This window comes from Bradyrhizobium diazoefficiens, assembly GCF_016612535.1.
GTDB classification, from domain to species: domain Bacteria; phylum Pseudomonadota; class Alphaproteobacteria; order Rhizobiales; family Xanthobacteraceae; genus Bradyrhizobium; species Bradyrhizobium diazoefficiens_C.
Genome location: NZ_JAENXS010000003.1, coordinates 342122 through 563383, shown reverse-complemented (window position 1 = coordinate 563383; position 221262 = coordinate 342122). Strand labels below are relative to the sequence as shown.

Sequence of the window (221262 nt, the reverse complement as noted above, 5' to 3'; positions counted from 1 at the left end):
AGCCGCTTTCCGGCCAAGGGCACGTGCCTGTCGATCTACTCGCGCTGCGTCAACGCCGAGATGGAGATCGAGAAGGTGTTGGGGGCGCACTATCCGTGGTGCACGGGGTGGGCCGCCGAGCTGAAGGGGTTGTTCGCGGCCTATGTCGAGGCCAAGCAGGCCCAGCACGTGCTCGATTACGATGACCTGCTGCTCTACTGGTCGCAGATGATGAGCGATGCGCTGATCGCCGATGAAATCGGCGGCCGCTTCGATCACGTCCTGGTCGACGAATATCAGGACACCAACGGCCTGCAATCCTCGATCCTCTTGGCGCTGAAGCCCGACGGACGCGGCCTCACCGTCGTCGGCGACGACGCGCAGTCGATCTATTCGTTTCGTGCCGCCACCGTCCGCAACATCCTGGATTTTCCGCAGAGCTTCTCGCCCCGCGCGGAGATGATCACGCTCGACCGCAATTACCGCTCGACGCAACCCGTGCTGGCCGCGGCGAACGGCGTCATTGGGCTTGCGCGCGAGCGCTTCACGAAAAACCTCTGGACCGACCGCACCGCCTCCCAGAAGCCGCAGCTCGTCACCGTGCATGACGAGGCCGACCAGGCCCGCTACATCGTCGAGCAGGTGCTGGCCAATCGCGAGCAAGGCACGCTGCTCAAGCATCAGGCGGTGCTGTTCCGCACGTCCTCGCATTCGGGCCCGCTGGAGATCGAGCTCACCCGCCGCAACATCCCCTTCGTGAAATTCGGCGGGCTGAAATTCCTCGACGCCGCGCACGTCAAGGACGTGCTGGCGCTCTTACGTTTCGCTGAAAATCCGCGCGACCGCGTCGCCGGCTTTCGCATCCTGCACCTGTTGCCGGGCATCGGCCCCGCCACCGCGCAACGCGTGCTGGACCAGATGGCAGAGAGCCCCGATCCGCTCGTCGCACTCGGCCAGATTCCAGTGCCGCCGCGCACTAGCGCGGACTGGACCGACTTCGTCCGCACCGTCGAAAACCTGCGCTACTCGGAATGGCCCGTCGATCTCGAACGCGTGCGGCTGTGGTACGAACCGCATCTCGATCGCCTGCACGAGGACTCCGAGACGCGCCGCGCCGATCTGATGCAGCTCGAGCAGATCGCGAGCGGTTATTCCTCGCGCGAAAAATTCCTGACCGAGCTGACGCTCGATCCGCCGGATGCGACCAGCGACAAATCCGGCCCGCCCTTGCGGGACGAAGATTATCTGATCCTCTCCACCATCCATTCCGCCAAGGGCCAGGAGTGGAAGTCGGTGTTCGTGCTCAACGTCGTCGACGGCTGCATGCCCTCCGATCTCGGCGCCGGCACCAGCGCCGAATTAGAAGAGGAGCGCCGCCTGCTCTATGTCGCGATGACGCGCGCCAAGGACGATCTCCACCTCGTCGTTCCCCAGCGCTTCTTCGTCCACGGCCAGGCCGCCAAGGGCGATCGCCACGTCTACGCCTCGCGCACCCGCTTCATCCCGGAGCAGCTGATCTATCTGTTCGAGCGCACCGCCTGGCCGAAAGCCGGCGCCGGCCAGGCGCGGACGGCGGCGCAAGGCCCGAAGGTCGACATCGGCGCACGAATGCGCGGGATGTGGCGGTAGGTCGACCAAACGGAAACCGAGCATTTCCGAAAGCCGCCTTGTGGCTTGGCGGCCATCCCTTAAGTCTGGCCGATCCTCCCACAGAGACCTGATCGATGACCGCACCGCTCGAATTCGGACTGGATACCTTTGGCGACGTCACCAGGGACGCCACAGGCCACATGCTTCCGCATGCGCAGGTGATCCGCAACGTCGTCGACGAGGCGGTGCTGGCCGACCAGCTCGGCCTCGACTTCATCGGGCTCGGCGAGCACCACCGCGCCGATTTCGCGATCTCTTCGCCTGAAACAGTGCTCGCGGCCATCGCGGCGCGCACCGAGCGCATCCATCTCGGCTCGGCCGTGACGGTGCTGAGCTCGGACGATCCGATCCGCGTGTTTCAGCGCTTTGCCACGCTCGATGCGCTCTCCAACGGACGCGCCGAGGTGATCCTCGGCCGCGGCTCGTTCACGGAATCCTTTCCGCTGTTCGGTTTCGACCTGCGCAAATACGAGGAGCTGTTCGAGGAGAAGCTCGATCTGTTCGCCGCGTTGCTGTCGCAGAAGCCGGTGACATGGCAGGGCAAGCTACGCCCGCCACTGAGGGATCAGCTGGTCTATCCCCCTGTCGAGAACGGCCAGCTCAAGACCTGGATCGGTGTCGGCGGCAGCCCGCAATCGGTGGTGCGCGCCGCACATTACGATTTACCCCTAATGCTCGCCATCATTGGCGGCGATCCCGCGCGGTTTGCGCCCTACGTCGATCTCTATCACCGCGCCTTCAAGGAATTCGGACGGCCGGCAAAGCCGATCGGCGTGCACTCGCCCGGCTATGTCGCCGAGACCGACGAACAAGCGCGCGAAGAGCTGTGGCCCGACTACAAGGCCATGCGCGACCGCATCGGCCGTGAGCGCGGCTGGCCGCCCATGGGCCGCGACGAGTTCATCAATGAGGCCGAGCACGGCTCGCTCTATGTCGGCTCGCCGGACACGGTGGCGCGCAAGATCGCCAAGACCGCCAAGGCGCTTGGCGTCTCGCGGTTTCAGCTGAAATATTCGGCGGGGCCGTTGCCGCACGAGAAACTGATGAAGAGCATCGAGCTCTATGGGCGGAAGGTGGCGCCGATGGTGCGGGAGATGGTGGGCTAGGGCGAATTCTTCAAAGCCGCTTCTTGGCGAATGCGCGGCCGGAAGGTGACTTCAAATATTTCTCAAATGCGATGGCCTGCTGCTCGTTCGAGAACGCGACATAGGTCTTGAGTTCCCATGGCATGAACTTTGACGTGTGAGAGACCTCGCCAGCGTTATGCCTTTTAAAGGCGTGCGCGAAGGTCGGACGTGAGGCCGACATAGTAGCGATCGGGATCGCTCGTACTCCTGAGAATGTACACATAGAACATGCGCGCATGCTCCCGCGATCGCTCGATGCACCGCCTCTGATGGAGGACAATAAACGCATCCCGATCGGGACAACAGCCCGCCTACGCCCCTACGGGCTACGGCGCGGCAGCCGTCGCTCGCTTCGCGCCACTGACGTTCTAATGCTGGCTTGCCGAGCCGTAGCTCGCGAAGCGAGCGAAGGCTGGTGGGGGAGGCAGGACTCGAACCTGCGAAGCCATAAGGCGGCTGATTTACAGTCAGCTCCCTTTGCCACTCGGGACACTCCCCCGCTCGACGGCAGCACAATCGGGCCGGACCTTGCCGGCGACCGAAGACGGCCATGGAACGTGAAGGCCGCGACAGCCCGGATGGGGGCGCGACCGGGCGCGTTTATGGGCGATGGGGTGGGGCAAAGTCAACCGAGGCGAACAGCTAAAATCGCCCCCGAAGCCACCCAAATTGCCATATTCCGGGACCCATGACACAAGCGAGCCCATGAAGGATCGAAAATTCACCCCCAAGGGGCCCCGGAGCGGATCTAAGCCCTTCAACAGGCCCGGGAAATCGGCCGGCCGGCCGGCCTGGCGCGAGCGCGATTCGGGACCCGACGGTCCCGTCATCCTCTATGGCTGGCACACCGTCACCATGGCGCTGCAAAATCCGCAGCGCCAGATCCGCAAGCTGACGCTGACCGAGAACGCCGCAAAGCGGCTGGCGGACGAGAACATCGAAACCCGCATCGCGCCCGAGATCGTGCGGCCCCAGGAGATCGACCGCCTGCTGTCGCCCGACGCGGTGCATCAGGGCCTGCTGGCCGAGGCCGAGCCCCTGCCCTCGCCTGACATCGAGACGTTGGCACAGGACGGCATGGTGCTGGTGCTCGACCAGATCACCGATCCGCACAATGTCGGCGCGATCCTGCGCTCGGCCGCGGCGTTCGCGGTGAAGGCGATCGTCACAACCGCACATCACAGCCCGGAGGCGACCGGCGTGCTGGCCAAGGCCGCGTCCGGCGCGCTGGAGCTGGTGCCGATGGTCACCGTGACAAACCTCGCGCGCGCGCTGACCACGCTGAACGACATCGGCTTCCAGACCGTCGGGCTGGACAGCGAAGGCAGCGAGGACCTCAGTCACGTCGCGCTGCGCGCGCCGCTCGCGCTGGTGCTCGGCGCGGAAGGAAAAGGCCTGCGGCGGTTGACGCGCGACACCTGCAGCTTCGTGGCGCGGCTCGACATGCCCGGCGAGATCAAGAGCCTCAACGTCTCGAATGCCGCCGTGCTCTCGCTCTATGTCGGGGCGAGCCGGCTTGGGCTGATGAAGCCCTAACAAAGCAAAATGCCCGTCCGCATTGTGCGGACGGGCGTTTCGTTGGCTCGACCGATCAGGGATCAGTAATAGCGGCGCAGCACGCGATGGCCGCCATAATACGGCGCCGGCGCGTAGCGATGGGCGTAGCCATAGCGCGGGCCGTAGCCGTAATGCGTGCGCGGCAGATAGCCGTAGCGCGGGCCATAGCCGTAGTGATACGGGCGATAGTGCGGGCGGTGATAGTAGGGATAAGCGGCCGGCGCTTCCACGGCAGCTGCGCCATAGCCGTAGCCATGTCCATAGCCGTGGCTGTAACCATAGCCATGGCCGTAGCCGTAGTTGGCGGGCGCGACGACGGCGTCCTCTTGATAGGTCGGGTACGGCGCGAAGGCGCCCGGACCGGTATAGGTCGGGCCCTGGTTGACGTAGTAATATTGCGTGGTCGGCTCGGCGAGACGCTCATAGCCGTAGCCATAACCGGCGCCATAACCGCCACAGCCGGTGTTACAGCCGGAGAAGACGGGCGCAACCGGCTGGCACGGGTTGAAGCCGCAGGCCATGGCGGGCGCAGCGCCCATAAACATCACGGCAGCTGCCGCGACCAGTCCCGAAATCATCTGACGCATTACTCTCTCCTGTTGATTTCCGTTTTTGTTGGATTTTGACGTTTCTTAACCCGGCGGCTTGCCGGGCATTGCTGCATGCGGCCGTGGTCGAGGGCGCCGCGGACGGTCGTTGATCTCAGGCGCGAGGATCACCGGCGACGGATTAACCGGCACATCCATTTGCGGCGGCAGCGGCGCGGATGAGGCGCCCCAGCTCTGGTGATAGCTCTCCGCCGGCTTCGGCAATTTGCGGCTCGCTGGCGGCTCGACCTCGAGACGGCCATAGCCGGGCTGAAGGCCCATGCTCGGATAATAATGGCCGACATCGGTCGGCTGCCGCTCCGTCACGTAACGCCCGCCATAGATCGTAGGCTGCACCTGGACGCCCTTGCCCAGGCCCCAGACACCTTCGACGACGGTGTAGGACGCATCGATGTTGTTGATGATGATGGGCACACCAGGACGGCCGGGAATGACGATATCGAAACCGCCGCCGGCAAAGGCCGTCGCGGGCAGTCCGATCAGAATGGCTGCAAGCGCGGATGCGCGCATGGAAGGATCCCGGTTATCCGGCTCACAACCTATCCGATCACGACGGACAGAGGGTTAAGGCTCCCTCACCAAATGCCGGTAAGCCTAACACACAAGGGGCGATAGCGGCTCAAATGCTGCCGGGCGCACTAGCGAAACGTTAACGGCACGCAAACCCCTCGCACCGGTGCGGATGCGCCAGGTTGCGTGGCAAAAGCCGCACATCCTGTGCGGGCTCACGTCGATGTGACCCCGCATGCGAGAAACCGCGGAACGACTGCCAGACGGCGCACTTAGCACAGGTCTCAACAACATGGAGAGAATGCCATGACGAGCCTGAAGCTTCTGGGCTTGGCCGCGATCGTCGCGACCACGCTGGCAACACCGGTCTTCGCGCAAGCCACGGCCGACAATTCGGCGCGCTGCACGGGACCCTTCAAGGATCCCAATTGCCAGAATCTTGGCGCCGGCAATCCGACCAATGATCGCGCCTATCGCCGTCGGCACATGGCCCACCGGCAAGTGAATGATCAGACACAGTCGGGATTCTGGCCGCTCGATACGGCAGGCGCGGTCGCCGGCGCTGCCGTCGGCACGGCGGGCGCAATCGCAACCGCTCCGTTCCGCGCTATGGACAACAGCTACGCCTATGACAATCGCGGTTGGGACCACCGCAGCTACGCCCAGCGCAACGGCTTCGTTTGCACGCCCGGCACCTGGTTCAAGGGCGAAGACGGCCGCCGGCACCTCTGCCAGTAGGTTCGCAGTCAGGCAATTGGTTCAGGCGGCCCCGAGGGCCGCCTGTTTCATGCCGGCAGAACGCTGCAGCCAAGTTCTGGCACTTCCAAGTTCTGGCACTTCCCGGACAAGTCTGGTATTGCGACCGCGCACAAGCGGACGCGCCGGCGCAAGCCGGTAACCCCGCGGTTCCCAGCAAGTGGCCGGCTTAGCTCAGCGGTAGAGCAGCGGTTTTGTAAAACGAAAAATAGCTTCTTCAGCGTGCGCCACCATACTCCACCGTGCGTCCAAGCCTTTAAAAATATTTGCCTTTTCTTCTCCAAGGCGCAACACTCCGAAGCACCGCACCCAACATCTGGGAGTGCCTAGGACGTGCCTAGCAATCTCACCGACGCCACGATCCGATCGCTGCCCATCCCAAAAAAGGGACAGCGGGATTTTTGGGACAGCACGATCCCGTCCTTCGGCATTCGAGTGAGCTGTGGTGGTTCCCGGACCTTCATCTTGAAGCTCCACAACAGCCGCCGCGCTCTCGGCAGGTACGGCATTGTGACCCTCTCAGAAGCTCGCACACAGGCCAGACGCATCCTTGCAGAGCGAGCGCTCGGCAAAACCCTTCCCGTCACCATCAGCTTCGAGACAGCCAAGGAACGCTTCTTGGCCGAGAAGCGGAAGAACCGGAAACAGAGCACGGTCGAGGACCTCGAAGACCGTCTCGATCGTCACTACCCTTTCCAAGGGAAGCTCGGTGAAGTCTCCCATGGCGAAATCCTGCGACGCATAAATGCGATCAAAACCAACCCAGAACGCAACGCTTCGATCAGAGTCGGTCGGACGTTTTTCAATTGGTGCAAACGTCGTCGGTACATTTCGGAAAATCCTATGGACGGGATCGAAGGTACGAAACCAACATCCCGCGCTCGCATCCTTTCCGATGACGAGTTAAAATGTATCTGGCGAGCTTGTGAGATTGGGGCGTCGTCTAATGGCAGGACAACGGGTTTTGGACCCGCGAACGGTGGTTCGAGTCCATCCGCCCCAGCATTGCCCGCACACTTCGCAACAATCGTAAAACTTTTAATCCTTACAGGTCTGCGCCGAGGAGAATGTGCAGCACTACGAAGCGAGTACTACTCGCATAATCAACAAACCTTATGTCTGCCAGCAGAGATCACAAAGAATGGCAGGGAGCTTCTGATCCCGATTTCTGCCCGCACTGCCGACGTCTTGGCCTCAGCCGTGGACGCTACTCAGAGCAAGAACTCGCTGATTTTTCCCGCACGAAGGACGAAATCAGAAAAGTCGTTCAATGGATGGTCGAAGAGCAAGAAGCTGCTCGATAAACTCTCTGGCGTGACCGGCTGGACCCTGCACGACATCCGCCGCACCTATCGCACCAACCTATCCCGCCTCAAAGTGCCACCGCACATAGCGGAGATGCTCCTCAACCACATCTCTGCTCGTGGACCGCTGCAGGTAATTTATGACAGGTACGCTTACCTAGATGAAAAGCGACACGCAGTAGAGGCTTACGAATCTCTCTTGCAGCACATCCTCCGATTGTCATAGCTTTGGACGTCGGCGACTGAACCCGCCGTCCATGGACGGCTCCTTTCAAATGGAGCTGAGCATGGATGACGAAGCAGTAGTTGACTGGAAAGGTCTGAAAGAGAAATTCAACCTTCCCTGGTCTCGTTCTACGATTTGGCGTTGGATGAAGCGCGGCGCTTTTCCAGGGATTATCAATCCCGGTAAGCACCGCTCGACCCACCCGATCTGGCGGCGCCGGGACATAGTTGAGTGGCTCAATCAGCCCTGCCGCACTTAGTCACGTGAACGGCTCTCGCAAGGGAGCTAGGGCTGGGGCAGGTGCACACTGCTCCAGCCCATTTGACTTCGGGGGGCTGCGGTGGACGTGCGCATCGAGCAGGTAACTGATCAGGTCACCGAAATCGGCATCGTCGAAACTGGAATCTTTCGCCGCCGCGAGCGCGAAGTGCCAGTCACCCGCGAACAATTCATCGTCCAGCTATTCATAGAACTGACGGAAGTCGAAAGGCTCGTCTACGAGCACAATCATCTCGACCTCGTCACTGTCGAACCCTCTTCACAGACAACCATGGGTGATTACATGCTCAACCCCATGGAGCGCGCTTTCGATAGCCCACATGCTGCCTACAGATACGTACTCGAGTTACGGCAAAAGTACCTCCCTTCTTTCAAGGCCACACTAAAATACTACGAGGCTGCGCTCTCGTCGCAATCCATTGAACTGAAGTATTGATGTCCGACATCCTCAACATCCTCGCCATCATATTTCTTCTGCCAATTGCTCTCATACGCGCCATCTTCAAAGCAGTCGTCCTACTGTACGACTTCGTTCTTGATATCTATCACTCCTCAGTCGGACACTCAGAAGTACGCCCCAACCATTTAGCTGAAGCTGAGAAGCGCACCAAAGAATTACAGGCGCTCACAGCGGCTTCGGCAGCCACAGCAAGCATACCGACGAGCGACGAAGCTATCAGTCTCTGGATCGATCGCTTCCATCAGCGCTTTCACAGCGCCATGGGAAGGTATCCGCCCGGCCCACTTGCGACCGAGATCGGAGCTACGTTCGTCAACTACTATCGGGACGAAGGGTTTGATTCTCTTCCAGAGTTCAATCCGGCGTGGAGTCCGCTCGAGCAAGCGAGATACAGAGACCGGTTGATTGCTTTCCAGAAAAAACTCGCGAATCCCCAATTGGTCCTCGACGCTATATGCACGTCCGTCATCAATTCCGCGCTCATTTTTTGTATGGAATTGGGCAAACAGTATCTGGTGAACGAGAATACCACGCGCTCGCCACCATCCCCCTTTTCAGTGCGCGCTATCGATGTGCTGCGCAATCCGAGCAAGGTCATGAGCCTTGTCGCCTCTCCGGTTGTTGCCCCCGAACTCATTGAGCTCGACGCGATGCAAACCGTGCGCGCGCAGGTGCTGGCAAATCAAGCCGCAAAGGAAGACATTACCAAGCACACCTTGTACGATCGGTGGTTTCACGTCGATTTCCCGTTCTACCTGTTCGACACCCCCCGTTTCTCCGGCACCTGGATAGTCGCACCGCAAGGACGCGGTAAGACGACATTGCTTCACGCGCTCATCGACCAGGATTTGCAAAAAGACGCATGTGTTATCCTCATGGATAGCAAGGGGGACCTCATCGAGCCATTCTATGATCGGCCAGAATTGCGAGGCCGCACCATTGTTATCGACCCGAAATACCCAATTGGCATCAACCCGCTCGATATTCCGAAGACCGATATCAATAAGACCGTGGAACTGCTCGAGTACATTTTCGAGGGTTTGCTTCAGTTCAAATTCACCCCCACGCAACAGTATCTGTTCCGCCGCGTCATACGTGCTGTCATTACCGTCTTTCCCAATCCCACCCTGGATACAGTGCGAAATATCCTCATGTGGGATTCAAAGCACTTCGCCGACTACATCGAGAAGATGGAGCCAGATCTTCAAGACTTCTTCAGGAAGGACTACGAGAGCGAGAACATCCGTGGGCGCCGCAGAGAAGTCATCCAGCGCATCTCGCTTTTGCTCGAAGATGATGCGATGCGCGCGATGCTCACCGCAACGAAGACAGATTTTCAGATCGATAAGGCCATGGACTCGCGCACGCTGGTCCTTATCAAGAACACCAAAGACATCCTCGGCGACAAGGGCGCCGAATTCTTCGGCCGGTTTTTTGTGGCACAGGTACTAGCCGGTGCCCAGCGGCGCAGCGGCAGGAAACGTCAGCAGAAGAATCCGGTATTCTTCTACATCGACGAGTGTCAGTCCGTCATTTCAGAAGACGAGAAGGTCCCCACCATCATCCAGGAATGCCGGTCTCAGAACATCGCTCTCACGTTGGCGCATCAGAATACGACCCAAATCCAGTCCGAACGGGTCCTTGCGGCTCTCCAGAATTGCGCAATCAGAATTGCCAATTCTGACCAGGAAGCGAAAGCACTCGCGCCGTCCCTTCGAACCACCCCCGAGGAGATGCACGCGCTGCGCCGCGGCGAATTCATCATGTACGTTCGTGACGTGGTGAAGAGCGGCATCAAGGTCCGGGTAACCATGGCTGATCTCGATAAGTACGGCGAACCCGATTCTTTCGAACCGCCTCCATCAGACGACGAGCCTATTGTGAAGCTGAATCCTCGCCCTGAAGAGATGGAAGCGTGGCGGCTGGATTCAGCAGACAAGCGACCTGAGGACGACGAACGTCACTGGTGACGTGATAAACTGAGTGTGAGGCTTGTGCACCGTGCGTCACCTACGAGGTAGCGCATCTTCCGGTGCACGCCGGGAATACCCACACATTCGGTATGGAAACCCTGATCCGCGACAGATACACAAAGCCCCTCAAACGGGATGGCTTTCAATTCCGTGACTCTGACTTAGAGATTTGCAAACTCTTTGCCCCTGGTTCTAAGTATCGACAGCCCTGGGGGTACCGCTATCTCCCAACCAGCTACATCTTTCGGCTTCTTGGCCGCGGCACTCATCCACGCACATCTCGGGAGCGGCTCGAAGACCTCCGCGCCTACGACTACATAGATCTTCCGGAAGCGTTTGTTTTCGGAGAACCACTCTCAAGACAGTTCGTCTGGGAGCTAGGTCGCGAAGGCATTGCAGAGCTGGAGCTAGATGGGTTTCCCGTCCGCCTCAGCCGGGATTCCGAGCCACATAAATTGCTCGAGTCCATCACGTTCGCTTCCATCGAAATGGCTTCGTCTGAATTCAACGAGCCGATTGTCGTCCCTACGCAACCTGATGTTCCTTTCCGTCCCGACGGTCCATTCTTCCGCATGTTTGGCTACTTCGCCGCCGTCGAGATCGATATGGGCACGGAGCAGCAGGACCGGAAGATTTACGAGAAAATATGCAACTTCCTGAAGCTCATCCATACCGGCCAGTTCAAAGACCTGATGGTTGTTTTCATTCTGAGCAGACCAGGCCGCTACCTAGAAGCCAGCAAGCAACTGAAGATAGCTATCGACAACAACAACTATCCACATCGCTACGCGAAGCAATTTGGCTTCCTGAAATATGAGTGGAAGACGAAGAAGGGCGCTGTCCGGCACTTCACGCGTCACGTCACGCATATCCCGCCGCTCACGAGCTGGTTCGCGACATCGCAGTACCTACGCGTCGGGAATATTCCGCCGTTTACATTCAGAGGAGGAGAACGTGGAAGAGAAGCTGAAGCGCATCAAGGAACTGAGAGTACAGCGCACCCAAATTGACGCGGAGATCAAGACCCTCTCCGCTGAAGTCGAGAGCGAGGTGAAGGTCATGCTCCACGGCCAGCGCAAGCCGCGCAAGCCGAAACAGAAGTGAGAGACACATGCCCCTCATTCGATTCACTTGCTGCAACTCTGTATGGGACGAGGACAAGTGGTTTAGCAAACTCTCGAGCTGCGAGAAATGCGGTTGCTCTGTCGTTGGCGAGCGTGCACCACAACCAACGCAATTCGAGATCGACTACTACCAGTCCAAGGGCGTGAATACAGAGCGGGAGAAGCACATCGGTTTCGATGACGATCCTGATCCCGACAATGATCTTGGTCCGGTCGATCCCGATCACCACCCCGGCAACGATGCTGACATGTAGCGTGGTACAATTCGGCTAGCCAAGAGAGGAGGATTCATCATGGCTGACGAGAAAGTGACACCAGTCAAGAAGTTTCAGATCGGCTTCGTGAAAGCGGCCATCTGGCGCAACAACGGCTACTACAACACCGTCGTTGCCAAGAGCTACAAGAAGGATGACGGTACGTACGACGATACTCCGCAGCTCGGCCACGCCGACATCCACAACGCCATTCAAGTGCTTCAACGCGCTGAGGCTTGGATCGCCGAGCAACAGTGACGCTGACCGTGCCCCCAAGGATGACGAGTATTTCCCTCCCACTCGTTATTCTCGGAGCCCCCGTGACGCAAATGTCCGGGGGTTTTTATTCGGGTTACAATGAGAAGCGGACAGATTTTTGAGAGAGGAGAATCAGATGTCCGCTGATCAAATAAATTTCAAGGAGCTGAAAGAGCACGTATCACTGCACCAAGCAAAAGACTTCCTGGGCCTCAGCTGGACCCAGAAGGGCGGGGAATTTCGCACGAAGTGCCCCGCATGCAACCGAGGTGATGACCGTTGTTTGGTCGTGACCGTCAGCGGCGAGAAGACCGGCTTTTCATGCTGGGCAAGCACCCACAAGGGGGTCGATGGCAAACTGAAGCCCGAACACTCCGGCGACCAGCTCGCACTTGTCGCACACGTGAAGCAGGTCACCGTACGTCGCGCCGCCGAGATGCTCGTCGACCATTTCGGCAATCCTAAGAAACTTGAACGCGCGGTCAATCAGGCGCTCAAGGACCGTGGTATCGCAGCCCTGGACCACCTTGAGTTTGACCATAAAGTACTCGGATTGGCGGGAATGCCCGCTGACGTCTGCACGGCCCTCGGTCTTGGTTACTCGAAACGTGGTCCTATGGCTGGACGTGTTTGTGTCCCTATCCGCATGGATGATGGCACGCTCGTCGGCTACTGCGGCCTCGCAATCAGCCCGGATGAAGATGTACCTTTCATCTTCCACAAGAGCGTCATCGAGCAGGTGCAAGCAATACTCAGCAGTCCAAAGAAGGACGAGATCGCAACACCTGAAGCGAAACGCGCAATGTTCAAAGTAGTCTAGTGCACAGCCCGATCCGAAATGGTCGGGCTTCCTCTTGGTACAATTTAGGGAGTGAAAGGAGGCTCCCATGCGTTTTTTCCGACATTTCCCCGTTCGCTATTCTTGCAATAGCTGCCGCACTACCGCATTCGGGTTGATCAGCTACCGGCGCCGGCACCACAGCCAGACCCTGCGGTTCTGCTCCGCCTACTGCCTCTCGATCTTCGAGTGCACCGACGTCGATCCCGCCGCGTACATGCGGTGGATCAATAGACAAAAGCGCGTCGCTTGAGCTAGACTCAGCCCCTCACACGTAGGGGCTGTTCTATGAAACTCATTTTAGCGGTCTTCATTACTTTATTCAGTACGGTAGCTCAGGCGCAGCAGGGCTGCGTTCAGACCTTCGATCAAAACGGTTGGTCTGTCACCAAATGCCCACCTCGAGGCGGCTTCTCACGTCAGATGGACGGCGGGGGACAAGAATACATTCCCGTCTGCAATCCCGGTTACGCTTTTAATCGCGAGAGCCAGAGCTGCATCCCTGCAACCCAACAGGGCGGGGTTATTCCATGTTCGCAAGACGACGTGATCATGACCCCCCGAGGTCCGATGCCGCGATGCAGGAACGTGCGGTGACGTGTTAGAATTGAGCACGGCAGAAGCGCCCACTAAATCGATCAACTTGCTCTCTCGTCGCGCTTAAACAAACTCATCGCTGCCCACTCATGAGGTGCAGCACGGATACGACCCGTTGCATCGGACGCGCCGTGCTCTCGGGCCACCGGACATGCAAGTCCCAACGCGAACGCCTCACACATTTCTGTGAGGCTTCTTCTTGGTTCGTCATGTTTCTCCACTCTCTCGGCCAGCAGACTCCACTCTGGAATGTCATGATGGTAGTTAGACATCACTCGGAAACGGAGGAGCCACATGACCAATCTGACCACCTACAAGAGCGGACTGCGGTACTACTTCTCGACCGGCATGGTTCTCATCTTCATCGGCATCGCGTTCACCATGGGCTTCCTGGTCGGGAAGCTACGGGCGAACACCTACCAGTACGGCACCGAGTACACCTACTCGGATTATCCGGTGGTGCTCGAGATCTAAGAGCCAGCAGCGCACTGGCTAAACTGACCCGCTGATGTGGCGAGAGCCTTTCCAGCGGGTCTTTTTTTGCGTGCTATACTGATCCGAGTTCCCTTACATTCCGCCCGATCGTAAGATCGGTGGTCTATTTCTCCGCCAGACGCACAAAGGTCATTCGCACGCGACCCTCACTATTGCGTCGGGCGGAATGCAAAGGAGTAGAGAGAGCGAAATCCAAGCAGCAATCTGCGACTACCTTGCACTCAAGGGCTATTTGTTTTCGCGCACCAATAACACGCCGGTTTTCGACAAGGCACGCGGCATCCATCGCTCGCTCCCGAAATACACCAGGCGCGGATGGCCCGATATCTGCCTAATCCGGAACGGCCAGTTCATCGGGATTGAAGTCAAGGCGGAAAAGGGCAAACTATCTGACGATCAAAAAGAGCTTGGCAGAGAAATCGAGACGCATGGCGGCCGATATGTCGTTGCACGCTCGATAGACGATCTGATTCAGGTAGGCTTATAGTCTCGTGGAGCATGCGAATGTGCTGGATCTGCCTTGCTGGCGTCGCCATCTTCGGGCCATCAGCCGGAGTCATCGCCCAGTTCGTAGAACAGAACTCGCCACCAGACTCACTTGAGCTTCTACAGACCGCACAGGTCTACGCGATTATTGGTATGGTCTTCCTTGCGGTCTTCATGGTGCTAATCATGGTATGATTAGGACATAGCAGATAGCCCGTTCTTGTTGCGGCATTGATGGCTATCGGTGCCGCAGTAAGAGCGTAATCCGTATGGAAGAATGGAGGTGGATCGAAGGGTATGAAGGTCTTTATCAGATAAGCGATCAAGGACGGTTGCGGTCATATAAACCGTCTCGAAAGCGTCCGCATACACCACATTTTCTGCAATCCCGCCCTGATCACAAGGGCTACCTGATTGCATTTCTTTACAAGGACGGCAAGTTTCGCAGTCGTAAGATTCATCGGCTCGTCGCAGAGACATTCGTCCCGCGAACCGATCTTACTTTGCATGTGAATCACATTGATGGCGTAAAAACCAACAACGGGTCAGCAAATCTCGAATGGGTAACGCAAGCCGAAAACTCGAAACTAGCGTGGGAAATGGGTCTCATTAAACCACCACCACGAAGAAGTGGAAAAGGAGCACTCACCCCGGAACTGTTGAGTGCGATGAGGGGGCTCTTCGCAAGAGGCGCTACTAGAAAAGATATCGCTCTTGCCTACGGGTTCAGTATCAGGACTGTTCAAGATGCTTTGAAGGGAGAACTGGCAGAGATGGTATGATTGGTTGAGCGCTCTTTCACACAAAGGAGGACGAAATGACGCTCAATCTCCACTCGGGCGGTGAGCTTGTCACCTACGATCAGCTCCGCGCCGTGCCTGTACCAGCCGCCACTGATACTCATCTTCCGCTTCCTCACCATGAGCTGGTGGAAATGGTTCGATTCACGTTGAACTATCACGGCCATGAAATCATCGAGGAACACCATGCAATCGATCACGAGGGGATGCGGTACTTCGGACTCATGACCCTTCGAAGCTCATATGGAGATTACGCGGACACCTTAGGCTTGCGAAATTCGAACGATCGCAGTTTCCCAATCGGCGTTGCGTTCGGCTCGAAAGTCTTCGTCTGCTCGAATCTATCTTTCATGGGCACGCATGTCATCAAGAGGAAACACACAGCAAGGGCAAAAAGAGAGCTCCCCGCACTTCTTGGCGATATTATCGCCCCTCTCCAGGCCGAGCGAATTGCCCAAAATCAGAAACTTCTAACCTACCAACAGACCCCATTGACCGACATGGCGGCGGACCATGCAATTCTCGATATGTATCGTCGCGACATTATCGGAGTACAACGGATCGGTGACGTTGTTCGTGAATGGGAGACGCCAAGTCACGACTACGGGGCTAAAACAGCATGGAGACTCCTGAATGCGGCAACCTTCGCCCTCTCCGGCAAAGTGGCAGAGCGCCCGGATCTCACCAGAGACCTTCACCAGGTTATCGATGGTGTTTGTCATCGGGTTCACTGACTACCGTAGAAGCCCTGTATTCGTGCAGGGCTTCCTTTTTGCTATCTATGGCGTGCCGGTGGGATTTTGGGTGAATAGCCAATAGCCCAGGATGTCTCCTCCTCTCTCCTCTCAAGGCGACAGCCCTTGCAGGTCCCACCGGCTCCTTTTCTACTTCGTTGCTTTGCCGAAGTAGAAGCCGAGGATCGTGGTCCACCCGGCTATAATTCCCGTGGCATGTCCCCGAACGATCTCGACACCACCATAAACATCAGCACCACAGTCACGATGAGCCCAATTATCCCCGACACATCCCAGGTGATGTCGTGACTTACCTTGGTCCAAAACCCTACACCCGATGGCCTTCCGACCGGACTCGGTGTCGGTGACGGCGCACCAAGCCTCACCATTTGCTCCACCAACTCAGTTAGATTTGTATTCGGATCTCTCATTCGATCCTGCACAGCGGGGTTGTTCAACAGCTCCGAAATAAGTTTGTGCCTATCTTCTTCGTCATATGGCTGCCTCTTGAGCACTATCGTCGCCATCGCGAGCACTGGCATCATTACAATCGTTAGAGCCATGAGGATGTATTCTGGCTTCGTCTGCAGGATTGTAGCGATAACACTGTTTAAGGATGACGGGTCCATAGCTTCCCCCTACCAATTGAAATGATGAAAAATCGCGGCATTTTCTTACGGTGTCAATCAGGGGTTGCCACGTTCTTTTAACTACTTTCCCCAACGGCGGGGGTATCGCCTCAGGGATCACAAGTTGGGTGTATAATCGGGATATATGGCGAATGCGAAGAGGACCGGAGGCAGACCCTCTGTCTACACGAAAGCCCTCGGCGACAGGATCTGTAAGCGTATTGCAGAAGGTGAAAGTGTCAGAACGATAGTCAAAGACGAGAAGATGCCATCAGCATCGACTATCTTTCGTTGGTTACTTGACGAAAGACGCAAACCGTTTTGGGAGCAGTACGAGAAAGCCAGAAATATCCAAGCCGAACTTATGTTTGAGGAGTTGCTGGAGATCGCAGATGATTCGTCGCAAGATTACAAACAAGTGACCGTGGCGCGATCCGGCAGCATAGATGATGAGGACGGCGATGTTGCGACTTTGACCATCACGCGACCCAATCCTGAATATGTTCAGCGCTCGCGTCTCAGGGTAGATACTCGCAAGTGGTATCTCTCAAAAGTCCTTCCCAAGAAATTCGGCGACAGCACGACCCTCAAAGGCGATCCAGACGCGCCGCTCATTCCCTTAGCTTTATTGGCACGCCGTGCCGAACAACAAGAGGATGCAAGCGCGGGATGAGGATCTGCGGACTTACCGGCAAATGCGGGCGTCGCCGCTCTACTGGGTGCGCGTTGTTTTCCATCTCACGCCGCAGCGTCTCCGACCGAAGTTTCAAGCGCAATTCGAACTCGGGCTGCTCCTTCAGGACAAAGCGTGGGATGAATTCTGCAAGTCTGTACGCCCATTCTGGTTTGAGCCCTTCCGCAAAGGCCACGAGGTCACGTGGCAGCAGTACCTTCTTTTCCTCACCATTGAGAAAGCGTTGAGAGGGGAAGTCCCGCGACGCATTAGTATCGTTTCTGGGCGCGGCACCGGCAAGAGCTCCGGCATCTCGATCCTTATTCTCTGGTTTCTGTTCTGCTACGAATCCCTCATCACCGCGACTGGCCCGACTGAAAAGAACTTGATGTCGGTGCTTTGGCCTGAGATGTCGCGCTGGATTCAGAAGATGCCTTCGGAGATCGGGCAGCTCTACGATTGGCAGGCGACTTACATACGCATGAAAGCGTCGCCTGAGACGTGGTTTGCTCGAGCCATCACCGCCTCCAAGGAATCCCCGGAAACATTGAGCGGAGCACACCACCAAAATCAGATGCTCATTGCTGATGAGGCCTCGGGCATTGAAAGCAACGCCATTTTCGACGCAGCCTCTGGCTCCCTCACGAACAACAATTACCTTTTCATCATGATTTCCCAAGGCATCCGTTCCTTGGGTTACTTCTATGACTCGCACCGAAGCGGCATGAGCGCCCTATGGGTCAATCTCACGTTCAACTCTGAGGAATCCCCGATTGTCGACCAGGAATTCCTGCGGTCCGTCGAGGTGACGTACGGCAAGGATTCGCCTCAGTACCGCGTCCAGGTGCTTGGTGGCTTCCCAGACGAGGGGACGCTCGACGACAAGGGTTACGTTCAGCTCTTCAATGAGCGCGACCTGCACATTGTCCCGTTTGATCAACAGTGGAAGCCAGTTGGGAAAGTAAAAGGTGCATTAGACGCCTCTGGCGAGGGTCAAGACACAAGTGAGTGGGCGATCAAAGACCGCATGCGCGCGGCTATCGTCGCCACGGAGCAAATATCTACACCCGCGTCGATGGCAGTCCGCACACTCACCGTTTGCGATAAGTATCAGATCGATCCCTATGACTTTGTGATCGACAACCTCGGGAGCGGTGCGAACGTCGGGCAAGAAATCGCTTTAATGACCGCAAAGCAGCAGCGGCCCTGGCGCGTGTTTCCTATCAACGTAGGGGAGCCATGTGAGGACGACGAGGATAAAGAGCAGTTCCTGAACATCCGCGCGATGCTCTACTACCGCCTCATGCAATGGTGCCGAGCTGGTGGCGAGATCATGGACAGTCCGGGCCTCAAAGAAGAATTGATGAGCATCCGTTTTCGTCGCACGAATACAGGACGGATTCAGATCATGAGCAAGGTCGATATGCTCAAGCTTGGCTTCAAATCTCCGAACAAGGCCGATGCATTATCGATGTTGTTCTACCGCCGCGATACGACGCAGAGCGGAACGCAGGGGAGCATTCAACCCAAGCAATTCGATCCACACAGCCCGGTCGGTTGACAAAATAAACTCATGCTATCATGAGCCTATTAATCTACCCTCTCTATGCCCAACCGCACTGATACTTCGATCGTTTTAGCTCCAGTCGTTGGTAGCCAGACGCTCCACATCAACGAGCAGAGCGGAGACACGCCGAAGCCAGAATATTCCAAAGCGATGATCGAGTACCAGCAGATGCGCCGCTTACGGTTCATCTCCGCACGCGACACCCGGGACGCGCCGCACCCCGAGTTTGACGATATGTCGTTCCTCAAATGGTACGACCAGATGCTGAACATGGACAATCAGTACGTCGCTCCCCGCAAAAATGCCCAAGACACCTCCATCAACACCGGAACTGTCCGCGACAAGGACACCTCAATGGTCGCATTTGCCAAAAAGTACGACTTCGTACCGATGGCAGAAGCCTACGAGGAAGACAACGACCAGCCGAGCGAGGATTTGGCCGAGCTTGCCGAAGATTTGGTGACAAAATCATTCCAGATCGAGCAGATGGAGGAAAAAGACACACTGATCTATCGCTCAACGGTCACATTTGGCACTGCGCTCGTCGAAGACAGTGTCCTCGAGCGCTGGGAAGTCATCAAAGAGTGCGGCAAGGACTTCAAGATAGGCAGCTCCAAAGCAACTTGGACTGAAAAGCGTGTTAAAGGCAGTGTGGAGTGCCAGGCAAAGCTCTGGGACTTACGTAAGTGCTATTTCGGTGACATCCGGAAGTACTTTATGAACGGACCACAAGGCCAGCCGTACTTCTTCACCGCTGAGTACGAGCCTTATGAGAAGGCAAAGGAGCTTTTCGGCGACTTCGACATGTGGAAATACGTCCCGAAAACCGTTCAGTTCAGCCAAGAAATCACGCAAGGCACATTCAGCGCTGCCTGGACCCTCAGGCCGCTCTCAATGAACTACTGCGAGATCATCCGTTACTACGACCCGGTAGCGAACGAGTTTGCTCTCACCATCAACGGCATCGACATGCTGCCGATCATGGAAAAGGACATCACCCTACCAAACGGTGAAACAAAGACACTCATTTCAGGTTTTCCGCTCACCGAGGTCTCACCGAGCGGAGCCATCCCGTTCGCTAAGTTCGACTTCGAACCGATGCATGATTTTGCATATTCGAAACCGCAGCCGGCCAAGATGCGTGTCATGGCTGATGTCGAAAACATGATCATCAAGACCTTCATTTGGATGTTCAAGCAGAAGGCACGTCCGACAGTCGGGAACAAAAGCGGGCAGATGTTCGGCGACGAGATTTACGACTCCGGTACCATCATTTCTCAGATCCGCGAAGGTGATATCTTCCCCGTCCTGCCCAACTACACAGGCGCGACGCCGGCAGACTTCCAAATGTACGAGCTGTTCAAGAAAGAATTGGACAAAAACTCGGTGGAGCGCACCTCCCAGGGGATGGAAAACCCACAGCAATTCGATGAATCGGCAACAGCCGCACTCAACGGCATGAAATCACAATCCCTCAAGCTCATGGGAATGCTCACTGGGATTATGTCCGGCAAGAACCAGCTCAACTGGCTTCGCTTCTACAATATCTCGAGGAACTGGACCAAAGCGATCGACACCCGTGTCGACGCCGAGCAAAACGGCATCACCGAGCTCTACCGCACCATTCACCTTCAGAGCGACAACGCGAGTGGCGAGCCCATGACCAAGCGCATCGCCTTCACTAAAGACACCACCATGTCCTCGATGGACGTTCTCCAAGAGCAGATGGACTATGAGAAGGAAAACGGCGGCAAAAAGATCGACATTAAGTATGTCCACCCGGAAATGCTCGCCACCGCCCGCTTGCGCATCCGCTTTACGAGCACACCGGTTCCCAACGATTCAGACCCGATATCGTATATGATGTTCGCCAAGCAGCTCACCGATGCCCAGACCATGTTCGGCGCCGACTCGCTACAGGTGAAAAAGCTCAAGCGCCTCTTCGTCAAAAAGACCGGCAACGACTTCGACACCTGGTTCAAATCAGAGGACGAACTGCAGCAGGACCAGCAAAAGGCCCAGCAAGCCGCCCAAGCCGGACAGCCTAGTACGCCAGCCCAACTCGAACAAACGCCTGCAACGCCTCCACAGCCCGTTCCTATGGGGCGCAACCCGAAACAGACCATAGCAAACGCCGCCCGAGGTGCGATGCCGCAGGTTGCTGCGGTCATGAAGTGACATGCTAAGAGATTTTCGCTACCGAATCGCGCAGCTTCTGTCACCTGATCGAGATCGGGAGCTAACGAAGCTAGAAAAATTGGTGAAATTCAGAGCCGATCGATATGAACGGCTTCTGGCCTCAATGCCTGAGGAAGTCGACAGGCGCGTTGCGTGTATCATCGCGCAGCAGGACCCGCTCGAACCCCTCCTCCGCAACTTCAATGGCGTATTCGACGAACGACGCGAGCAGCCCGAAGATGGATTGAGCGAGCCCGATCGCATCCAAATGGAGATGTTCGGCCACCGCAACCACAAAGACCCGCACTTCCACTACCTCATGGACTGGATCGTCAACACCAACGCGTCTGCTATGCTGAAAAAGCCAATGGGCAGCCAGGAGCAAATTGTTCTTGGACACATGTACGCCCGTGCCCTCATTGCCGTTTCTTCGCTCTTAAAAGAGAAGGTAGGTCGATTATCATCTCTCTACGAGAGGAGAACGCAGCTGGGAGGCGGTTTTGATCCGCATCTCAGCGTGGAGTGATTTTACAAACTAACAACATCAACTATGACAATGGAGATTAAAGGAGAGAATGGAGAAAAGATTGTCGTTTATACAGCCGAGGAAGTCGCAGCACGTGAGACAGCAGCTAAGGATGCCATAAGCACCGAGCTGAATCCAAAACTTGCGGCTGCCGAGGCCGAGAAGATGCGCCTGGAAGGGCTTTTAACTGAGAGATCCGGTGAATTCGGCCGCTTCCGCAAGCTCACCGAGGAACAGGAAGCCAAGCTCTCGACCTCAGAACGAGAAAAGTACGAGATTCAAAAGCAGCTCAACGAAGCGAACGAGAATATCGCGGCGCTTAAGAACGAGCAGCAGCAATCAAAGATCGACGCTGTAATCAGTGCGCAATGCGGAGGCGATGCTGCGCTCATTGAAAAGACGAAAGCGATGTACGCTAAGATCGATCTGCCGGCCACGACGCCGGAAGAGATCGCGGCTCGCGTTCGTGCAGCTTTCGGAGCAATCGCACCGTCAGAGCCGAGCGTCGCATCCTTCCTCGCATCGTCGGGAGGGAATGGTTCTTATCAGCCGCCGCAACCCCAAAACGCGGCAGACAAGCCGTCCGAGCGCATCGAACGTGGTGCCAAGGAATTGGGGCTTAAAATCTAACTTTTATGGCAGACGAAACAACGAAAAAGGACAAAAAGACAGTCGAAGTACCACAAGCGCAGCTCACCGAGATCATGGAGAAACTCTCCAGTCTCGAAATCGCGAATGCAGATAAGGACGCAAAGATCGCAGGCCTAATGGCAGCAACGGAGACAGCTGCTCCTGTTGGTGAAACCCCGTTGCGTCAGAAGAAGACATTCGAGCCAGCATTCCGCGTCGTGCGTCTCAAGAAGATTCCGTTCAATGGCGACCCTGAAGACAAGCGCATCGTGGTCGGGTGGACCAAGCGCGGCTCGTACCAGAAAGTTGACCGCTCAGGTGTTGCGCCGGAGCTCGTCGACTACATGCAGGTTATTTTCCTTGGGCATGAAAAGGATGCCGACGGCAACATGCAGGCATTCGAGGTGCGCACACTCGACCTGTACAACGCGGAGTCCGTCGTGTGTAAGATCGAAAAAGAAAGCATCAACAGACACAAGGAACCTACCGGAGAGGTGATCCCCGTCGTTATCTATGATCCGAAGCATGGCAACGTGCTCACTGGTGAACACGTCGATGGTTGGACGGAGGAATTCGACAACACGCTCGCCATCAGCATCCCAGGCGTGAAGGACCCGGTAGTCATTAGTTCGAAGTTCGCTAACATCTGCGGTTAATATGGACAATGAAACAGCATACAAAGTGCTCAAGGATTGGGGCGATCACAAAGCCGGTGAAATATTTTCGTCTGCTGAGCTTGCAGAAGCAGATGCTATCGAAGGCCTCATCGCCGATGGCACCATTGAAGTCGTGGAACCGGTAGCGCCGGAAGCAAAGCCTGATCAGGCAGCAACAGACGCCCAAGCGGCAGCAGGCGCCGCAGCAACGAACGTTCCCGCAGAACCAGCACCAGCACCAGCACCAAAGACCACGCCAGAAGCAGGTCCGGCCGCACCTGATCTCGCCAAACAGCAGACCGACAAGGTTCAGCCGGTCGCCCAAGGTATCCTCGAGGACATGACAACCATGCTCATTCCCGAGGATGGTGTCTCGTTCAACATGGACGCCCTCGAACTCGCTACAATCAAGCGCTTCTTGGACGCAGATCTCAATATCACAACAGACGTCCCGCTGGCATTCCAATACGTGGTCTCAGGCCTTACGGGGCTTTCCCAGGTGCTTGCGCATTGCGCTTACCCGGAACCTCACACCCAGGTCGACTATGCAGAGGCCGCCCGCGCTGTCCTTGCGATCATCGCCAAGGCCAATGCGGAGCTTGGGGACACTGCGACAGCCGCGCAGAGCCTCCAAGCTGCCAAGGCTGATCTCGAAGCACTCTTCGCCGATAAGAACATGTCGGCGATCGACGTGCGCTACATCGTCAATTCCATCATGCAGTCGTTCCAGTCACTACAACTTGGAACGGAGAAAAGCATCGAGGAGAGCATGTCTCGCGCCCAGGCCAAAGCCTTCGGCGTTGGCGATGTCATCGATGTTACAATGGGCAAGTTGGATGCGTTCTTGAACGCATAGCAATCTTCCGCGGTAAAGCTATTGAGCCCCTCGCCGGGGCTCTCTAGTTTTCCACAGGTGCTCGATTAGGATTGCGTGAAATGTGCCTCATACTGACGGTACAGTTCTCAAAAATCAGTCGCATGGCACGATAGCGCCGCGCGAGCCTCGCAAGAGGATAGCTATCAAGTCTTCAACATCGCAGAAGCCCACCTGCGCGACAAATCGGGAGAAGACACGCCGCAAGGCGCGTCTTTTTGTTTTAAAAAGTTTTAATCTTACCAAATATATGTCAGCAATCCGCAAAAGCGGTCAGTCGAACCTCACCAAAGCTCCCAAGAAGGCGTCCACTGCCTTTCCTGTCGGCTCTTTTGTAACATTCGACGCCGCAACGGGCTTTATCAAGCCTCTCGTCGCCACAGACCCGAGCGTTTTCGGCGTCTGTCAGGAGACTATCCAATCGACCGACGGTGATTACGCTTCCAACCGTCCAATCCTCGTCGACCAGGGCGCACTCGACCAGGTATGGGAAATCGACGTATCAAACGGTGGTTCGACGGCATTCGCCGCGACCGACGTTGGTGAATTCTTCAAGATGGGCGGCAATGCTTCTCTCATCGATTGCAACACGCGATCGAGCACCGCAGGTGCGGGCTTCACTGCCCAAGGCCTCGTGTTCCTCTGTGTTGGATTCATCTCAGCAACGACCACGACATCTGACGCATCGACCGGCACTGGCAAAGGTCTGTTCAAGATCATGTCAATGAGTCAAGCTCGACCGTCCAGTACATAGTCGTCTATCAGCTCTTAATAGCTATCTAACAGTTACAATATGACCGACGTAATTCCAGCATTCAACGTAGAGAACCAGGGGACATTCCTCAACACTGCTACGTTCCAGGAATTGACCGACATCACGACCCGCCACTTCATCGCGGTTGGTGGTTTCATCGTTCCGCAAGCTCAGCAGCTCTTTATCACAGAAAACCCGGGTGGCGCCCAAGGTGAATATTATGTCGCACAGGAGTACGACATCGACACCTACGCATCGGCGAAATACCAAGGAGTCGATGCGGCTAAGGCCAAGTTTGGAATTGGGTACTTCAAGTCCATCAAGGCGAACCGTATTGGCAAAGAAGCGGAAATCACCTGGGACATGCGCTACTACAACAAGCGCACAGAAGTCATGACGGCGATCACTTCGCTGCCGAACTACTGCCCTCAGCGCGTCGAGCTCGACCTTACCCACCGCTTCACGTTCTGCACCTCGTCTTCGTACGTCAATCGTGACGGCGACACGGTCGACGTGACCACGGGAACCGGCAACCCGCTCGCATATGCGACGAACCCGCTCAAGTTCTCCTCGAGCACCTACAGCTCTCGTCTCTCCGGCGATCCTTTGTTCTCCAAAGGAGCATTGGAGCTCGCGCAGACAATGATGACCACGGAGATCATGAACAACTTCGGCGAAAAGCGCGTGATGCAGTTCAACACAATCGTCACTGGTCCTAATGCAACAGTCGTGAACGCAGTACGTCAGCTTATCCGCTCTATGTCTGATAACACGCAGACGAACTCTGGCGTTCAGAACACGCACCAGAACGAGTACCGCCACGTCATCTTGCAGAATCTCGCGACCACCGCTTTCGGTGCACCGGATTCGACCAAGAAAAACTGGTGGTTCGTCGTGGCGGCGAACGCCGGCTTGCTCGGCTGGCAGGGCTACTTCATCAACTTCGAAGGTGTGAACCTCACTCCGTCGACCGTGGGTAACGGCATCGATGTCCACAAGGACATTTGGTACTACAACGTCCGCCAGTCCTACGGCATTGGCGTTGTAACACCTCGCGGCTTGCTCGCATCCTGCCCCGTTTCCTAACATTATTAATGTGGGGGCTGGCGCGGGCTGGCCCCCATAAACCTCACATCTATGTATCCAACACCACAACAGAGCCCTCATGGAGAAGCGCTCTTCCAAAACCTCTTGGGTAACGTGACGTTCAATAACCCGATGACGGGGCGCATCTTCTTGGTCGCGAAATCGGGCATTACGAACGAGAGCGAGATTAAAGCTTCGTACGCAAGCGTTTCGTACCCAGATGGTACGCCGATGCTCTACACCACACTGAAACTCGCCTTGGCATCCTGTGTAGCCAGTCGCGGTGACACAATCGTCCTCGCGCCAGGCCACACAGAAACGATCACTGCCGCGGCGGGATCGGGTGTCACGGTCGCAGGCGTTCGCGTCGTTGGTCTTGGCTCTGGTACTCTCGTGCCGACCTTCACCTTCACGACTGCTGTCGGAGCAAGCTTCGACGTCACTGCAGCAAACGTGTGGATCGAAAACGTAAACTTCGTTTGCGGCATCGACAACCAGACCGCTATGGTCAACGTCACTGCAAGCGACGTGAAGTTCCAAAACTGCGTCTTTACGACCAACACCGCCACAATCGGTGCTGCGCTCGGCATCTTGACCGCAGCTACGTCTGACCGCTTGGTAGTCAACCAGTGCCGCTTCCTCGGCACGGCAACCAACTCAGGTACGACAACGACTGCACAAGTCCAGTACGAAGGCGCTGTCGATATCGTCATTCAGAACAATTACTTCGCGGGCAAGATGACTCAATCCATCTTGAACACAGCAACTGTCTTGCGTGGCTTAATATTCAACAACAACTTCGTCATCGCAACAGGCACGAAGGCCATCGCCGTTGCGGCAGCAAGCACTCCGTTCATCTCGAGTAACAACATCAACGTACCTTCAGGTACTGCTCCTGTTGTTGCCGCTGCAGGTTTTGTTGCAAACAACAAATACTCAGCAGCTGCAGGTGTCACCGCCGGAGCTGCGAGCACCTTCTAGGTTTCTTGGTTCTCTCTCCCGGCTCACGAATCGACCCGCGAGCCGGACAGGGGGAATCAATTACAAACTTCAACACAACGAGATATGTCAAGGGAATACACAGGTCAAACAATAGCGTTCAGCGCACAGGCAGCAAACGGCGCTTGTACGCCAGTCAACATGGAGAGTTTTCGAAACGTTGAGATCGAGGTCGCTCAGTCGGCATTCTCTGGCACGATCCAATTCGTCGTTTCGAATGCGGACACGGCTCCCAACTTCGCTAATGCAGCTTCTGCAACGAATCCGTGGAGCTACGTCCAGGTTGTTGACCAGATCGACGGCTCGTCGATCGCTGGCGGAACCGGGATCATTTCGACTACTGTTACCTCAGTTAGAAATCTCGAGTTGAATACAAACGCATTCAAATGGGTCGGTGCAGTTGTTTCGAACTACTCTGCAGGATCTGTGAACGTGAAGTTTAAGGGCGTAGCCAACACGTAGTATGCAAATAACCCGACAGCACATCCAAGGATTCGCAGTCGGCATCGCAGCAGTCGTGGCGATCCCTGTTCTCGCTTTTGCCGCTCGCACTGCAACGCCACTGGTGTCGAACCTTTTTCCAAATAGTCAACTCTACGTAAACCTCCCCGCCCCGGTCCTTTCGCTTCCGACAGCACCGGGTTCCGGTTCAATCACCGCAGGTGGAACACTCTATTTCGAAGTAACTGCACTTGACGGCCAGGGTGAAACAATCGGCGGCAATCAGCTCGGCACAACTACAATCGGCAGTTCTGCACTTCAGCTTACGTGGGGCGCTGTGCAGGGAGCAACGGGATATCGCGTCTACTTCTCGACCTCAACACCACAAGCGTTTTTGCAGTACTTCGCAGCGACGTCGACGAGCGGCGCGCCAAATGCGTACTACACGTTCACATCCACGACGACCCCGACATACGTATCTGGCTTGCCAGCCTCTAATACCGCGTACTCATTTAATGCGAACCAATCGACGGGGGCAGGATGGTTTATGGGCAAATTTGGATTAGGCACTAGCTCGCCAGCTGTTGCTCTTGATGTCGCATCAGGAACACTGCGCGCATACAGCGTATCGACCACAACCTGCAACGCTGTAATCGACGGAGCCATCTTCTACAACGCGACAGACAAGCACCTATACGTCTGTGAGGCCACTATTTGGCAGATAATCAAGTAATTCTATGCCTGCTACACAAGAACAGATCGCGGCGATACAAAGTCAGCTCGCGGCGGTAAATAAGCAGGTCAACGACGGCAATGATGCGTTGAATCTGATCAGGTTAAATCAGGAACACGAACAGACGATCCTTGATACTCTAACAACGCAGGTAGCCGATACCCAGACCAAACTCACACAGACGCAAGCTGAGCTTGATGCCGCTACCGTGGCAAAGGCAAGTTGTACCGGCGAACTCGCCGACTTACAGATGAGAGTTGGTGCCGCACAGGCCGATCTCCAAACGGCGCTTACAGCCGTCAATAAAGCGAAAGCTGACGGCGAAGCTGCTGTGCAAGCGGCGCAGGATTCGCAGGCACAGGCGCTACAGGACGCCCAGACAAGAGTTGATTCACTCATACGCCAGGCTACCGATCTCGAGAAGCAGATCGACCCTATCGCGCAGCAAGTCGCGAGACTTCAGCAGCAGGTTGCCGACCTAAATACACAGATCGCGGGCCTTACCACCCAACGCGATAGCTTGAGCGCGCAACTCGCGGAAACGAATACAACACTCGATGAACGGAAAATGACTCTCAGTGACCTGCAAGCACAAAGTGACGCGCTTACGGACGAGATTTATACGAAGCAGGCGCAATCCACCCAACTCGACATCGATATTGCCGCCAAGAATTCGACAGTCGCCGATGCAACGAAGGCACTTTCCGATCTCAACGCTGCAATTGCTGCAAATTCGACAATTAACGATGATTTTTTGAAGGAACGGGCATCGGTACAGACTGATAAAGAGAACTACGCCCGGCTCCTTGACTCACTCAGGAACAAATACGACGCGCTCGGGGAAGCGTGGCCGATGTAAGGATATGATCAAGCGCCTCCTCACATGCAGTGCTCTCGGTATCGCGCTCATGTTTCCAGTCGTTGCTTCCGCTGCGCGAACAAATATCGACTGGGTGAATTTTAGCGGGACAAGCTACATCCAACCGAACAACCCAGGTGGTTGGGACATTCTCCTTCAAGGAACCAATCACTACATAAACTTCAACGTTCTTTCCGGATCGAGTGGGTACGGCTTCCGCGACAACGGCGGATCTATAGAATTTAAGAACGCTGGCGGAGCCTGGACAGGAATTGGGACAGGTGGTGGTAGTGGTGGTTCAGGAAATGTCTCCACGTCCACAGCAGAAAGCCCCGGCTACCTTGCGTACTGGACATCGAACGGAGCTACACCCGCTCTACTCGGCAAAGTCGCAACCACGACAGCGTCGTGCTCGGGGAACACGTCGTGCTCATCGTTCACTATCATCGGGTCTTCTCCCGTCACGATTTCTTCTGCTGGCGGTGGTACTGGCCTCTCCACTTCGACGCCGCTCTCAAACAGCAACCTGCTTGTCTACTCAACGTCTCTCGGGGGTTACGCGTATGGAGTCGCAACCTCAACACTCACGGCCGGTTCTGGGCTTTCCGGCAGTTTTACGCAGGTCGGAAGCGGTGGATCTGTTTCATGTGCAACTGCCAGCGGATCGATTTTCGGATGTCTCACTGCCGCAGACTGGACGACCTTCAATAATAAGCAAGCAACCATCTCTGCCACGTGGCCTATTCTCTTTTCCGCAAACACAGTGAGTTGGGGTGGTCTCGCAACGACATCTCCTTTTTCGGCGAGCCAGATTGTTCTCACAGACGGGGCGAGCAAGCTCTACACCGTCGCCTCTTCCTCGCTCAATCTTCCCAATACGGCACTTCAAAATTCAACGATCTCGGGCGTCGCTCTTGGAGGCAGTCTGAATTCCCTCTCACATGACTCGACATTGTCAGGAACTTCCTACAACGGCAGCGCATCGGTAAGTAACTGGGGCATTAATCTAGCGACCGCGAACACCTGGACTGGCTTGCAGTCGTTCGCAAATGCGTCGTCAACATTCCTTTCAGTATTCACCAAAGCCTATTTTGGCGGCACAGCGACCACCACAATCGACAGCTCGGGCAACGTCACTATCCCCTCGGGATCGAATCTCACCATCACGGGAAAGTCGGATGGATGCGCCACGTTTGCTACTGGGCAGCTCAATTCAACAGGCGTAGCGTGCGGTTCCGGCGGGGGATCTGGGTACCCATTCCCTTTGAGCGGGAACGCAACATCGACGCTCACACAGTTTAATGGCGGCCTTACAGGGTATGCCTCTTCAACGATTGGTGGTGGCTCGACCACTACAGGTCTTACGATCAGTGGAGGAGCTACGACTACATCGCTTGTAGTTTCCGGGAACGGTACGACCACCAGTATCACGGGCAACGTGACCATCGGCGGCAACCTGCAAGTCGCCGGAAACATCTTCGACAATAGCGGTAACGACTATTTCACCTACGCGGCGCTCCTGGTCGCACTCGCTTCGGCGGTGATGACCTTCACCAACAAGCGGATCACCAAGCGCGTAACGACGGCGACCAACGCGACCTCAATCACTCCAAATTCCGACAACTGCGATGTGCTGTATCAGTTGAACACGCAGGTAGCAGGCACGCTCACCATCAACGCAGACACCGGAACGCCAACAAACGGGCAGTCACTGCTCTTCAAGTTGAAGTGCACCAACGCACAGACGCTTGCGTGGAACGCTCAATTTGTCGCTGGCGCAACAGGTTCGTTACCAAACGGAACTATTGGGGGCGGAAAGATCGAGTACTTCCCATTCATGTACGACACGGTGAACAACAAGTGGCATTACACGCTAAGCATTAGCGGCGGCTTCTGATGTATGGCCTACACTGAATTCTTTTGTGTCTCGGGCGGCAGCAACATGAATGGTGGACACATCAACGCCAACACCGAGCCGTCTACCACTCCCGTCTACTCTGCCACCAACGGTGCATGGAGTACGGTCACTAACAAATTTACGCCAACTAGTGGCAACCCGTCCCTTACCGTTAAGGTAGGCGACTTCGCACATGTGTTTGCCGACGGCAGCACCACGCCGACGTACATTGGTCGCGTGACTGCTGTCTCCGCCACTGACATTACAATAAGTAGCACCCTAAAGGCGGGCACTGCGCCTACCACGGCAGCTACAGGTATCTCTATCAACGTGGGTGGTGCGTGGGCTGGCCCAAGTGGTTCGGTTGCCTTTCCTTTTGCGTTTGCAACTGCCACCCTTCAAGATGGTAGTAACAACCGTCCGCGCATCAACTTTAAGAACAACCAGACATACTCCATCACAGCGGCTATTACCCACAACGTAGCGGGGCCTATTAAATGGCAGGGCTACACGACCACGGCAGGAGATGGCGGCCAGGCTACCATTGACGGCGGAACGTTGGGCGCGAGCTATGTATTGCTGTCGATTTCCAACGTCGCGCAAAACTACATTGAAGATTTCATATTCCAGAACAATGGCGCAACCGGCTCGGCAAGCCTCTTTGCAACCACAGTCGGAGGCAACTCCTTTGCCACATACCGCAGACTGGTGTTTGCACATAGTCGCGGACACGGCATGGACTTGAGCGGAGGCGGCGGTGCCGCGTGCCGCGTGATTGAGTGTGAGGCTTACGACTGCAACCAGAGCAACACGGCAAATCTTGCAGGCTTTGCCTCAACCGCAGGTGCAACCGTCTTTGTGCGCTGCATATCCCACGACAATACGGGCGGTGCAAACGCACATGGTTGGGTTTCGCGTGGTGCGGTTCTTTACCACTGTATTTCAGAAAGCAACACCGGGGCGGGATTAAAATGCACGAGTAACGGCGCTATCGAAATACTCGTAAACTGCGATTTCTATAACAACACATTGGATGGATACCTTGTCGCCTCTGGCGGTGGTGTTACCAGTGTCTATGCCGAGAATTGCAACTTTGTAAAGAATGGCGGGTACGGGCTGAATCTAGTGGACCCCAGTATCGGTTTCTATCAACTCATCAACAACGGCTTTGGTGCAGGCACGCAGGTAAACACCAACGGTCAAACCAACATCACCACAGGCACCGACGTTGCCGAAGTTATCGGTTCAGTGACCTATGCGAACGATGTGACCCCATGGGTTGATCCTGCAAACGGTGACTTCCGTATCAACCTCGCGGCTGCAAAGGCAGCAGGCCGTGGTGCATTCACACAAACAGCGGCAAGTTATACAGGAGCGCTCGCCTACCTCGATATTGGTTCCAACCAGCACCAAGACACTGGTGGGGGAAGCACCGGATTTTTCATTCAATGAGTATGCCGTTAGAAGAGCAAACATACCGCGATGGTGTCCAAAAGACTCTCGACCGGATTGAGACGAAGGTCGACGGAGTCGATACGAAGATCACCTACACGAATGGAAAAGTGCGCAAACTCATCATCGCGCTCGTACTGGTCTTCGGTATCCTCATCGGTCAAAACTTCTCAAACGCGCATGATATAATTCAGTTACTCGTTAGTGCTCTATGAAGACTTCGCTCACTTTCTAATATGCTCTCAATCACACTTTCACAGCTCAAGCAGGACATCACCCCCAAGCTCAAAGGTACGAGCTTGAACGAAATCTCCGACTTCTATGGTATTGCTGGGTCGGCCGCCAACCGCATGCTCTCCCGCATCGACCCGGCCGAGACCGTTCGCATTGCGACACTCACCACCCCTTTCTACGACAATGTGCAAACCTACGCCGCTCCTACCGACTACAAGCTTCCGATCGATCTTCGCCCCCAGGCTGGACGCCAGAACCTGGTAGGCAATTCGGAATTTAGCGCGGTTACCGGAAGCCAATTCATGCAACATCTCGATTCCAACACCATTTCGCTGGGTTGGAACAATGGTGTACGGACCCTGCGTGCGCAGCGGTTGCCGCTCGGCAATGTCCTCATTATGGATACTTTCGAAGGCTCGACCGCGAATGGTTCGTGGGCAGCAGAGGGAGATGCGAACACCCTCTACACAGAGGAATTGAACTTCGTTCAGGGGTCCAGCGCTCTCGGAATGACACTCTCAGGCTCAACTGGAGCCGGCGACATTGTGAACACCACAGCATCCATCACGGACCTCTCAGCCTATCGCTACAACGACGCCTCTATGCTCTATGTCTACCTTCCTGTGGGGACTTCGAGCAGATTTATAAGTTTCGAGCTCCGCCGAGGGTCGGATGCATCGAATTACATCAAACAGACCGTCACGACGAAGGCAGACGGAACGGCCTTCACAGACGGATGGAACCTCCTGCTATTCAACTGGCAGACCAAGACGACTGTAGGCTCTCCTGACGACACTAAGAACACCTACCGACGGCTCGGGGTAAGCTACAGCACAGGCTCAGCCATCACCGGCTTTATCGTTGACAGCTGGGCCGATTCGCTCGGCCAGCTTTACGAACTCGAATACTACTCCGAATGCCTCTTCAGAACTGCGGCAGGAGCATGGGAGTATACGCCGGTCGATGACACGGACATCGTGTGTGTCGGCCCTGCTACCTACGAGATTCTAAAAGCGGAGATGATGATCGACATCACTCAGGACATCCGCGAAGGGCTAACCCGCGATCGAGAGCTCAACGACTGGCGCATCATGCTCAATGGAGCGAATCCCAACCGCTACATCCGCGATCCGAAAGACCAGGGGCTCTATTCCCAATACCTCCAAGACTTTCCCTCAAATTCGATCCCGACCATTAGCAGAACCTATACCTGGGACGTATGAATCGCCAATGGCTGGCCGCGCCAATGGCCGATGTCCAGGACGATTACACGACCACGCAAGGCTTTGCTGGCTATGTCAGTAAGCCGGAAATAACCCAGCTCTCGCCGAACTACCTGGTCAAAGGCTCCCGTGATGTCCTTGTCGACTACGCCAATCGCGTAATTTCCAGGAACGGATACACGCTCTACAACCAGGCCAATACAAATGCTGGCGGAATCAAAGGTTCGTTTGAGTGGGAGACCTCGACGGGAACGTTTCTGAGCTTCCGCTCCTTCGACCACACGCTCCAATTCGATTGGAATGGCACCTACAATTCGTTGCTCACCAATCTCAGATCGCCCTACGTCGAGTTTGTCCGCGTACTCGACTTTACGGAGCAAACGGACGTTCTATTGTTCGTGAATGGAGATGGAGCGCAGATGCACCGCTGGAGCGGCGGCGTCTCAAAGGTTCGCTCGTCAACGAGCACCACTGTCACTAAGCAAGGCGTTCTAACCGCTGTTACGACAATCGCCTTCAACGCCGGAGATGGCGTGTCTGTCGCCCCGACAATCACCAACTCGTCAAATTCATTCGTCTCAGCAGGCTTCGCGGCTGGGGACATCCTTCATGTCGCCGGGTCCGCAAGCAACAACAGCAATTTCACCATTGCCTCTGTGGCAGCTGGAATGATCACCTTAGTTATGTCGGACGTGCTCGTTAGTGAGGCAGCCGGAGCTACGGTCACCCTATACAACCAGACGGGGCCGACTTGGAAATCTGCCCGCTTCTTCAGCTCAGTCAGCGGCCGCGCAATCGTCTACAACGGCGTTTCTTACACGTACACGGGAGGCGAAACTACTGACACGCTTACCGGCCTTACCTCATTCCCAACCGTGACAGCCGGCGATTCGGTTTGGCAGGCATCCGATACGATCGCTCTTCCAAGTGCCATTACATCAGCCGACGGTTCGTTCTATCCTGACCTCATCGGGACGCAGCTCAACATCGTTTATCTCGGAAGCACCAAGAGTGCCCTCATTTTCGGCTCCAAAGCGAACGACTATACGAATTTCACGCTGACCAGCCCGCGAGCACAGGGCGATCCAATCCTTCAACCTCTTACGAGTGGTCCGTGCACCTGCATCATCCCAGTAGACACTGATAGGCAGATCCTAAACATCCAGAATACGCTTGTTTTTGGCTCTGGTTCGGACTCCTTCGATCAGATTGACTTTCATATGTCTGCCGACAACACCACTGAACTTTGTCGCATCATCCGCTACAAGACGGCCAAAACGGACGGAGTGTATTCCAAAAACGGAATCTGTCCCATCAAGAACAACACGCTCTACATCTCAAATGAGCCCGCGCTCGTGCCACTGTCACAAGCAACTCTTGAAAACTCGAATGACCGGAGAAACGTCCCGCTTTCTGACCCGATCAAAGACGATTTCGATGCATATGACTTTACTGATTCACACGTTGTGTACTGGAAGCGCGCGGTCTACATCACTGTCCCGTCGCAGGGCATTCTCCTCATCTACGATATGATGCGAAATCTATGGCAACCGCCGCAGTACATTCCTGTTTCGCGCTTAGCTGTTATCGACGGCTGGCTGTACGGCCATTGCTCGACTACCAACGAGACGTACAAGCTTTTCGTCGGCACTAACGATAACGGCTCGCAAATAAAGCAGCGAGCACGTTTTGCCTACAACAATGGAGGGAGCCGCACACGAGTCAAATCGATGTCTCAATACTGGACCGACGGTTATATAACGCCGAACGCGACGATCACGATGTACCAGTACTTTGGCTACAATGGCTACCTTGGCGTCAAATCCCTCACGATCACGGGCTCCGATGAGAGCATTGCCGTTCTCCCCGAAGCAAGCCCATTGGGAACAGACGTCTTCGGGGTTGATCCCCTCGGCGGCGCCTCATTAAGCGCCATACCAGGTCTCCCTTATTCCGGATCGATCCTCGCGCGCTTCTATCAGATTGACACCATGGCTCGAAAGCAGTTCGTCGAGTCCTACGTCGAATACGCGACAGACGATCTTGATGCTCAGTTCGCTATCCTTGCGCATGGGTCGAATATGCAGGATAGCGGCACCGCACACATCTCGCACAAAAAGTGAGATTTATTCATTGCTATAATACTCATATGAATCACACACTCAAATTTGTTCTCGGACTAGCCTTAGCAGCAAGCCTTTTACAAACCGCGCCGATCGCGTTCGCTGCCATTACCCAGAAATTCGTAGAGACGCCGACCATAACCTTGTATGGATCGATCTCCTCGTCTGCCACTTCAATGCGCGTTGTCCCTTACCCGAAAGACCTGAGCGGAAACAAGCTCACAATGAGCGACTTTGGCAGCAGCCCAACTGTCACGATCGATCCAAAAGTGAAAGGGGTCGAAGAAATCGTCTCGTTCACTGGCATCACTGACAACGGCGACAACACTGCCACGCTCACGGGTCTCACCCGAGGATTGCTGTCGAAGTACCCATATACGACTGGGGGAACCGCCTACGCCCACGCTGCTTCAGCAATCGTTGTGTTTTCAAACAACCCTCAGCTCTATGCGCGCCTCTGGTCGCCTGAAAACGATGCGACCTCAACCGGTACGCTCGCGTTTTCCTCAACCACGATACCCCACCTCGATGCGGAGCCAGCATCATGGTCGACGGTCAACCCGGAAGCTTTCGTCACCTACGCTAAGCTTGCTGCCGTCTCGATTGCAGGTGCGGTCAACTCTTCCGAGACAGTAAACGGTATTTCACAACTTGCCACCGCCACGCAAGCAGCCTCCAGCACTTCGGCTGGCTCCACAGCCGCCCGGCTTGTGCTCCCCGCTTCACTTGCGACCTCATCAAACGATGTGGCGGGCTTGCATGTCGTCGTCACGCAAAACAGCGGTAAGATAAATTGGAATCTAGTCGATCTCGGTACCGCTTTCACCGTCACAGCCCTCGCGACATTCAATACAGGGGGCTTCATTGACAACGCTTCGAGTACGTTCACTTCCACTGCGAATCTCAACGGAAGCTCGAACTTCAATGGAACGGCCACCTTCAACCAAGGGGTGACGTTCAACAGTGCAATCGCTGGGGCACACATCACCATGGCGAGCACCACGTCAATGTCTGGAGTTGCTACATCCTCATCAATCACAATTGCTGCCGGCACACTCACTGCAAGTTCTACAATCGACGTTTATGGAGATTTCCAGTGCGCGAACGGTGGAGCGACAAATTCGTGCACTCTCAACTTTCGAGACACGAACTACAACAACTACGCGACCATCACTACAACTTCTCCCTGGGCCAACTCAACCACGCTCGATTGTGGCTTCCATATGCAGATTCTATTTAGCAATTCACTCTCCGCAGAAATCACTCTGACGCAGACGAGCGGCTCGGTACAACCAACCTCAGCAGTGGTATCGTGGGTTTGTCCGGCCAATCTCTCTACAACGAAGTCGGTGAACTTCGCGAATGCACAGACTCTCGAATTTTCGGAAACTGGTAGTGGCACCCCGACGCTCAACAACTTCTCGATCGTTGTAAGCAAATGATATGGCAGACGCAGCCGCGCCACTTTCAGCACCAACAGCTCCCGGCATCCCCGGAGCAGCGCCTATAACAACAGCTGCAAACAATGGCGGCACGCCATCCAAATCAACGCCCTCGAGCAGTACGAGCTCTCCATCCCTTCTCGTCTCGTCGACACAGGCGCAAGGGCAATACAATAACGCCGTCGCCGGCATGCAGAAGGCTCAGGCGAACACACAGCCAGTGGTCTCTACGCCAAAGCCGGTAGACACGAACCTGTACGTCCTTCCAGGTGAAAGCTATTCAGCCTACGCAGCCAGGGTCGGATCGTATCAAGCGGGTCAAAATAGCACTGACACGAGCGGGACAAGCGGAAATGGCCAAACGAGTACACCAGCCCCAAATAGCTCATCTGGAGCGAATGCAGGCGCACCAACCACGACAGCGGATACAAGCGGCACCAACCCGGCCACGGACGCCGCAAGTGTTCATACAAGTCCGCTCGACCCTCAACTCACAGCTGCTTACAACGCGTCGATCGACGCCATGACTCAGCAGATGAACGACGTGCAATCGACCCTTGACGCAGCAAGAGCCACCGCTGCGAACGATCCTGCGCTCCAGGCTGCACTTGATGCGATTTCCAACAAATACAGCGCTCTCATCGCAGACACGCAGAACAAGAATAAGATTCTTCTCGGAAACGCGAATACATCAATGGCGGCATTCGGCGGACTCGGCCCCATGAGCCAGAGCTTCTTGAGTGACCAGGTCACCGCAGCCGATAAACGCGTCTCCGCTCTCCAGACCGAGGAAGACAACCTCAAGCTTCAGACCCAAATTGCGTACCAGACAAAGAATGCCAAAGCTGTCTCTGACCTTCAGACCGAGTACGACAAGCTGAACGTCGATAAGATGAACTCCATCAAAGATCTGCTCGCTGCGGTCACCAAGCAACAGCAGGATACTGCCAAGGTGCAATACGACACTATTACAAAGCCTATTCAGGACATTGCGGCACAAGCCGCGAAAAATGGCGCCTCCTCAGATATAATTGCTAAAATCGGATCGGCGACAACTGTGAGCCAAGCCATTCAACTCGCCGGCAGTTCTATTCAAACCTCGACCAGCCCCGATATTGCGTCTTATCTGTTCTACAAGCAGCAGGCCACAAACTCGGGCATCGAGCCGCAACCATTCGATCAATGGAAGCAGGCTCACGATGCTGCCACCGCTGCAACGAAGCAAGCGGAGGCCTTCGCGACGGCGAAAGGCACTGCGATGGGTAAGGCTGCTGGAGAGGCAGGATCAACTCCGCCGCCGCCGACGGAGCCTCCCGTCGGCTTAGGAAGCGACTCGAAGGGTGGGAGCATCCTTCAGCAAACGGGCCTATCAATAGGCGCCTACAACTACCTCACCCAGGGCACTGCCTCTATGTCGCGCATGCCAGTCGCTCAGCGCACTCAGATCATGAACGAGGCGCAGGCTTGGCTGAATAAGAATGGCGTCGATATCTCTACGTTCCAGTCGCAGTACAAGGCGTACAACGAGGTTGTGCAAAACAACATCGCGCGTGCGAACAACACCACCATCGCAGCACAGGAAGTGAGCGGGACCGCCGATCAATTCATCGCAGACCTCGGAAATGACATTACGTCACTCAAGCCGACCAATGTAGCTACTCTGTTCGCAACTGGGCAGGTGAACGATCCGACGACGCAGAAATATGCCTTTGACCTGCACACGATGCAAAACGACCTCGCATCCTATTTCGCCGCTTCCCGGTCAGTAGGGGCCGGCGGCACAGTTCCGACTCCCACTGAAACTGACAAGGCCGATGCTGCAGCCGTGATCGTCAACGGCCTGAACAAAGGCGGGGCGCAAGCTTTCAAACAATCCATCAATGCAAACGAAGCCAAAGTCACGAATGTTGTGAACACCGCCGTCACTTCAGCTCAAAAGCAAGTTTGGAATCTGTTCGGCGTTGGGGAAAAGTTCTCGCCCGGAAAAAACAGCACTTCAGACTCCTTACTCTTACAACAGCAAGGCGACCCGGCGAACATTTCAACTTTCCTCGGCTCACAGGTTACCAATCCTAATGATCCGGCTGGTCTTTTCTAATGTATGCAACCCACAGCCCAACAACCCAATGCAGCCGCGCCAGCACCACATTCGCCAATTGATTTTAGCGCCATAAAAATGGGCGGATCTGTCAGCCAACCTTCGCAGCAACCACCTAATCAAGGCCCGAAGTATACGACGCAGCAAATGGCGGCGGCTATCCGTCAGAAATACCCCGGCGCATACGACAAGAAGAGTGACACTGAACTTGTGAACGCCTTTGTAGCGAAGTATCCCGTTTACAAAGACCAGCTCGCCACCGCCTCGCCTGGTTCTACGCTCCCCGAGACGGGGTATGTTCCAGAAGTAGTGAACAATCTCAAAGATACCTTCAATCAAGGGGGTCAGAAGGTCCTGAATGACCTTCAGAACGAGCCAAATGTCGCTAAGGAAGCGGGCGGCAGCCCTGTTGCAGATGCCGCAGCTATTGCGGCAGGCACCGGCCATGTAGTCGGTGATATCGCTTCTACAGCGGGTGGCATTATCGGCTCAGCCATCACTCCGCTGCTTCCCGAATCTGCAAAATCCAAACTCGACGAAATAACCAAAGCGATCGTCGACAAAGTCAACGCAATACCCGGTATGACGCCAGAGATAGCAAAGTCGCTTGGCGACGTCTTCAACACAGGAAGCCTTCTAGGTGGAGAGGAAGCAGCCCCAGGGGCAAGAAGTGCTGTTCAGGATGTGGCGGACGGCGCGAAAACCGCGGCTGGGGCTCTCTCTGATGTAGCGAGCACGGCACGGAGCGCCGCTTCTGATGCTGCCAATGCAGTAAAGGAGAAGCTGCTCCCTACACCAACAATTGATGAGCTTGTCGGGCGAGTCGCCCAAGGGAAACCGGAAGATATTCCGAGTTTCGGACGCGGGCTTTCCAATCTCGATACGAGCAAGATTTCGACTTACAAGGATCTAAATAAGTCTGCTTCAAAGGCCATTGGTGATCTATCGAAACAACAAGACGTTCTCCTTGGCCAGGACACAACGCCCAGGAAAATTCAACAACTTGCCACCCCAGTGAAGGTCGGCGACACCGCGATCCATCATAACTTCGTGCGGGATGCGATCGATCAGCTCAAAACCTACTACACGAAGACGAATGACGTAGCGAATCTCGAAAAAATCAAAGCGTACGACGCGAAGCTCCACCCAACAAAGGGACCTGGTCTCACCCTGAAAGACGTCAACGATATTGCGCGCATGCACGGTAGCGATCTAAACGCTTATAACGCGAATGGTGAACTCGCTTCCGGGCTTACCAAGCAAGCCGCTGAGAATACGCGTATGGGTCTGAAGCAGACCGTTCGCAATCTGATGCCAGGTGATGAAAGCAAGGCGCTCGACGCAAAAATTACCGATCTTTATACCGTACGCGATCTTTCGAAGACGATGCAGAAGAAGGTCAACACGTTCACACAGCGTTTGCAGCAGCCAAACGTACTACAAAAACTGGGTGGTCTTGTAGGAAAGGGCTTGAAAGTCACTGGCGTTGGGGATCTGGCGTCCAAACTATTAGGCATCGATAAAGTGCCAGGCGCGCAGACCTTGAGCCCTGCCGAGCTAGAGGCCAAGCTCGCGAAGAATCTGAAAAAGATAGATGCTGCAATGAAGAAAGGAGACAGCGGATTCGTCCAGGATATCCACGATCTCCTTCAGTCTGACGACACAGCTCCAATTATCCCGAACAACACCAATAGCAAGAGGACGATCATAGACCCACAATAGCATGGTATAGTTTAAGTACTGACGATTCTGTATGAAACCCATTCTCGCGTATCCAGTTACTCCGGTTCACGTGAAACAAGGCTTTGGATCAAACCCCGCCTACTACGCACGCTTCCTCGATAAGTTCGGAAACCCTCAGAAGGGCCATATGGGGGTCGACTTCCAGGCCTCACACGGCCAGCCTGTACACGCCGCTCACGACGGAATCGCGATGTACATAAAGGACGCGCACGGCGGCGAAGGTGTCTATGTGCTCAATAAGGAGCTCGGCTACCAGACAATCTACTGGCATCTGATCGGGAACACGGACCAGAATTATGGACTACCCCTTCCCTTCGACAACGGTTGGCACGACGTCAAAACAGGCGATCTGATCGGTTACGCCGACAACACAGGCGCCCCGTTTGAATCATTGGGGGATCACTGCCATTTTGGCATGCAATTCGTGGATCAGAACGGCAATCCACTGAACCAGGACAACGGCTTTAACGGCTGTGTCGACCCCACACCATTCCTGCCTTTAGCGACCACTGAAACTCAGGTACAGCAGGTCGCAACGGCCATACAAAATGTTGACCCTCAGTCGCCGACAACTCCGCAACAGCTGAGCTTGTTGAGCCAGGTCGTTGAGGGGATAAAGGAGCAGCTAAAACTCATCTTCAATCTATGAACACCGTAAATACTCGCGGCCTCATCCACATTGTGGCTGGACTCGTCGCACCAGCGGCCTTCTTTTCTACCCTTCCACACCCGTGGAATCTGATAGTCGGCGCCCTAGTAGCTGGAATCATTGCAGCAGCCGCATTTCTCGATCAGTCGCTCTCACAGTAGTTCTTCGATCAGCTGCCTTCTGGTGCATGAGGAGGCAGCCCATGGCAGGATTACTGTCGCTCATATGCAAACATCCTCGTACATCGATTTCGTACGGAAAATACGCGGGACTCGCACACCCCGCGATCTATTGAAAAAACAATTCCTTCGCCAGGTAGACCGCTCTGACTACTCCCGCCGCGACTTATGTTTGCTGCTCGATCACGTGTCAAGAATAGCATTTTCTTGATGGCTCTGTTGAACCATCTATTGGCGGCAACTTCGTGAAATTTGGCCTACAAGCGGCGAAAATAAAAAAGGCGATACAAGTATCACCTCACGGACATTTCGGAAGCTGGAGATCGCGTGGACTGAAAAGGAGAGTTCAAATGAATGGGTTCTATTTGTATTGAGCCACGCAGGAGCGTAGGTGTTTGAAACCCGTTCCAGCCTCCGAAGTATCAATGACCTTCTACAGCAACTGTACCACCACTTTACCGTGCCTATGGATGAGACGGAGCCATAGCCTGTTAGATCAGACCTTGGGAATTGCGCATTTTCGCTTTATTTGCGCGCGCATCGTTCTCGTTTGTAGATCGCTTTCGCGACCCCTAGTGTTCGTCACACCTGTTTTTTTCGTTGGAGCCCGACAACCAAACTATAGCTCCAGTTTTGACAGTACCGTTCCGTGCCCACGGAGCCGACGTATGCCATCCCAGGGATGATTTTGGTCACGCAGTTACCCCAGGTTCGCCTGTCACTGCGGAGATTGGCTGGGTGCAGCGTCCCGGACATTATGCGGTTATTCCGGGCGGCCTATTATATGACCAGTGGTGATTTGCACCGCCGCAATACTTCGGCCTTTTCACTGCACCAAACCAACCTCGAAGAACAACGCAAAAGCCGCCCATTTCTGGACGGCTTAAGCTGCATGGTCAGATGCTATGTAGGCGCGATTTTCAGCTTGACGCTGAACGGGGCTTTCGCCCATCACGCACACTAAGCATCTTACATCTGACCATTGCATGCGCAAAGTATCGCATGTGGATACTATGAAGCGGCACGCTCCTCTGTGGACAACTTGTGTGGGCATCCACCTAGGCGCCAACTAGTGCAGTTGCAATTATAGCAGAGCACCTGAAATCCTTGAGGGAAGTTATTTTTTATCAGCCACTCGTAGATACGTCCTGTACCCATCGTCTTACGATGTTGGGTGCCACCTCCATCAATGTGGTCAATAGTCAAGAACTCGAAAATATCTTCCCCGCAACACGCACATCGCGCGGGCGCACCACCATAGAACTCTATGCACTTGCGCTTGTTATTCTGTCGAACAACCCTCAAGTATTCCCGATGATTCCTTCGCATTGCTTCCCGCTGCTCAGGTGACATCTTTGCCTGGTATCTCCTCACTCGTTCGAGATCTTTATATCTCAACCACTCCTTCGGAAGTCCCATTCACATACTTTAGCACTTCATGAGACCCACATGTGAGGGGTGTGGATAGCCTAGTTCTTGTAGAACCAGCGAAGATCGAAGCATCCCTGCGGAAACCACCACGGGCATGGCTGCTCGACACCATTCGCCAACACTACCGAGCTCCCGCTCGGGATCAGGTACTTTTGTGAGTCCTGGTACGTGAGTCCCCACGGCTCCATCAAGAGCGCCGGGTTGCCGTTCCCTACGGGGCAACTATTCGTCACTGAGCAATCGTCTGCTAATACCAAACCAGGTGCAAACATGAGTGCGATCGTGACCGCACTCGCAATTTTGTTTTTCATATACCGTATGTTTCTTTTACGGCTAATAATATCAATTCATTCACGGACACGTTTCGCTTCAGCTTCTCGCTTTCTTCAGCGGCGAGCTTTCGCAAACTTGTCTTTGTGGCTCCCGACATCCAGCCATGGTACCGAACCATTCCTGAATGCCTTTTCTCTTTCGCCATACATTGATGTAATTGGCTATCGACCTTTACCCCTGCATTGTACGCATATGCACAAATGCGTCAAATAGGTGGGTGTGCACAACAGGAAAGGTGCCTACTCGGCCCCGTAACTAACCCTTCGACAACCGCCTCTACTGTGGAGGGCCTTTACCAACCCTGCTGGCTCTACAATCGCCAGCAATATCAACGATTCCGCACAGTCCGTCTTGGCTTACTCAGCCTCGACTCTTTGTTTCCTGGGTTTACTGTTTTAACTACCGTACCCCGCTGGGGCTTGGCTTCTATCTCTTCCTACCCACCTCGCGCAGCACAGCTGTTGCTCCGCAACCCTATCGGGCGTTGCTTCGCAACCCTTCGGGCTCGGTGCCTATTTCGATATTGTGCTGACTGAATACACATGCTCCCATGAAACAAAGAGTCGAGGCTGCGCCTACGACGGACATGTGCGGACAGTATCTACGACAACAACCAACTCAGGCTCACGGAACATCCTTGCGGGCTATTGAACACCGTCGCTATCGCTCCGGCGTCACAATAGTCCTCGGCTGTCCGTGAGCCTGTCCGTTATACGTGTCCGTGACGAGGTCTGTCTTGCACTTGAGACACCATAAGTACTCACGCGACACTTCCACACCGTACGACTCACACTGTCTGTTTGGGCAGGCGTGCTTCATATGCACTCAGATTACCACACCTCACCGCGCCTACCGGACACAGGCTCCAACCCCGACGTTGCTGCATCGATAAACCGATTGTACGGATTGTCTTCCCGATGCGGATCATTCCTCAGGCCGTTCAACTTGGCTATCAGTTCCGCATCCACGGTCGACGCCCCCTGCAACTCCTTATCCTCGATACTCAGCAGCGCCGCCTTCAGCTTCGGTGGAACCTCATCGAGATAGTCCAAGCCCGCGATAAGCCGATCTTGCCGAATAAGATTTCTATGCAGGTCGCGGCCGTAAAAGCCGAGGTCCGGAACGACGATCTGTCCGGCAAACTGGTGCATCAACAAAACACCAAGCACGAACGCATCCTGCTCCCCGAGCTCCGCTCGGTTCACTCGCGCAAAGATCACTGAATTTGGGTTGAATGAGAATTGCTCTTTGTTGGAGCACAACACCTTCCGCATAATCGGCGTGAAGAAGATATCGGCCATCAACTCCCGCACCTCTTCCGGTCCCCGGACCTCATCTAACCGTTTTGCGGTTGCCAGCTCCTCAGCCAGCCGACGCCGCCCGTTTCTCACGGTCAGTGTGTTCTCACCCTGCGGGAATGGTGAATACAAAAGCGCTGCTAATTCGCGTGCCCTTCGTTTGTCTATGTTCTGAAGTGGATTGAAATGGTGTTCATTGGGGTCAAAGACCTGCGCATACGGTATTGGTTCGGGCTCGTCGTCGAGCAGCATAAAATCAGCCCCTGGGCGCTGCACCACTCGCTCGAAACCGAGATATAGCTTTTTCATATCATGGGCGGGTGCCTCAACGCGTAGAGCCTCGTGCCGCGTGCTACAAGGATGCTCGTCAGCTTCCCCGCCGCGAAAGAGAACTGCCCACCAATATTATGACACGCCTCGGTTCATCCTTGGGGGCATTGTAGCCCCGCGCAGCGGCACCGAGTTATACACATCGACAATCTGCGAGCGTTTGGTAGAATTCACTACATGAACGACCTATTTCGGAGACTTCGATTTTTACTTACAGGCGATTGCGGGAACGGATGCGGTTTTGACAAGAGATTTGGTTGCTTTGTTCCAGAAGCAGGTTGTCCCATTCACGACTATTCTCCTTTTATATGAACCCAGCCTCAGAACTCGGGAAGCTCTCTGCTAAAAAACGCTTCAAGGGAAGAACCAAGAAGCAAATCAGAAATCATATGCGCAACCTCGCATTGATACGACACGGCAAGCTTGACAAGATGCCTCAATAGTCGTCCGACCGTTCGCATGTGGACAACTTTCTTGCGTACGTTCGCATGAGAGTTACAATGTACGCAGATGGATACGGAGTGGTTGGTGACGCCGCCATTCAGCGGAGATGAGGCAACTCTGCTCACTTCCATCCATCCAAGCTCTTTGAAAACTCTTTAGCCCGACACGATTAACCGCTCACACCTCCTGCCCCTCCGCCGTCCTCACTTGTGAGCGTCGGCGGCGGAGCAAGGGGTAATTACCTAAACTATGGAAACATACATCTTAGACCTACGAGCTAAGCCTGACGCTCGCTCGCACATGTTCGATTACATAATCAGTTTCATCGCAATCACGTTTGCATTTCTCTTCTTCGCAATTGCACTCCCGACAATTCTGACTCCGATGCAATGCGATGTTATCAATCATCACTCGCAGCAAGTCGTATGCCGGTAGAACAAAACAATGGTTTGGCCTACTCACTCGAAACAGTCGTGTGTGTCCGGCAAGACGGACAACTCGTCGCCATCGAGCTTCAGAACGGGCACATCACACGTTATATGACCAAGGAAGCGAGCCGACAAGATTCACTCCACTTGTTCGGCCTCGATAAAGTTCAGTAGCCATGTCTCGGGAATGGCAGGAGGAAGCACAGCTAGAAAATCAATTAGCAAACAAGTGAGAATAAGCATCAAGCAACATTATGACTAAAGAAATCACCATTCGCGAGGGAGGCTACGAGCTTACTCAGCCCCGCCAGATGGTGGACCTCGCAACAGTGCTCAAGAAGCACATCGTCGATAACAGGCTCTACACCACAATCACGGGGAAGAACTACGCCCATGTCGAAGGCTGGCAGTTTGCCGGCGGCATGCTGGGCATGTTCCCGCGCGTCACTGGCGTTGAGAATCTATCAACGGATCACGAGACCAAGTGGAAAGCCGACGTGGAAGTAGTCGATCTCCGCACGGGAGCTATCATCAGCCGCGGATTCGCTATCTGCTCTAATAAGGAGAGCAAGAAGAAGACTTTCGACGAATATGCGGTCCTTTCCATGGCACAGACGCGCGCCATCGGTAAAGCGTACCGCAACGTCATCGGTTGGGTTATGAAGCTCGCAGGATACGAACCGACCGCATCAGAGGAAATGACGCGTGCCGGCGAAACAGCCGCTGCCGCACAACCGGAGGGAAAATCCGACAAATCTGCCGAGCAGGTAGTGGAACATGTCTGCCACGGACTCACGAAATCAGGCTGCGGCGAAGAGCTCACGGAGCAGGAGTTCGATTATTCGAAGAAAATGTACGGCAAGCCCCTGTGTCGCAAGCATCAAAAAGAGGCGAAGCCCTTGAAGAAGTAGTATGAGCGAAGCAATCGAATTCTCGCTCTACAAGGGGAAAGTTAAGGGCAAATTCTATCCCGACAGTCACCGCTACTACGTGAATGGCAAGTCCAAGACCGGTGTAACGACGTACATCGGCATAGTGGACAAGAGCCGTGCGCTCATTATTTGGGCTACCGAGCTCTACCGCGACTTTCTCCTTTCCATCAATGGAGAGGTTACACCCGAGCACATTTTCCAAGGATGTTCACTTCACGAAGAACGAAAGCAGGAAGCGGCTGCAATCGGCGATGAGGTGCACGGCTGGATCGAGCAATATGTCCTCGGCAATACGCCTACAATGCCCGAAACAAGGGAAGCGCAGATCGGCGTCACAGCATTCCTGGAGTGGGTCGACGCTCACCATGTTGAGTTCATCTCATCCGAGCGCGTGGTGTACTCGAAAAAACACGACTACATCGGGAAACTCGACATCGAAGCAAGAGTGAATGACCAGCTCTGCCTGGTGGACATTAAAACTTCGAATGGCATCTACAACACCTACAATCTGCAAACGGCGGCATACGTACGGGCTGACGAGGAGGAGAGCGGCAAGAAGTACCATGGGCGCTGGATCATCCGCGTCGCAAAGGAAACCGAGGCAGAATACCTCGAGCGCATGGCCAAGAAGAACGCAAACCGGCAGCGCAAGGGCCAAGCACCGATCGATGTGCAGCCATATCAGGTTTTCGAGGCGAAATTTCTCGAGGAAAACGAAGATATACCCGGACGCAATATGGATCGCGACTTCAATGCGTTCCTCGCAGCCAAAGATCTTTACGAGTGGAATAAGGCTACGGACACGTTCCGGAAAGCCGCCTGAGTATGGAATTCGAATGCCGCGGCACGCCTCAAGGCACATTGCACTTCAATAGGTTCGAGAAGCAGAAGTTCATAGAATTTCTGAAAGAGAATCCAGGCGTTCGCTTGAAGATCACCCCGGAGCTTCCCGAAAGCGGGCGGCTCCGGCGGTACTTCGAGGGGGCTATCGTCCCTCTCATCGCCTTTTATCAGCAAGGCATGGACCACCACAGCAGCGAGGATCGACGAAGAATCCGCGAATGGCTCAAGGAAGAGTTCAATGGCGAGATGATCGACATCGGGGGTAAGATCCACACCGTACCAAAAAGCACTAAAGGGCGCGCTGTTCTGACCCCATTCGTCGAGCGCGTCCTCGATTGGATGAACGAGAATTACGCTCCGCCATCCGAAGCCTTAGACCCGGAACGGTTCAAATATTGGCGCGATACGGTCTTCCCTCACGGCGGCCCAGACAACTTCATCGATTACAATGTGGAGACCGGCATCCTCCGTGTATGAAGCCCATCGGAAAGCTCATTCAGGCACCTGTCAAAACACCAAAGCGCGTTACAGAGCGCGGCGAGCTATTCGACAAAATCTTAATTCGGTTGAATGTTGCTCGCATCAAAGCAGGATACAAGCCGATCACGCACAAGCGGTTCGGGTACATGCTCACGAAAATCCCGACCAAAGATTTATACGCCTTGATTTCTCGCTGTGATGATGCGGAACGTCGCGGTTATCCATGGAGCGCGATCTTCTACAAAGAAATCAAACCAACAAAAACACAATGAAACACGAACTCAGTCAGAACGAACGGGTGCGCCGCAAGCTCGCTCGCGACGGATCGATCTCGCGCAACCAGTGTCTACGCCAGATCCCGGCAATAACGCGATTGGCAGCACGCATCGATGACTTGGAACACGAGGGCTACCGCTTCAAAGAAGATAAGCGCGGCAACGACTACGTCTACACGGTTATAGGATGGCCGGACGGCGTGAGACCAGAGACGAAGCTCGACTACATCGCGGATGCCAAGCGAAAGGTCGCATTATTCGATTCAGGCGCCTCGATGGACGAGGTATTCGCGGTATGAACTTCACACAACAGACGAACGGAAAGTACACGGTCCAGGACTTCAGCGCGACCGACCTGCCGAAGCTAGTCCGCATGGTGCGCATCATCGAGGAAGCCAAGAAGACAGGGGCTGAAACGGCGATTGCGGCGGCCGAAGACACTGCGAAGTTAGCTGAAGGATTACAAGATCAGAAGCAAGACCACTAATGTATGAACAATCCATACTTGGATAAGTTACGCGCCGATCACCGTAGAAAATACGGAATCGATGAAAACCCGCTTCCTCTTCCAAAGCATCACTGGAAAGAGAATTGTCCGCGATGCGTCTGTAACTACCGTTGGTGTAACTGTTGTTAAATCTATGGAAAGAAAAGAACGAGAAGAGCTGCGGCAGCTGGTATCGCAGCTAGTAGCGGCCGGAGGATGCTCCTGTTGCCGCGATGATGATGCCTACTTCGACGCCCGAGAGAAACTCGGCAAAATCCTCAAAGTGTCGAAGTATAGCGACGGGACCGGCTACAACTTTTATAAGTACGCCCGAGCCGTTGTATGAACCTCGAGCAACGGGTATGAGAGTAGCATTCGATATTGACGACACCATCCTTATACCGAGCGTTGTGTCGGGCTTCGGAAACGACACACCGAACTACGATACCATTACCGTGCTTCGCTGGTTTCAGGCGCAAGGCCACACCATCATTCTCTGGTCTGGAAGCGGTATCGATTGGGCACGTACCTGGGGTGAGAAATTTGGTCTACAGCCGTTCGAAGTTATCCCGAAAGACGCGCGGGGAGCTATAGACATCGCCTTCGATGATTGTGACGTGGCGCTTGGTACGGTGAATGTGAAGGTGAAGCGCATCAAAAACGGCATCAGCCGCAAGGAATTGAATGAGACGAAGCGGCCTCCGCAGACGCCATAACGTCGCGCAATGTTATATTGTCCGCAAACGAAAGAGGGCGCCGATCAGGGCGCCCTTTTTCGTTTTCACTCTTTTTCTTTGATGACTTTGACCGGCCTGCCAGTATCATCGAGCTTGGCGCCCGTGTCGTCCGAGTTTCCCGTTAACGTGTCGAGCAAGCCTGCCTGCTCGGTCGTTACTTCTTTCTCTTTAGGCTCTTTGTCCTCGTCGGCCATCTTGGCCTCCTTGATTTTGCGAAAGAGAGCCAACAATCCTGGGCGCGTGTTCGTTCCACGCGCAGAAGCGATTTTTTACGTTAGTCCCCCCGAGAAGCACTTCAAATCTGCCACTCCTTCACGCGAGTTTCGAATCTCTCCCTGGTGTTCGCAGGAAGCCCTTGTAGAAGATTATCTAAGCCGCGAATGAGGATGTAAATTGCGCCAAAGGTCTGTATCAGAACAACTGATATCTGGAAGGTATCGAACCCTGAGCTGAAACCGGAGCTAAAACTTCCTCGACCTTTGCCGGCTGCGTCCCACAAGACGTACAAGCCAAACACAACTTCAATAGCCCCATACACAACTCGGAAACGGAGACGCAATAGGAATAGCGAAAGAGCAACAAATATCCCAGCTGCTATGATCACCGGTTTTTGTCGAGACTCAGTCAAGATCGCCACCGCAAGACCGGTCATGGACGAGAGTAATGAGGCGAACAAAGCTTCTCGCTGTGCTGCGCTTAGGTATCCAGAAAAGACTTTCTTCATTCCACCGCCTATCGCTTCTGCAGATTCATGGCTGTAGGGCGGTTAAGCCAGGTATATGTTCCCGTCTGTAAGCAGGTTGACTGACGGCCAAGACAATCGCTCGTACAGGTTTCGCCTCGACCGCTATCCTTACAAAATTTCAGGCATATCCGGTTCTGTTGGGTGCAAGTGCCAGGGCCGGCTGCATACACGGCTCCCGCACTCAGTGCGAGCATAAGGATGACAAGAACAGGCTTCATGTAACCCTCCAATGAACATTTCTGAAATGCGACCCTTATAGCACCGCGGTACAATGACGTCAGGCCCTCCTCTTCCGACCTGGACGCACGACACGTCGCGCGCCCACAACCGCGAGAGGAGGTAGAGATGCAGACGTTACCCGCCTTCCCGAACCGCTCACTACTGAGCCGCAGACAGCTCGAGGTCACAGGTTGCCTGGTCCACGGCCTCACCAACAAGGAGATTGCACGTAAGATGGAGATCTCCCCGAGGACGGTCGAAGATTACAGATTCCAGGTTCTCAGGAAGCTCGGAGTGCGGAATACAATCGAGTTGACACGCTTTGTGTACCAGCTCAATTGAGTAGAGCCGCCCGGCAGATGTCGGGCGGTTTTGTTTAGATCGACTCTGTGGTTTAATCGTCCTACTGGATGTGCCTGCCAAGTGCCTAGGGAATTATTCTCCCTCTGATAAGTACTTGATTATGTAGGACATTGCCGGCTTAGCTCAGCGGTAGAGCAGCGGTTTTGTAAACCGAAGGTCGGGGGTTCAATCCCCTCAGCCGGCACCAGACATCATGATTTCAATCACTTAGATGTACGCAGGAAGAGACGAAATAGCCAATTACCCCGCGCATCTATTTTCATTCTGAGGTTGTGTTTGTAAAGGAGGCTTGGAGACATTCTTCTGCTCCAACTTGTTTTGCGGCTTTTTTCATGTCCAAGTAACTCGTTTCGCGAGTATCAGGATTTTCCAGTCGCCCGACTTTCACCGTTCTCCCCGCGCATTTCGTCCTTCACGAGAGAATGGCGATCAATATGCGCTTGAGTTGTATCGAGCGATCTACGTGGCCGCTTCGGAACAGCCCGGAACCGAAAGTTGCGTGTTGTGCACGATTGCATTCCGCCTGATCCTGTTGCAAACGGTCTCAGCGAAATTGCAATTACAAGGAAGAAGATGTCGGAGTTTAAGCCAACCCTGACCGAGGAGGAGAAGGCATACGCACGCGCGCTGATGTTAGCGCTGGAGCCTTTCCGCGCCATCCGGCCGACCATGCCCCTGCAGTACGTCTACACGTTTCTGATGGTCGCTACCAACGAAGGAAAAGGCGTTGTGGGGTACGCCAAAGATGCCGGGGTGTCCCCGACTGTCATGACACGCCATTTGCTCGATATTGGTGACCGCAACCGTGAACGCGAGCAGGGCTTCGGTCTCGTAACGCAGGAGCGTGACGTCCAGGACTTGCGCCGGCACCACGCTAGGATCACACCGCGCGGCAAGGCGCTGATGCACAAGATCATCACAGCGCTCAAAACTACCCCCACAGCCAGAAGTTAGAATAGTTACCGTTTGGGCAGTTTTTTTGAAGGTGAAGAGGAATGCGAAGCGAAATATGCCAATTCTATAGGGAGCGAAATTAGTTTTACAAGTAGCAATTATGTACAACTCGGATTTGTAAACTGAAGGTCGGGGGTTCAATCCCCTCAGCCGGCACCAGCGCTTGATGCGCGTTCAGCTCGAACTCTTCCGCATGCTGCCCTGTTGAAGGTGCTCGACGCCGGCAACCTCGATCTCGATCCACGCATGTTTCGACTGCTCGAACACCGATCTGATCGGCGCCGGGAAATTCGGGTCCGCGATGGCACCAACGGCAACGCCGATCATCGCCGGCAGGTTGTCGGCCTTCCAATAAACCGTCGAGCCGCACTCGGGACAGAAATAGGAGCGGACCTTGCCCCCGCTGTCGGCTGCACGGACGTACTCCTTCGGCGCCCCAGAGATCGTGACGACTTCTGCCGGGTAGAATGCGCCGACACCGAACGGAGCCCCGGTGCGCCGCTGGCAGTCGATGCAGTGACAGGCCGCGACCATTTTGATGGGCCCCGGAAGCGAAAGTGCGACGGCGCCGCAACGGCATCTGGCATCGATCATTGAGCACCTCCTTGAGTCTGTTGCTTCGATGTCCGGCGGTTTCATTCCGGTGAATTTTGCAGGCCGCCGTCAGGCAACTCATCGAGCCGCCAGAGCCCGATACTCTTGTCGCGCCAGCCGCCACCTCCCTCCTCGCAGCGCTCGTTGATCAAGTCGCGCGGGGACGGGCAGTTGAACGGCGCCTTCGTCATGTTGAGCGCGCGCCAGTCGCCGTCCTCGCAATCGCGATTGTCCTCCCACTCCGGAAACGTCGTGACCAGCAGGAATTGCGCGCCCGTCGCGCGAAAGCGAGCAAGGGCACGCGCGATGTTCTGGAAGCTCAGATGCACGAGGCAGTCTCGGCAGAGGATCGCGTCGCTACGTGGCAGCACATCGCGCGTGATGTCCGCGACGAGGAAGCGGCCGCGCACCTCGCCGCGTGCCACACGCGCGGTGTTGGCTGCGATCAACGACGGCACGATATCGATGCCGATATAGTCGAGCTCGAGCGTGATGCTGCCGATCCAGCCCGCATCGCCGCAGGGTGCATCAAGCAGCGAACGCACGCCAAGCCGCTGCAACAGGCCGGGCAGCGCCTCGCGGATCCCTACAGTGGCGAGATCTTCCGAGCCGAGACCCGAGACCGAGGTCGCAGCCCCCCACAGGTTGGTCCGCTGGATCCGCTCGAATCGCGCGGCGAGGTCGAGGCCGGCAAAATTCTGGCGGTCGGCAACGAACCGCTCATGGGCGAGCACGGAGGGACGATGGGCGATCATCGGGATGGGACTCGCGTGATGGGACTCGCGTCAAGATTCCGTCGCAAGCGCAATATACACCCCACACATCGCGTCCGAAACGTCTCTCCAGCGAGCCCCCCGATGATCAGCCGACGCGCGGCTCTGGCCGCCATCGCCGCACTGCTGTCCCCCGCCGTCGCACACGGCGCGCCGGGCGAACAGTTCAACGTCACGAGCGGCCATGACAGCCTGCCGGTGTCGCGCTATGCGGCTGCAGCCGACGGAAAACGTCCTGCAGTCATCGTCCTGCACGGCTCCCGCGGCATCGAGCTCAGGGCCCGCGCCTATGAGCGATACGCCGATGCGCTGACGGCGCGGGGCATCGACACCTATTTGCTCCGCTACATGACGCCGGCCGATATGGCTGCGTTGACGTCCGCCACGCATGAGGGCCGCGAGGCCTATGAGACAACGCGGTTCGACGGCTGGGCCGATACGGTCGCCGCCACCGTGACGACCGTGCTCGGCCGATCTGACAGTTCGGGACGCGTCGGCCTGCTCGGCTTCTCGCTGGGCAGCTACATCGCCGCCGAGGCCGCCGCGCGCGACAGGCGCATCGCAGCTCTCGCCGTGCTCTATGGCGGCATGCCCCAAGCCATGGCTGCCAAGGTCAAGCACCTGCCGCCGCTGATCGCATCGCATGGCGAGGCCGACAGGAATGTGCCGATCAGCGAGGGGCGGCAACTGGTCGCGCTCGGCAAGTCGGTCGGTGCCGAGACCGAATTCGTACCCTACCCGGGCAAGGCGCACGGCTTTGACTTCTCCGACACCGATCCAATGACACCGGATGCGATCGATCGGGTCACACGGTTCTTCCAAGCTAGGCTCGCCGCCTGACGCGCCGCTTCACGCCGGCTTCTGCCACTCCATGATGTGGAAGTACGGCACGCGGCGATGGCGGGCGATCGCCTCGGGCGCGCCGCCTTTGGGCTCCGGCTCGACGAACAGGCGCAACAGCAGCCCGTGATCAAGTAGCAGCGTCATATAGGTGCTGAGCGGACGGTGCCAGTTCTGGATCCGGATGCCGCGCCAGCTCAGCCAGATCGACCGCTCGTCCATGTAGTGGTCGATCGCGAAACGCGCGCCACCCTCTCCGTCCCACGTCCAGCCGTCGGGCTGGCCGGCGGTGTTGAAGCTGGTCAGATTGGCGATCAGCAGCGTGCCGCCCGGCCGCAGTGCCGCCACCATCTTCGCGATCGCCACGGCGAGATCGGGCATATCGATCAGGCTGAGATAACTGACGACCAGATCATAGGACGCATCGGCATCCATTGTCTCGGCCCGGCCGAGCCGATAGTCGCCATTCGGGTCCAATTCCCGGGCGCGTGCGAGCAGTGCCTCGGTCGGATCGATGCCGGTGGTTCGGATGCCGGCGCGCTGCATGATGCGGCAAAAGCGGCCCTCGCCGCAGCCGACATCCAGCGCATTGCGAAAGCCGCGACCTTCGACGCGCGTCCGCATCGGCGCGTCCAGCACGAAGCGGCGGCCATAGTCGCCCTCCTCACCCTGCTCGACGATCCAGGCGGGCGCCGACGCGGCCCAGCCCTGGCTGACGTCCTCGTTCATGGGGCGACCTTTGGAATTGGATAAGCGTTGCGCGGGGACGGCTACTGACCACAGATTGGATCAGAGTTCAACATGAGGTAGCATACGCGCCGCATGCCTCCCCGCACCAGCCGAGAAAGCGCCAAGATCATCGCCGGAGCGGTCGCGTCCGTCGTCGCGACGGTCTTCCTTTTCGCGATTGCGATGGCGTTCTTGCTGCCGCAATAGGATCTGCGGCGCGCCGGCGGCGTAAAGCGCCGCCGGATCTTGGACGTCGCCCGGCTTAGGCCGCGCGCACCGTCCGGAGGAATTTTCCGACTTCGTCCTTCAACTGGTTGCTGTCCGTCGCCAGCATCTTCGCGGTCGAGAGCACCAGCGAGGAAGCCGATGCCCCACGTCAATTCGCGCCAGCGTTAGCGATCAGGCAGGGGCGATCTCCTGGCCGTCATCAGGACGGCCTTGGGCGCGCACCAATTCCTCGACGAACGCGATCACCTCCGCCCGCTTCTCGGGCGGTAGCAACAGGAACGCGCGGACGAGCCTCAGGCCCTCCGCTTCGTCCGACTGGTCCGTCTTGGCATCCATGCCCCACACTGTCGAGCGTCCGGGAAAAATATGCAATCCCTTGCGCACAGCCTTCTTGATTCGGCGCCCCGGCTTTGCTGGAATAGTCCCAACAGGGTGGTGGATCATGAAGTGGATCAGGGAGCGCGACGCACTGATCGCGCAGACACTGGCCTTCGTCCAATCAGTCTCCGGCAAGAAGGACGAGGTCCGTCAGCCGGATACCGTTGCGGCTGCGCCGGTCCTCGCAGCGGAGATCGTCTCCGTTCGGACCGTGACCGTCGCGTTCGAACCGCCCTACGCCGATCCGCTGCCGCAGGCCGTCCCGCCGCCCCATCCCTTGCCTGTCCCCCCGCCACGGGCGGGCAGTGATTTCCGGAGCGAGATGCAGGCTCGCATCGCCAATTTCAGAAAGCACCAGGAGCGCTTCGAGCGCGAACGCGAGGAATATTGCGCGGCGACGCTGACCAAGCTACGGGCCGCCATCCGCGATACCGCCCCGCCTCCGCCGGCCCAGAAATAAGGCCGGCCCGCCTACAACCAAGACCACACCAGCCAGAGATTGGCTGCGCAGGCACTGAACAGTGCCAGCGTCAACGGCAGGAGCATGTGCCCGCAGGAGGTTTTCAGGTCGGTCGTCATGGCCGAAAACATCCGCTGATTCCGGCCGAGGAGTCCCAGGGATTCTTTTTTTAGGGATTCAGGACTCGTTAAGGACTCAAGGCCGGCCCCCGTGATCACGGGCCCGTGATCACGCCGCCGTGCCGGAAACCCTCCCCGGGGCAAGCCGTTAATGCGGTTTGTGGGAGCGGGAAGCATGCCCTACGCCCTGTTCTGCAACGACAGCCAGATCAGCAAAGCCTATCCGAGCGAAGCCGACGTCTGGCAGCTTGCGCAACGGAGCGGCCTGGTCGTGGACATCGGTACTGACGAGGAGCGGCACGGTCCGCGGCGGGTGCTCGACAACGATTACGAGATCAAATCGTGCCGGGTCGCCCAAGGCGAAGACCCCGCCAAGAACAAAGCGGATGCCGAACGGGAATCCCGGATGGAGCTTCAGTTGAACTCGTGAGATCCGGCCGAGAGCCGACGCCTCAGGGCGTCGCGGTCGCCAGCGAGGCCTGCTCACCAGCGAGCGCCACGCAGGCTCTGCGGCGGTGCAGCCCACGGATTGCCCCGGTGACCTTCAGCACCTTGCCGGACGGACAGGAGGCGTCGTTGACGAATGCGACCTCATAAGGTGCCAACATCAGAGGCTCGGATTTAAGGATCGTTTGGGCAGAGCACGGCAGGGCGACGAAGCACGAGACCACCACAACCGACGCCAAGATACGCATGTTCGTTGTCCCACCAACCCGGCAATTAAGCAATAACGCTTTCCGGAGCGCGAGTTCCGTAAGTCGCAAAAATTATTTTTGCTTTACCCGATGCCCGTGACACGCGTGAGAAGACGCGCGCAGGACTGTTTGCTTGCAAATGACGCGCCAGATGGTTCACACAAAGCAAACAAAAGGCCGGCGGGAAGCCGGCCTTTGTCAGATCTTGGTTCGTGCTCGCGCTCGGCGGATCAGTAGCGCGAGGCTGCCGGACCGCCCCAGCCGAAGCGATAGTTCACGCCGACCTTGACGGTATGCTCGTCATCCCGGCCGCGGACGCCGATGACGTCGGCCGGACCGGACGTGATCGTGGTGCTGCCGAAATTGTAATACTGGTACTCGGCCTTGGCCGACCAGTTTGGCGCGAACATGTATTCGAGGCCGGCGCCGACGGTGTAACCGTCCTTGTTGTTGCCGGTAGCCGTGAAGGCCTGTGGCACGCCGGCGATGTTGACGCCAAGGCCGCCATTGCGCCAGGCGTAGCCGCCCTTGGCGTAGAGCAGCGTCGGTCCCCAGGTGTAACCGATGCGGCCGGTCACCGAGCCGAGCTGGTCGGTGTTGGATGTCACCTGCGTCCCCAGCGGGAACGTGACACCGTTGTTGTTGGTCGGCAGCCAGGAATACTGGGCCTCGACACCCACCACCCAATTGGGCGCGAACTGGTAATCGAAGCCACCCTGCACGCCGCCAAGGAAGCGGGCGTCGCTCGACTGGAAGCTGCTGTCGCCGGCGAAGGCACCGCCGACGTGGCCGCCGATGTAGAAACCGGTCCAGTTATAGATCACCTGCGGCGGTGTGTAGGCCGGAGCCTTGGTGTAGGTGCGCGGCTGCATGTCGGCCGCGGCCGCCGGTGCGGCCAGCGCAAGCAGAGCTGCTGCACCGAGCAAAATCGTCTTCATGGTCATCCCCGTTCTTTCAAATCGACCCTCAGGAAACAACGTGGCGTGAATTTGGTTGCTTCGCGGCGATGCCGGAACGTTGATCGTTCGTAACTGTGGCGGGGCGGCAACAACGGCATTTTGTTCCGTCACGCGTGCTTGCGCGACCGAATTCGTCGTTCGCATGAGGTCCGCCGTAACGATTTGTCGCACGGCAAAACCGCCCCGTTCAAAGCTCGCCGAAATGTGATCCAGCGGCTCCTTCTAGCACCGCGCGATGAAGGCGGGCTTTGCGCTATCGCGCCATCTTTTCCAGTTCCGGAAAGGGTGCGTAAACCGCTCCCGCACAGAGCTCGTTGGCACGATCGACGACCCGGTCGGCCCGGCCGTTGACGTAGACGATGGCGCGTTCGCGCATGACCTTGTAGCTGCCGTCGGTTTCGCGCGGCGTGAAGTGCAGGCAGCCGACATAGAACTGCCGGCCGCCAACCTCCCGCAGCACCGGATCAGCCATGCTGGCGTCGCGCACGCCGACCGGATTGTTGAGATATGTACGCATCAGCGCCAGGGCGTCGCCGCGAAAATTGTCGGGAAACGCCTGAGGCCCTCCGGCCTGGGTCCCCTCCATCAGGGATGGACGGTCGCCATCGCTGCCGAAGCAGGCCGCGAGCGCCAGGGGCAAAACCAGGATCGCCGCACGTTTCGCCAATCGCCCCACAGGTCACGCTCGCCGCTCAATCAGACCCGGAGAAGCTTAGCCCCGAGGTTGCGATCACGCATCTCTAGAGCTGTTTTGCCCGACGAGTCAAACGGATTCGTAAAATCCGCAGAGCGGCTGGCGTCAAATCATTGATATGTCTGTCGCCGGCTACTGTGCATGGGGTTGTTTTCGATATTTGATCTTGGTCGCGTATTAAGGGAATGCGCCTGCGGCGTCCGGGCATCGGCGCATCGGCCCGCCGTCGGCGGACTGCGCTTTCGCGTAGGACGCCGAGACGACGGGCCGGGCCTGAATTCCGCACGCGGCGGCGGGGCAATGCCAGGGATACCGCCGCGCCGGATCAGTCGTTAGCTGCGCTTCTCGGTGGTCGCCGGCTTGGTGACGCCGGGCTGCGTCTTCAGCGACTTCCGGGCCGACAGATGCTTGTGGTGATGGCGATGCGCCCGCACGGTCTTGTGCTCGTCGGGCGTGATCGCGGCGTTGGCGTTCATGGCCTTCGACTTGGTATCCACCTTGGCACCCGCCTTGACGTCGGCGGTCTTGGCGTCGGGTTTCGCGGCTGTGTTCGACACCTTGGTCTGGGTCTGGTCCGCCTTGATCACCGGCGTGGTCGTGGTGGTCTTGCCGGCTTCTGCGGCGAAAGCCGGAGCTGCGATCACGGAGGCTGCAAGCAAGGCTGCGGAAATGGTCTTCAACATGGTTGGTCTCCTCTTGGAAGGATCTCGAGGCGGCGCCCTCTCGCCCACCCTTCGATCGTAGGTGTGAGCCTAGGGGGAGCGCACTGAACCCAGTCTGAAGCGGGCTGCCAGCTTCCATTCATCTGGATGACAAGTTTGTTATCTTGTCGTCGGAGGGTCAAACCGCCGGGAACGGTCGGGAATGTTTCTGCCTGCCGGGTGTTCCGGTCTTTGGGCAATCGTGTAGGATCGCCACGTTCCATACGGGAGAACTTAGATGCGCAGACTCTCAATGCTTCTTGTGCCGGGACTTGTCGCCCTGTCGCTGGCGGCCGCACCGGCGCTGACCAGCGCCTATGCCGCAGGTAGTGACGAGCCTTCATCGCCGCCGAAGTCGGACACCACGACCAAGAAGGGGAAGAAGAAGAGCTCTTCCGTCAGCGATCCCAAATTCCTCGCGGCCTATCGCACCGCCTACACCACGATCTACGACAATCACGACTACACGAGCGCGATTGGCCAGCTGAAGCAGCTCAAGCGTGACGACGTCGCCGACGTCGCCAATCTGATCGGCTACTCCTATCGCAAGCTCGGTGACTACCGTTCGTCGAAGGCCTACTACGAGATCGCGCTGAAGGACGATCCGAACCACGTCCGCACCTGGCAGTATTTCGGCCTCTGGCAGCTCGAGCAGGGCAACCGCGAACAGGCGCAGTACCACCTGAACAAGATCGCCTCGCTCGCCGGTACCGACAGTTCCGAGTATCGCTCGCTTGCCGCCGCGCTCGACAAGCCGACCGGTGCGACGCTGGTCTACTGAGACTTCGCATCTTCGCATGAAGCGAACGGGCACAACCTTACGGGTTGTGCCCGTTCTGCTTTCTCGGATAGCTTCTCGCACCGATCTCCCCTCGCAAATGGTGCGCAATGGACACGTGGCTGCGATCCGCGATCGACTACATCGGCTCCTGGATCGAATTCCAACACATGACGATCCAACAGCCGGGCGTCATCGTCGCATTCGTCCATCGCGGCGAGGTCGTCGCCGAGCATGCATTCGGTCTCGCCAATCTCGACACCGGCGAAAAGCTCACCCCGCGCCACCGTTTCCGCATCGCATCGCACTCGAAGAGTTTTACCTCGGCCGGCATCATGAAGCTGCGCGAGCAGCGCAAAATCCGGCTCGACGATCCCATCGGCCAGTATGTCGGCGGCCTGCATCCCCGTGTTGCCGAGACGACGATTGCGCAGGTGCTCTCGCACAGCGCCGGACTGACGCGTGACGGCGCCGATTCCGGCCAGTTCATCGAAAGCCGCCCCTATCTCAACGCCAAGGAGCTGCTCGCCGAGCTGAAGGGGCCTACCGCGATCGAGCCCGGCACGCGCTTCAAATACTCCAATCACGGCTTTGGCCTGATGGGCCTCGTCATCGAAGCGGTGACGAACGAGCCCTACTCCGCCTGGATCAAGCGCGAGATCATCGAGCCCGCAGGCCTTGGCGAGACCGAGCCGAATGCGCAGCTTCCCAAGGGCGCACTGTTTGCGCGCGGTCACACGCGAAAGCTGCCGCTGGGCGAGCGCTGCGTGATCCCCGGCGACAATCCCGCCCACGCGATGGCATCGGCCGCGGGCTTCGTCGCGACCGCAGCCGACACCGCGCGCTTTTTCGCCCAGCTTGCGCCCAACGCCAGGAAGAGCGTGCTGTCTGTCGCAAGCCGCCGCGAAATGACGCGGCCTCGGCGTCAACGCCGGCAAGACCGACGGCTGGGACTGGTTCGGCCATGGCGGCGGCTTCCAGGGCTACATCTCCCGGACATGCTCCATCCCCGGCTGCGAACTCGCCATCAGCATCCTCAGCAACTCCATCGATGGCGCAGCGCCGTTCTGGATGGACGGCGCGATGCAGATCCTGCGCGTCTTCAAGACCCGCGGCGCGCCCGACCGGCGCGTGCGCGACTGGGCCGGCCGCTGGTGGACGATCTGGGGTGCGACCGATCTCGTGCCCGCGGGCAACCGCGTCCTCGTCGCCAATCCGCAATTCAACAATCCGTTTATGGACGCAGCCGAGATCGAGGTCACCGGGCGCGACACCGGCAAGCTCGCCTGGGCCGCCGGCTATTCCAGCCACGGCGAGCCGGTGCGCCGCATCCGCGACAAGCGCGGCAAGATCAGCGACATCTGGCTTGCAGGCGCCAACATCAAGCCGGCGAGCGTCGTGGCACGCGAGATTGCGCGGCGGTATCCGCCGCGCAAGCGGCGGCCTACTCCCTGATCAGCGCCTCGACCTCGCTCCGAAACGCCTGCCGCGAGCCGTCGCGCGAATAGAACATGTGGCCGCCGGGATAGGCCACGAATTTCACCCGCTGGGTCGCAAAAGCCGGCAACTGGTCGAGCGCCTGCTTCGTTCCGAAATAGGGCGTGGCGAGATCGAACAGGCCGTGCGCAACCAGCACGTTCAGCTTCGCATCGGTGGCGAGGATCTGGCGCAGCTCCGACAAAGATTGCGGCGGGTTGATGCCGCCGCCAAAGTCCCAGTGGCGCTCGACGGCACCGTTGAGAACTTCATAAGAGCCATCCGGCCGCCAGTTGAGTTTTCGTGTGAGAACATCGACCGCGGCACTCGTCAGCGGCGCCTGAAGCGCATCGCCTGAGGGGTCCCCGAAGCGCGAACTGCTCGAATCCGGATAGGGATCGAAGCCGCGCACGGAGGCGTCGTAACGCCCGGTCACCATGCCGTTCTTGCGGTCGAGTTCGCGGCGGAATTCGCTGACGTCGAAGCGGCCGGCGAGCTTGCGGCTCACCGCCGGGTCGAGGCCGGTCAGCTCGGCGACCTTGTCGGCCAGGCGATTGGTGGCTTCCTTGTCCGCCTCACCCTTGACGAGATCGGCCAGGAATTCGCCGCGCGCATAGGCCTCGACGTCGGCGAGATCAGTGCGCTTGACCGGCCCCTTGGCTTCGCGCGCCACCGCCACATAGCTCGGCAAGGTCGCGACATATTGCAGGAGGCTCGTGCCCGCGAACTCGCGGAAATCCAAGAGCGGCGACACCAGGATCAACCCTTTGACACCGACGCCGTGCTGAATCTGCAACTGGCGCACGACCTTCGGCCCGCGAATGCCGCCATAGCTCTCGCCCGCGACGAATTTCGGCGAGGTCAGCCGGTTGTGCTTCTCGAGCCAGCGGCGGATCACGAGCGCAATCGAATTGACATCGCCGTCGACCGAATAGAACCGCTTTCGCGCGTCTTCGCCACTCGCGATGACGCGGCTGTAGCCGGTGCCGACGGGATCGATGAAGACGAGATCGGTAAAGTCGAGCCATGTCTCTGCGTTGGGCTTCACCTCGGGCGAGGCCGACGGCGACAGCCCCTCGCCGTCGAGCGGCAGCCGCCATGGTCCAACCGCGCCGAACTGAAGCCACGCCGACGAGGCGCCGGGCCCGCCGTTGAACAGGAATGTCACCGGGCGCGTGGCACGGTCGACACCGTCGAGTTCGTAGGACGTGGTGGCGATATCGGCGAGCGGCTCGCCCTTGTCGTCGAACACACGGATCGAGCCGGCGGTCGCAGCGAAGTTGAGCGTTCGGCCCGGCAGGTCGAGGGTCTGTTTGGTGGTCGAGTCTCCCGGCAGACGGTGCTGTTCGGCAGCCGATGGTGAGGCCTGCGCTGCGTTGCCGCCACGCCCGCCCTTCTGTCCCGCGGGCGCCGCTGCCTCGTTGCGCGGCTGCGGCGGATCGTCCGCGCGCGCGAGACCTGCGAACGCCAGGCCTGCAAACGCCAAGCCTGCGAACGCGAAAGCAGACACCGCCAGCGCCAGCCCGGCACGACGCAGCGTCGGCAAGCTCATGACCATGATTGTTCTCCCCGCTCGCCCACAGTTCGTTGGTCACAGCTTTAACTGGCAATTGCGACGGTTTGGGGGATCGGGACCGTGGGTTGACTTTCTGGGCTCGCTTTCCGGCCGATCAGCCCGGCTTTTGCCCTCAAACAGGGTGCTTGGCCAACCCTCGTGTTTGCCTTGCCGGGCGGTCATCCTCGACAATAGAGGCCAAGGTCGTATAGACGACCTCGGCGGAACTTTCTCGAGCCAGCGACAACTGCCTGGAAGCCATGACCAAGCCAACGCGATACGACCGGATCGCCTTCGTCGCCAGCCCGAGCAGCGAGGCAGAGGCAGCGCTCCACCAGCTCACCACGCAATATGGCAATTGCGATCCGAGCGAGGCCGACGTCGTGGTCGCGCTCGGCGGCGACGGGCTGATGCTCCAGACGCTGCACCAGCACATGCGCTCGGGAAAGCCGATCTACGGCATGCACCGCGGCACGGTCGGCTTCCTGATGAACGAATACTCGACGCACGATCTGCGCGCACGGCTCGAGGCGGCGCATGAATCCGAGATCAACCCGCTGCTGATGCGCGCGACTGACCTCAACGACCGCGTCCACCTGCATCACGCCATCAACGAGGTCTACCTGTTCCGGCAGACCTCCCAGGCGGCGCGCCTGCGGATCCTGATCGACGAGCGCGAGCGCATGCCAGAGCTGATCGCCGACGGTATCATCGTGGCGACGCCGGCCGGCTCGACCGCCTACAATCTGTCGGCCCAGGGGCCGATCCTGCCGATCAATGCGGCGCTGCTGGCACTGACGCCGATCAGCGCCTTCCGGCCGCGGCGCTGGCGCGGCGCGCTGTTGCCCAACACCGCCTACGTCGTGATCGAGGTTCTGGAAGACGACAAGCGCCCCGTCGCGGCGGTCGCCGACCACGAGGAGGTGCGCAGGGTCCGGCGCGTCGAGGTTTTGTCTGACAAGACCATCTCGATGCGGATGCTGTTCGACCCCGGCCACAGCCTGGAGGAGCGGATCTTGCGGGAGCAGTTCGGCTCCTAATACACCTGCCCGGCAGCCTGCCGGACGCCCGATCGCAACGCTTCGTTAACCGTCGGCACGATATGGTTAATGAAAGTTGACCGCTTTGGCCCGGGCGTCATGTTCCGCATAGACTTCAACAAGCTGCGTTTCCTCATTTGCGACGACAATCCGCACATGCGCCGCATCCTGCGGACGCTGCTGCATTCGTTCGGCGCACGCGAGGTCTACGAAGCCGAGGACGGCGCGACCGCGTTGGAAATGTACAGCCACTACGTGCCCGACATCGTCATTGCCGACTGGGCGATGCCGATCTTCGACGGGCTCGAGCTCGCGCAGATGATCCGGCAGCCGGACTCCAAGGGCAATCCCTACGCGCCGATCATCATGCTGACCGGACATTCCGAGAAGCGCCGCGTCACGGTTGCACGCGATGCCGGCGTCACCGAATTCCTGGCCAAGCCCATCTCGGCCAAGGGTCTCTACCAGCGCATCCTCAACGTGGTCGCCAGTCCCAGGCCCTTCATCAAGACCAAGACTTACTTCGGTCCGGACCGGCGCCGCAATACCAACTCCGCCTATATGGGCCCGGAGCGCCGCGTCGGCGAAAAGCACGAGGTGCTCCAGCAGCCCTCGCTGCTCGACAAGGCCCGCTCCTCCATCTAGCGCAACGTCTCACCTGGCGAGGCAGGAATCATGGCGAAGAACAGCGCAAAGGACATCGAGGTCACGGCCTTCGCCACGCATCATGTCATCACGCAGCCCAATCCGCTGCGCAAGGTGCTGCGCCGGGTCGAGGAAAAGGACATGGACGATCCAGTCGGACGCGCCGAGCAGGCGCTTGCCGGCCTTGCAAGCGAGTTCAAGGACTGGATGGCGACCGAGGTCAGCCGTCTCTCGGCCGCCTACGTCGCCATCCGCAACGACGGCTTCACCAAGGAGCGCCGCGACGAGCTGTTCCACGCGGCGCACGACATCAAGGGCGATGCCGCCACGTTCGGTTTTCCGGCCGCAGCGAGCGTGGCCGAGAGCCTGTGTCGCGTCATCGAGCACGCGCCGGATCTCGAGAGGGTGCCGGCCGAGCTGTTCACGCACCACATCAACGCCATCCTCGCCATCGTGCACGAGAACACCAAGCTCGACAGCATCAGCGTCTCCGCCGAGCTCAGCCGCCGTCTGCGCAAGGTCGCCGACGACTATCTCGCCGACGTCAACCGCGACCGCCCCGAGCATCTCGAAGTGATCCTCGCGCCGAGCATCGTGCCGGCGGAGTAGCTCTCCGCTCCCTCCGCTCGTCATTGCGAGGAGCACTTGCGACGAAGCAATCCAGAATCTTTCCGCGGAAGGAAGGACTCTGGATTGCTTCACTACGCTCGCAATGACGGAGTTTGTGTCTTCCGGTCTGTCCTATCGGAGGCTTAAAACTACGCCGCGATCAGCTCGTCGTACACCGGATCGATTGTGTCTTCCGCAACTAGCTCGTCGCAGAACAACCTTGCCTCTTCGCGCGCGGACTCCGTGGCGAAGCGGCGCAGCAGCACCATCAGCGGCTCGGTGGCGCCGCGGTCGGTCTCGCAATGGGTGAGCACGCGCTCGACCATACGCCGGCGCAGCCGGGCCGCGGTGTCGTCGGTATCGACAAAGCCCTGCTCGTGGCAGGCATCGAGCGCGACCTGGAACGCCGCGAACGTCGCCTCGGGCAATCCGGCGCGGCGGAGCAGCGCGGGCAGGCTGTTGCCGCCGCGGTCGTGCAGCAATGCGGAGACGCGCGCGAGCGGCAGATCGGCGAGTTCGGCGAGCGCAGCGTCGAACAGTTCGAGATTGCTCGACAACAGCGCGCGCAAGATCAGGCCCGCCGTGAGCTGGCCGGTGATACGCAGATGCTTCACCAGGCCCTGCATGTCGTCACCGCGCGAGCGCGCTGCGATGTTGATGGTGGAGCGATCACGCGCCTCTGTCGTCATGCGTTCGGCACGGTCGGCGCTCAGCCAGTTCCGCGCCACGACGAATTGCGCCAGCGTCTCGGAGAGCTTTGCCACCAACGCGGCGCGCGTTGCCGCCGGAATGTCGTCCAGCACCAGCATCGCCTCGCGGATCGCGGCGAGATGGCCGTGACGCTCGACGATGCGATTCCAGGAGAACGGTGCCAGCTCGGCCTGGGGATTTTCGATCAGCTCCAGTGCTGCAGCCGCACAGCCGACCTCGGCGATGGCGGCGCAGACCGAGACCGGCAGCGCGATGCGGCGGGCGACCGCGCATTGCACCTCGTCATTGCCAGTCGCGACGATGTCGACGAGATCGGCGTCGATCAGCAGCGGCGAATGTTCGAGCACGGGCAGCGCCACGGTCGGCTGGTCCGCCGACAGCGCCCGCACGATTGATGCCGGAGCGTCCGTGCTGCGCGCAAAAGCCTCGGCCATCGCCTGCCGCACCAGCGGCGACGGGTCGTCGAGCAGCATCAGCAGCGCGCCTTCAGCGGCGACGCGGTCGTCGTGGGAAAGGTCTGAGATCAGCCAGGCCCGGGCCAATGCCCGCGTGGCCTCCGCCCGCTCGCCGGCGGGCGCGGTCCTGATCCAATTGATGAACTGCCGAACAATCATGGTGCTTCCGGCTTACGCAACGAAAAACGAAGCGGTGACGGCTTGTCACCCGCAACACAAAATAAACCACGACGCTTAACAAAGCGTTCACCATAACTGACTGGTATCGTTGACGTTTTGTTAAGGGCTGGAAGCGATCCAGCCGCGCGGAAGCGCGCTAGCTCGAGAAGGTGCCGCTGCGATCGCTGAAGAGATCGAGTGGCTGCGGCGGCCGCACGTCGGGCGTCGCCGTGGCAGCGGATGTGAGCGAGGCGTTGTTGCCCCACAATTTCTGCACCGTCGTTGAGACGGGCTGCGTTGCATCGCCTGGCTGGTAGATCGAACGAAACGCAGGCGCAGTCGGCGTGTTGTCAGCCAGCGTTGTCGACGACATCGCAGCTACGGGTGTCACCGAACGTGGGTCCGGGAAGGTCTGGAGATAGGCGCCGCCGTTGATCATCGGCGCGGTGGGCTGCACGCCATTGGCGCTGGCGACCTGCGTGGTCGACGGCGTGTCGCCATACATCGCCATCGCGCTGCGCGTCGATTTCGCATTCGCGGCACTGGCGTAGCGGGCGTTCAGCACCGAGTAAACCTCGGAGACGCTGCGCGCGCGGCCATCCTTGGCGTAGAAGATCGAGCGGTTGGCGGATGCGGCATTGGGAAATAGCCGCGCGCCAACCGCTTGCGGATTGTCCTCGGCATTGGCGATCAGTTTTGCCGCGCCGCCGACGCCCATGAAATGCGCCATGTAGAGTTCGCTGTCGGACGGCCTGCGGCCGAGCAGACCGGTGAGCTTGAAACTGTTGGACTGCGTCAGTGCTGCCGCCATGCTCGATGCGGCCTCCGGATCGTCGCGCAGCTTCATGATCGAGCGCTTCATGAAGGGATCGTCGACGGTGTAGCTGCCTGACGATGTCTTGCTGATCGCGTCGGCATAGTTGCCATAGCCGAGCTGGGTGCCCGCCTCCTTCACCGTCCCGAGCCAAGTCTGGTCGATGAACTGAAAGAGACCGTGGGCGGACGAAGTGGAGGCGCCGGCCGACGGATCGAAATCCGATTCCATCTTGGCGGTGGTCAGCATGTATTCGAAGCTGACGCCGGTCCGGCTCGAAGCCTGCTTGATCGCGCCCGCAACACGCCGCGACGAGTCTGTTGCGGCCGTCTGCGAGGCATTGGAATTGTCGACCGACATAATGGTGTGACCGGCCCGCGCGGCGTTTATGCGGCGCCGGCAATTCGGACGCCTGATCCTTCCACCGTGGGACAATCATGGTTAACGCGGGGTTAATTTGGCGGTTGCCGTCATTCCGGGGGCTCCCGCTATGCGCGGCGTGGAATGACAGGGAGCTACTTCTTATAAACGTCGTTCGGATCGAACAGCCGCTCCGCATCGACAAAGACGAGCTTCGCCCCGCCGCCCTCGGCCTCAACCTTGCGGTAGAAGCAGGTCCGGCGGCCGGTGTGGCAGGCCGCGCCGATCTGCTCGACGCGCATCCAGACCGCGTCCTGGTCGCAATCAGTGCGGATCTCGACCACGCGCTGGGTCTGACCCGAAGTCTCACCTTTTCGCCACAAGGCATTGCGCGAGCGGCTGAAGTACCAGGCTTCGCCGGTGGCAATGGTCTTGCGCAGCGCCTCGTCGTTCATGTGGGCGACCATCAGCACGTCACCGGTGGCGACGTCGGTCGCCACGCAGGTCACGAGGCCGCTCGCATCAAAGCGCGGCTGGAAGGAAAGACCTTCCTCGATCTCACGGGAGTGAGCGGACACAGAAACCTCGCCAGTTGATTTGCGAGGTCAGCGCATGCCTCGCACCAAGGACAGGAAACGGGCCTGCTCCGCCGGATTGTCGCGGAACATGCCGGTGAAGCGGCTGGTGAAGGTGGACGCGCCGTGCTTGGCGACGCCGCGCACCGACATGCAGGTATGCTCGGCCTCGATCAGGACGGCAACGCCACGGGGCTTCAGGACCTCGTCGATTGCGGCTGCGATCTGCGCCGTCAGATGCTCCTGGGTCTGGAGCCGGCGGGCGAAGATGTCGGTCAGGCGCGCGAGCTTCGACAGGCCGACGACGCGTTCCACCGGCGTATAGGCGATGTGCGCCTTGCCGTAGAACGGCATCATGTGATGCTCGCATTGCGAGGTGAATTCGATGTCGCGCACCAGCACGAAGTCATCATAGCCGGCGGTCTCGCCAAAAGTGCGGTCGAGCACCTCGGCCGGGCACTGGTGGTAGCCCTGATAGAGCTCGTCGAAGGCCTCGACCACGCGGCGCGGCGTGTCGAGCAGACCCTCGCGCTCGGTGTTCTCGCCGATATAGGCGAGCAGCGTCTTCACGGCCGCTTCCGCCTCTGCGCGCGCGGGGCGCGGCTGGTCCGCGCGGACGGCGGCCGCAAGGAATTCGGAAGGATCAAGCTCGGCCGGGCGGCTCTCGGGCTGCCGGTCGGAGGGCTTGCCGGGGCGGATGGATTTGATTGCAGCGTCCATATCTTCTCCGTTCGACGGCCTTGCGGCCGGAGTGTCACCGGCAGACGGGACGGCAAACCGCCGGACGCCTGAGCAGAACAATTCTGGCGAAAAACGTCTTCGGCTCTCGCGTCGGTCGCATGGTTCTGGCCCATCGCCGCCGGACTGTTTTTCCACCTGTTCCGACCCTATATAGGACCGTGGACGGCGCCCGCCAAGGCCGATCCGGTGCGGAAGTGTTGGACCCCATCACATGCTGAACGACATCTATAACAAGCGGATCATCGAACTGGCCGGGAATATTCCGCGCCTCGGGCGGTTGTCGGACCCCGATGCCACCGCCACTGCCCACTCCAAGCTGTGCGGCTCGACCGTCAAGATCGACCTCAAGATGGAGGGCGAGACCGTCACCGACTTTGCGCATGACGTGAAGGCCTGTGCACTGGGACAGGCCTCTTCATCCATCATGGCAAGTCACGTGGTCGGCTCGACTGCGAGCGAACTCCGTGAGTTACGCGAAACCGTTCGCAAGATGCTGAAGGAGAACGGCGCGCCTCCTGAAGGCAAGTGGGAAGAGATCAAGTTCCTCGAGCCGGTCCGCGACTACAAGGCGCGCCACGCCTCGACGCTCCTGACCTTCGATGCCGTGGTCGATGCGATCGGTCAGATCGAAGCCAAGGTCAAGCAGCCGGCCCCTGCGCAAGGCTAAAGCCGAAGCTCTTACTTCTGCGGCGCCGCAGCCGGTACTGCCAGCCCCCCGGTCGGAACCACGGCTTCGGCCGTCTTGGTCGACTTGGCAGGCTGGGGCTGCGGTTCCTCACCGAACCTTGCCTGTGTTTTCGGCGCAAGCTCCGCCATCGCCGGCGCGGAGACGTCCACATGCGGCAACACATCGGCCACCAGATCGGTCGTCACGAGATTGGTGAGCTTCAGCTCGGCGGCGTCGAGCTCGTGCAGATCTTCCCAGGGCGGCACGTTGAGCGCGAGCGACAGGAGATCCCCCGCCCCGCCCATGTCAAAGGTGTATTTGGCGAGCCGGCCGATGTCGCGTTCCACGATCATCAGGTCCTGCGCGCTGTAGCTCGCCGCCTTGGCGTCGTCGGCGCGGTCGCCCATCCAGATCTGATGGACGCGGACGTGGGCCGCTTCCGGCACGTAGCGCTTCTTGCCGGCCAGCAGCAGGAACACGCACATCGATTCGCAATAGGCTTCCGAGGCGACCGTCGGACGGGCGCTCTGCCCGCCGCCATGCTGCTGCGTCATACCGACGGTGGTCAGAAGGCCGAGATTGCGGAAGCGCCGGCCGAGGGTGATCGCGTCGTTGACCGAGCCGCCGCTGGAATCGAGCACGACGGTGGCGCCGCCGAGCTGGCGCCCGCGGGCGAAGTCGTCGAAATCCTTCGGTGTGTCAGCGGTGATGATGCCGACAGCGCTGACCCAGCCGCGGCAATTGGGTTCGCATGCGATCCAGCCGAACTTCATCGGCAGCTTGCGTTCTTCGAGGGAGGCGCCGGCCCGGGCCGGCGAGCCGAAGGTCGCGACGGCGCCAGCCAACATGACCCCACAAGCGGCGGTTCCCACCAGCAACCAGCCACGAAGGTTGAGCGACTTCAGAACTTTCAAACTGGTCCCTTCCCCAAGCCCCAAGGCGATTCAGGCAAGCCCCGTTTCGGCGGCCCGATGAGTCTACACATGGACGTCACAAAAATGGTATCCGGGGGAATACAGCTCGTCCATACAGACTTGCTGCACTGCTCCCAAAAAGCACGTAAAATATGGCGCGAAAACAACACGTTGCTGTTCCCTGCGTCGGAACCGCGCAATATCGCGCCCACGATTGCGGCAAAGCGCACATGAAGCATTCAGCCTGCGAGCATTGTTCCGCGTCCCTCGAAGACGCGCTTCGCCTCCCGAGCCGATTCGGCCGCGCACTGATCTGGCTCTACCGGCACACGCTGTCGCCGTTGGTCGGTTACAACTGCCGCCATCTACCGACCTGCTCCGTGTACGGCGACGAGGCGATCGAGCGGTTCGGACTCTGGGCCGGCGGCTGGATGACGCTCGCGCGCCTGTTGCGCTGCAATCCCTTCGGCACCTCAGGCATCGACAACGTACCTCTCGCCGCGCCAAGGGATGCGCGCTGGTACCTGCCCTGGCGCTACGGCCGCTGGCGCGGCGTCAACGCTTCGTAAGCATGGCTGCGGTACTTTGCACATCGCTGCTCTCAGCGGAACCGGACCTGTGCCCTCGCGTTGTTGTGATGCTCCCACGGGAGGAAACAACAATGCGCTGGAAAATCAGCCCTCATTTTCACTTCAGGCCTGGTTCACATCTTGGCTTTGATCCGCGGGATCGCGATCCCCGCACCATCGATATGCTCGCGATCATCGCGCTGCTCGTCCTCGTCATCGGCTCCGGCTGGTATCTGGCGACAAGCCTTGCAACGCCGCCGAGCACGACAGCTTTCATCGTGCCAAGCCAGAGCGTGCACTGGTAGCTAACGGAACCAGAAGAAGCGTCCGGGCGGCGGCGGGACCGGCTCGGGTGGACGCGGCCGCTTCGGCCGCGGTCTCAGCGGCGGCTCTGCGGATGACGTGGTCTCCACGGCCGGCGTGGCCTCAGTCCCCGGGATCTTCACTGCCAGCAGCAGATTCGACTCGTGCATGCGCCAGCGATAGCCGACGCCGAAATCGATCGGCTGAGCGCGGGTGAACAATTCCGCGTAGCGCTCCTGATAGCGGCCGGGGAATTCGCCGATCGGCCCGAGATAGCGGCCGAACGGGAAGAAGCGCCATTGCCGCGCATTGTAATTGGCAAGCGGAATGCCGGAATCGTCCTGGATGATGGTCGCGCTGTTGGCGAGCAGCCAGTCGCGCGCGACGGTGAAATTGCCGGCATGCAAGAGATACGACGCGCTCTTGATCAGGCTGTTGCCGGGCCCGAGCGTCTCGCAAAACTTCAGGAAGCCGGCCGCGCGTACGCCTGGGTTGGAGAGATCGGTCGAGAAATAATACAACGTGCGCGCTTCCCCATCGCTGCCTGCAAAGGTGATGCGCACGCCGCGCGTCGCGTTCGGTCCCGGATTGTCCTTGCCCGCATGCACCCCGCCCTTGTCATCGAGCGCGACCATCTCGACGTTGCGGATGGTCTTTCCCGAGCGCGCCAGGAAGACATAGAGGATCGGCAGGGTGCCGTTGACCTGGTTGGCGTGCAGGTCGACCTTCATCTGTTTGGTGATGAAAAAGGAAAAGCTCAGGATCGAACCGAGCGAGCGCTCGACATTGTAGAGCGCCGCACTGATCGAGCCGCGCGGCAGCCTCGACAGGTCGGGCACCGCACTGGCCGGCTCCAGCGCCCCCAGCACATAGGTGCTGGCCTTGGAATAGAAGGCGTTGGCGTAGAGAAAATCCGGGCCGCTGAACAAATAGAACATGGTCGGCCGCGGCGCGGCGAGATTGACGTCGGACCAGCTCCTGATCTTCGACAATTGCCGCTGCTCGAGCTGGGCGAAGGCGCTGTCGAAGAATTTTGCGTGATGCTGCCAGGACGGGTCCTTGGTGAGCGCAACCAGCGGCGAATCTGCCGAAGGCTGCATGCCCGCAAGGAAGCGCGCAGTGTCGTCGAAGGTGACCTCGGCCGCGCGCGCGGACGAGATGGCCGCAGCCAGCAAGGCAAAAGCGACGGCCGCAATTCTCATGGGTCGAAACATGTCTATTCGCGATTGTGTGACGTGGCAGCGGCGACCGGCCGCCTGCGGAAAACAGCATAAATCAACAGGCCCGAGAGCATGACGAGCATCCCCGACAGCGACTGCACGGGCCGCTCAGTCAAGAGGTAGTACATCATGGACGCGGTCACGAGCAGGAAAATCAGAGGCGTGAACGGGTATCCCCAGGCACGATAGGGCCGCGGCAGGTCGGGATCGGTGATGCGGAGCTTGATGACGCCCGCGACGGTAAAGAACGAGCAGAACAGCAGCGAGAACTGGATGAAGTCGAGCACCGCCTCGAAGCTGCGCGTGAACAGCAGCAGGTTGGCGATCACAAGCTGAAACAGGATGGCATAGGCCGGTGCGCCGCTCGTCGATTTGCGCGAGAACACGCGCAGCGCCAGGATATCCTCCCCCATCGTCATCATCACGCGCGGACCGATCCACATCATCGCGCTGATCGAGGAGATCAGGCCGACGCAGATCATCGCACCGACGATCCGGCCGCCGAGAGTACCGAAGATGGCGCTGCCGGCCACGCTTGCCACATCGAGCTGGCCGGCGAGCGCACTGACCGGCGTGGAGTAGAGAAACACGGCGTTGAGGGCGACGTAGAGGACGAGCACGATCAGCGTACCCACGAGCAGCGCGCGCGGCAGGTTCCGCTGTGGCATCTTCATCTCGCCGATGATGTAGGTCGCGGCATTCCAGCCGGAGAACGAGTACATGACGAAGACAAGCCCGATCGCGAAGGGCGCGCTCACGATATGGGCGAGATCGCCGGCCTGCGGTGCAAAGGAGATCGGCTGCGGTGTGCCGATGACGAAGCCGGCGACGAGGAAAGCGACGATCAGCACGACCTTGAGGACGGTCGAGATCAGCTGGAAGGTCGAGGAGTGCCTGACACCGGTCAATTGCACGAGCGAGACCAGCCACACCACGCCGATCGCGAGCGGGATCGGCGGCAGGCCCGGCATGACGGACTTGGCGTACTCACCGAAAGCCATGGCCGCGAGCGCCACCGGCGCCGCGAAGCCGACGGTCGCCGAGACCCAGCCGGCGAGAAAGCCGAAGGCCGGATGATAGGCGCGGCCGAGGAAATTGTACTCGCCGCTCGAGCGCGGAAACATCGCCCCCAGCTCGCTGTAGGAGAACACGCCGCACAGCGCGACGATGCCTCCGACTGTCCACAGCGCGAGGATCGCAAAACCGGACGGTATATCCTTGACCTGGAAGCCGAGGCTGGTGAAGACGCCGACCCCGATCATGTCGGCAACGACGATAGCGGTTGCGACCAGAACGGAAACCCCGGAGCCGCCTCCAGTGAGCCGCCCAGTCCAGGCGGTTCCCGCATCTGATGCCGTCATCTGGGTCCTTAGCCTCAGGCGTCGCGCCTCATAGAAGGCATCGTGCAGATTGGTCCAGTCAATTCAAGCAGGGTTAACAAGGGCTAAATGAGGCGGCCAGAATAGGTAATTGGGCACCGTATATGCACGCTTTGGGCAACAAACCCGTAGTCGGCTACGGAAATCTGCATTCTCCCCCCACAATCGCGACACGATTGCGTGGTCTTTTTTGATCGCTCCGGATGTGGGGAAAGTTTCTCCGGACGCTTAACGTCGCCTAAACGCCAGTCGGCTCAATTGTCTTAATCGTCGCTGCTGGACTTAGGTTCATGGCTTGGGTTTGTTCCTTGGGGTCATGGGTGGATGGTCGGGGCCGTTCCGAAATTGAGAGCAGGCATTCGTGCTGACCGGACCAAGGCGTCCGGCGCGCGCGGTCGTGCGCTCCGGATCGTCCTGACCTCAGCCTTGGTGCCGATGTCGCTGACGCTGGTTCAATGCGGCCAGGCGCCCAATCCGGGAGCGCTCGCGGCGAACTCGCAGGCCAATGTCCAGGTCGTCAACCAGACCGTCGCCAAGACCAATCCGCAAGTCTCCAATCAACAAGTCGCAAGCGGCGACACTTTCGAGGATCGCTTCCCCGCCCCGCAGTTCAGGGAGCGCTTCCCCTCGGCGAGCGAGAGTTTTCTGCAACGGCAGATGTCGGACTTCTCGCCCAAGCGCGCCGTCCAGCAACAATCCCCGGAGCAAGCGCCCTACAAGGTCGCATCGCTTGCGCCGCAGGTCCCGTATCAGCGTCCGCCGCGTGAGGACCTGACGACGCTCGTCAGCATGAAGTCCTCGGCCTTCCCCTATTTCGGCAACAACCCGGCCTCGGATGCACCCTTCCTCAATATCTCCAAGGGCGACCGTCGCGGCCACCGCAGCTACTCGGGGCGCGTGTTCTGGCAGGACGAGACCTACAACGACAGCCGCGTGCTGGTGCACGTCCCCGAACATTTCGACGTGCGCAAGCCTGGCGTGATCGTGGTGTTCTTCCACGGCAACGGCGCAACGCTTGAGCGCGACGTGCGCGACCGCCAGCTGGTGCCGCAACAGATCACCGATTCCGGCGCCAACGCCGTGCTCCTTGCGCCGCAGATGGCCGTCGATGCCGCCGATTCCAGCGCGGGAAAGTTCTGGCAGCCCGGCGGCCTCAAGCGATTCATGGAGGAGTCCGCAAGCCACCTCGCCAGCCTCACCGGCGACCCCAATAGCGCGCGGGCCTTTGCCAACATGCCGATCGTGATCGTGGGCTATAGTGGCGGCTTCCTGCCAACCGCCTGGAGCCTGGAGGTCGGCGGCATCAGCGACCGCGTCCGTGGCGTCGTGCTGCTCGATGCGGTCTACGGCGAAATGGACAAGTTCGCGTCCTGGATCGAGAGCCACCGCTCCGGCTTCTTCGTCAGTTCTTACACCAACTACACGGCGCGGCGCGACCGCGACTTGATGAGCATGCTCAGACAGAAGGGCATCGACGTTTCCGAGGACATGGATGGCCCCCTGCGTCCCGGCAGCGTGGTGTTCGTCGAAACCGGCGACGGCATCACACATCGCGACTACGTCAATCGCGCGTGGACGCAATACCCGCTCAAGGACGTGCTGGTGAAGATGTCGGCAACACCGGCGCTGGCGCTGACACGCGTCGCCGCCACCAGCCCATCAGCACCGAGCCGCTAACCAGTCGTTGTCGGCGACTGGGTGCCCGGCTCCCGCCGCTTAGCTCTTCGGCAGTTTCGGAATGCTCTCGGCAAAGCCGTTGAAGCAGGCCAGCCGCTCATCCTCTTCCTTGAAGAAACGGCAATCGGCGTAGCCCTTGGCCTTTGGCGGCTTCGGCTTCGGCGTCGGCGGGGTAATGGCGTCGTAGCAGTTGAGCCGGTCCTTGGTGCCATCGTCGGTGTCGAGGCAGGCCTGGAGCCTAGCCGCGATCGACTGCGGCTTGCCCTTCGGCGCCGCGGCGGTGGGCTTTGCGGCAGCCTCTTTCGTGCCCGCTTTGGTCCCCTTGGGCTTGACCTGCACCAACGGCTTGTCCCCCACCATCGGTGGCTTGTCGGTTTGTGCAAACGCGGCAGTCGAACAGAGCACCGCGGCAACCGCCAAAATCATCCTCATCTCAGTCAACTCTCTTTGGTCCCCATGCCTCGCCTTCTAGCGCTCTCGCGCGCGGTTTGCCAAGCGCATTGCGCACAGGAAAATGCCAGTTCTAGGCTGTGGCAGTAGTCGGCCGGGATCGGCTGAGAACCACCAGGATCAGCGCCAGGACCACGAAGCCAACCGCCACGAAGCCGATACTATGCAGCAATTCGCGGGCAAACAGCAGCCCGCCGACGGCAGAGCCAATGGCCTGGCCGATATAGAGGACCGACGTATTGAGCGCGACGGTCGCGGGCGCAAGCGGCGGCGCTGCCGCGACCAGCCGCACCTGCTGCATCGAATTGGTCGAGGCAAAGCCCAGTCCCCAGATCGCAACTGCAATGGCCATCAACACAAGAGTGCCGGCGCTCAGCGCCCACCCCGTGATGCCCGTCAGTAACAGGCACGTGAACAGCAACGAGGTCCGGTACGGCCCCCACGTGTCGACGATGCGGCTCGCAACGACGACGCCGAGGAAGCCGCAGACACCGTAGATGGCGAATACCATACCGATCGCATCCGGGCTTGCCTCGGTGAGCTTCTTCAGCAGCGGGCCCATGAAGGTGAACACCGCGAACTGTCCGGACATTTGCAGCATCGTGATCGCGAGCAGCAGCAGGATCGTCTTGCTGCGCCCGACTTCGCCCCACGTCTTCAGGTCGACCGGCGCGCCCTTCAAGCCGGCCGGCAGGCGCACCAGCAGCGACAGGAAGCTGATGCAGCCAAGAGCGCCGATCCCGCCATAGGCGGCGCGCCAGCCATAGCGGCTGGCGATGAAGGTGATCAGCGGAAGCCCGACGGCGGCCGCGAGCGACCAGCCGAGGAAGATATAGGCAAGCGTGCTGCCGCGCCGCTCAGCGGGCACGAGCAGCGCTGCCGTGCCTGCGGCCTGCGGCGTGTACAGCGCACCGACGGCGAGCATCACCAGACGGATGACGAGCAGGCTGGTGTAGTCGGACGCAAATGCCGAGGCGAGATTGCCGGCAGCCAGCACCGCAAGCGTAGTCGAGAGCAATACCCGCCGCTCGATGCGGCTGGTCAGCCACGCCGTCAGCGGCGAGCCGATGCACAGCGTGATTGCGCCAAAGGTGATGAGCAGCCCGGCCGCATGGATGCTGATCCCGAGCCCCGCCGACAATTCCGGCAGCATCCCCGCCGGCGCCAGCACCGAGCACCCGGTGACGAGATTGCCAAGCATCAGGGCGGTTGCTGTGAAACGGCCGGCGCGGGGATTTTCCATGCAGATGCATGTAGAACAGACGCGCGGCCGGTTAAAGGGCGCGGTACAAAATAGTTGGAGCGCCGCCCCGGCTTTTGCGCGCCACTTTCTTGGAATTGCCGGATTGCGCAGGCCGAATCCCCTGATATATCGCTCGTTCCCGCTTACCTGCGCTCGTTCGCAGGAGTGAGCCTCAGGAGAAAAGCAATGACCGACGACCGCAAGTCCGAATCCGGCTTCCAATACAGCCTGAGCAATCTCAAGCCTGCGACCACTCCGGAAAAAATCACCCTCACCTTCCCTGACGGCGCCCGGCGCGAATACGCCAAGAGCATCACCGGCCTCGAGATCGCCAAGGGCATCTCGCCGTCGCTGGCCAAGCGCACCGTGGCGATGGCGCTCGACGGCGAGCTCGCCGACCTCAACGACCCGATCGAGACCGATGCGAAGATCGAGCTGGTCAACCGCGACGATCCGCGCGCGCTCGAGCTGATCCGCCACGATTGCGCGCACGTACTTGCGGAAGCCGTGCAGTCGCTGTGGCCGGGCACGCAGGTGACCATCGGTCCGGTGATCGAGAACGGCTTCTATTACGACTTCTTCCGCAACGAGCCGTTCACGCCGGAGGATTTTGCCGCCATCGAGAAAAAGATGCGCGAGATCGTCGCGCGCGACAAACCCTTTACGAAAGAGGTTTGGGACCGCGAAAAGACCAAGCAGGTGTTCCGCGACAAGGGCGAGGCCTTCAAGGTCGAGCTGGTCGACGCCATTCCCGGCAACGAGCCGATCAAGATCTACTACCAGGGCGACTGGTTCGATCTGTGCCGCGGCCCGCACATGACCTCGACCGGCAAGGTCGGCAACGCCTTCAAGCTGATGAAGGTGGCCGGCGCCTATTGGCGCGGCGACAGCAACAATCCGATGCTGACCCGCATCTACGGCACGGCGTTCGCCAAGCAGGAGGATCTCGACGCTTATCTGAAGCAGATCGAGGAAGCCGAGAAGCGCGACCATCGCAAGCTCGGACGCGAGCTCGACCTCTTCCACTTCCAGGAGGAAGGTCCGGGCGTCGTGTTCTGGCACCCGAAGGGCTGGACCATCTTCCAGCAGCTGATCGCCTATATGCGCCGCCGCCTGACCGGCGACTACAACGAGGTCAACGCGCCGCAGATCCTCGACAAGTCGCTGTGGGAAACCTCCGGCCATTGGGGCTGGTACCGCGAGAACATGTTCGCGGCGCAGTCCGCCGGCGACGAAGCCGAGGATAAGCGCTGGTTTGCGCTGAAGCCGATGAACTGCCCCGGCCACGTGCAGATCTTCAAGCACGGCCTGAAGAGCTACCGCGACCTGCCGTTGCGCCTTGCCGAGTTCGGCGTGGTGCATCGCTACGAACCGTCCGGCGCCATGCACGGCCTGATGCGGGTGCGCGGCTTCACCCAGGACGACGCGCATGTCTTCTGCACAGAGGACCAGCTCGCCAACGAGTGCCTGAAGATCAACGATCTCATCCTGTCGACCTATGCCGATTTCGGCTTCACCGGCGAACTGACGGTGAAGCTCTCGACCCGGCCGGACAAGCGCGTCGGCACCGATGCGATGTGGGATCACGCCGAGCGCGTGATGGCGACCGTGCTGCGCGAGATCCAGTCGCAGAACAATCACATCAAGACCGAGATCAATCCGGGCGAAGGCGCCTTCTACGGGCCGAAGTTCGAATACGTGCTGCGCGACGCCATCGGCCGCGACTGGCAATGCGGCACCACGCAGGTCGACTTCAACCTGCCGGAGCGGTTCGGTGCGTTCTACATCGACCATGACGGCGGCAAGAAACCGCCGGTCATGGTGCATCGCGCGATCTGCGGCTCGATGGAGCGCTATATCGGCATCCTGATCGAGCACTATGCCGGCAACTTCCCGCTCTGGCTCTCGCCGGTGCAGGCGGTGGTCACCACCATCACCTCGGAAGGCGACGAATACGCCAAGCAGGTGCTGGAGCAGGCGCGGCGCGCCGGCCTGCGAGTCGAGATCGACCTGCGCAACGAAAAGATCAACTACAAGGTCCGAGAGCATTCGCTGGCCAAGATCCCGGCACTGCTCGTGGTCGGAAAAAAGGAGGCGGAGTCGCATTCGGTCTCGGTCCGCAGGCTCGGCAGCGACGGTCAGACGGTGATGACGACCGCGGAGGCGATCGCCGCGCTGGTCGACGAGGCGACCCCGCCGGATGTCCGGCGGGCACGCGACGCGGCCTGATCTGAATCGATCTAAACTCGCTTTCGGTTGCGGGCGTGCATGCCTATCTGGGCATGGCACGCCCGACGACCAGCCGAAGAGGAAACCGCAGTGCCCGACGCCATCGAACTCCTGAAGACCCGCCGCTCGGTCAAGCCGCGCGAGATGACCAGCCCCGGCCCCTCGCCGGCAGAACTCGAGACCATCTTGACGATCGGCGCGCGCGTGCCGGATCACGGCAAGCTCGCACCCTGGCGCTTCATCATTTTCGAGGGCGACGCCCGCATGCGCGCCGGCGAGGTGATCGCGAAAGTTTTTGCGCAGAAGAATCCCGGCGCGCCCGCAGCCGACATCGAGACCGAGCGGAAACGCCTCACCGACGCGCCGCTGGTGATCGGCATTGTCAGCTTCACCAAGCCGCATCCGAAGGTGCCGGCCTTCGAGCAGGAATTGTCGGCGGGCGCCAGCGTCATGAACATCGTCACGGCCGCGACCGCGCTCGGCTACGGCGCCTGCTGGCTGACCGGCTGGTTCTGCTTCGATCGCGACGTGCTGGACGGGCTTGGCCTCAAGGCGGACGAAAGGCTCGCCGGCCTCGTCCATATCGGCACGCCGACCAGGCCGAGCGAGGACCGTCCGCGACCGGTCCTTTCCGATATCGTGACGCGGTTTTAATCGAAGTCTTGTTGACGGCTCGAACGTCTTGCGGCTTTGATCCCTCCCGCGAGGGAGAAAGCCCGGATGAAGCGTCGTGAATTTCTGGTCGGGGCTGCGATGCTGGCCGGCGGAATAGCGCGAAGCCGCGCCGCCGACATCCCGGCGCCCGCGCCCGACAAGCTGCAACGCATCACTTCGTTTTTTGAAAACGAGGTCACCACCGGCCGTTTGCCGGGAGCGATCGTCCTGATCCAACAGCACGGCAAGCCGGTCTATTTCAAGCTGTTCGGCGTGCGCGATGTCAGGACCCGTCTGTCGATGACGCCGGACACGATCTTCGCCATCCATTCCATGACCAAGCCGATCACCAGCCTGGCCGCGATGATGCTGATCGACGAGGGCAAGCTTGCGCTCACCGATCCCGTGTCGAAATACATCCCCCTCTTCGCCGGCACCAAGGTGGGGCTCGAGATCACCAAGCCCGACGGCTCGCTGGCGCTCGACCTGGTGCCGCCGATTCACCCGGTGACGATCCGGGATCTGATGCGGCACACCTCTGGCATCAGCTACGACTATATCGGCGGCAAATGGGTCGAGCTTGCCTACAAGGCGGCCGACATTTTCGAAGGCTCCTTCAATAACAGGGAATTCGCCGACCGTATCGCCAAGCTGCCGCTGGCGCGCCAGCCGGGCACGTTGTGGCGCTACGGTCACTCCACCGACGTGCTCGGCAGCGTCATCGAAATCATCACCAAGCAGACGCTGTATGACGCATTGAAGCAGCGCATCCTCGATCCGCTCGGCATGACCGGCACCAAATTCGTGCTGTCGACACCCGACGAACTCGAGCGCATGGCGCGGCCGCTGCCGAGCGACCAGATCCTGCTCGATGCCGAGCGCGAGCGTCTCGCCCATCCGGAATGGCAATCCGGCGGCGGCGGCCTGCTCTCGACCGTCACCGACTATCAGCGTTTCTCGCAAATGCTGCTCAATGGCGGCGAGTTTGATGGCAAGCGCTATCTCAGCCCGGCCGCGTTCAAGGACATGACGACCGACCAGATCGGGCCCGGCTCGGGCGTCGACCGCGACTATTTCTATTTCCCCGGTGACGGCTTTGGTTATGGCTATGGCCTCGCGGTGCGCACCGACCCCGGCAATGCGAAACCACCGCCGCCCGGTTCGCTCGGCGAATTGAAATGGGACAGTGGCAGCGGCACCTATTTCGGCGTCGATCCCAAGCTCGACATGATCTACGTCCTGATGCAGCAAACCCAGAACGAGCGCGGCCGCATCACGCCGGCGTTCAAGGAACTGGTCTACGACACCTTTCCCCCCGAGCTACGCCGCCCATGAGGCGCGCTGCCCGAAATCGGCGAGCAGCTTTGCGATCTCGGCGGCAGGCCGCGCCGCGCTGAAGAAAAAGCCCTGCACCTCGTTGCAGCCCTCGGCGCGGAGCCAGTCGAGCTGGTCCTTGGTCTCGACGCCCTCCGCGGTCGTGGTGATGTTGAGGCTGCGGCCGAGCCCGGAGATCGCGCGCACGATGGCGACGCAATCGGGCCGCTCGGCCAGATCCTTGACGAAGGAGCGATCGATCTTGATCTTGTCGAACGGGAAGCTGCGCAAATAGCTGAGGCTGGAATAGCCGGTGCCGAAATCATCCATGGAGATGCTGACACCGAGCTCGCGCAGCTGATGCAGCGTGGCGAGATTGGCGTCGGTCTCGGCGAGGAAGATCGATTCGGTGATCTCCAGCTCGAGCCGCTTCGGCGACAGGCCGGATTGCGCGAGGGCCGAGATCACGACCTGAACCAAATTGCGGCTGCGGAATTGCGCCGGCGACAGATTCACCGCGACCTTGACGTCAACAGGCCATTTCACCGCTTCGGAGCAGGCTTCGCGTAACACCCATTCGCCGAGCTGTGTGATCAGGCCGATGTCCTCGGCGACCGGAATGAACTCCGCCGGCGAGATCATGCCCTTGTCGGGATGACGCCAGCGCAATAGCGACTCGAAGCCGGAGATGCGATCGGAGGCGATCGACACCAGCGGCTGGTAGTGCAGCTCGAACTCGCCATTGGCAAAGGCGCGGCGCAAATCGACTTCCATATCGCGGCGCTTCTGCGCCTGGAGGTCCATCTCGCGCTCGAAGAAATGGTGCATGCCGCCGCCGTCGGACTTGGCTCGGTACAGCGCCATGTCGGCGTTGCGCATCAGCTCCTCCGAGGTCGTGCCGTCGCCCGGCGACAGCGCAATGCCGATGCTGGCACCGATCACCATCTCCTGGCCGTCGATGTCGTAGGGCGCCTTCAGCATGTCGATCAGCAGCGTCGCGCAGGCGCTGGCTTCGTTCGGCGAGATGTCGGCTGCGAGGATCACGGCGAACTCGTCGCCACCGAGGCGTGCAGCGAGATTGGCACCGCGCACCGCCGTGGTGAGGCGCTCGGCAACTTCCTTCAGCAGGCGATCTCCCGAAGGGTGCCCGAAGGAATCGTTGATGTTCTTGAACAGGTCGAGGTCGATATAGAGCACACCGACGCGCTTGCCGCCGGCCTGATCCAGCGCCTGCTTCAGCCGATCCTGGAAATATTCGCGGTTCGGCAGATCGGTGAGCCCATCGTGATGCGCCATGTGGGCGATCCGCGCCTCGGCCTTGCGCCGCTCGGTGATGTCGACCACCGCGACCAGATATCCGTCGCGGCCGTCGAAGGCGACGCGGCGGCCGAAGGTGAGCACCTCGATCTCGCTGCCGTCGGCGCGCAGATGCCGCCAGTTGCGCGAGGAATGATAAGTGTCGCCGACGCGTTCGAGCGCCTCGGCGTGGCTGTCCCATTCGTCCTGCGGCCAGATCTCGTGCAGCTTCATGCGCAGGAAGGCGGCGCGGCCGTAGCCGTAATGCTGGACCGCGGCGTCGTTGACGCCGAGGAATTGCTTGGTGTCGGCGTCGAACACCCACATCGGCATCGGGTTGTTGTCGAACAGCAGGCGGAACGAGGCGTCGCGCCGCTTGAGGGCGGTGACATCGGAGATCGTCAGCGAGATGACGTCGGCGAAGGCGGTGGCGCTGAGCCGGAGATTGCGGCCGTCATGCTCGATCTCGAGCTGCTCGCCGCGGCCGCCGCAGACGGCCTTGAGCAGGAATTCCATGATCTCGGGCGAAGCCAGCAACGTGCTGCCCTCGCCGATCCGCCGCCACAACAGGCTTCCGCTCGCGACCCTGAGCAGCAGCCCGGCGCTCTTGTTGTGATGCACGATTTGGAGATCGAACGGCGTGCCATTCGCGTCGCGCAGCGTTGCCAGCGAGATGACCGCGTCGTCGGTCGCCGAGAAGATCGCGTCGAGGAGATTGTACTGCGCGCCGCGCTCGTTGACGTAAGCGCCGACCAAGGTTGCGCCCCAGCGCGAGGCGGTCGGCAGCGCCAGCAGATCGTAGGTCCTGACCATTCCGTCGCGCACGCAATGCGCGCTCGCCTGGTGCGGCTGGCCGTTTCTGAGTGCATTCGCCACCGCTTCCGAGAGCGCGGTGGCACAATCCGGCGACAGCTCCGCGACCGGAATGTCCCAGCGCTCCTCGCCCAGCCATTTCTGCACGTAACGTCCGCTGCGCGACAATTCGAGCGCGCCGTCGCCCTTGAGCAACGCGATGTGGTCGGCGAGCCGACCGAGACTGCCGAGCATCACGTCCTCATAGCGCGGCAGCCGTTCACCCGGCTTCAACGCGGCACGCCATTTGCGCTGAAGTACAGGGATGTCTTCAAACATTTCGGCGGCCGGCGTTCCCGACGCTCTCTTTGCGGCACTCATCGTGGTCCCCAACGCACTTTCCCTGCGCATCCAACGCAATCGCGCTTAATGGCTTGTAAAAGCTGCGCAGTTTCGGGTTCCATTCGGCGATTATGACAGTTTTAAGTCGGGTGTTGGTTAGTGGGCGTTAGAGACTATGACAGGCGTTTGAAATGCGATGCGTCCGACGCGCAAGCCGAGCCTCGAAGGATGAATCGGCCGGGATACAGCCGGGCTGTCGCCCTTCGAAGCCTCCGCTTCGTTCCGGCACCTCCAGCGACAATGGCTTCGCCATTGCGCGGGGGTGACGGCGACGGGTAAGCGCTCGCGGCAACATTCGATTTCTGATACGTCAGATACACCTTCGCCCTCTCGCGGCTTGTTTGCCCGAGCTTTGCTTGGTCGCCTCACCCTCAATTGAAAGAGGGCGCAGGGAAGACCGGATGCCGGCTGGCACCCGCGGTCCACTGTGCGAAGTTGCAGATAGAAGAACTGCACAGCGGCATACAGGTGAAGCCAAACAACCGGCCTTCCCTGCGCAGTGGTTTGACGGCTTATGTCGTGCTCTCCCCGGGGAGCGATGCACTATTGCCCCCGTCGCCTTGCGGATGACTGATGCGCATGTCCGGTTGGACGGCACGCATCACCACAAGACTTGGCGCACAGGCTCCGGGCGCCAGGACCACACGATTTTGCCGTACGCCGATCACACCGGTCGTGCGCGCGACGGCTTCGCTCACGGTTGCCCGCCCTGCAAAACCCTTCGCGCCGATGTGACCCACGCCCACCGCCATCCAGCCCGCGTTCGTGACGATCGCGATACGCCCCTCTTCCTTGGGCCGGAGTGAGCGACACATACGCCGTTTCCGAATTTCGGTAAAGTGGAATATTTTTGGCGGCGAGGATTGACCCGCCGATCGTGTGTTTTGCCTGACGGGCAACGCAAGATCTCGCAGCCCGGATGGTGCGCAGCGAAATCCGGGATTCCATCCATACGGATGCAGCGGCCCCGGATTGCGCTGCGCTCCATCCGGGCTACAGGCTCAAAGTGAAAGGCCCGCTAGTCCTCGCTCGACGCCGCGAAGCGGTTGCGCAGATGCGCCTGGGACAACAGGAAGAACAGCGCGCGCTCGCCGTGATATTTCGCGGACGGCCGGGTGCGCTCGAAACCATCGGCAAAGATCTTGCCGGACTGGTCACAGACCTGCCACCGCCAACCGAACCGTTTGCGCCTGGTGAGGATCACTTCGAACATACCGACGAGCTTGGCCCCTGCTCCTGCCGGTCTCGCAAAGCCACCAAGCCTGCGCCGGCCTCCCCCATTGGACGGATGCCCGACATATAACCCAGCAGGATGGAAAGCGAATGAAATTGATTATCGGAAATACGTATCTTGCACCGGTTATGACGAACTCACGACGCGCCTGGAATAAGCCGATGCCGCCGGTGTTTTGTCCACCTTTCGCGGCGCCGCTTGGTAGCGTTGACAGCGATATTCAAATCGAAACCAAAGATGGAAATGTCCGGTAAGCGAACACTCACCGGACATTCACAACGAATGTCAGCGGCCGACTCGTGCCTGAAGATGCGCAGGATAGCGGTCGCCTTGCACCGCCACCTTGGCCAGCACCTCTGCAATGGCCGCGAGATCGGCATGCGACAGCATTACCGCAGCCGCGCCGAGATTTTCCTCGAGCCGGTGCAGCTTGGTGGTGCCGGGGATAGGCACGATCCACGGCTTCTGCGCGAGCAGCCAGGCCAGCGCGATCTGCGCCGGCGTCACCTTCCGCACCGCAGCGATCTCGCCGAGCAGATCGACCAGCGCCTGATTGGCTTTGCGTGCGCTGGATGAGAAGCGCGGTACGATGTTGCGGAAATCGCTGCTGTCGAACGTCGTGCTCTCGTTGATCGCGCCGGTCAGAAAGCCCTTGCCGAGCGGGCTGAAGGGAACGAAGCCGATGCCGAGCTCCTCCAGCGTCGGCAGGATTTCCTGCTCCGGCTCGCGCCACCACAGCGAATATTCGCTTTGCAATGCGGCGACGGGCTGCACCGCATGGGCGCGGCGGATGCTTGAGGCGCCCGCCTCCGACAGGCCGAAATGCAGCACCTTACCCTCGCGGATCAACTCCTTGACCGCTCCGGCGGTGTCCTCGATCGGCACCGCGGGATCGACGCGGTGCTGATAGAACAGGTCGATGCGGTCGGTCTTCAGCCGCCTCAAGGCGGCCTCCGCCACCGCCTTGACGTTGGCGGGAGTGCTGTCGAGCCCTTCTTCGACCTTGCCGCCCTTGAAGCCGAACTTGGTGGCGATCACCACTTTGTCGCGGAACGGCAGCAGCGCCTCGCCCAGAAGCTCCTCGTTGACGAAGGGTCCATAGGCTTCCGCGGTGTCGAAGAAGGTCACGCCGCGCTCGAACGCGGTCCTGATCAGGGCGATCGCCTGCGACGTCCCGGTGGCAGGACCATAGCCGAAGCTCAGCCCCATGCAGCCAAGGCCGAGGGCCGAGACCTCGAGGCCGCCTTTGCCTAGTTTGCGCGTTTGCATCGCATCTCTCCTTGAAGATCAAACTCGTTCCGAATCTAGGCCGGACGCGCGCTCGCGATTAGGTGATAAAATCGGCATGTACTCTTGACCTGGATTCATCAATGGCCCGCGCCAACATCAACGACCTGCTCGCCTTTCTCGCCGTCGCGCGCGAACGCAGCTTTACCCGTGCTGCCGCGCAGCTCGGCGTGTCGCAATCGGCGTTGAGCCATACCGTGCGCGCGCTCGAGGAGCGGTTGGGCCTGCGCCTCCTCACCCGCACCACCCGCAGTGTCGCGCCGACCGAAGCCGGCGAGCGCCTCTTGCGCAATGTCGGACCGCGCTTCGACGAGATCGATGCGGAATTGTCGGCACTGACGGAGCTGCGCGCCACGCCGGCCGGCACCGTCCGCATCACTGCCGGCGAACATGCCGCGCAGACGGTGCTGTGGCCGGTGCTCGCAAAGCTGTTGCCGCGCTATCCCGACATCAAGGTCGAGCTCGTCGTCGACTATGGCCTTACCGACATCGTGACTGAACGCTACGACGCCGGCGTGCGCCTCGGCGAGCAGGTCGCCAAGGACATGATCGCGGTGCGGATCGGGCCGGAGATGCGGATGGCCGTGGTCGCTTCGCCCGCTTATTTCGCCGCGCGCGGCAAGCCGAAGCAGCCGCAGGACCTGACCGGGCACAATTGCATCAACCTCCGCCTGCCGACCTATGGCGGGATCTATGCCTGGGAGTTCGAGAAGCGCGGCCGGGCCATGAAGGTGCGCGTCGACGGGCAACTCGTGTTCAACACCGGCCTGCTGCGGATGAATGCCGTGCTGGCCGGCCTCGGCGTTGCCTATATCCCGGAAGATCTCGTCAAGCGCGGGATCGCCGACGGCCGGCTGATTCGCGTGCTCGCCGATTGGTGCGCGCCGTTTGCCGGCTATCACCTCTATTATCCGAGCCGGCGGCAGCCGACGCCGGCGTTTGCCGTGCTGGTGGAGGCGTTGCGGTATCGAAAGTAAGGATCAGCGCGCGACGACTTCGACCTCGCCGTCGACACCGTTGACGACGTTGAAGCCGCGCTCGTAGACCTTGCCTTCGTTCTTGGCGATGGCGCGGTACTCGCCTTCGGACAGCACGACGCGCGGGAAGGCGCCGATCGATTCCTTGATGACGTCGCCGCCCGGCGTCAGCACCGACCAGGCGGTGTTGGCGAGCGCCTCGCCGCCCTTGTCGCTGACCAGTTTCAGCGTGATGACGGCGGCGCGGTGGGTGATGGTGACGTCGGTGAGCTTGCCGGCCTGGACGCGGATGTCCGAGCGCACCACCGAATTGGCGTCGCCGTAGTTCGAGATGATGTAGTAGGTGCCCTCCGGCAGCAGCACGACGTCGCCGGCCGCGACGTTCGGCACCAGCGAGGCGCGTTCGCCGGTTTCGAACTGGCTACCCTTGTAGATCGCAAAAGAGATCTGGTTCTGCGGAATGCGGCTGGTGCCGACGCGCCCCTCGATCCGCAGGCCGCCGGCGGGCAGCACGAAGGATTCGCGGTCGGTCTCGGCCTTCAGGCTCACGGTGCGCACCGCGCTGACCAATCCAAAAGCAACGTGCACGACGTAATTGCCCGGTGGGAGCACGATATTGGGCGTGGCGTTGCGGTCCTCGCGGATCAGCTTGAAGGTGCCGTTCTCGTCGGGCCGGTCGGCAAACACCCGCCAGACCAGGCCGCTGGTGATCGCAGGTGTGTCCTTACCGTACTTCGCGGTCAGCGACAGCACCGCCTGCCCGGGCGCAGCGGCGCTGAGGGGCGGCGCCGACGGAACGGTCGTCACCGCAGGCGGCGGCATGCTGGGCGTGTTCGGCTGCGTCAGAGTCGGCGGCAGGCTCGGAAGCGCAGCCCCGGGGCCGGAGGGGGGCGCCAGACTGACGGCGCCACCGGGGTCGGGCACCGAAGCCGGGGGCACCGGCGGTGGGCGATCAGAGAAAAGCTGCGCCCGCGCAGCATTTTGGCCAAATCCAACGAGGCACGCAGCAAAGACGAGCGCCGGCAGCAGCCAGCCGCCGCGCCGCCATCCGATGATGCCGTCACCCCCGAGAGTCATGCCTCTGCTTTTCACCGAAAACGCGGCAAATTCAAGCCTCTGAAATCCCATGAAATACGGCCTTGTGGAACCGAAATGACGCCTGCGTGATTGGTCCTGCACCAACGGGCCCTCGCCACACTCCCGCCCCCTGCTTCCCGAACGGTGTAAACCATGCTTCGCGCTCGTTCTGGCGAAGCGGAATTGCGGTGCCTAGTCTGGTGATGCGGCTGGCCCCGGGGTAGGAGAGTTTCGGTGCTGGATCTGTTGAGAGGTCGGAGCGTGAATGGCTCCAATGGCGAGAAAGTCGGGCTCGGCAGCATTCGCAAGCCGGTCATTGGCCTTGCCCTCGGCGGCGGCGCTGCGCGCGGCTTTGCCCATATCGGTATTTTGAGGACGCTGCTGGCCAACGGCATCGTGCCCGACGTCGTGGTCGGCACCTCGATTGGGGCGGCGGTCGGCGGCGCCTATGCGGCCGACCGGCTCGACGCGCTGGAAGACTGGGCGCGCAGCCTGCAGGGCGTGCGCAACATTCTCGGCTATCTCGACATCCGCCTCGACGGCTCGGGCCTGATCGGCGGCGAGAAGCTCGCAACCCGGCTCGAAGCGTCGATCGGCCAGACCCTGATCGAGGACCTGCCGATGAAATACGCCTCGGTCGCGACCGAGGTCCGCACCGGCCACGAGATCTGGCTGACGCGCGGACGCCTGATCGAGGCGATGCGCGCCTCTTATGCCCTGCCCGGCATCTTCTCACCGGTGATGGTCGGCGACCGCTGGCTGGTCGACGGCGCGCTGGTGAACCCGGTGCCGGTTTCGGCGGCCCGCGCGCTCGGCGCCGAGATCGTCATCGCCGTCAATCTGTCCAGCGACATCTTCACCCATTCGACGACGATCTATCAGCACGGCGCGATGCCCTCACAGGCCGCCCCTGTGACAACGGAGACCCCGGCCAAGCGGCGGTTTCCGCGCTTCTTCTCGCCGGAGAAAACCGTCAAGCGCGAGTTCTTCGGCACCGCCGGTCGTCCCGGCATCTCCTCGGTGATGGTGGATGCCTTCAACATCATGCAGGACCGCATCACCCGCGCGCGGCTCGCCGGCGATCCGCCCGACCTGCTGATCACGCCGCGCCTCGGCCAGTTCGGCTGGTTCGATTTCCATCGTGCCGAGGAGCTGATTACGCATGGTGCGCGCGCTGCCGAACGCGCACTGGAGTCGATCCAGGAGACCATCGACGTGCTGGCGGCGGCGCCCGAAGGGGCTCCGCCGAAAGCGGTCGAATAAGCTCAGCGAGTAAGAAGGGACGTAACAGGCTTGCTCAGGCGGTCTTGATGTAGTCGCGCAGGGCCTCCTGCTCGGATTCGTATTCCTGCACGCGGCGCTTGACGATGTCGCCGATCGAGATCAGCCCGACCACCTTGCCGTTGTCGAGGACCGGCAGGTGCCGGAACTTACCGGTGGTCATCATCTCCATCAGTTCGGCGACCGTGTCGGTCTCCTTGCAGGTCACGACCTTGCGGGTCATGACGCTCGAGACGGCCTCCTCCAGCACGCCGGCGCCGCGCTCACCGAGCACGCGCACGATGTCGCGCTCGGACAGGATGCCCTCGAGCCGGCTCTGGTCCATGACCAGCACCGCGCCGATCTTCTTCTCGGCCAGCAACTTCACCGCAGCCGCGAGCTTCGCGTCGGGCGCGACGCTCATGATCTGGTGGCCCTTGGTGTTGAGAATCGAACGTACCGTCATTGTCGCCTCCCTGAATCGGATCCGTCCGCTTTGCGCGGTCCGGACTTGTTCGCGAGTCTTCAACTAACAGTTTCGGCGCCGGTTTCACGCTCAGGCGCTTTGCGAAGCATCACTTCTACGGGCTTGTCGCTTCGGAACATTCTTCACGAGAATGATGGATGAATTCAGGCCGCGCCGCAAGCGCCGCTTCAAATACCGTCTGTAATGTCCTGTGATGACGCATCCGCAGCATCGCTTCGCACACGCGGCACGGGATCGAACAGCGCGAACAGCAACAGTCCTGCGAAGAAGCCGCCGATATGCGCCTCCCAGGCCACGCCCGCACTTTCGCCCTCGACGCCGATCGCGCCGACGCCGAAGATGATGTTGAGGGCGAACCACACCGCCAGGAAGCCGACGATCCGCCGGTCGCGCAGCGCCTGCAACAGCGGCAGCGCCGGAACCTTGGCGGCGGTATCGGCATCCGAACGGTTGAACGACAGAAAGCTGCCGCGCACGAAGGCGAACCGGATCGCCGCCGCCATGGCGCCCGACACCGAGGCCGAGGCGCCGATCATCGGCACCACCGCGTGCTCGTGGGTGACGAGATGGGCGAGCGCCCCGGCGGCGGCCGTCACCGCTAGGAACACGAAGAAGCGCACTGCTCCGAAACGCCGCGCCAGCGCACTGCCGAACGGCAGCAGCCACAGCACGTTGAAGGCAAGATGGGTGAGATTGGCATGCAGCAGCGAATAGGTGACGAAGGTCCAGACCTTGGCACCGCTGCCGCCGTCGAACGGCAAATTGACCAGCGAGGAATCGTAGCGCTTCGGGATGAAGCCGAAGACGTCGATGGTCCAGTTCTCCAGCTCCGGCGGCAGCAGCACCCGCAGATGGATCAGCGCGAGCAGGACAACATAGGCAGTCAGCGGCAGCGGCAGCGTCAGCATCGGCTCGCGCGGGGCCGGTTCGACGACCGGTTGATCTGACGGTGGTTGTGGCGGGGAATCCAAGGCGGTTTCGCTTTCAGGCGCGATCGAAGCAACAGGCTTTGGAGATAGTCGCCTTTACGGGCCTTGCGCAAGTGCACAAAAGGAAAAGGCAGGGCCCTGGGAAAGCCCTGCCTGTCCGTGTCGATCTTGCCGGCCGCTAAAGCGCGTTGCCGCGCATTAGGCTGTTATTTGAGCATGATCTTGCCGGAAAACCGCGACGCACTTTTCCGGATCATGCTGCGGAGGAACAAGGAGTATCCCCACCCCTCCCCGCGACCAGTGACCAAACTGTTTGACGCCCGTGTACAGGCCTCGCTGAGAACCTGGAAGAAAGCGGCGAGGCTTGCGACCGCGATCACCATAGCAGCCGCGGGACGTACGCAAAGCGCATAGTTAATTTAACGTTAACGACGCAAAGCCAGCCCCGACTGGGTCGAAAAGGCCTGCGCGGCATGGACGCTGCAATTCCCCTCCTGCACAACAACACAGGGATCTCAGGTGCACTGAAGCGGGACAGCTTTGTCCCACATGGTGCTGCCCCGGGGTGAGCGTTCAGTCATGAAACATCCGTCGAGCCGCGCGTTCTTCGTGTATTGGGACAAGAAGCGCGGCACTGCGCGGGCACCTGACAGGTCCGACGTCGACCCGGCCGCCGTTCGCGAGCTGCTCGGCGACATCTTCGTCCTGTCCTGCGAGCCGAAAACCGGCTTTCCGTTCCGCGTCGCCGGCACCCGCGTCTGCGCGCTCGCCGGCCTCGACCTCAAGGACCAAAGCTTTGCTGTGCTGTTCACCGAGGCGAGCCGCGGCGAGATCGAAGAGATCGCAACCGTCGTCGCCGACGAGACGCTCGGCGCGATCGCCGGCCTCACTGCGCTCCGCGAGGACGGCAGCAAGGCCCATCTCGAGCTTTTGCTGCTGCCCTTCAACGCCCGCCCGCATACGCCGGTGAGCGTGACCGGCGTGCTCGCGCCGTTCGACGACGAATGCGGGGCACTCGGCCCGTTCACCGTCACCTCGTGGCGCTATCTGCACCAGCCGGAGAAACTATTGCCGCGCGCGATCCGCAAATTGCAGGTCGCCCGTGGGCTCATGGTGTATGAGGGGCTGCGTTAGGCAGCCTCACCCATTGAGCTTACGGCATCGCCAGATGCCAGGCGCCGTTCAGGAATCCGTCGCCAGTGATGTCACCTGGCTTGATGTCCTTGGCGAAGGTGTAGAGCGGCTTGCCCTTGTGGGCCCACTGCTTGGAGCCGTCGTCGCGGCTGACGATGGAGTAGCCGTCGCCGGCGGCGTCGCTGGCCTCGGCCTTCAGCGCCGGCCAGTTTGTCGCACAAGGTCCGTTGCAGGCCGACTTGCCGTCCATGTCCTTGTCGAAGGTGTAGAGCGACATGCCCTTGGCGTCGGTGAGCACGTTGCCCTTGTCGGTCTTGCCGGTCTTGGTCGGCGGTGCCGCGAACGCTGCGGAGGTGATCGCAAGGGACGCAACGAGCGTGAGCGCGAGGCGGATCGAGGATGTCGTCATGGTGTCTCCTGTCATGCAATTGGCTTGCAAATTTGGTTCTGCAAATCTGGCTTGCATGGGTAGGACGCCGCACCGCGCGCACTATTCCCTCGAACGCGAGCAAAGATATTTTGGCTGCGCGCGCCAGCACGACGGAATAAATTGCTTTGGTTGAAACGGAACACTCAAGATGAGCAAGCCGCATTGGCGCCGCGCGCACGCCGGAGACCTGCTCGCGATCAGCACGATCGCGGCGCGGATTCATCCCGATCTTCCCGAGCGCCCCGAAGTGTTTGCAGAGAAGATGCGGCTTTATCCGGACGGCTGCCGCGTGCTCGCCGCAAGCGCAGATGTCGCAGGCTATGGCCTCGCGCATCCCTGGATGCAACACCATATCCCGCCGCTCGACGACTTTCTCGACCAATTGCCCAACGCGGCGGACTGCCTCTACGTGCACGACGTCGCCGTGCTGCCCGACCATCGCGGCGGCGTGGCGCGCGCTTATGTCGCCACGATCGAAGGGCTGGCGCGATCGTCAGGCATCGCTATGCTTGCACTGGTCTCCGTCTACGAAACGCGCGCGTTGTGGGAGCGGCTTGGCTTCCGGCCCGTCACAGCGGATGCGGCGCCGCACGCCAAGCTCGCACCCTATGGCGCGGGCGCCACCTATATGCTGCGCGACCTCGCCAAGTAGCCGCCCGTCCCTCACGCGGGCGTGAAGCCAAGCCTCGAACCGGTTTGGATCAGCCCCCGTCGAAGGACTGTGCGAGCCGTTCCGGTCTCGCCGAACCGAGGCTGGAGAATTCCCATGAAACTCACATTGCCTAGAGTGGCTTTGATTGCATTCGTTGCGACGACCGCGTTCACCGCAACCCGTGCCAACGCGTTGCAGTTCCGCAGCTATGGTTGCGACGTCGCCTTCTTCGAAGGCTGCGGGATCGAAGGGCCGCAGCAGAGCGGACGACACCCCGTCATTCGCATCGACACGTCGCCCACCTACATGAAGCAGACCGATCCCCGCTACAATTCGGCGATGCGGGACGCCGGCGGTGGCGGCGGAGGTGGTGGTGGCGGAGGTGGCGGAGGTGGCGGCGGCCGCTGAGCTCACAGCTGATTTTTCAGATGATGTCGCCGGTGCAATCCGGCGGCATCATTGCTGTCTGCCCTGGCGGGTGGCAGTTCAACCGCGGTGCTTCTTCTTACCCTTCTTGCCGGACGCACCCGGCCATTCGGTGACCGACGGCGCATATTTGGCGTCACCGGATTTGTCTCCGAATTTCTTGTTCTTCTTCCCGAACGCCGGCTTGCCGAATTTCCCGTCTTCGTGAGACTTAACGTGAGGCTTGGCGTGTGGTTTGCCCTGGTGCTTGCCCTCCGGCTTTCCCCGCGGTCTGTCGTGCTGCTTCGGCTCGTTCGTCTTCCAGGGATTGTCGCGGCGGCGAACAGCATGATCGTCGTCACCTTCATCGCGCTGCGGAGCGCGTGCGCGCTTCTCTGCCGGCGCCTGCCCTTGTGCTTGCGGCGCACCCGTCATCGCCTCGATGCGGATGCTGTCTTCCTTGTCCGGGCGCTTGACCTTGGCGGCGAAGGATTCCGCGACGCGCTCGGAAATCTCGAACTCGGTGGTGGTGTCCATGACCTTGATCGCGCCGATGTCGTGCTTGTCGATGCCGCCGCGGCGGCAGATCATCGGCAGCAGCCAGCGCGCTTCCGCGTTCTTTTTTCGTCCGATGGCGGCCCGGAACCAGACGGTGGGCTCCCCCATGCCGTGCTTCGGCGACGATTTCCCCGATTTGGGACGAGGCCTCTCGGACCGATCGTCGCGCGGCGTGCGATCGTCCCGGCCGCGATCATCACGCGGCCGGCTGCTCCGCTCGCCGGGATCGAGGATGTCTTCGGGCGACGGCAGTCGCGCGCGGTAAAGCCGCGCCAGCGCCGCGGCGATATCCTCGGCCGACCGCTCGGCCAGCAACGCCTGCGCCAGCACCAGATCGTCGCCGGTCGTTTCCTCGGTAAACAGCACGTCCTTCATGCGCTCATGATCGAGCTTGCGAATTTCCTCCGCCTGGGGTGCCGTGCCCCAGACCGCGTCGATACCGGACACATTCAGCAGCACCTCCGCGCGCCGTCGTCGCACGGGCGGCACCAGCAGGACGCTCGTCCCCTTTCGGCCCGCACGCCCGGTGCGGCCGGAGCGGTGCTGCATGACCTCCGGATCGTTCGGCAGATCGGCGTGAATGACGAGGTCGAGGCTCGGCAGGTCGATGCCACGGGCGGCGACGTCGGTCGCCACGCAGACACGGGACCGTCCGTCCCGCAACGACTGGAGCGCCGTGGTGCGCTCGTTCTGGGTCAATTCGCCGGAGAGAGCGACCACGGAGAAACCACGCTCCAGCAACGCTGCCTGCAAATGCCTGACGGCATCGCGGGTGTTGCAGAATACCAGCGCGCTCGGCGACTCGTAGAAGCGCAGCACGTTGACGACCGCATGCTCGACATCACCGGGAGCAACCCGGATGGCGCGATATTCGATATCGGCGTGACCGCCCTCGTCGCCCGCGACCTCGATCCGAAACGCCTGTTGCTGATACTGCTTGGCCAGCGCCACGATACCGCGCGGAAATGTCGCCGAGAACAACAAGGTGCGGCGCGTATCCGGCGTGGTCTTGAGGATGAACTCCATGTCCTCGCGAAAGCCGAGATTGAGCATCTCGTCGGCCTCGTCGAGGACGACGACCTTCAATTCCGAGATGTCGAGACGGCCGCGCCGCAGATGGTCGCACAAACGGCCGGGCGTGCCGACGACGATGTGGGCACCCGCGGCAAGCTCGCGCTGCTCGCGGCGCGGGTCCATGCCGCCAACACAGGAGACGACGCGCGCTCGGGCATGCTCATAGAGCCATGTGAGCTCGCGTTGGACCTGCAAGGCGAGCTCGCGGGTCGGCGCGACGATCAGGGCCAGAGGGGCTGCGGCCTGCTCGAACCGCTCGGCACCATCGAGCAGGTCCTTGGCCATGGCCAACCCGTAAGCGACGGTCTTGCCCGAGCCGGTCTGGGCCGAAACAAGCAGGTCGCGGTCGACGGCATCCTCGCCGAGGACGGCGAGCTGAACCGGGGTCGGTGAATCGTAATTGCGCTCGGCCAAGGCACGGGCGAGCGGCTGACTTGTGGTCGGAAAGGACACGAGATTGAAAAACCTTGGTTGGTCCAGGCGCGGAACGTTCTGCCGCAAGACCTGAAGCTTACATGTGCGGCCGTTGGCCCGGCCGCATGCTGGCGATTTGGATTTCGGGGCTCTTTACGCCAGGCGCTCGCAAATCACCATGCCTATGATGCATGGCTACGCAGAAAGACGCGCTTTGAGCGGCAGGTTACAGGGGATTTTTACGGCCATCTCCCTTAACCTTGACGAGACCTGCCAATCCAGGATCGACCGCGTGACCTCATCCGTCGAACGCCAGTGTGGCGACTGCACGCTCTGCTGCAAGGTGATGGCCATCGAGACACTGGCAAAGCCGGCAAGTTTGTGGTGCCCGCATTGCAGCCCCGGTCACGGCTGCGCGATCTATGCCGGGCGACCGGATGAATGCGCGAGTTTTAGCTGCCTTTGGCTCGTGAACGATCTTCTCGACCAACGATGGAAGCCGAGCCGGTCAAAGCTTGTCCTGACCACCTCGGAGGATGGCCTCGAGATCCGATGCGACCCTGGCTTTCCCAATGCCTGGCGCAAGGAGCCCTACGCCACCGAGATCCGCGCCTGGGCCGAGGAAGGCGAGCGCAACGACATGACGGTGGTCGTGACCGTCGGCCAGCGCATGATCCTCGTCACGCCGGATCGCGAATTCGATCTCGGGATCGTCGGACCGAATGAGCGCATCGTGCGGGAGCTGGAAGGCACGAAAGTGGTGGGGGCGACGGTGGTGAAGGCGAGCGAGATATGACGCTCTCCAACACTTGCCAGTCCCAAACCCTTGCCAGCCAACCCTTGCCGGTCCAGCGGCTCGATCCCAAATCGTTTCTCGACCGGATCAAGCGACGGGGATGAACATGAGCGACAAGATATCGTTGGCCGACAAGCTGTCGACTTTCCACGACCATTGGTCGCCGCGCACGATCACGACCTTCAACGATTGCGACGTGATGGTGGTGAAGGTGATGGGTGAATTCACCTGGCACAAGCACGAGGACACCGACGATTTCTTCCTGGTGCTGAAGGGCATTCTGGACATCGAGTTGCGCGACCGCACCGTGACGCTCGGACCGGGCGAACTCTATGTCGTGCCCAAAGGGTTCGAGCATCGGCCTGTGGCACGCGAGGAGGTTCATCTCCTGCTGATCGAGCCGACGGGCACGCCGAACACCGGCGACAAGGCCACAGCTGCGGCGCGCAAGCTGGCATAAAGGCGCGGTTCTAGTCCCTGCGGTTCTAATCCCTGGAGGTCACGAGCTTGCTGACACCCCCAGCCAGCCTTGCTCTCGTCCGCGCAACATAGTCTTTCGCCGCGCGGCTCAGGGCGCGGATGGCGCGCCAGGCTTCGGTTGCCTCCAGCCACGCCCTCATCTCGGTGAACTTCCCGTAACCCCACGCGAACGCCGGAATCCGCATCAGCTTGTCACGCGTGAGATGGAACAGGCGTTCGACCAGCACCAGCTTGAGCAGCTCGCAGCCGACAAACGCCGCCACACCGCTCAGGAACTGACCGGTCGCGACGAGGTATGCGGCCACCGGCTTGATCGGCTCCAGAATGATCACGGGCACGGAGAACAGCGCCAGCGAAGGGTAAGGCGGCAGCGATTTGATCCAGGCGCGCAACCACTTGAATTCGAAATGCCGCGCAAGCCAATGGGAGATTGGCATCGCCACGGCCATGAACACCGCATCGACCAGGAAGTAGATGGCAGCCAGGATGTAGGTGACGGGTTTCAGGATGCGCTTCACAACTGTTCTCCCGCACAGTGAAAGCGGGAACCCCGGCCTAAGTTTCACCTTCGTGCGGGTATCTCGGGGATTATTGATGGAACTTTTAAGGCGGACGGCGCCATGCCTGCCTTCGTCCTGTCACTCCACCAGCTCCGGCCACGGCACGATCGTCGACTTCACCGTCTTCATCGCGACGGCATCCTTCACCGCCTGTGCGACGCCGGCCTCCGTGAACGGATAGATCGTCTGCATCTTCAGCCAAGGATATTTGTTGCGCGTTCGGTAAAGCATGTCGACGCCGAGCGGCAGATCATTCGCGGTAAAGCCCCAGGAGCCGAGCAAATTGAGGTCCTTGGTGCAGATGCGATGCCATGACGTCTCGATCGAGCCGGCATCAGTGAACTGGCCCATCTCGACATAGGTGCCGCCGTCACGCAGCATCTCGATGCCTTCGGGGCCGGCTGAGGGGTGGCCCGAACAATCCATCACCAGGTCGGCGCCAAAATGGCCTACGATCTCGCGGACGCGTGCGATGCGGTCTTGCGGCGATGTGAGCTCCTCGATGTTCACGGTGGCTTCGGCGCCGAACGCGCGGGCGAGCTTGAGGCGCGGCTCCTCCGGCGCGCCGACGCAGATCACGCGCCCTGCTCCCATCTCCTTTGCAGCGGCGACCGCCAGAATGCCGATCGGGCCGGAGCCCTGGATCACCACCGCGTCGCCCCAACTGAAGCCGCCAGCGCGGCTCGCGCGGTTGAAGGCGCGAATGCACGAGGTCAGCGGCTCCGACAGCGCGCCGAGCCGCAGCGACATGTCGTCGGGCAGCTTGTAGATCTTGGTGCCCGGCAGCATGTCGAGATCGACATAGACATATTCGGCCCAGCCGCCCCACATATGCGGCGCCTTGTCGAAGCCGAGATAGCGGCCGTAATAGACCGGCGTCAGGCACTTGTTGGCAGTCTGCGGATAATGGATGCAGTAATAGCAGCGCCCACACGGCATCAGCGGCGGAATCATCACCTTCGATCCGACGTGAAGCGGCTTGCTCATGAAGTCTTCGGTGAACGCGTCGCCGCATTCGACGATGACACCGCCGAGCTCGTGCCCGAGCGTGAACGGCCAGGGCAGCGGTTTCGGCCAATGACCTTTCAGGATATGCAGATCGGTGCCGCAGACGCCGCACGCGCCGATCTTGATCAGGGCAGCCTTGCTGCCGACCTTGGGCCACGGCACGGTGCGAATGACGGGGTCAGTGCCCGGCCCGGCGTGCGTGCAGACGCGGATTGATTCCATGGTGTGTCCTCGATGCCCGTCTTATGTTGATGGTGCGGGCTGAGGGGAAACGTATGTGAGGGGCGCGGTGATGCCAAGCGCTGCGGGAATTCGTAGGGTGGGTTAGACAGCGTAACCCACCATTCCTCCGAGGAACGAAAAAAGAGGTGGGTTACGCTGTCGCTAACTAACCCACCCTACGAAGCCACTGCGACCAGCCGGATTGTGTCGGCCACCGAACTGACGAACCCATAGGTCATTCGCTATGATCCGGGGCTCAGGCGCGTAGTGTCCGATTATCATGCAGCGGAAGCGATCCAGACCGCATTCGTTCGAAAGCCAGATAGCCGCCGAAAGGGCGCGCCTGGAAGCACGGGCTGCCGCCCTCCAGCACAGTCCCGAGAAGGATGCGCTGCTGAAGAAGATCAGGCAGCTCGAGACCGCCGCTCACATCAACGAATGGCTGACGTCGCCCGGCCTCAAATCGCCAAGCTAGGTGAGCGTTGCTTCCTGCTCGACCAGCGTCTTGTAGCACTCGCAGGACAGCCGCTCGAGCGCGGGCCGATCGAGGATCGTGATGACGCCCCGGGTATAGGCGATGACGCCCTTGTCCTGGATCTTGCGGGCGACCTCCGTGACCGACGTTCGGCGCACGCCGAGCATCTCCGCCAGCAACTCGTGCGTCAATGTCAGGGTATCGCCTGCTGCGCGGTCGGCCGATTGCAGGAGCCACCGGCAAAAACGTTCCTCGATCGGGTGCAGCGCATTGCATGCGGCGGTGACGCGCGCCTGCGTCAGCATCACCTCGTTGTAGCGTATGCAGACGTCGCGAAGCGCAGCACTTGCCGCAACCGCGCGCCGGAACGACGTTGAGGGGATCCTGCTTGCGAACGCCGGCAATTGGGCCGTGGCGCGAACCAGCGACTTGTACAGACCGAGCCCCGCCATCGCACCAACCACGCCCTCGCGGCCCACGGTCGCGGTTTCGATGGCCTTGCCGTCACGCATCACGGCGAGCAACGAGAACATGCCGTTGTGCGGGAAGTAAACCTGGTCCACCTCGGCGCCGGCCTCGTGGACGACTTCACCCTGCGGTATCGACACCTGGGTCAAATGCCCGGCGAGCACGTCGAAATCCCTGCGCGGCAACGACGCAAGTAACTTGTTGTCCAGCGGACTGGTCGAAGGTGCGTGCAATTGCGGCTTTCCGGCCCGTCGGTCGGGTGGTGATACCGCAGGGGGATGGATGCGCGCTCCGAGGGGACGCTCCGCGGGAATGCCTGATACTAGGATCGGCGCGAGGCCCTTGTCGGTCCGGTAACTGCCTTCGGGGCGACCGAACAGGCTCGCTCGCAAGCCGGGAAATATAGCCTGTTTCGGCACCATTGTCTGGTTTATATGCTTGCTTGCCTCCCAATACGTCCGGTCCATGACATAAGCGGCAACGCTCCTAGTGTGCGGCATCTTGGGTCATCACGCCTGACACGGATGCCAAATTCCCTACAAATTCCAGCCTTTTGCCAGATTGACCCGGAACGAAGCTCCTGATTGTATGTTCGCCCAGTGTCATCGCCTATGTCCGGTACAAGACGTAGGAAGTGGATGAAGCGCACCTGCGCCAGGATGCAGGTCTCAAAGCGCAAATCAGCAAAATCGCAGCGAGGTCACTGATGCAGCCCCAAGCACGTGGCCGGCCCGTCGTGCTCGTTGTCGAGGACGAGCCGCTGCTTCGGCAGGCGGCCGTCCTGACGATTGAAGACGCAGGATTCGACGCCCTGGAAGCAGGCACCGGGTCGGAGGCCATTTCAATACTCGAAAAGCGAAGTGACACCTGGGTCGTGTTCACCGACGTCCAAATTCCCGGTTCGATCGACGGCCTTCAACTCGCCCATCTGATCCGCGTGCGTTGGCCGCCCATCAAGATCATTGCAACGTCCGGCCAGCTCAGGTTGCGTGAGGACGACCTCCCGGTGGGTGGACGATATCTGCACAAGCCTTACAGCGTCTTCGACCTCGTCCACATTCTGAAGGGGTGGATTGGCCAGTAGCACACGTCGATCATGCTGCTGCGCAGGGAGGGAGCGCGGTCGAAGCCCGTTGACACAATCGGTCCAGCCTCGCACGCTCGCCGGCGGCGGCTGGGGAGATGGGGTGTTGCGCAATCGCTGGGCCATTCTTGCGATCCTGTTCGTCGTTCGCCTCACCATTGCGTTCCAGTTCCAGAGCGTGGCCGCGGTCGCGCCGCTCCTGGAGAAGACGTTCGGCGTTGGGCTCGCCGATATCGGCCTCCTGATCGGGCTCTATTTCACCCCGGGTATCGTGCTGGCGCTGCCCGGCGGCGCGATCGGCCGGAGGTTTGGCGACAAGCCGACGACGATCGCGGCCCTGCTGCTGATGACGGCCGGCAGCCTCGTCATGGCGACCACTGACATCTGGGGCTTGCAGATGGCCGGACGGCTCGCCTCCGGCGCTGGCGGCGTGCTGCTGACGGTGCAGCTCACCAAGATGGGCGCCGACTGGTTCGCCGGAAAGGAGATCGCAACCGCCATGGCGATCTTCGTCAGCTCCTGGCCAACGGGCGTGGCGATCTCGCTGCTGGTGCTGCCGGCGATCGGCATCGCCCATGGCGCCGGCACGGTATTCCTGGCGGCGGCTGCGCTGACGGTGGTCGGCATCGTGCTGATCGCTCTCTATCAGCCGCCCACGACAGCCATCGCGACGGCGGCCGCCTCGGCGCGGCTCGATCCCCTCGCGCTGTTGGCAGTGGTCGTCGCAGGCCTGATCTGGGGCCTCTTTAATGTCGGCTTCGCCATGATCTTCTCGTTCGGCCCCTCGCTCCTGGCCGAGCGCGGCTGGAGCATCGCGGCGGCAGGCTCCGCGATCAGCCTCGTGCTGTGGCTGTCGGTGATCTCGGTGCCGGCGGGCGGCCTCATCGCCGACCGGACCGGGCGGCCGCTGACACTCGCGGTTGCGGCGAGCCTTGCGGTCGCATTGCTGCTGGCGTGGCTGCCGCGGTCCGACGCGGTGATCCCGATCCTCGTCCTGATCGGCCTGGTCAGCGGCCATCCGGCCGGGCCGATCATGAGTCTGCCGGCCCGCGTGCTCGCCCCGGCGACGCGGGCGATCGGGATGGGCATGTTCTACACCCTCTTCTATGCCGCGATGATGCTGGGTCCGGCTATCGCAGGCCGGCTGGCCAAATCGGCCGGAACGGCCGCGGTCGCGCTCGATCTCGGTGCGCTGGCCGTGCTCGCCTGCCCGCCGCTGATGTGGCTTTTTGAACGCATTGCGTCGGTCCGTCATCGCCGCGCCAGATCATAACGCGGCATTAACCCTGTGCACCTTAGGGTCGTCCCGGACTCCGCCCGGGCGGGGGGTCGGGTAGTGAAAATGGCGTTGGCGAACAAAAAATTTCTTCCGGCCGCCGAGGAACGTCGGCGCTTCCAGCGGGTGAAGGTGCACCTGCTCGGCCGCTACATGCTGCCTGACCGCCGTGAATTCCCCTGCCAGGTGATCAACATGTCGCCCGGCGGGCTCGCACTGCTGGCGCCCGGCATCGGCAATGTCGGCGACCGCGTGGTCGCCTATCTCGACCATATCGGCCGGGTCGAGGGCAAGATCACCCGGATCATCGACAACGGCTTCGCCATGACGGTCGGCGCGACGCCGCGCAAGCGCGACAAGCTCGCGGCTCAGCTGACCTGGCTCGCCAACCGCGACATCCTCAATCTGCCGGAGGACCGCCGCCACGACCGTATCGTGCCGCGCAACCCGATCGCGGTGCTGACGCTCGAAGACGGCACCAAGATGACCTGCCGCATCATCGACCTCTCGCTGTCGGGTGCCGCTATTGCCGCGGAGAACCGGCCGCCGCTGAAATCGACGGTTCTGCTCGGCCGGGTGCAGGGCCGCGTGGTCCGAAACATCGAGGACGGCTTCGCGCTGGAGTTCTTGCACTCGCAGCCGATCGAGACTCTCGAAGAGAGCGTTACCGCGCGGTAAAGCGCGACCACGCTAAAACCCCTGCTTTTCCAGCCTCAAAGGCGGCCTCCGCAATGCGGACGCGACCTTTTCACGCGTGGTGGCGGCCTCGGGCGGGTTAACGCGCGGCCGGTTCGCAGGCAAAACAGCGGCTCCGCCAGCGTTTCCGCGTTAATCGCTAAAATTTGAATCAATTACAGTATTCTCGAATTTTACTTGAATTCTACTCAAGTATAAATCGAATTAGCCGCACGTTTTACTTGTATTCGTCTCGACTTGACTTGGCCGACTTAGCGGCAACTCAAAAGCTCCGTGCGAAATGTGGTCCCAACAAGAAACGGGGGCCGCAATGTTGGACTTCAGGGGACAGGGGAAGGGATTGGCGCTTGCCGCCATGCTCTTCGGGATCAGCGCGACAGCGCAGGCCGGTGAAAGCCGTCTGCTCTACGCAAGCCTCGGCGACACCACGCGTGCGCCGATCGGCTGGGTCGAGTTTTGTGCAGAGAATACCGCTCAGTGTCAGAGCGGGCCGACGCAGCCGCGCGACATCGTGATGTCGCAGACCGCGTGGCGCGACCTGACCAAGGTCAATCGCTGGGTCAACGAGACCATCAAGCCTTTGACCGACCAGGACCACTGGGGCGTGATCGAGAAATGGTCGCTGCCGACCGACGGTTACGGCGACTGTGAAGACTACGTGCTGTTGAAGCGCAAGATGCTGATGGATGCCGGATGGCCGCGCGAGGCCCTGCTCATCACCGTCGTGCGCGACAAGAAGAATGAAGGACACGCGGTGCTGACGGTGAAGACCGACAAGGGCGAGTTCGTTCTCGACAATCAGAACGAGAACGTCGTTGCCTGGACGGAGACCGGCTACCGCTTCGTCAAGCGCCAGTCGCAGAGCGATCCCAACGTCTGGGTCTCGCTGGGCGATACCAAGCCGGCAGTGTCCACCGCCAGCGCCCGAGATCAGTAGTCAACAAGGAGTTACGCGACCCGGTCACATCCCCACCCCTCCCCGTCCCAGACCGGTTCGCGCGCGGCCAGCCATCCCCCAATGGCTGGCCGCAACTTTTTGGGTGACTTGCATTCGCGAGGCGCAATCGACGTGCGCTCTTGTCAGCGCGCCAAGGCGTTCTTGTAGACCTTGCCGTCCTTCATGATCACCACGAAATTCTTCGCGGGATCCTCGACGAGAGCGATGTTGTCGAGCGGATTGCCGTCGACCAGGAGGAGATCGGCGAACGCGCCCTCTTCAACCACACCGAGCTTGCCCGGATAAGGATTGCGCGGACCCGACAGGCCCAGGAGTTCGGCATTGGTCGACGTCGCCATGATCAACGCTTCGGCCGGCGTGTACCAGCGCGTCAGCGCGGCCAGCATCGAGCCCTGCTTTTCCGCGAGCGCCTTCGAGAACAGGATGTCGGTGCCGAAGGCGGTCTTGAGGTGATATTTTTTCGCGAGCGCATAGACGCGATCGGTGCCGGCGACCACCTGCCGCATCTTGTCCAGCTCCGCCGGCCCGAGCGCGGCGGCGCCGGAGAGATCCAGGAACGGCTGCGTGCTGAGCCAGATTCTCTTCTCCGCCATCAATTTTGCGCTGGCCTCGTCCATGAGGTGACCGTGCTCGATGCACCTGACGCCGGCTGCAATCGAGCGTTGGATCGCCACCGGTGTATAGGCGTGCGTGGCAACGTAGGTGCCCCAATTGTCGGCGGCCTCGACGGCGGCGCGCAGCTCAGGCTCGGTGAAGGTGGAGACATCCAACGGGCTGAAGGGCGAGGCCACGCCTCCGCCCGCGGTGAGCTTGACCTGCGAGGCGCCCTGCATCAGCTGCTCGCGTGCGCGGACGCGAACCTCGTCGGGGCTGTCGGCGACCATGCTGCCGCCGATCCGCTCCATGCGGCTCAGCATGCCGCCGATGGTTCGCGGCAAATCGGAAAGCTGGCGGAAGTCACCATGCCCGCCGGTGATGGTGATCATGGCGCCCGACGGATAGATGCGCGGACCGGCGACGAGGTCCTCGTCGATGGCCTGCTTGAGGCCGAAGCTCGGCCCGCCCATGTCGCGCACGGTGGTAAAGCCGCGCATCAGCGTCGCGGTCGCTTCGCTCGCGGCGAGCAGATTGTTGTAGCCGATATCGCCCGCAAGGGCTGCCATCGGCGTCGGCCGCACCAGCATTGCGTGCCAGTGCGCATCGATCAGTCCCGGCATCAACACGCGGCCGTCGCCGTCGATCACCTGGCCGGTGGCCGCGAGGCCCGCGGTCGAGATCTTCTCGATCTTTCCATTCCTGACGAAGACATGGGACGCAGCTGAGAGCGTCCCGTTCTTTCCGTCGAAGATCTTGACGTTGCGGAACAGGACAGCGGAGTCCTGCTGGCCCGGCGCAGGCGACGCGCCGCAGACGATCGCTGCAAGCAAGACGGCGAGCCCGCCCCGGATCCTCAAACCCCACATGTCCGCTCTCCGTGCCGGTGCTCCGTTACGCTGTCGCGGCCACGGGCCGCCAGGCCAAGGTCAGCCAGCCGATCCCGTGCGACAACAGATCGATGCCGAGCAGCAGTCCCAGCACCCAGAGCCCGGTCATCGGAAAACCGGTGAGGATGATGAGACCGGCGAGCACGCCGAACAGCCCGGATGCCAGCATGATCCATCCGCCCTGCTCCCGGCGGCCAATGCCGATCAGCATCCGCACCACGCCGGAGACGAGAAGCGCCAAGCCAAGTGCATAGGTCAGCAGCAGCGCGCCGGTCAGCGGCTGGCTGACGAGAACGACGCCGAAGGCGATGTAGAGAATGCCGAGCACCACCTGCCAGACGAAACCGCCCCAGCCCTTGGTCCAGAACGCGTGGAATATCTCGAAGGCGCCGGCGGCGATCGCCATCCAGCCGATGAACAGTGCGCTGATCACGGTGAAGAACGCAAGGTCGCCCAGCACCATCAGCCCCGTGAACACCATGAAGAGACCGAGCAGGACGCACACCCAGCGGGGCGGTTGCGGCAGGCCGGTTGCGCCCATCGGCGCGCTGTGATCGTACGTCGTCATGTCATCCTCCCTCGGTTAACGCCAACGCCAGCCGCAATGGCGGCGGCCACGATGCCACCAGCACACCCAGCGCCGGCGCCGACGATGCACCGGCGGGCGCGGGCGATGCGGCGGACGATGAGGTGGACGATGGGCTGGTGCCGGTAACGGACGGACTGTTTGCGCATAGGTGCGATCGGCGCCTTCGCCTCTGCTCGGAGCCGGCTGATCGGCCGGCGTGACCTCCGGCAAGGCGGTGGCATCCTGCGGCCACAGGCTTGCGCCTGCGCTCGCGAGGATCACGCCTCCCAACATCATCCGCAGCGCGTCGCGGCGATCCATCTCGCTCACTGATCTCATTTGCGGTTCTCCTTCGAGGGCCCCCGCCGTTCTCTTCAGGTCTTTGCAATGGATTCATCGCCGGGAATCTCGCCCGGCAGGTAATTCGGCAGCCGTCCCGCCGGGATGATCGCGATCAGCGCGAGGCCTGCCATGATCAGAAGCCCGATCTTCAGCGCACGCAACCGCGCCTCGGTGTTCACCCGCACGGCTTCCGCGACCTGCTCCGGTGTTCCGCGAGTGCGTTCCAGCACGGTACGTAGGCGGTCGTTGCTGACGAAGGTGATATTGCCGAGATCGACCTGGGCCTGAAGCTCCGGCGTCAGCACCGGGCTCGCCGTGATCTTGCCGAGCGCAATCGTGCTGAGCAGGCCGACCAGCAGCGCGCCTGCCACCGCCGTCCCGAGCGCTGCGGCGAGGTTTTGCGTGGTGCCGCGCAAGGAGCCGACATCGCCGGCGAGTGCCTTCGGCGATGCCGTCACCAGCACGTTGAACAGCAAGGTCACCAGCGAGCCCTGGCCGATCCCGAACAGGACCAGCCCGAACAGCACGGGGACCTCGCTCCAGTCGTTGCGCACGACGAAGGCAAGCCAGACCAGCGCGATGGTGCAGAGCGCAAAACCGTAGCGGCCGATCTGCCGCGGCGTCAGCCGCTCGTAGAAATTGACGATCAGCATCGCCGAGAAGAACACCGTGAGATTGAACGGCATCATCGCGACCGCGGTCGCGATCGGCGAACGTCCCTGCACGATCTGGATGTAGAGCGGAACAGTGAAATTCAGCGCAGCCTCCAGCGCCACCACTGCGAACAGCGCAAAGACCGCGCAGCGCTCCTCCGGGGAGTCGATCACTTCGAGTGCCAACAACGGCGTCTTGCCGGCGCTTTGCCGCCGGTACGTCCACGTCAGGAAGCCCTGGCCCAGCACGATGCCGCCGACGATCATGATCGGCGCGGGCGAGAGGCCGAGCAGATCGAACGGCGCATTGGCGGTCGCAACCGCAAGGCCCCAGCCGTTCAGATTGTTGAAGCCGAAGCTGATGAGGATGATCGCGCTTGCGGCCAGCGCCACGCCGACGAGGTCGATCTGCACATCGGGCCTGCCGCGATCTGGCTTCAGCCGGAAGCTCATGAGGAAGACGACGGCCGATGCGGCAATCAGGATGCCGAACGCCGGCCGCCAGCCGATGTAGGTGCCGAGCACGCCACCGATCACGAAGGCGAGCACGCCGGCGGCCGCGCGCGCCGAACCGAGCGCGCCAAGCGCGGTTGCCTGCTGGCGGCCGGCATAGTTCTCGGCAATCAGCGCGACGAGCGAGGGCACGATCACCGAACCCGACGCGCCGCAGAGCGCCTGCGCCGAGATCATCACCGTCGCCGTCGGGCTGAACGTCATCATGAGCTGCGAAATGAAGAAGAGAACGACGGCGCCGCGGAACACCTGCAACGCGCCAAAACGCTGAGCCAGCTTGGCGCCGAGCATCACGAAGCCGGCCACCAGCATCGAATAGGCCACGATCCCGGTCGCGACCGTGGTCGGCGCGACGCCGAAACTCGAGACCATGCCGCCCATCGCGACCGGGAGCGAGGCCACGTTGAACGACATGATCATCTGGCCGAGCGCGATCGAAATCATGGGGATCCACGACGCGCGCTCTTCCCGGTGAATGCCGCCGATCGAGATTGTCTGCGTGGCCATGGCGTCCTCCCGGTTGATCGGCGTTGCGATCGGTCGAGCCAAGGGCCCACCGAGCCTTTGCGCATTCATTGTTCCGGTTGCGATACGAATAGATCCATCCCCAGCCGCTGCGACAGGAACTTCGCAGCGAGCTGTCCGCGTACGCTGTTGCCAGCGGTGTCGAGCGGCGGTGCGAAAGTACCGAAGCCGCCCTTGCCAGGCGACACCGCGACAATGCCGCCGCCGATCCCGCTCTTGCCGGGCAGGCCGATATCGTAAAGCCAGTCACCTGATGTCTCGTAAAGCCCGGCGGTGATCATGACGGCAAGCGCGTAATGGCAGACCACCGCATCGACCACACGCTGCTTCGTGACCGGATTGACGCCGCCATCGGCCAACGTCGCGCCCATGACGGCGAGATCGCGGGCGCTCACATTGAGCGAGCACTGCCGCGTGTAGAGATCAGTTGCCTCTTTCGCATCGCAGTAGATGCGGTCGTAGCTCTCCAGGAGGCGTGCGATGCTTCGATTGCGGAAGTTGGTCTCTGACGCTGACGCATAGACTTCTTCATTCAAAGGCAGTTCGCGGCCGGCGAAGCGCGACAATCCGTCGTGGATGAATCTCCACCGCGCCGCGGAAGTCATACCCGGTGCCAGGCTGGTCGTCGCGATCGCGCCGGCATTGACCATCGGATTGGTGCGGCCGCCGCCCTGCTCGATCGCGGCGAGTGAGTTGAACGGAAGCCCGGTCGCGTTCGCGCCAAGCTTCGCACGCGCTTGCTCGGGACCGATCGTCTCGCAGACCAAGGCGAACAGGAATGGCTTCGACACGCTCATGATCGAGAATTCGTAGTCGACGTCGCCGGCGCCGTAGATGCGTCCCCCGGTTCCAACCACGCAGACGCCGAACAACTCGCTCGGAACCCGGGCAAGCGCCGGATAGACCTGCGAATTCTCGCCCTCGCGATTTGACTTGAACCGCCGCTGGGCCTCATTCACCAGCGACTGCACCGTCTCAGAATCCGGCAGATGGCCGGTCGAAACGTAGGCCGTCTCTCGCTCGTCAGCCAGGGGGCGCGCCATGGCACCACTCCACAGAACGGATTCAACTGATGTCAGCTCCGTTCTAGAACTCGACGCTTGCGTGCAAACTGATGCCGATGTCGGCATCGAGTCAATTTGCAACCGCAGCGCGATTATGCAGCCCAGCCATACCGTTCCATGAGAGATGCAATGAGCGCCGACCGAGACGGGAATTTGTGGCAAATGCGTAAGCGCTATTGTCTCGCTTGCATCGAACTCTCATCAAAAGGCAGGCACTGGTTCACACTTATGATCAACGCCAGATTGCAACCAACTTGCGCTGGAGTACGATCCCGCATGGGCTGCGCGATGTGATCCGGGGACAATCGGAAACTCTCGAAAGCAGACCTGATATAAAGTTGACGAGGCGTAACATGGTGGCACAAACGGGCGACGGACATGTCCTGCTCATCAAGAAGCTCGGCGGACTTTTCGCAATCATCATCGGATGCCTGCTGACCGCGGTCGGCGTGACGTTTGAATACGGCGGCACGACTTTCGTCGGCGTTCTCTTCCTGATCCTAGGCACCGGTCTGCTGGTGCTGAAGATCGTCAGGCGCAACGAAGGATCTCCCCTGCAATAGCCGAACGGCGCGGCTCGCTTACGCGCCCAGCACGTCCGCGAGCCGCAGCTCGTCGGCGGCGGGATCCTTCAGGAACAGCTCGGCCTCGATCTCGTCGAGATGCGACAGCATCTGCGCACGCGCGGCCTGCTTGTCGCATTTGCGGATCGCGTTGACGATCTCGGCGTGATGATCGGTGCCGCAGGCCGGCGTGTCGTGGCGGCGATAGAGCAGGATGATCAGCGAGGAGCGCGCGATCAGCTCCTTGAGGAAACTGAGATAGATGCTGTGGCCGCTCATCTCGGCGACGAGCTTGTGAAATTCGCCGGAGAGCCGGACTGACGCCCGCGCGTCGCCGCACAGCTCCGCCTCGCGCTCCTCGGCAAGATGCCGCTGAAGCCGGTCGATCCAGGCCGGCGAGACGGCTTCGCAGGCATGATCCACGATCGCCGGCTCGATCAGCCGGCGCGCCTCGAACACCTCGCGGGCGTCCCCCGGCGTCGGGCGCGCGACGAAGGCGCCGCGGTTCTTCTCGATGTTGATGATGCCCTCATGCGCGAGCTGCTGCAGCGCGGTGCGAACCAGCGTGCGGCTCGCGCCATAGATCTCGCCAATCTCGTCCTCGCCGAGCTTGGTGCCCGGCAGCAGGCGATGCTCGAGGATCGCCGCGGTCACGCCCTCCCTGATCCGGCTGACGCGATCGCTCGCGTCGGGGGCATCGGATGTCGGTCGAGGTTTGGCGGCCATCAGTTCGAGGCGTTGGGTTTGAGGAGCTCGATCGGCGACGTTCGGCCTCGGATGGTAGTCGACGAGTTGTATCCAATCACAGGCGAAACTTTATACAATCTTCGCCCATTTCGTGTGCACATCCCTGCCCGCCCCGTGTGTCGCACGAACGCGCCGGATTCGATCTAACGACCTGACTCCGCTGCACAGTTTTGCGATTCAGCGGATCAGGTGCGGTTGGCACACTCCTTGCGGAGAGAGGCTGAGCATTGCCCTCCTCCGGACACGCCATGGCCACTCCCGCCGCTCTCGAACTGGTCGCCGTCACCAAGCGCTACGACAACACGCTGGCGGTCGATAACGTCAACCTCAAGATCCCGGCCGGCACCTATTGCTGCCTGCTCGGCCCCTCCGGCTGCGGCAAAACCTCGACCTTGCGCATGGTCGCGGGCCACGAGGCGGTCAGCGAGGGCGACATCATCCTCGGGCCGCAGAACGTCACCGACCTTGAGCCCGCCAAGCGCGGCACGGCGATGATGTTCCAATCCTATGCGCTGTTTCCGCATCTGAGCGTGCTCGACAATGTCGCGTTTGCCCTGAAAATGCGCGGCGTCGACCGTGCCGCCAGGCACAAGCGCGCCGGCGAGCTTTTGGAGCTGGTGGCGATGAGCCCCTACGCCGCCCGCCTGCCGGCCCAGCTCTCCGGCGGCCAGCAGCAGCGCGTTGCGCTCGCGCGCGCCCTGATCACCGAGCCGCAGATCCTGCTGCTCGACGAGCCGCTGTCCGCGCTCGATCCGTTCCTGCGGGTCAGGATGCGCGGCGAATTGAAGCGCCTGCAGCGCGAGCTCGGCATCAGCTTCATCCAGGTCACCCACGGCCAGGAAGAGGCGATGGCGCTCGCCGACCACATCGTGGTGATGAACCAGGGCAAGATCGAGCAGCAGGGAAGTGCCCGCGACATCTTCCATCATCCCCGCACCGAATTCGTGGCGCGCTTCATCGGCGGCCACAACGTCATCAGCGACGCCGGCAGCCTCATCGCCGTACGCGCCGATCAGCTCCGCATCAAGCCGGTTGTTGAAGGTGAGTTCGGCGCACCGGCGCTGCTGACCCAGACCGAGTACCAGGGCTCCTACGTCGCCGTCTCGCTCACGCTCGACGACGGCACCGCCCTGTTCTCCCATGTTCCCGAGACCGTGTTCGACGCCCGCCCCTTCCGTCCGGGCGATCGCGTGCTGGCCACCTGGGATCCCGCCAAGGCGCAGCGCCTGCAGTAACGACTTCAGGTAGAAAATGCGCAACACAGAGGAGTGATTGACATGACCGAGACGACCAGGAAGACCGGCGTCAGCCGCCGCACCCTACTCAAGAGCACCGCAGGTCTCGCCGGTCTCGCCGCCGGCTCCGGCGCCATCACCGGCTTTCCTTATGTGATGTCGGCCGAACCGAAGGTGCTGCGCTATCTCGGCACTGCCGTGAACGAGGGCGACGACATCTCCAAGCAGTGCCTGAAGGACACCGGCATCAAGATCGAATACATCACCGCGACCACCGACGACGTCACCAAGCGCGTGATGACCCAGCCGAATTCCTTCGACGTGCTGGACACCGAATATTTCTCGCTGAAGAAGCTGGTGCCGTCGGGCAACATCCTTGCTCTCGATAGCAAGAAGATCAAGGAATTCGACAACATCACGCCGGTGTTCACCAAAGGCGAGACGCCCGGCGGCAAGAAGATCGGCGGCCAAGGCACCGCGCCGTGGAAGGTGCTCTATCTCGAAGGCAAGGACTCCAAGACCTTCTCCAAGACGGCGACCGAGTTCGTCACGCTGATCCCGACCGTCTACAACGCCGACACGCTCGGCATCCGTCCCGACCTGATCAACCGCCCGATCGGCTCGTGGGCCGAGCTGCTCAATCCCGAATTCAAGGGCAAGGCCTCGATCCTCAACATCCCCTCGATCGGCATCATGGATGCCGCGATGGTCGTGGAAGCCACCGGCAAATACAAATACGCCGACAAGGGCAACATGACCAAGGAAGAGATCGATCTCACCATGAAGGTGATGACCGAAGCCAAGAAGGCCGGCCAGTTCCGCGCGTTCTGGAAGGACTTCAACGAGAGCGTCAACCTGATGGCCTCGGGCGAAACCGTGATCCAGTCGATGTGGTCGCCGGCGGTGACCAAAGTCCGCTCGATGGGCATCGCCTGCACCTTCCAGCCGCTCAAGGAAGGCTATCGCTCCTGGGCCTCCGGCTTCTGCGTGTCCAAGGGCGTGTCGGGCGCGAAGCTCGACTGGGCCTACGAGTTCGTCAACTGGTTCCTGTCCGGCTATGCCGGTGCCTATCTCAACCGCCAAGGCTACTATTCCGCCGTGCTCTCGACCGCGAAGGCCAACATGCAGCCTTACGAGTGGGCCTACTGGATGGACGGCAAGCCGGCCGAGAAGGACATCAAGGCGCCCGACGGCTCGCTCTTGGAGAAGGCCGGCGCGGTGCGTGACGGCGGCTCCTATGAGGACCGCATGGGCGCAGTCGCGTGCTGGAACGCCGTGATGGACGAGAACGACTACATGGTCCGCAAGTGGAACGAATTCATCGCCGCGTGATGGATACGTCGGAAGACGTCCTGCAACCGCTATCCCCGGACTTGGTTCGGGGATCGGAGACGGCGCGCCCTGCGAAAGCGGCGCGCCTGTCACCCTCCTTCATCTCCTGGCTTCAGGCCGGGCCGATGATGCTGGTGTTTCTCGCTTTCTTCCTGATCCCGCTCGTCTTCGTCGTCATCGTCTCGTTCTGGGATTACAACGAATATCAATTGCTGCCGGCCTTCTCCGGCCGCGGCTATACCGACACGTTCGAAGGCTGCCTCGCGCAGCTCCCCGATCTCTGCACGATCGTCAGGACCTATCTCAAGACGTTGAAATTCTGCTTCCTGGTCTGGGCCATCACGCTCTTCATCGGCTTCTGGGTCGCCTACTTCCTCGCCTTCCACATCAAATCCAAGACCTGGCAGATGGGCCTGTCGCTGCTCTGCACGATCCCGTTCTGGACCTCCAACGTGATCCGCATGATCGCCTGGATCCCGCTGCTCGGGCGCAATGGCCTCGTGAACTCCGGCCTGATGAAGACAGGCCTGATCTACCAGCCGGTGGAATGGCTGCTGTTCTCCGAATTCTCCGTGGTACTGGCGCTGGTCCACCTCTTCACCTTCTTCATGGTGGTGCCGATCTTCAATTCGATGGTGCGCATCGACAAGTCGCTGATCGAAGCGGCCTATGACGCCGGCGCCACCGGCCTCCAGACACTGGTCAACGTGATCATCCCGCTCGCCAAGCCCGGCATCGTGATCGGCTCGATCTTCGTCATCACCATCGTAATGGGCGATTTCATCACCATCGGCGTGATGGGCGGCCAGCAGATCGCGGCGGCCGGCAAGATCATCGAGACGCGGGTGAACGCGCTGCAATTTCCAGCCGCGGCCGCCAATGCCGTGATCCTGCTCGTCATCACCTTCCTCATCATCACCATGATGTCGCGCATCGTCGACATCAAGAAGGAGCTCTAGAGCATGAAGGAGGGACGCCCGCGCAGCTTCTATGTTCTCGCGATCTTCTTCACGGCCTATGTGCTGTTTCTCTATGGCCCGATGATCGCGATCTACGTGCTGTCGTTCCAGGGGCCGCAAGGTGGGCTCACCTTCCCGATGAACGGCGTGTCGACCTTCTGGATCGCGAAACTGTTCCAGGGCACCGGCATCGTCGATCTCGGCGCGTCTTTTCGCCGCTCGCTGCTGCTCGGCCTCGTGGTGATGGTCGTCACCGTCGTGCTGTCGGTCGCCGCCGGCATGGCGTTCCGCCGCAAATTCAAGGCGCAGAGCATCCTGTTCTACTCGGCGATCGCGAGCCTCATCGTTCCCTCGATCATCACCTCGCTCGGCATTTCGCTCGAATTCCGCATCGTCGACGACCTGATCAAGGCGCACTGGAATGAGAATTTCGAGACCTCGATGGGCCTGCTCACCTCGGGTCTCGGCGCGCATCTGACCTGGACGCTGCCTTTCGGCCTGCTCATCATGTTCGCGATCTTCAATCGCTTCGACCCGCGCCTCGAGGAAGCCGCGCGCGATCTCGGTGCGACGCCGTGGCAGGCTTTCCGCCATGTCGTGCTGCCGATCATCCTGCCTTCCGTGATTGGTATCGGACTGTTCGGTTTCACCCTGTCCTGGGACGAACTGGCGCGCTCCAGCCAGGCGATCGGGGCAGTGAATACATTGCCACTCGATCTCCAGGGTCTCACCACCACCGTGACGAACCCTGACATCTATGCGCTCGGCACCGTGATCTCGGCCGTCTCGTTCACGGTGATCACCCTTGCGCTCGGCACCATCCACGTGCTCAACAAGCGGCAGGCGGCCAAAGGCTCGGATGCCGGCCAAGGACTCGTCTAACAAAGCGCTTGTCTGCAAGGGGCTGGTCTGATCGTGACGCGACTTCACGTCGTCAATCCCAACACCACCGCGGCGATGACGGCGAAGATCGCCGCCGCGGCGCGCAGCGTCGCCCTGCCCGACACATTGATCGATGCACGCCAGCCGACGATGGGCCCGGTCTCGATCGAGGGCTTCTATGACGAGGCCTTCGCCGTTCCCGGCATGCTCGGCTGCATCCGCGAGGCCGATCGCGATGGCGCAGATGCGCACATCATCGCCTGTTTCGACGACACCGGCCTCGACGCCGCGCGCGCCATGGCCAAAGCGCCTGTCATCGGCATCGGCGAAGCCGGATTCCACATCGCGAGCCTGATCGCGGCACGCTTCGCCGTGGTGACGACGCTTGGTGTCTCCATCGTGCCGCTCGAACATAATTTGCGAAAATATGGCCTCTCCGAGCGCTGCGCCCGCGTGCGCGCCGCCGAGGTCCCGGTGCTCGCGCTGGAAGAGCGCAACACCGATGCGCTCGCAAAAATCTCAGCGGAGATCCAAGCCGCGATCCGCGACGACCGCGCCGAGGCGATCGTGCTCGGCTGCGCCGGCATGGCCGATCTTGCCGCCGAGCTCGCCGCCGTGCACGGCCTGCCCGTGATCGACGGCGTCGCCGCCGCAGTCACGCTCGCCGAAGGACTGGTCCGGCTCGGGCTCTCGACGTCCAGGCTTGGCCCCTATGCGGCGCCGCGTGCGAAGACCTACTCCGGCCCGCTGGCTGGCTTCCAGCCCTGACGCCTCGGTCACAAGCAAACCATTCCCTCTGCAACGCAATATTTTGATGAGGATGACTAGAATTTACAAGCGCTGTCGCTAGCGCTCCTGCAAAGTATGCGTAAACGGGAAGGCAAGCTGGGACGAAGAGGTACGAGCTGGAGCTGCGCGTGAACCGGAGGAGAAAGACCTCTATCGAACGAGAGAACAACCCATCGGGAGCAGGCGATGCCTACGTCGATCTTGGAAAAAAGCATCTTCGCAAAAAGATCCGATACGTCGAGAGTCAGGATCGAGCTTGATCAGCTCGTTGCAGTTGCCGTCTTCTCGGGCGTCGGATTGCTGATCTCGCTCGTGGTCGTGCTGTTCGGCATGCAAGGAGCGTGGTTGCTCCAATAACCAGCTCCTGGCGCAGGTTACCTCGGGTGGTGGGCGCTTCGGCATGTCGCAGCCTCGGTCACGGATGTTGATCAACCTGTGCCCTGCACCGTCACGATTTCGGGCCTCAAGCCCGCGTCACGCCGAGCTGTTTGCCAAGCAGCTTTGTCGACGGCGTCGCCACAGCTACATTTTTCATGCTACGCAGCCTCATTGCCATTTCCATTATCTCCATTATCCGGATTTCAAATCATGTTCGTCACGATTGTTGCCGTGCTTTGCCATCTCTCTGGTCACGACTGCACCGAGGTGGTCGTTTCAAATTCGAACCTGGACGCCAGTCTCAACCTTCAGAACTGCTTGATCGGCGGTCAAGCAGGTCTGGCGCAATGGAAGAACGCCCACCCGATCTACCGGTCTGATGACTGGCGCATCGCGCGCTTCAAGTGTGTGGCCGGACAATACGTAGCGAAGGCCAAGATCTGATCGAGAACCAGGCGGTCGCCCTGAGCGTCGTAAGGCAGCACCAGCAGTGACTGCGTGCCCGTTGTGGACGGGGACGCCGTCGCAGTGATGCGCGAGGTGACCAATTTTTATGCTTCTGCCACAAGTGACTCAAATTTCGCCCGCCCCCGTGCTAAGAAGCCACACCAGTACTTCTACGGGGTTTGTATGAGAAAGAACGATGTCACGTGTTCAGCGTGCGGGGCCGGCTTTCGGCGACTCGAGTTAGCGACACCGCCGGCGAACAAGGGTGAATACCGCTGTCCGGCCTGTGACGAGGTCCTCGAGACCTTCGACGGCAGCGCGTACATCGCCTATCGCATGACGATCCAGCCGTCGATGAAGGCCGCTCGTCAGTAAGCGGATTCGTGACCAACACCGGTTGCTTATCGGCCCTTCCTGCCCGGATACCCCGTTCATGCCGAATCCGGCGTGGGCGGGGTTTCTTTTGGATACGGCAATCCTCACGCCAGTACCGCTGGGATTGGATCAACTGCGCTTTCTTGGCCGGCGGTCACCTTTTCGTCCCATTTGTTGCTGAACAGTAACACTTTCGGGACCCTGCGGCCGCCTTGTTCTGCGTTCTCGTGCTGCCGCTCTTCGCCACTCACCAAGTTCAATTTGGGTTTTGTCAGCGATGATCGATCTCGCAGAGCACACACCGTCCAATCCCATCCTCCGTCTCGGTGCCCAGCCGATCGCGCTAACGGCTGCGGCGCTGCTCCTGCTGATCGCAGGCGTCACCTCGATCGCGATCTGGCGCGCCTATACCGGCGGGGCCCCCGAAACCGACCGGGTGGTCGCATCGCGGCAGCTTCAGGCGCGCACCGCGCAGGCATCCGAGCAGCTCGTCGAAAAGACCAAGGGGCTGGAGGCGACCCAGCAGGAATCGATCGACCAGCTCCAAGTCGTGCAGGACCAGCTTTTGACCATGAAGCGACTGCTCGCCTCGCAGCAGGCCGACACCAAGCGCCTGTCGGAGCAGGTCGCCAATCTCAACGAGTCCATCGACGGCTTGCGCCAATCCTTTGCCAGCGTCCGCGCCACCGAGGCCGACGCACCCTCGGTTACCCGGAGGAAACCGGCCCGTCATCAGGCCAGCGCGAGAAAGCGTAGCAAATCACAGGGTTGATCGGGCGACGACGCGACACGACGATTATTTTCGCGGCTTGTGAACTGGATCACATTTGCCCGTATGATTCCGCGCGATGATAGCGGCTACCGGATGGCGTGAGCCGATTTCAATATCCGGGGCTGGCAAGGTCGTTGACGGTATACTGCGTCAACGGCCTTGTTTTTTAATGCCTCGATATTCCCGTGCCTCGACCGGGCGTCCGGGCTAGTCGCAGCCCCTCTTCGCAGACCTCATTCACAAACTTGGACGCGGCGGATGCGCCAGCCCCATTGCGTCATGACCCGCTGCCGCACCAGGTAGCACTGCGAGCCATAGCCGCCATCGTCATAGCCGGCGCCGTAAGAATAGGGGCCGCCATAATAAGGGTAGCCGTAACCATAGGCGCCGTAATAGCCGGCGCCTGCGATGCCGGCGCCGATTGCGACACCGGGCCAGAAGCCACCACCATGCCAGCCGTGGCCCCAACCACCACCGCCGCCCCAATGGCCATCACCACCGCCCCAGTGGCCTCCTCCGGCCTGCGCCGCCTCAGGCGCTGCGAGACCGACTGCCGCGACGGCCAGTGCGGTCATGATCATCTTGCGCAACATCACTCAACCCTCCGCGTGGAAACGCTCCACACTACAAGTGCACGGGCAACGTGATGTCATTCAGGCATTCATGACAGGCATGCTGGCTCACTTCCGCGCGAGCGTCAGCAGCCGCGGCAAATACTCTTCATTTTCTTGTCGAGCAGTTGGTTCTCGGCGTTCACCGTGGCATCGGCGTTGGGGTTCTTACCCGAGGCGGCACCGGTCGTGACACCGGGGGCCGCCTTGGCGCCGGAGGATTGCGCCGTCCCCAGGCTGTTGGTGCCGGGCGGCGGCGCATTGGCGACGCCGCCGGTTGATCCGGTGGACCCACCAGTGGCTTGCGCAAAGGATATTGCCGGCATTGCGGCGAGGCTGAAGATGACGATTAGGGTCTTGATGGAAACAGTTGCAGGCGATCGGGCCATTGGAAAGTCTCCTTTGAGCCTCAACGACCGCGCCAACGGCCAGTTCCGGAACAAATCCCGTCACATCGCCTTGAACGCAAGGAGACAGCCACGATCATGCGCAAGCTGGTCGCGTTCGACGAGGACACATTCGACAAGCTGAAGCAATTGGACGCGACAGGATGGCGACGTTTCAAGAGCTCGCGGATGAAGCCTTGCCGACCTCCTGAAGAAACACGGCATCCCCCATCGGACCTCAGGGACGCCCTGCGCAAGAGCGTCGCACTCGACGGCGTGGCGGACAAGGCAATGCCGCGCCGCGAGGCCCGGAAGACCAAATGAAGACCGAGTGATGACGGCGACAGCTACGCAGCTGCCACCATCTTCTCGGTGCGGTCCTCGACCATGGTCACGAACATGTGGGATTCTTCGCCGGCGCCGCCGATCTGAACCCGACGGGCCGAGATCACGCGGCGGCCACGCGCGGGATTGTCGATGGTGTCGACGATCGGCTCGAGCTGCTGCTTTTGCGCGAGCAGCTGCCGGTCGCGCCGCTCGATCAACGTGGCCGCCTCCGCCGAGAACAATTCCCGCGCGGTCTTGCCGATGATTTCGGCGCGCGACATGCCGAGCATCTTCTCGGCAGCCTTGTTGACGAAGACGTAGCGCTGGTTGCGCGCATCCTTTGCAATGATGCCTTCGGCTACGTTCTCGATGATCGTGGCGAGGAAGCGCTCCATCCGCTGGAGAATGCGCTCGCGCTGGCGCTGTTCGGTGACGTCCTCCTGCACCGATACCCAGCCGCCGCCGTCCATCGGACGCTCATAGATCTTGATGATGCGGCCGTCGTTCAGGGTGATCTCATTGGCCGCCGGTTCGCGCTTGGCGATTCGGTTGAGAACCGCCCCAACAAACTTCGCGACGTCGCAGGTGAACAACCCGCTCTCGACCCGATGCTGGAGGATTTCCTCGAGCGTCGATCCCGCCTGGATCGTCTCGGGCAGATTGTAGATCCGCCGGTAGTTGGCGTTCATCGCGACCACACTGCCCTTGCTGTCGAGCATGATCAGGCCCTGCGGCATGCTGTTGATCGCGGCCGAGAGCTGCCATTTCTTGGCCTGGTACTTGTCGTTGAACGTGTCGCGCTCGGTCCTCGCCGCGTCGCGCGCCTGCGCGGTGCCGAGCTCGATCTCCTCCAGCTCGAAAATGCGCGCCACCGCATCGCGGAAGTGCTGCACGGCGCGCGCAAGGTGGCCGATCTCGTCATGGCGGCCGAGATGCGGCACCTCGCTCTTGACGTCGCCGTCCGCGATCCGGTCGGTCGCCTGCGTGATCTCGGCTAGCGCGCCGACCACCGAGCCCCGCATCACGACGACGTTGAGCCCCGCGAGGAGCAGGGCCGCCAGCCCGAGCATGAACAGATAAGCCGCTGCGTAACGGTTTTCGTCGGCGAGGTCGTCGGCCTGACGGGCGCGTTCCCGGTAAATCCGTTGCAGCTTCTCCAGATCGCCGTTGAGGTTGCTGCGCAGCGTCCGGTTGGCATCATTGTCACCCATCTCGCGCGCCGCCGCCGGGCTGATTTCCAGCCCGCGGCGTACCAGCTCCTGGCGGAACTCGACGAACTGCGAGATGCGCTGGCGAAAGCTGGCGAACTGCTCGGCGTCGTCATCGCCGACGGTCCGTTCCATGGCCTTCACCGCTTCGGCGAGGTCGCGGTTCCGCCGCAGCAGCGCATCCCCGAACTGCTTCGCCTTGCCCCGATCAGCGGACATGTAGATGCCGCGCGACTCCATCACGATCGCATAGATCAGCGTGTTGATGCGGCCGACGCTGATGGCGGCTTCGGCCGAGGACGCTTGCATATGGCGATAGGTCGCTTGCAGCCGCACGGATTGGATCGACATCACCAGCATAAAAGTGGTGACGATCGCCAGAAATCCGGCGATGCTGTAGACTTTCTCCGCAACGCTCAGCGTGTCGCCGCCGCGTGCGAATTGAACAAATTTCTTCAATAATTTGGTTCCGGCGCCGAGCCCGGATCCCAGTGCCGCAGCGTCCATGGCGACGCTCCTTCTGGTTGAAAGCGGGCCAAGGTAGCCTGATTGCGCTAGCGGAGGATTAAATTACCGGCCGGTATTGTTACGGTATGGAACCGCACTGGATCGACAGGCCCACATCCATCTCAACCGATCCGCTTCAGGCCCCGCTCGAAGCGCGGACCGTTGGCGACATAGAACCTGGCCGCGCTTCCCATCTTCTGCACCTGGGCGTCGTCGAGTGTGCGGATCACGCGCGCGGGCGAGCCGATGATCAGCGAACGCTCGGGAAACTCCTTGCCCTCGGTGATGACGGAACCGGCGCCGACGATGCTGTTGCGGCCGATCCGGGCGCCATTCATCACGATCGAGCCCATGCCGATCAGCGCGCCCTCTTCGATGGTGCAACCGTGCAGGATGACGTTGTGGCCGACCGTGCAGTTCTTGCCGATGACCATGGGAAAGCCGAGATCGGTGTGGCAAGTCGAGCCGTCCTGCACATTGGCGCCCTCGCCGATCTCGATCCACTCGTTGTCGCCGCGCAGCACCGCACCAAACCAGACGCTCGCGCCCGGCTTCAGGCGCACCCGGCCGATCACGGTCGCGGTCTCAGCGATGAAGTAATTGCCGTCAGAGGGAAGATCGGGCGCCTGCCCGTCGAGCTCGTAGATCGCCATGGAGGTCTCCTGTCGCGTCAACCCCAGCCATAGCGAAACGACGGCGCCGAGGCAAAGGGCCGCCGCACCGGCAGCCCTCCCAACGCGTCAGTCCTGCAACGCGTCAGCTCAGCACGCCGGCCGCGCGCAGCGTCATCAGGAAGAACGTGCCGCTCATCATGCTCCAGAAGCCGGCGATGCAGGTGGCCATCATCACGAATTCGAAGCGGCGGCTCTCCACCCGCATGCCGCGCAGCGTGTTGCGCATGATGATGAAGGGCGCGGCGAACACCAGGAACGGCACCGCTGCAAACGTCCTGGGGGCAACGCCCTCCTGCAACAGCCCGAAACCGGCGGGCCGTTGCGACATCGCCTGGTATCCATTCGCGAGCGCGCCGGCGAGCGCGAAGCCGATGCAGATCGAGAAGAGAGTGTTGAAAGCTTCAGGTGTCATCGGAACGGTCCGCCCATACGCAACGCGAGGTACCTTCCTGTGACAAATAGTGCCGGTTAACGCTACATTATCCTTAAGCGAAGGTTAACGGTGCCGCCCGGCCCACGCAGAGCCCTCCGCCGTTCCCGGCAGCCCGGAACCTTCCGCGATATCGCCGCCGCGTGGCATATTCCCCGGTGATTCGTCGGCCACCGGCCGACCTGCGGACCATTTGCGCGACCTCATGACGGTGTTTTCGGCAACCTCCCCTCGCTCTCCCAGAACTCGCACCCGGACGCATCTCGTCCCGTTTGCGCTCACCGGCGTATTCGCCGCGAGCGCGATCGCGCTGGTTGCCTATCTGTTGTGGCCGACCTGGAGCACGGGCGGTGCCGACGCGCCGGACAAGCTGCCGGTCAGCGTCGGCGGAACGCTGTTCAACCTGCCGATCTCGGCGATCCGGATGAAGATCCAGCGGCACTCCGGCCCGCAGGAGCGCATCGATCTCGATTTCCTCTATCCCTCGCTGGAAGCGCCTAGCGGGCCGCGGCATGTGACCGCTGACACCGTAGACACGGCGATGCAGCCGATCGACCGCATCTTCCTGTCGATATCAGCGCATCACGATGCGATGTCGCCCGAGCAGCGAACCGCGACGATCTATCCGCGCTATTTCGACCAGGCTGCGGCGGCATCGGACGACGGGCTGACGATGCGGATGTTCCGCAGCGACACGCCCTATGGCAGCGAGGATTTCTATTCCGCAACGAGCCCCGCGCTCGCTGCGCGCTGCACGCGCGATGCCGCCACGCCCGGCATGTGCCTGTCCGAGCGCCGCATCGACGGCGCCGACCTCACCTTCCGCTTTCCGCGCAGCTGGCTGTCGCGATGGCGTGACGTTGCCGACGCGATGGAGAAGCTGACGGTGCAGCTGCGCGGACCGAAGGGCTGAGCGTCCGCACGCGCGGCCGTGCGCGACCAGCCTGGACTGTGCCTCCAGCCCCAAAATTCGAAAACAACCCCATGCACAGTAGCGAAGGGCCTGTTGCGACTTCGCATTTCCGGAACTTCGCTTTTTCGAAAATAAACTTGACCCGACGGGCAAAACAGGGGCATGATGCCAGCATGGGTGATCGCCTTGAATGATACGGAAACTCAGCTCCCACCCGGCGCCCAATTGCTAGGTCGCGAATGGCTCGGCTTTGACGAAAGCGGGCATGCGGTGATCCGCTTCCAGGCTCAGGTCGCGTTCACCAACAGGCACGGCACCATCCAGGGCGGATTTCTCGCGGCGATGCTGGACTCTGCGACCGGACTTTGCGCGCTGGCCGCGCTCTCGTCCGAACAGACCGCCGTCACGAAAAGTCTCGATACACGCTTCCTGAAGCCAGCACCGGTGGGAGCCGTTACAGCGCGTGCGCGCGTCGTCGAACGGACGGATCGCGAGGTCGTCGTGCAGGCCGACCTCGTTGATACGAACGGTACCATCGTCGCTGATGCCACGGCGCGGCTACGTATCCTTGCGAAGAAATAGGGTTACAGAGTCGCAATCATAGCGCTAGCAAAGCGGGAAGCCGGATTTCGCCGCATGCCCGCTGTTCTGAGCCGATGTTGTGGCGTCCCCGACGCGATGGAGGAGCTGACTTTGCAGTTGCGCGGGCCGCGCTAGTTCACTTCAGCACGGGGAGCCCCCGTTCCTCCCAGCGATAGTCCGGCAGGCTCAGCCTGTCGGCAAGATCGCGACCGATCACAAGCCGCGCCGCGCCCGGCAACGCAAACATTCTGACGATTTGGTTGCGAAACCAGAGTCCCCCCGGCGTCCGCGGCGCCAATGCCGCAGCGAACCGCGCCGCGCCGCGCTGCTTGGCGCCGATAAAATCGCGCAAGCGGGCCTCGTAGCTGCCAAACGCCTCATCGTATCGCCCGTTGGCCCGCGCAAGCTCGCCTGCGAGCACATAGGCCGAGATCATGGCCAGAGCCGAGCCCTGCCCGGCGGTGAGGGAGACGCAGAATGCAGCGTCGCCGATGAGGGCGACGCGGCCTCGCGACCAGCCGTCCATCCTGATCTGGCTGACCCGGTCACAATACAATTCATCCGCGCAGTCGAGTTCGTGCAGAATGTCCGGGCACTCCCAGCCGGCGTCGCGATAGAGATCGTGAAGCTTCGCCTTCTGCGCGGCAAGCTGGTCCGCATGGCCTTGAAATACGAAGAGGAACAAGGTTCGATCGTCGCGCAACGCGAAACGTCCGATCATGCGGCCCGGTCGATTGTGCATGAGATACACATTCTCGTCACGCCGACGATAGCCGCGGGCTTCGAATGCTGCGACGCTGTAGCCGAGATGTCTTTCGAAAGTCTCGGTCGGTCCGAACGCGAGACGCCGCACCTGCGAATGCAGACCATCGGCGCCGACGACGAGATCGAAACGCCGCTTCCCGATGCGCCGCAACCGGACATCGACCCGATCGGGCTGCGGCTCCAGGGCAACGATCTCGTCGTCGAAGATCGTTTCGATGCCATCGCAGACCGTGCCGTACAACAGGCGCGACAGATCGCTTCGTGCCAGCGTGACGTAGCGTCCGCTCGTGAGCTCGTCGAACACGTCCGTACCGAAGCCGGCGATGCGCCTGCCATGGTCGTCGACGATCCGCATTTCCTTCACGCGATAGCCGGCTCGCTCGATCGCCGGCAATAGCCCCATCCGCTCGGCGATGTCGTAGCCCAGTCCCCAGAAATCGATCACATAGCCGCCGCTACGCAGCGCGGGCGCGCGCTCGACAAGCGTCGGCGCATAGCCTCCCGCACGCAGCCAATAGGCAAGCGTCGGGCCAGCGATCCCCGCCCCGGAGATCAGAACCGTTTTCATGAAGATGATATAGGCTCACCGCGCACCGAACGCAGCGCCTCGGACACCAGATCGTGAGTAAGGCAGTTTCGCTCGGCGGGTCGGCGCTATTCCTGATCGACGAGATCGTCCTCGAGGATCGCCATCTGGAACTGGAACGAGCGATCATCGTCCTCGTCGTCGACGAACAGCACGCCGATGAACTCCTCGCCGATATAGACCTCGGCGGAATCATCCTTCTTCGGCCGCGGCACGACGCGGATCTTGGGATTGCCGAATACGCGCTTCAGATACGCATCTAGCTTTCTGACTTCTTTGACGTCCACGGCAAGTCTCCGATCGAAATTGGTCGGCGGGTTTTAGGACGAGACGCTGCCAACCGCCAGCATCAATTGCCAAAGAATTTGGGGACGAAAAAGGCCGACAAATCCGGCCCTTAGCTCACGAGCCTAAAGCCGCCCATCAAAGTCCCATGGCGTTGATCATCTGATCCATGGTGCGCGACGGCTCGGCGCAGCCGGCCTCGCCGACGATCTTGGCCGGCACGCCCGCGACCGTGACATTGTGGGGCACCGCCTTGACCACGACCGAGCCGGCGGCAATGCGCGCGCAATGGCCGATCTCGATGTTGCCGAGGATCTTTGCGCCGGCACCGATCAGCACGCCATGACGAATCTTCGGATGACGGTCCTCGTTCTCCTTGCCGGTGCCGCCGAGCGTGACGCCGTGCAGGATCGAGACGTCGTCCTCGATCACCGCGGTCTCACCGCAGACGAAGCCGGTGGCGTGGTCGAGGAAGATGCCGCGGCCGATGCGCGCTGCGGGATTGATGTCGGTCTGGAACACCGCGGAGGCGCGGCTCTGGAGATAGTACGCGAAATCCTTGCGGCCCTTCAGCCAGAGCCAGTGCGCGAGACGATGGGTCTGGATGGCGTGAAAGCCCTTGAAGTAGAGCAAGGGATCGATGAAGCGCGAGGTCGCGGGATCGCGGTCGTAAACGGCGACGAGATCGGCGCGGAAGGCATTGCCGAGGTCGGGCTCGTCGCGCAGCGCCTCGTCATAGGTCTGACGTACGAGGTCGCCCGACAGCGCGGCGTGATCGAGCCGGTCGGCGACACGGTGGATCACCGCATCCTCGAGGCGGCTGTGATGCAGCACCGTCGAATAGATGAAGGTCGCAAGCTCGGGCTCGCGATGGACGATGTCCTCCGCTTCGCCCCGGATCCGATCCCAGATCGGATCGAGCGATGCGAGCTTTCCTCCCGGATTGACCTGATGCACTGCCATGGGATCTGCTCTTTCGAATTGGCTGGTTTTGTTGGCTCTATAGCACAGTGTAGGCGACAAAGTCCTGACGGGCTTGCCTGAGAGTGAACGGTGCCTTGTCCCGCGAAAGCATGCCAACGCGTTGAATCATAACGGATTCTTCTGACGTCCGAGGCGGCAACGTGGGTTCAAAATGGTCAGCATTTTGCCAAATTCAAGCCAGGCGGCGTCAAACTATTGGTGAATTTCGTCCCGAGCGTTATTGCGGTCATGGTCTATTGAGGACGGGACAGGATTTGAGCATCACCACCGATATTTTGCGCGCCCGCGCTGCCGGGTTGTTTTGGCTGCGGCTGGCGGCGGTGGCTCTGCCCCTCCTCATGATCGCGCCGGCGTTCTGGAACGGCTATCCCCTGCTTCAATGGGATACCGGCGGCTATCTCGCGCGCTGGTACGAAGGCTATCTCGTGCCGAGCCGCTCGACCGTGTTCGGCCTCTATCTGCACTATGGCGAGAATTTCGGGTTCTGGATCAATCTCGCGGTCCAGTCGCTGGCGACGCTGTGGCTGTTGCAGCTCACCCTGCGCGTGCTCGCTCTGATGCAGACGTTCCGCTTCGTCGCGATCAGCCTGCTCCTGATCCTGTCGACGGCGCTGCCCTGGCTCGCGAGCATGCTGCTCACCGACATCTTTGCGGGACTGTCGGTGCTGTCGCTGTTTCTCCTGATCGTCGGAGGCAGCCGCATCTCGGGGCTCGAAAAAGTCTCGCTGTTCGTCTTCACCGCCTTTGCCGCCGCGACCCACAGCGCCACGCTCGGCGTGCTGCTCGGGCTCTGCGCCGTCGGCTGGATGGCGCGGCCGTTCCTCGGACGTCGTCTCCCGATCGCGGGATTGACCCAGGCGAGCCTCACGATCGTCGCGGGCGCCCTGATGCTGATCTCGGCCAACCATGCGCTGTCGGGCAAATGGGCCTGGACCCCCGGCGGCTATGGCGTCGCCTTCGGCCGCATGATGCAGGACGGCATCGTTGCGCAATTCCTGAACGACCATTGCCCGCGCGAAAAGTTCAAGCTCTGTCCCTATCGCAACGAGCTTCCGGCGACCGCCGACGAATTCCTGTGGGGCAACAGCATGTTCAACACGCTCGGCCGCTTCGATGGCCTGAACGACGAGATGGGCTATATCGTCGTGCATTCGCTCGCCGAATATCCAGCCTGGCAGGCCGGTGCCGCCTTGAGAGCGATGGGCGAGCAATTGGTGCATGTGGCGACCGGCGAAGGCTCGAGTGTCTGGATTCCGCACACCTACGGCATCATCGAGCGTTACATCCCGTCGCAGGTTGCGCCGATGCGCGCGGCGCGCCAGCAGCACTGGGAGCTCAGCTTCGACATCATCAACCGGGTGCACGTTCCCGTCGCGCTGATCTCGATGTTAGGGCTGGTGGCGTTGCTCGCGCATTCGCTCGCAAACCGGCGGCTCGACGATCTGACCTTGCTGGCGGCGACCGTGACACTGGCGCTGCTCGGCAATGCCTTCATCTGCGCCGTCATCTCCGGCCCGCACGACCGTTACGGCGCCCGGATGGTGTGGGTCGCGACCTTCGTGGTGCTGATGGCGCTGTTCCGCGCGTTCGGCGACACCAGCAAAGCGCGATGAGATTGGGATGATGCGTCATCGCACTTGGTTTCGCCCGAGCAGCGAGCGCGACTTGGCGATAACAGCCTATCCGCGTCGAAAAAGAGCTAGAGTCCGCTAACAGCCTTGGCGGGGGACTCCAGGCACCCTCAAGCGGCCCGCTTGCACGTCTGCTTGTGACCCTAGCGGACTTCAGACTTCATTGAAAATTGAGCATCTGGCATCCGAAAGGTTGACGGAGGGACGATATGCAACCAAATTCGGGGCCTCTGCGCAAGGGGTGAGAAGGTGAGCGAAAGCAGCCAACAGGGCTGGACAAGATGGTGGTGGCTCCGCGTCGATCAAGCTGGTCGATGGTCCGCGATCGAACGACGCACCGTACATCGTTTCCTTCTGACTTGGGCGTTTGCTGCGATGGTAACCGGCCTTCCAGCTTGGCTCTTCTTGAACGATTATCTGCAGCTTGGCTCCAAGCGCAGCCTGATTGTATGGCTGATCGCTGCGTGGCCACTTAACCTGCCCGGATTGCGCAGCCTCGCCAGCACATTGTTCCCGCGGGAGGTGATGAGAGGCGACGATGCGGCTGCGGAGCGGCTGGGCGGACGTGTGCATCTGCCAACCAACGAATTCTGGATTCGTGGCTTCTGGTGGATCGATGCGCTCCCGATAAAAGGAAGTTGGTCCGCCGAGCAGATGCAGGTCCGCGAACGAACCCTGCTGATTGCTCTCTGCATCTTTGTGCCAACGCTTCTAGTCATCGCCTTTGAGATGATGTCGCGAGGAATCAGTGAGCGTGGTTCTGCGCTATTCGCGTTCCTTTTGGCGGCCCCAGCTGCGCTTTATTTTGCTCGTCGCATTTCAGTAGCGCGATGGCCTGAACTTGTGAAAAAGGCCGACGACGATGCAGTGAGATTGGCTAATAAAGCAGTTCCGCCCCGGACGTAGCGACCGACTCTTTGCTGATCAGCAGGCCATGTCGGTTTGTGGCCGTTGCTGGCCTTCGCTCGGAGGGGCAGCAACGCCTGCTTCCGTTAGATGAACCGACTAAGGTGAAACTGTCTGCCAAGGGCAGCTTGTGACCCAGAGCCGTCGTTGGCGCAGGGTTGAAAACAATCGGAATGAGGTCATAGTGACGCGCTCTCCGCTCTGCGGTTGATGAGAGCGTGTCGACACCCCCTGGATGTGGGAAGTTTCCGTGCTTCGTATCGTCAAACGAGCGCTGCTGTGCGCTGGCGGAGCCCTGGTCATCGGAGCACTTTTGTTTAGTGCGCTTCTGATGTGGCCGGATCCCCTCTTTGCCTACTCAGTCGGTGCCGGAAAAATTGTCGTCTCCTCGGATCAGCCCATACCTGCCGCCGGTGGAGCACGTTTCTTGCGCGATTGCGAGGAGCTCCTGGAGCGGTCGCCGCTCAAGGCTCATTCAAGCCGGTACCACGTTTACATCACCAACTCGAACTGGCGCCACCACCTGTTCTTCTGGCCGCAGCCCGAAGCCTGGGGCATTACGTACTCCCTCTTTGGAGGGCCTGCTTTCCTAAGCCGCATCAATTTTGATACGGGCCGGGTCGTGCATTGGGAATATGTGGGAACACCACCGCGCACGGCTGCCTGGTTATGCGCTCACGAACTCACTCATATCATTGAAACGGAGCATGCTGGTCGACTTGCAAACTATCGCATGCCGCAATGGGTCTTCGAGGGACTTGCAGACTATGTGGGCATTGAGAACCGAGAGTCGTTTGAACAGTTGCGCGACTCGCTCGGTGATCGATCTGTCGATATTCCGATGATGATCCGATACGGCAGCTATCCGCGCTTCCGGCTGCTGGTGACATACTTCCTTGAAAAAAAGCAGTGGTCGATCGACCAGCTCATACAAACAAGACTGACTGAAGATGAGGCGACTGCGATCATGCGCGCAGATGCAGGCCGCTAGCAGCAACGGAGCTATTGGCCCATCGGGACAATCTCGACCCGGTACCTTGTTGTCGGCAATGAGGGGGAGACCGGGCACGGCCTGACCAAGCCGAACGGACGTGATTGACCGGAATGGGACACCGCATCAGATCTTTGGACGGGCAGTGTACCATCTCTGCAAACAATTTAACTGACATCGAACGTAAACTACGGTGCAAACTTCCAAAGCGAAAGGGCTCCTCTTGTTTCCTGATCCCACTATCAAATGGCGGCCCTACCCTTCGATAATCGATCGCATCGAACGCCCACCTTTTGTTTTCGATCAAGGTCTTTGGCGTGGCGTTCTCTATCTCATCGTAGTGGCACCGAACCCCGGCCTTCGCGCTTACGGCATCGAAATGTCCTGCGAGATCTATTCGGGCATCGAAGAAATGATCTATTCGGTCGCCGGTCACGGGGACAAAACAACTGGCCGCTATGACGGCGGAGTCTACATTAAAGAAGCTAAGAACTCGGCATTGCTGAAAGCCTACGCTGCGATCGATCCGGTTGGTCGGAAGCCGCGGCACTTCTCCTTTGTCGGAAGCGACTACTGCTACGAGGTGCTTGGTTTCTCCGAACCGATCATACGAGCGTTTGGCAGCCCCGAAGAGGCATATGCTTGGGGACCTTCTCGGTCCGATGAGAAACTAAACTAAGTCAGTAGCATCGCAGAGCCAGCACATCCGCTTCTCGCCCATTGCCGACATTCCCTCCCGCTTTACGCTGACGTCTCATCTGCGCCCTTAGCGGACTGCAGTTGTCTGCGCATGGAGGAGTGGAGGATTAAAGAGTGTATAGCCCCATGTGATAAGATACTTTAGGATAGCTGGGCAGCAACCTCATCGCCCGGACAGCACCGCTTTCACGCGCGGCGTGACAGGAAGTCGAGCACGCCTGTCTTGTAGATCTTGTCGCCGACCGCACGCATGTGGTCGCGGTTCGGAATGTCCAGTACTTCAGAGCCCGGAATGATCGCGCCGAGCGCGCTGGCCGAGCCCGCAACGTCGTCGGTGCTACCGACCGCAATCAGCACGGGCACGCCGATCCGCGCGGCCTCGTCCTTCGCCATGAGGTCGCGCGTGCCGCGCAGGCAGGCGGCAAGCGCCTTGTGGTCGGAGCGGGTCTGGTCGGCGAACGCCCGAAAGGTGCGGCCGACGGGATCGGTGACGTCGTCGAGCGAGGGCGCTTCCAGCGCTTTCGCGACGTTCTCACCGGGGCCGGTGCCCTCGATCAGGCCACCGATGCCGATGCCGCCGAGGATCGCAGAGCGCAGGCGTTGCGGCTCGTTGAGGCCGAGCCACGCCGTCATCCGCCCGCCCATGGAATAGCCCATGATATCGGCCTGTGGGATGGCGAGATGATCCATCAACGCGAGCACGTCGCCGGCCATGGTCGGGATCGAGTATTGCGCGGGCTCGTAGAGCTTTGCGCTGTCGCCATGGCCGCGATTGTCCAGCGCAACGACGCGGCGGCCGTTCTTGCGCAGCTCCGAAACCCAGGTCGGATAGACCCAGTTCACGTTCTTGCTGGAGGCAAAGCCGTGCACCAGGATGATCGGATCGCCCTCGCCTTCGTCGAGATAGGCAATTTCAACGGCGCCGTTGTGGAAGCTCGGCATCATCAGTTCCGCGATGTTGTGGGGATGGGTCGATATTAGGCCGTGGCGGCCGCGTTTGCCAGAGCGGCTTCGGCCGCAGCCTGCGCCCGGCGCAGCCGCCGCGCGCGTCTGCGATCGCACCAGGCTTGGGTGAGGCGCTCGGTGGTCGCCTTGATCGAGGACAGCAGCCCGAACAGGGTCAGCGCCGCACCGAACAGCCACAGCGCGAGATCGAACGCGCCGCCCAGAAGCAGCAGCGCGCCGCGGCCGAACAGCTTCATGATCGCGCGCGTCTTGCTTCCCTGCGCTTCCGCAAGGCGTGCCGCGCGCGCGACGTCCTTCGGGCCCTCGGCGATGCGCAAAGTATCCATCGCGCCGCGCGTGCCGGTCTTCTCGGCGACGCGCGTAACATCCTTGCCAAGCCGGACCAGCGCGCCGGCCTTCTCGACATGGAATGCGGCCTTGATCGCGTTCACGGTCTCGCCCGGCCGCAGCACCGAGCCGGAGGCCACCGCGTTCTGCAGCATCGGCGTGTCCACCACGTCGCGCGCCGACCGGCCGGCCCATGCGGCGAGACCCTCGCCGAGCCGCCCGACCTTGCGGGCGTCCTTCACCAGCGTCAGCCCGGCCCGCACCGGCGCCGCACCGCCGGCCGACACATAGGTCACGGCCGTCACCGCGAGGCCCGCGGTCGCGAGACCGAGGATCAGGCGGTCTGTGTCCTCGCCCATGGCGAGATGCTTGCCCTCGCGCACGACATCCCTGATATCGCCGATCACGAAGAGATCGCCGGCCACCGTCCCGGACAGGCTCGCGAAATCGTCAGCGTTGCCGGTGACGAGACCGGTCGCGAACCGCTTGGCGAAATGCGAAGTGGAGTTTTCGGTTTTGACGGCATCGCTGACCCGGCTCAAGAGATCGTCGGGCAGCGCGATGTTGCGGTCACGCGCGAGCGCGACAAAACTGTCGGCGAGATCGGCGTCGCCGGCGGCGAGCGCGGCCTCGATATTGTCCTGAACCAGTCGGTCGTTACGCGCGAGCGCCGCATCGAGCTTGAGCTCGGACAGGGCCACCGGATCGTCCTGGGCGGCGAGAACAGCGCCCGCCTCGCGGGCATGCGGCGCTACCTGCGCGAGCACAAGGCTGCATGCAGCGATCCCGGTCAACGCCGAGCTGATTCGCAGCCACTTCATGCTGAATGCCTGGACATTTGCAGCGTCATTTCCACAGGATGATTAGCGCAGATGCTTCGTCGTTTGCCGCAATTGCACGCGCCCACAGACATAGTATGCCAAAATTGCGACACAACGTCCCCGACGAAAGAAGGGCTTCTCTCAGGCCGCAAGATTGTGTCGAATTTGCATGAGCAAATGAGCATGGGGCATTGCGAACCTTTCGGTTCCGCTAGACTAGCAATCATCTGCACCCGACAGTATGGTCCGCGGCGTTTCGGGATGCCGCACCCATTTGATTGCGTCTGCCGCCATTGCCACTCCAGGATGAACTACAATGTCCGACCATGTCGTCCCGCACTTCCATAACGATGCCGGTGTCCCCGTCATCGAGATCGGCTCGCAAGAGTTCATGTGCGTCGGCGCCAATCCTCCGTTCGATCATCCGCACGTGTTCCTGGACCTCGGCAACGACAACGAGATCATCTGCCCGTACTGCTCGACACTGTACCGCTTCGCCGCCGACCTGAAGGCGGGCGAAGCCCGTCCGCCGGAATGCGTCTTGAAGGACAAGGTGGCCTGACCGCTTCCATCGGTCAGGCGTGGCTCTCCCCCGAACGATCGTCATTGCCGGCGCCGGAATCGGAGGACTGACGGCCGCGCTTGCGCTCGCCGCCCGCGGGTTTCGCATCGTCGTGCTGGAAAAGGCCGAGCGGCTCGAGGACGTCGGTGCCGGCCTGCAACTCTCCCCCAATGCCAGCCGTGTGCTGGTCGAGCTCGGTCTGACGGAGCGGCTGAAGTTGCGCGCGGTCGTCCCCGAGGCGGTCTCGATCATGAGCGCGCGCGCCGGCGGCGAATTGTTGCGCATGCCGCTCGGCGAGGCGGCCTCAGCGCGCGCCGGTGCCCCCTATTGGGTGGTGCATCGCGCCGACCTGCAATCCGCGCTCGCCGGCGCGGTCGCCGACCATCCTGATATCGATTTGAAGCTCGGTGCGACATTCGAGGATGTCGCGCCCCACGCCAGGGGGCTGACGGTGGTCCATCGCAGCGGCACGATCCGCCGCAGCGATCTCGCCAGCGTGCTGATCGGCGCCGATGGCATCTGGTCGACGGTCCGCCAGCATCTGTTTCCCGAGGTGCAGCCGCGCTTCTCGGGCTTGATCGCCTGGCGCGGCACGCTGGATGCCACGCAACTGCCGAAGGACTACACCGCACGACGGGTGCAGCTCTGGATGGGCCCGAATGCCCATCTGGTCGCGTACCCGATCGCGGGCGGCCGCCAGCTCAACGTCGTGGCGGTGCTGCCGGGCACCTGGAACAGGCCGGGCTGGAGCACGCCCGGCGATCCCTTCGAGGTGATGGACGCCTTCGCCGCGCCGCGCTGGCCGCCGACGGCGCGCATGATGCTGGCAACCGTGGACAGCTGGCGCAAATGGGCGCTGTTCGGCGTGGCCGATGGCTGCCCCTGGAGCAAGGGCCCGGTCGCGCTGCTCGGCGACGCCGTGCACGCGATGCTGCCGTTCGCAGCCCAAGGTGCCGGCATGGCGATCGAGGATGCGGCGGTGCTGGCCCGGCATCTGAGCCTCGAGACCGCCGAGGACGCAGGCAGCGTCGCGGCCGCGCTGGAGCAATATGGCCGGGCGCGCCAGGCCCGTGTCAGGCGGGTGCAGCGTACGGCGCGGCAGCAGGGCCGCATCTATCATCTGGGCGGCCCATTCGCACTCGCGCGAGATGTCGCGATCCGTACGCTCGGGCCGGACCGCATGCTGGCGCGGCAGGACTGGATCTACGGCTGGCGTCCCTGACACGGAGGCCGCCGCCGCGGCCTCTTAGCGTTTCGGAGCGGGCTTGATATTCGGTCGCTGCGGAGCAGCGGTCGACGGCACCGCATCGGGCGGCGTTTCCCGGCACTTGTTGCGGCGCCAGGCGTCGTCGGCCAATTGCGCCGAGCCACGGACCGCGACGTAATCGTTGCGATAGGCGAGCTCGGACACGACGGCACCGCCGGTCCCGGTCTCCGCCTTGTCCATCAGCCTCTGCAAATCCGCGGTGCGGGTAGCGAGCGCCTTGCGCTCGCCCTCGAGCTGCTTGCAATCGTACAATTCGTATTTGGCAGGATCAGCAAAGGCCGGAGCGATCGTCTCGCTCATGCCGGCGCAGCCGGACAGTGCGAAACCGGCCGCGAACAGCGCGGCAACCGCGCCACCAAGGCGGAGGGAAGAGGAAAGCGAAGCAAGCATGGGTCGAAAAATAGTCCCCGTGGATTGAGAATGCCTAAAGCAGGGCCAGATGTCCGGATTGAGGCTTTGCCTTGTGCCGCTGGCTCGCTTAAGGAAGAACCCCCTGTCCGACCCATACGCACCAATTCCAGACGGCTGGACGGGACTTAAGTGTTTGATCTCGTTGGATCAAGCGGGCATGGCGGAATTGGTAGACGCAAGGGACTTAAAATCCCTCGGTGCGCAAGCGCTGTGCCGGTTCGACCCCGGCTGCCCGCACCACACGATCCGACGACGCTGGCTGCGCCCACAGCATGATTCAGAAGCCGACCAGCACCGCCGCGATCTGGACGAAGCTGCCTCCGATCGACATTCGCCCCGCCTGACAGCCATCCCGAAACATGGGTTGTGCGATGCAACATCGACGTTAGATAACGGCCTCTGAAATCAGAGGTGAGCTGCTTGTCCGACGTCAATGCCGACGATTGGGTGTCCTCGGGACACCGTCCGATGGGTTTTCCCGAATTCGTTGTCGTGATCGCGTCCATCATGGCGCTGAATCCGCTTGCGATGGACATGATGCTGCCGGCGCTGCCCAATATCGGGGCAGCCTTCAACATCCCCGTCGCCAACCATCTCCAGCTCGTGCTGTCGACCTTCCTGATCGGTTTCGGCGCGGGCCAGTTCATCATGGGCCCCTTGTCCGACCGCTTCGGCCGCCGCCCGGTGCTGCTCGGCGGCATGGCGGTCTACGCGGTGGCGAGCGTGCTCGCGGTCGCAGCCCCCTCGTTCGAGACCCTGCTGCTCGCACGTGCGCTCCAGGGGCTCGGCACGTCGGCGACGCGCGTGATCGCGACCTCGATCGTGCGCGACTGTTATGTCGGCCGCCGCATGGCGAGCGTGATGTCGCTGGCGATGATGGTGTTCATCGCCGTGCCCGTGATTGCGCCGTCGTTCGGACAGGCGGTGCTGCTCGTCTCACAATGGCGCGGCATCTTCGTCGTGCTGATGCTCTACGGCCTGCTCGCACTGGCGTGGAGCGTCTGGCGGTTGCCAGAGACGCTGCCTCAGTCGGAGCGCAGGTCGCTTGCCCCCGCCGATTTGCTGTCAGCCTTCCGCCAGACCGTGACCAACCGCCAGACCATCGGCTACGCGGTCGCCGCCGGCAGCGTCATGGGCGCGCTGTTCGCTTACGTGTTCTCCGCGCAGCAGGTCTTCACCGGCATCTATCACCTCGGCCATTACTTCCCGCTCGCCTTCGCTGCGATCGCAGCCGGCACCGCCATCGCCGGCTTCCTCAACGCCAGATTTGTCGGCACCCTCGGCATGCGCGTGATCTCGCACGGCGCCTTGACGCTCTACACCGTGGTCGCCGGCGTGATGCTGCTGACGGAAAGTCTCGGCGCGCTGCCGCTTGCCCTGTTCATGGTGCTTTCCGCCCTGATGATGTTCTCGTTCGGCATGATGGTCGCGAACTTCACCGCGCTCGCGATGGAGCCGCAGGGCCACATCGCCGGCACGGCCTCCTCCCTCTATGGCTCGATCACGACCCTGATCGGCATCGTTGTCGGCATGGCTATCGGGCAGAGCTTTGACGGCACGCTGCTGCCGTTCTCGATCGGGTTCTTCCTGTCGACGCTCTCAGCTTTGGCGATCGTGCTGGTGGTGGAGAAGGGACGGCTGTTCAAGCCGCATCATCACCCCATCGCGTGAGGAACTGACCGGCGGCCTCGATGTTGTATTGCAGCAATTCGAAAGGCGCTCAATGGAACCGGAACGCAGCGAAGATCGTCACGAGTCGGATCAGCAACCGACGGAGCGTTCGCAGCCGAGCGCCAAGCAGGCCGCATTCACCCCGCCGTTCGCGTTCGAAGGACTTGAACGCGTGCGCGACAGCCACTGCTGAAAGACGAACGCTATTCCGGACTACGCTTGCTGGCGCTGAAATCCTGCGCGGCGCTCTCGGGCGGCGCGCGGTCCGCACGTGGCGGCACCATCAGCACGACAATGTCCCGCGTCAGGCCGGGCCGCCCCCAGAGCGAAGCCTGCACGGTGAATTCCCGCCTGACAAAGGTTCCGGCCTGCGCAGACACCAACTGCATCCATCGGCCGCAATAGTCCTGTCCTCGGAAACAGAGTGCGGCCCACCCGCGGTCGAGCGTTGTGTTGCGCGGCCGCCCCCAATCATATTGGTGCTCGAACGGCCGCGCATAATGCGGATGATCCGGGCTGTAGAAGGCCGTGGCGAAAGCGAGCGAATCGTCGCCACTGACGGCGCCGAGCGGCTCGCCGGTCAGCTCGCGCCATTGCCGGGTGAGCTCGCCCGCGGCTTGCGCGTAGAAATTCCGTCCCTCTTCATAGCCGTGGATGTTGCGGTAGATGGCGTGGATTGGTGCTGCGACCAGCACGGCGACCAGCGCAACGCCGGCGACGACGACCGTGGCGTTGACGGTGTAGAAGCGTTCGACCGGATAGCGGGCGCCGCAGACGACGAGCACGACGAACAGGAACAACCCCTGCAAGGCCCATAGCGACGGCAGGTCCGTTCCCATCGCGAGCGATGTCAGGACCGGCAGCGCGATCGTGCCGATGGCGACATGGAAGAGAAGCCGAAGGCCCGGGCTCATCGCGGCGAAGTCGGCCGGAAACTGTTTGAGGCGCCGGCCCGCAATGAACACCCAGGTGACGGCCGCAACGCTGATGGCCGCGATGAGGCCCAGCGCGAAATTCTTCGCGTCACTGAGCGAGCTCACGGCATCGCCGTTGGCGTGGCTCAGCGCGTAGGTGAAGGTCGATGCGCCCGTGGTGACGAGCCAGTAGATGTGCGGCGACAGCACGGCAAACCCGGTGACGGCCGATATCCACGGCGAAGCGGAGGTGAAATAGGCGCGCCGCGCCGGATGCGCCAGCGCGGCAAGCGCAAAGCTCGCGACCAGGAAGATCGAATAATATTTTCCAACCATGGCGAGGGCCGTGGTGCATCCAACTGCGACCGCCCAGAACACGCTGCGGGTCTCGAATGCGCGCAGGAAACACCACGTGGCGAGTGGCCAGGTTGCGAGCAGTACGGCGTTGGCGTTGAAGCGCTGGGCGTGAAATTGATAGGCCGGCGTCAGCATCAGGAGCAGCAGCACCAGGATGCGCTTGTGCCCGGTCACGAATTGCCGCGCGACCAGATCGACGAAGAAAAGCGCGAGCCCCGCATTCACCATCGCCATCAACTGCAGCGACCAGTCGCTGAGCGGGAAGACGAAGGTCCAGCTAGCGGCGACCCAACCCATCAGCGGCGGATGCTTGTGATAACCCCAGGCGAAATTCCGTCCCAGCGTCCAGGCCTCGAACGTATCCGGATGCAGGCCGCCTCCGGCATAGGCGATGACGAGATAGAGCGTCCAGATCGCAACGAAGCACGCAATGAGAAGCGGTACGCCCCAGCCCGCCTCCACGCCGTCGAGCCAGCGCAGCAACGGCCGCCGCCAGCGCGCCGGCGCGCGATCGGAACGTTCGGCCATCGCCTGAAGCGCAAAATCGATCGGCAAGGGAATCAAATCGAGGGATTCAAATCGAGGAGAGGAAAGTGATGTTCGAAGACGAACCATCTATTTCAGATCGGAAACAAATAGCAATGATTGGATTTTGGAAGGGTTAAAGGCTCCCCGGCTCTCACCGAAACAGTGACGGCGAAAAGACAACGGCGCCACTGATGACAGCGGCGCCGCGTGATGATCGGGACCAAGGCGCGGGATGCGCCCCTTGCCCTACTCCGACTTGTCGATGTTCCAGAACACCGGGGTCGCCGGGCCGTCGAGCACGCCGTTGAGCGACTTCCGCCAGGCGCTCGGCGCTTGATACTGGCCGAGCGGGATGTAGATCACCTGATCATAGGCTTCCTTCTGGATCTCGGTCGCGATCTTCTTCTGATCGTCGAGCGAGGGGGCGCGGACGAAGTCGTCCTTGAGCTTCTCGATCTTGGCGTCCTCCGCCCAGCCGAACCAGCCGCCCTTCTTGCCCTGGCCGCCGATCGAGAGGTTGGAGATCGGGTTGGATACGTCGGCGCTGACCCAGTTGGTGAAGAACATGTTCCAGCCACCTTCCTTGGGAGGCTTCTGGCTGGCGCGACGGCTCACGACGGTCTGCCAGTCGGTGGCCTGGAGGTCGACCTTGAAGCCTGCTTCACGGAGCGCCTGCGCAGCGACGACAGGCTGGGCCTTCAGCGTCGTCACGTCACCCGGCGCCATGATCACGACGGGCGTACCATCATAACCGGATTCCGCGAGCAGCTTCTTGGCTTCCGCCATGCCGTTGCCCTTGACCAGCGATTCCGAGCCGACGTCGGTTGCGAACGGCGTGTCGCAGATGAAGAAGGCGCCGCAGATCTTGTAGTACTTCGGATTGCCGATCAGCGCGTCGAGAACATCCTTCTGCTTCATCGCCAGCAATGCCGCGCGCCGAATCTTGACGTTGTCAAAGGGCGGATAGAGGAAGTTCATGCGTCCGAGCGTCTGGAAGCCGAACTTGTTCAGCACTTCGACCTTGAGGTCCGGATTCCCCTCAAGGACCGGCACGAGATCGAACGACGGGTTCTCCAGGAAATCGATGTCACCCGACTGAAGGGCGTTCACCGCGGTCTGCGAGTCCGGCATGGTCACCCATTCGACGCGGTCGACCTTCACGACCTTGCCGCCTGCGGTCCAGCTCGCCGGCTCCTTGCGCGGCACATAGTCGGTGTTCTTGACATAGACCGCCTTCACGCCGGGCTGGAATTCGCCCTGCACGAACTTGAAGGGGCCGGAACCGATCTGCTCGGGAATCGGCTTGTCCGGCGGCGTCTCGGCGAGGCGCTTCGGCATCATGAAGGCGACGCGCGAGGACGGCTTGCCGATCGATTCCAATACCAGGCTGTAGGGCTCCTTGAGCTTCAGCGTGATGGTCTTGGGATCGGTCGCTTCGATGCTTGCGGTGAACTGCATCAACTGCTGGCCCATGCCGTCAACCGCAGCCCATCGCTTCAGCGAGGCGACGCAGTCTTCCGCCGTCACCGGCGCACCGTCATGCCATTTCAGGCCGTCGCGCAGCGTAAAGGTGTAGGTGAGCTTGTCGTCGGAGATCTTCCAGTCCGCCATCTGCGGCTGGATCTTGAAGTTCGCATCCGTCGCGATCAGCGTGTCATAGATCATATAACCATGATCGCGCGTGATGTAGGCGGTGGTGAAGATCGGATCGATGATACGCAGATCCGAATGCATCACCGCGGTGATGGTCTTGCCGGCAGCGAGCACTGGCGAGGCCAGCGCGGTCGAAAGCGCGACGACCGACAGCGCAAGTTTGGAGGCGAACGCGCGACGCCCCCGGCGCATCAACTGGAACATAGAAAGTTTCTCCTGACGTGAAACTGTTCAAAGGCAGGTTATTGGTTAAGCATTCGGTTCGTTCTTTAGGCGAACTAACCTCATGCATGCCTTTATCTTTTCGAGACTTGCAGACAGTGTTGAGCGCGTCAATCCGGTTTCGGTGCAGCCCATGGCATCGCACGCACGGGCTCCACAAAGATCGGTTTGGCTCTACAACTCTCATCGCTTGTCCTGCCCGCGCTGATGCAATGCGCATTCCATCTTTCGAAGCTTGAGAGACATTAAGATGAATCCAGCCAATCTTCCCTTCGATTCCGAGGCCATGCTCGAAGGCCTGCGCAACTGGGTGGAATGCGAAAGCCCGACCTGGGACGCGAATGCGGTCAACCGCATGCTTGATATCGCGGCGCGGGATATGGCGATCATGGGTGCGACCATCGAGCGCATCGCCGGCCGGCAGGGCTTTGGCGGCGTCATCCGGGCGCGCTTCCCGCATCCGAAGCAGGGCGAGCCCGGTATCCTGATCGCCGGGCACATGGATACCGTCCACCCGGTCGGCACCATCGAGAAGCTGAAATGGCGCCGCGAAGGCAACAGATGTTACGGCCCCGGCATCTATGACATGAAGGGCGGCAACTATCTCTCGCTGGAAGCGATCCGGCAGCTGGCGCGCGCCTCCTTCACCACGCCGCTGCCGATCACCATCCTGTTCACACCGGACGAGGAAGTCGGCACGCCCTCGACGCGCGACATCATCGAGGCGGAAGCCGCGCGCAACAAATACGTGCTGGTGCCCGAGCCCGGCCGCGCCGACAACGGCGTCACCACCGGACGTTACGCCATCGCGCGTTTCAATCTTGAAGCGACCGGGCGCCCGAGCCACGCCGGCGCGACATTGTCGGCGGGACGGTCGGCGATCCGCGAGATGGCGCGGCAGATTCTGGCCATCGACGCCATGACGACGGAGGATTGCACCTTTTCGGTCGGCGTCGTGCATGGCGGCCAATGGGTCAATTGCGTTGCAACGACCGCCACTGGCGAAGCGCTGTCCATGGCCAAGCGCCAGGCCGATCTCGACCGCGGCGTCGAGCGGATGCTGGCGCTGTCGGGCACCGCCAATGACGTGGGTTTCAAGGTCACGCGCGGCGTCACGCGGCCGGTGTGGGAGCCGGATGCGGGCACGATGGCGCTCTATGAAAAGGCGCGCGGCATCGCCGAACAGCTCGGCGCAAAGCTGCCGCATGCGAGCTCCGGCGGCGGCTCCGACGGCAACTTCACCGGCGCGATGGGCATCCCGACGCTCGACGGCCTCGGCGTGCGCGGCGGCAACGGCCACACGCTGGAGGAGTATATCGAGATCGAAAGTCTGGTCGAACGCGGCCGGCTGATGGCGGGCCTGTTGGCGACGCTGGAGTGATACTGCAGCCCAGCATCGGCAAAGGAGCGCTTTTTCGCGCGCCGTGCCCACCATTCCAGCGGAAGCATGGTCGCAAAGGGTGGGTACGCTTCGCTTTGCCCGCCCTGCGAGGAAGCCGCCATCGAAAGCCGGACATGGCGCCATGTGTGGTATGACGCCCCCGATGGCACAGGAATTGCTGAAATGTTAGGCTGATGGCAAGGTGCCAACGGCATCTCGCCGATTTGACTCTAATCTGACGGATCCAACGTGCTCGGATATCTCTTACGTCGAATTCTGGCCGCGGTGCCCGTGATGGGCGTCGTCGCGCTGTTCGTGTTCCTGCTGCTGCGGCTGACGCCGGGCGATCCGGCTGCAATTCTCGCCGGCGACAACGCCACACCCGAGCGGCTCGAACGTATCCGCACCTCACTCGGTCTCAACGAGCCGCTGATCGTGCAGTTCATCACCTGGGTGAACAAGCTGCTGCACGGCGATCTCGGAACGTCGCTGATCTCCAATCTGCCGGTCGTGAAGATGATCGGCCAGCGTGTTGAGCCGTCGATCTCGATCGCGCTGTCGACCATCATCCTCGCCGTCGTCGTTGCGGTGCCGCTCGGCGTGATCGCGGCCTGGAAGCACGGCACGTGGATCGACCGCTTCGTGATGGGCCTGTCCGTGCTCGGATTCTCGGTGCCGGTGTTCGTGATCGGCTATGTCCTGATCCAGGTGTTTGCGATCGACTTGCGCTGGGTGCCGGTGCAGGGCTTCAAGAGCATCTCGAGCGGCTTCGGGCCGTTCTTCGAACGCATCATCCTGCCAACCTGTGCGCTCTCCTTCATCTACATCGCCCTGATCGCGCGCATGACGCGCGCGGCGATGCTCGACGTGCTTGGCGAGGATTATGTCCGCACCGCCCGCGCGAAGGGCATCAACGAGGTCGCGGTCATGATGCGGCACGCGCTGCGCAACGCCGCCGTGCCAGTGATCACCGTGATCGGCACCGGCTTCGCGCTTTTGATCTCCGGCGTCGTCGTCACCGAGAGCGTGTTCAACATCCCCGGCATCGGCCGCCTCACGGTGGACGCGGTGCTGGCGCGCGACTATCCGGTGATCCAGGCGATGATCCTGCTGACGTCGCTGATCTACGTCGTCGTCAATCTTCTGATCGACGTCGCCTACACACTTCTTGATCCCAGGATCAGATACTGAGGCAAGGATAACAACAAAAATGTCGGTCGATACCCTTCCCCAGTCGTCCATTCCGATCACGTCGCCGTTGCGGCCGCGCTTCGGATTCCTCACCTCGACACCGATCATCGCCACGGCAACGGTGTTGCTCGCATTGATCGTGCTGATCTCGATCCTTGCGCCGCTGATCGCGCCGCATGATCCGATCCAGCTCGCGCCCTCGCTGCGGCTTAAGCCCTCCTCGGCGCAATTCCTGCTCGGCACTGACGCCTATGGCCGCGACCTGCTGTCGCGCGTCATCTATGGCGGTCGTATCTCGCTTCTGATCGGCATCGGCTCGGCGATCCTGTCGATCGTCATTGGCCTCGCAATCGGCCTCGTCTCCGGCTTCTTCAAGCTGGTCGATGCCGTGATGATGCGCATCATGGACGGACTGATGGCGATGCCGAGCATTCTGCTGGCGATCGCCGTGGTGTCGCTGTCCGGCGCGAGCATCTGGACCGTGCTGATCGCGATCACCATCCCCGAAATCCCGCGCGTCGCTCGCCTGGTGCGCTCTGTCGTGCTGTCGGCGCGCGAAGAGCCCTATGTGGAAGCCGCGATCTCGGTCGGCTCCTCGCTGCCGAAGATCATGTGGCGGCATTTGATGCCGAACACGATCGCACCGCTGATCGTCCAGGGCACCTATGTCTGCGCGTCGGCGATCCTCACCGAGGCGATCCTGTCCTTCCTCGGCGCCGGCATCTCCCCGGAAACGCCGACCTGGGGCAACATCATGGCCGAGGGCCGCCAGTATTTTCAGCTCAAGCCGACGCTGATCTTCTGGCCGGGCCTGCTGCTCTCGATCGCCATTCTCAGCATCAACCTGATCGGCGACGCCGCCCGTGACGCACTCGATCCCCGCATGAAGCAGCGGGAGGGCAAGTAATGGCCAATCAAGCGATGTCCAACCCAGTTCTCGACATCAACAGCCTCGTCGTCTCCGTCGGCAGGAAGCCGGGCGGGCCGAAGATCCTCGACGGCATCTCGATCCAAGTCCACCAGGGCGAGACGCTGTGCCTCGTGGGCGAAAGCGGCTCGGGCAAGTCGGTGACCTCGCTCACCACCATGGGCCTGCTGCCGAAGGGCACGCTGGTTCCGACCGGTGGCAGCGTCAAACTCGTCGGCGAGGAGATCCTCACCGCCACCGATCGCCGCCTGCGCCAGTTGCGCGCGACGCAGATGGCGATGATCTTCCAGGAGCCGATGACCGCGCTCAATCCGGTGGTCCACGTCGGCCGCCAGATCGACGAAGTCCTGCGGGCCCACACCAACCTCGACGCCAGGGCGCGCAAGAAGCGCATCCTCGACATGATGGAGCAGGTCCGCCTGCCCCAGGTCGAGCGCATCTTCGCTTCCTATCCGCACCGCCTCTCCGGCGGCCAACGCCAGCGCATCATGATCGCGATGGCACTTGTGCTTGAGCCGAAGCTTCTCATTGCCGACGAGCCGACCACTGCGCTCGACGTCACCACGCAGAAGCAGATTCTAACTCTGATCCGCGACCTCCAGCGCGATCACGGCACGGCTGTCCTGTTCATCACCCATGACATGGGCGTGGTTGCCGAGATCGCCGATCGCGTCGCCGTGATGCGACAGGGCCGGCTGGTCGAAACCGGCACGCTGGATTCGATCCTGCGCAATCCGACCATGGAGTACACCCGCAACCTGCTCTCTGCGGTGCCGAGCCTGGTGCCGCGCGCTCCACGCGAGGACAGCAAGGAACCGGTGGTGCTGGAAGCCAACGACCTCAGCAAGGTCTACAAGGAGCGTGCGTTCTTCGGCAAAGGCCGTGAGGTCGTTGCCGCCGACAAGGTCACGCTGACGCTGCGCAAGGGCCGCACCCTCGGCATCGTCGGTGAAAGTGGTTCGGGGAAGTCGACGGTGGCACGCTGCATCGTCCGCCTGATCGATCCGACCTCCGGCGGCGTCCGCCTCGCCGGCCGCGAAATCTCCGACATTTCGCGGCGCCTGCTGCAACCGCACCGGCAGAAGATCCAGATCGTGTTCCAGGATCCCTACCGCTCGCTCAACCCGCGCGTCACCGTCGGCGAGAGCATCGCGGAAGGCCCGATCAATTACGGCGTCGTGCATGCGGATGCGATGAAGCGCGCACGCGAGCTGCTCGAGCTCGTCGGCCTGCCGGCCGACGCGGTGTCGCGCTATCCGCATCAGTTCTCCGGCGGCCAGCGCCAGCGCATTGCGATTGCCCGCGCGCTCGCGCTCGATCCGGACGTGCTGGTCGCGGACGAAGCGGTCTCGGCGCTCGACGTCTCCGTGCAGGCGCAGGTGCTGGACCTGCTCGACGAGATCCAGAAGCGGCTCGGCATCGCCATCCTGTTCATCACCCACGATCTGCGTGTCGCAGCCCAGATCTGCGACGAGGTCGTGGTGATGCAGCACGGCCGCGTCGTCGAACAGGGCCCGGCCGCCGAGGTGCTAACGCATCCGCAGGAGGCCTACACCAGGGCCTTGCTCGAGGCGGCGCCGGGCCGTGGCTGGGACTTTGCGAACTTCCGGCCGGTGTCGGAAAGCGTGGCGGCCACTCTGTAGCAACACTCTCCAGTGTCGTCCCGGCGAAGGCCGGGACCCATACCGCGGAATTTCTCGATCGCGCGTGGCGCTAGTTCCGAACTTCTAGTCTTCGCCAAACTTCTCCCTGGGGGTATGGGTCCCGGCCTTCGCCGGGACGACACCGAGAGTGTGTTTGGCGGAGCCGTTCACAACACAAAGCGCATCCGCAGCATTCCCAAAACGATCTGACCCTATGCATGGCGCGAGTGCTTCCCACCTTGCTCTCGCCGCCGACCCAAGGCTAACGTCCCGCACCTTTGATTGCCTGGACTTGAATTGATGACACGCATCGCCGTCGGCGGCTTCCTGCACGAGACCAACACCTTCGCTCCGACGAAGGCGACCTTTGCGGACTTCCAGCACGGCGGCGGCTGGCCGGCGATGACGCAAGGCGCCGATGTATTGAAGGTGATGCGGCGCATCAATGTCGGCCTCGCTGGTTTCGCCGACAGCGCTGAAGCGAACGGCTGGGAACTCGTTCCGACGATCGCCTGCGGCGCGAGCCCTTCGGCGCATGTCACCAAGGACGCCTTCGAGCGCATCGTGAAGGTGATGGTCGACGGCATCGCGGCCGCAGGCCCCATTGACGCGGTCTATCTTGACCTGCATGGCGCGATGGTCACCGAGCATCTCGATGACGGCGAAGGCGAGATTTTGGCGCGCGTGCGCCGCGTCATCGGCAAGGACGTGCCGCTGGTCGCGAGCCTCGACCTGCACGCCAACGTCACGCCCGAGATGATCGAACATGCGGACGCGCTGATCGCTTACCGCACCTATCCGCATGTCGACATGGCCGACACCGGCCGCGCCTCCGCGCGCCACCTCGCCCTGCTTCTGAAGACGAAGCAGCGCTTCGCGAAGTCGTTCCGCCAATTGCCGTTCCTGATCGCGATCAGCTGGCAATGCACCAACGACTACCCCACCAAGGGCATCTACGAAAATCTCGCTGCGCTGGAAAGCGATGCGGTTCCGACCCTCTCATTCGCGCCGGGCTTCCCTGCCGCCGATTTTTACGATTGCGGGCCGAGCGTGTTCGCCTACGGCAAGACGCAAGCCGATGCCGACCGCGCCGCGGATGCGATCGTGAAATTGATCGAAAGTCACGAGGACGATTTCGACGGCAAGATTTGGTCGCCCGATGACGGCGTGCGCCACGCCATGGAACTCTCGAAGAACGCGAGCAAGCCGATCATCATCGCCGACACCCAGGACAATCCCGGCGCCGGCGGCGATTCCGACACCACGGGCATGCTGCGCGCGCTGGTGCGCAACAAGGCCAGTGCCGCGACCGGCGCGATCTACGATCCCGAGTCGGCCAGGGCCGCGCATGCGGCCGGCGTTGGCGCCACCGTCACGCTCTCGCTCGGTGGCAAGTCCGGCATTCCCGGCGACGAGCCCTGCACCGAGACCTTCATCGTCGAAAAGCTCTCCGACGGCCGCTTCATCGCGCCCGGCCCCTATTATGGCGGCCGCGAGATGGAGATGGGCCCCTCCGCGGCCTTGCGCATCGGCGACGTCCGAATCGTCGTCTCCTCGCACAAGGCCCAGCTCGCCGACCAGGCGATGTATCGCTATGTCGGCATCGAGCCGACGGCAGAAAAGATTCTGGTCAACAAGAGCTCGGTGCATTTCCGCGCCGATTTCGAGCCCATTGCCGAAAAGCTGATGATCTGCGCCGCGCCCGGCGCGATGCCGGCCGACACCGCGTCACTGCCTTGGACGCGCCTGCGTCCGGGAATCCGCATCAAGCCGAACGGTCCCGTTTTCACGCCCCCTTCACGCTAACCGGACAGGACACATGCCCACCATCGAACGCATCGACGGCTACGCCGACGAACTCACCGCCATCCGCCGCGATATCCACGCCCATCCCGAGATCGGCTTCGAGGAGGTCCGCACCTCCGGCATCGTCGCCGACAAGCTGAAGGGCTGGGGCATCGAGGTGCATCGCGGCCTCGGCGGCACCGGCGTGATCGGCGTCATCAAGGGCAAGGGCTCGAGCGGCAAGCGCATCGGCCTGCGTGCCGACATGGACGCGCTGCCGATGGAGGAGAACACCAATCTGAAATGGAGTTCGAAAATCCCTGGCCGCTTCCATGGCTGCGGCCATGATGGCCACACCACCATGCTGCTCGGCACCGCGCGCTATCTCGCCGAGACCAAAAATTTCGACGGCACCGTGCACCTGATCTTCCAGCCGGCCGAGGAAGGCCTCGGCGGCGCGCGTGCGATGATCAAGGACGGGCTGTTCGAGAAATTCCCCTGCGACGAGCTCTACGGCCTGCACAACGCACCCGACCTCAACCACGGCGAGATCGCGATCCTGCCGGGCCCGGCCATGGCCAGCGCCGATTTCTTCGACCTCCGCATCACCGGCTATGGCGCCCATGGCGCGATGCCCGAACGCTCCAAGGACGCGGTGATCATCGCGACCACGCTGGCGCAGGCGATCCAGACGGTCGTCAGTCGCAACGTCGAGCCGCTCCAGGCTGCGGTGGTCTCGATCACGCAGATTCACGCCGGTTCCGCCTACAACGTCATTCCCGGCGAAGCGCATCTTTGCGGCACCATCCGCACCTTCTCGAAGGAAGTCCGTGCCCTGATCAGCCAACGCATCCGCACGATCTGCGCCGGCATCGCGAGCGCCTACAGTTGCGAGATCGACGTCGACATCCGCGACACCTTCAACGTGCTGGTCAACCAGGTCGAGCAGTCCAAGGTGGTCGAGGACGTCGCACACACCATCGTCGACCCGGCCAACGTGATCACCCGCACCCAGCCGAAGATGGGCAGCGAGGATTTCGCCGACATGCTGGAAACAATTCCGGGCGCCTATTTCTGGATCGGCCATGACGGCTCGGTGCCCGTGCACAATCCCGGCTTTGTGCTCGACGACAAGATCCTGCCGATCGGCGCCAGCATGTTCGCGCGGATCATCGAAACCCGCATGCCGGTGGGTTAGCAATGCAGAAAAAGAGCGTCGAAGAGGCGGTCACCTCGCTGCACGATCTCTCCGCGGTCGATCTGATCGCGGGCTATCGCGCCAGACAGTTCTCGCCGAGCGAGGTGCTGGAGGATTTGCTCGCGCATGTCGCTGCGTGGGAGCCGCATCTCAAGGCGCTCTATGCGTTCGACCCCGACAGCGCACGCGAGGCGGCAAAGGCCTCGACAGCGCGCTGGTCCGGGGGCGAGCCGTCCGGCCCGCTCGACGGCGTGCCTGTGACGGTGAAGGACAACATCGCGACCAAGGGCGTGCCGGTGCCGCTGGGGGCTGCGAGCGTCAAGCTCGTGCCCGCCGAGAAGGACGCCCCGCCAGCCGCGCGCCTGCGTGAAGCAGGCGCCATCATCTTCGCCAAGACCACCATGCCCGATTACGGCATGCTGTCCTCAGGGCTTTCCAGCTTCCATGCGCTCGCGCGCAATCCCTGGGACCTTTCCAAGAATCCCGGCGGCTCGAGCGCGGGCGCAGGTGCGGCTGCGGCGGCCGGTTATGGTCCGCTGCATCTCGGCACCGACATCGGCGGCTCGGTGCGCCTGCCGGCAGGCTGGTGCGGCCTCGTCGGCCTGAAGCCGAGCTTCGGCCGCGTGCCGATCGATCCCGCCTATGTCGGCCGCGTCGCCGGCCCCATGACCCGCACGGTCGATGATTGCGCGCTGATGATGAGCGTGATCGCAAAGCCCGACCGGCGCGACGGCACGAGCCTGCCCGCCGAGCCCCTCAACTGGAAAGGCCTGGAGAAATCTCCGCGCAAACTGCGGATCGGCCTGATGCTCGACGCCGGCGTCGGCCTGCCGGCGGAAAAGCCGGTCCGTGACGTCGCGGTGCAAGCCGCCAAGGCGTTCGAATCCGCAGGTAGTGTCGTCACCGAAATCGACGGCATCCTCACGCGCGAGATGCTCGATGGTCTCGACAATTTCTGGCGCGCCCGGATGTGGGACGATCTGTCGAAGCTGACGCCGGCCGAACAGGAAAAGGTGTTGCCCTATATCTTCAAATGGGGCGAAGCTGGCGCCAAGCTGTCGGGTATCGACGTCATCCGCGGCTTCAACCAGACCATGGCGATCCGCGCGGCGGCGTCGGAGCTGTTCTGCGAGCTCGACTATGTCGTCTCGCCGACTGCGCCAAACGCAAACTATCCGGCGGACTGGGCCTCGCCCACCAACGATCCGATGAGACCGTTTGAGCACATCTGCTACACCGTGCCGTGGAATATGTCGGAGAATCCCGCCGTCTCCATCAACGGCGGCTTCGACGCCAAGGGCTTTCCCATCGGCGTGCAGATCGTCGGCCGCCGCTTCGACGATATCGGCGTGCTCGGCATGGCCAAGGCGTTCGAAGGCCTGCGTGGCCCGCAGAAGCCCTGGCCCAAGCCGCCGAAGCACTGACGTCATCAATCCTGCCAGACTGCGACATGACCGGGCTTGCCGCGGCCATTGTCGTTTGGATACTCAAGGACAAGGGCATGCCCAGTCCGCGCAAGACGGACCGTGGCGCGCATGCATGACGTCTTCTCAAGACTGCGTTCAAGAAGGAAGGGAACACCATGGCGTATGAGACGATCAAATACGAGGTCGCCGAGCAGATCCTCACCATCACGCTGAACCGGCCCGACAAGCTCAACGCCTTCAACGCGCAGATGCAGGCCGAGCTGATCGAGGCGTTCGACGCCGCCGACAAGGACGATAATGTCCGCGCCATCGTCGTCACCGGCGCCGGCCGCGGCTTTTGCGCGGGCGCTGACCTCTCCTCCGGTGCGGATACGTTCGATCGCGACGCGCGGCGCGGACCGGTCAAACGGTTTGCCGACGGCAAGGTCGATTACAGCGACCCGCAGGTGCGCGATGGCGGCGGCCAGGTGACCTTGCGCATCTTCAAGTGCCTGAAGCCCGTCATCGCCGCGGTGAACGGTCCCGCCGTCGGCATCGGCGTCACCATGCAGCTTGCGATGGACATCCGCATCGCATCCGACGCCGCACGCTTCGGCTTCGTATTCTCCCAGCGCGGCATCGTGCCCGAGGCGGCCTCGAGCTGGTTCCTGCCCCGCATCGTCGGCATCTCGCAGGCGCTGGAATGGTGCTATTCGGGCCGCGTCTTCCCGGCGCAGGAGGCGCTCGCCGGCCGTCTCGTCAGCAAGGTCGTCGCTCCCGATGATCTTCTGCCGACCGCGCGTGCCCTCGCCAAGGAATTTGCGGCAAAGACCGCGCCGGTCTCGGTGGCGCTGATCCGCCAGATGATGTGGCGCATGATGGGCGCCGACGATCCGATGGAAGCCCACAAGGTCGACAGCCGCGGCATCTACGCCCGCGGCCGCTCCGACGATGTCAAGGAAGGCGTGGTGTCGTTCCTGGAGAAGCGCCCGGCGCAATTCAAGAACAAGGTGTCGAGCGATATGCCGGATTATTTTCCGTGGTGGAGCGAGCGGGAGTATAAGTAGCTTCGTAGGGTGGGTTAGCCTTGTGGCTGCGCGAAGCGCAGTCGCTGGGCGTAACCCACCTCTTTCGTATCCGCAGCGACAGAAGTGGTGGGTTACGCCTTCGGCTAACCCACCCTACGTTCTCACTCCATCATCAGCGCCACCCGCCCGATCGCCTTGCGGTCGAGCAACAGCCGCATCGCCTTCGCAAAATCCTCCAGCGGCAGTCGGTGCGAGACCTTCGGGCGCAGCTTGCCCTCCTCCGCCCAAGCCAGCAGCGCCTTCAGGCGCACCTCGCCGAGCACGGGATTTTTCCGCACGGCCTCTCCGGCGCGCACGCCGAGCACGCTGGCGCCCTTGATCAGCAGCAGATTGGTTTTTGCCAAGCCGATGCCGCCTGTGAAGCCGATCACCAGCAGCCTTGCGCCCCAGGCGATGCAGCGCATCGAGTTCTCGAACACCTCGCCACCGACGGGATCGAACACGACATCCGCGCCGCGGCCATCGGTGATGCGCTTGACGGCATCGCGGAACGGCTCGCGATCGTAGCGCACGAGATGATCGGCGCCGCGCGATTTCGCAATCGCAAGCTTTTCGTCGCTGGAGGCCGTCGCGATCACGGTCGCGCCCAGCATCTTGCCGATCTCGACGGCAGCTAATCCCACGCCGCCGCCGGCGCCGTGCACCAGGAGCACCTCGCCCGGCTCGACCCTGCCGCGGTCGATCAGCGCGTGATAGGCGGTGCCGTGACCGGCGAGATAGGTCGCAGCTTCCGCATAGTCGAACGTCGACGGCATCGGCGTGAGCTGCGACGGCGTCACCACGGCTTCGTCGGTGAAGGCGCCGTGGCGCATCTTGACGATGACCTTGTCGCCGACGGCGACACCTCTTGCCTCCACGCCGACCTCGGTCACGTGGCCGGCGGCTTCCATGCCAGGCGTGAACGGCAGCTCGGGCTTGAGCTGATATTCGCCGGCCGCCATCAGCACGTCAGGGAAATTCAGCCCGGCGGCGCGGATCGCGACGCGAACTTCGCCCGGCTTCAGGGCGCGCGACGGAAACTCCTCCAGCCGCAACGTCTCGGGCGCGCCGAGTGCGCGACAGACGACAGCCCGCACCATCAGGCTGCGCTCGCCTTGCTGCGCATCAGTGCCTCGCGGATCAGCGGCAGGCGATCATTGCCGAAATACATGTCGGTCTTGTCAAGAAAGATCGTCGGCGAACCGAAGCCGCCGCGGGCGACGACCTCTTCCGTATTAGCCTTGAGCTTGTCCTTGATCGCCTGATCCGAGATGCCTGCGAAGAATTTCTGCTCGTCGACGCCGACCTTCTTGCAGATCTCGGCGAGCACAGCATCCTGAGAGATATCCTTGTCCTCGCCCCAATAGGCCTCGAACACGGCGGTTGCGAACGGCACCATCTCCTTACCCAGCCAAATGCAGCCGCGCATGACCTTGACGCTGTTCACCGGAAACATCGTCGGCGGCATCTTGATCGCGAGGTCCGCCGAGCGCGCCCAGTCCTGAAGATCCTTCTTCATGTAACGCGCCTTCAGCGGCACCGGCGTCTCGCGTTGCGCATAGACGCTCGGATTGACCGTGTTGAAGATGCCGCCGACCAGGATCGGCCGCCAACTGATCTCGGCGCCCAGCTCCTTGGCCAGCGGCTGGATGTTGTGGAAGGCGAGATAGGTCCAGGGACTGGAACAGTCGAAGAAGAATTCGATCATGGCGTTTCCTTTTTGTGCCTCCGTGCCGCTGTCTCCTCGTCATTGCGAGCGAAGCGACTTGTCCGCCGAAGCCCCGGCGAAGGCGGAAGCAATCCAGAGTGCCACCGCGGAGACAGTCTGGATTGCTTCGTCACAAGTGCTCTTCGCAATGATGACGTGGCGCCTGCTCGGCGCACGGCACGACTTTTGTTGTTCTGTACCTAGACGTTAAGACATGGCAGACAGAGGCGCAATCACAACCCGCCGGGAGGGACCCATGCTGTTTCCAACCACGATCGCCGGATCCCTGCCCAAGCCGGAATGGCTCGCCGAGCCCAACATGCTCTGGGCGCCCTGGAAATCGCAAGGTGACGAGCTCGTCCGCGCCAAGCGCGACGCGACCATGCTTGCCATAAAAGTCCAGGAGGACGCCGGCATCGACATCGTTACCGAGGGCGAGCAGGCCCGGCAGCATTTCGTGCACGGTTTCCTGGAGAAGATCGACGGCATCGACTTCGCCCACAAGGTCGAGATGGGCATCCGCAAGGATCGCTACAAGGCGATGGTGCCGCAGGTGGTCGCGCCGCTCCGGCTGAAGGGACGCGTCCATGCCGACGAGGCACGCGTGGCGCGCACGCACACGAAGAAGAAGTTGAAATTCACCCTGCCCGGCCCGATGACCATCATCGACACGATTGCGGACCGCTACTATGGCGACCGCGTCAAGATGGCGTTCGCCTTCGCCGAGCTCTTGAACGAGGAGGCCAAGGCGCTGCAGGCCGACGGCGTCGATCTCGTGCAGTTCGACGAGCCCGCCTTCAACGTCTACATGGACGAGGTCAACGATTGGGGCATCAAGGCGCTGGAACGTGCCGCGCAAGGGCTCACCTGCGCCACCGCCGTCCACATCTGCTACGGCTACGGCATCAAGGCCAATACAGACTGGAAGGAGACCCTCGGCACGCAATGGCGGCAGTACGAGCAGATCTTTCCGGCGATCGATGCCAGCCCGATCCAGCAGGTCGCGATCGAGTGCCGCAATTCGAAGGTCCCGCTCGATCTACTAGCCCTGCTCAAGACCAAGGTCGTGCAGGCCGGCGTGATCGACGTCGCCAGCGACACGGTCGAGACCGCCGAGGACGTCGTCAAGGTGATCGACGCGGTGTCGAAATTCGTACCCAAGAGCAACATCGTCGCGACCACCAATTGCGGCATGGCGCCGATGCGGCGCGAGATCGCCGAGGCCAAGCTGATGGCACTCGGTGCAGGCGCGGCGCTTGCACGCGAGAAGCTGGGGTGATGGCGGTGATCCGTCTCGCACTCGTTATCGCCGCGCTTGCAGCGCTCGCGTTGCCGGCACACGCGGAGGACCGCTCCGTGCTGCTCCACTGCAAAGCGATGGTCGAACGGGCATCGAAGGATGCAGGCACGGCAAGCGAAGCCGAGCTGATCCGCTGCCGCCAGGTCATCCGCGAATGGGCGCTGCGCGACGCGCGGATGACCGTCGACGAACAAGGGCGACCGCTGCACTAGCTCGCAGCCGTCGGATGCAACACGATTTTATAACCGGCGTTCAGCGTGCGTAGCGTCGACGGCGGCGTCAGCAGCATCGCATGATCGAATTCGCGCTCGGCGCGGACGTAACCTGCCGGCGACCACAGTAGAGCCTCGCCTTGCGTCACCAGAAAACTCTCCTCGTCCTGCTGCACCATCGCGCCCTCGGGAAGCTGATCGAGTGGCATCAACAGCTCGTGCAGCCGCTTCCTGCCGTTGTCGAGCCGTTCATGGTGCAGCACCGTGTCGATGTCGTGCATGCGGACATCGTGTACACGATTGCCCTTTTCCCACGCCGCGCGAAAACGGTTGGCGTCGTCGCGCCGGCAGTAGAAGCAGGGGCGATGGCCGGCGGCGAGCGCCGTGGCTTCGTCCAGGAAGAACAGCTCGGTCCAGCTTCGCTGCGCCATCACCTCGCGGCGGCGGCCGCGGAATTCGCAAGTGCAGGTCAGCCAGGCCGGGGTCGACCAGCGCTTCTTGAGCAGCGTCTTGGTCGCGGGATCGTGGATGATGCCGCGATTGCCGGTGAACAGGCCCCGGTAAGGCGTGGCGATGATCTCGCCGGTGGGGGTGACGCGATTTTGCAGCGGCATATCGCAATTCTTGTTCTCCCTCTCCTCGTTGTTGCGGGCAGAGGATCGGGGTGAGGGGCTGCCTTTACAAATATGGTGAGAGACGGGCTCGCGGAAGCTCCCCCTCGCCGGCGCTTCGGCGCGACCTCTCCCCGCAAGCGGGGCGAGGTAAGAAAGCTACGCCGCCCCGTCGCGGAGCGGCGGGTGGTAGGAGAGCGCGGTATCCCACGGGAAGAATATCCACGTATCCTGCGACACCTCTGTGATGAAGGTATCGACCAGCGGCCGCCCCTTCGGCTTGGCGTAGACGGTGGCGAAATGCGCATCCGGCAGCATCTCGCGGACCAGCTTGCCGGTCTTGCCGGTGTCGACGAGATCGTCGACGATCAGGAGCCCCTTGCCGGTGCCGCCGCCGAGCTTCATCGCCTGTTCTGAAATTCCCTTGAGGATTTGGAGCTCGCCCTGCTTGTCGTGATCGTAGCTGGCGATGCAGACCGTATCGATCACGCGCACCCCCAGCTCGCGCGCCACGATCGCGGCCGGCACCAGGCCGCCGCGGGTGATGGCGATGACGGCATGGAACGGGCCGACCTCATTGAGCCGCCAGGTCAGCGCCCGGCAATCCCGGTGGAATTGGTCCCACGAGACCGGAAAGGGCCTTCCCGCCCGCTCCTCCGCGCTCAGTTCTGGTGCTTCACCAGCCATTGTCGTCTCCTATCTCTCCAATCCGCTTGGGATCATCAACTCACATATCGATCCAAGAAAAGCACCGATACGAAAAAGCCTAAGTAGAGCAATGTTGCCCGAAACATCTGTCGCACGCGATGGCGGACCACCTGAATGTACGCCTGAAGATCGGTCGGCTGCACGGCAATCTGAGCCTCGAGGATGTTTGGTCCCGGAAAATTGACGCCTGGCCAGTCGAGTTGCCAAAAGAACGTCGTCAGTCCAATCGAATAGTTTCCAATGCGGCGGTAGATTTGCCATCGTTGCCATTGAAGAATTGCGCCGGCGATCATCAAGCAAACAAAAGGGACCCCGAGCGCGACCGCTAGCGCGAGATCTCGCTTGGTCACGGCTCTCAGCCCTTCGCGCCCAGGGTCCCTAGCATGTCCTTCACTGCCGCCATCGCTGCCGCCAGCTTGTCAGCATCGCGCGAACGCACCACCAGATTGGTGTTCGGCTTCGAGTCCTCGTCCATGAAGGGATAGCTGCCGATAATGGTGTCGGGGTGCTCGGCCGCGATCGCTCGCAGCGGGCCGCCGATATCGCCTTCCCGCGCGTTGGCGCGGACCGATTCGGACAGCATGCGCACGCCGGATTTCAGCTTGGGCGAGACGATGTCCATCATCGCCTGCATGATCGAGGGCACGCCCGCCATGACGATGACATTGCCGATCTTGAAGCCGGGCGCGAGGATGGTGGCGCTCTGGATCAGCTCGGCGCCCTCGGGGATGCGGGCCATACGCAGCCGGGCCTCGTTGAGGTCCTGCTCGCTCCAGCGCTCGCGGAAACGCGCGACCACTTCGGGATGGTGGTCGATGCCGACGCCAAAAGCCTTGGCGATGCTGTCGGCGGTGATGTCGTCGTGGGTCGGCCCGATTCCGCCGGTGGTGAAGACATAGGTGTAGCGTTGCCGCAGTGCATTCAGAGCGGCGATGATGTCGTCCTCGTCGTCGGAGACGACCCGGACTTCCTTCAGGTCGATGCCGATATTGGTCAGGTATTCGGCGATGAAGCCAATATTCTTGTCCTTGGTCCGGCCGGACAGGATTTCATCCCCGATGACCAGAATGCCCGCCGTGACGATCTCGCTCATGCCTGAAGTCCCTCACCTCTTCAGCCGACTTTGCCGAGGTAACGCGTTGAAGTCACGCGGTTTTGCTGCCGAAATAAGCAGTCCTCAGCCATTTTTTCAGGCACGTTGCCGGCCATATCAGGCAAATGCCCTTTCTCCATGCTTATCGCGCTGGCCCGCCCCTTGCTACCACATGAAAGTCATGCACTCTTGCCGCATGGCCAGGACGTTGCGGTCTTCACCAAGGCCTCGCGACCTGTCAAATGGCGCAACGCCTTGCGGAGACAAGTCGGGATCTATGGCAGTCGCGTTTGACGAAATGAATATTCCCGGCGGGGACCTTCGCCCCGCCTATCAGGAGCTGGCGCGCTGGCTCAAGGAGACGCCTCCCGAGGCGCTCGAATATCGCCGCCAGGAGGCTGAACTCCTGTTCCGCCGGATCGGCATCACCTTCGCTGTCTATGGCGAATCCGAGTCCACCGAACGCCTGATCCCCTTCGACGTGATCCCGCGGATCATGTCCGGCAAGGAATGGACCCTGCTGGAGAAGGGCCTGAAGCAGCGCGTGCGCGCGCTCAATATGTTCCTGCGCGACATCTATCATGGCCGCGACATCCTCCGTGCCGAGATCGTGCCCGACGATCTGATCTTCCAGAATCCGGTGTTCCGCCCCGAGATGAACGGCCAGCAGGTGCCGCACGACGTCTACGTGCACATCGCCGGCATCGATATCATCAGGGTCGATGCCGAGCACTTCATCGTGTTGGAGGACAATGCCCGCACACCCTCCGGCGTGTCCTACATGCTGGAAAACCGCGAGATCATGATGCGGCTGTTTCCGGATCTGTTCGCCCGCCACAGGGTGGCGCCGGTGGAGCGCTATCCGGACGAGCTCCTCTCCGCTCTTCGCTCGGTCGCGCCGAACGGTGCCTCGGGCGAACCGACCGTCGCTCTCCTGACACCCGGCGTTTACAACTCCGCCTATTACGAGCACTCCTTCCTCGCCGACAAGCTCGGCATCGAGCTCGTCGAAGGCCGCGACCTCATCGTCAAGAACAACGAGGTCTTCATGCGGACGACGGAAGGGGTGAAACGGGTCGACGTGATCTACCGCCGCGTCGATGACGATTACCTCGATCCCCTCACTTTCCGCCCCGACTCCGCGCTCGGCGTCCCCGGCCTGATGTCGGCCTATGCCGCCGGCAACATCACGCTCGCCAACGCCGTCGGCACCGGCATCGCCGACGACAAGGCGATCTACTCTTACATGCCGGAAATCGTGAAATTCTACCTCGGCGAGGAGCCGATCCTGAAGAACGTTCAGACCTGGCGCTGCCGCGAGCCGAAAGATCTGGCCTACGTGCTCGACCATCTCGGCGATCTCGTCGTCAAGGAAGTCCACGGCTCCGGCGGCTACGGCATGTTGATCGGCCCCGCCGCGACCAAGGCAACGATCGAAGCCTTCCGCGAGAAGCTCAAGCGCGAGCCGGAAGGTTTCATCGCGCAGCCGACGCTGGCGCTCTCGACCTGCCCGACCTGCACGGCCTCTGGCCTTGCGCCGCGCCACGTGGACCTGCGGCCCTTCGTGCTCACCGGCAGCAAGAGCACGACGATCGTCCCGGGCGGGCTCACCCGCGTCGCGCTCAAGGAAGGCTCGCTCGTGGTGAATTCGAGTCAGGGCGGCGGCACCAAAGATACCTGGATTTTGGACGAGTAGAGAGATGCTGTCGCGTACCGCCGAAAACCTCTATTGGCTCGCCCGCTACGTCGAACGGGCCGAATATCTCGCGCGCACCATCGATGCGACGCTGCGCGTCACCGCGCTTCCCGCCGCCTATATCGGCAAGACCAACGAATGGGACTCGGCGCTGCTCACCGCAGGCGTCGCCGCGAGCTTCTATGAGCAATACAAGGAAGCCAACGAGACCAATGTCGTCGAGTACCTGTCATTCTCGCCGAACAATCCGTCCTCGATCAGGAACTGCATCGAGGCGGCGCGCCTGAACTCGCGTTCGGTGCGCACCGCGCTGACCAGCGAGATGTGGGACACCATCAATTCGGCCTGGATCGAATTGCAGGAAGTCTGGAGCAAGGGCACCTCGACGCGCGAAGACCTGGCAAAATTCCTCCGCTTCGTGCAGGAGACCTCGCTGCGCTTCGATGGCTCGGCCTACCGGACCATGCTGCGCAACGACGCCTACTGGTTCTCGCGGCTCGGCCTGCACCTGGAGCGCGCCGACAACACCGCACGCATCCTCGATGTGAAGTACCACGTGCTGCTGCCCGAGGAAGAACATGTCGGCGGCCCGCTCGACTTCTATCAGTGGAGTTCGATCCTGCGCTCGGTGTCGGCGCTGACGGCCTATCACTGGGTCTATCGCGAGACGCTGAAACCCTGGCTGGTCGCGGATCTGCTCATCCTCAACGGCACGCTGCCGCGCTCGCTTGCGAGCTGCTACGACAATCTCACGCGCAACCTTGACCAGATCGGCGTCGCCTATGGCCGCCAGGGCCCGGCCCAGCGCCACGCCCGCGGCATCCGCAACCGGCTCGAACACAGCAACATGAATGACATTTTCCAGCATGGCGTGCATGAATTCATTCAGGAATTCATCGTCGACAATTCCAGGCTGGGCGAAATCATCGCGAAGCAGTATTTGATCTGATACTGCTGTCGTTCCGATGTGGGCCGCAGGGCGAGCCCGGAATGACGACACCAGAACAACGGTCCACCATGCGCCTGCGAATCCTGCACACCACGACCTATCGCTACGAGCCGGCGGCGACGAGCGTGATCCAGATCCTGCGCATGACGCCGTGCAGCCATGACGGTCAATATGTGGCGGAGTGGCAGATCGACGTCTCGACCGACACCAAGCTCGACACCCACGAAGACGCCTTCGGCAACGTCACCCACGTCTTGTCCTGCGGACCCGTCGGCGACATCAAGATCATCGCCGAAGGCCTGATCGAGACCCACGACACCGGCGGCGTACTGCGTGGTGCGGACGAGCGCTTTCCGGCGGGCATGTTTTTGCGCGCCACCGATCTCACGACTGTCAATCCCGCGATGACGGCGGTCGCGCGTCAGCTGCGTAGCGAGGCCGAGAGCGACACGCTCGGTTTCCTGCACACGCTGATGACCGAGATCAGCGATCACATGACCTTCGACGAAGATCCGACCAACAGCGGCACGTCAGCGTCGGAGGCGTTTACGCTGAAGCGCGGCGTCTGCCAGGATTACGCACACATCTTCATCGCCTGCGCTCGCACCGGCGGCGTGCCGGCGCGCTTCGTCTCGGGGCACTTTCTGCGCTCCGACGGCACGGTGCATCAGGATGCCGGGCATGCCTGGGCGGAAGCTTACGTCGATGGCCTCGGCTGGGTCGGCTTCGATCCCGCCAACAGCATCTGCACCACCGATGCCCACGTCCGCGTCGCGATCGGGCTCGATTATCTCGGCGCAGCTCCCGTGCGCGGCACTCGCTATGGCGGCGGCACGGAGACGCTGACGGTCGCGGTCAAGGTCGAGCAGGCCGGCCGCGGCGGCCAGTCGCAATCGCAGTCCCAGCGGCAGAGCTAGTTTCATTGCCTGGCCCGGAATGACGAACTCACCCTGCCCCGCGGGAATTGGGGTTGGAGCGGCCCCTGAAATTGGCTAGTAATTCCGCGCAAAGGCTCGCGGGGACTGGAAATGACCTATTGTTGTGGAATTCTGGTTCGGGACGGTCTGGTGATGATCGCCGACACCCGCACCAACGCCGGCCTCGACAATGTCTCGACCTTCCGCAAGCTGCACATCTTCTCAAAACCCGGCGATCGCATCATGGCGATCGCCAGCGCCGGCAACCTCGCCATCAGCCAGTCGGTGCTATCCACCCTGACTGAAGGCCTCGAGGACCCCGACACGGGCGAAGTCGAGACGCTGATGAATGCGCCGACCATGTTCCAGGCCGCCCAGCGCATCGGCCGGGCGATCCGCGCCGTGCACGCGACCGAGGGCCCGGCGCTGAAATCCGAGGACGTGTCGTTCGACGTCTCGTTTCTGTTCGGCGGGCAGATCAAGGGCGCGCGCATGCGCCTGTTCATGGTCTACACCGCCGGCAATTTCATCGAGTGCACGACCGACACGCCGTACCTGCAGATCGGCGAGCACAAATACGGCAAGCCGGTGCTCGACCGCGCCATGCACTACGACGTCGAGCTCTATGAGGCGCTGAAGACCGGCCTGATCTCAATGGACTCGACGATGCGCTCGAACCTCGGCGTCGGCCTGCCGATCGACGTGCTGGTGGTGCGCGCGGACGCCTGCGATGCCGATCTCAACCACCGCATCGAGGCGGGCGAGCCCTATTTCCACGATCTGCGCTCGCGCTGGTCGGCGGCGTTGCGCGCGGCGCATCAGAACATTCCGCGGCCACCCTACAAGAACGAAAAAGAACCCAAAACCTGACAACTGAAGAAAAGGCAGGAAACGATGAGCGAAGCAAAAAAGATCGCAGTTGTGACGGGCGCAGGCACCGGTGTCGGGCGCGCCGCGTCGCTGGCGCTGATGAACATCGGCTTCACCGTGGTGCTGGTCGGGCGCCGGCTCGACATGCTCGAGGAGACTGCAAAGCTCGGTCCCGCGGGCAAGAGCCTGTGCGTCACCGCCGACATGACCAAGCCGGACCAGATCGCCGCGCTGTTCGACAACGTGAAGGCAACCTATGGCCGGCTCGACGTGCTCTTCAACAATGCCGGCATGGGCGCACCGCCGGTGAATTTCGAGGACCTCGGTCTCGAACAATGGCAGGCGGTGGTGAACACCAATCTCACCGGACCGTTCCTGTGCACCCAGCACGCCTTCCGCATCATGAAGGACCAGTCACCGCGCGGCGGCCGCATCATCAACAACGGCTCGATCTCGGCGCATGCGCCGCGGCCGTTCTCGGCGGCCTATACCTCGACCAAGCACGCCATCACCGGCCTGACCAAGGCCTCCAACCTCGACGGCCGCATGTACGACATCGCGGTCGGCCAGGTCGACATCGGCAATGCCGCCACCCCGATGACCGACCGCATGGTCGCCGGCCCCGGCGTGATGCAGGCCGACGGCACGATGAAGCACGAGCCGCGCATGGACGCCAAGGCGGTCGGCGACGCCGTGGCCTACATGGCCGGCCTGCCGCTCGATGCCAACGTGCTGACCATGACCGTGATGGCGAGCAAGATGCCGTTCGTGGGACGCGGCTGAACTCAAAAACGCGAAAACAACCCCATGCACAGTAGGCGCCGGGAGGCGTCTGCTGCCGGGGTGGCGAGATGTAACCCCACGCGCCGCCTCCACTATCGTCATTGCGAGCGCAGCCCTATTCCAAACTCTCCACCTGCCTCAGGCTGGGGAACAGCTTCATCCATAGCAGCGCCACCGCGACCGTGCAGACACCGCCGAGCACGGCGGCTGGCATCGCGCCGAACAAAGCGGCGGTCAGCCCGCTCTCGAACTGGCCGAGCTGGTTCGACGCATTGATAAAGAGGAAATTGACCGCGCCGACGCGGCCGCGCATCTCGTCGGGCGTCGACAGCTGCACCAGCGAGAAGCGGATCACGACGCTGATCGTGTCGGCCGCGCCGAGAACGGCGAGCGACAGCACGGACAGCCACATCCAGGACGACAGCGCGAACACGACGGTGGCAATACCGAACACGATCACGGCCTGGAACATGCGCAAGCCCACATGCCGCGTGATGGCGTGGCGCGCCAGCACCGCCGTCATCGCGAGCGCGCCGACAGCCGGCCCCGCGCGCAACACGCCGAGCCCGACCGGGCCGGCCTGGAGGATGTCACGGGCATAGATCGGCAACAGCGCGGTGACGCCTCCGAACAGCACCGCAAACAGATCGAGCGAGATGGTGCCGAGAATCGCCGGATTGCTGCGGATGAAGCGGACGCCGGCAAAGATATTGTCCGTGTCAGTCCCCTCCTTGGCCACCGCCTGCGGACGCGGCCGGATGAAGCCGGTCAGGACCATCCCGAGAATCCAGAACAGCAGCATCACGGCATAGGCCAGATGCGGTGCGATCGCATAGGCAAAACCGCCGAGCGCGGGCCCGGTGATGGTCGCAACCTGCCCCGCGCCGCTCGCGACCGCCGTTGCGCGCTGGAGCGAGCCTTGCGGCGCGATCAGCGGCAGCAGTGCCGCGGTGGTCGGGCTCTCGAAGGCGCCGGCAATGCCGAGCACGAAGGTCGCCACGAAAATCTGCACCTCGCTGATCGCACCGAGATAGGTGATCGCGGCGAGATAGAGCGCGGTCGCGGCTTCCACGAGCTGACAGAGCTGGACCACGCGCTTGCGCTCGAACCGGTCGGCGGCGTGGCCGGCGACGAAGACGAGCAGCGCGGTGGGCGCGAATTGCACGAGCCCGACCATGCCGAGATCGAAGGCCGAACCGGTGAGGTCGTAGATCTGCCAGCCGATCGCGACCGCCGCGATCTGGCTGGAAAAGCGTGACAGGCTGCGCGAGAGCAGGAAGAACAGGAAGGCGGGGTGGCGCAGGAGCTCACCGGCGCTGACCGGCGGATTGGCTGAAACTGGCTCGTCTGGCATCGCCTGTTCGGTCACGCTCGGATGGTCCGCCCCTGATCTCGACGTGTCCCGCGTGGCGGAGGCGGGCGTGCTTGTCAACAGCGGGCGGCCCCCAGGGCCATCCGGCATTGCGTTTGCAACGCACGCGCGGCCATAATCATTGCGGGTTTGGGGACATCATGCTGCGGCTGCAATCGACACTCGGCGTTTTCGCATTGCTGCTGATCGCCTTCGTGCTGGCGGAGAATCGCCGCGCGGTCTCGGCGCGCCAGGCCGCGATCGGCCTCGTCGTGACCTTCGTCACCGCGATCGTGCTGCTGAAGGTGCCCGTCGTCGCACACGCCTTCGGCGCCATCAACGACGCGGTCGGCGCAATCTCGGCCGCCTCGCGCGCCGGCTCCTCCTTCGTATTCGGCTATGTCGGCGGCGGCCCCCTGCCCTTCGACCTGAAAGTGCCGGGCGCCGATTTCATCCTGGCCTTCCAGGCTCTGCCGATCGTGCTGGTCATGAGCGTGCTGACGACGCTGTTGTTCTATTGGCGCGTGCTGCCGCCGATCGTGCGCGGCATGGCCTGGCTGCTCGAGCGTACGTTGGGGGTCGGCGGCGCAGTCGGGCTCTCGACCGCCGCCAACATCTTCCTCGGCATGGTCGAGGCGCCGCTGTTCGTACGGCCGTATCTGGCGCAGATGTCTCGCAGCGAATTGTTTCTGGTGATGACCGGCGGCATGGCCGGCATCGCCGGCACCGTGCTGGTGCTCTATGCGACGTTGCTCGCGCCCCTCATCCCCGATGCGGCCGCGCATTTCGTCATCGCCTCCGTGCTGGGCGCGCCGGCGGCGATCCTCGTCAGCCTGATCATGGTGCCCGAAACATCCGACAAGCGCACCGGCGGGGCGCTTGAGGATCCCGAGATGGAAGTGTCCAGCACGATGGACGCGATCGTGAAAGGCACCACCGCGGGGATCGAGCTGCTGATCAACATCGTCGCCATGCTGCTGGTGCTGGTGGCGCTGGTCTATCTCGTCAACGCCATCCTGGGCCTGCTGCCCGCGATTGGCGGCGCGGCGATTTCGCTGCAACGGCTGCTGGGGCTGGTGATGGCACCGGTGTGCTGGCTGATGGGACTGCCCTGGGACCAGGCGGTGACCGCCGGCAGCCTGATGGGCACCAAGACCGTGCTCAACGAGCTGATCGCCTATGTCGATTTCTCAAAGCTGCCACCGGGCACGCTCGATCCGCGCTCGCGCCTGATCATACTCTACGCGATGTGCGGCTTCGCCAATTTCGCCAGCCTCGGCATCATGATCGGCGGTCTTGGCGTGATGGCGCCAGAGCGGCGCGACGAGATCAACGCGCTCGGGCTGAAATCGATCGTCTCAGGCACGCTGACGACGTGCCTGATGGGTGCGATTGTGGGGGTGTTGACGTAAGTCTCTCTCTTCGTCATTCCGGGGCGCGCCTCTTGGCGCGAGCCCGGAATCCATCGGGCTATAGTACGCGCGGTAAAGTAGATTCCGGGCTCGCGCTGTGCGCGCCCCGGAATGACGTCAAACCTTACAACTCCACCGTCTTGAACTCCGCAGGCAAAATCACCTCGAGCAGTTCGACGTCATCCGAATAATCCAGGATCATGTGCTTGATCTTCGGCGGCTGGGTCCAGGCGCTGCCTTCCTGCATCAGCGTCTCGCCCTCGCCATCCATGTAGGTCTTCACCCAGCCCTTGAGCACGTAGACCATCTGGAAGTCGACGGCATGGAAGTGCAGCTTTGACACCTCTTCAGGATTGCAGGGGCCCTGCAGGCGGATCACGTGCGCTTGCGCGAGCCCGTGGCTTGCAGCGGCAATGCCGAGGTCGCGGTACTTGGCGTAGGCGCGCAGGCCGTCGGCTTTGAAATCTTCCTCGCGGTGGTGGCTGATGGCGATGCGCTGTTTTGGGCGCGCGGGTTTTTTTAGAGCAGTCTTGGGCGCGGAGCGCGCCTTCGACTTCACGGCTTTACGTGCGGATGATCTCGTTGCGGGCTTGGAGCCGCTCCGCTTCTTCACAGCGGCTTGGGCCGCGTTGCGCGATTTCACCTTCTTGGCCATAGGCCGTCTCCCTTGTTGTTATGGGAGACGTTAGCACAGAATGCGAAATCGTAGGGTGGATTAGCCGAAGGCGTAATCCACCACTTCTCTTTCGACGAGCGGAGAGCAAAGAGGTGGATTACGCTAGCGGACTGCGCTTCGCGCAGCCGCAGAGCTAATCCACCCTACGCATCTCGGCCTCAATGCAGCCGGAACACGCCGTCGACGGCGCGCAGCTCGGCCGGCTTGATCAGCTTGGAATGCGCCACGGTCACCGAGTGGAGCGGACCGTCCAGCTTCTTCTGCCAGAACGCCAGGAAGTCGGTCAGGGCCGGAAATTTCGGAAACATGTCGTAGTTCTGCCAGACGTAAGTCTGAAGCAGCGAGGGATGATCCGGCATCCGATAGAGAATCTCCGCCGTCGTCAGCCCGTAACCCAGCACCTGTTTCCGGAAATCCTCGGAAACAGCCGCAACCCGCAAGCCCATGCCAACCTCCTTTGCAGGAGCGCATATTCAGGGGTGGCCTTCCGGTACTCTTGTTACGAGCCACCCGGTGGAGATGCGCTCACATGAGAGAAATGTGACGCAAACTGACAATCCATCTCAAGCCCAAAAGTTTAACAAGTTGTTGAAATTCAATGCTTTAGCAGCAGAGCCGGCTCCGTGCTAATACGGCCTCCAAGAGGCTCTTAAGACTGGTTAACGATGCAAGGAGATTCTGGCAGACAGGCCTTCAGAGTGCCGATTTTTCTGCTAGAAGCCCTTGCCCCCGCAAAATTCCTGCCCTATTTCAGCTGCGCTGTGCTAGCACTCGCGGGCACGGACTGCTAACGACCCAAAAATCATCAACTCGTGCAAATGCTTAGGAGAACTGCATGAAATTCCGTCCGCTTCACGACCGCGTCGTGGTCAAGCGCATTGACGCAGAAGAGAAGACCGCTGGCGGCATCATCATTCCCGACACGGCTAAGGAAAAGCCCTCCCAGGGCGAAGTCGTCGCCGTTGGCCCGGGTGGCCGCGACGAAGCCGGCAAGCTGATCCCGATCGACCTGAAGGTCGGCGACCGCGTGCTGTTCGGCAAGTGGTCCGGCACCGAGGTCAAGATCGACAACGTCGATTTGCTGATCATGAAGGAAAGCGACATCATGGGCGTCCTCGACGTCCCCGCAGCCAAGAAGAAGGCTGCCTAAGGCCAACGCCGCACACGCTCACCCTGAGGAGCGCCTGTTGGCGCCTCTCGCAGGGTGAGACACCAAGATCAACTCAGGGAAAACAAATATGTCAGCTAAAGAAGTCAAATTCGGCGTAGACGCGCGCGACAAGATGCTGCGCGGCGTCGACATCCTCGCCAACGCGGTAAAGGTCACGCTCGGCCCCAAGGGCCGCAACGTCGTGCTCGACAAATCGTTCGGCGCTCCCCGCATCACCAAGGACGGCGTCACCGTCGCCAAGGAGATCGAGCTCGACGACAAGTTCGAGAACATGGGCGCGCAGATGGTGCGCGAAGTCGCCTCCAAGTCCGCAGACGCGGCCGGCGACGGCACCACCACCGCAACCGTGCTCGCGGCTGCGATCGTTCGTGAAGGCGCCAAGTCGGTTGCCGCCGGCATGAACCCGATGGACCTGAAGCGTGGTATCGACCTGGCCGTGGAAGCCGTGGTCGCCGACCTCGTCAAGAACTCCAAGAAGGTCACCTCGAACGACGAGATCGCCCAGGTCGGCACCATCTCGGCCAACGGCGACGCCGAAATCGGCAAGTTCCTCTCCGACGCCATGAAGAAGGTCGGCAACGAGGGCGTCATCACGGTTGAAGAAGCCAAGTCGCTCGAGACCGAGCTCGACGTCGTCGAGGGCATGCAGTTCGACCGCGGCTACATCTCGCCCTATTTCGTCACCAACGCCGACAAGATGCGCGTTGAAATGGACGACGCCTACATCCTCATCAACGAGAAGAAGCTCTCCTCGCTGAACGAGCTGCTGCCGCTGCTCGAGGCCGTGGTGCAGACCGGCAAGCCGCTGGTCATCGTCGCCGAGGACGTCGAAGGCGAGGCCCTGGCCACCCTGGTCGTGAACCGCCTCCGTGGCGGCCTCAAGGTCGCGGCCGTCAAGGCTCCGGGCTTCGGCGATCGCCGCAAGGCCATGCTGCAGGACATCGCGATCCTGACCGGCGGCCAGGCGATCTCGGAAGATCTCGGCATCAAGCTCGAGAACGTCACGCTCAACATGCTCGGTCGCGCCAAGAAGGTGATGATCGACAAGGAGAACACCACGATCGTCAACGGCGCCGGCAAGAAGGCCGACATCGAAGCGCGCGTGGCCCAGATCAAGGCGCAGATCGAGGAAACCACCTCGGACTACGACCGTGAGAAGCTCCAGGAGCGTCTTGCCAAGCTCGCTGGCGGCGTCGCGGTGATCCGCGTCGGCGGCGCCACCGAGGTCGAGGTGAAGGAGCGCAAGGATCGCGTTGATGACGCGATGCATGCGACCCGCGCGGCTGTCGAGGAAGGCATCGTCCCGGGCGGCGGCGTCGCCCTGCTCCGTGCCTCCGAGCAGCTCAAGGGCCTGCGCACCAAGAACGACGACCAGAAGACCGGCGTCGAGATCGTACGCAAGGCGCTCTCTGCGCCCGCTCGCCAGATCGCGATCAACGCCGGTGAAGACGGCTCGGTGATCGTCGGCAAGATCCTGGAGAACAAGACCTACGCTTACGGCTTCGACTCCCAGACCGGCGAATATGCCGACCTCGTCAAGAAGGGCATCATCGACCCGACCAAGGTGGTCCGTACCGCGATCCAGAACGCAGCCTCGGTGGCGGCGCTCTTGATCACCACGGAAGCCATGGTCGCCGAGCTGCCCAAGAAGGGCGGCGCCGGTCCGGCGATGCCCCCGGGCGGCGGCATGGGCGGCATGGACTTCTAAGTCCTGCGACCTCAAAGACTACGAAACCCCGGCAGCGATGCCGGGGTTTTTGTTTGCCTGTAGCCCGGATGGAGCACAGCGCAATCCGGGGCCACTGCATCCGCGGCGCGAACCCCGGATTGCACTGCGCTCCATCCGGGCTACAAACTCGGCGCTTTGCGCGCCCCGGAATGACCGGCTACCAGACCTTCCCCATCCGCTCCGGCCGCAGCTCGCCTCTGGAGTCGAGCGACCAGTAGATCCGCGTCACCTTGCCGACCAGATTGTCCAGCGGGACGAAGCCCATCGCCGACTTGAAGCGGCTGTCGGTCGAGTTGTCGCGGTTGTCGCCCATCGCGAAGAAATGTCCTGATGGCACGGTGTACATTTCCGTATTGTCGGCATAGCCGTTGTCGACGCAGTCGTAGGTGACGTAGCTCGCGCCGTTCGGCATCGTCTCGCGCCAGCGCTTGACCTTGGCGCCGACCTCGCCGCCGCAGACCGAGCCGGCGGCCACCTCCTTCAGCGCGAGGCGCGTCACCGGCTTGTCGTTGAGCAAGAGCTGCCCCTGCCGCATCTGGATGCGATCGCCGGGCAGTCCGACCACGCGCTTCACATAATCGACCGCAGTGTCCTTCGGCGTCCGGAATATGACGACGTCGCCGTAGGCGGGATCGGCGGCGTGGAAACGACCCGAGATAAATGACGGCGCGAAGGGAAACGAATAGCGGCCGTACCCATAGGCATATTTAGCGGCCAAGACGTAGTCACCGACGACCAGCGTCGGAGTCATCGAACCCGACGGGATATTGAACGGCTGATACAGGAAGATGCGAAACAGGAAGGCTGGCGACCACAGCACGGGCACGAGCAGGATCAGGATGACGATCGCTTTCCGTTCGCTGGATTTGGCCTTCGGCCGAACGGTGTTCTCAAGAGTGGTCATCGTCTGCCCTGCCCGAGATTCTTATGGCCACAGGATTGCGCAACCTGTGGGCGTGCGCAATCCCAGGCTTGCCTGATTTGGTCGACCGGCTGTCGGGGTACGTTCAAAGTAGCCGGCCGCCGGCGATCAACTCTGCGCCAGATCCCGAAAGCAGTGGCGGACCCAGTCGATGGTCACGCGGGTCGCGGCGTCGCGTTTGAGATGATTTTGCACGAGCAGCCAGATGTCGCGCCGCCTCTGTAGCAGTGTGGCGCGCAGGCGGCGATCGCCGAGCAGATCCGCGCAACTATACTCCGGCAACACGCCGGCGGCCTGATGCGCGCGGATCAAATTACGGATGACGCGCACGTTGTCGGTGACGCAGCGCGCGCGGGCTTGCTTGGTGCGCAGGAATTGCGTCTCGGGAATGGTCCCGAGTTCGTCCGGATAGGCGCACAGCATCGGCTCGCCCCCGGTCGTAACAGGCTCGAAATAATAGAGCTTGACCTCACCGAGCTTCGAGATCGCGAAGTCACCCTTGTCGGGTTTGCGCAGGCGGATGGCGAGATCGGCCTCCCAGCGCGAGAACTTCACGTTCTCGCTCGAGGTGAGGAATTGCAGCGTCAGGCCGGGATTGGCGCGCAGGAAGTCGCTCGCGCGCGGCGACAGCACCTCCTCGGCGACCGTGTTGGTGGAGGCGACGCGCACGCGTCCCACCGGACCGGCGTGGCTCTCACCGACGCGACCGATCTCCGCGGCATGTGCGGCCATCGCCTCGACATGCGCCAGCACCGCCTCGCAACTCCGCGTCGGCTTGCGGACGCCGTCGGCGGCCTCGAACAGACGCAAACCGAGCGCACGCTCGATGCGCGACAGCCTGCGCCCGACCGTGGTCTCGTCGATGCGCAGGCGCGCGCTGGCGCCGGCGTAGGTGCCCTCGTCCCTGACGGCAGCGATGATGCGTAGATCGTCCCAGTTCATGGCTTCAGACTATATCGACCGAAAGCAGCCTGCAATATCGCAGCCGCCCGCTGCAATATCCCTGCATATCGGCAGGCATTCCCGCAGCTATGTTTGTCGGGCCTTTTCCCCCGGAGAATTCCAGACCATGACGACCGCAAAGACCCTGCTGCAGCTCGCCGGTGCCGATCTCAACCCGCCGCGTCTCGGCGACGCCGCGCTGGTGCTGATCGACATCCAGAACGAATATCTCGCAGGCCCTCTCGCTTTGCCCGACGCGAGACCTGCGATCGCGCGGGCGGCCGCGCTGTTGGCACGTGCGCGCGAGAGCGGAGCCGTGATCATCCATATCGCCCACCGCGGCAAGGTAGGCGGCCTGTTCGACCGCGACGCTGAGCGCGGCGCCATCGTCGCCGAGCTCGCGCCCCGTGCCGGCGAGTTGGTGATCGAGAAGGAGCTGCCGAACGCATTTGCCGGCACCGATTTGCAGGCGCGCCTTGCCGCAACCGACAGGAAGAACATCGTGCTGGCCGGCTTCATGACGCATATGTGCGTCTCCTCCACGGCGCGCGCCGCCCTCGACCTCGGCTTTCGCACGACGATCGACGCCGATTGCTGCGCCACGCGCGACCTGCCCGACGGCCGCGGCGGTACGCTGGACGCCCGGACCATCCACGAGGTTGCACTCGCCGAACTATCCGACCGCTTCGCGATCATCGCGCGCGGTGATGCACTGAAATAACGGAGAACTGCGGTGCTGCAACTCTATTTCTCGCCGATGGCCTGCTCGCTCGCGAGCCGGATCGCGCTGATGGAAACCGGTATCGAGGCGCGCTATCATCTGGTGCATCTCTTGACCAAGAAACGCGTCGAGGACGATGCGGATTTTCGCGCCATCTCGCCGAAAGGCGCAGTGCCGGTGCTGATCCTGGAGAATGGCGAGCGGCTGACGGAGAACGCCGCGGTGCTGCAATACATCGCCGATCTCAGGCCGGAGAGCGGCCTTGCGCCGCCACCTGGCGATACGGATCGGTACCGGCTACAGGAATGGCTGAGCTTCGTCGGCACCGAGATTCACAAGGGATTCCTGTTCCCGACCTTCTGGTACAAGGAGGATGCGCCGAAGGCCGCGCGCGATCGGATCGAGGCGAGCGTGGCGTTCGCAGCCGACCATCTGAAGGGCCGCGACCATCTCGTCGGCAACGGCTTCACGGTCGCGGATGCGCAGCTGACCTGGGCGCTGCTTCTGCTTCGCTATGCCCGCGTCGAGATCGACCGCCATCCATCTCTGGTCGCCTATCTCGCGCGCATGCAGGCGCGGCCTGCCGTGGGCGAAGCAATTGCAATCGAGATGGCGCTGCGCAAGACGGTCACGCCCTGACTACGCGAGCATGCTCCCGGATCAGTCGACCCGCGCCAGCACCGCGAGCTTGCGGATGCCCTTGTTGCGATAGGCGTCGAGGAACGCGTAATAATCCTTGAACGACACGCAGCCGTTGGAATCGCCGTTCGGCCCGAGCATGAAGGTGTGCGCGAGCAGGCCGTCGCGGCCGTAGATCGCATTCTCGCCGCCGATCGGGGTCAGGCGCAGCGCCGGCACGCCGTGGAACAGCGCTTCGCGCGGCTTCAGCTCGTAAATGTGCGGCGGGGTCACGCCGCGCATGCGGACGCGCGAGGAGCGCGGATCGTCGAGGTTGGAGCCGAGGCCGGAATGCGCCTCGAGCCTGGTGCCATCGGGCAGATACACGGTCTTCGCGGTTATGTCGTAGACCGCGGTCGAGCGGTCATAGGGCGGCGAGCCGCCGAGCATCGGGTTCTGTTCCTTCGGTGCAATGCTCGCGGTCACGCTGGCATCGGCCGAGGCATAGGCGAGCAGCCCGCCGGACGGCTCGCGCTTGCCCCAGAGTTTTTCCACCATCGACTGGCGCGGACCGGTGATCGACATCACCGCGGCCTTGGCGCGATCGGCAAAGGATTTCGGCTTCGCCTCGGGCGCCGGCACGATCTGGGCCGGATCGGCCGAAGCGAGCTGCACCGGCGCGTCAGTGCGCTTGCTCTTGGCGGCGTCGGCGATCTTCTCGACGACCTTGGCCGGGCTCTTCAGCACTTCCGCGACCTTGGCGACGACGGTCGGTTTCGCGGCTTCCTTGCCACTCTCCTTGGCCTCGGCGACCTTGGTCGCGGGCGCAGCGCTCGCCGCGTTCGAGTCGACGCCCTGCGTCGCAGCCGCGGCAAAGCGCTCGTTGAACATCTCGCGCGATATCGGGGCAGCCACCTGCAGCCGGTCGGGCAGCAGTGCGAACGTTTCCCGGATGGCCTCACCCGCTTCGCGCAACGCGACCTTGGGTGCGCGCTTGATCACGGGCTCGTCGTAGCCGGAGCTGCCAACGGTCGGATAGACGCTGGCGGCGAAGATGTTGTTGTAGACGGTCCAGCCGGCAAGCGCGACGCAGCCGATCATGGCGGCGCCAAGCACGTTTTGGGCAGTCATGTTCCGGGAAGACTTCCGATGAATATGTTCAGAAGGATTCTTGGGCTTCCATGCCGCGTAACTTTGCGCAGCGATACTCGTACTCATTCGCCTTGCGTCCAGGACGGTGTCACTCAGTCCCCCTTCGAAGTGCCGCTGGTCACGTTCCGGGAACAGCATCTCGCAGAGGGTCGGAGCGGCATTAAGGCGCCTTTTAGTTAAATGCGGATTAAGTTCGGGCGGATCTAGGGCAACTCGTTAACGCTGTGCCATTTCGAGAAAGGCCCGCAGAATTACGGACTTAGGCACGACTGTTAACCATAATTCTTCGCCGGTTCGGCACGGTCAACGGACCTCTCCGGTCGACTCTCTAAACTCACCAACCAAGTCGTTTTCGTGGTCATCAATGTCCGGAAGATAGCGGGGAAAAATTGCGCGAGGCTGGTGCGGTCAACTGCCGATGTCAGCAGAGCGGCAGCATACACATCACACATCGCGCACAGAGCGCTCGCGCGCCACGGCGCCGTGACCGAAAGTCGATCGCGCCGGACTGGAAATGGCCGCATCGAGAAAATAGCTGCAACAGCGGCACTCTTCGGCAGCCTCTGCGTGTGATACAGTGCCGTATCAACATCGCCTTGAACTGTGCCGAGCACGCAAATGGAGGCTGGCATGAGAGGGTTTTTGCGCGCAGGGCTTTGGGCCCTGGCGTGGCCAATTTTGTTGATCGGATCTGCGACTGCGCAGCCCGCCGCCAAGGCGGGCTGCACGGCGTCGCCGTCGGCCGCAGGGACGCAGACCTGGCGCTGCGACAACGGCATCACGATCGTTGCCGAAAGCGGCGCCCGATTTGAACTAAACGACGCCAACCGCGACGGACATATTGACTCCGTGGAGTTGAGCAGCAAAGCGCTGCTGGTCGAAGTGCCCAAAAAGCCCGGCGGCAATCCCTTCAAGGTGCTGACGCCGCAAGCCATCGCCGCCGTGCGCGGCACCAAATGGGCGGTCGATGTCGCCGAGGCCAAAACCTCCGTGTTTGTCGCCAACGGCCGCGTCGGCGTGACCCGCAGAGCGGCGCGTGGACGTGGCGTTGTGCTGGGAGCCGGCGAAGGCGTCGACGTGGAAGCGACCGTTCCACTGACCGTCAAGACATGGGGTCAGCCACGCGTCGATGCGCTGATGGCAAGACTGGGTCAATAAGACTCGGCCAATAAGCTCGGTCAACGCGACCTGCTCAAGCAGGCCCCGACAGCGAAAAAAGATTGCAGTACGACGGAATGAAGAGACGCGTTCAAATTCTGGTGGCACTTGTCCTCGCCGCGCTGTGGGGCGCGGGCATCTATGCGGGCCACGCCAACGGTCATCTGCGCTTTCTCGATAGGCTCGAGGCGACGCTGACGGATTGGCGAACGCAGGTCCGCGGCGTGCAAGCTCCACCCGATCTCGTCACCATCGTCGCGATCGACGACACCGTGGTGAAGCGCGGTGGAACCTATCCGCTGCCGCGCGCTGATCTCGCCCGCGTCGTCGACACCATCGTGCAGTTCAAGCCGAAGATCGTCGCGATCGACCTGCTGCTGGTCGACCGCAGCGCCGCGATTGGCGATGCCACGCTGGCGAACACGCTCGCCACCGGCCCGATGGTCCTTGCCGCTGCGGCGATCTTCCCCTCCGCCAGCGAGGTCGTGGCGCCGGGCAGCGACGGCCCCCTCGCCGTCTTGCCGCAGGCCGAGCGCTTCCTGCTGCCATTGCCGGCTTTCGCCGACCACGCCGAGGTCGGAATCGTCAACGTCGCGACGGGACAGTCGGGCTCGCCGCTCTCGGTGCCGATGCTGTTCCGGACCCGCGACAAGGTCGAGCTGTCATTCCCGTTGCGGGTCGCCGCGCGTGCACTGGACAAGCCACTGACGATCGCGCCGGACCATCTCCTGCTCGGCGATCGCGCGGTACCGACCGACACCGATTTCGCGCTGCCGATCACCTATTACGGCCCTCGCCGGACCATCCGTACCGTGAGCGCGCAAAGCATCTTCGACGGCACGCTCAATCGTGCCGCGATCGAGAACCGCATCGTCGTGATCGGCGCCGCGGTTGCCGGCGGCGGCGACTTCTATCCGACGCCGTTCGATTCCCTGATGCCCGGCGTCGAGGTGGTCTCGACCGCGATCACGCATCTCGTCGCCGGCGACAGCATCGTGCGCGACCGCAAGGTTCACATCGCCGACGCACTTGCCGCGATCCTGCTGCCAATGCTGCTGGTGGGCCTGCTCGCCTGGCGGCGGAGCACGCTCGGGCTCGTCGCGGCGGCGGCGCTGATGATCGCCTGGGCCGGGCTCAATCTTTTTGCGTTCACGCACGGCATCTGGCTCGATGCCGCGACCACGCTTGCGGCCGCGGTGCCGCCAGTCGCGGTGTTTGCCGGCGTGCAGTTGTGGGCGGGAGGCCGCCGCACGCAATATCTCGCCGCCAAGAGCCGGTCGCTGGCGCAATTCCAGGCGCCAGCGGTGCAGGAGTGGCTGGCACGCGATCCCGATTTCCTGGCGAAGCCGGTCCGGCAGGACGCGGCCATCGTCTTCATCGATCTTTCCGATTTCACCGCGCTGAGCCAACGGATCGATCCTGACGAACTCCAGGACATCCTGAAGGCGTTCCACGCGTTGATCGACAAGGCCGCGGTCGATTGCGGCGGCATGATCACCAGCTTTCTCGGCGACGGCGCCATGATCCTGTTCGGCCTGCCGCGTGCGATGCCGGATGACGCGGCGCGCGCGCTGAAATGTGCGATCAACCTGCATCGCGGCGTCGAGCGCTGGATCGCGTCGTTGCCACCCGCGATCGGCGGTCAACTCGGGTTCAAGATCGGGGCGCATTTCGGCCCGATCGTCGCCTCCCGTCTCGGCGAGAGCCACCAGCACATCACGGCAAACGGCGACACCGTCAATCTGGCGAGCCGGCTGATGGAGGTCGCCGCCCAGAACGATGCGCGGCTCGCGCTGACCGACACGCTGCTGGACGCCGCCGACTTCCACGGTGCGCCCGACGGCGTCCTGTCGGGCCCGCTGCACACGCAGGTCCGCGGCCGCTCCGGTGTCGTTACCGTCTGGTTCTGGCGCGACCAGAACCGGCCGAGCCGGGATACAGCTAAGGTCGAGATGATCGAGTGAGGCGCTACTGCGCTTCGGGTGGCGGCGAGCGGTCCAGAACGTCGCCCTTGGCGCCTTCCAGCAAATCGACGCCGTAAGTTTCGACCACGAGCGGCCCGCGCTTGCGCGGCAGCTCGGCAACACGCGTCACCTGCGTGAAGAGATCGTTGAGGAAGGGATGGCCGTCGCCGCGCAGCTCGTCGACGTAGATCAGCTTGCCCGCGAGCAGTTTTGGATCTGGTTCGGGCATGTTGACCCAGCGGATACGCTGGTTCTGCTGCACCACGCAGGTGCCGCGCGGCAGATAGAAGGCGAGCCAGCCCGTGGTGCCGTAATCTGGCGTGAGCACACAGGTCGCACCGTTGCGAACGCGCGCGGCTTCGATGCCAGCCGCGAGCTCGCGCCAGCCGACGCCGACGCTGCGCACGGTCGCATCGCGGCGATAGCCGGATAGCCAACCCGTATTGGCCTGCAGGATCAGGGCGGCAAACATCGCGATGCCGGTGGGTGCGGCCCAGCGCAGGCAAAAATCGACCAGGCGTCGCGCACGCGGCTTCCACTGCACGAGGGTGACAGCGGCAGCGGCGGCGACGACGAAGGGGGGATAGACCGGCGCGAACCAGTTGGCCTCGACGCGGGCATGCAGCGAGTGCCAGACGAAGTAGGCGACGATGGTCCAGAACAGCGTTTCGATCAACGCGCGCGAGGCCAGCGCGCCGGCCCTGCGCCAGGTCAGTGCATGCAGCCCCATCGCACCGAGAATGAAGACCAGCGGGGTCGCAAACGCGATCTGGGTCGGGACCAGCTCGGCAATGAAGACTGGGCGAAAATCCCCGATCTTGGCGCGCCCGAGCTGCTTTGCGAACGAGACCCAATGATGATCCGCATTCCAGAGGATCACCGGAGAGAATAGCGCGAGGGCAACGAGGCCGCCGAGATAGGGCCAGGGCGAGAGAAACCAGCGCCTGAGCTTTGGCACCGCAGCGAGCCAGATCAGGATCGCGGCACCAAAGAACATCGCGGTGTATTTCGACAGCAGGGCCGCGCCGACGGCGGCGCCGACCGCAAGCCACCAGGCACCGCGACCGGTCTCCAGCACTTTTGCCAGGAAGAACAGCACGAAGCTGGAGGCAACGAGCAACGGCGCATCCGGCGTCACGATCAGCGTGCCGACCGAAGCCATCATCGTCACGTTGAGCAGGATGGCGCTGGTCGCCGCCACCCGCGCGCCGCCGAACAGGATCGCGGCCGAGCGATAGATCGCGTAGCTCATGGGCAGAGCGAGCAGGATCGAGACCAGGCGGACGCCGAGCTCCGTGTCGCCGGCGATCATGGTGCCGGCGCGGATCACATAAGCAACCATCGGCGGGTGGTCGTAATAGCCGCCCGCCAGGCTCTTCGACCACATCCAGTAATAGGCTTCGTCGAAGGTGATCGGCGTGAAGGCGGCCGCGACCAGCCGTAAGCCGACCAGCGCAAGAATGACCAGCGCCGTATTGCGGACGATCCGCGCGTCAGCCCCGCCCATACAAGCTTCCTTGGCTGTTTCCTTGGCGCACTATTTCTTGCGCCAGACGAACAGTCCGGACATCGCGTAATTCCACACCACGCCCATCAGCGCACCGGCCGCACCGGCCAGCCACCAGATCGGCTCCTGGTCGTAGACCGAGAAGGCGACCCCGACATTGGCGAGCAGGCCGACGCTGCACACGATGTAGAACATGATCAGGCCACGCAGGATCGCGAAGCCCTTCAACCGCTGATCGCGATAGGTGAGGAAGTTGTTGAGGATGAAGTTGCTGGTCATGGCGACAATGGCGCCGGCGGCCTGCGCCTCCGCGAACGGCGCCTTGAGCAGCTCGAGCCCGATGAACAGCGTGGTGAGATGCACCACGAGGCCGATGCCGCCGACCATCGCGAACAGGACGAAGCGCAGCGAGACAGCGTCGTTGGTGAACTTGGCCAGCACCAGCCCGAGGAAATCCAGCGCGACCATGGAATCGAGCTTGCTCTCGCCATGCTGGCGCTCGCCGAACGTGTAGGGAATTTCGGCGGCGCGCAAGCCGCCATTGGCACTGGCGACGAGATCGAGCAGGATCTTGAAGCCGTGCACCGAGAGTTTTGGCGCCAATTGCTCGAAGCGGTCGCGGCGGACCATGAAGAAGCCGCTCATGGGATCGGCGATCTCGACCCGCAGCATCTTCTTGGCAACCTCGGTCGCCAGCGCGCTGGCGCCGGCGCGCTGCTTGTTGAAGCCTTCGCTCTTGTAGCCCTCGATGTAGCGGCTGCCGACGACGAGGTCGGCCTGATCGCTTGCGAGCAGCAACAGCATTTTCGGCAGCTGCGTCTCGTCGTGCTGGAGGTCGGCATCGATCACGGCCGCGTAAGGCGCGCTCGAAGCCAGGATGCCCTCGATGCAGGCGCCCGACAGGCCGCGGCGGCCGATGCGCCGGATGCAGCGCACGCGGCTGTCCTGCTGCGCCAGCGCCCGCACCACGTCCGAGGTGCCGTCGGGCGAATTGTCGTCGACGAACACGACCTCCCAGGCGACGTTGGCGAGCGTCGCCTCCAGCCGCCGGTACAGTACCGTGACGTTATCGCGTTCGTTGAAGGTCGGGACGATGACCGACAGTTCCGGCCCTTCGTGAGCCTGGTCGTCGGGGCCCGATCTGATCGCTACATTCATGACGGCAGCGTATATCCGCCGCGTCCTGCGATGCCAAGTTCTTGCCCTATAAGTCGGGGTTTTTCTGAGAAACGGCCCAAAAGGGGCCCTAAAATGCCAACGACCCCGGAACGGCGGACCGCGCGTACATCCGGCGCAAGCCCAAGCAATTCCAAAGGTCGTCCCAGCGCCGGAGTTTTTCCGCTCAACGTCGCCGTTGAAGCCTAGATAGGAATGGCAAACCCGCTTTGCAAGAGCGCGAAAAGCATCTTTTTCAGGTCATTACTGATTCGGGACTTCCCGGATCACCGGGCCCCGCGGCGCCGGTGCCACGGGGGCCATGGCGGCGGGCGCCTGTTCGACCTTGGCCGGCTTAGGCGGCTTGCCGTACTGTCCGATCGGCCCGAAGACGACGGCGACCGCAAGCACGATTGCCGCGACGATCGCGCCACAAATGCCACCTACCGACTCAGACGACATGCCAGCCCGTTCCTGTTCCAGATGAGCCCAGTCATACCATGGATGAACGCACGGCCGGAAGGGCCGCCGGACCCAACGGTTGGCCCTACTTCTGCGGCGGCCTGTGCTTGGCGAAGGCGGTCACGATGTCCTTCTGCGCCGACTCCACCGCCCTGTTCGCGGTCGCGAGATGGGCGCCGGAATCGATGTTCGGATATTGCGAGGTGAGATAGTCGAGCAGTGCCACCCGGTAATACTGCCGCTCCGAGGGGCAGGCCCCTGCGACCGAGCGGCCGAACGCCTGCTCGGACAGGCCCTGATTAGAGTCGCGCGAATATTCCCGCGCCAGGCAGTGCCAGTAATCGTCGCGGCCCTGCATGGCGAGCTTCTGTGCGCCTTTCGTGCCGTCGTCATCCGCCATGGCTGCAAGGGTCATGGCAGCAGATGTCATCATCACGAGCGCCGCTCCCACCATCAGCATCCGCATCCGCATCTTGTTCTCCTTTTTGCGCAGATTTCGGCGTGAGCTTAGACGGGATGCGACAACTGGCCAATCACTTCTGGTTTGAATAGGATGCAGGCCTCCCCTTCCCGTCGATGCGAGATCCCTCCGTGGCCAAAGCAAAAACCGCATCCAAAAAATCCGGCAACATCTTCATCGGCATCGGCGGCTGGACCTTCGAGCCCTGGCGCGGCGTGTTCTATCCGGAGAAGCTGACGCAGGCGAAGGAGCTGTCCTACGCGGCCTCGAAGCTGACCTCGATCGAGATCAACGGCACCTATTACGGCTCACAGAAGCCGGAGAGCTTTCGCAAATGGGCCGGCGAAGTGCCGGAGGGTTTTGTGTTCTCGGTGAAGGGGCCGCGCTTTGCCACCAATCGCCGCGTGCTGGCCGAGGCCGGCGATTCCATCAAGCGCTTCTATGATTCCGGCGTGCTGGAACTTGGCGATCATCTCGGCCCCATGCTGTGGCAGTTCGCACCGACCAAGAAATTCGACGGCGCCGATTTCGGCAAGTTCCTGGAGCTGCTGCCGCGCAAGCTCGAGGGCCGCGCCCTGCGCCACGTGGTGGAAGTCCGGCACGACAGTTTCTGCACGGCGGACTTCATCGCGCTGATCCGCGAATTCGAGACGCCTGTCGTGTTCGCCGAGCACGGCAAATATCCGGCGATCGCCGACGTCGCCGGCGATTTCGTCTATGCCCGGCTTCAGAAAGGCAATGACGAGATCAAGACTTGCTACCCGCCGAAGCAGCTCGACGCCTGGGCCGAACGCTTCCAGGCCTGGGCCGACGGCGGTGAACCCGACGACCTTCCGAAGGTCGACAAGGCGAAGCCAAAGAAGGAGCCGCGCGACGTGTTCGCTTACGTCATCCATGAGGGCAAGGTGCGCGCACCTCATGGCGCCATGGAACTGATTGCGCGGGTGAGCTGAGGATCCTTCATGGCCAGGACGAAAAAGCTCTTCACCATCGGCTATGAGCAGACGCCACCCAAGGCCGTGCTGGACGAACTTGAGCAGGCCGGCGTCAAGCTCGTGGTCGACGTGCGCGCGGTGACGTCGTCGCGGCGGCCGGGCTTTTCGAAGAAGCAGCTTGCCGCAGGCCTCGACGAACGCGGCATCGCCTATGTCCATCTCGCAGCCCTCGGCACGCCGAAAGAGGGACGGCTTGCGGCGCGTAGCGGCCAGTACGAATTGCTGGAGAAGATTTTCTCAAAGCACCTGAAGGCACCTGAGGCCAAGGAAGCGATGGACGAGCTCTCCGCACTGGTGAAGAAGGCCGGCCCCGTCTGCCTACTCTGCTACGAGCGCGACCACACGCACTGCCACCGCCAGATGATCGCGGAGATCATTGAGGAGCGCGATGGGGTGGCGGTGAGGAATCTGGCGGGGCGGCAGGTTTAGGTCTACCTCATTCCGGGCGCGACGAAGTCGCGAGCCCGGAATCCATTTCTCCACCATCTCTGCTGCGCGACGGATTCCGGGCTCGCGCTGCGCGCGCCCCGGAATGACGGGTTACCTCTCCCCCTCCAACCTAAACGTCCCTTCCATCATCTGCACGCAGCTGCCGCCGACATGGGCGGAGAGGATCTTGCCATCCTGCTTGCGCACGCGGGTCTGGAGGATGCTGGGCCGGCCCATGTCAAAACCCTGGCCGACCGTGAGCTTCAACTCGCCGTCGCGCAAGGCATCGAGATCGGCGAACAGCGCGGCGGCGGCAACGGTGGCGCTGCCCGTGGCGGGATCTTCGACCAGGCCGCTGGCGCCACGCATGAACATCCGCGCCTGCCGATCGCACGGCGCCTCCGCCGCGGGCGCGTCGCGCGTATAGAACCACACCGAGAAGGCGCCGTCGCGTGGAAGAACCCTGCCGAAGGCGTCCGCATCGGGCTTTGCCCGCTTGAGCGCATCGCGCGAACGCAGCTCCGCGACCAGAAACGGCGTCCCGACGCCGACGACCTGCGGCGCATGGCGATCGGTCTTGATGTCATCCGCGGTCAATGAGATGCAGGCCGCGACGTCGGCGGCAGAGACTTGCGCGAGGCGCGAGAGCGGCTGCGGCGCGGTGAGCTCGGTGCTGATCACTCTTCGCTGCTCCCTTGCGATATCGACCGGCACGAGCCCCGCCTTTTCTTCGAACAGCAGGCGGGGCTTCGGCTCCTTCGCGATCGAAGCCAGCACGAAGGCGGTGCCGACATTGGGATGGCCCGCGAACGGCAGCTCCCTGACCGGCGTGAAGATACGCACCTCGGCGTCGTTGGCCTTGTCGCGCGGCGGCAGCACGAAGGTCGTCTCGGAATAGTTGAACTCGGTCGCGATCGCCTGCATTTGTGCGGTCGACAAGCCGCCGGCATCCAGCACCACGGCGAGCTGGTTGCCGCCGAAGGCGCGGTCGGTGAACACGTCGACGGTGATGTAGCGGCGCTGCATGGCGAGTCCTCACGCGAATGGCGGCCACTGACCGGCCGCTTCGCGCGCACTCTACAAGCCGGCGGCATCGCTCGTCATGCCCCAAAATTCGGTGCAATCGGAGCAATCACGACGCGCACCAGAAGCGGAAGAGAGGCCGCGGCGATGCCAGCACTTGCGCGCGCTCGCGCGCGTCGACGATGAGCGTGTCGAGGAATTGCCGGTTCCTCGCGTAAGCCTGCGTCGCCTCGAATTGCGTGTGCGGCCAGTCGCTGCCCCACAGCAGGCGATCGAGACCGTAGGCGCTACGCAGCAGCGGATAGGCGTCCTTGGCAAAGCTCTCGCCGGCCGGACCGTTGCGATACGGCGCCGAGATCTTGACCCACACCTTTCGCATCGCCCCGAGCTTCAGCACCGATTGAAAGCCGGGATCGGTGACACCGAGCCTCGGGTCCGGCAGCGCATAATGATCGAGCACGATTGTGACGCCGTGATCGAGCAGCTGCGGTGCGAGCACGGCAAGATCGGACGCGTTGCGCTGGATCTCGACCTGCCAGTCCATCGCCTTCACGTTCGCAAGCAACGTCTTCCACTCGCTGGCCACGAGATCGGGCAAGGGCTGGCCCACGAGATTGAGGCGAATGCCGACGACTCCTGCTTTGTCGAGCGCGCGCAGCTCGTCTGCTGACACAGCGGGATCGACGACGGCGATGCCGCGCAGGCGGCCGGCCGCCGTCTTCAGGCATTCCACGAGGTAAGAGTTGTCGGTGCCGAGAAAGCTCGGCTGCACGAGTACACCATTGCTCATGTCGTTGTGGTCGAGTTGCTCCAGATAGAGCGATAGCGGCGCGTCGTAATCGGGCGCATAGCGCCGACCCGGCGCGAGTTTCAATCCGCGATGAAAGACGTGGGCGTGGGTATCGATCGTCGGCAAGGCCGTCTCATTCATGGCTTGGCCCGCGATGGCCGCGGCCGGCACGAGGGACACAAGGCCTGCGCCGAACTGGCGGCGCGTCAGGCCGCGCTGGCGAACCGTCATGGCATTTACTCCCCATCCTGCGTCAGGCGCGCGCCGCGGCGGCCTCGAAGACCTTGCCGCGTGTCTCTGGCAACAGCACCACCGCGATCAGCACCAGCGCATAGGCGAAGGCCGCGTCGATGCCGATTGCCGGTCCAAGCCCGATGCGGTCACCGAGAAAGCCGACCAGGAAAGGAAACGCCGCGGAGACGACGCGGCCGAAATTGTAGCAGAAGCCGACGCCGGTGCCGCGCACGCCGGCCGGATAGAGCTCGCTGAACAGCGCCGCCATGCTGGCCGGAATGCCGGCGGAGAAGAAGCCGAGCGGAAAACCGAGCACCAGCATTTCGCCATCGGTCAGCGGTGCGAAGATATAGACCAGCACGGTGACGATGCAGGCGCTGGCGAAGAAGGCGACATTGGCCCTGCGGCCGATGCGGTCGCTGATGATGCCGCTCGCGATACAGCCGCAGAAGAAGGCGACGATGATGACGGCGAGATACCCGCTGGAGCCCAGTACGGAGAGATGCCGCACTTCGCGCAAGTAAGTCGGCAAGAACGTCGTCAGCGCCGCGTAACCGCCGTGGGCGCCGATGCCGAAAAGGCCGCCGACCAGGGTCGAACGCAGCACGTCGCGATGGAAGATGCCGGAGAGCGTGGCAAGAAACGGCGCGTCTGCGTCCTTTGCAACGGCGCGCGGCGGCTCTTTCAGCCCGCGACGGATGAAAAGGATGAGGAGCGCCGGCAACAATCCGATCGCAAACAGGATGCGCCAGGCGATGTCCGCCGGCGCATAGGTGAAGACCAGCGCCGACAGCAGCACGGCCGCGCCCCCAGCCGACGGCCCATGCGCTCTGCACTGAACCCAGCACCTTGCCGCGATGCTCGGGGCGGATGATCTCGGCCATCAGCACCGCGCCGCAGGCCCATTCGGCGCCGAAGCCGAGGCCCTGGATCGCCTTGAGCACCACGAGCTGGGTGTAGCTCATGGCGAACGCGCTGGCGAAGGTCGCGAGCGCAAAGGTCGCAACCGTGATCTGGAGCGCCTTGACTCGGCCGTAGCGGTCGCCGAGCGCGCCGCCGAGCCAGCCGCCGAATGCGCCGAAGAACAGCGTGACCGATCCGAGCAGACCGGCATCGGCCTTGCTGATGTGGAACGCCGCGATCAGCGCGGGAATGGCGAGGCCAAACATCTGGACATCGAGCGCATCCAGCGCCCAGCCGCCAAAGCTTGCCCAGAACGTGCGCCGCTCCAACGGCGAGCTTTCACCGTACCAGTTCGACATTGTTTCCCCCTGAATTTGATTATTGCTTGATGTCGTTGAAAGTCGCCGTCACCGGATCTCGGCGTGGTAGCGGAAGCGATCCGCCGGCCCGCGCGAGCGGCGCCATTCGATCGGCCGCCGCTCCAGATCGAGCGCGAGGCGCTCGATCACGATCAGTGGTGCGCGGGCCTCGAGCCTGAGCAGGCGCGCCTGCATCTCGTTGGCTATCTCGACCGTCAAAATTTCCTCGGCCGAGACCACCACCGCGCCGCAGCGCTCCTCGTAGAGCGGATAAAGCAAATCGCCGAACTCACCGGTGTTGACCTCGAGGATCGCCGCGAAGCGGGACTGCTGGAGCCAGATTTCTTCGGCGAGCAACGGCACGTCGTCGATCAGCCGCAGGCGCGACAGGCTGATCACGGGTTCGCCGACCGGAATACGCAACGCCGATGCGACGGCGGATGTCGCGGGCACACTCTTGCGCCGGATGATACGGCTCTTCGGGACACGTCGCTCGCCGCTCTCGGACTGGAAGCGGAAGAAGCGAAACAGCGACGAGTTGAATCGGGCGCGGCGCACGAAAGTGCCGCGGCCCTGCTGCCGCTCCAGCACCGCGTCCGCAACAAGCTGGTCGATCGCCTTGCGGACGGTGCCGATGGCGACGCCGTAATGCGCAGCCAACTCTGCTTCGGGCGGGATCGGCTCGCCCGGCCGCCATTCATTGCGGTTGATCCGCGCGGCGAGGTCGTCGCGCAGGCGCTGGTAGCGTGGCAGGCGGTCGTCGCGCGGGGGCGAATTCATACAGTCATATAGATGACTAGATGAAAACGGAGTCAAGCGCTACTAAATACCGACGACAGCAAGGGCTGCCGCAAACATTCGCGAGACCGGGCTGGCAGATGTCGCCAGCCCGGTTTCGTCCGCCGCGATGGGTTAGTACGTCGCCGTTGCGTTGGGCAGGCAAGGCGGCTTCGTGTAGGGCGCCGAGGCATACGCGCCCTCGGCGGGAGCCCTGACGCAGTCCGCAGTCGCCTGGCTTGGCGCGCGCCGCGGGGCGCTGTCGCGCGCGGCCACGGTCTGGGTTTGGTAGACGGCGGCCGCGATCAAGGCGGCCGCAACAAGGGGCAATCGGGTCATTGGCTTTCTCCAGATCACAAATGGAAGCCGAGACGTCCCGGCGTCCACAGTGCAAGACCCGAAAGCTACCAAGGATATTTCATCACGCGCCTTCAAGGAAACGCGACCTGCTTCAATGACGCGCGACTCGCATTTGAAGACACGTTACCCCAGCCGAAACACGGCCACCTTCTGCTCGTAGCCGCGCACGGTGACCTCGCCGAGCGCGACCGCATCCTCGCCGTCGTCGCCCAGCGACTCGCGGACGGTGGCGGAGATCAGGAGCTGCGAGCCGAACTCCTTGTTGAGCGCCTCCAGCCGCGAGGCGAAGTTCACGGTGTCGCCGATCACGGTGTATTCCTTCCGCCTGGGCGAGCCGATATTGCCGGCGACCACCTCGCCGAAATGGATGCCGATGCCGATCCGCAGCGGCCAGCTCGTCTGCGCGTTGATGCGGTCCATCGCAGTCAGCATCTCGCGGCCCGCCGCCACCGATCGGTGCGCGGCATCGGCGGCCTCCAGCGGCGCGCCGAACAAAGCGAGGAAGCCGTCGCCGAGAAACTTGTTCACGATGCCGCCGTGGCGGTCGAGAATGTCGACCAGCACCGCGAAGGCGCCGTCGAGCCGATCGACCACCTCCTGCGGCGTGCGCGACTGCGCACCGGCGGTGAAGCCGCGGAAATCGACGAACATCACGGCGACGCGGCGGAGGTCGCCGGCAGCGCTCGTCCCCTCCGCCATCAGCCGCTCCACCACCTGCGGTGAGACGTGCTGGCCGAACAGATTGGTCACCCGGTCGCGCGCGGTGGCAGCCGCGATGCTCGCAGCAAATTGCCGGCGCAACTGCGCGCCGACGGAGCCCGCGAGCACGCCGCAGATCAGGATGATGGTGCTGCGCACCGCGTGGAAATAGGTCTCGGGATCGCCTGCGGCGCCGGTGGCGTCGAAATACATCGCGACGACGAAGAGTTCGGCCGCAGCCACGAAGCCGGTGAAGGTCGAGAGTCGGAAGTCGAGGCGCAGGGTCGAGAGAATGATGAAGATGAAATAAACCAGCGGCGTGACATAGCTTAAGGCCTGGCTTGCCCCCATGCTGCGGATCTGCAGGATCAGGATCACCGTCGGCACCGATGTCTCGATCAGCGCGCTGAGATAGCGCCTGACGACGGGCACGTCGCGGCCGAGCCTGAGATTTCGCCGGATCTGGGCATGGACCCAGAGCTCGAACAGGATGAAGCCGGTCATGAGCGCATAGAGCTGGGCCCTGCCGGATGTCCCGTGCCAAACCCTCTCGACCACCCGGGGATCGATCAGCTCGATTGCGGTGAAGAACACGACAATGACGACGCCCGTGACGATCAAGGCCCTGACTCGCAACAACTCGGTCCGCAGCACCTCGCGCGTGAGCTCGCGCTCGAAATCCTCCGACATCGCGGTATGCTGCCGGTTCTTTCTGTTCGCAAAGCTGACCATTCCACCCCCTCGATTCCGGGGCAGTCTGCCTCAATCCAGCGTGCGGCGGAAGCGCGTCACGGCGATGGTCATGGCGACTAGCATCAGGGCGGCCAGCGCCAGCGCGTCGAAGTGCAGATTCTGCATGGAGGCGCCCTTCAGCATGATGGCGCGGACGATGCGCAGATAATGCGTCAGCGGCAGGCATTCGCCGACATATTGCGCCCAGACCGGCATGCCCGCGAAGGGAAACATGAAGCCGGACAGAAGAATGCTCGGCAGGAAGAACATCATCGACATCTGCATGGCCTGGAGCTGGTTCTGCACCAGCGTCGAAATCGTGTAGCCGATCGACAGATTGGTGGCGATAAACAGCGTCGACAAGAGCGCCAGCAGGAACACGTTGCCGAGCACGGGCACACCGAACAGCAGCACGCCGATGCCGATGATCAGGAAGGCCTGAATGAAACCGACTAGCACGTAGGGGATGATCTTGCCGAACATCACCTCGATCGGCTTGATCGGCATCGACAACAAGGCCTCCATCGTACCGCGCTCGACCTCGCGCGTGACCGAGAGCGCGGTGAAGATCAGCATGGTCATGGTGAGGATGGTGCCGACCAGGCCCGGCACGATATTGAGACTGGAGGACGCGGCCGGATTGTAGCGCGCATGGGCACGGATCTCGAACGGCATCCCCGGGGGATCGCCGATATAGAGATCATGCGCGAGCGCGGTCTGCACGATCATGCCGAGCGAGCCGAGTGCGGCGCTTGCCGCGACGGGATCGGTCGCGTCGGCCGCAACCAGCAGCGCCGGCTTGTCGCCGCGCCGCACCGCGCGCTCGAAGCCGCGCGGGATCTCGACGCCGAACAGCACCTTGCCGGATTTCAGGAGATTGTCGAACTCGTCGACGTCGTGCACCTCGTAGATGAAGCGGTAATAGGCGGTGTTCTCCAGCGCCTTTAGGACCGAGCGGGCGAGATCGGAATCCTCCTGGAGCAGCACCGCGCTCGGCAGATTGTGCGGCGTGGTGTTGATGGCATAACCGAACAGCAACAGCTGCATCACCGGCAGCATCACGATCATCGCGAACGAGACGCGATCGCGCCTGAGCTGGATGAACTCCTTGATCAGCATCGCATAAGAGCGCTTCCAGAAGCCGAAGCGCTCCCGGATTTCATATGCCGGGCTCGTTGCGTCGGCGGCGCTCATTGGAAATTGTCCTTGGAGCGGCCCATCAACTCGATGAACACGTCTTCCAGTGAGGGCGCCGCCTTGTGCCAATGAAGACCGCTTTTGTCGCGCCACGGCGCGATGCTGGCCTCGAGCGCGGCGACGTCGCGCCCCGAAACGTGCAAGGAGGTGCCGAACGGCGCCACCATGTCGACGCCGGGCTTGCCGGTCAGCGCCGCGGTGAGGTCGTTGAGGTCCTCGCCGGTCACGGTGTAGGTCGTGAGCGCAGATCCCGCGATCACCTCCTCCACGGTGCCGTGCGTCAGCAGATGGCCGTAGGCGATGTAAGCGATCTCGTGACAGCGCTCGGCTTCGTCCATGTAATGGGTCGAGACCAGCACGGTGAGGCCGTCGGCCGCGAGCGCGTGGATCTCGTTCCAGAAATCGCGCCGCGCCTTCGGATCGACGCCGGCGGTCGGCTCGTCGAGCAATAGCAATTTTGGACTGGGCAGCGTGCAGGCACCGAGCGCCAGCCGCTGCTTCCAGCCGCCGGAAAGCTCGCCGGCGAGCTGCTCCTCGCGGCCAGAGAGGCCGAGCCGCTTGATCATGTCGCGCGCCGCACCGCGCGCATCGGTGAGGCCGTAGAGCCGCGCGACGAATTCGAGATTCTCGCGCACGGACAGGTCCTGATACAGGCTGAAGCGCTGCGTCATGTAGCCGACCTGGCGCTTGATCTTGTCGGCGTCGCGCAAAATGTCATAGCCGAGGCAGGTGCCCTCGCCGCTGTCGGGCGTGAGCAGGCCGCAGAGGATGCGGATGGTGGTGGTCTTGCCCGAACCGTTCGGCCCAAGGAAGCCGTAGATCGAGCCGCGCTTCACCTGCATCGACAGATCGTGCACGACCTCGCGTCCGCCGAACGATTTGGTCAGGCCTTTGACGTCGATCGCGATGTCGTTTCCGCCGTTCATCGCTTGTCCGCCACAGGAGTCTTCGGATTGAGATAGACGTCAATCGGCTGCCCGACACGCAAGGCATCTGGCCGCGAGGGCCGCGCCTGAATCAGGTAGACGAGCTTGTTGCGCTCTTCGAGGCTGTAGATCACGGGCGGGGTGTATTCGGCCGAGGTCGCGATGAAATAGATTTTTGCGGTGAGATCGGCGGCGCAATTGTCGCAGGCGACCCGCACCTCGTCGCCGATCGCAAGCTTCGGCAGTTCGGTCTCGGGCACGAAGAAGCGCAGCTTCATGTTGCCGGGCGGCATGATCGAGAGCACCGGCCGCTGCGCGGCGACCATCTCGCCCTCGCGAAAATAGATCTGCTGGATGGTGCCGGCGACCGGCGCAAAACCCTTGCGCCGCGCCAGCCGCGTCTGCGAGGTCACCACGCGCGCTTGCGCAACCCGCAGATCCGAGACGGCGGAATCGAGTGCGGCTTGCGTGCCCGAGCCGGTCTTGCGCAGGGAATCCGCGCGGTCGAATACCTGCTGCGCATTGGCCAATGTCGCTTTGGTCTGGTTGAGATCGGCAAGCTGGAGATCGTCGTCGATGGAATACAGGGCGTCGCCGACCTTCACCACGTCTCCCTCACGGATATCAAGCTTGGTCACCCGGCCGGCTTCATCCGGGCTGACATAGATCATGTCGGCCTCGACCCAGCCCTGGAAGCCGGGATCGCGCTTCTCCTTGCAACCGGCAAGCCCGGTTGCAAGGACGACGGTCAATGCAAATCTGAAAACTATCTGCGACGACCTCATGTCGTCCTCCGTTCGCCAAAAATCAAATCGAGATGGACGCGCAGCATGTCCTGCGCGTCGAGCGGCGCGTGCCGCGTAAACAGGCTCTGCCAGATCACCGCGATCATCGCGGGTGCGACCAGGATCTGCGGATAGCGCGCGAGATCTTTCTCGCGGATCTCACCGCGGGCAACGCCGAGCTCGATCAGCGCGCGCATGCCGGCCATCCCGCGCGAGACGACCTCGCGGTAGTAAAAGTCGGCGACGGACGGAAAGCGCGGCCCCTCCGCCACGATCAGGCGCACGAGATCGCCGCGCCTGGTGCCGATCACCTCCTTCAGGAAGCTGCCGGCAAAGGCCTCGATGAGATCGCGCACCGAGCCCGTTGGCGGCGGCAGCGCATTGAGCTTCGCCACCACAGGCACGATTACAGTGCGCACCAGCTCTTCGAACATCGATTCCTTGTCCTTGAAGTGCAGGTAGATCGTGCCCTTCGCGACCCCGGCGCGCTTCGCAATGTCGTCGAGCCGCGTCGCGGCAAAGCCCCGCGCGATGAATTCTTCCATCGCCGCCTCGACGATTGCATCGCGCCGCTCCGCCGCGCGGAGCGCGCGACTCGACGCCGGAGCAGCGGCTTCCCCGCCCGCTTCGGGCTTTCGACTCTTCGCCTGGGCCGTAGCCGCTTTGGTGGGTTTCTTTGTCATTTTTCATTGATGACTGACTAGTCAGTCATAGTCAATTGCAATTGAGATTTGTCAACGAGAACAAATTAGTGTTGACTAATGCATTAGCTTCTGCTAATTGATCGACATGATCGAAACCGCCCAAAACCCCGTCACCGCCGTGATGCGCGCCCTCGCCGACCCGACGCGCCGCGCCGTGTTCGAGCGCGTCTTCGACAGCAACGAGATCAGCGTCGCCGAGCTGACGCGCGGCAGCGGCGTGACGCAGGGTGCGATCTCGCAGCATCTGAAATCGTTGAAGCAGGCGGGCCTCGTCGCCGAGCGCGCTGAGGGCCGCAACGTTTATTACCGCGCCGCGCCGCAAGGCCTCGAACCGCTGGTCACCTGGATGGATCATTACGGTGTCTTCTGGCGCGAGCGCTTCCAGAACCTGCGTGACCTCTTGAAGGAGATCGACCCGTGAGTGCAGCCGAGTTGAAAACCGAGACCCGAGAAAACATCCGGGACATCGTTCTGGACGACGTATTCCCTCACGCGCCCGAAACGATTTGGAAGACGCTGACGAGCGCGCAATTGATCGCGCGCTGGCTGATGCCGCCGACCGGCTTCGAGGCGGTCGAAGGCAAGGCCTTCACGTTCCAGACCACGCCGGGGGGCAATTGGGACGGCGTCATCCATTGCCGGATTCTGGAGGTCGTGGCCTTCAGGCGCCTCGTCTACGCCTGGAAGGGCGGCGATGCGCGCAACACCGGCTACGGCGCCCCGCTCGACACTATCGTGACGTGGTCCCTCACCCCGGTCGAAGCCGGCACGCGCATTCAACTGGTTCATGCGGGCTTCGTGCTGCCTGGGAACGAGAGTGCCTACACCGTCATGAGCGGCGGCTGGAAGAAGGTCGTCCGCCAGCTCGGCGAGATCAGCCGCGAAGAGAGTTAAGGAGTGACCACGATGACCAAGCCCTACACCGGCGGCTGCGCCTGCGGCGCAATCCGCTACTCGATCGTCGGCGAGCCCTTGTTCGCCAACCACTGCCAATGCCGGGACTGCCAGCGCGAAAGCGGCACCGGCCACGGCTCCTACGCCACCTTCTCGCGCGACGGCGTCACGGTGACGGGCGAGGCCAAGCGATGGGACATGGTCGGTGACAGCGGCCATGTGAAGACGCGCGCCTTCTGCGCGGAGTGCGGCCTGCCGGTCTACATGACCTTCGCAACACGGCCCGAGATCTTCACCATTCGCGCTGCGAGCCTCGACGAGCCTGCCCGCTACAGGCCGCAAGTCGTCACCTTTGCCGCGCGTGGATATGACTGGGATCATCTCGATTCCGGCCTCACGAGGTTCGCGACGATGCCGCCGGGCTGAGATTGAGACCTCAGCCAAAATCGAGCACCGTGCGGCCGTCGATCTTGCCGGCCTTCATCCGCTCGAAGACATCGTTGATTTGCGCGAGCGGCACCTTCGTCACCTCGGCCTTGACCTTGCCGTCCGCGACGAACGCGATGGCCTCGTCGAGATCTCTGCGGGTGCCGACGATGGAGCCGCGCACGGTGATGCGCTTGAGCACGACATCGAAGATGGGCGTCGGGAATTCGCCCGGCGGCAGGCCGACGAGGCTGACGGTGCCCTTCCGGCGCACCATCTTCAGCGCCTGGGCAAAGGCGGCGGTCGAGACCGCCGTCACCAGCACGCCATGCGCCCCGCCCCCCGTTGCCCCCAGGACCTTGTCCACGGCGTCAGCTGCGAGCGCGTTGACAGCGAGATCGGCGCCGGTCTCGCGCGCAAGCTTGAGCTTATCCTCGGCGATGTCGACGGCGACGACCTTGAGCCCCATCGCCTTGGCATACTGAATCGCGACATGGCCGAGCCCGCCGACGCCCGAGATCGCGACCCACTCGCCGGGCCGCGCGTCCGTTTCCTTCAACCCCTTGTAGGTGGTGACGCCGGCGCACAGGATCGGCGCGATGGCGGCGAAGTCGACCGTTGCCGGCAGCCTGGCCGCGAACGCCGCCGAGGCGATGACATATTCGGCGAATCCACCGTTCACGCTGTAGCCGGTGTTGTGTTGATGCTCACACAACGTCTCCCAGCCGGTTTCGCAATATTCGCATGACATGCACGCATCGTGCAGCCAGGCAACGCCAACGGCGGCGCCGACCTTCAGGTTTTTCACGCCGGGTCCGAGCACGGCTACGACGCCGGCCACTTCATGGCCGGGAATGAAAGGCGGCACCGGCTTCACCGGCCAGTCGCCGGAGGCTGCGTGCAGGTCGGTGTGGCAGACGCCGCAAGCCTTCACCTTGACCAGGACTTCGCCGGGACCGGGCTGCGGCACCGGTACGTCCTCGATCACCAACGGCTTGCCGAATTGTTTGACGATCGCGGCTTTCATGGTCGGCATCGGTCTGCTCCTTTGCATTACGCGAGCAGATTAACGGTGCCGAACGGCTCTCCCTTGATTGGAGTCAAACAACGCAAGTTTATTCATCGCTGACGCGATCGCCTCAGCTATGGAACTTCAACCCATCGACGATCTTGTCGATTACCTTGCGCTCGGCGCGCATCGCGATGCCGACGAGATTGAGATCAGCGCGCGCAACCGCCTTCACCACCTCGCGATTGGCGGCATCATGCGTGGTCTTGAACATGTCCTCGGTATAGACCGCCGGCCTGACATTGCGCGTCAGCGCACGGTCCAGTGCGCGCGATAATGCCGGCCCATCAGCACCGTAAATCAGGATCGGCTGGCCGATCAGCGCAAGATATTTCGTTCCCGAGGCGTCCTCATAGGCATCGCCGATGCACTCCGGAAAGGCGGCCGCGACGCCGCTCGTCAGGAACGAGGCGACATTCAGCTTCTGCCAGGCCTCCAGATCGTTGCGAATGACAACGGCAATCTTCGTGTCGAACTGCATGAATTCTCCCGCGCACATCCAAGCGTCGGGAAAGAAAAGACAATTCCTCACGCGACGGCGGCGACAACGAATGTAACTCGGATTGACCCATCGATCACAGGTCGGAAATTTCAATGAGATGCGACCGGCTGCGCTTCTCCTCGCGAGGCAAGTCGGGTATATGTCGGCGCTCTGTCATCGAACCGTCATAAACTTTGTATGTCTGAAACTGGTGCGATCAAGCGAACCCTCGAACCCGCGCAGCCGCCTGCGAAGGCCAACGGCCATCCAGTCCCGGACGACGCTAACAAATTCAATAGCTTCGCCGTTCACCCCGCTGGTGAGCCGTCCGGTTCCAAGCACCCTGACAACGAATCTTCGCGCAACGAGTCTTTTCGGGCGGGCGTCTCCGCTGATGAGGCTCTTGCAGGGACGACTGCGCCGGAAATCCCGCCTTCGCGCGATGCCACGCCGCGCGCCACTGAAGTCGAGCTCAAGCTGCTTGTGGATGCCGATCGCCTGGCCGATTTCAGCGACGCGCTCGTCATCGCAGCGAACGCGCGCAACAAGGGCTCGCGAAAGCACCTCAAGGCCGTCTACTACGACACGGCCAAGCGCGCGCTTCAACGCAATGGATTAAGTTTTCGCGTTCGCCAGAGCGGCGCGCGCTTCACGCAAACGGTGAAGGCCGAAGCCGGCAGCGACCCGCTGCGGCGGGGCGAATGGGAGGCCAGCGTCCCTTCCATGACCCCCGACGTCGCGCTGGCCCTGCCGTTCCTGCCGGAGAAGCTGCGCGCCGATATCACGCGTCATCCGCTCGAAGCCGTCTTCAGTACCGACATTCGCCGGCATCAACGCATGGTCGACCTGCCGTCGGGCACGGTCGAAATCGCCTTCGACCAGGGCCATTTGAAATCCGGCGATCGGTCGCTCCCGGTCAGCGAGATCGAGCTGGAGCTCAAGGCGGGCAGCCCGTCCGCCATCTGGGACCTCGCGCTCCGGCTCGCCGAGCACGGGCCGGTCAGAGCTTCGATCCGGAGCAAATCCGCGCGGGGATTTGATCTCGCCGCCGATATGCCACCGGGGGCGCCGAAACCGCCAAAGCTTCGTCTCGATCCATCGATATCGCTCGATGAGGCCTTTTCAGAGATTCTGCGGTCCTGTCTGCGGCATCTGCTCCAATCATTGCCCGCCGCCGAGGACGGTCGCGATCCCGAGGGGATGCACCAGCTTCGCGTCGCGCTGCGGCGTCTGCGGTCCGCCCTCGACCTGATGCGGTCGGTGGTGTCATTGAACAAGCTCGACCTGCTGCGTGCCGAAGCCAAGTGGCTTGCGGGAAATCTTTCCGGCGCACGCGATTGGGACGTGTTTCGACAGGAAACCTTGCGAACCGTCGCGGATGGCTGTCCGTCGGTCACAGGCTTCGACACGCTGCGAGAACTCGCGGAGGAGCGCCGCGCGACCTGCTACGACAAGGCCCGCCTCGCCCTCGCCAACCGGCGATGTTCATATTTCGTGATCGGGCTCGGCGGCTGGATCGAAGCACGCGGCTGGCGAAGCGAAATTGCTCCCGAAGGTCTGGCGCAACTGGCGGAGCCCGCAGTCAACTTCGCCAGAAACATCCTGTCCGCGCAGCATGCCAAGGTGCTGAAGCGCGGCCGTCGGTTCAAATCGCTGGCGACGGAGGAGCGGCACCGAGTCCGTCTCGCCGCAAAGAAGTTGCGCTATGTCGCCGACTTCCTGCTCCCGCTCTGCGGGCCGCGCAAATCCGCCAGGCGGTTCTCACGAAAGCTCGCCGACCTCCAGCAGGAGCTCGGGGTCTACAATGACATAGCGACGACGACGTCGCTGCTTGCGGATGTCGACGCGGAACCCGCCGGCGGCGGCATGGCTGCAGCGGCCATCGCCGGCTGGCAGGCACATGCATTGGTCGGCATCGAAGCGCGCCTGCTGAAAGCCTGGTCGGAATTCGCGAAGACCAAAATGCCCTGGTCGATGGATGCGCAGGAGCCAGCGACCAGAGTGCCGCAAGGCCCCTCCGGGTGGCTGCGCTAGCCCCTTAGATCGCTGCGCTAGCCCTTGATCAGCCCTTGATCAACCCTTGGCGTCACAGGCCCAGGCGCGGATCACGCATTCCTTGCCGCCATATTTGTAGCATTCGCGCGTGGCGGCATTGAGCGTGGCCGAGATCTTCGGCTTCACGGCGTAGCCATAGGCACCGCAAGGGTTGACCATATCGACCGACATCGCGGCACAGGCGCGCTTCATCGTCACCGTCGTGCAGTCGCCTTTGCATTGCTTCTGCGCCGCGGCGCGCGCCTCGCGCTCGGCACCGTAATCATAGGCCTGGCCATAGGCGCCGCACTTGCCGACCGCAAACGCGCCGGCTGCGTGGGCTTCGGTGATGTGGCGGGCGCCGGCGACACACACCGACAGCGCAAAGAAAAACATCGCGCAACGGCGCGCGACGGCGTTCGAAACCATGGAAAACCCCTCCCCCCAAGGCAGGTGGAGAGGACTCTAAGCGCCGGTCGTTTCCAGATGGTGAACGAGGAGTTGAAATTGGTTTTGTAGGGTGGATTAGCGAAGCGTAATCCACCAACTGTGTCACCACGGAAACCAGAAGTGGTGGGTTACGCCATGCGGACTGCGCTTTGCGCAGCCGCAAGGCTAACCCACCCTATGGGACCGTCATCCCCGGCGTGCCGCTTCCAGCGCCTGCGGCGTGTCGATGTCGAGGAAGGCACCTTCGCCGTCGACGGGCACTTCCGCGACGGCTTCCGCGTGCCTCGCAATCAAGTGCCGTGCGCCGACATCACCATCGAGCGTCATCAACTCCTTGAAGAAGCGGCGCGACCACAGCACGGGATTGCCGCGGCGGCCATCGCTGACGGGCACGACGATGAGGTTGCCGCGGTCCGGCGCAAAGCCGTCGATGAGGCGGTCGATCAGGCCGGCATCGATCAACGGCATGTCGCCAAGGCAGACCACGGCGCCGTCGCTGGCATCAGACACGGCCGCGATGCCGGCTTTGACCGAGCTTGCAATGCCGCCGGCGAAATCCGGATTCCTGGCGAACTTGACCTTCAGGCCTTTGAGCGCCTGCTCGATCAGCTCGGTCTGATGGCCGGTGACCACGATCACCTCGGACGCCTTGGAGGCCAGCGCTTGCTCGGTCGCGATCCGCACCAGCTTCTTGCCGTCGAGTTCGGCCAACAACTTGTTCGGCCCGCCCATGCGGGTGGAGCGGCCCGCCGCGAGCACGATGGCCGCGATATTGCTGTTGCCTTCGATTTCCGGCTTGGCCCGCGGCTGCGGCCGCGTCACGATCTCCATCAGGAGGCCGCCGACGCCCATGCCCATCAGCTCGGACCGCGTCACCTTGATGCCGGCGAGCAGGCGCATCAGCACCCAGTCAAAGCCGTTCTCGACCGGCGAGCGCGCGCAGCCGGGCGCACCCAGCACCGGCACGCTGCCGGCGCGCGCAATCAAAAGCAGATTGCCGGGATCGACCGGCATGCCGAAATGCTCGATCTCGCCGCCGATCCCGGTGACCGCGGCCGGGATCACGTCGCGGCGGTCGGCGATCGCAGATGCCCCGAACACGATCACCAGCTCGGCGCCCAGCGACAGCAGCTCCTTGATCGCGGCCGAGAGCGCCCGCTCGTCATGCTGCACCCGCCGCTCGGCGATGATGCTGGCGCCGGCCGGCGCGAGGCGCTCGGCGGTGACGCGCAGCGTCTTGTCGACCACCTTGGAGGACAGGCCGGGCAGCAGCGTCGAGACCACGCCGACGCGCTTGATCACGTAGGGCGCGATCCTGAGCACGTCCTTGCCGGCGGCTTTGACCGCGGCATCGCGCAGATTGCCTTCCACACCGAACGGGATGATCTTGACCGTGCCGACCATCTCGCCTTCGACCACCGGCTTGTAAGCGGCGAGCGTGGCAAAGGTGATGGCCTCGTCGATATTGTTGATGCGGTCGACCGCGGCGCGGTCGATCACCAGCAGACCCGGGCGGGCGGCAAACAAATTGGCGCGGCCGGTGAAGGCGCGCTCGACATGGATACCATCTCCGCCGATCGCAAGCGCGATGCTGGCGGCCGCGACGTCCTCGGAGACGTCGCCCTCCTCCATCCGCACCACCACGACGTCCTCGATCCCGGCGCGCGTCAGCGCCTCGACCTCGGCGGGCCCGATCGTCGTGCCTTTCTTCAGCACCAGCGGACCCTGGCGCAGGGTATGGACGGTCACCCCGCCGATCGCATCCTTGGGTCTGGCCGGACCAAACTTCATGCCGCTTCTTCTTTTTCTTTGGGAGGCAGCCGAAGCACGGCCGTGATCTCGGCCATGATCGACACCGCGATCTCGGACGGCGAGACCGCGCCGATTGCAAGCCCGATGGGCGCGTGGATGCGCGCGATATCGGAGTCCTTCGCACCCTGCGCCCGCAGCCGGTCGCCGCGCTTGGCATGCGTCTTCCGTGAGCCGAGCGCGCCGATATAGAAGCACCCGCGCTCGAAGGCGTGCAGCAGCGCGGGATCGTCGATCTTCGGATCGTGTGTCACCGCGACGAAAGCGGTGTAGGCATCGACATTGAGCGGCGGCAGCGCGGTGTCGGGCCACTCCGCAACCAGCGGAATATCGGGGAAGCGCTCGGGGCTCGCGAAGGCCGTCCGCGGATCGACGACCGTGACGTCATAGCCGAGCGACCGCGCCAGCGGCGCCAGCGCCTGGCTGATATGGACCGCGCCGATGATGACGAGCTTGGCCGTCGGCGCGTAGACATTCAGAAACAGCTTCTTGCCGCCGGCCTCGACATTGCCGCTCTTGCCCATGCGGAGCTGCTTGACCAGCTCAATGCGCAGTGGGTCTTTGGCAAAATCCGCTGATTTCACCAAGCGCTGCTCGCCGCTCCCGGTGTCGGTGACCAGGATCGCCGGACGGCGCGCGGCGCGCTCGGCATTGAGTTCGTGCAGGATTGCGAGCTTCACGGCTAGCCGACCTTCTCGACGAAGACGCGGATGGTGCCGCCGCAAGACAGCCCGACGTTCCAGGCGGTCTCGTCGGCCACGCCGAACTCGAGCATCCTGGGCTTGCCGCTCTGGATCACGTCCATGGCTTCCGCGACCACCGCGCCCTCGACGCAGCCGCCGGAGACCGAGCCCAGAAACGTGCCTTCGTCGTTGATGACGAGGCTCGAGCCCGCCGGGCGCGGAGCCGAGCCCCAGGTCTCGACAACAGTGGCCAGCGCGACGCCACGGCCGGCCTTCTGCCAGTCCTCCGCCGCCTTCAGAATATCCTCGTCGCGATCGAGCATGGTGGGCCTCTCAGGCTGCGGGGCGGATCAGGCTGCGGTGATGCGGCGGCAGCGGCCGGGACAGCGTGGTGATCAGCTCCTGGATCGAACTCAAATTATGTACCGGGCGGAATTCGTCAACGTGCGGGAGCATCATTTTGATGCCCTGCGCCTTGGCCTCGAAGCCGCCGAAACGCAGCAGCGGGTTGAGCCAGATCAGCCGCCGGCAGGAGCGGTGCAGCCGATCCATCTCGAAGGCGAGCCTGGAATCGGCTTCCCGCTCCAGCCCGTCGGAAATCAGCAGCACGATCGCGCCCTGGCTGAGCACGCGCCGCGCCCACAATTTGTTGAAGTTGTGCAGCGAGGCCGAGATCCGCGTACCGCCGGCCCAGTCCTCGACCGCCGCCGAGCAGCTTGCCAGCGCCTCGTCGGGATCGCGCTGGCGTAACGCGCGCGTCACATTGGTGAGCCGGGTGCCGAACAGGAACACCGAGACGCGCTTGCGCGCGTCGCCGACGGCATGCAGGAAATGCAGGAACAGGCGGGTGTACTCGCTCATCGACCCGGAGATATCGAGCAGCGCCACGATCGGGGCGGGTTTTTCGATCCGGCCGAGGCGATGGAGATCGATGATGTCGCCGCCGGTGCGCAAGGACGCGCGCAGCGTGCGGCGCATGTCGAGGCGCAGCCCGCGCGGATCGGGCTGGCGCCGACGCGTCAAAAGTTCGGCCTGCGGCAGCCGCATCCGCTCGATCGCGCGCAGCGCCTCAGTGATCTCCGCCGCGCTCATCTGTGCAAAGTCCTTCTTCTGCAGGATTTCCTTGTCGGAGACCGACAGGCGCAGATCGTGCTCCTGGTGCTGCGGCGTCTCCGTCATTTTCGGCTGCGACATCGCCTCCTGCACGCGGCGCGAGCCGGCCTGTGGCTTCTTCTTGGCCTGATCCGGCAGCGGCACCGAATCCAGCATATGCTTCCACTCTTCCGAGGCGCGGAAGAACAGGTTGAAGGCCTGACGAAAGATCAGCGCATGCTCGTGGCGCTTGACGAAGATCGCCTCCAGCGTGGTGAAGACATCGGCGCGGTTGCCGATCTCGATCACAGGAAGCGCGTTCATGGCATCGATTACCGCGCCCGGGCCGACCGGCATGCCGGCCGCACGCAGCGCGCGGGCAAAGCCGACGATATTGTCGGCGAACTGCTCGGTCTTGTCCGGCGCGAGGTGGTTGATGGCCATAGATTCACACTCTCAGCCGTCATTCCGGGGCGCGCCCCTTGGCGCGAGCCCGGAATCCATTTTTCTACCAACTCTGCAGCCCGATGGTTTCCGGGCTCGACGCTTGCGCGTCGCCCCGGAATGACGAGTTAGTTGTGACGCACGCGTCAATTCTCGCTCGTCGCTTCCTTCAGCACTTTCTGCAGAGTGTCGCCCTGCATCCGCGTGATGTCGTCCTGGTATTTGAGCAGCGCGCCCAGCGTGTCGCCGACCACTTGCGGGGTCAGCGAGCGGGCGTCGAGCTCGGACAGCGCAGTGGCCCAGTCGATGGTCTCGGCGACGCCCGGCGATTTGTAGAAATCCTGGTTGCGCAGCGCCTGCACGAATCGCACGACCTGCTGCGACAGTTTTGCGGAGATCCCGGGCACGCGCGACTTGACGATCGCGAGCTCACGGTCGGCGGCGGGATAGTCGACCCAGTGATAGAGACAGCGCCGTTTCAGCGCGTCGTGAATCTCGCGGGTTCGGTTGGAGGTGATGATGACGATCGGCGGATGCGGCGCCTTCACGGTGCCGAACTCGGGAATCGTTACCTGGAAGTCGCTGAGGATTTCCAGGAGATAGGCCTCGAACGCCTCGTCGGCGCGGTCGAGCTCGTCGATCAGCAGCACCGGCGGGCCGGCAACGTCGGGCTCCAGCGCCTGGAGCAGCGGCCGCTTGATCATGTAGCGGTCGGCGAAGATGTCGCTCGAGAGCTGGTCGCGATCGGTGTCGCCGGCGGCTTCCGCCATCCGGATCGCGATCATCTGCGCGGCGCTGTTCCACTCATAGACCGCCGAGGAGACATCGAGGCCTTCGTAGCACTGCAGGCGGATCAGCTTCCGCCCCAGCGCCGCCGACAGCACCTTTGCGATCTCGGTCTTGCCGACGCCGGCCTCGCCTTCGAGGAATAGCGGCCGGCCCATGCGCAGCGCGAGATACGTCACCGTCGCCAGCGACCGCTCGGCGAGATAGCCACGCGACGTCAAAAGTTCGAGCATCGCGTCGACCGATGCCGGCAATACAACTGAAGTATTGGCACCGGAAGTATTGGTCGCTGAAGTCATGAAAGAGCCAGTCTCGCTACGCCCTCACGATGGGCAAGTATCGGGCCAAAGTGCAAGGCCCACTCATTCCTTTATATTTTCCTTGGCATTGGCGGCGTCGAGAGCGCGCCGTGTCAGCACGCCGATGAGGTGCGCGCGGTATTCGGCGCTGCCGTGGATGTCGCTGTTGAGCCCCTCCGCCGGCACCTCGATGCCGTCGAGCACTTTCGAGGAGAACCGCTTCTTCAGCGCTTCCTCGAACGCCTCGATGCGGAACACACCATCGGAGCCGGCGCCGGTGACGGCGACACGCACGTCCGACGGACGCCGCGCCACGAACACGCCGACCAGCGCGTAACGCGAGGCCTGGTTGCGGAACTTGATATAGGCCGCCTTCTTCGGCAGCGGGAACATCACCTTGGTGATGATCTCGTCGGCTTCCAGCGCGGTCGTGAACAGGCCCTGGAAATACTCTTCCGCCTTGAGGCGCCGCTTGTTGGTGACGATGGTCGCGCCGAGTGCGAGCACGGCGGCCGGATAGTCCGCAGTCGGATCATTGTTGGCGAGCGAGCCGCCGATGGTGCCCTTGTGGCGCACAGCGGGATCACCGATCTGGCCGGCCAGATCGGCGAGCGCCGGGATCGCCTCACCGACGATGGCCGAGGTCGCGACCTCAGCGTGCTTGGCGGTGGCACCGATCACGAGCGCGCGGCCCTTCATCTCGATCGCGTTGAGCCCCTCGATGTGGGAGAGGTCGACCAGATGCGGCGGGCTCGCAAGGCGCTGCTTCATGACGGGAATCAGCGTGTGGCCGCCGGCAATCAGCTTGGCGTCTTCGTTCTTCACCAGGAGATTGGCGGCCTGCCGCACGGTCGCGGGGCGATGGTATTTGAATTCGTACATGTGGGTGTCCTGATCGCGGAGGGCGCGCGGTTACGCGAGATCGGATTTCGCCATCGCCTTGGCGCCGGCGGAGATCGAGGCGACGATGTTCTGGTAGCCGGTGCAGCGGCAGAGATTGCCTTCCAGCTCCTCGCGGATGGTGCGGTCGTCGAGCTCGTGGCCCTTGCGATGCACGATGTCGATCGCGGTCATGATCATGCCGGGCGTGCAGAAGCCGCACTGCAGGCCGTGGTGTTCACGGAAAGCTTCCTGCATCGGATGCAGTGGCGCGCCGTCGGCGGCCAGTCCCTCGATGGTCTTGACCTCGTGGCCGTCGGCCATCACGGCAAGCGTCGTGCAGGACTTCACGGCCTTGCCGTCGAGATGCACGACGCAGGCGCCGCACTGCGAGGTGTCGCACCCGACATGGGTGCCGGTCAGCCGCAGATTCTCGCGCAGAAACTGCACCAGAAGCGTGCGCGGGTCGACATTGCCGGTGACAGGATTGCCGTTCACGATAAGGGAGATTTTTGCCATAAGCACTCTCTATCAGCGCCCCGACGGGTCCCGTCGAAGCGGTTCTTTTTTATAATTATTCCAACCCATCATATTGGCCATTGTCCGCTGGGGCAACATTGCCCGGGACGCAAGCCGCTATGCCGAAAGGCGATACCCTCTAGCCCTGTACCGCCTTGGCGAAATTCGCGAAAAACTCATCGGCCAGTTTCTTGGCGGTGCCGTTGATCAGGCGCTGTCCGAGCTGCGCCAACTTGCCGCCGATCTGCGCCTCGACCTCGTAGGACAGCAGCGTGCCGCCATCCTTCTCGGCGAGCTTCACGACCGCGCCGCCCTTGGCGAAGCCGGCCACCCCGCCCTCGCCCTCGCCGGAGATCTTGTAGCCGTTCGGCGGGTCGAGATCGCTGAGCGTCACCTTGCCCTTGAAGCGCGCCGATACCGGGCCGACCTTCATTTTCGCCGTCGCGCGAAAACCGCCGTCGTCGGTCCTCTCCAGCTCCTCGCAGCCGGGGATGCAGGTCTTGAGCACCGCGGGGTCGTTGAGCTTCTCCCATACGGCCTCACGCGGCGCCGCAAGCTGGACTTCGCCGTTCATTGTCATGGCCATGGGGTGCCTCCCTGGATCGCAGCAATTATGATGTTGCTCAAGTAACGCAGGGAGGCCGCAAAGGAAAGGGCAGCCCCCGGCCACGTGCAATGCATATTCGCACCCGCAACAGGCTTGCACGGCCGGTTTGGGATTGGCAGAGCCGGGGCATGGTGATTAGGTCCCGCGCAACATGAGCACAGCCCTCTCCCCCCTGCTTGCGCCGATGCTGTCGAGCGCCGCCATGCGCGCCGTCTGCGACGACCGGGCGACCCTGCAAAACATGCTCGATTTCGAGGCAGCCCTCGCCCGGGCTGAGGCCGCAACGAGCGTGATTCCCGCGTCCGCTGTGGGCCCGATCGAAGTCGCCTGCAAGGCTGACAGTTTCGACATGGCCGTCCTGGCCGAGGCCGCGACGCGGTCGGGCAATCTCGCGATCCCCCTGGTCAAGATGCTGACCGCCAATGTCGGCAGGGCCGACGCAGAGGCCGCACGCTACGTGCATTGGGGTGCAACCAGCCAGGACATCATCGACAGCGCGACCATGCTCGGCTTGCGCGCCGGCATCGACGCTTTGGATGCCGACCTCAGCCGTGCCATCAAGGGCTTTGCTGCGCTGGCCCGCAGCCATCGCAACACCGCGATGGTGGCGCGGACCTGGCTGCAGCACGCGCTGCCGATGCCGTTCGGGCTGAAGGCCGCCGAATATGCCGCAAGTCTCGCCCGCTCTCGCTGCCGCCTGCGTCGGCTCCGCCGCGACGGCCTCGCGCTGCAATTCGGCGGCGCCGCAGGCACGCTGGCGGCGCTCGCCGACAAGGGGCTCGCGGTCGCCGAACGGCTGGCCCAGGAGCTGAACCTGCCGCTGCCCGAAGCGCCCTGGCACACCCATCGCGATCGGATCGCGGAGGCCGCATCGTGCTTCGCGATTCTTGCTGGAAGCTGCGGCAAGATCGCGCGCGACGTCTCGCTGATGATGCAAACCGATGTCGCCGAAGCCTTCGAGCCTGCCGCCGAAGGCCGTGGCGGCTCCTCGACCATGCCGCATAAGCGCAACCCGGTCGCGGCCGCAAGCGCCCTGGGCTGCGCGACCATGGCTCCGCAGCTCGCTGCGACGATCTTTGCCGCGCAGATCCAGGACCATGAGCGCAGCGCCGGGCCCTGGCACGCGGAATGGCCGACGCTGCCTCAATTGATGCTGGTCACCTCGGGCGCGCTTGCGGCCATCGTCGACATCGCCGAGGGCCTCGACGTCGATGCCGCACGCATGCGCAGCAATCTGGATGCGACGCGCGGGCTGATCATGGCCGAAGCGGTCACCTTTGCGCTGGCCGAAAAGATCGGCAAGAGCGATGCGCATCATCTCATCGAGGCTGCGAGCAAGCGCGCGGTCGCCGAGAAGAAGCATCTGCGCGAAGTGCTGTCTGCCGATTCGCTAGTGACTGCGCATCTCGCACCGGAAAAAATTGCGGCTTTGTTCGAGCCGATGGCCTATCAAGGGGCTTCTCAAGCCCTGATCGACCGGCTGCTCGACAGCCTCGAGCGCGAATAGAACCGCGAATAAAACGGAGACGCCGCATGCCGATGATCGATACCGACGGTTGCCTGATCAACGTCTCCGTCGAGGGCCGCGACGGCGGGCCGACCTTGATGCTCTCCAACTCGCTCGGCTGCACGCTGCAGATGTGGGAGCCGCAGATGAAGGCGCTGACGCAGATATTCCGCGTCATCCGCTACGACCGCCGCGGCCACGGCAAGTCCGGCGTGCCGCCCGCGCCCTACACGATGGAGCGCTTCGGCCGCGACGTGCTGGCGATCCTCGACGATCTCAACATCGAGAAGGTGCACTGGTGCGGCCTGTCGATGGGCGGCATGGTCGGGCAATGGCTGGGCGCCAACGCGCCGGAGCGCTTCGGCAAGCTCATCCTCTCCAACACCTCCTGCTACTACCCCGAGCCGACCAAATGGCTGGAGCGCATCGACGCCGTGAAGAAGGGCGGCATCGCAGCGGTCGCCGATGCCGTGATTGCCGGCTGGCTCACCCAGGATTTCCGTGAACGCGAGCCCGACATCACGGCGAAGATGAAGGCGATGCTGCTCGCCACCCCGGTCGAGGGCTATCTCGCCTGCTGCGAGGCGCTGTCGACGCTCGACCAGCGCGCGCTGCTGCCGAAGATCAAGAGCCCGACCTTGGTGATCGCCGGCCGCCATGACCAGGCAACCCCGATCTCGGCGGGGGAGCTGATCCGCTCGAACATTCCCGGCGCCGGCATGACCATCATCGACGCCGCCCACATTTCCAACGTCGAGCAGCCGCACGCGTTCACCGACGCGGTGGTGGGCTTCCTGACGCAGCGCTAGACGCTATCCGGAGAAACAACATGGACGACCAGACGCGCCGCGATGCCGGCATGAACGTGCGCCGCAAGGTGCTTGGCAATGCCTGGGTCGACAAATCGATCGCCAACCGCAATGCGTTCAACACCGACTTCCAGGACATGATCACGCGCTATGCCTGGGGCGAGATCTGGACGCGGCCGCATTTCGACGAACGCACGCGCCGCGTGCTGGTGATCGGCACCATGGTCGCGCTCGGGCAATGGGACGAGTTCCGCCTGCACGTTCGCGCGGCGCTCGCGGAGGGCGGCTTTACCCCCGACGATATCAAGGAAATCCTGCTCCAGCAGGCGGTCTATTGCGGCGTTCCGGCGGCGAACCACGCTGTCAAGGAAGCCTCAGCCATTGTGCAGGAGCTCGGCCTGCTCAAGACCTAACGGTGCGGTGGCCTCGACGGGAGCCTCGACCGTCTTGGGCGCGGTCGCCGGCCGTTCGATCACCAGCACGACTGCAGCACCGAGCAGCAGCAGGAGCTCGGTGGCGTGCAGGCGGAGGGCGGCCATTTCGCCGACCTTCGAGGCCATCACCATGCTCGCGAACGAGATCAGGCTGCCGATCGCCAGCGCAATGCCGAGCGCTTCGTCGCTACCCCCGCTCCTGCGGGTACGCGGAATGGCGAGCAGCGCAAGATAGATCGCGAAGAACGCCACCACCGTCAGCCGTCCGAGCGCCAGCAGCCAGGCGGCACGCACCGTGCTCATGCCCGACATTTGAAGCTGATCGCTGAGGAACAGCGCCACGGCGACGCTCGGCCGCTCATAGAGGCCGTGCACCGGCGCCACCATGATGTTGAAGGCGACCAGCGTCCAGGCCGGGATGAAATAGGCCGCCAGCAGCGCGCCGTTGACCGAGCCGATCCGCCAATTCCTGAACATGCCGCTTCCCGCTTCGCCTGCTACGCGCCCTCGATGGAAGGCTTTGCCGGGAGCTAACTCGCATCGGACTGCGGCGGCAATTTAAACCCTTCGTTTACCTTAATCGCCGGGCCGGTTCGCCCAAAGATAAAGGCCCCGCCTTCTGGCGGGGCCTTCGTCTCACGCCCCTTTTGCTCTTGGGCTCCCAAATTAGCTGTCCTCCTGGCCGCGCTGGCCGCCCTGCTGCTGGCCGGGCTTATCGCCTTGGCGCTGCGGATCCTGCTGCTGCTGGCCGGGCTTATGACCGCCACCCTGCTGTTGGCCGGGGTTCTGGTTCTGCTGCTTCGTCATTCGGGAAACTCCCTTGTTGGACGTCGGTCGGCAGATAACAGGCGGCGGCCACCGTGGTTGCTGTGCGGAACCAGGTTCCTCGCAGGTGCGGAACCGCGAGATGACTGCCGTAATGAAATGAGTTCTGCACAAGCCTTTATGCCAAGGCATCGCCAGTTGCAGCCGCCAGTTCCCTCCTGTTACAAAACGGGAAGAATGCTGAGGGGCTGCCGGGGCCCAGAAACTTACTCTTCAGAGCTCCCTTTGAGCCCGCGTCAGGTTTGGTAACGGCAGCCTATGGATTATTTCGCCCAGCAGCTCATCAACGGCCTCGTGCTCGGCTCCATCTACGGCCTGATCGCGATCGGCTACACGATGGTCTACGGCATTGTCGGCATGATTAACTTCGCCCATGGCGACGTCTTCATGATCGGCGGCTTCATCGCCCTCATCACCTTTTTGATCCTGATCTCGCTCGGGCTGACTGCGATCCCGGTGATCCTGCTCGTGGTGCTGCTGGTCTCGATGGCGATCACGGCACTCTACGGCTGGACCATCGAGCGCATCGCCTACCGGCCGCTGCGCCATTCGTTCCGGCTCGCCCCAATGCTGTCGGCGATCGGCATGTCTTTCGTGCTCACCAATTACTCGCAGATTGCGCAGGGCGCCCGCGTCAAGCCGATCCCGCCCCTGATCACCGGCGGCTACACGCTGCATGAGAGCGCCGACGGTTTCGTGATCCGGCTTTCCAACGTCCAGATCGTGGTCGTGATCACCACGATCGTGCTGCTGGCGATCTTCACCTGGCTGGTCTCGCGCACAAGGCTCGGGCGCGACATGCGCGCGTGCGAGCAGGACCAGACCATGGCGGCGCTGCTTGGCGTCGACGTCGACCGCACCATCTCCATGACCTTCGTGATTGGTGCTGCGCTCGCCGCGGTCGCGGGTCTGATGTACCTGCTCTATTACGGCCTGGTCGATTTCTTCATGGGCTTCGTCGCCGGTATCAAAGCGTTCACGGCGGCCGTGCTCGGCGGCATCGGCTCGCTGCCCGGCGCCATGCTCGGCGGCCTCGCGATCGGCCTGATCGAAACGATGTGGTCGGCCTATTTCTCGGTCGAATACAAGGACGTCGCCGCGTTCTCGATCCTGATCGTCGTGCTGATCTTCATGCCGACCGGCCTGCTCGGCCGTCCCGAAGTCGAAAAAGTCTGACGGACCGCCCCGCGTGACACCCATCCCGCACAAGACCACCAACGCAAGTCGCACCGCCGGCATCCCCGCCCTTCTGAAAACCGCCTTCGTCAACGCGCTGATCGCGCTGGTGCTGTTCTCGTTGATGATCGGCATTCGCACCGAGGCAGGCTCCGATGGCCAGCTGACCTACTGGACGCGCTTCGGCGACCTCGCCTCGATCGTCGCTGCGGTGTTCGGCGGCTCGATCGTGATCGACCTATTGCGGCAATGGATCGGCCCGACCGGCGCCGAGAAGCTGGTGCCGCCCGCTGTGCACAGCGGCCTGTCGTTCATCGGCCGCTACCTCGCGCCGGCGCTCCTGATCTTCACCCTGCTGGTGCCGGTGATCTTCTATAACCAGCGCTATATCCTCGACCTCGCGATCCTCGTGCTCACCTATGTCATGCTGGGCTGGGGCCTCAACGTGGTGGTCGGGCTCGCCGGCCTGCTCGATCTCGGCTACGTCGCCTTCTATGCGGTGGGCGCCTATTCCTACGCGCTGCTCGCCACCAATTTCGGCTGGTCGTTCTGGGTCTGCCTGCCGCTCGCCGGCATCCTGGCCGCGTTCTGGGGCGTGCTGCTCGGCTTCCCCGTGCTGCGCCTGCGCGGCGACTATCTCGCCATCGTGACGCTTGCATTCGGTGAGATCATCCGCCTCGTCATCATCAACTGGCAGGATCTGACCGGCGGCCCCAACGGCGTCTCCGGCATTCCCCGCCCGAGCTTCTTCGGCATTCCGCTCGACAACAGCGACGACGGGCTCGCGGCAAAGCTCGGCATCGAATACTCGCCGACCCATCGCATCGTCTTCCTGTTCTATTTGATCCTGGCGCTCGCGCTGCTCACCAACTGGGTGACGATCCGCCTGCGCCGCCTGCCGATCGGCCGCGCCTGGGAAGCCTTGCGCGAGGACGAGGTCGCCTGCCGTGCGCTCGGCATCAACACCACGACTACCAAGCTCACGGCCTTTGCGACCGGCGCCATGTTCGGCGGCTTCGCTGGCGCGTTCTTCGCCACCCGTCAGGGCTTCATCAGCCCGGAATCCTTCACCTTCCAGGAATCGGCGCTGGTGCTCGCCATTGTCGTGCTCGGCGGCATGGGCTCGCAGCTCGGTGTCGCGCTCGCAGCGCTCACGATGATCGGCGGCTTCGAGCTGTTCCGCAGCCTCGAGGGCTACCGCATGCTGGTATTCGGCATGGCGATGGTGCTGATCATGATCTGGCGGCCGCGCGGCATCATTGGCCATCGCGCGCCGACCGTCTATCTGACCAAGGCGCAAGCTATCTCCTCCGACCTCGTCAAGGAAGGGCACGGATGAGCGGCGAGACCATGAGCGACAAGATTCTTGGCGTCGACAAGCTCACCATGCGCTTCGGCGGCATCGTTGCCGTGCAGGACCTGTCGTTTGCGGCCGAACGGAGGAAGATCACCGCGCTGATCGGACCGAACGGCGCCGGCAAGACCACCGTGTTCAACTGCATCACCGGCTTCTACAAGCCGAGCGGCGGCGCCATCCGCCTCACCCACGACGACGGCAGGCAGATCGCGCTGGAGCGACTGAACGATTTCCGCATCGCCAAGCAGGCCAAGGTCGCGCGTACCTTCCAGAACATCCGGCTGTTTCCCGGCATGACCGCGCTGGAGAACCTGATGGTGGCGCAGCACAACGTACTGATGCGCGCCTCCGGGTTCACCTTTCTCGGCCTGATCGGCGCGCCCACCTACCGCGGCGCCGAAAAACACGCGATCGCGCTCGCCACCGACTGGCTCAAGCGGATCAACCTGCTGGATCGCGCCGACGATGCTGCCGGCAATCTCGCCTATGGCGACCAGCGCCGGCTGGAGATCGCGCGCGCGATGTGCACCGAGCCCGCGCTTCTGTGCCTGGATGAGCCCGCCGCCGGCCTCAATGCGCGCGAGAGCGCTGCGCTCAGCGAGCTCCTGCTGTCGATCCGCAACGAGCTCGGCACCTCGATCCTCCTGATCGAGCACGACATGTCCGTGGTGATGGAGATCTCCGACCACATCGTGGTGATGGACCACGGCGTGAAGATCGCCCAAGGCACGCCGCAGGAAGTGCGCGACGATCCCAAGGTGATCGCGGCCTATCTCGGCACCGACGAGGAAGAGGCCGTGGCCGTGATGGAGAGCGGGTCGTGACGGCTGCCCCCACTCCCCTGCTCGCGATCCGCAGCCTTCGCGCCGCCTACGGCAAGATCGAGGCACTGAAGGGCGTCGACGTCGAAATCAATGCCGGGGAGATCGTGGCCTTGATCGGCGCCAACGGCGCCGGCAAGTCGACGCTGATGATGACCATCTTCGGCAAGCCTCGCGCCCGTGCCGGCCAGATTCTCTACGAAGGCCGCGACATCACCGACGTGCCGACCCACGAGATCGCCCATCTGCGCATCGCGCAGTCGCCGGAAGGCCGTCGCATCTTCCCGCGCATGAGCGTGGCGGAAAACCTCCAGATGGGCGCGGATGCCACCGAATGCACCGATGCGGAGCGCGAAGCGACGCTGGAGCGCGTGTTCACGCTGTTTCCGCGGCTGAAGGAACGCTACGTCCAGCGCGGCGGCACGCTGTCCGGCGGTGAGCAGCAGATGCTGGCGATCGGCCGCGCCCTGATGAGCCGGCCGCGCCTGCTCCTGCTCGACGAACCCTCGCTCGGGCTGGCGCCGCTGATCGCCCGCCAGATTTTTGATGCCATCCGCACCCTGAACCGGCAGGACGGCCTGACCGTCCTGATCGTCGAGCAGAACGCCAACCATGCGCTCAAGCTCGCCCATCGCGGCTACGTCATGGTCAATGGCCTGATCACGCTCGCCGGCACCGGCGTCGAGTTGTTGCAGCGCCCCGAGATTCGCGCCGCTTATCTCGAAGGCGGCCGACACGGCTAGCGGTCTACTTCGCGGCGCAGCGGCTCTTCGCAACAGGCTTGCTGGTGTCGTCGATCGCGCAGAATGGGATGGACCAGACGAAATCGGCGGAAAACGCCGCCGGAATCTGCTTGTCGGCGACGATCGGCAGTGCAGCCGGTCCCCAGGGGCCGCCGATCTGGGTCGACCAGTACCATTCGCCGTGCACGGGACCGAGTGGAGCGCCGGTCGTATTGTCGAAGCCGGCGATCGTGGTCGCCGAACCATCGGCGCCGAATGCCGCACGGGAGTGGCAGGTCATGCATGACGACTGGAAGTCGAAGGTCTCTTCCGTGATCGAATTGCCGAGCCGGATCGCCATGCCGGTCGCGTCGGTGAAATCGGTCTGCGACCCCTTCAGGCAGTAGAACTGGTAGGCCGGATCGAGCTGCGCCTCCTTGAACAGGCTCGCGAGCGCCGGCGTGTGCGTGCACGCGGGATACGGCTTCGGATTGTTCGCCGGATTCTGGTAGCTCGGATCCTTGGGATCGGGGATCGTCGTATCGGGCGCGACCATGGCGTGCGCCGAACCGAAGCTGTCGTGGCAGCCGATATATTCGCAGCGGCCCGGATTGTTCTGGTGCTCGAAGGTCGCCCACGTCCAGTTCGGCACCATCTTCGAGATCAAGTGCATGGAGACGAGGGCGTACTGCTTACCGCCCGCGGTATTCACATGATAGAACTTGCCCGCGTCGGCCGGACTGCCCGTATATCCGGGAATGCCGCTCTTGGTTGGATCCTGCGGGTCCTGCACGGGAAACCAGTTCGCCTTGACCTCGATCGCGTCGGCGGGAAAGACGAGAAGCTTGCGATCCCGCGTGAAGGTCTCGAACGCCTTTTGCAGACCCGAAATCTTGTGAAGATCGTGCGAAACGATGAAGTCGAAGTCGATCTTGTTGCGGCGGGTCTCCTCGAGATTGTCGCCTTCCTTCAGCGGTCGCGGCGGCGGCAGCACGAAGGGCTGAAAGGCGCGTCCCTGCTTGCCCAGCTGAAACGCCCGATCGGCTTCGCGAATCTGCAACAGAATGTTCGGCCGCAGAACCTTCGGTGCGGGCGTGGTTGGCCATTGCGGGTTTGGGTTGAATGTCTCGCCGTCGCTGGCCCAGGTCTCGAACAGCGCATTGTTGTTCCCCGCCGTCGTGCTTGGCGAGTTCACGTAGAGGAACAGGCACCATGAGACGCGGTCAGGGTCCGAGATCGCAGGGTTGAAGGATTTGAAGATGTCTTCCTGCGTCGACGGTTTTGCCCGCGGGGTGGCAACGCATTCGTTCAATCGCTGCAAGGCGGGATCCGGTCCCTGCTGAGCGAGCGAAGGCGGCTCTGCCGCGATCAGGATGCCCAAAATTGCGAGCGGGAGAATACTCTTCATGGAATTCTCCGATCAAAATGAGTGCACTTCGATCAACGTCTTCTGATTGTATTAGATAAATGATATCCCCTTGAGTTGATCACATTTCGCGTGCTGCTGCAATCGCTCTCGTTGGTCCAGGCAGGGCCCGCACCGTGCCCGCAAAATCAGGCGAGGATCATGCAGCGGACCGTGTGCGGCCGAATGTGGCGAGATATCTCCGCCAGTGGCCGTATTTTGCCGGTGACTTCTCCGAAAATTCATTCAACAATAGGAGCGGTTTGAACCGGGCAAGCCCGGCAACTTCCACAGGCGACCACCCGCGAGGTATCTCATGAAATCACTGAAGCTTATCGGTCTGGCATTCGGAGCGTCGATCGCGCTGTCGAGCGCGGCATTCGCGCAGGATGTCACCATCGCCGTCGCAGGCCCGATGACCGGCACCGAGTCTGCCTTCGGCCGCCAGATGAAGAACGGCGCTGAAATGGCGGTGGCCGATATCAACACCGCCGGCGGCGTCAACGGCAAGAAGCTCGCCCTCGACATCGAGGACGATGCCTGCGATCCGAAGCAGGCGCGTTCGGTCGCCGAGAAGATCGCCGGCGCCAAGATTCCGTTCGTCGCTGGGCACTATTGCTCGTCCTCGTCGATCCCGGCCTCGGAAGCCTATGCCGACGGCAACGTGCTCCAGATCACCCCCGCCTCGACCAATCCGAAGTTTACCGATAGCGGACTCTGGAACGTGGCGCGCGTCTGTGGCCGTGACGATCAGCAGGGCCTGGTTGCGGCGCAGTACATCGCGAAGAACTTCAAGGGCAAGAACATCGCGATTCTCGACGACAAGACCACTTACGGCAAGGGTCTCGCCGACGAGACCAAGAAGGCCCTCGTCAAGGCCGGCGTCACCGTGAAGCTCTCCGAATCCTACAACAAGGGCGACAAGGACTTTAACGCGATCGTCTCGCGGCTGAAGAAGGACAGCATCGATCTGGTCTATGTCGGCGGCTATCATCAGGAGTCAGGCCTGATCCTGCGCCAGATGCGCGACCAGGGTCTCAAGACGATCCTGATGGCCGGCGACGCACTCGCCGACAAGGAGTATGCCTCCATCACCGGTCCAGCCGGCGAAGGCACGCTGTTCACCTTCGGTCCGGATCCGCGCAACAAGCCGACCGCGAAGAAGATCGTCGAGGCCTTCAAGGCCAAGAACATCGACCCCGAGGGCTACACGCTCTACACCTATGCGGCGATGCAGGTCTGGTCGCAAGCAGCGAAGAAGGCCGGCACCATGGACGCCAAGAAGGTGATGGCGGCCCTCAAGGCCGGCAAGTGGGACACCGTGATCGGCCCGATCGAGTATGACGCCAAGGGCGACATCAAGCAGCTCGATTACGTCGTCTACAAATGGGACGCCAAGGGCGGATACGCCGAGATCAAGGGCAACGGCACCTGAGACACGACGCCTGACCTATTCATCTCAACGCCCCGGTTCGCCGGGGCGTTTTCTTTGCAGCAGGATCAGACGGCTGCAGAAAGTTCCCCGCCCGCCGCTTCCTGCGCCTTCCGGAGCGCCTGCAGCAGGTCGTTCGGCCGAAACGGCTTTTGCAGGCAGACGACGCCGTCCAGACCAGGCGCCTCGCCGATGAAATCCAGCGCCGTCATGCCGGAAACCGCAACGATCGGAAATCCGGGAACGCGCTCGCGAATAGCGGCCATGACCTCGATACCGCTGGTGTCGGTCAGGAAAATGTCGACAATCGCCGCATCGAAAACGCTCTCGCCGAAGGCTTTCAGGCCGGCCGCGCCGCTCTCGGCTTCAACGACGTCATAACGGTTGACCCGGAGGACAATCGAGACCATGGCGCGGACGTCCTTCTGGTCGTCGACAACAAGGACACGGGGCATGGGAACAACTCCCGGATTCGTATCATTAATTGGTTCAATTCAACGGCGCCGTGCGCCAAGGCAGTATGGGTCCGTCAAGTAAAGCCAACCTTACCGATTCCCTATTCCGCGTACCTATCGAAGTTAAGTAAGCTGTAACCCTCGGTTGAGTCGTGGGCGCGCCCCCTCGGGACGCGCGCCCGGAGCCGGCTACCATGGAGGCCAAGGCAAAACACCCAAGGCAGCCGGCCAACGAAGTCACGTGGACTAGCCCCATGACGACCCAGCGAGAGGTCAACGTGCACGCAAAGAACGACCGAAGCACATTCCTTTCGACCTTGCCGGCCATGCAGAGCGATCGCACTGCAGCATTGGCGATCGTCGGGATCTCCGCGATCCTGTTTGCGCTGGCTGTCCCGTTCGCGGCAACGCCGCTGATGCAGGTGCCGGCTTTCGTGGCCAGCTACCAATCGGCGCTAGCCGTCAGCGACATCATCACCGCGGTTCTGCTGCTGTCGCAATTCGCCGTCCTGCGCAGCCGCGCGCTGCTGCTGTTGTCGACCGGATATTTGTTCACGGCGGCTTCGGCGGTAACCCACGCCCTCACCTTTCCGGGGCTGTTCGCACCGGCCGGCTCGCTGGGCGCCGGGCCCCAGACCACTGTCTGGCTCTACATGGTCTGGCACGGCGGGTTCCCCCTGTTCGTGCTGGCCTATGGGTGGTTGAAGGACGGCAATGGCGGCGCCAAGGTCGAGGGATCGACCGAGCGTCCGATCGCGCTCGCCGTCCTCGGCGTGGTGGTGGCGATGACCGTCATCGCCTGGATTGTCACGGCGCAGCACGATCTGCTGCCGGTCCTGCTCAGGGACGGCCGCTACACCACCACCATGATCGGCGTTGTGTCGTTCGTCTGGTCCTTGAGCTTCGCGGCGCTGATCACGCTGTGGTTCCGCAAGCCGCATACGGTGATCGACGTCTGGCTGATGGTCACGATGTGCGCCTGGCTGTTCGACATCGCGCTGTCGGCAATCGTCAATGTCTCCCGCTACGATCTCGGCTTCTATGCCGGCCGTCTCTACGGCCTCGGCGCCGCGAGCTTCGTGCTCGCCGTGCTCCTGATCGAGAATGTCCGCCTTCAGGCCCACACCGTCGGTCTCGTCGGCCAACTGCGCGAACAGTCGGCCTCGGATCGCGACTTCTACTCGAAACGTCTCGCGCTGTACGGCGCCGTCGTCGAGTCCTCCAACGATGCGATCATCACCGAGTCGCTCGACGGCATCATCACCGGCTGGAACAATGCTGCCGAACACCTGTTCGGCTATTCTGCCGCCGAGGCCGTCGGCCGGTCGATCGACCTCGTGGTGCCGGAGGACCAGAGGGCCGATGCCAGGGGTATTCTGAATCGCATCAGCGGCAACGAGTCGATCGCCCAGCACGAAACGGTGCGCATCCACAAGAATGGCCGTCAACTCGACGTCGTCCTGAACGTGTCGCCGCTGCGATCGGACAGCGGGCAAATCATCGGCGCATCCAAGATCGCCCATGACATCACCGAGGAAAAGCAATCGCGCGAGAAGTTACGTCGCGAGATCGAGGAACGCCAGCGCATCTTCGAGACCTCGCAGGATTTGATCCTGGTCACCGACGGGTATGGCAAGTTCATCCAGGTCAGCCCGAGCGTGAAGGACATCCTCGGCTACGCCCCGGAAGATATGATCGGGCACAGCGCGACGGAGTTCATCCACACCGACGACCTTGACAGGACGCGCGAGGAGATGCGCGCGGCGCGCCGCGGTCATATCAAGCGTAGCTTCGAGGCGCGCTATTATCATTACGACGGTCACGAGGTCACGCTGAACTGGATGGGCAGCTGGTCCGAGCCGGTGAAGCGCCATTTCTTCATCGGCCGCGACCTCACCGACAAGCAGGCCGCGGAGGCCCAGCTCCGGCAGGTCCAGAAGATGGATTCCATCGGCCAATTGACCGGCGGCGTCGCCCACGATTTTAACAACGTGCTTACCGTCATCACCGGCACGATCGGCATTCTCGCCGACGCGGTCGCCGACCGGCCCGATCTCGCCGCCATCACCAAGCTGATCGACGATGCAGCCGAGCGCGGCGCGCAGCTGACCAAGCACCTGCTCGCCTTCGCCCGCAAGCAGCCGCTCCAGCCGCGCGAGATCGACGTCAATGCCCTGGTGCTGGAGGCCGCCAAGCTCTTGCATCCGACGCTTGGCGAGCAGATCACGATCATGCCGCAGCTCACCGAAGACGCCTGGCCGGCGCTGATCGACCCGAGCCAGCTTTCGACTGCGATCCTCAATCTCGCGCTCAATGCGCGCGATGCCATGCCCGACGGCGGCACCCTGGTGCTGGAGACCCGCAACATCTTCCTCGACGACGGCTATGCCAGTATGAATCCCGACGTCGTTGCCGGCAATTACGTGATGATCGCGGTCAGCGACACCGGCACCGGCATTCCGGCAGCCCTGATCGAGCGGGTGTTCGATCCCTTCTTCACCACCAAAGAGGTCGGCAAGGGCACGGGGCTGGGCTTGAGCATGGTGTTCGGCTTCGTCAAGCAGTCCGGCGGGCACATCAAGATCTACAGCGAGGAAGGCCACGGCACGAGCGTGAAGATTTACCTGCCACGTTCGAGCGGCGTGCAGGAGACCGAGTACGAGGCGCTCCAGAACGTGCCGATCGCCGGCGGCGACGAGAAGATCCTGATCGTCGAGGACGACGCGCTGGTCCGGCAGTATGTCGTGACTCAGATCAAGAGCCTCGGCTATGCCGCGCTCGAGGCGGCCAACGCCGCCGAAGCCCTCACCATCATCGACACCGACGGGGACATCGACCTGCTCTTCACCGACGTCATCATGCCCGGCAACATGAACGGCCGGCAGCTGGCCGATGAGGCGGCCCGGCGACGCCCCGACCTGAAGACGCTGTTCACCTCAGGCTACACCGAAAACGCCATTGTTCATCATGGGCGACTCGATTCCGGCGTGCTGCTGCTGGCAAAGCCGTATCGAAAGTCCGAGCTTGCCAAGATGCTCAGGATGGCGCTGGCGAGTTGAGCGGGCCGCTCGCGTGCGCTATCGCTGAGGCCATGCCGCGCATGGAGTGCCGCCCTTGAAAAACCTTCTCACCGATATCGCCGGCGTCCGCGTCGGTCACGCCGAGGATGCGAAAGTCGCCTCCGGCGTCACGGCGATCATGTTCGACCAGCCGGCGGTGGCAGCGATCGACGTCCGCGGCGGCGGACCCGGCACGCGCGAGGGGTCGTTGCTCGATCTTGCCAGCATGCAGGAACGGGTGGACGCGATCGCGCTGTCCGGCGGCTCCGCCTTTGGAATCGAGGCCGGAGGCGGCATCCAGGCATGGCTTGCCGAACAAGGCCGCGGCCTCCGGGTCCGCGAGGCCGTGATCCCTCTCGTGCCGGGCGCGATCCTGTTCGATCTGCTCAACGGCGGCGACAAGGCATGGGGCCGCTTCGCGCCCTATCGCGATCTCGGCTACGCCGCGGCGGTCTCCGCCAGGACGGAGTTTGCGCTCGGCAGCGTCGGCGCCGGCTTCGGCGCCTCCACCGCGACATTCAAGGGCGGGCTCGGCTCGGCGTCCGCTCTCATGAGCAGCGGCATCACAGTCGCGGCGATCGTCGCCGTCAATGCGGTCGGCAGCGCCACCGTCGGCGACGGGCCCTGGTTCTGGGCGGCGCCATTCGAAGAGAACAGCGAGTTCGGCGGGCGCGGCCTGCCACCCGCGTTCACGCCGGACATGCTCAAGATGCGCATCAAGGGTGGGCCTGCCGCCAGCGAGCGCGAGAACACCACGATCGGCGTCGTCGTCACAGACGCCGTGCTGACCAAGCCCCAGGCCAAGCGGCTGGCGATGGTCGCGCACACCGGCTTTGCCCGCGCGCTCTATCCGGTGCATGCCCCGACCGATGGCGATGTGCTGTTTGCCGCCGCGACATGCGCGAAGCCGATCGAGCCCGTCGTCGGCCTCACCGAGCTCGGCACGATCGCCGCCAACGTGGTCGCGCGCGCAATCGCCCGCGGCGTCTACAGCGCGACCGCACTTCCGTTCCCCGGCGCGCAGCCGGCGTGGAAGGATCGGTTTGGCTAGAGTCTCAGAAGGCGCGTTATACGCTTATCGACATCGAGGAAGAGCCCGCGATGGCCGATGATCCCTGTCCTTGACTCTGCATCATCTGCGCAAACCAGTCATAGGGCGAATTGCCAGTGCCCGACCCATTCGAAGAGTTGGAGGCGCCCGGCACCGTCGTCGTCATCTTGAAGCCGTCGGCATAGGTGACGGTGGTGGTGCTCGAGCCGTCGGCGCCGGTCGTCGTGGTCGAGGTCGATCCACCACTTGAGGACGCTGACGACGAGGAATCCGAGTCGCTGCCCGATGCGTCGCCGGAGCCGCTCGCAGCCTGGGCGTGATGGTGGCCGCCGTGATGGCCGCTGCCCTTTAGCGCCTTCGATATCTCGTCGAGGCTGACGCTGCCGTCGGAATCGCCATCGAGCTTGGAGAACACGTCGTCGGCCTGCGCCAGATTGGTGCCGCCAGCACCCAGCGCATTCTCGAACTCGGACTTGCTGATCTGGCCGTCTCCATTGGCGTCGAGCTGCGAAAACAGATCCTTGAGCGCACCGTTCTGGCTCGTCGACGTCGAGGAAGTCGAACTCGACGACGTCGACGAAGTCGAGGTGCTGGTGCTGTCTGTCGATTGGCTCTGCGCTGCGATCAGCGCGCTCATCGTCTCCGGCGCGATCTGCGCGCAATTGCCGGAATTGACCGACGACGCCGCACCGCCGGTCGTGCTGCTGCTGCCGCTGTCGATCGCGAACGGATTGGTCGTCGCGCCTTGCGACGTCGACGACGAGGATTTCGAGCTCGTCAGTGATTGAATCGCATCGAGCGCGCTTGAGACGGCACCTAGGGCAAACAACATTGCACAACTCCAACCGATGCGGCACGCCGCGGCCAATGTTCCGGCAGTGAAGTCAGCAAGCGTCGTGCCAGCGTAAAAAGCTCAATGAAATCCGGCTCGACCGCGCTTTGCGGGGTGCGGGAACATCGGCAATTCATGCCGCTGACGGCAGAATTTTCCGCCCACAGGAAGCTCATCCTCCCTGCATTGCCCGGCCGAGGGACCCATGTTAGGCGAAGCCATTCGCCCTTCGGCCGCCACGGGAAACAGCGCCATGACCCAAGCCTTCGCCCCCCGCCCCCTGGCCATCGCCCCTTCGATCCTGGCCTCGGATTTCTCGAAGCTCGGCGAGGAGGTTCGCGCGGTCGATGCCGCAGGCGCCGACTGGATCCATCTCGACGTGATGGATGGGCACTTCGTTCCCAACATCTCCTACGGCCCTGACGTCATCAAGGCGATGCGCCCGCACACCAAGAAGGTGTTCGACGCGCATCTGATGATCTCGCCCTGCGACCCCTATCTCGAGACCTTCGCGAAAGCCGGTTGCGACCACATCACCGTGCACGCGGAGGCGGGTCCCCATTTGCACCGCTCCCTGCAAGCGATCCGCGCGCTCGGCAGGAAGGCCGGCGTGTCGCTCAATCCGGGCACGCCGATCAGCGTGCTTGAATATGTGCTCGACCTGGTCGACCTCGTGCTGGTGATGTCGGTCAATCCGGGCTTCGGCGGCCAGGCCTTCATCTCCTCCTCAATCGGCAAGATCCGCGACATCCGCGCCATGACGGCGGGCCGGCCGATCGACATCGAGGTCGATGGCGGCGTCGGCCCCGACGTCGCGGGCGCGCTGGCAGCTGCCGGTGCCAACGCCTTCGTCGCCGGCACCTCCGTGTTCAGGGGCGGCACGCTGGAGGCCTACAAGACCAACATCGCGGCGATCCGCAACGCGGCCGCTGGCGCCCGCGGCGAAGCCATCTGAAGCAGATACGCCCCGCAAATCTGCGGTTCTTACGAGGCGTTGCGGCGCGCAATGCCTAAAATTGCAACCACGATCCGTACTCCTCCGGGCTTCCCTGATTCGTGCAAATCACCGCTAGTGATTCCTGCCTGATTTGACAGGAGCACATCATGACGACGACACTGGTTTGGACTGGCGTGGCGTTGTGGATCGGTTTTAGTGCGTTCGTTGTGTTCGGCCCATCAGCCGGACCGGTAAGGGCGCCTGCGCGTTCAACCCGCATCAGCGGTCGCGACCGCTACCGGGCCTGATGCCATGCAGATCGTCCTCGTGAAGCGTCAGCCGAAACGCCGGTGCCGCATCCCGCGACGCCCGCATCCGAACCTCGACTATTTCTTCGGGCGGCTCGAACGCGCCGAAGGCGAGTTAAGCGACGATCCGGGCGCCGAGACGATCGACCTGGACCACGCGTTCGGGTCACCGCGCCGGCATTGAAATCCTCTTCTGGGCCAAGACTGATGAAACCGCATTGTCCGAACTGCCTGAAGGAAATGACCAAGGCATCCGCGTCGCGTAACCTCTTCAATTGCGAGCCCTGCCGCGAGATCATTCAGTACTTCGGCGGCAGCGCGGATCACGGCGAGCCCGGCCCCCAGTTCTCCTGGCCGATCCGCCGCAAGAGCGTCGTCCACACCGCTCACGCGGCGTAATCTTTCCTAGCCCCACACCACGCCGACGTCTGGATTCGCGGCAGCCATCCGCGGCGGCCGCACCACGGTGACGGTGCAGGTTGCCTCCGCCGCCACCTTGGCCGAGACGCTGCCGAGCAGCGTGCGCCGAAACGAGCTCTGCCGCGCGCCGATGATGACATGGTCGACCTGGTTAACCTCGGCGAATTCCAGGAGCGCGGCGGCGGGATCGACGGCCTCCAGCACGTGAACAGACAGCCGGCTTTCGTCCAGCTTCAACGGCGTCGCCCAGTGCCGAAGCGCGACCAGGCGGTCGATATGCTTGTTGGAGCCCTGCTCGTCCAGTGTCTTGTCGATCGCGATGCGGTTGAGCTTCAGCACGTTGACACAGGCGAGCCGCGCTGACGGCAGCGTCGCCAGAATGCGCTCGGTGGTGACGCGTAGCGCCTCATTCAGCTCCGCAGTGCCTTCGACCGTGTCGAGCGCGACCGTGAGGATCGGGCTCGAAGCGATCTGCTCCGCGACATCCGCCTTCGCGCGGGGCTGCGCGACGTCCTGATTGAAGCGGCGTCGCCACGCGACGCTCCAGGGGTCGCGTTTGATCCGCTCCGAACGCGCAGTCAGCCTGACCTGGTCCGGATAGCTGAGATCGAAGGCGAGCTGGGCTGCGGTCGGATAGCGCCGGACCGGCTCGATCTCGAGGCAGCGCAGCACCACCTCTTGCAGCCAGGGCGGATAGTCGGCGCGCAAGCCGCGCGGCGGATGCGGATCGCGCCATAACCTCCGCCGCATCGCGCGCAGCGTCTCGCCCTCGCCGAAGGGACGCTCGCCGGTCGTGAAGAAATACAGCAATACGCCCAGCGAAAACAAATCGCTGCGCGGATCGTGGCGCACGCCCCGCAGCCGCTCCGGCGCCATGTAGGGCGCGGTGCCATAAGGCAGACGGAATTCAGCCTGCAACAAATCCGGCAGATGATCGTGATGCGACAGACCATAGTCGATCAGCACCGCCTCGCCGCCCTCGCGGAACATGACACTGCTCGGCTTGATGTCGTGATGGATCACGTTCTGCCGATGCAAATCGGCGAGCGCCGCCGCGATCTTCGCAACCAGCAGCCGCGCCTCCTCGTAAGGCAGCGGCAGGTCTGGCAACCGCTTGTACAGCGTGGTGCCTGGAATGCGCTCGATCACGGCGTAGGCCTGGTGCGCGAAATCGCCGGTGCTGTAGCAGTGCGGCACGTGCGGACCAGCAAGCCGCGGCAGGATCATCATCTCCATCTCGAACGAGACGATCGCCGCGGGGTCCTCGCCCTCGGAGGCGCGCGGGATCTTCATCAGCAGCGGCACGTCGATGCCGGGATGGGTGACGGTCCACAGCGTCGCCATGCCGCCGGCATGGACGCATTCGCCGATCGTGTAGCCGTCGATCTCCGCGCCGGACTTGACCAGGGGTTTGGGCATCGACCTCTAGCGCCCCTGCGACAGCCGGTCGGCGAGCCAGGGCGGCAGGCCGTTCTCGCGGATCCTATTCGCCGCGCTCTTGATGTCATAGGGCACGCGGCAATAGGTGATCTGGCACGAGACGGTGTCGAACAGCACGAAGGACGCGGACGG

232 protein-coding genes, 4 tRNA genes and 4 pseudogenes (2 of these 240 only partly in view) are annotated in these 221262 nt (G+C 61.9%); 139 read left to right on the top strand and 101 right to left on the bottom strand.

Going from position 1 to position 221262, the window contains the following annotated elements; translation table 11 throughout:
* Nucleotides 1-1608, top strand: partial view of an ATP-dependent helicase gene (locus JJE66_RS33940; protein ID WP_200520119.1) — the 3' portion only. 450 nt of this gene lie to the left of the window's left edge; only the last 1608 of its 2058 coding nucleotides appear in the window; its start codon lies off the left edge, out of view; the stop codon is at nt 1606-1608.
* 95 nt (nt 1609-1703) lie between these two features.
* Complete coding sequence (locus JJE66_RS33935; protein WP_200520118.1) at nt 1704-2735, top strand: LLM class flavin-dependent oxidoreductase; 1032 nt, start codon at nt 1704-1706, stop codon at nt 2733-2735.
* Between the two features lie 10 nt (nt 2736-2745).
* Here JJE66_RS33935 and JJE66_RS33930 read toward each other — a convergent pair.
* Nucleotides 2746-2986: pseudogene (locus tag JJE66_RS33930) on the bottom strand (GIY-YIG nuclease family protein).
* A 183-nt stretch (nt 2987-3169) separates the two neighbouring features.
* Nucleotides 3170-3255 (bottom strand) — tRNA-Tyr (locus tag JJE66_RS33925).
* 206 nt (nt 3256-3461) lie between these two features.
* Here JJE66_RS33925 and rlmB point away from each other — a divergent pair.
* Entirely contained in the window at nt 3462-4292 is an 831-nt protein-coding gene (rlmB, locus tag JJE66_RS33920; protein ID WP_200520117.1) for a 23S rRNA (guanosine(2251)-2'-O)-methyltransferase RlmB, read from the top strand.
* 62 nt (nt 4293-4354) lie between these two features.
* Here rlmB and JJE66_RS33915 read toward each other — a convergent pair whose 3' ends face one another.
* Together JJE66_RS33915 and JJE66_RS33910 are read right to left on the bottom strand one after the other, a co-directional pair.
* Entirely contained in the window at nt 4355-4900 is a 546-nt protein-coding gene (locus tag JJE66_RS33915) for a hypothetical protein (RefSeq protein WP_200520116.1), read from the bottom strand.
* Between the two features lie 45 nt (nt 4901-4945).
* Nucleotides 4946-5431, bottom strand: coding sequence for a hypothetical protein (locus JJE66_RS33910; RefSeq protein ID WP_200520115.1), 486 nt, complete (start codon nt 5429-5431; stop codon nt 4946-4948).
* Between the two features lie 306 nt (nt 5432-5737).
* Here JJE66_RS33910 and JJE66_RS33905 point away from each other — a divergent pair, with 306 nt between their 5' ends.
* Nucleotides 5738-6169 carry a hypothetical protein gene (locus tag JJE66_RS33905; protein WP_200520114.1) on the top strand — a complete coding sequence of 144 codons (432 nt, stop codon included), beginning with the start codon at nt 5738-5740 and terminating at the stop codon, nt 6167-6169.
* 351 nt (nt 6170-6520) lie between these two features.
* Nucleotides 6521-6700: pseudogene (locus JJE66_RS39040) on the top strand (hypothetical protein); the annotation flags it as partial.
* 6 nt (nt 6701-6706) lie between these two features.
* On the opposite strand, the gene JJE66_RS33895 reads toward JJE66_RS39040, so the two are convergent.
* The gene (locus tag JJE66_RS33895; RefSeq protein WP_200520113.1) at nt 6707-6910 is read right to left on the bottom strand and encodes a hypothetical protein; all 204 of its coding nucleotides are present in this window, start codon (nt 6908-6910) and stop codon (nt 6707-6709) included.
* A 209-nt stretch (nt 6911-7119) separates the two neighbouring features.
* Between JJE66_RS33895 and JJE66_RS33890 the strand changes: the two genes are divergently transcribed.
* The 14 genes from JJE66_RS33890 (at nt 7120) to JJE66_RS33825 (ending at nt 16015) form a co-directional block, all read left to right on the top strand.
* Nucleotides 7120-7190, top strand: a tRNA-Gln gene (locus JJE66_RS33890).
* Between the two features lie 2 nt (nt 7191-7192).
* Entirely contained in the window at nt 7193-7717 is a 525-nt protein-coding gene (locus JJE66_RS33885; protein WP_200520112.1) for a tyrosine-type recombinase/integrase, read from the top strand.
* Between the two features lie 61 nt (nt 7718-7778).
* Nucleotides 7779-7976 carry an AlpA family transcriptional regulator gene (locus JJE66_RS33880; RefSeq protein WP_200520111.1) on the top strand — a complete coding sequence of 66 codons (198 nt, stop codon included), beginning with the start codon at nt 7779-7781 and terminating at the stop codon, nt 7974-7976.
* Nucleotides 7977-8057: 81 nt separating this feature from the next.
* Nucleotides 8058-8432, top strand: coding sequence for a hypothetical protein (locus tag JJE66_RS33875; RefSeq protein ID WP_200520110.1), 375 nt, complete (start codon nt 8058-8060; stop codon nt 8430-8432).
* Nucleotides 8432-10426 (top strand): type IV secretory system conjugative DNA transfer family protein, encoded by a 1995-nt coding sequence (locus JJE66_RS33870; RefSeq protein WP_200520109.1) that lies wholly within the window; start codon nt 8432-8434, stop codon nt 10424-10426. The genes JJE66_RS33875 and JJE66_RS33870 overlap by 1 nt, the downstream gene beginning before the upstream one ends.
* Before the next feature lie 92 nt (nt 10427-10518).
* Nucleotides 10519-11439, top strand: a complete 921-nt coding sequence (locus JJE66_RS33865; protein WP_200520108.1) for a replication-relaxation family protein — start codon at nt 10519-10521, stop codon at nt 11437-11439.
* On the top strand, nt 11384-11533 hold the full coding sequence (locus JJE66_RS33860) for a hypothetical protein (protein WP_200520107.1): 150 nt from the start codon (nt 11384-11386) through the stop codon (nt 11531-11533). The genes JJE66_RS33865 and JJE66_RS33860 overlap by 56 nt, the downstream gene beginning before the upstream one ends.
* 7 nt (nt 11534-11540) lie before the next feature.
* Nucleotides 11541-11807, top strand: coding sequence for a hypothetical protein (locus tag JJE66_RS33855; protein WP_200520106.1), 267 nt, complete (start codon nt 11541-11543; stop codon nt 11805-11807).
* Nucleotides 11808-11846: 39 nt separating this feature from the next.
* Nucleotides 11847-12065 carry a hypothetical protein gene (locus JJE66_RS33850; RefSeq protein WP_200520105.1) on the top strand — a complete coding sequence of 73 codons (219 nt, stop codon included), beginning with the start codon at nt 11847-11849 and terminating at the stop codon, nt 12063-12065.
* A 136-nt stretch (nt 12066-12201) separates the two neighbouring features.
* Entirely contained in the window at nt 12202-12885 is a 684-nt protein-coding gene (locus tag JJE66_RS33845; RefSeq protein WP_200520104.1) for a hypothetical protein, read from the top strand.
* Between the two features lie 909 nt (nt 12886-13794).
* A complete protein-coding gene (locus JJE66_RS33840) occupies nt 13795-13974 on the top strand; it encodes a hypothetical protein (protein ID WP_200520103.1) in 180 nt (59 codons plus the stop codon).
* 187 nt (nt 13975-14161) lie between these two features.
* Complete coding sequence (locus JJE66_RS33835; protein WP_200520102.1) at nt 14162-14482, top strand: VRR-NUC domain-containing protein; 321 nt, start codon at nt 14162-14164, stop codon at nt 14480-14482.
* 268 nt (nt 14483-14750) lie between these two features.
* The gene (locus tag JJE66_RS33830) at nt 14751-15263 is read left to right on the top strand and encodes an NUMOD4 motif-containing HNH endonuclease (RefSeq protein WP_200520101.1); all 513 of its coding nucleotides are present in this window, start codon (nt 14751-14753) and stop codon (nt 15261-15263) included.
* A 35-nt stretch (nt 15264-15298) separates the two neighbouring features.
* On the top strand, nt 15299-16015 hold the full coding sequence (locus JJE66_RS33825; RefSeq protein WP_200520100.1) for a DUF932 domain-containing protein: 717 nt from the start codon (nt 15299-15301) through the stop codon (nt 16013-16015).
* Nucleotides 16016-16215: 200 nt separating this feature from the next.
* On the opposite strand, the gene JJE66_RS33820 is transcribed toward JJE66_RS33825, so the two are convergent.
* On the bottom strand, nt 16216-16644 hold the full coding sequence (locus JJE66_RS33820) for a hypothetical protein (RefSeq protein WP_200520099.1): 429 nt from the start codon (nt 16642-16644) through the stop codon (nt 16216-16218).
* A gap of 145 nt (nt 16645-16789) precedes the next feature.
* On the opposite strand from JJE66_RS33820, the gene JJE66_RS33815 reads away from it, so the two are divergent.
* From JJE66_RS33815 to JJE66_RS33720, 20 genes are all read left to right on the top strand, one after another.
* A complete protein-coding gene (locus JJE66_RS33815; RefSeq protein WP_409362860.1) occupies nt 16790-17317 on the top strand; it encodes a terminase small subunit protein in 528 nt (175 codons plus the stop codon).
* Complete coding sequence (locus tag JJE66_RS33810; RefSeq protein WP_200520097.1) at nt 17301-18878, top strand: hypothetical protein; 1578 nt, start codon at nt 17301-17303, stop codon at nt 18876-18878. Before JJE66_RS33815 ends, JJE66_RS33810 begins: the two co-directional genes overlap by 17 nt.
* A gap of 45 nt (nt 18879-18923) precedes the next feature.
* Nucleotides 18924-21062: a hypothetical protein gene (locus JJE66_RS33805; protein ID WP_200520096.1), complete on the top strand. Its 2139-nt coding sequence runs from the start codon at nt 18924-18926 to the stop codon at nt 21060-21062.
* A 1-nt stretch (nt 21063) separates the two neighbouring features.
* On the top strand, nt 21064-21588 hold the full coding sequence (locus JJE66_RS33800; protein ID WP_200520095.1) for a hypothetical protein: 525 nt from the start codon (nt 21064-21066) through the stop codon (nt 21586-21588).
* A gap of 24 nt (nt 21589-21612) precedes the next feature.
* A complete protein-coding gene (locus JJE66_RS33795) occupies nt 21613-22218 on the top strand; it encodes a hypothetical protein (RefSeq protein ID WP_200520094.1) in 606 nt (201 codons plus the stop codon).
* A gap of 5 nt (nt 22219-22223) precedes the next feature.
* Entirely contained in the window at nt 22224-22874 is a 651-nt protein-coding gene (locus tag JJE66_RS33790) for a hypothetical protein (protein ID WP_200520093.1), read from the top strand.
* 1 nt (nt 22875) lies between these two features.
* Nucleotides 22876-23730, top strand: a complete 855-nt coding sequence (locus JJE66_RS33785) for a hypothetical protein (protein ID WP_200520092.1) — start codon at nt 22876-22878, stop codon at nt 23728-23730.
* Between the two features lie 82 nt (nt 23731-23812).
* Nucleotides 23813-24502, top strand: a complete 690-nt coding sequence (locus JJE66_RS33780; protein ID WP_200520091.1) for a hypothetical protein — start codon at nt 23813-23815, stop codon at nt 24500-24502.
* Between the two features lie 39 nt (nt 24503-24541).
* Nucleotides 24542-25588: a hypothetical protein gene (locus JJE66_RS33775; RefSeq protein WP_200520090.1), complete on the top strand. Its 1047-nt coding sequence runs from the start codon at nt 24542-24544 to the stop codon at nt 25586-25588.
* 105 nt (nt 25589-25693) lie between these two features.
* The gene (locus JJE66_RS33770; RefSeq protein WP_200520089.1) at nt 25694-26569 is read left to right on the top strand and encodes a hypothetical protein; all 876 of its coding nucleotides are present in this window, start codon (nt 25694-25696) and stop codon (nt 26567-26569) included.
* A gap of 535 nt (nt 26570-27104) precedes the next feature.
* Nucleotides 27105-27761, top strand: coding sequence for a hypothetical protein (locus JJE66_RS33765; RefSeq protein WP_200520088.1), 657 nt, complete (start codon nt 27105-27107; stop codon nt 27759-27761).
* A 4-nt stretch (nt 27762-27765) separates the two neighbouring features.
* Complete coding sequence (locus JJE66_RS33760; protein ID WP_200520087.1) at nt 27766-28620, top strand: hypothetical protein; 855 nt, start codon at nt 27766-27768, stop codon at nt 28618-28620.
* Nucleotides 28621-28624: 4 nt separating this feature from the next.
* Entirely contained in the window at nt 28625-30517 is a 1893-nt protein-coding gene (locus JJE66_RS33755) for a hypothetical protein (RefSeq protein ID WP_200520086.1), read from the top strand.
* A gap of 3 nt (nt 30518-30520) precedes the next feature.
* Nucleotides 30521-31969 (top strand): hypothetical protein, encoded by a 1449-nt coding sequence (locus JJE66_RS33750; RefSeq protein WP_200520085.1) that lies wholly within the window; start codon nt 30521-30523, stop codon nt 31967-31969.
* Between the two features lie 299 nt (nt 31970-32268).
* Nucleotides 32269-33426 (top strand): hypothetical protein, encoded by a 1158-nt coding sequence (locus JJE66_RS33745; protein ID WP_200520084.1) that lies wholly within the window; start codon nt 32269-32271, stop codon nt 33424-33426.
* Between the two features lie 23 nt (nt 33427-33449).
* The gene (locus tag JJE66_RS33740; RefSeq protein WP_200520083.1) at nt 33450-35549 is read left to right on the top strand and encodes a hypothetical protein; all 2100 of its coding nucleotides are present in this window, start codon (nt 33450-33452) and stop codon (nt 35547-35549) included.
* A 26-nt stretch (nt 35550-35575) separates the two neighbouring features.
* Nucleotides 35576-36991: a hypothetical protein gene (locus JJE66_RS33735; RefSeq protein WP_200520082.1), complete on the top strand. Its 1416-nt coding sequence runs from the start codon at nt 35576-35578 to the stop codon at nt 36989-36991.
* A 523-nt stretch (nt 36992-37514) separates the two neighbouring features.
* A complete protein-coding gene (locus tag JJE66_RS33730; RefSeq protein WP_200520081.1) occupies nt 37515-39089 on the top strand; it encodes a hypothetical protein in 1575 nt (524 codons plus the stop codon).
* Nucleotides 39090-39092: 3 nt separating this feature from the next.
* Nucleotides 39093-40811 carry a hypothetical protein gene (locus JJE66_RS33725; protein ID WP_200520080.1) on the top strand — a complete coding sequence of 573 codons (1719 nt, stop codon included), beginning with the start codon at nt 39093-39095 and terminating at the stop codon, nt 40809-40811.
* A gap of 31 nt (nt 40812-40842) precedes the next feature.
* A complete protein-coding gene (locus JJE66_RS33720; protein ID WP_200520079.1) occupies nt 40843-41481 on the top strand; it encodes a M23 family metallopeptidase in 639 nt (212 codons plus the stop codon).
* 2773 nt (nt 41482-44254) lie between these two features.
* Here the strand turns inward: JJE66_RS33720 and JJE66_RS33715 are convergent.
* Entirely contained in the window at nt 44255-44974 is a 720-nt protein-coding gene (locus JJE66_RS33715) for a hypothetical protein (protein ID WP_200520078.1), read from the bottom strand.
* Between the two features lie 1204 nt (nt 44975-46178).
* Between JJE66_RS33715 and JJE66_RS33710 the strand changes: the two genes are divergently transcribed.
* From JJE66_RS33710 to JJE66_RS33675, 8 genes are all read left to right on the top strand, one after another.
* The gene (locus JJE66_RS33710) at nt 46179-46835 is read left to right on the top strand and encodes a hypothetical protein (protein WP_200520077.1); all 657 of its coding nucleotides are present in this window, start codon (nt 46179-46181) and stop codon (nt 46833-46835) included.
* Between the two features lies 1 nt (nt 46836).
* Nucleotides 46837-47679: a hypothetical protein gene (locus JJE66_RS33705; protein WP_200520076.1), complete on the top strand. Its 843-nt coding sequence runs from the start codon at nt 46837-46839 to the stop codon at nt 47677-47679.
* A 2-nt stretch (nt 47680-47681) separates the two neighbouring features.
* Entirely contained in the window at nt 47682-48176 is a 495-nt protein-coding gene (locus JJE66_RS33700; protein ID WP_200520075.1) for a hypothetical protein, read from the top strand.
* The gene (locus JJE66_RS33695; RefSeq protein WP_200520074.1) at nt 48173-48451 is read left to right on the top strand and encodes a hypothetical protein; all 279 of its coding nucleotides are present in this window, start codon (nt 48173-48175) and stop codon (nt 48449-48451) included. Before JJE66_RS33700 ends, JJE66_RS33695 begins: the two co-directional genes overlap by 4 nt.
* Entirely contained in the window at nt 48448-48753 is a 306-nt protein-coding gene (locus JJE66_RS33690) for a helix-turn-helix domain-containing protein (protein ID WP_200520073.1), read from the top strand. The genes JJE66_RS33695 and JJE66_RS33690 overlap by 4 nt, the downstream gene beginning before the upstream one ends.
* Entirely contained in the window at nt 48750-48941 is a 192-nt protein-coding gene (locus JJE66_RS33685) for a hypothetical protein (RefSeq protein WP_200520072.1), read from the top strand. Before JJE66_RS33690 ends, JJE66_RS33685 begins: the two co-directional genes overlap by 4 nt.
* Nucleotides 48942-49002: 61 nt before the next feature.
* On the top strand, nt 49003-49287 hold the full coding sequence (locus JJE66_RS33680; RefSeq protein WP_200520071.1) for a hypothetical protein: 285 nt from the start codon (nt 49003-49005) through the stop codon (nt 49285-49287).
* A gap of 16 nt (nt 49288-49303) precedes the next feature.
* Nucleotides 49304-49657 (top strand): hypothetical protein, encoded by a 354-nt coding sequence (locus tag JJE66_RS33675; RefSeq protein WP_200520070.1) that lies wholly within the window; start codon nt 49304-49306, stop codon nt 49655-49657.
* A gap of 65 nt (nt 49658-49722) precedes the next feature.
* Here JJE66_RS33675 and JJE66_RS33670 read toward each other — a convergent pair whose 3' ends face one another.
* Together JJE66_RS33670 and JJE66_RS33665 are read right to left on the bottom strand one after the other, a co-directional pair.
* On the bottom strand, nt 49723-49872 hold the full coding sequence (locus JJE66_RS33670; RefSeq protein ID WP_200520069.1) for a hypothetical protein: 150 nt from the start codon (nt 49870-49872) through the stop codon (nt 49723-49725).
* A 101-nt stretch (nt 49873-49973) separates the two neighbouring features.
* Nucleotides 49974-50402: a hypothetical protein gene (locus JJE66_RS33665; RefSeq protein ID WP_200520068.1), complete on the bottom strand. Its 429-nt coding sequence runs from the start codon at nt 50400-50402 to the stop codon at nt 49974-49976.
* A 366-nt stretch (nt 50403-50768) separates the two neighbouring features.
* On the opposite strand from JJE66_RS33665, the gene JJE66_RS39035 reads away from it, so the two are divergent.
* The 3 genes from JJE66_RS39035 (at nt 50769) to JJE66_RS33650 (ending at nt 51959) form a co-directional block, all read left to right on the top strand.
* Nucleotides 50769-50984 carry a LuxR C-terminal-related transcriptional regulator gene (locus JJE66_RS39035; protein ID WP_200520067.1) on the top strand — a complete coding sequence of 72 codons (216 nt, stop codon included), beginning with the start codon at nt 50769-50771 and terminating at the stop codon, nt 50982-50984.
* Nucleotides 50985-51117: 133 nt separating this feature from the next.
* Nucleotides 51118-51192, top strand: a tRNA-Thr gene (locus JJE66_RS33655).
* Between the two features lie 308 nt (nt 51193-51500).
* Nucleotides 51501-51959 carry a MarR family winged helix-turn-helix transcriptional regulator gene (locus JJE66_RS33650; RefSeq protein WP_200520066.1) on the top strand — a complete coding sequence of 153 codons (459 nt, stop codon included), beginning with the start codon at nt 51501-51503 and terminating at the stop codon, nt 51957-51959.
* A 174-nt stretch (nt 51960-52133) separates the two neighbouring features.
* Here JJE66_RS33650 and JJE66_RS33645 read toward each other — a convergent pair whose 3' ends face one another.
* Both JJE66_RS33645 and JJE66_RS33640 read right to left on the bottom strand, forming a co-directional pair.
* Nucleotides 52134-52553, bottom strand: a complete 420-nt coding sequence (locus tag JJE66_RS33645; protein ID WP_200520065.1) for a GFA family protein — start codon at nt 52551-52553, stop codon at nt 52134-52136.
* Nucleotides 52554-52594: 41 nt separating this feature from the next.
* On the bottom strand, nt 52595-53308 hold the full coding sequence (locus JJE66_RS33640; RefSeq protein ID WP_200520064.1) for a class I SAM-dependent methyltransferase: 714 nt from the start codon (nt 53306-53308) through the stop codon (nt 52595-52597).
* A gap of 102 nt (nt 53309-53410) precedes the next feature.
* Here JJE66_RS33640 and JJE66_RS33635 point away from each other — a divergent pair, with 102 nt between their 5' ends.
* Nucleotides 53411-54166: a dienelactone hydrolase family protein gene (locus tag JJE66_RS33635; protein WP_246756751.1), complete on the top strand. Its 756-nt coding sequence runs from the start codon at nt 53411-53413 to the stop codon at nt 54164-54166.
* A 9-nt stretch (nt 54167-54175) separates the two neighbouring features.
* Here the strand turns inward: JJE66_RS33635 and JJE66_RS33630 are convergent, their stop codons facing one another.
* Entirely contained in the window at nt 54176-54895 is a 720-nt protein-coding gene (locus JJE66_RS33630) for a bifunctional 2-polyprenyl-6-hydroxyphenol methylase/3-demethylubiquinol 3-O-methyltransferase UbiG (protein WP_200520063.1), read from the bottom strand.
* Nucleotides 54896-55294: 399 nt separating this feature from the next.
* A complete protein-coding gene (locus tag JJE66_RS33625; RefSeq protein WP_200520062.1) occupies nt 55295-55459 on the bottom strand; it encodes a hypothetical protein in 165 nt (54 codons plus the stop codon).
* 106 nt (nt 55460-55565) lie between these two features.
* Here JJE66_RS33625 and JJE66_RS33620 point away from each other — a divergent pair, with 106 nt between their 5' ends.
* Nucleotides 55566-55961: a hypothetical protein gene (locus JJE66_RS33620; RefSeq protein ID WP_200520061.1), complete on the top strand. Its 396-nt coding sequence runs from the start codon at nt 55566-55568 to the stop codon at nt 55959-55961.
* A gap of 294 nt (nt 55962-56255) precedes the next feature.
* Nucleotides 56256-56510: a hypothetical protein gene (locus tag JJE66_RS33615; RefSeq protein ID WP_200520060.1), complete on the top strand. Its 255-nt coding sequence runs from the start codon at nt 56256-56258 to the stop codon at nt 56508-56510.
* Between the two features lie 22 nt (nt 56511-56532).
* Here the strand turns inward: JJE66_RS33615 and JJE66_RS38775 are convergent, their stop codons facing one another.
* The 4 genes from JJE66_RS38775 to JJE66_RS33595 all read right to left on the bottom strand — a co-directional run bounded on the left by JJE66_RS38775 (nt 56533) and on the right by JJE66_RS33595 (nt 59111).
* Nucleotides 56533-56775, bottom strand: coding sequence for a DUF6719 family protein (locus JJE66_RS38775; protein ID WP_200520059.1), 243 nt, complete (start codon nt 56773-56775; stop codon nt 56533-56535).
* A 230-nt stretch (nt 56776-57005) separates the two neighbouring features.
* On the bottom strand, nt 57006-57713 hold the full coding sequence (locus JJE66_RS33605) for an outer membrane protein (RefSeq protein ID WP_200520058.1): 708 nt from the start codon (nt 57711-57713) through the stop codon (nt 57006-57008).
* Between the two features lie 274 nt (nt 57714-57987).
* Nucleotides 57988-58410, bottom strand: a complete 423-nt coding sequence (locus JJE66_RS33600) for a hypothetical protein (RefSeq protein WP_200520057.1) — start codon at nt 58408-58410, stop codon at nt 57988-57990.
* 350 nt (nt 58411-58760) lie between these two features.
* A complete protein-coding gene (locus JJE66_RS33595) occupies nt 58761-59111 on the bottom strand; it encodes a His-rich protein BRANT (RefSeq protein ID WP_200520056.1) in 351 nt (116 codons plus the stop codon).
* A 256-nt stretch (nt 59112-59367) separates the two neighbouring features.
* Between JJE66_RS33595 and JJE66_RS33590 the strand changes: the two genes are divergently transcribed.
* Both JJE66_RS33590 and JJE66_RS33585 read left to right on the top strand, forming a co-directional pair.
* Nucleotides 59368-59910: a lipopolysaccharide assembly protein LapB gene (locus JJE66_RS33590; protein ID WP_200520055.1), complete on the top strand. Its 543-nt coding sequence runs from the start codon at nt 59368-59370 to the stop codon at nt 59908-59910.
* Nucleotides 59911-60017: 107 nt separating this feature from the next.
* Nucleotides 60018-61362, top strand: a pseudogene (locus JJE66_RS33585) (serine hydrolase domain-containing protein).
* On the opposite strand, the gene JJE66_RS33580 reads toward JJE66_RS33585, so the two are convergent.
* Nucleotides 61352-62941, bottom strand: a complete 1590-nt coding sequence (locus tag JJE66_RS33580; protein WP_200520054.1) for a S10 family peptidase — start codon at nt 62939-62941, stop codon at nt 61352-61354. The pseudogene JJE66_RS33585 and the gene JJE66_RS33580 sit on opposite strands and share 11 nt — an antisense overlap.
* 257 nt (nt 62942-63198) lie before the next feature.
* On the opposite strand from JJE66_RS33580, the gene JJE66_RS33575 reads away from it, so the two are divergent.
* From JJE66_RS33575 to JJE66_RS33565, 3 genes are all read left to right on the top strand, one after another.
* Nucleotides 63199-63978: an NAD kinase gene (locus JJE66_RS33575; protein ID WP_200520053.1), complete on the top strand. Its 780-nt coding sequence runs from the start codon at nt 63199-63201 to the stop codon at nt 63976-63978.
* Nucleotides 63979-64077: 99 nt separating this feature from the next.
* Nucleotides 64078-64623, top strand: a complete 546-nt coding sequence (locus tag JJE66_RS33570; RefSeq protein ID WP_200520183.1) for a response regulator — start codon at nt 64078-64080, stop codon at nt 64621-64623.
* A 30-nt stretch (nt 64624-64653) separates the two neighbouring features.
* Nucleotides 64654-65232, top strand: a complete 579-nt coding sequence (locus JJE66_RS33565) for an Hpt domain-containing protein (protein WP_200520052.1) — start codon at nt 64654-64656, stop codon at nt 65230-65232.
* A gap of 149 nt (nt 65233-65381) precedes the next feature.
* Here JJE66_RS33565 and JJE66_RS33560 read toward each other — a convergent pair whose 3' ends face one another.
* The 4 genes from JJE66_RS33560 to folE form a co-directional block, all read right to left on the bottom strand.
* Nucleotides 65382-66557: a DUF2336 domain-containing protein gene (locus tag JJE66_RS33560; protein ID WP_200520051.1), complete on the bottom strand. Its 1176-nt coding sequence runs from the start codon at nt 66555-66557 to the stop codon at nt 65382-65384.
* A 157-nt stretch (nt 66558-66714) separates the two neighbouring features.
* Complete coding sequence (locus JJE66_RS33555) at nt 66715-67731, bottom strand: transglycosylase SLT domain-containing protein (RefSeq protein WP_200520050.1); 1017 nt, start codon at nt 67729-67731, stop codon at nt 66715-66717.
* Nucleotides 67732-67886: 155 nt separating this feature from the next.
* Nucleotides 67887-68309: a phosphoribosyl-AMP cyclohydrolase gene (hisI, locus tag JJE66_RS33550; protein ID WP_200520049.1), complete on the bottom strand. Its 423-nt coding sequence runs from the start codon at nt 68307-68309 to the stop codon at nt 67887-67889.
* A gap of 27 nt (nt 68310-68336) precedes the next feature.
* Nucleotides 68337-69026: a GTP cyclohydrolase I FolE gene (gene folE / locus JJE66_RS33545; protein WP_200520048.1), complete on the bottom strand. Its 690-nt coding sequence runs from the start codon at nt 69024-69026 to the stop codon at nt 68337-68339.
* A 232-nt stretch (nt 69027-69258) separates the two neighbouring features.
* Here folE and JJE66_RS33540 point away from each other — a divergent pair, with 232 nt between their 5' ends.
* Nucleotides 69259-69714, top strand: a complete 456-nt coding sequence (locus JJE66_RS33540) for an iron-sulfur cluster assembly scaffold protein (protein ID WP_200520047.1) — start codon at nt 69259-69261, stop codon at nt 69712-69714.
* 11 nt (nt 69715-69725) lie between these two features.
* On the opposite strand, the gene JJE66_RS33535 is transcribed toward JJE66_RS33540, so the two are convergent.
* Nucleotides 69726-70628, bottom strand: a complete 903-nt coding sequence (locus JJE66_RS33535; protein ID WP_200520046.1) for a hypothetical protein — start codon at nt 70626-70628, stop codon at nt 69726-69728.
* Between the two features lie 230 nt (nt 70629-70858).
* Here JJE66_RS33535 and yidD point away from each other — a divergent pair, with 230 nt between their 5' ends.
* A complete protein-coding gene (yidD, locus tag JJE66_RS33530) occupies nt 70859-71197 on the top strand; it encodes a membrane protein insertion efficiency factor YidD (protein ID WP_200520045.1) in 339 nt (112 codons plus the stop codon).
* Nucleotides 71198-71289: 92 nt separating this feature from the next.
* Entirely contained in the window at nt 71290-71502 is a 213-nt protein-coding gene (locus JJE66_RS33525) for a hypothetical protein (RefSeq protein WP_200520044.1), read from the top strand.
* On the opposite strand, the gene JJE66_RS33520 is transcribed toward JJE66_RS33525, so the two are convergent.
* Together JJE66_RS33520 and JJE66_RS33515 are read right to left on the bottom strand one after the other, a co-directional pair.
* Nucleotides 71503-72714, bottom strand: coding sequence for a hypothetical protein (locus tag JJE66_RS33520; protein WP_200520043.1), 1212 nt, complete (start codon nt 72712-72714; stop codon nt 71503-71505). It abuts the gene before it with no gap.
* 2 nt (nt 72715-72716) lie between these two features.
* On the bottom strand, nt 72717-74081 hold the full coding sequence (locus JJE66_RS33515) for an APC family permease (RefSeq protein WP_200520042.1): 1365 nt from the start codon (nt 74079-74081) through the stop codon (nt 72717-72719).
* A gap of 342 nt (nt 74082-74423) precedes the next feature.
* Here JJE66_RS33515 and JJE66_RS33510 point away from each other — a divergent pair, with 342 nt between their 5' ends.
* Entirely contained in the window at nt 74424-75776 is a 1353-nt protein-coding gene (locus tag JJE66_RS33510) for an alpha/beta hydrolase (RefSeq protein ID WP_200520041.1), read from the top strand.
* 39 nt (nt 75777-75815) lie between these two features.
* On the opposite strand, the gene JJE66_RS33505 is transcribed toward JJE66_RS33510, so the two are convergent.
* Nucleotides 75816-76208, bottom strand: coding sequence for a hypothetical protein (locus JJE66_RS33505; protein WP_200520040.1), 393 nt, complete (start codon nt 76206-76208; stop codon nt 75816-75818).
* A gap of 91 nt (nt 76209-76299) precedes the next feature.
* Nucleotides 76300-77469, bottom strand: coding sequence for an MFS transporter (locus JJE66_RS33500; RefSeq protein WP_200520039.1), 1170 nt, complete (start codon nt 77467-77469; stop codon nt 76300-76302).
* A 186-nt stretch (nt 77470-77655) separates the two neighbouring features.
* Between JJE66_RS33500 and thrS the strand changes: the two genes are divergently transcribed.
* The 3 genes from thrS (at nt 77656) to JJE66_RS33485 (ending at nt 81687) form a co-directional block, all read left to right on the top strand.
* On the top strand, nt 77656-79698 hold the full coding sequence (gene thrS, locus JJE66_RS33495) for a threonine--tRNA ligase (protein ID WP_200520038.1): 2043 nt from the start codon (nt 77656-77658) through the stop codon (nt 79696-79698).
* Between the two features lie 90 nt (nt 79699-79788).
* Nucleotides 79789-80352 (top strand): nitroreductase, encoded by a 564-nt coding sequence (locus JJE66_RS33490; RefSeq protein ID WP_200520037.1) that lies wholly within the window; start codon nt 79789-79791, stop codon nt 80350-80352.
* Between the two features lie 66 nt (nt 80353-80418).
* Nucleotides 80419-81687: a serine hydrolase gene (locus tag JJE66_RS33485; RefSeq protein WP_200520036.1), complete on the top strand. Its 1269-nt coding sequence runs from the start codon at nt 80419-80421 to the stop codon at nt 81685-81687.
* Here JJE66_RS33485 and JJE66_RS33480 read toward each other — a convergent pair.
* The 3 genes from JJE66_RS33480 to JJE66_RS33470 all read right to left on the bottom strand — a co-directional run bounded on the left by JJE66_RS33480 (nt 81673) and on the right by JJE66_RS33470 (nt 85369).
* Nucleotides 81673-84135, bottom strand: coding sequence for a bifunctional diguanylate cyclase/phosphodiesterase (locus JJE66_RS33480; protein WP_200520035.1), 2463 nt, complete (start codon nt 84133-84135; stop codon nt 81673-81675). The two genes, JJE66_RS33485 and JJE66_RS33480, sit on opposite strands and share 15 nt — an antisense overlap.
* A 533-nt stretch (nt 84136-84668) precedes the next feature.
* The gene (locus tag JJE66_RS37780) at nt 84669-84971 is read right to left on the bottom strand and encodes a hypothetical protein (RefSeq protein WP_246756747.1); all 303 of its coding nucleotides are present in this window, start codon (nt 84969-84971) and stop codon (nt 84669-84671) included.
* A 203-nt stretch (nt 84972-85174) separates the two neighbouring features.
* On the bottom strand, nt 85175-85369 hold the full coding sequence (locus tag JJE66_RS33470; protein WP_200520034.1) for a hypothetical protein: 195 nt from the start codon (nt 85367-85369) through the stop codon (nt 85175-85177).
* Nucleotides 85370-85479: 110 nt separating this feature from the next.
* Between JJE66_RS33470 and JJE66_RS33465 the strand changes: the two genes are divergently transcribed.
* Nucleotides 85480-85644 carry a hypothetical protein gene (locus JJE66_RS33465; protein ID WP_200520033.1) on the top strand — a complete coding sequence of 55 codons (165 nt, stop codon included), beginning with the start codon at nt 85480-85482 and terminating at the stop codon, nt 85642-85644.
* A 31-nt stretch (nt 85645-85675) separates the two neighbouring features.
* On the opposite strand, the gene JJE66_RS33460 is transcribed toward JJE66_RS33465, so the two are convergent.
* Entirely contained in the window at nt 85676-86659 is a 984-nt protein-coding gene (locus tag JJE66_RS33460; RefSeq protein ID WP_200520032.1) for an aldo/keto reductase, read from the bottom strand.
* A gap of 101 nt (nt 86660-86760) precedes the next feature.
* Here JJE66_RS33460 and JJE66_RS33455 point away from each other — a divergent pair, with 101 nt between their 5' ends.
* On the top strand, nt 86761-87654 hold the full coding sequence (locus tag JJE66_RS33455) for a LysR family transcriptional regulator (RefSeq protein WP_200520031.1): 894 nt from the start codon (nt 86761-86763) through the stop codon (nt 87652-87654).
* 3 nt (nt 87655-87657) lie between these two features.
* On the opposite strand, the gene JJE66_RS33450 is transcribed toward JJE66_RS33455, so the two are convergent.
* The gene (locus JJE66_RS33450; RefSeq protein ID WP_200520030.1) at nt 87658-88731 is read right to left on the bottom strand and encodes a hypothetical protein; all 1074 of its coding nucleotides are present in this window, start codon (nt 88729-88731) and stop codon (nt 87658-87660) included.
* Nucleotides 88732-88965: 234 nt separating this feature from the next.
* Between JJE66_RS33450 and JJE66_RS33445 the strand changes: the two genes are divergently transcribed.
* Nucleotides 88966-89994, top strand: a complete 1029-nt coding sequence (locus JJE66_RS33445; protein WP_200520029.1) for a patatin-like phospholipase family protein — start codon at nt 88966-88968, stop codon at nt 89992-89994.
* 34 nt (nt 89995-90028) lie between these two features.
* Here the strand turns inward: JJE66_RS33445 and JJE66_RS33440 are convergent, their stop codons facing one another.
* Together JJE66_RS33440 and JJE66_RS33435 are read right to left on the bottom strand one after the other, a co-directional pair.
* Entirely contained in the window at nt 90029-90457 is a 429-nt protein-coding gene (locus tag JJE66_RS33440; RefSeq protein WP_200520028.1) for a CBS domain-containing protein, read from the bottom strand.
* A gap of 188 nt (nt 90458-90645) precedes the next feature.
* Entirely contained in the window at nt 90646-91386 is a 741-nt protein-coding gene (locus JJE66_RS33435; RefSeq protein ID WP_200520181.1) for a rhomboid family intramembrane serine protease, read from the bottom strand.
* Nucleotides 91387-91986: 600 nt separating this feature from the next.
* On the opposite strand from JJE66_RS33435, the gene JJE66_RS33430 reads away from it, so the two are divergent.
* A complete protein-coding gene (locus JJE66_RS33430; protein WP_200520027.1) occupies nt 91987-92541 on the top strand; it encodes a PAS domain-containing protein in 555 nt (184 codons plus the stop codon).
* A gap of 19 nt (nt 92542-92560) precedes the next feature.
* On the opposite strand, the gene JJE66_RS33425 is transcribed toward JJE66_RS33430, so the two are convergent.
* Nucleotides 92561-92950, bottom strand: coding sequence for a hypothetical protein (locus JJE66_RS33425; RefSeq protein WP_200520026.1), 390 nt, complete (start codon nt 92948-92950; stop codon nt 92561-92563).
* A gap of 169 nt (nt 92951-93119) precedes the next feature.
* Between JJE66_RS33425 and JJE66_RS33420 the strand changes: the two genes are divergently transcribed.
* Nucleotides 93120-93623: a GNAT family N-acetyltransferase gene (locus JJE66_RS33420; RefSeq protein WP_200520025.1), complete on the top strand. Its 504-nt coding sequence runs from the start codon at nt 93120-93122 to the stop codon at nt 93621-93623.
* 114 nt (nt 93624-93737) lie between these two features.
* The gene (locus JJE66_RS33415) at nt 93738-94031 is read left to right on the top strand and encodes a hypothetical protein (protein ID WP_200520024.1); all 294 of its coding nucleotides are present in this window, start codon (nt 93738-93740) and stop codon (nt 94029-94031) included.
* 78 nt (nt 94032-94109) lie between these two features.
* Here JJE66_RS33415 and JJE66_RS33410 read toward each other — a convergent pair whose 3' ends face one another.
* Nucleotides 94110-96113 carry a DEAD/DEAH box helicase gene (locus JJE66_RS33410; protein ID WP_200520023.1) on the bottom strand — a complete coding sequence of 668 codons (2004 nt, stop codon included), beginning with the start codon at nt 96111-96113 and terminating at the stop codon, nt 94110-94112.
* A gap of 253 nt (nt 96114-96366) precedes the next feature.
* On the opposite strand from JJE66_RS33410, the gene JJE66_RS33405 reads away from it, so the two are divergent.
* Together JJE66_RS33405 and JJE66_RS33400 are read left to right on the top strand one after the other, a co-directional pair.
* Nucleotides 96367-96870: a hypothetical protein gene (locus JJE66_RS33405; RefSeq protein ID WP_200520022.1), complete on the top strand. Its 504-nt coding sequence runs from the start codon at nt 96367-96369 to the stop codon at nt 96868-96870.
* Between the two features lie 106 nt (nt 96871-96976).
* Entirely contained in the window at nt 96977-97330 is a 354-nt protein-coding gene (locus JJE66_RS33400; protein WP_200520021.1) for a cupin domain-containing protein, read from the top strand.
* A gap of 25 nt (nt 97331-97355) precedes the next feature.
* Here JJE66_RS33400 and JJE66_RS33395 read toward each other — a convergent pair whose 3' ends face one another.
* Together JJE66_RS33395 and JJE66_RS33390 are read right to left on the bottom strand one after the other, a co-directional pair.
* Nucleotides 97356-97868, bottom strand: a complete 513-nt coding sequence (locus JJE66_RS33395; RefSeq protein ID WP_200520020.1) for a hypothetical protein — start codon at nt 97866-97868, stop codon at nt 97356-97358.
* A gap of 120 nt (nt 97869-97988) precedes the next feature.
* Nucleotides 97989-99140, bottom strand: a complete 1152-nt coding sequence (locus JJE66_RS33390) for a zinc-binding dehydrogenase (protein ID WP_200520019.1) — start codon at nt 99138-99140, stop codon at nt 97989-97991.
* Nucleotides 99141-99420: 280 nt separating this feature from the next.
* On the opposite strand from JJE66_RS33390, the gene JJE66_RS33385 reads away from it, so the two are divergent.
* A complete protein-coding gene (locus JJE66_RS33385; RefSeq protein ID WP_200520189.1) occupies nt 99421-99615 on the top strand; it encodes a hypothetical protein in 195 nt (64 codons plus the stop codon).
* Here the strand turns inward: JJE66_RS33385 and JJE66_RS33380 are convergent.
* Nucleotides 99612-100505 (bottom strand): Crp/Fnr family transcriptional regulator, encoded by an 894-nt coding sequence (locus JJE66_RS33380; RefSeq protein ID WP_200520018.1) that lies wholly within the window; start codon nt 100503-100505, stop codon nt 99612-99614. The two genes, JJE66_RS33385 and JJE66_RS33380, sit on opposite strands and share 4 nt — an antisense overlap.
* Before the next feature lie 284 nt (nt 100506-100789).
* On the opposite strand from JJE66_RS33380, the gene JJE66_RS33375 reads away from it, so the two are divergent.
* The 4 genes from JJE66_RS33375 to JJE66_RS33360 all read left to right on the top strand — a co-directional run bounded on the left by JJE66_RS33375 (nt 100790) and on the right by JJE66_RS33360 (nt 104076).
* Entirely contained in the window at nt 100790-101167 is a 378-nt protein-coding gene (locus JJE66_RS33375) for a response regulator (RefSeq protein WP_200520180.1), read from the top strand.
* Between the two features lie 106 nt (nt 101168-101273).
* Nucleotides 101274-102440 carry an MFS transporter gene (locus JJE66_RS33370; protein ID WP_200520017.1) on the top strand — a complete coding sequence of 389 codons (1167 nt, stop codon included), beginning with the start codon at nt 101274-101276 and terminating at the stop codon, nt 102438-102440.
* 69 nt (nt 102441-102509) lie between these two features.
* Complete coding sequence (locus tag JJE66_RS33365) at nt 102510-103121, top strand: PilZ domain-containing protein (RefSeq protein ID WP_200520016.1); 612 nt, start codon at nt 102510-102512, stop codon at nt 103119-103121.
* Nucleotides 103122-103449: 328 nt separating this feature from the next.
* On the top strand, nt 103450-104076 hold the full coding sequence (locus JJE66_RS33360; protein WP_200520015.1) for a transglutaminase-like cysteine peptidase: 627 nt from the start codon (nt 103450-103452) through the stop codon (nt 104074-104076).
* A 143-nt stretch (nt 104077-104219) separates the two neighbouring features.
* On the opposite strand, the gene JJE66_RS33355 is transcribed toward JJE66_RS33360, so the two are convergent.
* The 5 genes from JJE66_RS33355 to glsA form a co-directional block, all read right to left on the bottom strand.
* Nucleotides 104220-105560, bottom strand: a complete 1341-nt coding sequence (locus JJE66_RS33355) for an amidohydrolase family protein (protein WP_200520014.1) — start codon at nt 105558-105560, stop codon at nt 104220-104222.
* Between the two features lie 25 nt (nt 105561-105585).
* Nucleotides 105586-106149: an HdeD family acid-resistance protein gene (locus tag JJE66_RS33350; protein ID WP_200520013.1), complete on the bottom strand. Its 564-nt coding sequence runs from the start codon at nt 106147-106149 to the stop codon at nt 105586-105588.
* A 15-nt stretch (nt 106150-106164) separates the two neighbouring features.
* Nucleotides 106165-106488, bottom strand: a complete 324-nt coding sequence (locus JJE66_RS33345) for a hypothetical protein (RefSeq protein WP_200520012.1) — start codon at nt 106486-106488, stop codon at nt 106165-106167.
* Nucleotides 106489-106523: 35 nt separating this feature from the next.
* Entirely contained in the window at nt 106524-108164 is a 1641-nt protein-coding gene (locus JJE66_RS33340) for an MFS transporter (protein ID WP_246756745.1), read from the bottom strand.
* Between the two features lie 65 nt (nt 108165-108229).
* Nucleotides 108230-109225: a glutaminase A gene (gene glsA, locus JJE66_RS33335; RefSeq protein WP_200520011.1), complete on the bottom strand. Its 996-nt coding sequence runs from the start codon at nt 109223-109225 to the stop codon at nt 108230-108232.
* A 374-nt stretch (nt 109226-109599) separates the two neighbouring features.
* On the opposite strand from glsA, the gene JJE66_RS33330 reads away from it, so the two are divergent.
* Nucleotides 109600-109809, top strand: coding sequence for a hypothetical protein (locus JJE66_RS33330; RefSeq protein ID WP_200520010.1), 210 nt, complete (start codon nt 109600-109602; stop codon nt 109807-109809).
* Between the two features lie 18 nt (nt 109810-109827).
* Here the strand turns inward: JJE66_RS33330 and JJE66_RS33325 are convergent, their stop codons facing one another.
* The gene (locus JJE66_RS33325) at nt 109828-110535 is read right to left on the bottom strand and encodes a GntR family transcriptional regulator (RefSeq protein ID WP_200520009.1); all 708 of its coding nucleotides are present in this window, start codon (nt 110533-110535) and stop codon (nt 109828-109830) included.
* Between the two features lie 269 nt (nt 110536-110804).
* Between JJE66_RS33325 and JJE66_RS33320 the strand changes: the two genes are divergently transcribed.
* The 7 genes from JJE66_RS33320 (at nt 110805) to JJE66_RS33290 (ending at nt 117725) form a co-directional block, all read left to right on the top strand.
* On the top strand, nt 110805-111791 hold the full coding sequence (locus tag JJE66_RS33320; RefSeq protein ID WP_200520008.1) for an ABC transporter ATP-binding protein: 987 nt from the start codon (nt 110805-110807) through the stop codon (nt 111789-111791).
* Between the two features lie 42 nt (nt 111792-111833).
* Nucleotides 111834-113123, top strand: a complete 1290-nt coding sequence (locus tag JJE66_RS33315; RefSeq protein ID WP_200520007.1) for a PotD/PotF family extracellular solute-binding protein — start codon at nt 111834-111836, stop codon at nt 113121-113123.
* Nucleotides 113123-114082 carry an ABC transporter permease gene (locus JJE66_RS33310; protein ID WP_200520178.1) on the top strand — a complete coding sequence of 320 codons (960 nt, stop codon included), beginning with the start codon at nt 113123-113125 and terminating at the stop codon, nt 114080-114082. The genes JJE66_RS33315 and JJE66_RS33310 overlap by 1 nt, the downstream gene beginning before the upstream one ends.
* A gap of 3 nt (nt 114083-114085) precedes the next feature.
* On the top strand, nt 114086-114964 hold the full coding sequence (locus JJE66_RS33305) for an ABC transporter permease (RefSeq protein ID WP_200520006.1): 879 nt from the start codon (nt 114086-114088) through the stop codon (nt 114962-114964).
* A 33-nt stretch (nt 114965-114997) separates the two neighbouring features.
* A complete protein-coding gene (locus tag JJE66_RS33300; protein WP_311980164.1) occupies nt 114998-115732 on the top strand; it encodes an aspartate/glutamate racemase family protein in 735 nt (244 codons plus the stop codon).
* Nucleotides 115733-116341: 609 nt separating this feature from the next.
* Nucleotides 116342-116575, top strand: coding sequence for a hypothetical protein (locus JJE66_RS33295; protein WP_200520005.1), 234 nt, complete (start codon nt 116342-116344; stop codon nt 116573-116575).
* A 655-nt stretch (nt 116576-117230) separates the two neighbouring features.
* Nucleotides 117231-117725: a hypothetical protein gene (locus JJE66_RS33290; RefSeq protein WP_200520004.1), complete on the top strand. Its 495-nt coding sequence runs from the start codon at nt 117231-117233 to the stop codon at nt 117723-117725.
* Nucleotides 117726-117958: 233 nt separating this feature from the next.
* Here JJE66_RS33290 and JJE66_RS33285 read toward each other — a convergent pair whose 3' ends face one another.
* Both JJE66_RS33285 and JJE66_RS33280 read right to left on the bottom strand, forming a co-directional pair.
* Nucleotides 117959-118318, bottom strand: coding sequence for a hypothetical protein (locus JJE66_RS33285; protein ID WP_200520003.1), 360 nt, complete (start codon nt 118316-118318; stop codon nt 117959-117961).
* A gap of 104 nt (nt 118319-118422) precedes the next feature.
* Nucleotides 118423-118725, bottom strand: a complete 303-nt coding sequence (locus tag JJE66_RS33280; RefSeq protein WP_200520002.1) for a hypothetical protein — start codon at nt 118723-118725, stop codon at nt 118423-118425.
* Nucleotides 118726-118821: 96 nt separating this feature from the next.
* Between JJE66_RS33280 and JJE66_RS33275 the strand changes: the two genes are divergently transcribed.
* Nucleotides 118822-119046 carry a hypothetical protein gene (locus tag JJE66_RS33275; protein WP_409362859.1) on the top strand — a complete coding sequence of 75 codons (225 nt, stop codon included), beginning with the start codon at nt 118822-118824 and terminating at the stop codon, nt 119044-119046.
* A gap of 23 nt (nt 119047-119069) precedes the next feature.
* Here JJE66_RS33275 and JJE66_RS33270 read toward each other — a convergent pair whose 3' ends face one another.
* From JJE66_RS33270 to JJE66_RS33260, 3 genes are all read right to left on the bottom strand, one after another.
* On the bottom strand, nt 119070-120764 hold the full coding sequence (locus tag JJE66_RS33270) for a PAS-domain containing protein (RefSeq protein WP_200520001.1): 1695 nt from the start codon (nt 120762-120764) through the stop codon (nt 119070-119072).
* Between the two features lie 122 nt (nt 120765-120886).
* On the bottom strand, nt 120887-121417 hold the full coding sequence (locus JJE66_RS33265; RefSeq protein WP_200520000.1) for a gamma carbonic anhydrase family protein: 531 nt from the start codon (nt 121415-121417) through the stop codon (nt 120887-120889).
* A 103-nt stretch (nt 121418-121520) separates the two neighbouring features.
* Complete coding sequence (locus tag JJE66_RS33260; RefSeq protein ID WP_200519999.1) at nt 121521-121850, bottom strand: DUF6949 family protein; 330 nt, start codon at nt 121848-121850, stop codon at nt 121521-121523.
* 223 nt (nt 121851-122073) lie between these two features.
* On the opposite strand from JJE66_RS33260, the gene JJE66_RS33255 reads away from it, so the two are divergent.
* Both JJE66_RS33255 and JJE66_RS33250 read left to right on the top strand, forming a co-directional pair.
* A complete protein-coding gene (locus tag JJE66_RS33255; protein WP_200519998.1) occupies nt 122074-122781 on the top strand; it encodes a hypothetical protein in 708 nt (235 codons plus the stop codon).
* A gap of 177 nt (nt 122782-122958) precedes the next feature.
* Nucleotides 122959-123363, top strand: a complete 405-nt coding sequence (locus JJE66_RS33250; protein WP_409362863.1) for a PaaI family thioesterase — start codon at nt 122959-122961, stop codon at nt 123361-123363.
* 136 nt (nt 123364-123499) lie between these two features.
* On the opposite strand, the gene JJE66_RS33245 is transcribed toward JJE66_RS33250, so the two are convergent.
* From JJE66_RS33245 to cysE, 3 genes are all read right to left on the bottom strand, one after another.
* The gene (locus tag JJE66_RS33245; RefSeq protein WP_200519997.1) at nt 123500-124696 is read right to left on the bottom strand and encodes an FAD-binding domain; all 1197 of its coding nucleotides are present in this window, start codon (nt 124694-124696) and stop codon (nt 123500-123502) included.
* 86 nt (nt 124697-124782) lie between these two features.
* The gene (locus JJE66_RS33240) at nt 124783-125001 is read right to left on the bottom strand and encodes a DUF3126 family protein (protein WP_007602550.1); all 219 of its coding nucleotides are present in this window, start codon (nt 124999-125001) and stop codon (nt 124783-124785) included.
* A 136-nt stretch (nt 125002-125137) separates the two neighbouring features.
* Complete coding sequence (cysE, locus tag JJE66_RS33235) at nt 125138-125962, bottom strand: serine O-acetyltransferase (protein ID WP_200519996.1); 825 nt, start codon at nt 125960-125962, stop codon at nt 125138-125140.
* Nucleotides 125963-126237: 275 nt separating this feature from the next.
* On the opposite strand from cysE, the gene JJE66_RS33230 reads away from it, so the two are divergent.
* The 4 genes from JJE66_RS33230 (at nt 126238) to JJE66_RS33215 (ending at nt 130190) form a co-directional block, all read left to right on the top strand.
* The gene (locus JJE66_RS33230; RefSeq protein ID WP_200519994.1) at nt 126238-127596 is read left to right on the top strand and encodes a hypothetical protein; all 1359 of its coding nucleotides are present in this window, start codon (nt 126238-126240) and stop codon (nt 127594-127596) included.
* A gap of 267 nt (nt 127597-127863) precedes the next feature.
* On the top strand, nt 127864-128520 hold the full coding sequence (locus JJE66_RS33225) for a hypothetical protein (RefSeq protein ID WP_200519992.1): 657 nt from the start codon (nt 127864-127866) through the stop codon (nt 128518-128520).
* A 250-nt stretch (nt 128521-128770) separates the two neighbouring features.
* The gene (locus JJE66_RS33220; RefSeq protein WP_200519990.1) at nt 128771-129511 is read left to right on the top strand and encodes a hypothetical protein; all 741 of its coding nucleotides are present in this window, start codon (nt 128771-128773) and stop codon (nt 129509-129511) included.
* Nucleotides 129512-129734: 223 nt separating this feature from the next.
* Nucleotides 129735-130190, top strand: coding sequence for a hypothetical protein (locus JJE66_RS33215; RefSeq protein ID WP_200519988.1), 456 nt, complete (start codon nt 129735-129737; stop codon nt 130188-130190).
* A 206-nt stretch (nt 130191-130396) separates the two neighbouring features.
* Here JJE66_RS33215 and JJE66_RS33210 read toward each other — a convergent pair whose 3' ends face one another.
* Both JJE66_RS33210 and JJE66_RS33205 read right to left on the bottom strand, forming a co-directional pair.
* Complete coding sequence (locus JJE66_RS33210) at nt 130397-131152, bottom strand: alpha/beta fold hydrolase (RefSeq protein WP_200519986.1); 756 nt, start codon at nt 131150-131152, stop codon at nt 130397-130399.
* Between the two features lie 35 nt (nt 131153-131187).
* Entirely contained in the window at nt 131188-132324 is a 1137-nt protein-coding gene (locus tag JJE66_RS33205) for a hypothetical protein (RefSeq protein WP_200519984.1), read from the bottom strand.
* 316 nt (nt 132325-132640) lie between these two features.
* Between JJE66_RS33205 and JJE66_RS33200 the strand changes: the two genes are divergently transcribed.
* The gene (locus tag JJE66_RS33200; RefSeq protein WP_007602543.1) at nt 132641-132886 is read left to right on the top strand and encodes a zinc-finger domain-containing protein; all 246 of its coding nucleotides are present in this window, start codon (nt 132641-132643) and stop codon (nt 132884-132886) included.
* Nucleotides 132887-132905: 19 nt separating this feature from the next.
* On the top strand, nt 132906-134108 hold the full coding sequence (locus tag JJE66_RS33195; RefSeq protein ID WP_200519982.1) for an FAD-dependent monooxygenase: 1203 nt from the start codon (nt 132906-132908) through the stop codon (nt 134106-134108).
* Between the two features lie 24 nt (nt 134109-134132).
* Here JJE66_RS33195 and JJE66_RS33190 read toward each other — a convergent pair whose 3' ends face one another.
* On the bottom strand, nt 134133-134543 hold the full coding sequence (locus JJE66_RS33190; RefSeq protein WP_200519974.1) for a twin-arginine translocation pathway signal: 411 nt from the start codon (nt 134541-134543) through the stop codon (nt 134133-134135).
* Between the two features lie 172 nt (nt 134544-134715).
* On the opposite strand from JJE66_RS33190, the gene JJE66_RS33185 reads away from it, so the two are divergent.
* The 3 genes from JJE66_RS33185 to JJE66_RS33175 all read left to right on the top strand — a co-directional run bounded on the left by JJE66_RS33185 (nt 134716) and on the right by JJE66_RS33175 (nt 136428).
* Nucleotides 134716-134804 (top strand) — tRNA-Leu (locus JJE66_RS33185).
* 180 nt (nt 134805-134984) lie between these two features.
* A complete protein-coding gene (locus JJE66_RS33180) occupies nt 134985-136235 on the top strand; it encodes a multidrug effflux MFS transporter (protein ID WP_200519972.1) in 1251 nt (416 codons plus the stop codon).
* Between the two features lie 52 nt (nt 136236-136287).
* Nucleotides 136288-136428: a hypothetical protein gene (locus tag JJE66_RS33175; protein ID WP_200519970.1), complete on the top strand. Its 141-nt coding sequence runs from the start codon at nt 136288-136290 to the stop codon at nt 136426-136428.
* A gap of 10 nt (nt 136429-136438) precedes the next feature.
* Here the strand turns inward: JJE66_RS33175 and JJE66_RS33170 are convergent, their stop codons facing one another.
* Nucleotides 136439-138034 carry a glycosyltransferase family 39 protein gene (locus tag JJE66_RS33170; protein ID WP_409362862.1) on the bottom strand — a complete coding sequence of 532 codons (1596 nt, stop codon included), beginning with the start codon at nt 138032-138034 and terminating at the stop codon, nt 136439-136441.
* Between the two features lie 246 nt (nt 138035-138280).
* Nucleotides 138281-139891, bottom strand: coding sequence for an ABC transporter substrate-binding protein (locus JJE66_RS33165; protein WP_200519966.1), 1611 nt, complete (start codon nt 139889-139891; stop codon nt 138281-138283).
* Between the two features lie 268 nt (nt 139892-140159).
* Between JJE66_RS33165 and JJE66_RS33160 the strand changes: the two genes are divergently transcribed.
* From JJE66_RS33160 to JJE66_RS33125, 8 genes are all read left to right on the top strand, one after another.
* Nucleotides 140160-141290, top strand: coding sequence for a M20/M25/M40 family metallo-hydrolase (locus tag JJE66_RS33160; protein WP_200519964.1), 1131 nt, complete (start codon nt 140160-140162; stop codon nt 141288-141290).
* Nucleotides 141291-141539: 249 nt separating this feature from the next.
* Nucleotides 141540-142481 (top strand): ABC transporter permease, encoded by a 942-nt coding sequence (locus JJE66_RS33155; protein ID WP_200519963.1) that lies wholly within the window; start codon nt 141540-141542, stop codon nt 142479-142481.
* A gap of 19 nt (nt 142482-142500) precedes the next feature.
* Complete coding sequence (locus JJE66_RS33150; protein WP_200519962.1) at nt 142501-143388, top strand: ABC transporter permease; 888 nt, start codon at nt 142501-142503, stop codon at nt 143386-143388.
* A gap of 14 nt (nt 143389-143402) precedes the next feature.
* Nucleotides 143403-145052 (top strand): ABC transporter ATP-binding protein, encoded by a 1650-nt coding sequence (locus tag JJE66_RS33145; RefSeq protein WP_200520175.1) that lies wholly within the window; start codon nt 143403-143405, stop codon nt 145050-145052.
* A gap of 300 nt (nt 145053-145352) precedes the next feature.
* Entirely contained in the window at nt 145353-146858 is a 1506-nt protein-coding gene (locus tag JJE66_RS33140) for a M81 family metallopeptidase (protein WP_200519961.1), read from the top strand.
* A gap of 13 nt (nt 146859-146871) precedes the next feature.
* Entirely contained in the window at nt 146872-148035 is a 1164-nt protein-coding gene (locus tag JJE66_RS33135) for a M20 aminoacylase family protein (protein ID WP_200519960.1), read from the top strand.
* Between the two features lie 2 nt (nt 148036-148037).
* Nucleotides 148038-149459 carry an amidase gene (locus tag JJE66_RS33130; protein WP_200519959.1) on the top strand — a complete coding sequence of 474 codons (1422 nt, stop codon included), beginning with the start codon at nt 148038-148040 and terminating at the stop codon, nt 149457-149459.
* A 158-nt stretch (nt 149460-149617) separates the two neighbouring features.
* Complete coding sequence (locus JJE66_RS33125) at nt 149618-150508, top strand: crotonase/enoyl-CoA hydratase family protein (RefSeq protein WP_200519958.1); 891 nt, start codon at nt 149618-149620, stop codon at nt 150506-150508.
* Between the two features lie 122 nt (nt 150509-150630).
* On the opposite strand, the gene JJE66_RS33120 is transcribed toward JJE66_RS33125, so the two are convergent.
* A complete protein-coding gene (locus tag JJE66_RS33120) occupies nt 150631-151608 on the bottom strand; it encodes an NADPH:quinone oxidoreductase family protein (protein WP_200519956.1) in 978 nt (325 codons plus the stop codon).
* The gene (locus JJE66_RS33115; RefSeq protein WP_200519954.1) at nt 151608-152216 is read right to left on the bottom strand and encodes a 2-hydroxychromene-2-carboxylate isomerase; all 609 of its coding nucleotides are present in this window, start codon (nt 152214-152216) and stop codon (nt 151608-151610) included. The genes JJE66_RS33120 and JJE66_RS33115 overlap by 1 nt, the downstream gene beginning before the upstream one ends.
* A 256-nt stretch (nt 152217-152472) precedes the next feature.
* Between JJE66_RS33115 and JJE66_RS33110 the strand changes: the two genes are divergently transcribed.
* Nucleotides 152473-153495: a methionine synthase gene (locus JJE66_RS33110; protein WP_200519952.1), complete on the top strand. Its 1023-nt coding sequence runs from the start codon at nt 152473-152475 to the stop codon at nt 153493-153495.
* Nucleotides 153495-153728: a hypothetical protein gene (locus JJE66_RS33105; RefSeq protein ID WP_210350017.1), complete on the top strand. Its 234-nt coding sequence runs from the start codon at nt 153495-153497 to the stop codon at nt 153726-153728. Before JJE66_RS33110 ends, JJE66_RS33105 begins: the two co-directional genes overlap by 1 nt.
* Here JJE66_RS33105 and JJE66_RS33100 read toward each other — a convergent pair.
* From JJE66_RS33100 to JJE66_RS33085, 4 genes are all read right to left on the bottom strand, one after another.
* Entirely contained in the window at nt 153725-154342 is a 618-nt protein-coding gene (locus tag JJE66_RS33100) for a hypothetical protein (protein WP_200519947.1), read from the bottom strand. The genes JJE66_RS33105 and JJE66_RS33100 overlap by 4 nt on opposite strands.
* A gap of 156 nt (nt 154343-154498) precedes the next feature.
* Entirely contained in the window at nt 154499-155026 is a 528-nt protein-coding gene (gpt, locus tag JJE66_RS33095; protein ID WP_200519946.1) for a xanthine phosphoribosyltransferase, read from the bottom strand.
* A 35-nt stretch (nt 155027-155061) separates the two neighbouring features.
* The gene (locus JJE66_RS33090; RefSeq protein ID WP_200519945.1) at nt 155062-155397 is read right to left on the bottom strand and encodes a hypothetical protein; all 336 of its coding nucleotides are present in this window, start codon (nt 155395-155397) and stop codon (nt 155062-155064) included.
* A gap of 5 nt (nt 155398-155402) precedes the next feature.
* Nucleotides 155403-156140, bottom strand: a complete 738-nt coding sequence (locus JJE66_RS33085) for a molybdopterin-binding protein (protein WP_200519944.1) — start codon at nt 156138-156140, stop codon at nt 155403-155405.
* 277 nt (nt 156141-156417) lie between these two features.
* Between JJE66_RS33085 and JJE66_RS33080 the strand changes: the two genes are divergently transcribed.
* The 5 genes from JJE66_RS33080 to JJE66_RS33060 all read left to right on the top strand — a co-directional run bounded on the left by JJE66_RS33080 (nt 156418) and on the right by JJE66_RS33060 (nt 161355).
* Nucleotides 156418-157836 carry a circularly permuted type 2 ATP-grasp protein gene (locus JJE66_RS33080; protein ID WP_200519943.1) on the top strand — a complete coding sequence of 473 codons (1419 nt, stop codon included), beginning with the start codon at nt 156418-156420 and terminating at the stop codon, nt 157834-157836.
* Nucleotides 157837-157840: 4 nt separating this feature from the next.
* Entirely contained in the window at nt 157841-158785 is a 945-nt protein-coding gene (locus JJE66_RS33075) for an alpha-E domain-containing protein (protein ID WP_200519942.1), read from the top strand.
* A 68-nt stretch (nt 158786-158853) separates the two neighbouring features.
* Complete coding sequence (locus JJE66_RS33070; RefSeq protein ID WP_200520174.1) at nt 158854-159702, top strand: transglutaminase family protein; 849 nt, start codon at nt 158854-158856, stop codon at nt 159700-159702.
* 111 nt (nt 159703-159813) lie between these two features.
* Nucleotides 159814-160572 carry a proteasome-type protease gene (locus tag JJE66_RS33065; protein ID WP_200519941.1) on the top strand — a complete coding sequence of 253 codons (759 nt, stop codon included), beginning with the start codon at nt 159814-159816 and terminating at the stop codon, nt 160570-160572.
* A 24-nt stretch (nt 160573-160596) separates the two neighbouring features.
* Entirely contained in the window at nt 160597-161355 is a 759-nt protein-coding gene (locus JJE66_RS33060) for an SDR family oxidoreductase (protein WP_200519940.1), read from the top strand.
* 115 nt (nt 161356-161470) lie between these two features.
* On the opposite strand, the gene JJE66_RS33055 is transcribed toward JJE66_RS33060, so the two are convergent.
* The gene (locus tag JJE66_RS33055) at nt 161471-162709 is read right to left on the bottom strand and encodes an MFS transporter (protein WP_200519939.1); all 1239 of its coding nucleotides are present in this window, start codon (nt 162707-162709) and stop codon (nt 161471-161473) included.
* A 158-nt stretch (nt 162710-162867) separates the two neighbouring features.
* Between JJE66_RS33055 and JJE66_RS33050 the strand changes: the two genes are divergently transcribed.
* Entirely contained in the window at nt 162868-164118 is a 1251-nt protein-coding gene (locus tag JJE66_RS33050) for a NupC/NupG family nucleoside CNT transporter (RefSeq protein ID WP_200519938.1), read from the top strand.
* Between the two features lie 124 nt (nt 164119-164242).
* On the opposite strand, the gene JJE66_RS33045 is transcribed toward JJE66_RS33050, so the two are convergent.
* Nucleotides 164243-164773, bottom strand: a complete 531-nt coding sequence (locus JJE66_RS33045) for a cupin domain-containing protein (protein WP_200519937.1) — start codon at nt 164771-164773, stop codon at nt 164243-164245.
* A gap of 179 nt (nt 164774-164952) precedes the next feature.
* On the bottom strand, nt 164953-165240 hold the full coding sequence (locus JJE66_RS33040) for an usg protein (RefSeq protein ID WP_200519936.1): 288 nt from the start codon (nt 165238-165240) through the stop codon (nt 164953-164955).
* A 389-nt stretch (nt 165241-165629) separates the two neighbouring features.
* Between JJE66_RS33040 and JJE66_RS33035 the strand changes: the two genes are divergently transcribed.
* Nucleotides 165630-165944 carry a co-chaperone GroES gene (locus JJE66_RS33035; protein ID WP_200519935.1) on the top strand — a complete coding sequence of 105 codons (315 nt, stop codon included), beginning with the start codon at nt 165630-165632 and terminating at the stop codon, nt 165942-165944.
* Nucleotides 165945-166032: 88 nt separating this feature from the next.
* Nucleotides 166033-167673: a chaperonin GroEL gene (gene groL, locus JJE66_RS33030; RefSeq protein WP_200519934.1), complete on the top strand. Its 1641-nt coding sequence runs from the start codon at nt 166033-166035 to the stop codon at nt 167671-167673.
* A 178-nt stretch (nt 167674-167851) separates the two neighbouring features.
* Here the strand turns inward: groL and lepB are convergent, their stop codons facing one another.
* Together lepB and JJE66_RS33020 are read right to left on the bottom strand one after the other, a co-directional pair.
* Nucleotides 167852-168598, bottom strand: a complete 747-nt coding sequence (gene lepB / locus JJE66_RS33025) for a signal peptidase I (RefSeq protein ID WP_200519933.1) — start codon at nt 168596-168598, stop codon at nt 167852-167854.
* Between the two features lie 126 nt (nt 168599-168724).
* Nucleotides 168725-169558: a LysR family transcriptional regulator gene (locus JJE66_RS33020; RefSeq protein WP_200519932.1), complete on the bottom strand. Its 834-nt coding sequence runs from the start codon at nt 169556-169558 to the stop codon at nt 168725-168727.
* Nucleotides 169559-169685: 127 nt separating this feature from the next.
* Between JJE66_RS33020 and JJE66_RS33015 the strand changes: the two genes are divergently transcribed.
* Both JJE66_RS33015 and JJE66_RS33010 read left to right on the top strand, forming a co-directional pair.
* Entirely contained in the window at nt 169686-170279 is a 594-nt protein-coding gene (locus JJE66_RS33015; protein WP_200519931.1) for a cysteine hydrolase family protein, read from the top strand.
* A gap of 12 nt (nt 170280-170291) precedes the next feature.
* Nucleotides 170292-170918 (top strand): glutathione binding-like protein, encoded by a 627-nt coding sequence (locus JJE66_RS33010; protein ID WP_200519930.1) that lies wholly within the window; start codon nt 170292-170294, stop codon nt 170916-170918.
* A 21-nt stretch (nt 170919-170939) separates the two neighbouring features.
* On the opposite strand, the gene JJE66_RS33005 is transcribed toward JJE66_RS33010, so the two are convergent.
* Entirely contained in the window at nt 170940-172028 is a 1089-nt protein-coding gene (locus tag JJE66_RS33005; protein ID WP_200519929.1) for a tlde1 domain-containing protein, read from the bottom strand.
* Between the two features lie 651 nt (nt 172029-172679).
* Here JJE66_RS33005 and JJE66_RS33000 point away from each other — a divergent pair.
* Together JJE66_RS33000 and JJE66_RS32995 are read left to right on the top strand one after the other, a co-directional pair.
* Nucleotides 172680-173207 carry a FecR domain-containing protein gene (locus tag JJE66_RS33000; RefSeq protein ID WP_200519928.1) on the top strand — a complete coding sequence of 176 codons (528 nt, stop codon included), beginning with the start codon at nt 172680-172682 and terminating at the stop codon, nt 173205-173207.
* A 77-nt stretch (nt 173208-173284) separates the two neighbouring features.
* Nucleotides 173285-175171: a CHASE2 domain-containing protein gene (locus JJE66_RS32995; RefSeq protein WP_200519927.1), complete on the top strand. Its 1887-nt coding sequence runs from the start codon at nt 173285-173287 to the stop codon at nt 175169-175171.
* Nucleotides 175172-175175: 4 nt separating this feature from the next.
* On the opposite strand, the gene JJE66_RS32990 is transcribed toward JJE66_RS32995, so the two are convergent.
* From JJE66_RS32990 to JJE66_RS32975, 4 genes are all read right to left on the bottom strand, one after another.
* Entirely contained in the window at nt 175176-176678 is a 1503-nt protein-coding gene (locus JJE66_RS32990; RefSeq protein WP_200519926.1) for a glycosyltransferase family 39 protein, read from the bottom strand.
* Between the two features lie 30 nt (nt 176679-176708).
* A complete protein-coding gene (locus tag JJE66_RS32985; RefSeq protein WP_200519925.1) occupies nt 176709-177836 on the bottom strand; it encodes a glycosyltransferase family 2 protein in 1128 nt (375 codons plus the stop codon).
* 261 nt (nt 177837-178097) lie between these two features.
* Complete coding sequence (locus JJE66_RS32980; RefSeq protein WP_200519924.1) at nt 178098-178295, bottom strand: hypothetical protein; 198 nt, start codon at nt 178293-178295, stop codon at nt 178098-178100.
* Nucleotides 178296-178380: 85 nt separating this feature from the next.
* Nucleotides 178381-178761, bottom strand: coding sequence for a hypothetical protein (locus JJE66_RS32975; RefSeq protein ID WP_200520173.1), 381 nt, complete (start codon nt 178759-178761; stop codon nt 178381-178383).
* 110 nt (nt 178762-178871) lie between these two features.
* Between JJE66_RS32975 and JJE66_RS32970 the strand changes: the two genes are divergently transcribed.
* The gene (locus JJE66_RS32970) at nt 178872-179708 is read left to right on the top strand and encodes a DUF72 domain-containing protein (RefSeq protein WP_200519923.1); all 837 of its coding nucleotides are present in this window, start codon (nt 178872-178874) and stop codon (nt 179706-179708) included.
* Nucleotides 179709-179717: 9 nt separating this feature from the next.
* Nucleotides 179718-180179 (top strand): DUF488 family protein, encoded by a 462-nt coding sequence (locus JJE66_RS32965; RefSeq protein ID WP_200519921.1) that lies wholly within the window; start codon nt 179718-179720, stop codon nt 180177-180179.
* 111 nt (nt 180180-180290) lie between these two features.
* Here the strand turns inward: JJE66_RS32965 and JJE66_RS32960 are convergent, their stop codons facing one another.
* From JJE66_RS32960 to JJE66_RS32920, 9 genes and pseudogenes are all read right to left on the bottom strand, one after another.
* Complete coding sequence (locus JJE66_RS32960; RefSeq protein ID WP_200519919.1) at nt 180291-181205, bottom strand: PhzF family phenazine biosynthesis protein; 915 nt, start codon at nt 181203-181205, stop codon at nt 180291-180293.
* A 106-nt stretch (nt 181206-181311) separates the two neighbouring features.
* Nucleotides 181312-182223 carry an amidohydrolase gene (locus tag JJE66_RS32955; RefSeq protein ID WP_200519917.1) on the bottom strand — a complete coding sequence of 304 codons (912 nt, stop codon included), beginning with the start codon at nt 182221-182223 and terminating at the stop codon, nt 181312-181314.
* 22 nt (nt 182224-182245) lie between these two features.
* Nucleotides 182246-183488, bottom strand: a pseudogene (locus tag JJE66_RS38770) (MFS transporter).
* A 48-nt stretch (nt 183489-183536) separates the two neighbouring features.
* Entirely contained in the window at nt 183537-184268 is a 732-nt protein-coding gene (locus JJE66_RS32945) for a GntR family transcriptional regulator (protein ID WP_200519915.1), read from the bottom strand.
* A 480-nt stretch (nt 184269-184748) separates the two neighbouring features.
* Nucleotides 184749-186056 (bottom strand): adenylate/guanylate cyclase domain-containing protein, encoded by a 1308-nt coding sequence (locus JJE66_RS32940; RefSeq protein ID WP_200519913.1) that lies wholly within the window; start codon nt 186054-186056, stop codon nt 184749-184751.
* Between the two features lie 30 nt (nt 186057-186086).
* On the bottom strand, nt 186087-187250 hold the full coding sequence (locus JJE66_RS32935) for an ABC transporter permease (protein WP_200519911.1): 1164 nt from the start codon (nt 187248-187250) through the stop codon (nt 186087-186089).
* Nucleotides 187247-188179: an ABC transporter ATP-binding protein gene (locus JJE66_RS32930; RefSeq protein ID WP_200519909.1), complete on the bottom strand. Its 933-nt coding sequence runs from the start codon at nt 188177-188179 to the stop codon at nt 187247-187249. The genes JJE66_RS32935 and JJE66_RS32930 overlap by 4 nt, the downstream gene beginning before the upstream one ends.
* Nucleotides 188176-188964 carry an HlyD family secretion protein gene (locus JJE66_RS32925; RefSeq protein WP_200519904.1) on the bottom strand — a complete coding sequence of 263 codons (789 nt, stop codon included), beginning with the start codon at nt 188962-188964 and terminating at the stop codon, nt 188176-188178. Before JJE66_RS32925 ends, JJE66_RS32930 begins: the two co-directional genes overlap by 4 nt.
* Nucleotides 188961-189647, bottom strand: coding sequence for a TetR/AcrR family transcriptional regulator (locus JJE66_RS32920; protein ID WP_200519902.1), 687 nt, complete (start codon nt 189645-189647; stop codon nt 188961-188963). The genes JJE66_RS32925 and JJE66_RS32920 overlap by 4 nt, the downstream gene beginning before the upstream one ends.
* 106 nt (nt 189648-189753) lie before the next feature.
* Here JJE66_RS32920 and JJE66_RS32915 point away from each other — a divergent pair, with 106 nt between their 5' ends.
* Genes JJE66_RS32915 through JJE66_RS32905 form a run of 3 tightly spaced genes read left to right on the top strand, consistent with a single transcriptional unit; the run spans nt 189754 to nt 190988 of the window.
* On the top strand, nt 189754-190089 hold the full coding sequence (locus JJE66_RS32915; protein WP_200519900.1) for a helix-turn-helix transcriptional regulator: 336 nt from the start codon (nt 189754-189756) through the stop codon (nt 190087-190089).
* Nucleotides 190086-190562, top strand: a complete 477-nt coding sequence (locus JJE66_RS32910; protein WP_200519898.1) for an SRPBCC domain-containing protein — start codon at nt 190086-190088, stop codon at nt 190560-190562. Before JJE66_RS32915 ends, JJE66_RS32910 begins: the two co-directional genes overlap by 4 nt.
* A 12-nt stretch (nt 190563-190574) precedes the next feature.
* Nucleotides 190575-190988, top strand: a complete 414-nt coding sequence (locus tag JJE66_RS32905; protein ID WP_200519896.1) for a GFA family protein — start codon at nt 190575-190577, stop codon at nt 190986-190988.
* A 10-nt stretch (nt 190989-190998) separates the two neighbouring features.
* On the opposite strand, the gene adhP is transcribed toward JJE66_RS32905, so the two are convergent.
* Both adhP and JJE66_RS32895 read right to left on the bottom strand, forming a co-directional pair.
* A complete protein-coding gene (gene adhP / locus JJE66_RS32900; protein WP_200519894.1) occupies nt 190999-192024 on the bottom strand; it encodes an alcohol dehydrogenase AdhP in 1026 nt (341 codons plus the stop codon).
* 103 nt (nt 192025-192127) lie between these two features.
* Nucleotides 192128-192538, bottom strand: coding sequence for a DUF2000 family protein (locus JJE66_RS32895; protein ID WP_200519892.1), 411 nt, complete (start codon nt 192536-192538; stop codon nt 192128-192130).
* Between the two features lie 198 nt (nt 192539-192736).
* On the opposite strand from JJE66_RS32895, the gene JJE66_RS32890 reads away from it, so the two are divergent.
* Complete coding sequence (locus tag JJE66_RS32890) at nt 192737-194572, top strand: CYTH and CHAD domain-containing protein (RefSeq protein ID WP_200519890.1); 1836 nt, start codon at nt 192737-192739, stop codon at nt 194570-194572.
* 39 nt (nt 194573-194611) lie between these two features.
* On the opposite strand, the gene JJE66_RS32885 is transcribed toward JJE66_RS32890, so the two are convergent.
* The 9 genes from JJE66_RS32885 to JJE66_RS32845 form a co-directional block, all read right to left on the bottom strand.
* Nucleotides 194612-195001, bottom strand: coding sequence for a DUF4189 domain-containing protein (locus JJE66_RS32885; protein WP_200519888.1), 390 nt, complete (start codon nt 194999-195001; stop codon nt 194612-194614).
* Between the two features lie 207 nt (nt 195002-195208).
* Entirely contained in the window at nt 195209-196813 is a 1605-nt protein-coding gene (locus JJE66_RS32880; protein ID WP_200519886.1) for an NTP transferase domain-containing protein, read from the bottom strand.
* Nucleotides 196810-197511, bottom strand: coding sequence for an XdhC family protein (locus tag JJE66_RS32875; protein ID WP_200519884.1), 702 nt, complete (start codon nt 197509-197511; stop codon nt 196810-196812). The genes JJE66_RS32880 and JJE66_RS32875 overlap by 4 nt, the downstream gene beginning before the upstream one ends.
* A gap of 2 nt (nt 197512-197513) precedes the next feature.
* Complete coding sequence (locus JJE66_RS32870; protein WP_200519882.1) at nt 197514-197837, bottom strand: XdhC family protein; 324 nt, start codon at nt 197835-197837, stop codon at nt 197514-197516.
* 10 nt (nt 197838-197847) lie between these two features.
* Entirely contained in the window at nt 197848-199050 is a 1203-nt protein-coding gene (locus JJE66_RS32865; protein WP_200519879.1) for a VWA domain-containing protein, read from the bottom strand.
* Between the two features lie 146 nt (nt 199051-199196).
* On the bottom strand, nt 199197-200135 hold the full coding sequence (locus JJE66_RS32860; protein ID WP_200519877.1) for a MoxR family ATPase: 939 nt from the start codon (nt 200133-200135) through the stop codon (nt 199197-199199).
* 63 nt (nt 200136-200198) lie between these two features.
* Entirely contained in the window at nt 200199-201017 is an 819-nt protein-coding gene (locus JJE66_RS32855) for a xanthine dehydrogenase family protein subunit M (protein WP_200519869.1), read from the bottom strand.
* Between the two features lie 30 nt (nt 201018-201047).
* Nucleotides 201048-201533 carry a (2Fe-2S)-binding protein gene (locus JJE66_RS32850; protein ID WP_200519867.1) on the bottom strand — a complete coding sequence of 162 codons (486 nt, stop codon included), beginning with the start codon at nt 201531-201533 and terminating at the stop codon, nt 201048-201050.
* A gap of 139 nt (nt 201534-201672) precedes the next feature.
* Nucleotides 201673-202119 carry a carbon monoxide dehydrogenase subunit G gene (locus tag JJE66_RS32845; RefSeq protein ID WP_200519848.1) on the bottom strand — a complete coding sequence of 149 codons (447 nt, stop codon included), beginning with the start codon at nt 202117-202119 and terminating at the stop codon, nt 201673-201675.
* Between the two features lie 172 nt (nt 202120-202291).
* Between JJE66_RS32845 and JJE66_RS32840 the strand changes: the two genes are divergently transcribed.
* From JJE66_RS32840 to JJE66_RS32830, 3 genes are read left to right on the top strand one after another with little or no spacing between them, the layout of a single operon-like run.
* Nucleotides 202292-203647 carry a 3-carboxy-cis,cis-muconate cycloisomerase gene (locus tag JJE66_RS32840; RefSeq protein ID WP_200519846.1) on the top strand — a complete coding sequence of 452 codons (1356 nt, stop codon included), beginning with the start codon at nt 202292-202294 and terminating at the stop codon, nt 203645-203647.
* 26 nt (nt 203648-203673) lie between these two features.
* Nucleotides 203674-204456 carry a 3-oxoadipate enol-lactonase gene (pcaD, locus tag JJE66_RS32835; RefSeq protein WP_200519844.1) on the top strand — a complete coding sequence of 261 codons (783 nt, stop codon included), beginning with the start codon at nt 203674-203676 and terminating at the stop codon, nt 204454-204456.
* Nucleotides 204457-204476: 20 nt separating this feature from the next.
* Nucleotides 204477-204869, top strand: coding sequence for a carboxymuconolactone decarboxylase family protein (locus JJE66_RS32830; RefSeq protein WP_200519842.1), 393 nt, complete (start codon nt 204477-204479; stop codon nt 204867-204869).
* Here JJE66_RS32830 and JJE66_RS32825 read toward each other — a convergent pair.
* The gene (locus JJE66_RS32825; RefSeq protein WP_200519834.1) at nt 204831-205367 is read right to left on the bottom strand and encodes a hypothetical protein; all 537 of its coding nucleotides are present in this window, start codon (nt 205365-205367) and stop codon (nt 204831-204833) included. The genes JJE66_RS32830 and JJE66_RS32825 overlap by 39 nt on opposite strands.
* Nucleotides 205368-205556: 189 nt before the next feature.
* A complete protein-coding gene (locus JJE66_RS32820) occupies nt 205557-205697 on the bottom strand; it encodes a hypothetical protein (RefSeq protein ID WP_200519832.1) in 141 nt (46 codons plus the stop codon).
* 276 nt (nt 205698-205973) lie between these two features.
* Here JJE66_RS32820 and JJE66_RS32815 point away from each other — a divergent pair, with 276 nt between their 5' ends.
* Genes JJE66_RS32815 through JJE66_RS32800 form a run of 4 tightly spaced genes read left to right on the top strand, consistent with a single transcriptional unit; the run spans nt 205974 to nt 209812 of the window.
* Nucleotides 205974-206891, top strand: a complete 918-nt coding sequence (locus JJE66_RS32815; RefSeq protein WP_200519830.1) for an ABC transporter permease subunit — start codon at nt 205974-205976, stop codon at nt 206889-206891.
* Between the two features lie 13 nt (nt 206892-206904).
* A complete protein-coding gene (livM, locus tag JJE66_RS32810; protein ID WP_200519827.1) occupies nt 206905-208230 on the top strand; it encodes a high-affinity branched-chain amino acid ABC transporter permease LivM in 1326 nt (441 codons plus the stop codon).
* On the top strand, nt 208227-209072 hold the full coding sequence (locus JJE66_RS32805) for an ABC transporter ATP-binding protein (protein WP_283818542.1): 846 nt from the start codon (nt 208227-208229) through the stop codon (nt 209070-209072). The genes livM and JJE66_RS32805 overlap by 4 nt, the downstream gene beginning before the upstream one ends.
* Nucleotides 209069-209812 (top strand): ABC transporter ATP-binding protein, encoded by a 744-nt coding sequence (locus JJE66_RS32800; protein WP_200519825.1) that lies wholly within the window; start codon nt 209069-209071, stop codon nt 209810-209812. The genes JJE66_RS32805 and JJE66_RS32800 overlap by 4 nt, the downstream gene beginning before the upstream one ends.
* Before the next feature lie 4 nt (nt 209813-209816).
* Here JJE66_RS32800 and JJE66_RS32795 read toward each other — a convergent pair whose 3' ends face one another.
* Nucleotides 209817-211199: a hypothetical protein gene (locus tag JJE66_RS32795; protein ID WP_200519823.1), complete on the bottom strand. Its 1383-nt coding sequence runs from the start codon at nt 211197-211199 to the stop codon at nt 209817-209819.
* Between the two features lie 313 nt (nt 211200-211512).
* Between JJE66_RS32795 and JJE66_RS32790 the strand changes: the two genes are divergently transcribed.
* Nucleotides 211513-212631, top strand: a complete 1119-nt coding sequence (locus JJE66_RS32790) for a branched-chain amino acid ABC transporter substrate-binding protein (protein WP_200519821.1) — start codon at nt 211513-211515, stop codon at nt 212629-212631.
* A 65-nt stretch (nt 212632-212696) separates the two neighbouring features.
* On the opposite strand, the gene JJE66_RS32785 is transcribed toward JJE66_RS32790, so the two are convergent.
* Entirely contained in the window at nt 212697-213083 is a 387-nt protein-coding gene (locus JJE66_RS32785; RefSeq protein ID WP_200519819.1) for a response regulator, read from the bottom strand.
* 254 nt (nt 213084-213337) lie between these two features.
* Between JJE66_RS32785 and JJE66_RS32780 the strand changes: the two genes are divergently transcribed.
* Together JJE66_RS32780 and JJE66_RS32775 are read left to right on the top strand one after the other, a co-directional pair.
* The gene (locus tag JJE66_RS32780) at nt 213338-216142 is read left to right on the top strand and encodes a PAS domain S-box protein (protein WP_200519817.1); all 2805 of its coding nucleotides are present in this window, start codon (nt 213338-213340) and stop codon (nt 216140-216142) included.
* A 55-nt stretch (nt 216143-216197) separates the two neighbouring features.
* Entirely contained in the window at nt 216198-217193 is a 996-nt protein-coding gene (locus JJE66_RS32775) for a P1 family peptidase (RefSeq protein ID WP_200519815.1), read from the top strand.
* 16 nt (nt 217194-217209) lie between these two features.
* Here JJE66_RS32775 and JJE66_RS32770 read toward each other — a convergent pair whose 3' ends face one another.
* Nucleotides 217210-218025: an EF-hand domain-containing protein gene (locus tag JJE66_RS32770; RefSeq protein WP_200519808.1), complete on the bottom strand. Its 816-nt coding sequence runs from the start codon at nt 218023-218025 to the stop codon at nt 217210-217212.
* A 253-nt stretch (nt 218026-218278) separates the two neighbouring features.
* Between JJE66_RS32770 and rpe the strand changes: the two genes are divergently transcribed.
* The 3 genes from rpe to JJE66_RS32755 all read left to right on the top strand — a co-directional run bounded on the left by rpe (nt 218279) and on the right by JJE66_RS32755 (nt 219669).
* Nucleotides 218279-218980: a ribulose-phosphate 3-epimerase gene (rpe, locus tag JJE66_RS32765; RefSeq protein WP_200519806.1), complete on the top strand. Its 702-nt coding sequence runs from the start codon at nt 218279-218281 to the stop codon at nt 218978-218980.
* Between the two features lie 294 nt (nt 218981-219274).
* The gene (locus JJE66_RS32760) at nt 219275-219454 is read left to right on the top strand and encodes a hypothetical protein (protein ID WP_200519804.1); all 180 of its coding nucleotides are present in this window, start codon (nt 219275-219277) and stop codon (nt 219452-219454) included.
* Between the two features lie 23 nt (nt 219455-219477).
* Nucleotides 219478-219669, top strand: a complete 192-nt coding sequence (locus JJE66_RS32755; RefSeq protein WP_200519802.1) for a hypothetical protein — start codon at nt 219478-219480, stop codon at nt 219667-219669.
* Nucleotides 219670-219675: 6 nt separating this feature from the next.
* Here the strand turns inward: JJE66_RS32755 and JJE66_RS32750 are convergent, their stop codons facing one another.
* Both JJE66_RS32750 and JJE66_RS32745 read right to left on the bottom strand, forming a co-directional pair.
* The gene (locus JJE66_RS32750) at nt 219676-221109 is read right to left on the bottom strand and encodes a bifunctional serine/threonine-protein kinase/universal stress protein (RefSeq protein WP_200519800.1); all 1434 of its coding nucleotides are present in this window, start codon (nt 221107-221109) and stop codon (nt 219676-219678) included.
* 6 nt (nt 221110-221115) lie between these two features.
* On the bottom strand, nt 221116-221262 hold the end of the coding sequence (locus tag JJE66_RS32745; protein ID WP_200519798.1) for a metallophosphoesterase. 594 nt of this gene lie beyond the right edge of the window; the window shows 147 of its 741 coding nt (coding positions 595-741); the start codon falls outside the window, past its right edge; its stop codon occupies nt 221116-221118.

What these genes read in the sequence shown, in the direction of transcription:
- JJE66_RS33730 (WP_200520081.1), top strand. Translation starts at nt 37,515, where the DNA reads ATGACTCAGCAGATGAACGACGTGCAATCGACCCTTGACGCAGCAAGA.
- JJE66_RS33355 (WP_200520014.1), bottom strand. Translation starts at nt 105,560, where the DNA reads ATGTGGGGTTTGAGGATCCGGGGCGGGCTCGCCGTCTTGCTTGCAGCG.
- gpt (WP_200519946.1), bottom strand. Translation starts at nt 155,026, where the DNA reads ATGGCTGGTGAAGCACCAGAACTGAGCGCGGAGGAGCGGGCGGGAAGG.
- JJE66_RS33675 (WP_200520070.1), top strand. Translation starts at nt 49,304, where the DNA reads ATGAGAGTAGCATTCGATATTGACGACACCATCCTTATACCGAGCGTT.
- groL (WP_200519934.1), top strand. Translation starts at nt 166,033, where the DNA reads ATGTCAGCTAAAGAAGTCAAATTCGGCGTAGACGCGCGCGACAAGATG.
- JJE66_RS32855 (WP_200519869.1), bottom strand. Translation starts at nt 201,017, where the DNA reads ATGTACGAATTCAAATACCATCGCCCCGCGACCGTGCGGCAGGCCGCC.
- JJE66_RS33705 (WP_200520076.1), top strand. Translation starts at nt 46,837, where the DNA reads ATGAGCGAAGCAATCGAATTCTCGCTCTACAAGGGGAAAGTTAAGGGC.
- JJE66_RS33800 (WP_200520095.1), top strand. Translation starts at nt 21,064, where the DNA reads ATGCTAAGAGATTTTCGCTACCGAATCGCGCAGCTTCTGTCACCTGAT.
- JJE66_RS33840 (WP_200520103.1), top strand. Translation starts at nt 13,795, where the DNA reads ATGACCAATCTGACCACCTACAAGAGCGGACTGCGGTACTACTTCTCG.
- JJE66_RS38775 (WP_200520059.1), bottom strand. Translation starts at nt 56,775, where the DNA reads ATGCGTATCTTGGCGTCGGTTGTGGTGGTCTCGTGCTTCGTCGCCCTG.
- JJE66_RS33210 (WP_200519986.1), bottom strand. Translation starts at nt 131,152, where the DNA reads ATGCCGAGCTTCCACAACGGCGCCGTTGAAATTGCCTATCTCGACGAA.
- JJE66_RS33895 (WP_200520113.1), bottom strand. Translation starts at nt 6,910, where the DNA reads ATGGGAGACTTCACCGAGCTTCCCTTGGAAAGGGTAGTGACGATCGAG.
- JJE66_RS33050 (WP_200519938.1), top strand. Translation starts at nt 162,868, where the DNA reads ATGCTGCGGCTGCAATCGACACTCGGCGTTTTCGCATTGCTGCTGATC.
- JJE66_RS33340 (WP_246756745.1), bottom strand. Translation starts at nt 108,164, where the DNA reads ATGGCCACGCAGACAATCTCGATCGGCGGCATTCACCGGGAAGAGCGC.
- JJE66_RS33330 (WP_200520010.1), top strand. Translation starts at nt 109,600, where the DNA reads ATGGTGGCACAAACGGGCGACGGACATGTCCTGCTCATCAAGAAGCTC.
- lepB (WP_200519933.1), bottom strand. Translation starts at nt 168,598, where the DNA reads ATGACCACTCTTGAGAACACCGTTCGGCCGAAGGCCAAATCCAGCGAA.
- JJE66_RS33560 (WP_200520051.1), bottom strand. Translation starts at nt 66,557, where the DNA reads ATGATTGTTCGGCAGTTCATCAATTGGATCAGGACCGCGCCCGCCGGC.
- JJE66_RS32885 (WP_200519888.1), bottom strand. Translation starts at nt 195,001, where the DNA reads ATGGTTTCGAACGCCGTCGCGCGCCGTTGCGCGATGTTTTTCTTTGCG.
- JJE66_RS33105 (WP_210350017.1), top strand. Translation starts at nt 153,495, where the DNA reads ATGGCGGTGATCCGTCTCGCACTCGTTATCGCCGCGCTTGCAGCGCTC.
- JJE66_RS33635 (WP_246756751.1), top strand. Translation starts at nt 53,411, where the DNA reads ATGATCAGCCGACGCGCGGCTCTGGCCGCCATCGCCGCACTGCTGTCC.
- JJE66_RS33465 (WP_200520033.1), top strand. Translation starts at nt 85,480, where the DNA reads ATGAAATTGATTATCGGAAATACGTATCTTGCACCGGTTATGACGAAC.
- JJE66_RS33375 (WP_200520180.1), top strand. Translation starts at nt 100,790, where the DNA reads ATGCAGCCCCAAGCACGTGGCCGGCCCGTCGTGCTCGTTGTCGAGGAC.
- JJE66_RS33515 (WP_200520042.1), bottom strand. Translation starts at nt 74,081, where the DNA reads ATGACGGCATCAGATGCGGGAACCGCCTGGACTGGGCGGCTCACTGGA.
- JJE66_RS33855 (WP_200520106.1), top strand. Translation starts at nt 11,541, where the DNA reads ATGCCCCTCATTCGATTCACTTGCTGCAACTCTGTATGGGACGAGGAC.
- JJE66_RS33305 (WP_200520006.1), top strand. Translation starts at nt 114,086, where the DNA reads ATGAAGGAGGGACGCCCGCGCAGCTTCTATGTTCTCGCGATCTTCTTC.
- JJE66_RS32870 (WP_200519882.1), bottom strand. Translation starts at nt 197,837, where the DNA reads ATGCTCGATCGCGACGAGGATATTCTGAAGGCGGCGGAGGACTGGCAG.
- JJE66_RS33245 (WP_200519997.1), bottom strand. Translation starts at nt 124,696, where the DNA reads ATGAAAACGGTTCTGATCTCCGGGGCGGGGATCGCTGGCCCGACGCTT.
- JJE66_RS32940 (WP_200519913.1), bottom strand. Translation starts at nt 186,056, where the DNA reads ATGGTCAGCTTTGCGAACAGAAAGAACCGGCAGCATACCGCGATGTCG.
- JJE66_RS33260 (WP_200519999.1), bottom strand. Translation starts at nt 121,850, where the DNA reads ATGACACCTGAAGCTTTCAACACTCTCTTCTCGATCTGCATCGGCTTC.
- JJE66_RS33910 (WP_200520115.1), bottom strand. Translation starts at nt 5,431, where the DNA reads ATGCGCGCATCCGCGCTTGCAGCCATTCTGATCGGACTGCCCGCGACG.
- JJE66_RS32780 (WP_200519817.1), top strand. Translation starts at nt 213,338, where the DNA reads ATGACGACCCAGCGAGAGGTCAACGTGCACGCAAAGAACGACCGAAGC.
- JJE66_RS33035 (WP_200519935.1), top strand. Translation starts at nt 165,630, where the DNA reads ATGAAATTCCGTCCGCTTCACGACCGCGTCGTGGTCAAGCGCATTGAC.
- JJE66_RS33005 (WP_200519929.1), bottom strand. Translation starts at nt 172,028, where the DNA reads ATGACTGCCCAAAACGTGCTTGGCGCCGCCATGATCGGCTGCGTCGCG.
- JJE66_RS33415 (WP_200520024.1), top strand. Translation starts at nt 93,738, where the DNA reads ATGAAACTCACATTGCCTAGAGTGGCTTTGATTGCATTCGTTGCGACG.
- JJE66_RS33140 (WP_200519961.1), top strand. Translation starts at nt 145,353, where the DNA reads ATGACACGCATCGCCGTCGGCGGCTTCCTGCACGAGACCAACACCTTC.
- JJE66_RS33130 (WP_200519959.1), top strand. Translation starts at nt 148,038, where the DNA reads ATGCAGAAAAAGAGCGTCGAAGAGGCGGTCACCTCGCTGCACGATCTC.
- rlmB (WP_200520117.1), top strand. Translation starts at nt 3,462, where the DNA reads ATGAAGGATCGAAAATTCACCCCCAAGGGGCCCCGGAGCGGATCTAAG.
- JJE66_RS32785 (WP_200519819.1), bottom strand. Translation starts at nt 213,083, where the DNA reads ATGCCCCGTGTCCTTGTTGTCGACGACCAGAAGGACGTCCGCGCCATG.
- JJE66_RS33845 (WP_200520104.1), top strand. Translation starts at nt 12,202, where the DNA reads ATGTCCGCTGATCAAATAAATTTCAAGGAGCTGAAAGAGCACGTATCA.
- JJE66_RS33680 (WP_200520071.1), top strand. Translation starts at nt 49,003, where the DNA reads ATGAAAACCCGCTTCCTCTTCCAAAGCATCACTGGAAAGAGAATTGTC.
- JJE66_RS32905 (WP_200519896.1), top strand. Translation starts at nt 190,575, where the DNA reads ATGACCAAGCCCTACACCGGCGGCTGCGCCTGCGGCGCAATCCGCTAC.
- JJE66_RS32815 (WP_200519830.1), top strand. Translation starts at nt 205,974, where the DNA reads ATGGATTATTTCGCCCAGCAGCTCATCAACGGCCTCGTGCTCGGCTCC.
- JJE66_RS33500 (WP_200520039.1), bottom strand. Translation starts at nt 77,469, where the DNA reads ATGGAAAATCCCCGCGCCGGCCGTTTCACAGCAACCGCCCTGATGCTT.
- JJE66_RS33565 (WP_200520052.1), top strand. Translation starts at nt 64,654, where the DNA reads ATGGCGAAGAACAGCGCAAAGGACATCGAGGTCACGGCCTTCGCCACG.
- folE (WP_200520048.1), bottom strand. Translation starts at nt 69,026, where the DNA reads ATGGACGCTGCAATCAAATCCATCCGCCCCGGCAAGCCCTCCGACCGG.
- JJE66_RS33785 (WP_200520092.1), top strand. Translation starts at nt 22,876, where the DNA reads ATGGACAATGAAACAGCATACAAAGTGCTCAAGGATTGGGGCGATCAC.
- JJE66_RS32960 (WP_200519919.1), bottom strand. Translation starts at nt 181,205, where the DNA reads ATGCAGCGCCGCTACATCACCGTCGACGTGTTCACCGACCGCGCCTTC.
- JJE66_RS32820 (WP_200519832.1), bottom strand. Translation starts at nt 205,697, where the DNA reads ATGACGAAGCAGCAGAACCAGAACCCCGGCCAACAGCAGGGTGGCGGT.
- JJE66_RS33685 (WP_200520072.1), top strand. Translation starts at nt 48,750, where the DNA reads ATGAACTTCACACAACAGACGAACGGAAAGTACACGGTCCAGGACTTC.
- JJE66_RS32770 (WP_200519808.1), bottom strand. Translation starts at nt 218,025, where the DNA reads ATGTTGTTTGCCCTAGGTGCCGTCTCAAGCGCGCTCGATGCGATTCAA.
- JJE66_RS33380 (WP_200520018.1), bottom strand. Translation starts at nt 100,505, where the DNA reads ATGGTGCCGAAACAGGCTATATTTCCCGGCTTGCGAGCGAGCCTGTTC.
- JJE66_RS32760 (WP_200519804.1), top strand. Translation starts at nt 219,275, where the DNA reads ATGCAGATCGTCCTCGTGAAGCGTCAGCCGAAACGCCGGTGCCGCATC.
- JJE66_RS33880 (WP_200520111.1), top strand. Translation starts at nt 7,779, where the DNA reads ATGGATGACGAAGCAGTAGTTGACTGGAAAGGTCTGAAAGAGAAATTC.
- JJE66_RS32935 (WP_200519911.1), bottom strand. Translation starts at nt 187,250, where the DNA reads ATGAGCGCCGCCGACGCAACGAGCCCGGCATATGAAATCCGGGAGCGC.
- JJE66_RS33065 (WP_200519941.1), top strand. Translation starts at nt 159,814, where the DNA reads ATGACCTATTGTTGTGGAATTCTGGTTCGGGACGGTCTGGTGATGATC.
- JJE66_RS33120 (WP_200519956.1), bottom strand. Translation starts at nt 151,608, where the DNA reads ATGGTGCGGGCTGTCGTCTGTCGCGCACTCGGCGCGCCCGAGACGTTG.
- JJE66_RS33915 (WP_200520116.1), bottom strand. Translation starts at nt 4,900, where the DNA reads ATGCGTCAGATGATTTCGGGACTGGTCGCGGCAGCTGCCGTGATGTTT.
- JJE66_RS33750 (WP_200520085.1), top strand. Translation starts at nt 30,521, where the DNA reads ATGGCCTACACTGAATTCTTTTGTGTCTCGGGCGGCAGCAACATGAAT.
- JJE66_RS33460 (WP_200520032.1), bottom strand. Translation starts at nt 86,659, where the DNA reads ATGCAAACGCGCAAACTAGGCAAAGGCGGCCTCGAGGTCTCGGCCCTC.
- JJE66_RS33115 (WP_200519954.1), bottom strand. Translation starts at nt 152,216, where the DNA reads ATGATCGAATTCTTCTTCGACTGTTCCAGTCCCTGGACCTATCTCGCC.
- JJE66_RS33715 (WP_200520078.1), bottom strand. Translation starts at nt 44,974, where the DNA reads ATGCTGCTCGACGACGAGCCCGAACCAATACCGTATGCGCAGGTCTTT.
- JJE66_RS33670 (WP_200520069.1), bottom strand. Translation starts at nt 49,872, where the DNA reads ATGGCCGACGAGGACAAAGAGCCTAAAGAGAAAGAAGTAACGACCGAG.
- JJE66_RS32930 (WP_200519909.1), bottom strand. Translation starts at nt 188,179, where the DNA reads ATGAACGGCGGAAACGACATCGCGATCGACGTCAAAGGCCTGACCAAA.
- JJE66_RS33625 (WP_200520062.1), bottom strand. Translation starts at nt 55,459, where the DNA reads ATGGATGCCAAGACGGACCAGTCGGACGAAGCGGAGGGCCTGAGGCTC.
- JJE66_RS33280 (WP_200520002.1), bottom strand. Translation starts at nt 118,725, where the DNA reads ATGGCCCGATCGCCTGCAACTGTTTCCATCAAGACCCTAATCGTCATC.
- JJE66_RS33820 (WP_200520099.1), bottom strand. Translation starts at nt 16,644, where the DNA reads ATGGACCCGTCATCCTTAAACAGTGTTATCGCTACAATCCTGCAGACG.
- JJE66_RS33835 (WP_200520102.1), top strand. Translation starts at nt 14,162, where the DNA reads ATGCAAAGGAGTAGAGAGAGCGAAATCCAAGCAGCAATCTGCGACTAC.
- JJE66_RS32895 (WP_200519892.1), bottom strand. Translation starts at nt 192,538, where the DNA reads ATGCAGTTCGACACGAAGATTGCCGTTGTCATTCGCAACGATCTGGAG.
- JJE66_RS33045 (WP_200519937.1), bottom strand. Translation starts at nt 164,773, where the DNA reads ATGGCCAAGAAGGTGAAATCGCGCAACGCGGCCCAAGCCGCTGTGAAG.
- JJE66_RS33440 (WP_200520028.1), bottom strand. Translation starts at nt 90,457, where the DNA reads ATGACGGTACGTTCGATTCTCAACACCAAGGGCCACCAGATCATGAGC.
- JJE66_RS33200 (WP_007602543.1), top strand. Translation starts at nt 132,641, where the DNA reads ATGTCCGACCATGTCGTCCCGCACTTCCATAACGATGCCGGTGTCCCC.
- JJE66_RS39035 (WP_200520067.1), top strand. Translation starts at nt 50,769, where the DNA reads ATGCAGACGTTACCCGCCTTCCCGAACCGCTCACTACTGAGCCGCAGA.
- JJE66_RS33160 (WP_200519964.1), top strand. Translation starts at nt 140,160, where the DNA reads ATGAATCCAGCCAATCTTCCCTTCGATTCCGAGGCCATGCTCGAAGGC.
- JJE66_RS33615 (WP_200520060.1), top strand. Translation starts at nt 56,256, where the DNA reads ATGCCCTACGCCCTGTTCTGCAACGACAGCCAGATCAGCAAAGCCTAT.
- JJE66_RS32970 (WP_200519923.1), top strand. Translation starts at nt 178,872, where the DNA reads ATGCGAGATCCCTCCGTGGCCAAAGCAAAAACCGCATCCAAAAAATCC.
- JJE66_RS33640 (WP_200520064.1), bottom strand. Translation starts at nt 53,308, where the DNA reads ATGATCGCCCATCGTCCCTCCGTGCTCGCCCATGAGCGGTTCGTTGCC.
- thrS (WP_200520038.1), top strand. Translation starts at nt 77,656, where the DNA reads ATGACCGACGACCGCAAGTCCGAATCCGGCTTCCAATACAGCCTGAGC.
- JJE66_RS33175 (WP_200519970.1), top strand. Translation starts at nt 136,288, where the DNA reads ATGGAACCGGAACGCAGCGAAGATCGTCACGAGTCGGATCAGCAACCG.
- JJE66_RS33540 (WP_200520047.1), top strand. Translation starts at nt 69,259, where the DNA reads ATGCTGAACGACATCTATAACAAGCGGATCATCGAACTGGCCGGGAAT.
- JJE66_RS33700 (WP_200520075.1), top strand. Translation starts at nt 47,682, where the DNA reads ATGGAATTCGAATGCCGCGGCACGCCTCAAGGCACATTGCACTTCAAT.
- JJE66_RS33390 (WP_200520019.1), bottom strand. Translation starts at nt 99,140, where the DNA reads ATGGAATCAATCCGCGTCTGCACGCACGCCGGGCCGGGCACTGACCCC.
- JJE66_RS33810 (WP_200520097.1), top strand. Translation starts at nt 17,301, where the DNA reads ATGCAAGCGCGGGATGAGGATCTGCGGACTTACCGGCAAATGCGGGCG.
- JJE66_RS33085 (WP_200519944.1), bottom strand. Translation starts at nt 156,140, where the DNA reads ATGAGCGAGATCGTCACGGCGGGCATTCTGGTCATCGGGGATGAAATC.
- JJE66_RS33295 (WP_200520005.1), top strand. Translation starts at nt 116,342, where the DNA reads ATGTTCGTCACGATTGTTGCCGTGCTTTGCCATCTCTCTGGTCACGAC.
- JJE66_RS33740 (WP_200520083.1), top strand. Translation starts at nt 33,450, where the DNA reads ATGGCCGATGTCCAGGACGATTACACGACCACGCAAGGCTTTGCTGGC.
- JJE66_RS33505 (WP_200520040.1), bottom strand. Translation starts at nt 76,208, where the DNA reads ATGAGGATGATTTTGGCGGTTGCCGCGGTGCTCTGTTCGACTGCCGCG.
- JJE66_RS33605 (WP_200520058.1), bottom strand. Translation starts at nt 57,713, where the DNA reads ATGAAGACGATTTTGCTCGGTGCAGCAGCTCTGCTTGCGCTGGCCGCA.
- JJE66_RS33795 (WP_200520094.1), top strand. Translation starts at nt 21,613, where the DNA reads ATGACAATGGAGATTAAAGGAGAGAATGGAGAAAAGATTGTCGTTTAT.
- JJE66_RS33575 (WP_200520053.1), top strand. Translation starts at nt 63,199, where the DNA reads ATGACCAAGCCAACGCGATACGACCGGATCGCCTTCGTCGCCAGCCCG.
- JJE66_RS32825 (WP_200519834.1), bottom strand. Translation starts at nt 205,367, where the DNA reads ATGTTCAGGAATTGGCGGATCGGCTCGGTCAACGGCGCGCTGCTGGCG.
- JJE66_RS32985 (WP_200519925.1), bottom strand. Translation starts at nt 177,836, where the DNA reads ATGAATGTAGCGATCAGATCGGGCCCCGACGACCAGGCTCACGAAGGG.
- JJE66_RS33420 (WP_200520025.1), top strand. Translation starts at nt 93,120, where the DNA reads ATGAGCAAGCCGCATTGGCGCCGCGCGCACGCCGGAGACCTGCTCGCG.
- JJE66_RS33630 (WP_200520063.1), bottom strand. Translation starts at nt 54,895, where the DNA reads ATGAACGAGGACGTCAGCCAGGGCTGGGCCGCGTCGGCGCCCGCCTGG.
- JJE66_RS32845 (WP_200519848.1), bottom strand. Translation starts at nt 202,119, where the DNA reads ATGGCCATGACAATGAACGGCGAAGTCCAGCTTGCGGCGCCGCGTGAG.
- JJE66_RS32920 (WP_200519902.1), bottom strand. Translation starts at nt 189,647, where the DNA reads ATGACAAAGAAACCCACCAAAGCGGCTACGGCCCAGGCGAAGAGTCGA.
- JJE66_RS33310 (WP_200520178.1), top strand. Translation starts at nt 113,123, where the DNA reads ATGGATACGTCGGAAGACGTCCTGCAACCGCTATCCCCGGACTTGGTT.
- JJE66_RS33725 (WP_200520080.1), top strand. Translation starts at nt 39,093, where the DNA reads ATGCAACCCACAGCCCAACAACCCAATGCAGCCGCGCCAGCACCACAT.
- JJE66_RS33275 (WP_409362859.1), top strand. Translation starts at nt 118,822, where the DNA reads ATGCGCAAGCTGGTCGCGTTCGACGAGGACACATTCGACAAGCTGAAG.
- yidD (WP_200520045.1), top strand. Translation starts at nt 70,859, where the DNA reads ATGAAGCATTCAGCCTGCGAGCATTGTTCCGCGTCCCTCGAAGACGCG.
- JJE66_RS33125 (WP_200519958.1), top strand. Translation starts at nt 149,618, where the DNA reads ATGGCGTATGAGACGATCAAATACGAGGTCGCCGAGCAGATCCTCACC.
- JJE66_RS33865 (WP_200520108.1), top strand. Translation starts at nt 10,519, where the DNA reads ATGGAAACCCTGATCCGCGACAGATACACAAAGCCCCTCAAACGGGAT.
- JJE66_RS33020 (WP_200519932.1), bottom strand. Translation starts at nt 169,558, where the DNA reads ATGAACTGGGACGATCTACGCATCATCGCTGCCGTCAGGGACGAGGGC.
- JJE66_RS33070 (WP_200520174.1), top strand. Translation starts at nt 158,854, where the DNA reads ATGCGCCTGCGAATCCTGCACACCACGACCTATCGCTACGAGCCGGCG.
- JJE66_RS33425 (WP_200520026.1), bottom strand. Translation starts at nt 92,950, where the DNA reads ATGACGACATCCTCGATCCGCCTCGCGCTCACGCTCGTTGCGTCCCTT.
- JJE66_RS33590 (WP_200520055.1), top strand. Translation starts at nt 59,368, where the DNA reads ATGCGCAGACTCTCAATGCTTCTTGTGCCGGGACTTGTCGCCCTGTCG.
- JJE66_RS33690 (WP_200520073.1), top strand. Translation starts at nt 48,448, where the DNA reads ATGAAACACGAACTCAGTCAGAACGAACGGGTGCGCCGCAAGCTCGCT.
- JJE66_RS33320 (WP_200520008.1), top strand. Translation starts at nt 110,805, where the DNA reads ATGGCCACTCCCGCCGCTCTCGAACTGGTCGCCGTCACCAAGCGCTAC.
- JJE66_RS33170 (WP_409362862.1), bottom strand. Translation starts at nt 138,034, where the DNA reads ATGGCCGAACGTTCCGATCGCGCGCCGGCGCGCTGGCGGCGGCCGTTG.
- JJE66_RS33470 (WP_200520034.1), bottom strand. Translation starts at nt 85,369, where the DNA reads ATGTTCGAAGTGATCCTCACCAGGCGCAAACGGTTCGGTTGGCGGTGG.
- rpe (WP_200519806.1), top strand. Translation starts at nt 218,279, where the DNA reads ATGACCCAAGCCTTCGCCCCCCGCCCCCTGGCCATCGCCCCTTCGATC.
- JJE66_RS33075 (WP_200519942.1), top strand. Translation starts at nt 157,841, where the DNA reads ATGCTGTCGCGTACCGCCGAAAACCTCTATTGGCTCGCCCGCTACGTC.
- JJE66_RS33620 (WP_200520061.1), top strand. Translation starts at nt 55,566, where the DNA reads ATGAAGTGGATCAGGGAGCGCGACGCACTGATCGCGCAGACACTGGCC.
- adhP (WP_200519894.1), bottom strand. Translation starts at nt 192,024, where the DNA reads ATGCCGACCATGAAAGCCGCGATCGTCAAACAATTCGGCAAGCCGTTG.
- JJE66_RS32880 (WP_200519886.1), bottom strand. Translation starts at nt 196,813, where the DNA reads ATGAAGTTTGGTCCGGCCAGACCCAAGGATGCGATCGGCGGGGTGACC.
- JJE66_RS33055 (WP_200519939.1), bottom strand. Translation starts at nt 162,709, where the DNA reads ATGCCAGACGAGCCAGTTTCAGCCAATCCGCCGGTCAGCGCCGGTGAG.
- JJE66_RS33015 (WP_200519931.1), top strand. Translation starts at nt 169,686, where the DNA reads ATGACGACCGCAAAGACCCTGCTGCAGCTCGCCGGTGCCGATCTCAAC.
- JJE66_RS33790 (WP_200520093.1), top strand. Translation starts at nt 22,224, where the DNA reads ATGGCAGACGAAACAACGAAAAAGGACAAAAAGACAGTCGAAGTACCA.
- JJE66_RS33905 (WP_200520114.1), top strand. Translation starts at nt 5,738, where the DNA reads ATGACGAGCCTGAAGCTTCTGGGCTTGGCCGCGATCGTCGCGACCACG.
- JJE66_RS33205 (WP_200519984.1), bottom strand. Translation starts at nt 132,324, where the DNA reads ATGAAGTGGCTGCGAATCAGCTCGGCGTTGACCGGGATCGCTGCATGC.
- JJE66_RS33430 (WP_200520027.1), top strand. Translation starts at nt 91,987, where the DNA reads ATGAAACATCCGTCGAGCCGCGCGTTCTTCGTGTATTGGGACAAGAAG.
- JJE66_RS33580 (WP_200520054.1), bottom strand. Translation starts at nt 62,941, where the DNA reads ATGGTCATGAGCTTGCCGACGCTGCGTCGTGCCGGGCTGGCGCTGGCG.
- JJE66_RS32805 (WP_283818542.1), top strand. Translation starts at nt 208,227, where the DNA reads ATGAGCGGCGAGACCATGAGCGACAAGATTCTTGGCGTCGACAAGCTC.
- JJE66_RS37780 (WP_246756747.1), bottom strand. Translation starts at nt 84,971, where the DNA reads ATGTGTCGCTCACTCCGGCCCAAGGAAGAGGGGCGTATCGCGATCGTC.
- JJE66_RS33525 (WP_200520044.1), top strand. Translation starts at nt 71,290, where the DNA reads ATGCGCTGGAAAATCAGCCCTCATTTTCACTTCAGGCCTGGTTCACAT.
- JJE66_RS33265 (WP_200520000.1), bottom strand. Translation starts at nt 121,417, where the DNA reads ATGGCGATCTACGAGCTCGACGGGCAGGCGCCCGATCTTCCCTCTGAC.
- JJE66_RS33315 (WP_200520007.1), top strand. Translation starts at nt 111,834, where the DNA reads ATGACCGAGACGACCAGGAAGACCGGCGTCAGCCGCCGCACCCTACTC.
- JJE66_RS32975 (WP_200520173.1), bottom strand. Translation starts at nt 178,761, where the DNA reads ATGCGGATGCTGATGGTGGGAGCGGCGCTCGTGATGATGACATCTGCT.
- JJE66_RS33455 (WP_200520031.1), top strand. Translation starts at nt 86,761, where the DNA reads ATGGCCCGCGCCAACATCAACGACCTGCTCGCCTTTCTCGCCGTCGCG.
- JJE66_RS32980 (WP_200519924.1), bottom strand. Translation starts at nt 178,295, where the DNA reads ATGTCGTCTGAGTCGGTAGGTGGCATTTGTGGCGCGATCGTCGCGGCA.
- JJE66_RS33735 (WP_200520082.1), top strand. Translation starts at nt 35,576, where the DNA reads ATGAATCACACACTCAAATTTGTTCTCGGACTAGCCTTAGCAGCAAGC.
- JJE66_RS33720 (WP_200520079.1), top strand. Translation starts at nt 40,843, where the DNA reads ATGAAACCCATTCTCGCGTATCCAGTTACTCCGGTTCACGTGAAACAA.
- JJE66_RS33450 (WP_200520030.1), bottom strand. Translation starts at nt 88,731, where the DNA reads ATGACTCTCGGGGGTGACGGCATCATCGGATGGCGGCGCGGCGGCTGG.
- JJE66_RS32750 (WP_200519800.1), bottom strand. Translation starts at nt 221,109, where the DNA reads ATGCCCAAACCCCTGGTCAAGTCCGGCGCGGAGATCGACGGCTACACG.
- JJE66_RS32915 (WP_200519900.1), top strand. Translation starts at nt 189,754, where the DNA reads ATGATCGAAACCGCCCAAAACCCCGTCACCGCCGTGATGCGCGCCCTC.
- JJE66_RS33365 (WP_200520016.1), top strand. Translation starts at nt 102,510, where the DNA reads ATGGCGTTGGCGAACAAAAAATTTCTTCCGGCCGCCGAGGAACGTCGG.
- cysE (WP_200519996.1), bottom strand. Translation starts at nt 125,962, where the DNA reads ATGGCAGTGCATCAGGTCAATCCGGGAGGAAAGCTCGCATCGCTCGAT.
- JJE66_RS33285 (WP_200520003.1), bottom strand. Translation starts at nt 118,318, where the DNA reads ATGTTGCGCAAGATGATCATGACCGCACTGGCCGTCGCGGCAGTCGGT.
- JJE66_RS32965 (WP_200519921.1), top strand. Translation starts at nt 179,718, where the DNA reads ATGGCCAGGACGAAAAAGCTCTTCACCATCGGCTATGAGCAGACGCCA.
- JJE66_RS33825 (WP_200520100.1), top strand. Translation starts at nt 15,299, where the DNA reads ATGACGCTCAATCTCCACTCGGGCGGTGAGCTTGTCACCTACGATCAG.
- JJE66_RS32945 (WP_200519915.1), bottom strand. Translation starts at nt 184,268, where the DNA reads ATGAATTCGCCCCCGCGCGACGACCGCCTGCCACGCTACCAGCGCCTG.
- JJE66_RS32860 (WP_200519877.1), bottom strand. Translation starts at nt 200,135, where the DNA reads ATGACTTCAGCGACCAATACTTCCGGTGCCAATACTTCAGTTGTATTG.
- JJE66_RS33290 (WP_200520004.1), top strand. Translation starts at nt 117,231, where the DNA reads ATGATCGATCTCGCAGAGCACACACCGTCCAATCCCATCCTCCGTCTC.
- JJE66_RS33805 (WP_200520096.1), top strand. Translation starts at nt 18,924, where the DNA reads ATGCCCAACCGCACTGATACTTCGATCGTTTTAGCTCCAGTCGTTGGT.
- JJE66_RS33100 (WP_200519947.1), bottom strand. Translation starts at nt 154,342, where the DNA reads ATGCCGCTGCAAAATCGCGTCACCCCCACCGGCGAGATCATCGCCACG.
- JJE66_RS33935 (WP_200520118.1), top strand. Translation starts at nt 1,704, where the DNA reads ATGACCGCACCGCTCGAATTCGGACTGGATACCTTTGGCGACGTCACC.
- JJE66_RS32990 (WP_200519926.1), bottom strand. Translation starts at nt 176,678, where the DNA reads ATGGGCGGGGCTGACGCGCGGATCGTCCGCAATACGGCGCTGGTCATT.
- JJE66_RS33520 (WP_200520043.1), bottom strand. Translation starts at nt 72,714, where the DNA reads ATGTTTCGACCCATGAGAATTGCGGCCGTCGCTTTTGCCTTGCTGGCT.
- JJE66_RS33345 (WP_200520012.1), bottom strand. Translation starts at nt 106,488, where the DNA reads ATGAGATCAGTGAGCGAGATGGATCGCCGCGACGCGCTGCGGATGATG.
- JJE66_RS33255 (WP_200519998.1), top strand. Translation starts at nt 122,074, where the DNA reads ATGACGGTGTTTTCGGCAACCTCCCCTCGCTCTCCCAGAACTCGCACC.
- JJE66_RS33815 (WP_409362860.1), top strand. Translation starts at nt 16,790, where the DNA reads ATGGCGAATGCGAAGAGGACCGGAGGCAGACCCTCTGTCTACACGAAA.
- JJE66_RS33145 (WP_200520175.1), top strand. Translation starts at nt 143,403, where the DNA reads ATGTCCAACCCAGTTCTCGACATCAACAGCCTCGTCGTCTCCGTCGGC.
- JJE66_RS33360 (WP_200520015.1), top strand. Translation starts at nt 103,450, where the DNA reads ATGTTGGACTTCAGGGGACAGGGGAAGGGATTGGCGCTTGCCGCCATG.
- JJE66_RS32890 (WP_200519890.1), top strand. Translation starts at nt 192,737, where the DNA reads ATGTCTGAAACTGGTGCGATCAAGCGAACCCTCGAACCCGCGCAGCCG.
- JJE66_RS32755 (WP_200519802.1), top strand. Translation starts at nt 219,478, where the DNA reads ATGAAACCGCATTGTCCGAACTGCCTGAAGGAAATGACCAAGGCATCC.
- JJE66_RS33435 (WP_200520181.1), bottom strand. Translation starts at nt 91,386, where the DNA reads ATGCTGACGCTGCCGCTGCCGCTGACTGCCTATGTTGTCCTGCTCGCG.
- JJE66_RS33485 (WP_200520036.1), top strand. Translation starts at nt 80,419, where the DNA reads ATGAAGCGTCGTGAATTTCTGGTCGGGGCTGCGATGCTGGCCGGCGGA.
- JJE66_RS33060 (WP_200519940.1), top strand. Translation starts at nt 160,597, where the DNA reads ATGAGCGAAGCAAAAAAGATCGCAGTTGTGACGGGCGCAGGCACCGGT.
- JJE66_RS32850 (WP_200519867.1), bottom strand. Translation starts at nt 201,533, where the DNA reads ATGGCAAAAATCTCCCTTATCGTGAACGGCAATCCTGTCACCGGCAAT.
- JJE66_RS32830 (WP_200519842.1), top strand. Translation starts at nt 204,477, where the DNA reads ATGGACGACCAGACGCGCCGCGATGCCGGCATGAACGTGCGCCGCAAG.
- JJE66_RS33645 (WP_200520065.1), bottom strand. Translation starts at nt 52,553, where the DNA reads ATGATCGATGCCAGATGCCGTTGCGGCGCCGTCGCACTTTCGCTTCCG.
- JJE66_RS32955 (WP_200519917.1), bottom strand. Translation starts at nt 182,223, where the DNA reads ATGACGGTTCGCCAGCGCGGCCTGACGCGCCGCCAGTTCGGCGCAGGC.
- JJE66_RS33870 (WP_200520109.1), top strand. Translation starts at nt 8,432, where the DNA reads ATGTCCGACATCCTCAACATCCTCGCCATCATATTTCTTCTGCCAATT.
- JJE66_RS32995 (WP_200519927.1), top strand. Translation starts at nt 173,285, where the DNA reads ATGAAGAGACGCGTTCAAATTCTGGTGGCACTTGTCCTCGCCGCGCTG.
- JJE66_RS33270 (WP_200520001.1), bottom strand. Translation starts at nt 120,764, where the DNA reads ATGGACGCTGCGGCACTGGGATCCGGGCTCGGCGCCGGAACCAAATTA.
- JJE66_RS33760 (WP_200520087.1), top strand. Translation starts at nt 27,766, where the DNA reads ATGCCTGCTACACAAGAACAGATCGCGGCGATACAAAGTCAGCTCGCG.
- JJE66_RS33000 (WP_200519928.1), top strand. Translation starts at nt 172,680, where the DNA reads ATGAGAGGGTTTTTGCGCGCAGGGCTTTGGGCCCTGGCGTGGCCAATT.
- JJE66_RS33110 (WP_200519952.1), top strand. Translation starts at nt 152,473, where the DNA reads ATGCTGTTTCCAACCACGATCGCCGGATCCCTGCCCAAGCCGGAATGG.
- JJE66_RS33755 (WP_200520086.1), top strand. Translation starts at nt 28,625, where the DNA reads ATGATCAAGCGCCTCCTCACATGCAGTGCTCTCGGTATCGCGCTCATG.
- JJE66_RS33165 (WP_200519966.1), bottom strand. Translation starts at nt 139,891, where the DNA reads ATGTTCCAGTTGATGCGCCGGGGGCGTCGCGCGTTCGCCTCCAAACTT.
- JJE66_RS33850 (WP_200520105.1), top strand. Translation starts at nt 11,847, where the DNA reads ATGGCTGACGAGAAAGTGACACCAGTCAAGAAGTTTCAGATCGGCTTC.
- JJE66_RS33350 (WP_200520013.1), bottom strand. Translation starts at nt 106,149, where the DNA reads ATGACGACGTACGATCACAGCGCGCCGATGGGCGCAACCGGCCTGCCG.
- JJE66_RS33555 (WP_200520050.1), bottom strand. Translation starts at nt 67,731, where the DNA reads ATGTCGGTCGACAATTCCAATGCCTCGCAGACGGCCGCAACAGACTCG.
- JJE66_RS32795 (WP_200519823.1), bottom strand. Translation starts at nt 211,199, where the DNA reads ATGAAGAGTATTCTCCCGCTCGCAATTTTGGGCATCCTGATCGCGGCA.
- JJE66_RS32840 (WP_200519846.1), top strand. Translation starts at nt 202,292, where the DNA reads ATGAGCACAGCCCTCTCCCCCCTGCTTGCGCCGATGCTGTCGAGCGCC.
- JJE66_RS33040 (WP_200519936.1), bottom strand. Translation starts at nt 165,240, where the DNA reads ATGGGCTTGCGGGTTGCGGCTGTTTCCGAGGATTTCCGGAAACAGGTG.
- JJE66_RS33080 (WP_200519943.1), top strand. Translation starts at nt 156,418, where the DNA reads ATGGCAGTCGCGTTTGACGAAATGAATATTCCCGGCGGGGACCTTCGC.
- JJE66_RS33665 (WP_200520068.1), bottom strand. Translation starts at nt 50,402, where the DNA reads ATGAAGAAAGTCTTTTCTGGATACCTAAGCGCAGCACAGCGAGAAGCT.
- JJE66_RS33150 (WP_200519962.1), top strand. Translation starts at nt 142,501, where the DNA reads ATGTCGGTCGATACCCTTCCCCAGTCGTCCATTCCGATCACGTCGCCG.
- JJE66_RS33385 (WP_200520189.1), top strand. Translation starts at nt 99,421, where the DNA reads ATGCAGCGGAAGCGATCCAGACCGCATTCGTTCGAAAGCCAGATAGCC.
- JJE66_RS33775 (WP_200520090.1), top strand. Translation starts at nt 24,542, where the DNA reads ATGACCGACGTAATTCCAGCATTCAACGTAGAGAACCAGGGGACATTC.
- JJE66_RS33570 (WP_200520183.1), top strand. Translation starts at nt 64,078, where the DNA reads ATGTTCCGCATAGACTTCAACAAGCTGCGTTTCCTCATTTGCGACGAC.
- JJE66_RS33595 (WP_200520056.1), bottom strand. Translation starts at nt 59,111, where the DNA reads ATGTTGAAGACCATTTCCGCAGCCTTGCTTGCAGCCTCCGTGATCGCA.
- glsA (WP_200520011.1), bottom strand. Translation starts at nt 109,225, where the DNA reads ATGGCGCGCCCCCTGGCTGACGAGCGAGAGACGGCCTACGTTTCGACC.
- JJE66_RS33510 (WP_200520041.1), top strand. Translation starts at nt 74,424, where the DNA reads ATGGTCGGGGCCGTTCCGAAATTGAGAGCAGGCATTCGTGCTGACCGG.
- JJE66_RS33480 (WP_200520035.1), bottom strand. Translation starts at nt 84,135, where the DNA reads ATGAGTGCCGCAAAGAGAGCGTCGGGAACGCCGGCCGCCGAAATGTTT.
- pcaD (WP_200519844.1), top strand. Translation starts at nt 203,674, where the DNA reads ATGCCGATGATCGATACCGACGGTTGCCTGATCAACGTCTCCGTCGAG.
- JJE66_RS33325 (WP_200520009.1), bottom strand. Translation starts at nt 110,535, where the DNA reads ATGGCCGCCAAACCTCGACCGACATCCGATGCCCCCGACGCGAGCGAT.
- JJE66_RS33135 (WP_200519960.1), top strand. Translation starts at nt 146,872, where the DNA reads ATGCCCACCATCGAACGCATCGACGGCTACGCCGACGAACTCACCGCC.
- JJE66_RS33695 (WP_200520074.1), top strand. Translation starts at nt 48,173, where the DNA reads ATGAAGCCCATCGGAAAGCTCATTCAGGCACCTGTCAAAACACCAAAG.
- JJE66_RS33830 (WP_200520101.1), top strand. Translation starts at nt 14,751, where the DNA reads ATGGAAGAATGGAGGTGGATCGAAGGGTATGAAGGTCTTTATCAGATA.
- JJE66_RS32925 (WP_200519904.1), bottom strand. Translation starts at nt 188,964, where the DNA reads ATGAGGTCGTCGCAGATAGTTTTCAGATTTGCATTGACCGTCGTCCTT.
- JJE66_RS32790 (WP_200519821.1), top strand. Translation starts at nt 211,513, where the DNA reads ATGAAATCACTGAAGCTTATCGGTCTGGCATTCGGAGCGTCGATCGCG.
- JJE66_RS32865 (WP_200519879.1), bottom strand. Translation starts at nt 199,050, where the DNA reads ATGGCCATCAACCACCTCGCGCCGGACAAGACCGAGCAGTTCGCCGAC.
- JJE66_RS33190 (WP_200519974.1), bottom strand. Translation starts at nt 134,543, where the DNA reads ATGCTTGCTTCGCTTTCCTCTTCCCTCCGCCTTGGTGGCGCGGTTGCC.
- JJE66_RS33400 (WP_200520021.1), top strand. Translation starts at nt 96,977, where the DNA reads ATGAGCGACAAGATATCGTTGGCCGACAAGCTGTCGACTTTCCACGAC.
- JJE66_RS33710 (WP_200520077.1), top strand. Translation starts at nt 46,179, where the DNA reads ATGACTAAAGAAATCACCATTCGCGAGGGAGGCTACGAGCTTACTCAG.